The organism is Paenibacillus sp. PAMC 26794 (genome assembly GCF_000316035.1).
Lineage (GTDB): Bacteria > Bacillota > Bacilli > Paenibacillales > Paenibacillaceae > Paenibacillus.
The window spans coordinates 57672-237541 of sequence record NZ_ANHX01000002.1; the positions used below are offsets into that span (position 1 = coordinate 57672).

Sequence of the window (179870 nt, forward strand, 5' to 3'; positions counted from 1 at the left end):
CCGATCAGGTGACGGTGAGTGAACAAGAGAACTGGATTGATTTTGTGCCAGACAAACCAAAGGGGAAAAGTGTACTTTTCTATCCTGGTGGACTGGTAAAACCGGAAAGTTATGCACCACTTGCGCATGAGCTGGCGGCTGCGGGTCATCACACGATTATTGCCAAGATGCCAGTTAACCTGGCAGTGCTCAAGCCAAACTTGGCAGATGAGATTCTGGCTGCATATCCGGACGAACAATTTGTTATGGGTGGACACTCTCTCGGCGGGTCCATGGCTGCACGTTATGTAGCCGCACATCCAGATGCACTTCACGGGATATTCTTCTTGGCATCTTACCCGGATGAAAAAGGAAGCGTAAAGTCACTTGGAATACCTGCATTATCCATTCTGGGTACTAAAGATGAGGTTGTGAATATGACCAAGTATCAGAGTGGACGTATGTATTTGCCCGCGGAGACGGTATATTACACCATTGAAGGTGGAAACCACGCCCAGTTTGGTGATTATGGTCATCAAAAAGGAGATGGCGAGTCAGAAGTGAGTGGAGAAGAACAGCTGAATCAGACGGTCAAGACGGTACTGGCTTGGTTAAGTACCATCAAGTAGATTTTGATTATTCTGCATTAAGGGCTGTATGCATTTATAGCATAACTTGATGGAGGTGATACGGATGACCATGCTTCAAGTAAATGGAGCGCAGATCCCATGTAAAGCTATCCTGTTCGATAAAGATGGAACACTGCTGGAATTCCTCCAGCTATGGGGGCCGTGGGCAGAGACGTTGCTGAGTCAGTTACAAGCACGTATGAATGAGCTTGGAGCTTCATTTACGGTTGAACGGGAGCACGTCCTGGGCACCATTCATAATGCAGAAGGTCACATTGTCGGCTATGATCCGCAAGGTCCACTTGCCATTGCGACTGTGGATGAGTGCACGGGATTGCTCGCGGGGCAGCTATATGCGGCAGGCATGCCATGGAATGAAGCGATCACCACGATACGCCAATTTTCAAGTGTGGCCATGAAATCGGTAAGAGAGCGCAAATCGGCTGAACCGATGCCAGGATTACTTGCTTTCTTACAGAGTTGCAGGGCAGCGGACATACTTCTGGCGGTCGTCACTTCAGACAGTACAGCGGCAGCAGAAACACATCTGGATTGGATGGGGATTCGTTCCTTTTTCACATCCATTGTGGGCTGTGATCGGGTGACCCAGGGCAAACCGGATGGAGAAGCAGCACTCTTGGCTTGCCGTGAATTACATATCGATCCTGCGGAGGCCGTTGTAATTGGAGACAGTAATGGGGATATGCAGATGGGGCGGCACGCAGAGGTATCCTATACGCTCGGTTACTGTCCGCAGTTAGATCAAGGATCTCACCTGGTTGATGCCCATGCCATTATTCGTCATTATAATGAGCTAAGCGTGATTATATAAGTCACCCTGGTCAGATTGAACGATATAAAAGGAGGAGAGAGGATGAACGCAACGGAACAACTGGCTGCCTGGATTCAGGAGAGCTCCCGGATTGTTTTTTTCGGAGGGGCCGGGACTTCAACGGAAAGCGGGATTCCCGACTTCCGCTCGGCTGCGGGTCTGTATCAGACGGAGCAGCATTCGCCTTATCCACCGGAAGAATTGTTAAGCCGACATTTTTTTGATCAACATGCCGATATTTTTTATGATTTTTATCGAGGCAAAATGCTTCATCCAGATGCGGAACCGAATGGGTGCCATCGACTATTGGCCCGTCTGGAGCAGGAAGGAAAACTTCAGGCAGTGATCACGCAAAATATCGATGGATTGCATCAGAAGGCAGGCAGCAGCAATGTTTTTGAGCTTCACGGCTCAATTCATCGTAATGCCTGCATGGATTGCAAGCAGTTTTATACGCTGAATGATATTATACAGTCCCAAGATACCGTGCCTCGCTGTATCACATGTGGTGGTGTGATCAAACCGGATGTGGTGCTGTACGAAGAGGAGCTGGATCAGACGACTTTGTATCGTTCCATTGATGCACTGTCTTCTGCAGATCTGTTACTCGTGGGAGGCACGTCACTGACGGTATATCCGGCGGCCCAGTTAATTACGTATTTTCAGGGAAAACATACCGTTCTGCTCAACGCTACACCTACCGCTTACGACCGCAGGGCTGATTTGCTGATTACAGAGCCGATTGGTGAGGTAATGAATAATGTGGACCAGCTTCTTGGTTAAACGTATGGACTGAATAACCGCATTCTCCGGTATAGACCGGATACAAGAGGCGGAACCTGGGGAAAGAAGGGATTCATAATGGTCTACGTAGCAAGCGATACTCGCTATGAAACGATGAAATATAACCGCGTTGGACGTTCAGGTTTGAAATTACCAGCGATTTCACTGGGGCTGTGGCATAATTTTGGCGGTATTAACAATGCCGAGAATGGCCGTAATATGATTACCCGTTCATTTGATCTGGGCATTACACATTTTGATCTTGCCAACAACTATGGCCCTCCGGCAGGTTCGGCAGAGCAGTTATTTGGACAAGTACTGGCCCAGGATCTGAAACCTTATCGTGATGAACTTGTGATCTCCACCAAAGCGGGTTATTATATGTGGCCCGGGCCGTATGGCGAGTGGGGTTCACGCAAAAATCTGGTATCCAGTCTGAATCAGAGCTTGAAGCGTATGGGTCTGGATTATGTGGATATTTTCTATTCACATCGTTATGATCCCGAAACACCTTTGGAAGAAACGATGATGGCACTGGATCATATTGTTCGCTCGGGCAAAGCCCTTTATGTAGGGATCTCCAACTATCCCGCAGAGCAGACGAGACAGGCTGCCGAAATTCTGAAGGGTCTGGGTACGCCCCTGTTAATCCATCAACCGAAATACTCGCTGCTGGAGCGCTGGATTGAAGATGATTTGCAGGACGTGCTGGATGAGTATGGAACAGGCAGTATTGCATTCTGTCCATTGGCACAAGGCGTGCTCACAAACAAATACTTGAATGGTATCCCGGAAGACTCACGTGCCAAAGGACCATCGGTATTCCTGAATGAGAACAACATCTCTCCAGAGACGCTCCGCAAAGTGCGTGCGCTGAATCAGATTGCAGCGGCCCGCGGTCAGAGCTTGGCCCAATTTTCACTCTCATGGGTGCTGCGTAATGGCAGGGTAACTTCTGCGCTGATTGGCGCAAGTCGTCCTTCCCAGATTGAAGAGAATGTGGCTGCACTCAGTCAGCTGGATTTCTCTACAGAGGAATTGGAACGGATTGAATCCATCCTGTCTCCGGAGCCTGATGACAAATAAATAAAGTGCAAAAGGTGCATCTTAGCCATAATGGCGGAATGCACCTTTTTTTGTCGTACGTGGTTCCTTCCGTTATGTTGCTCACCGTTTGATTTGTTGAGCGTTCTTCTGCAACTCCTGATGTAGTGGACGGGACAGTATTTTCTCTCGATACAAGCTAGGCGCTTCACCGTGAAATCGTTTGAACTGTTTGGAGAAATACAGCGCGTCTGGCAGTCCCACCGATGCAGATACCTGTTCGATGGACAAATCCGGGCGTTCCCTTAGGAGTTGGCGCGACTTGTCGATCCGCAGTTTCAGCAGATAAGTGACTGGTGAAAGTCCGGTTTCCTGTTTGAAAATACGGGATAGATACGCACGGTTGTATCCGAGACTCGCCGACATTTGTTCAATGGAGACTGGATAGGCGTACTGGGTAGACATATATTGAATCATCTGTTTCACCGTACGTCGGATGGATGATTCACCTGGAATTAAGGTTTGGCCCTGCGAAAGGTGATTTTGTGCTTCGGCTAGAATCATATATAGCGTACCCAGTGATATGAAATGAGAGCTTTCTTTGCGCTCGGCAAAAGCATCCTGCATCACGGATAGCCAATCGGAAATTCCACAAGAGTGTCCGGCATGAAAAACGGACTTCTCCGGGCGGAACCCGGCCTCCTCGGCATTCTGGGCAGCCTGACTGCCCGTGAAGGCGATCCAACGGTACTGCCATGGATTACGGGCATGTGACTGGTAGCTCACCAGTTGCCCGGGGTGAATGAGGAAACAATCACCTGCGGATAACTCGTAGGTGTGTAGTTCGGTACGGAACGTACCCGCTCCTTTTTCTACATAATGCAGCAGATAATAATCAAACAATTTAGGTCCGACGGCGTGCCCCGGAAGGGTCTGGCTTGCCCCGGCAAACAGGACATGCAGTGCGCTTTGTTCATAATAGACCGGATTGGAGGCAACGGAATAACTGAGTGCTCCACTTTTACCGGAAGGTGATTCCTGTATTTTTTCGTTAGAAGATGAAAGGGATTCTTTCTTGGTGTTGAATTGGTCTGACATGGTCGTTTCCTTCTTTCCGGGATGCTCCGATCATTATACGCCTTAAGGTCACATTTATCCATATGAAACACACATGGTTGCATTACAAGAGGCACCGCTTTCTTATATAATAACATTAAGAAAACCACAACAACGAGGCGAGGTGCACCAGCAGTGAACGTAACTGAATTGAAACAAAAGTTTATTGAGAAGTACGGAGAGAGTGGAGCGGACATCCGTGTATTTCATGCCCCTGGGCGTGTGAATCTGATTGGTGAGCACATTGACTATAACGGTGGATACGTGCTTCCGGCAGCACTTGAATTCGGAACAACTTTGATCATTCGTGAGCGTCAGGACAACAAGTTGCAACTGGCTTCCACGAACATGTCTTATGAAGGGGTACTAGACACTTCCTCCATCGGTAAGGAAAAAACCGGAGAATGGACCGACTATCCTGTAGGTGTCATGGTTGAATTGCAAGGCAAAGGTGTGAATGTAACAAAAGGCTACGACTTCCTGTACCACGGGGAGATTCCGAACGGGGCAGGACTTTCATCATCCGCATCTCTGGAGGTACTTACCGGATTTGCGATTCAGTCTCTGGAGGGTGTATCGGATATTGACACGGTTCAACTGGCGCTTTTGTCCCAGAAAGCGGAAAATGAGTTCGTAGGTGTCAACTGTGGAATCATGGATCAGTTCGCTGTCGCAAACGGTGCACAGGATCACGCGATCCTGCTGATGTGTGACACACTGGAGTACGAAAAGGTTCCTTTCCGTACAGGCTCCTACAAATTGGTCATCGGTAACACAAACAAACGCCGGGGTCTGGTGGATTCGGCTTATAATGAACGTCGCTCCCAATGCGAGCAGGCACTTGCCATCTTGAAGGAACAGCTGCCTGCACTGAATTACCTGGCTCAATTGACGCCAGAGCAGTTCATAACACTACAGGATCAGATTAAGGATGAGAAAGTAAGACAGCGTGCACAACATGTTGTGGAAGAGAACGCTCGTGTGCTCGCATCGGTCGAAGCATTGCAGGGTAATGATCTGGAAACCTTCGGCAAGCTGATGAATGCTTCTCATGAATCGCTTCGTGACTTGTACGAAGTAAGCTGTGATGAACTGGACGTTATGGTTGAAGAAGCTCAGCGGATTCCAGGCACGCTTGGTGCTCGGATGACTGGTGCAGGATTTGGCGGTTGTACCGTATCACTTGTGCATGAAGATGATGTCGAGCGTTTTGTAAGTGAAGTGGGCGCTGCATATGAAGCGCGTACCCGTCTCAAAGGTGATTTCTATGTATGCGGTGTAGGCGACGGTGTTAAAGAATTGAAGGAGGCGAAGTAAAATGGCAATTTTGGTGACAGGTGGAGCAGGGTATATTGGTTCTCATACGGTAGCAGCATTGTTGGAACGTGGAGAAGAGGTTGTTGTACTGGATAACTTGCAGACAGGGCATCGTGAAGCGTTGCTCGGCGGTAAGTTGTATGAAGGGGATCTGCGTGACAAAGAAATTCTGGCGAAGCTGTTCGCTGAGAATTCAATCGATGCAGTCATTCACTTTGCAGCCAACTCACTCGTAGGCGAGAGTATGAAAGACCCGGTTAAATATTATGACAACAACGTGTTTGGTACACTCTGTCTGTTGGAAGCGATGAATGCAGCGAACGTACGCCGCATCGTCTTCTCCTCTACAGCAGCTACCTACGGTGAGCCTGAGAAAGTGCCAATCGAAGAGAGTGATCGTACAGAACCAACCAACGTATACGGCGAAACAAAGCTGATGATGGAACGCATGATGTCATGGTTCGATAAAGTTCAGGATATTAAATACGTCTCCCTGCGTTACTTCAATGCAGCCGGTGCTCATGACAGCGGTAAAATTGGTGAAGATCACCAGCCAGAGAGTCATTTGATTCCACTCGTTCTGCAAACGGCTTTGAAACAACGTCCGCACATCGCCGTGTTTGGTGACGACTATGCAACAGAAGATGGCACATGTATCCGTGACTATATCCACGTGAGCGACTTGGCTGATGCACATCTGCGTGCAGTAGATTATCTTCGCAAAGGTGAGAACAGTAATGTGTTTAACCTGGGTAACGGCACAGGATTCTCGGTAAAACAAGTGATTGAAACAGCCAAAAAAGTGACTGGCCTTGATATCCCGGTTGTACAGGAGCCACGTCGTGCAGGTGACCCGGCTGTGCTGGTAGCTTCATCTGCGAAAGCGAGATCCGTCCTGGGCTGGAATCCGAAATGGACCAATCTGGAAGATGTCATTCAAAGCGCTTGGAGCTGGCACCAATCACGTCCTGACGGATATGGAAAAAACTAGGAGGCGAATACCTTATGTCACAGACTCAACTTGCAGCAGGTGCCACAGAGCGGACACCGGAGCAGCAGGAAGCACTGCATGCCATTGAACGTCTGGTTGCATTTGCCTTGCAGAAACAATTAATCGAGGAAGCGGATTGGGATTATAGCCGCAACCTCCTGCTGGAACAATTCGGATTCTCAGAGCCTTATGCCGGCGAGTTGGACACGACTGTGCCCGATGGCCCACAGGCTATGCTGGATACGTTGATCGATTATGGATTTTCCATTGGACTCATTCCTGAAAATAGTGATACATTCCGTGATTTGCTGGATGCCAAAATCATGGGTCATTTGATGGCACGCCCATCCGAAGTGGTACGCGCATTCCGCCACACGGAGCAGACGGAAGGCATTGAGGCGGCCACATCCCAATTCTATGACTTGTCGATTAACTCCAACTACATCCGGATGGACCGGATATCGAAGAACGTTTACTGGACTCAGGACACGGCCTATGGAGACATGGAGATTACTATCAACCTGTCAAAACCGGAGAAAAGTCCAAAGGAAATTGCCATGGCGAAATTGCTTCCGCCGCCGGTATATCCAAAATGCCAGCTGTGTCGTGAAAATTTAGGTTATGCTGGTCGGGTGAATCACCCGGCCCGCCAGAATCTGAGAGTTATTCCGCTGGAACTTAACAACGAGCCTTGGTTGTTCCAATACTCGCCGTATGTGTACTACAACGAGCACTGCATCATTTTCCATCATGATCATGTGCCGATGAAACTGACCAAAGATACGCTGCGCAGACTGCTTGCCTTTGTCGGGGAGTATCCGCATTACTTTATCGGATCTAATGCGGATCTGCCGATCGTAGGTGGATCCATTCTGACACATGACCATTTCCAAGGTGGTCGTCATACATTCGCCATTCAAAATGCACAGCCAGAGGCGGTCTTCCGCCATGCGGATGCACCTGGACTTACATTGAGTCTTGTGAAATGGCCAATGTCCGTCATGCGTCTGGCCTCACACGATCCTGCAGAGCTGCTAGAAGTGGGTAACGCTGTATATGAAGCGTGGAAGGTCTACAGTGATTCTGCTGTGGATATCGAAGCATTCAGTGAAGTGGACGGCGAACAGGTACCACACAATACGGTAACACCAATCGTTCGTCGTAGTGCAGACGGTGGCTACGAGATGGATCTCGTATTGCGTAATAATCGTACGAATGATGTGCATCCTGAAGGGATTTTCCATCCGCACCGTGAAATGCACCATCTGAAGAAAGAAAACATTGGTCTGATCGAAGTGATGGGACTTGCCATCCTGCCAGGTCGTTTGAAAGAAGAACTGGACAGTATCGCGGATATCCTCGCTGGCGATGCCAAGCTTGCTGAAGCCGCCAAAGCTTCTGATCATGTGTTGAACAAACATCTGGGCTGGGCGGAAGAATTGATTGAACGGTTTGGTCCTAACCTGGACAAAGAACAAGCCGTTGCTATTGTACAGCAGGAAGTCGGCTTGAAATTTGCCGAGATTCTGGAGCATGCAGGTGTCTACAAATATGATGAAGCAGGACGCCAGGCTTTCCGTCGTTTTGTAAGCAGCATGGGATACACTGAATAGACATGTATAACGATGAACACCAGCCCCATGCGGAGGCTGGTGTTTTTGTCGTTCTTGACATTTGTGTGCATTGGAAAGAACTTCCGGGCCAGTTATAATGGAGAGAAGTCCTAGATTACCACAATAAATTGAGGGAATGGGGGTACTGAATTGGAAAAGCAGGCATTGAATATTCCGTTGATTACAGATGCTGAGGAGCTGCAAGGCATGGTGGGAGAACCGCATGAACATGTGCGTAACAAGGCAATTTCATTTGTGGATTCACATGTTCAGAACTTTATATCCATGTCACCATTATTTTTTCTCTCCACATCCGATCGTGCTGGAAAAAGTGATGTGTCACCTCGGGGTGATGGAGCGGGATTCGTAAAAGTGTATGATACATACCGGCTCGTCTATCCCGAACGCCCAGGCAATCGGCGGATAGACTCCTTGTTGAACATTTTGTCTAACCCTGGCATTGGTATGCTCTTTTTGATTCCGGGTCTGAATGAAGTGCTGCGTATTAATGGCACAGCATCCATTACTAAGGATGAGGAATTCATCGCCAGTATGGGCTGGAGTGGTAAAACCATAGGTGCAGCTGTCATTGTAGATGTGGAAGAGTGTTTTATCCATTGTCCGCGGGCATTCAAACAGGCTGGATTATGGGCCTCAGAAACATGGGTAGATGCTGAAAATTTGCCTTCAACGAGCGAGATGTTTCGAGCCCATTTGAAGATTAACGGGTTGTTATAAAGTGAGTGACTATCGATTTGTTTTTCTATAAACGGGGTACTATAATTGGAGTTGCACTAAAATTCTAAACTCCATTGGAGGCGACAATAGATATGAGATCTTTCCAATTCTATAATCCAACCCGACTGATTTTCGGTAAAGGACAACTGGAAGCATTAAAGACAGAAGTGCCGAAATACGGTAAACGGGTTCTGCTTGTATATGGTGGCGGTAGTATCAAACGCAGTGGTCTATACGATCAAGTGATCGGATTGCTTAAGGAAGCTGGAGCAGAAGTGACTGAACTGGCAGGTGTGGAACCTAACCCGCGTCTTTCTACGGTGCATAAAGGGGTAGACCTCTGTAAAACAAATAACATCGACCTGATCCTCGCTGTAGGTGGCGGTAGTGTACTAGACTGCTCCAAAGCCATTGCGGTAGGTGCCAAATATGATGGCGATATGTGGGATTTTGCTCAGCGCAAAGCCGTTGCACAGGACGCTCTTCCACTCGGTACCGTATTGACCATGGCGGCAACGGGTTCGGAAATGAACTCCGGTTCGGTTATTACGAATCAGGATACACAAGAAAAATTGGGTTGGGGTAGCGCTTATTCATTCCCTGCTTTCTCCATCCTGGATCCGGTGAATACATACACTGTTCCACTGGACCAAACGGTATATGGTATGGTGGATATGATGTCCCACGTATTGGAGCATTACTTCCATCTGGATGCCAATACACCGGTTCAACTCGGCTTCTGTGAGACGATTCTGCGTACTGTCATGGAATCAGCGCCTCGTCTGGTTGAAGACCTGGAGAACTATGAACTGCGCGAAACGATTCTGTATTGCGGAACAATGGCACTGAATGGCGTGCTGAATATGGGTCTCGCAGGCGACTGGGCAACACATAATATTGAACACGCGGTATCCGCAGTGTATGATATCCCACACGGCGGTGGACTTGCAATCTTGTTCCCACACTGGATGAAACATAACCTGGATGTCAATGTGGATCGATTCAAACGTCTGGCGATCAATGTATTCGAAGTGAATCCTGAAGGCAAGTCGGACAGACAGATTGCCGAAGAAGGTATTGATGCGCTCAGCAAATTCTGGACATCCATTGGTGCCCCTAACCGTTTGGCTGATTACGATATCGATGATAGCCAGATCGACGTAATGGCAGACAAAGCTATGCTGTTTGGCCCATTCGGTAATTTCAAGAAACTGCAACGAGAAGATGTTGTATCCATCTACAAGGCTTCTCTGTAATTCTATAATCACTGACAAGTGAACGGACACATCCTGTTGTCCAATAACCGCAAGTCTCCTTCATGGGGGCTTGCGGTTTTTTTATGTAATACCCATTATCGGGTTCAGAATACATTTGAGGAAAGATTTTGAAACATTTTGATGTTAGCTACGTATTTATTTACATGTGGAATGCTCAGTTAGGATGAATTTGCGGCAGAGGAGAGGAGGAACAGGGGATGGAGACAATTTATTGGGGGTGTCTGATCGGAGGAGCAATATTTGCGGTTGTCAGCCTTGTGCTGGGTGACTTGATTGACGGCTTGCTGGACGGAGCCTTCGAAATGCCAGGTCTTGATTTTTTCAAACCCGTTGTGCTAGCTGGTTCCATTACAACCTTCGGTGGGGCAGGCATAATGCTGACACGTTATAGTTCATTAAGTGCAATGTCGGGTCTAATATTATCCCTGCTTATAGGTATTGCTGCAGCCATGCTGGTATTCTTCGCATATATCAAACCGATGCGTAACAGCGATGTCTCGATTGCATTTTCAATGAAAGAGTTATCTGGGAAAATTGGGGAAATCACCATTCCGGTGCCGGAAAAAGGTTTTGGCGAAGTGATGATTCGTTTTGCTTCCGGTAGTACGATTCAAACGGCATCCAGTTTTGAACACCTCCCCATTGCGGCGGGAGCGCGTGTTGTCGTGGTAGATGTTGTAGATGGTGTATTGCGTGTATCGGAATGGGATGAAAATGTACTTAAAGATTTATAAAGTAGTTTAATCACCTAAGTAGTTTAAGCACTCATCATGAATGAATAAGGGGAGAGATGTGGAATGGAAAATTTGAATTTGAATTGGGATGTTTTGTTGATTCCTATAGTTGTAGTCGGAGTCATTTTAATTTTAGGTCTGGCTTTCTGGGCGAGATACAAAACGGTTGGGCCGGATGAAGCGATGATCGTTACGGGATCATTCCTGGGAAGTAAAAATATTTCCGATGATGACTCTGGCCGGAAAATTAAAATTGTTCGTGGTGGCGGTGCATTTATCCTGCCGATCTTCCAGCAATCAGAGTTCATCTCCTTGTTGTCCCACAAGCTGGATGTCTCCACACCTGAAGTGTACACGGAACAGGGTGTTCCAGTTATTGCTGACGGTGTCGCTATTATCAAGGTAGGGGGCGCTGTAGAGGACGTTGCTACGGCAGCTGAGCAATTCATCGGTAAACCTGTAGAAGCGCTGAGAAGCGAAGCACAGGAGGTTCTGGAGGGGCATTTGCGGGCCATCCTTGGTACGATGACGGTGGAAGAAGTATATCGGAACCGGGATCGGTTTGCGCAAGAGGTTCAAGGCGTAGCAGCTAGAGATCTGAAGAAGATGGGACTGCAAATTGTTTCATTTACCATCAAGGATGTTCGTGACAAACAGGGCTACCTGGATGCTCTCGGTAAACCGAGAATTGCTGCTGTGAAGCGGGATGCCGAGATTGCTGAAGCCGAAGCGATGCGTGATGCGCGTATTCAGAAGGCCAATGCGGAAGAGCAGGGTCAAAAAGCAGAGTTGCTGCGTGATACCAATATCGCTGAGGCAGCCAAAGAGAAAGAACTGAAAGTAGCAACATTTAAGCGGGATCAGGATACAGCCAAAGCGGAAGCCGATCAGGCTTACCATATCCATGAAGCGCGTGCGAGACAGATCGTGGTGGAAGAAGAAATGAAGGTTGAACTCGTTCGCAAAGAACGTGAGATTGATCTGCAGGAGAAAGAAATTGTCGTGCGTGAGAAGCAGTATGATGCCGAAGTGAAGAAAAAGGCAGAAGCGGATCGTTATGCGGTAGAGCAGGCTGCCGAAGCGGATAAAGCCAAAAGAATGCGTGAAGCCGATGCAGTACAGTATTCCATCGAAACACATGCCAAAGCAACAGCTGAACAGAAGCGACTTGAAGGTCAGGCCATGGCGGATGCAGAACTTGCCAAAGGTACAGCAGACGCAGAAGTTATTCGTTTGCGTGGTCTTGCAGAAGCAGAAGCGAAGGAAAAACTGGCCGAAGCGTTCCAGAAGTTTGGCGAAGCAGCTGTACTCGATATCATTGTCAAAATGCTGCCTGAACTGGCTGGCAAAATTGCAGAGCCAATTGCATCTATTGATAAACTGACGGTGGTAGATACAGGAAAAGGTGAAGGTGCAGCGCGAGTGAGTAACTATGTTACCGAACTTATGGCGACCGCTCCAGAGATGCTCAAGAGTGTATCCGGCATCGATGTAGAGCAGCTGATTAAAGGCCTTACGAAGTCTAAAACACCTGCGCCAGTTGCCATTCAACAGAGCGAGGCCGTGACAACTCCTTCTATAATCGACAAGATTGTGGAAAGAGCTGGAGTAGACGAGTAAGAAGCACTTCGAATCTTGCATGGTTGCTCTATTGACCTTAAGACGAATTTTTGTTACTTTTTAAGCGAGACGTCCGGCGCGGTTTGCCCGCTCCGGGTGTCTTTTCGTTCGTAACAGGGTGTGACTTAATCACACCTAAGATGGTGTGAAAAAGAGGTGCAAACAATGAGCAGCTTGCATGTAGACAAAGCGCTAAATAATAATGTAATCATTGCACAGCATCCTGAACACGGGGAAGTCGTTGTTATTGGTAAAGGCATTGGCTTTAACCGAAAACCGAGTGATCACATTCCATTGATGGCTGTGGAGAAAATGTTCATTTTGAAAAACCAGCAGGAGCAAGAGCAGTACAAACAGCTTCTTCCACAGGTGGATGAAGCACTGATCGAGATTATTAACGAAGTTATTACGTATATTGCAGAGCGTACGGACGTTCCTCTGAATGAACATATCCATATTGCATTAACCGATCACATTTCTTTCGCGTTAAAACGCAAGGAGCAGGGCATTATCATACAAAATCCATTTTTATATGAAACCCGCGAGATTTATCCTGAAGAATATCGAATGGGAGAATACGCTGTTCGTCTGATCAAAGAGAAAATAGGTGTAGATCTGGGGATGGATGAGATTGGTTTTGTTGCCCTCCATATCTATAGCGCAATGACCAATCAAAATATATCCCAGGTACGTGAACATTCACAATTGATCACTGATTTGGTGAACCTGGTGTCTGATCAACTCGATTATTCGTTTGAAACGGAATCGCTTGATTACTCTCGTTTGCTGACTCATCTTCGGTTCGCCCTTGAGCGTGTTCGCCGTGGAGACAAAGTGGAAGAGCTTCATAAGTTGGATTCCCTGCTTAAGTTGGAGTATCCCGAAATGTACTCGCTTGCATGGAAACTGACCAAAGTAATGGAGAAAAGACTGAAACTGCCGGTTTATCCTGCGGAGGTAGGTTATCTGACCATTCATCTGCAAAGGCTGAATCAGCGGAAGGAAGAAGAGAATAAGTGAGATCATTCCAGTGATGGAATGCGAAATTTATTTTTTTTAGTGTAAAGGCTTGCAATACATTAGAACTGGTGCTACAATGGTTTCCGTAATCAAGCAACTGAATAAACATAAGCGACGTGTTACTGACTCGATCAGGCATGAGTTAATTAAAGTGTGATTGTTCTTTCCTTGTACAGGGTATGCTATACCCCAAGGTTGGCACAGTTTACTTTGTTAATTCATGCCTTTTTTTGTGTTCCCTTGCTTGAATCACAACATATAAATTAAACGAAAGGGAGAAACGACGCGATGTTCAAAAAGCTTTTTGGTGTATTGCAAAGAGTAGGTAAAGCTCTCATGTTGCCTGTAGCCATTCTACCTGCGGCAGGTTTGCTGCTCGGAATTGGTAACATGCTAGTTAATCCAGATTTCTTGCAATATGTAACGGCGCTCGACACCCCTTGGGTGAACTCGATCGCAACAATTATGATGAACGCAGGTCAGATCGTATTCGATAATTTGGCATTGCTGTTCGCCGTCGGTGTAGCCGTCGGATTCGCAGGTGGCGAAGGGGTTGCAGGTCTCGCAGCGATCATCGGTTATCTGGTCATGAACGTCACACTGGGTACCGCAGTAGGGGTTACTCCGGCAATGATCGGTGAAGTACCGGGTTATGCCAGCATCTTGGGTATCCCAACATTAAGTACAGGCGTGTTCGGAGGTATAATCATAGGTATTGCCGCCGCGCTGTGTTACAATCGATTTTTCAAAATCGAACTGCCGTCTTACCTCGGTTTCTTTGCAGGTAAACGTTTCGTTCCGATTATCACTTCGGTTGTTTCCCTCTTAATTGGGTTGCTTCTGGTCATTATCTGGCCACCGATTCAAAATGGATTGAATACTGTATCTCACTTCATGGTAGATACAAGCCCGACATTGTCGGCATTCATCTTCGGAGTTGTAGAACGGTCATTAATTCCATTTGGTCTTCACCACATTTTCTACTCCCCATTCTGGTTTGAGTTCGGTGAGTATGTGAACAAAGCTGGAGATGTCATCCGTGGTGACCAGCAAATCTTCTTCAATCAATTGCGTGATGGTGTGAACCTCACAGCGGGCACATTCCAAGTTGGTAAATTCCCGTTCATGATGTTTGGTTTGCCAGCGGCCGCACTTGCGATGTACCATGAAGCAAGACCGGAACACAAAAAGTATGTTGCAGGTATCATGGGTTCAGCTGCGCTGACCTCGTTTCTGACAGGGATCACAGAACCACTTGAATTCTCGTTCCTGTTTGTAGCACCAATCCTGTTTGCAGTACACTGTATCTTTGCAGGTTTGTCTTTCATGACCATGCAAATTCTGGGTGTCAAGATCGGTATGACCTTCTCCGGTGGGTTCATCGACTTCCTGATCTTCGGGATTATTCCGAACCGTACACCTTGGTGGGACGTTATTATTGTCGGATTGATTCTTGCGGTGATCTATTACTTCGGTTTCCGGTTTATCATTCGCAAATTCAATCTCAAAACACCTGGACGAGAGGATGCAACGCCTGAAACCGAATCTGGCAGAGGCTCTGGTTCAACGGATGATCTGCCCCATAACATTCTTGAAGCTTTTGGCGGCAAGGAAAATATCAAACATCTGGACGCTTGTATTACTCGTTTGCGGATTGAAGTTAATGAGAAATCCAATGTGAAAAAAGATCGTTTGAAACAATTGGGTGCATCTGGTGTACTTGAAGTGGGTAATAATGTTCAAGCCATCTTCGGAACACGTTCCGACACGATCAAATCTCAAATGCAGGATATTATTGCAGGACGAACACCGGCACCAACGCCAGCGGCTGCCAAACCAACCCCTGAAGAGGAGAAGGCACAAGGTGAGCAAGGCGAGCGCATCGTTGCTGAGGATATTGTCATGCCAGTCAATGGTGAATTGCTGGACATTACAAACGTACCTGATCCGGTCTTTGCTGAGAAAATGACAGGTGATGGATTCGCAATTTTGCCACATGATGGTACGATAACTTCTCCGGTGTATGGTAAAGTGTTTAATGTATTTCCAAGCAAACATGCCGTGGGCATTATGTCCGATGGTGGCAAGGAAGTGCTTGTTCATATAGGTGTTAATACGGTGAAGCTGAAGGGCCAAGGCTTTAACGTACTGGTACAGGAAGGTGATCTGGTATCGGCAGGTCAGCCGATTATGGAAGTGGATCTGGAGTATGTCAAAGCAAACGCTCCTTCGATCATTTCACCAGTTATTTTCACCAACCTGCCAGAGGGCTCCACGGTAACTCTCAAGAAGAGTGGAGTGCTGAAAGTTGGCGAACAGCCAATCATTGAGATAAAATAAGAAGTGTTACGACGATGGCAAGCAAGTGTAAATATATGCAATGCCTAAACCAAACTACTGAAAGTGAGATGATTGTAATGCAACAAACATTCAGAATTACAGACGAAGATGGTATCCACGCACGTCCGGCGACAGCCCTGGTTAATACAGCTAACAAATTCAAAGGTGCAGAATCCTTTGCAGAAGCTAACGGTAAAAAAGTAACTTTGAAATCCATCCTGGGCGTTCTTTCCTTGGGTCTGGAACAAGGCGACACCATCAGCATCATCGTTGATGGCGAAGGCGAAGCTGAAGCTCTGCAAGCTTTGACCGACGTTATGGTTAACGAAGGGTTGGGCGAAATTAATGCTTAATGTCTCCGGGATCGCGGCTTCGGCGGGTATTGCTATCGCCAAGGCGTTTATCTTGGAGCATCCTGACTACTCTGTAGAAAAACGCCAAATTAACGACGTTGACGCAGAGATCGCGAAACTCGACTCAGCTCTGGGTAAATCCCAGGCTGAGCTTGAGGCGATCAAAGAGCGTACTTTACAAGAGCTTGGCGAGAAAAAAGCTGAGATTTTTGCTTCGCATTTGCTCATTCTGAATGACCCGGAACTAATTGATCCGGTTAAAGCTAGAATTGCGGATGACATGATCAATGCAGAATTTGCTTTGAACGAAACGGCATCGCAATTTATCTCCATGTTTGAGAACATGAAGAGTGCATACCTGCAGGAACGTGCAGCAGATATGCGTGACGTTACCAAACGTGTGCTAAATCACTTGCTTGGTATTGAATTCATGAGTCCGGCTGAGATCAATGAAGAAGTGATAGTGCTTGCGGAGGATCTGACGCCTTCCGACACGGCTCAACTGAACCGTCAATTTGTTAAAGGTTTTGCAACCAACATTGGTGGACGTACTTCTCACTCGGCAATCATGGCTCGCTCTCTTGAAATTCCGGCTGTTGTTGGAACCAAGGACATCTTGGCTCAAGCGAAACAAGGCGATATGATTATTGTTGACGGTCTGGATGGTCACGTACTGGTTAACCCTACGGATGAAGTTATTGCTGAATACCGTGCCAAACAGGAACAGTATGATGCACAACGTGCAGAGTGGAGAAAACTACGTGATGAGCCAACGATAACAGTGGACAACGTTCATGTTGAACTTGCAGCCAACATCGGTACACCGAATGATGTAACGGGTGTCCTGGAGAACGGTGGCGAGGCTGTAGGCCTTTACCGTACCGAGTTCTTATATATGGGCAGAGACAAGCTTCCTTCCGAAGACATTCAGTATAATGCTTACAAAGCGGTACTGGAAAAAATGGAAGGCAAGCCTGTCGTTGTTCGTACACTCGACATCGGTGGAGACAAAGAGCTTCCATACCTGGATCTGCCAAAAGAAATGAATCCATTCCTCGGCTTCCGCGCAGTTCGTCTGTGTCTGGACCGTCTGGATATCTTCCGTACGCAATTGCGTGCATTGCTGCGTGCAAGCGTACATGGAAACCTGCGTGTCATGTTCCCAATGATCGCAACACTCGGTGAATTCCGTGAAGCAAAAGCTGTCTTGCTCGAAGAGAAAGAAAAGCTGGTTGCTGAAGGTATTGCTGTTTCTGACAGCATTCAACTCGGAATCATGGTCGAAATTCCTTCGACTGCAGTTCTGGCGGATCAATTTGCCAAAGAAGTGGATTTCTTCAGTATCGGAACGAACGATCTGATTCAATACACGATGGCTGCTGACCGTATGAACGAACGAGTGGCGTATCTGTACCAACCTTATAACCCGGCCATTTTGCGTTTGGTTAAAATGGTTATCGATGCAGCGCATCGTGAAGGCAAATGGGTTGGCATGTGCGGTGAGATGGCAGGAGACGAAACAGCAATTCCATTGCTGCTCGGTCTTGGATTGGATGAGTTCAGCATGAGCGCAACTTCCATTCTGCCAGCTCGTAGTCAGATCACCAAGCTGTCCCGTGCGGATATGCAGGAATTGGCTGCCAAAGCTCTGGATATGCAAACAGCTGAACAAGTCGTTGAATTGGTTCAAAGCATTCAAGCGTAATTTTGCCGGGGTTTCCTCCGGATTTGAGGTTTTTCTTTTTCCGATAATGAGCTGCATTGATGTAGCGATTTTGCCGGTATCCGCTGTTACAGCGGGTACTGGCTTTTTTTGATATAAGCAGGGAAATGTGATTCGTACTCTACTGTTTATTTAAACTGTCGGCGTTCTTTCTGTGCGAGAAGCAGTGGCATCTCTAAAGGGGAAGGCAACACAAAAAGCTCTTGCTAATTCGAATGTTAGCAAGAGCTTTCGTGATAACAATGATTTAATTAACTGCACGCGCAGTTCAATACAGGTTTGCGGGCCGCGGTAGTCTCATCAAGACGAGTAACCGGTGTGCTATAAGGTGCGTTGAGTACCAATTCTGGTGTCTCTTCCGCTTCTTTGGCAATCCGTATCATCGTATCAATAAACCCATCGAGTGTTTCTTTGCTTTCGGTTTCCGTCGGCTCGATCATGATGCATTCCTCCACATTGAGCGGGAAGTACACCGTAGGCGGGTGATATCCAAAATCGAGTAATCGTTTGGCAACATCCAGTGTACGCACACCGTATTGCTTCAAACCCCGACCAGACATGACGAATTCATGTTTGCATACACCCGGATATGGAATCTCGTAGTATGGTGCGAGACGGGCCATCATATAGTTGGCATTCAGTACCGCACATTCAGAGACACGGCGCAAGCCTTCCGGTCCATAGGTGCGAATGTAGGCATAGGCACGTACCAAAATACCGAAGTTGCCGTAATACGCTTTGACACGGCCAATGGATTGGTCCCCTTCACGGTCCAGTGAATACATACCATCATCATTTTTGATCACCATCGGTTTAGGCAGGAACGGGATCAAGCGGCTCTTCACCCCGACTGGTCCGGCGCCAGGTCCACCACCGCCATGAGGCGTGCTCATCGTTTTGTGCAAGTTCAGATGCACCACGTCAAAGCCCATATCACCCGGCCGGGTAATGCCCATAATGGCATTGGAGTTCGCGCCATCGTAATACAACAAGCCACCAGCCTGATGTACGATGGATGCAATCTCCTGAATGTCTTTCTCGAACAAACCAAGTGTATTCGGGTTTGTCAGCATCAATGCTGCCGTATCCGAACCAACGGCTGCACGGAGTGCGTCCAGATCGACCAGTCCGTCTGCGCGGGATGGAATCGTCACAGTTTCAAATCCTGCAACGGTTGCACTTGCCGGGTTGGTACCATGAGAAGAATCGGGCACGATGACTTTGGTACGTTGTTCACCACGACCTTCGTGGTAGGCACGAATCATCATGAGTCCAGTCCATTCTCCATGGGCACCAGCGGCTGGTTGCAGGGTCACAGCGTCCATCCCTGTCAGACCTGCAAGGTCGTTTTGTAACGTATATAACAGTTCTAGTGCACCTTGAATGCTGGATTCATGCTGGTACGGATGGATTTTGGCGAATCCATTGTAACGGGCTACATCCTCATTAATCTTTGGATTGTATTTCATCGTACAAGAGCCCAGTGGGTAGAATCCGTTATCTACACCGAAGTTGCGACGGGACAGAGCGGTATAGTGTCGAATAACATCTACCTCGAACACTTCTGGCAGTGCTGCTGCTTCCGAACGGAGCATTTCCCGGGGAATCAACGTATCGGCAGCCTGACGAGGAACGTCACATTCTGGCAAGGAATAAGCGACACGCCCAGGGCTGCTGAGTTCAAAAATCAATGTTTGTTCCAGAGCAGGAGATAGGGTCTGTGCACTAAATGTTGTATCCGTCTCAGGTTGAACCGAAGTGGAGACAGAGGTACCTGTTTCCGATTGTCCTTGTACCGATGTTGTCGTTGTCGTCGTTTCCTGAGTCACAGCGATCCCTCCAATGCTCGTGCGAATTCGTCAATCTCTTCCTTACTGCGTCGTTCGGTAACAGCAATCAGCATATGTCCGGCAAGCTCCGGATAATCACGTCCGAGTTCGTAGCCACCAATAAAGCCTGCATCCAGCAATTTCAACTGAAGAGCATCCACGTCTGTTCCTTCAGGAAGTTTAATCACGAATTCATTAAATGTTGGTGCATTAAAAGTAAGGCCAACTCCAGGAAGTGCAGTTAATGTATTCAGGGTGTAATGACTCTTTTGCAAATTCAGATCCGCGACATCGATCATGCCCTGTTTACCCATGATGGACATATACACAGATGCGCTGAGTGCAAGCAAGGCCTGGTTGGAACAGATGTTGGATGTCGCCTTTTCGCGGCGGATATGCTGTTCACGTGCTTGCAGTGTGAGTACAAAACCGCGTTTGCCGTTGCGATCCGTGGTCTGGCCCACAATTCGGCCAGGAATCCGGCGCATATGAGTCTGGGATACGGCGAAATATCCGCATGTCGGGCCACCGAGTGAAGCGGCGATGCCGAGGGGCTGCGCATCACCAACAACGATGTCGGCACCCAGCTTGCCTGGGGCTTCCAGCAGACCCAGCGATAGCGGGTTAGCACTTACGACGAGCAGACCCTTGTGCGCATGCACGAGGTCGGCAGCCTGCTTCACATTTTCCACAGCACCAAAGAAGTTCGGACTTTGGATCATGACAGCAGCGGTATCGTCTGAAATGGCGGCTTGCAGGGCATCCCAGTCAGTGACGCCATCCTTATAGCCAATCTCGACAATCTCCAGACGGAGTCCGTGCGCATATGCCTGCAATACCTGACGGGCTTCCGGATGAACGGTACGGGATACGATGAGCTGTTTGCGACGAGTTGCCGCTGCGGCCAAATTACCGGCTTCCGCAAAAGCTGTTGCGCCGTCATACATGCTGGCATTGGCTACAGCCATACCGGTTAATTCACAGATGTAGGATTGAAATTCGAAAATGGCCTGTAGTTCACCTTGGCTGATCTCAGGCTGATAAGGTGTGTAGGCGGTGTAGAACTCTGAACGGGAGATGACATGATTGATGACGGAAGGAACATGATGATCGTATATGCCAGCGCCGAGGAAGCTGGCGTGTGTTTCGAAATTGGCGTTGGCGCCGGCTTGTTTGGACATATGACGTGTCAGTGCATATTCATCAAGTTTGGAGGATACGGGCAGCTCGCCCTGATAACGAATCTCCTGCGGAATGTCCTGAAACAGATCCTCCAGCGTATCCACACCGATGGTTGCGAGCATGGCGCTCTGATCTTGCTCAGTCATGGGAATGTAACGGTGCTTGCTCATGCTTGATCAACTCCTTGAGTAGGTGTCTTCGACGTACGTGCCCGTTTATGAAAAGGGGTCTTCACGACCTCGGCTTTTAGTTTCTTGCCGCGGATCTCAATCTCAAGCGGGGTTCCCAGCGCAGCGTATTTGCTGTCGATGAGGGCAAGCCCCAGATTACGCTTCAATGTAGGTGATTGCGTGCCTGTTGTCACTTCACCAATCTGTACGCCTTCGGCGTAAATGGGATAGTGGGGGCGGGGGATACCGCGCTCCAACACTTCGATGCCGACCAGTTTGCGGGCGGGCCCGTCAGTTTTTTGCTGTAACAAGGCTTCGTGTCCGATAAAAGGTCCGGCATTCAGCTTCACAAACATGCCAACACCAGCCTCAAGCGGAGAGATGGTTGCCGACAGTTCCTGTCCATACAGGGGGAGCCTTGCTTCAAAGCGCAGTGTATCCCGGGCACCAAGTCCGGTTGGTACGAGTCCGTGACTTTCTCCAGCCTGCATTAATCCATTCCAGACGGTAGCGGCCTGATCTGCAGGAACATATAGTTCAAAGCCATCTTCACCGGTATAACCGGTACGGGACAACAGCAATTTTACTCCACAGACTTCGGCATCCTGCACAAAACGAAACGGTTCAATCGAGCTTACATTCGTATCTGTAACTTTTCTGATAATGTCTACAGCCAGTGGACCTTGCAAGGCGAGTAGCGCCGTCTGCTCCGAATCGTTGGTCATGCTTACGCCGGGGATCAAGTGCTCTTGCAGCCACGCCCAATCCTTGTCGATGTTGGAGGCGTTAACGACGAGCATATAATGCTGATCTTCCAGCTTATACACGAGCAGATCATCCACCACACCGCCATCTGGATAACACATCAGGGTGTACTGGGCTTGACCGGGAACCAGCGTGGTCACATCATTGGTCATCATTTGTTGCAAAAAAGCTTCAGCCTGTTCACCCTGTACCGTGAATTCGCCCATATGGGATACATCAAACAGTCCAGCACGCTCGCGTACCGCTTCATGTTCTTTCTGGATTCCGCTAAATTGTACCGGCAGCTCCCAGCCTCCAAAATCAATGCACCGTACGCCTTCGTATTGCTGATATAGTGGGAAGAGTGGTGTTCTAAGCAAATCGGACATCAAATCACCTCGTCATGGGCCGTCATCCGGCCGGATATACAATCGTGGATCAATGAACCAGGGTATTTTAAAATTTTCAGCTAGATATTTTCATCACATAAGTATGGTAAGCAGCTAGGCAGCGCCGTTCTACATCCTGTTTTTCGTTTTTTGGGAAAAAGGAAAAGGACAGGCCAAAGAATCGGCATGCCAAGTAGCACGCTGTATTCTAAGGCTCTGTCCCTTGTACCTGAGAGTTACCCCGCTGCGTTGTGCAGCAGGTTTCCCCTTGGGTGATCATAACGCCCGCACAGGGCGAATAGATGCTCTCCAGAGTTGCGTCCCGTAAAAGTCCTTTTGCCTGAGAGATTCACCCCCGCTTATCGGTGGTTTACTCCTTCGGCGTTACCTCATGTACATCCCGAATCGGGTGTCACGGGTAATCTCTCCCTTTACATTCATCCGCGGGTATAACATAGTCTAATAAACCATTTACTCTTCTCATTAAAACGTGAATCCACTGCCGATGTCAAGAACGATGTCATAGATGATAATTAAAAACCGAATATTTAATTTAGTTTTAATATTATTGTTCGTGTATTTATAAAGACTACGCTTACTATTCTAATATTCACCAGTATATGAAGAAAGAGTTTATTTCGGTTACAGGATTTAGAGGTGCTCAGTAAATAAATTGTGAGGTATCTTGACATTTGATTCATAAATATCATACGCTATGTTCTGGGAAAAAGGTTAAGGTCAAAGAACGCATGTACTCATTAATGAAAAGCGAGGCGGATATCGATGAGCGAATTGAAAAGTGATTTCCTGTACAGTGAAGAGCACGAATGGGTGCAAATCGTAGGGGAGGATACTGTACGTATTGGCATTACCGAGTTCGCGCAGCATCAGCTGGGTGACATTGTGTTTGTGGAATTGCCTGACCTTGAAACCAATGTAAAAACAGAGGACAGCATTGGAACGATCGAATCGGTCAAAACGGTTTCGGACTTGTTTTCTCCAGTCACTGGTTCAATCATTGCGGTGAATGATTCGTTGCAGGACTCCCCTGAACTTGTTAACAGCTCTCCTTACGAGGAAGGCTGGATGATTGAGATCCGTGTTGAGGGAGATCTGACAGCAGCATTGTCTACATTGATGAATGCAGACGCGTATCGTAAACATACGGAAGAATAGTATCAACGAACTTGTACTTATTAACATATATTTTATAACAAAATGAAAAGAGCTTCATATTGTTTCGACCTGTGTGAGCCGGATGCTTGCACAGGTTTTTTGTGCTTTTTAAGGATGGTTTCCAATGCGGATTGAAGCAGATTGTGGATGTGAATCGCCTGATTGGACCAAGCTATAGGTTAGAAATTGATTTTGGAAATGATAAAAGTCATAGGCAAGAAAAGTCTTGTGTACCAATGGGTTCAGCCATTATGCATCAATTAAAACGATTACATAACCTAATGTTGTCATCATTGTTCATGACGAAAGTACGCTTTCATTTCATTGAACAGGAGAGCATTCTCGCTTAGGATTACAGCAGGGGAGAAATGTTACCCCTTTCATAAATCATAATGACTTGATCCAAGGAGGATAATACAATGAGTAATTTGGACCAATCGTCCAATTCCAAAGGTGGGCTACGGGTAGGTGTGCAACGTTTTGGCCGATTCCTGAGTGGTATGGTCATGCCAAATATGGGAGCGTTCATCGCCTGGGGATTAATTACGGCTCTGTTCATTCCGACAGGCTGGTTCCCTAACGAGACGCTTGCACAGCTAGTCGATCCGATGATCAAATATTTGCTGCCACTGTTAATTGGTTACACCGGGGGTACGATGGTGCATGGTCAGCGTGGTGGCGTCGTGGGTGCCATTATGACCATCGGGGTCATCGTGGGTAGTGATATTCCGATGTTCCTCGGTGCGATGATTGCCGGACCTCTTGCAGCATGGATCATCAAAAAGTTCGATAAATCCATTGAAGGTAAAGTTAGAGCCGGATTTGAAATGCTGGTTAACAACTTCTCAGCTGGTATTATTGGCGGGATCTTGGGGATTTTTGCGCTACTGGGCATCGGGCCTGCTGTAGAAGCGATTAGCAAAGTATTGTCTGCCGGGGTACAAGGTCTAATGAATCTGGGCTTGTTACCGCTGGTCAACCTAATCATTGAACCAGGTAAAGTATTGTTCCTGAACAATGCAATCAACCACGGGATTCTGACACCTATTGCAACAGATCAAGCAAGAGAATTAGGGCAATCCGTATTATACATGCTTGAATCGAACCCGGGTCCGGGACTGGGTATCTTGCTTGCGTACTGTTTCTTCGGACGCGGAATGGCCAAATCTTCTGCACCAGGTGCCGTTATCATTCATTTCTTCGGGGGAATCCATGAGATCTACTTCCCTTACATTCTGATGAGACCCATTCTGATTCTTGCCGCAATTGCGGGTGGCGTCGCAGGTACATTAACATTCATGCTCACCGGAGCAGGACTTGTTTCGGCACCATCACCGGGTAGTATTATCGCGTATTTCCTCTTAACACCAAAAGGTGGATACCTGCCGATGCTTGCAGGGGTGCTTGTAGCAGCCGTCGTTTCTTTCCTGGTTGCAGCAGTGTTGCTGAAAACGGGTAAACAAAAGGACGAAGATCTGGAGTCTGCATCCAGTCGGATGAAAGACATGAAGAGTCAAGGAATCGTGCCAAACGCTGGCATTACGGCTAACCAACGCGAAGCAGACAGAGCCGCAGATATGGCTTCTTCTACAGTGAAAACAGATGTAAAGAAAATTGTCTTCTCCTGTGATGCAGGCATGGGGTCGAGTGCCATGGGTGCTTCCATTCTACGCAAGAAGATGAAGGCAGAGGGGATTGACGTTACGGTGACCAATACGGCTATCAGTGATATCCCACCGGATGCAGATGTGGTCATCACACAACAAATATTAACCGATCGTGCCCGCTCCGTTGCGCCGAACGCAGAACATATATCCATCGACAACTTCCTAAAAAGCCCGGAATACGATGCGCTCGTTGAACGTCTAAAGTAATTGCACGCATTCGTTTTCCCTGAGCCGGAGGCTGAGATATGAGTATTACCAAAAGACAACGTGAAATCGTGGAGTTTCTGCTGGAGCATCCACATGAAGTAACAGCTGGCGAAATCGCTGTTGAAGTAAAGGTCAGTACCCGAACGGTTCACCGGGAGCTTCAAATGATTGAACAATGGCTTGAACCTTTGGGCATGAGGCTGGAAAAAAAATCAGGAACCGGTATCCGAATCGATGCCAGTTCCAATGATCTGGCTATATTACGCCAGCAACTAGAGGGTAAAGAATATGTAGAGTTTACGCCAGAAGAGCGTAAGCTCTTCATGCTTTGCATCCTGCTGGATGAACCCGAGCCTGTAAAGTTGCTCGCTCTGGCTTCGGATCTGAAAGTGACCGTATCTACCGTAACCACTGATCTGGACGATCTGGAGTCACGGATTCGTCAGGCGGGACTGAAGCTGGTTCGCAGACGTGGATATGGCGTCAAGATTAACGGAAGTGAGACGATTCATCGTACAGCCATAGCTGCACTTGCACTGGAATTTCTGGATGAGTCCGACCTGTTCGGAAGACAGCCTGAACAAGGGGGCTCCATCGTAAACCAAAAATTGCTGGATATGATTGGACATGGTGATGTGCTTACGGTCGAAAATGCGTTATGGCAACCAGACATCGAATGGCTGGAGAACATCCCGGAACGCCAATACATGAAGCTGCTGATTCAATTATCCGTCGCGGTTGTACGTATTCGTAAAGGCTTTGGCATTGGTCGTATTTCTCCACGAGAGAACACGGGAGATGCAGTTGCAGAGCAGGATCAGATGAAGGTTCCACCTTATATGGCTTCCCGCTTGTGTGGTGTGTTATCCACCCAGCTGGGGCTCACATTCTCTCCAGATGAGCAAGCTTATTTTCACAGACTATTAGTTGAGACAGAGCAGCGGATTCACTCTTCGCGGTTGTTGCCAATAGACGACTTGATTTTACTGGACAGGGTACATTCACTGATTGATCAGATGCAGGCGAGAACGCATTACGTCTTTCATGAGGATCGTTTGCTTCGTGAAGGTCTGCTTGGTCATATGCAACCTGTAATGGAGCGAATTGAAGGACAACAGATGATTCGTAATCCGCTTTTGCAGCAGATTCGCAAGGATTATGATTCACTTTTTGAAGATGTCAAAAAATCTGTGGGGCAAGCTTGGCCAGGCACTGACGTTCCGGATGAGGAGATTGGTTTCTTGGTTATGCACTTTGGAGCTTCCATCGAAAGGTTACGTGCATTGAAACGGGAGATCAGGGCGATCATCGTGTGTACAAGCGGAATTGGATCATCACGCATGCTTTCCAGCCGATTATCCAAGGAGATTCCCGAGATTCGGATCATGGATAGCGTGTCCTGGTATGAAGCTGCCCGGATACCTACAGATCAATATGATCTGGTGTTATCCACTGTCGATCTGCCGATGGATGAGCATCAGTATTACAAGGTGAGTCCACTGCTTACGGCAGAAGAGAGCGAACGACTGCGTCATTTTATCCGAACAACTACGTTACAACGACAGCATCACAAGCCGTGGGAGACAGAGGTTCAGACCACAAGTCGTTACTCGGACCCTGACGGAATGGAAGCTATTTTAGTTGAAATCGTCCGAATTATTGGCAAGTTTCAGGTGTACCCGTTGGATAATCAGGATATCGGGTTCTATAAGACAGTATATGCGATGTGCAACGTACTCCATGGATCTGGTGTGCTGAAGGAACCGGGGGAGATCGCAAAACGGTTGGAGGCACGTGAAGCAGTGGGGAGTCAGAAGATTCCCGGTACAAGACTTGCGCTGTTTCATACACGCAGTGAGGGAATCTACAGGCCGTCCATTAGCTTGTTTCAACTCACTGAGCCACTCCTTCGTACGCCGGATGATCCGGCAGGAGTTACCCATATCCTCTTGATGCTCGGTCCCAGAGAATTATCCAAGGAAAGTCTGGAGGTTCTCAGTGAGATCAGCGCCCTGTTATTGCAGGAAGAAATGATTACATTGTTGGAAAAGGGTATCAGGGATGAACTCATTCATTACCTGTCCCAGGAACTCGTTGGATTTTATCGCAGTAAAACCGAAATTGGAGGTCAACCATTATGAGTATGTTAACAACAGATAAAGTCATCATGAATGCGACGGCTCAGGACAAATACGAAGCGATTCGTATGGCAGGACAGATTCTAAAGGATGCGGGACATATTACCGCTGATTACATTGAGAAGATGATTGAACGTGAAGAGATTGTCTCGACCTATGTAGGGAACGGCCTGGCTATTCCGCATGGTACAAAGGAATCCAAAGCGTTCATTTTATCCACAGGTATTTCTGTCATTCAGTATCCACAAGGTGTTGATTTTGGCGAAGAAAAGGCTTATATGGTCATTGGTATCGCGGCTCAAGGCGGGGAACATATGGAGATCTTGACTAGCATCGCGGTGATCTGTGCTGAGGATGAGAATATGGAGGCCCTGCGTCTGGCGAAAACAGCCGAAGAAGTAATCGCTATTCTGGAAAGTGAAATGGAGCTATGAAGGCCCTACACTTTGGTGCAGGTAACATTGGACGCGGATTTATCGGCTTGATTCTGTCCCGTGCAGGGTATGAGGTGATTTTCTCCGACGTGAATCAGACCTTGGTAACAGCTCTCCAGCAACGGGGGCAGTATACGGTGGAACTGGCTAACAAAAGTAAAGATCAGGAGACCGTTACGGGTGTGAATGCAATTGATGGGACCCATCTGGACACCGTTGCCCAAACTGTGGTGGAAGCTGATCTGATTACAACAGCAGTGGGCGTGGGCGTACTGAAGCATATTGCACCAGGCATTGCGAAAGGACTTGAGAAAAGACTGAATTCCAATCCTGCTCAAAACCCGCTTCACATTATCGCTTGCGAGAACGCAATTGGAGCCAGTACACAATTGAAAGAGCATGTATATGCTCTGCTTGATGAAGAGGTACGATCCCTTGCAGATCAGTACATTTATTTTCCTGACTCGGCCGTAGACCGGATTGTGCCTATTCAGCATCATGACGATCCTCTGCATGTACAGGTTGAGCCTTTTTACGAGTGGGTGGTGGATCGTTCCCAGATGGCTCCTGCATTCAGACCGGTTGAGGGCATTCAATATGTCGATGATCTGGAGCCGTATATCGAACGGAAGCTGTTCACTGTTAATACAGGACACTGCGTTGCAGCATACATCGGTAAGGTGCACGGGTATGACACGATTCAGAAGGCTATTGCCGACGAAAAGGTGAAATCGATTGTCTACGGCGCTTTGCAGGAAACTGGAAAAGTTCTGGTGAAGCGTTTTGCATTCAACCCGGAAGAACATGAGCGGTATATTGTCAAAATATTGGGAAGATTCGTAAACCCCTATCTCACCGATGAGGTTACTCGTGTTGGTCGTTCTCCGCTGCGCAAGTTGTCTCCGAATGATCGTCTGGTTCGCCCGGCCCTTCAGGCATATGCGGATGGCACCGAAACGACCTATCTGGCTATGGGTATGGCAGCAGCCTGCAAGTTCGATGTCTCCGATGATCCGGAAGCAGTTGAACTTCAGGACATGATCCGCCAGAAGGGGATTACAGCCGCGCTCCACCATTATACTTCCATGGATGAGCATCATCCGGTGCTTGAACAGGCTGTTGCCCAGTATGACCGAATGTAAGAGCAGTGGTAGCCAGCTAACAGTATAGATGAGGCATAATGAAGAAGAGCCATACAGTTGTTAACTGAGTGGCTCTTCTTTTGGTTGGCGTTTATCGGCATAGTCATCCAAACAGCGTTGACATATGCACGATTTTCGGCGCTGCTCTGCCGGAATGCGATCAAATACACCTTCGGGGAAAGTAGCCCGGTTACACCAGCATTCCGAATGAGGATGTCCTGCGGCATAGGAACAGCGATTAGCTTCCCCGCATAATGGGCAGACAAGAACATCGATATGGATGTGCTCTTGATCGTCTTGTTCTGCAGACATTCAGTTCTTCCCTCCCTGTGGAATAGCTACGAGCTGAAGTTGAACATACTGGTCCCAGTATAACAGAAATACGCCGGTGATTATGAATTTCACTGTGTATATATGACTTCCATTTCACCACATCTGTTTCTCTCATCGGCTATTCTTCAGGCGGTATTTCGATCTGTAGGCCTTCCACATGTTTGCGTCCCATCAACTTACGCTTCTTTCGATTTTCCTTTGTTTCTAGCACAATGTCCAAGTCATAATCGTCACCTGGATAAAGCTCATCGGCAGATATATGCAGAGTCAGGCGTTTCTTATGGATTTTGACTTTGCGTCCCCTGAGCATGACCCCGATATTTCCACGGCTATCCTCGACATCACAGACGATGCCCGACTGATTGAGATAGGCTACATATACCCGATCCCCTTTGCGAAAATTTTTGGCAGGAGCAGGGGGAGCTGACTCTCTTGGTGTTGTATTTTTGTGGAGACCGATTGAATACTTTGACTGCTTCGACTGATTCTGTTTGGACAAATCTGCGGGGCCGTCTGCTTCTGCAACAGAACGATCAGGCGTCAGGACCGGAGTTTCCAAAGGAGGTGACGTGAACACGAATGTACGATCTCTTGAAATACTTTGATCGGACAGGGACTTGGATCGCTCGATAATTCGTTGTGGCATGCCCAGCTTTAATGCGATGGAATAAGCATAGCTCTCACCAGCTTCTCCGATACGCAATCGATACAGCGGCTGGAGAGAAACGGTGTCAAATTCCATACGGGCATTTTCGAATCCTGGCGTGGCAGCTGCAAAATGTTTGATTTCACCAAAATGTGTTGTCGCTACAACGGTTGCTCCGCGGCTGTGCAGTTCCTCCAGCATGGCGATAGAAAGTCCGACGCCTTCACCTGGATCTGTGCCGGAGGCCATCTCATCAATGAGCACCAGCGTCGATGGATTGGCCTGTTCCAGTATGCCAATCATATTGCGAATATGTGCGGAGAATGTACTGAGCGCTTGTTCCAGACTCTGCCCGTCACCAATATCAACCGCTACCTCGTCATAAACGGCCATCTCGCCACCCTCCTCCACGGGAATAAGCAAACCGGATTGCATCATCAGGGTTAGCAAACCTAGTGTTTTGAGTGCGACCGTTTTACCACCGGTATTCGGGCCCGTAATAATGAGCGACGAATACGTTCTGCCGATTGCAATATCAAGGGGAACCATAGAAGAACCCATGAATGGATGACGTGCACGTTGAAGGCTGATGTGGCCTTGCGTATTGACTCGAACGGTACGTCCATCCATGGTGGCCGCATATTTGGCTTTGGCAAACAGGAAATCCAGCACACCTACCGTTTCGGTGTTCAGGGCGATTTCACGGCTATACGATTCGGTCAGGGAGGTTAAATCACCGAGAATTCTCATCTCCTCTCGGGACTCCTCCGCTTGTAGAGCGGCCAATTCCATCTGTAAACTTACTAATTCAACAGGTTCGATATACACGGTTTGCCCGCTCCCGGATTCATCCAGTACAATGCCTTTCACCTGTTTACGGAACTCTTTCTTAATGGGCAGAACCGTTCTTCCTCCGCGTTGACTAATGACATGTTCCTGCATAATGGAGCGATGTTTGCTCACCAGAGAATCAAGCTTTCGTTTCATGCGTTCCTCATTCACCGTCACTTTTTTACGAATTCGAATGAGTTCTTTGCTCGCCTGATCCTGAATGCGTCCACTATGGATGCAGCGCTCGATCTCACTCAGCAAAGGTTCGATCAAAATCATGGATGCTGCATAACAACTGACGTTGGGAGCGGCCACGGATTTGCCCTCCATGTACTTCATGAGTTGTGAACAGCTCCGCAGGAACTGAGCAAGATGACTGAAATCGCGTTCACTGAATAGATAACCGGTGCCAAGCAGATCCATAATGGTTTCCATTCCGTCGAGTGAAGGGAGGGGGATACTGGCCCCGAAGCGAATCAACGCAGCTGCTTCTGTTGTTTCTTCCAGGCGAATCTGAATCAGGTGAGCATCTACCATCGGTTTTAGTTCTCTGGCATAACGTTTTCCCAGATAAGACAGGGCGCAGTCTGCAACGTTTTTTTGAATTTGTGGATAGCCCAAACTGTTTAATGTGTTTTCATTCATGCGTAATCTCTCCTTGGATTTGAATTGGAATTTCAGTTGACGCGCTGAAACATATTCCTGGAAAACGCAAAAAGGGGGGGGAATGAAACAAACGTCATTCTCCGCCCTAAACGTATGGGAAAGCAAAGTCCACTACAGGCCTATATTAAAAAATCCGCGCTGAACTCAGCGCGGAAATAGACCCGGACAATTACAATCCCGGAGGCGATTTATGATATCCGCTGTTCTTAACTAAGTACAGGGATCTGGCGCATCATGAAATACACGTATGCCATACGGGCACAAGCGCAATGAAAGGCCAAACTCCTGAATATTAAACTTGGTTAGTTAAGAACATTCACCGACATTAAAAATCTCTCCTTTGATTGAGGAATATGCAACCAATATAAACTGGAAATTGGTTTAAAGTCAACCTTAGAATAAATGAGTGGACTTGAATAAGAATGGGTTTTAAAATAACAATAGTAAAATAATCCAATGAAAGCGATTTAATTTAATAAACATACATATAAAGGAGGATGCTCTTCTTGCCTAAGTATTTACTGCGTTTGCTCTGCTTTACCCTGATCCTCGGAGCCCTTCCGGTCATTGTTATTGGTTCGGTCTCGTATACGATTGCATCACGTGACATTGAACAGAAAGTGCGTGAGAGCAATCTTCAGATATTGCATCAGACCCAAATGAGGGTAGAACAAGTTCTGCGTAGCCTGCAATTATCATCCATCCAGTATGTTAATTCGCCCTTGGTACTACAAGCGATGAAGAAACCACTAGACAGCAGCGAATTTCAGGAGATTCGTGATCTGACATCCGGTTTTAACAACTTGCAAGCGGTTACGAACATTGACCAAGCCTACCTGGTTAATCTGGATGAAGATTGGGTCGTTTCGATGCGTTCTTTTGGCAAATTGGATGATTTCAGCATTCGAGACCGAATTGGCTCCTACCTAAGTTATACCAACAGCCTGTTCTGGGTCACTCAGAATGCCAGTTCAGCGAAAGAAAGTGTACCTGTGTCAGCAGGTATGGGTGAACTAACACCGGAACAGGCACCTACCCTTATATCATCGGATAATGTGGTCAGTATGGTATTCAAAATCCCGATGATACCAACCAATGTGAAACCAAAGGGATTTCTTGTGATTGATATCGCCGATACGGAATTGAGTACATACTTGAGCCGAAATACGAATTCTGGAGATATGTACGTTCTGGATCGGGAGCAGAAGTATTTTCTGAATGATACCCAGCAAGGTGCGAAGTATGACACGCTCAATAAGGAAATCCACGAGATGGTCCAGACAACGGGGGAGCCAGAGGGTTTCTTCAGTGCGGAGGTGGAAGGTAACCAGGTAGCAATTAGTTATAGGCAGTCTCCGCTCAATGGTTGGTTGTACGTGTCCGTTGTATCTCTAGGGCAGATCACGGCTCAGTCGCAGAAAATTGCATTGGTTACCGGTGTCGCTACACTTATCATGTTATGTGTAACCGGACTTGTTGCCATATACGGCAGTCGGCGGATGTACTCACCGATCTCCAAACTGCTGAAATTTACGAAGGGACTGGATTCTCCTGTTGCTCCATCAGGACGACGTCAGGATGAATTTATCTATATTGAGGAGCAATTGTCAACGTTGTTCAGTTCGGAGAAAACGATGCGTGAGCAGATGAAGGGGCAGCATGTGCACCTCCAGGAGTTTTTTATGACTAAACTGCTGACAGGCAAAATCTCGGAAGAGGATTTCAGATATCAGGGAGAATTATACGATTTTCCGACAGGCTGGGCGAGTCTTGGCGTACTCATGCTCCAGATGGATACCTTGGAAGGGACCCGATATGAGGAACAGGATCGGGATCTGCTGCTGTTTGCTGTCAACAATATGGTAGGTGAGCTCCTTCCTGCGGCAGTTCGGTTCACCCCTGTCATGCTGGATGATGCTCAGGTCACCGTACTTGCCTCCGAACTGACGGATGAGGTGCAGCTGAAGGAATGGATGCATACCCAAGCAGACTGGATTCGCGAACGTGTCGTGACTTATCTGAATCTGCCCGTAAGTATCGGCATCAGTCGTTCTTACACTTGTATCGGAGATACGCCTAGAGCGGTTCAGGAGAGCCGAGAGGCTCTGCAAGGCCGGGTAAGTCTGGGCAGCCGTATTATTTTGCATTACGAGGATATACAGCCACGTGGTCAGATGGAAGCCGCGTTGTATACCCAGTTACGTATGATCGAAGATCAGCTCGCTTCTGCGCTCAAGCAAGGAGATGAAGAGAAAACGGACGCCTACTTTAAGCAATATTTGGGACTGCTTGCAGACAAAAAGCTTCATTTCAGTGAATACCCCGTCATTATGGTTCAGTTATTATCTCGTGTATATCAGCTTGTGCAGGAGCAAGGTGGGGATGTAGCCGAAGTACTGGGAGAAAAAGCATCGATGTCACATTTGCTGAAGTTGTCCACATTGGACGAAATGACCAATTGGTTCCGCAAGCGGCTGTTCCTGCCCGTTATCCGTTTCTGGCGAGAACAGGAAGAATCCCAGTACATGAATATTGCAAGGCGCATGATCCGCTTGATCGAGGAGCGTTATGATCGTGAATTGTCGCTGGAAGCCTGTGCCGCTGAGCTTAATTTTCACCCAGTCTATCTAAGTCGGGTATTCAAGAAGGAAGCAGGGGTCAATTTTACGGAATATCTCGCAGGGTATCGGATGGAAAAAGCGAAGACCTGGCTGCAGACGACGAATCTTAAAATATCGGAGATTGCCGAGAAATTAAACTATACCAATCCCACTGCATTTATCCGTACGTTTCGCAAAATCACAGGAACGACCCCCGGCAAGTACCGGGAGCAGCAGCGATAAAACCAGCCTGCTCTGCCCGCCATGGCAGGCAGGCTTTTTCATGTCTGGATGAAGGAAGAAGACCGCTTTTCTCCATAAGTTAAGACAGGAATATGGAGGTTGAAAGCAGTTCATTTCTCCTTTAAACCTCATGATGAAAATGGGATAAACCCTTGCTGCACAAGGGAAAACAAAAGGCTAAAATGAGACGATAGCCAGTCATTCGTTTATCCTCCACAATGAAGACATGAATTCAGGAAGTGATATTTTGTAATCGTTTCCAATGTGGGGAGGAAGACAATATGAAAGCCGAAACGGCGGCTCGAACACGGCCCGCTACCCGCAGTGACAAAAACCTGCTGTGGAGGGACATTATCAAAAACCGGTGGCTGTATATCATGTTAATACCGGGTGTGCTTTACTTTGTTATTTTCAAATACATACCCATGTATGGCATCACGATGGCTTTTCAGGATTACACGCCTTACAAGGGCATCTTGGGGAGTGACTGGGTAGGCTTCAAACATTTCCAGCGTTTCTTCGGAGAACCGCAGTTCTGGACATTATTTCGGAATACGTTTTTACTTGCCATTTATAACATTGTGTTCTTTTTCCCACTGCCGATTGTACTGGCACTCATGATGAATGAAGTTCGCCGTGAACGGTTCAAACGATTTGTACAAACTCTCGTCTATGTTCCACACTTTGTTTCCTGGGTTGTTGTTGTCGGTGTGTTCTACATGCTGTTCACAACCGAGGGCGGTGCCATTAATGAATTGCTCTATAACCTGACTGGACAAAAAGTGGCGTTCCTGCTTGAACCAGGATGGTTCCGAACCATGATTGTCGGACAATCCATCTGGAAAGAAGTCGGTTGGGGCACAATTATCTTCCTGGCGGCGCTTTCCGGTGTAGATACACAGCTCTATGAAGCTGCACGGATTGATGGTGCCAATCGCTGGCGCCAAACCTGGCACATTACGTTGCCGGCCATTCGCAGTACAATCGTCATTTTGCTCATTCTGCGTCTGGGCAATTTCCTGGATACAGGCTTTGAACAGATCTTCCTGATGCTAACTCCGACAAACCGGGATGTGGGCGAGGTATTCGATACCTATGTGTACACGAAGGGTCTTACCCAGGCACAGTACAGTTATAGTGCTGCTGTCGGGTTGTTCAAATCGGTTGTCGGGCTGGCGCTTGTTCTTGGTGCCAATACGCTGGCCAAAAAATTCGGGGAGGAAGGCGTCTACTAACCCTCGGGAGCAGACGTTCTTCACCAGACAGGAGTGAACATTAAGATGCAACAGGATAAAACGTGGGGCAACCGGATCTTTGATTTTCTCAATCACGGCTTGCTGCTGTTGATTGGAATCGTGACGGTCATCCCGTTCATGTATATTTTGGCCGTCTCATTTACCAGTCCGCATGAAGTGGCTAAGGGAGGTTTCATTCTTTTTCCAAAAGAGTTCTCTCTGGCCGCGTACCGTTACATTTTCTCTACAGATACCTTGATTCGCAGTCTGGGCGTATCGGTCTATATTACCGTGATCGGTACCTTCATTAACCTGCTGTTTACATCACTTATGGCATATCCGCTCTCCAGAAGATATTTGCGTGGACGCCAGCCCATTTTGCTCGGTGTATTGTTCACGATGCTCTTCAGTGGCGGAATGATTCCAACATACTTTGTCGTGAAATCCTTGCACCTGACGGATACGTTGTGGTCGCTGATGCTGCCTACCGCTATTAGTGCATTTAACTTAATCGTACTCAAAAACTTCTTCCAGGCCATTCCCGACGAACTGGAGGATGCAGCCAAAATTGATGGATGTAACGATGTCAGCGTATTGTTCCGGATTGTACTGCCGTTGTCCATGCCAGCCATGGCGACATTTTCACTCTTTTACGCGGTGGCCCACTGGAACAGTTTCTTCAGCGCTGTTATCTATATCAACGATAGTGAGAAGTGGCCTGTCCAAGTCTGGCTACGTGAGATTGTCATTCTGGCACAGAGCCGAATCGGAGACACGAGTATCGAAGAGACCGAGATCCAGCCGCTTACCATTCGCATGGCCGTTATCGTGTTCTCCACGATCCCGATTATGCTGGTATATCCATTCCTGCAAAAGCACTTTGCAAAAGGAGTGATGCTGGGTTCGGTGAAAGGTTGAGTCGGTACATGGTTCAAAGTCAGTTCAGTATGACTGCATAAAAAAAGGGAGGTTTTCATGTTATGAAAGCAACAAAAAAGAAAGCCGTAGCTGTCTTGAGCACACTGGCACTGGTGACAGGTTTGCTGGCAGGATGCGGATCAGACGAGGGTCAGGCTGCCGATGGCGGCGTACAAAATGTGTCCATAGCCATTGCACAGGTTGGTGATGTGCCAAGCAAGGGCAATGAAATTCAGCAAAAGATTGAAGCGTATACCAATACCAAACTGGATATCCAGTGGATTCCGGCTTCGGCCTACAATGACAAAATTAACGTGATGATCGCTTCAAGCGATATGCCAAAAATTGTGAAGGTGCAATATAACCCAACGGTGACCAGCGCGATGCGTAATGACGTGTTCTGGGAAGTGGGGCCATTGCTGAAAAATTACAAAAATCTGTCGGCACAGAACGAGCGTTTTTTTGACAACATCAAGGTAGAGGGAAAAATCTACGGGGTTCCTGTATTCTCTGATATTGCGCGGGCTACAGTGATCTATCGCAAGGATTGGTTCGAGAAGCTGAATCTCAAGGTGCCAGCTACACCGGATGAATGGTATGAAACGATCAAAACACTGGCAACCTCCGATCCGGATGGAGATGGCCAGGATAATACGTTTGGACTAATGCTATTTAAAAAATATAATGAGGATCAATATTCCTTCACGACGCGCCTTGGCGTAAGTTTTGGTGCACCTAATAAGTGGAAAGTCGAGGATGATGGCAGCTTCACGCCGGAATTCATGACACCGGAATATATGCAGGTGCTGGATCTGCTGAAACGTTTGTACGATGAGAAACTGCTAAATCAAGATTTTGCCGTATTCGACTCTACGGAAGCGGAGAAAAAGTATGATTCCGGTGTTGTGGGTATACGTGTTGGTGTTGCGCAGAACGGAAAAAGTCAGCAAGAGCGTCTGTCCAAAAACAATCCGGATGGTGTGGTAGACATCGCTGGTTTGCTTGGCGCGAACGGAGATCGTGTTGCAGGACAGACGGGTAACTCCGGGATTCTGGCATTCCCTAAATCAACGGTGAAATCGGAAGAAGAACTCAAGAACCTGCTCTCCTTCCTGGATAAACTGATGGACCCTGAGATGGCGACCCTGTTGATGCGTGGTATGGAAGACAAACATTACACCAAAGTGGGCGAAGATCAGGTGGAGATGAGTGACTTCGATGCATTCCAGCGTGAAGTGAAACCTTACCGTGACAACCTGCCTTATGTCGAAGGGTATAACGTACCGAAATTGAAGGATACCGAACTGGGTGAAAAAGGTACGGCACTTGCGAAGGAACTGGCGGAGCACGCTGTGCCAAACCCTGCGCTGACGTTATATTCTCCAACGTATGGTGACCGTGGGGCGGATCTGGATCAGGTGATTGCCGATGCACAAACCAAATATATTATGGGCAAGATCGATCAAAGTGGCTGGGAAAAGGAAATCGAGAATTGGGGCAATGCTGGTGGAAACAAGATTCGTGAGGAATATGCCGAAGATTATAAAAAACAGGCTCAATAAAGAGCCGGAAGCGGAGGCTTGATCATGAAGGAAAGACTGCAATTCACATCGGTGCGCATGGCACAGCAATTCATGGAAAGTTATCGCAACCATGAGCTGTACGCCACTTGGCATTATGAGAACGGCTGCTTGCTGAAAGCGCTGGAGGAGCTGTATACGCATACGGGGGAGCAAAAGTATTTTGACTACATCCGTGAGCTGATGGATCATTTCGTTCAGGAAGATGGCTCCATTCGCTCCTATACGGTTGAGGAATATAATCTGGATCAGATCAATCAGGGAAAATCGCTGTTCCTGTTGCATGAGAAAACGGGTGAAGAAAAGTACCGCAACGCTGCGGAGTTGCTTATGACTCAGCTTAAGGGACAGCCACATACGAGTGAGGGCGGATTCTGGCATAAAAAGATTTACCCATTCCAGATGTGGCTGGATGGATTGTACATGGCTACACCGTATCTGACCCAGTATGGCGCAGTGACGGGTGAAGAGAAGTGGTTCGACAAGGCGGCTCTGCAGCTCTTGCTGGTGGAGCAACGTACACGTGATCCGCGTAGTGGTCTCTTGTATCATGCCTGGGATGAGAGCAAAGAGCAGCGCTGGAGTTCGGGAGATACCGGATGTTCTCCACATGTCTGGAGTCGGGCAATGGGCTGGTATGTGATGGCGGTTGTGGATACCTTGGATCATCTGCCGGTAGATCATCCGCAGCGCGGGCAGATTGTGGGTATCTTCGAACGGGTAGCAAACGCACTAGTGCATGTGCAGGATCAGCAGACCGGACTATGGCCACATTTGTTGGATCAACCGGGACGTGAGCGGAACTATCTGGAGGCTTCCGGGACCTCAATGTTTGTCTATGCATTGGCCAAAGGTGTGCGTAAAGGATATCTGAGTGGCAAGTTCAAAGCGGTTGCGGAAAAAGGGTATCAGGGTCTGCTACAGCATCTGCTGCAAACGGACCGTGAAGGCGTGCTGTCCTTGACGCAGTGTAACGGCGGAGCCGGTCTTGGAGGAAGCCCGTATCGTGACGGGTCCTATGAGTATTATGTGACCGAGTCCATTCGGATCAATGATCCGAAATCGGTCGCTCCGTTCATTTTGGCAGGAGTGGAGATTGAACTTTACAAGTCCAACTAACATGTACATGAGAACGGAGAGGGCAGAAATAATCTGAGGAAGCGAAGCGTTCGCCTAAAAGCTTTCTGAAAGAAAGCTGCATCGGAAGCATAGGCTTATCCCCGGATTTTCCCCTTTATAAAAGGGAATCAAAAAATCTGGGGATAACAGCGATCTGAAGGTTGTTCTGTCATCGGAGTGGTCTGTGTACATAACCTTATCAAAAAGGAGAGATGGTTCATGAGTCCAAAAGGTCCAATGTCCCGTTTAGGCGGAATCGTTGTAATTGGAGCAATGTCCGCTGGATTGCTTGCAGGTTGCGGGGGAGAAAAAGCACCTGCTGCAGGGGAAGGTAAACTTCCCATTTCCATCTCTTTAATGCAGGTAGGAGATATACCGGCCAAGGAGAACGGGATTGAAAAGAAGATTGAGGAATATACAAATACGGATGTTAATGTACAGTGGATTCCGCAGTCTGCTTTTGATGATAAGGTGAATGTTATGGTTGCTTCAGGCGAGATGCCGACCATTATGCGTGTGAATTATGTACCGACAACGTTTAATGCCGCCAAAACGGGACTGTTCTGGGAACTGGGGCCGTACCTGAAGGATTATAAAAACCTGTCTGCCCAATCCGAAGCTTATTTTAACAATATCAAAATTGAAGGTAAGGTCTACGGTATTCCGAACTTCCGGGATATTGGCCGGACTGCAATCGTATATCGCAAGGACTGGTTCGATACGTTGAAGCTGGATATACCCAAAACGCTGGATGACTGGTATGAAGTGATGCGCTCCATTCGTAAGGATGACCCTGACGGGAATGGTAAGGAAGATACGTACGGTGCACTGCTTTTCAAAAAGTATAATGAGGGTGTCTCGTCCCCACTGACGCGGATTGCTGTAAGTATTGGCGGTGTCAACAAATGGGGTGTGGATGATGCTGGGAAATTGACCCCGGAGTTCTTGACCCCGGAATATGTGGATACGATGAAACTCTTCAAGAGACTGTTCAGCGAGGGACTGATTAATAGTGACTTCCCTGCTCTTGATCCTTCTGATGCGGACAAAAAAATGGATTCCGGCCTGGTTGGCATGAAGCTGAATGGTGTGGCTCAGAACGGAAAGTCCTCTCAGCAACGGCTTACGCCTAATGCTCCGGATGGAGAGATTGATGTGGCTCCGTTCCAGGGAACCGATGGTATTCGAATCGCTGGGGAACCAGGGAACTACGGAATGCTGGTCATCCCGAAGGCATCCGTTACGGATGAGGAGCAATTGAAGCAGGTTCTCACGTTCCTGGATCAGTTGATGGATGAGGAATTGAGCGCTTTGCAGCTCCGTGGATTGCTCGATGTGCACTACACAAAGACTGCGGATGGGAAAACCGAACTTAAAGATTTTGACGCTTATCAGCGTGAAGTGAAGCCATACCGGGATAATCTGTTGAGCATTGAAGGCTATAACGTGCCTGAACTGGTTGATGTTCCAATTGGTATGAAAGGTACAAAGATGGCGCGTGAGAATGAGCAGTATGCCATTGCCAATCCGGCACTCACCTTGTCTTCTGCGATCTATACCGAGCGTGGTCAGGAGTTGGATCAGATGATCTGGGATGCGCAGACCAAGTACATTATGGGTAAAATCGATGATGCAGGTTGGGAGCAGGAAATCGCAAGCTGGAGAAAAGCCGGTGGTGATCAATTGATCACAGAACTCGAAGCATCCTACAAGGAATTAAACGGAAAATAAAGCTGGCTGAAATAAAAAAAGGTTGATCAAATGGAATGATATGGTTTATTCTATGAGTGAGTTCATTTTTCCAATATCATAAGAAAGACCACACCCTTAAAGCATAAGGCTATGAATCTGCGGATTCATGGCCTTTTTTTGTGTTTTAGGCGAATGAAGTGGGTCTATGGAAGGAGGGGCGCACGCCTTGAAGTGATGGGGATGGACGAAAAATAATACCAATAGCCTAGTACAACATGGTAGAATATTGATTATTATGGCAAATTTAGGTTTTGGTTATGAAGAGAAGTAACTAGGCTGACCGAGTAAAGCATCCCCATACTAAGGTACATAGGAGCGTGAGTAGATTGAAGAAGCAGATCAAAGGACACGAGAAGAAGAAAAAGCGGAACGTGTGGATCGTCGGGTTATTAACAACAGCTGTATTGGCAGGAACACTATTGCCCGTTAGCCCCATACATTTGACGTCAACAGCGAATGCTGCATCGGGAACTAGTGACACTGCCCTTAGCAAGTTCAAGGATATCAAGGGCCACTGGGCTCAAGCGACGATTGCCAAAGCTTATGAAAAAAATCTGATCTCTGGTTACCAGGACGGAACATTTCGTCCCAATGGCAAAATCACGCGTGGGGAATATGCAACCATACTTGCCCGTGCGACTGAACTAGAGAAGGTAGAGGGGCAGAATCCCTTTGCTGATCTCAAGGGACATTGGTCTGAAGCTGCGGTTAGCCAGCTTGTAGGACAAGGATTCATTAACACTGGCGATTACGCCAAAGGGTTCAATCCAAATGCGGAACTGACGCGTTACGAGATGATGAAATGGATTGCAAATGGACTGATTAAGTCCGGGAGCAGCTTTCAGGATGCTTTTAACGATACAAAAAATACGCTGCTTCCCACACCGGAAGTGAACCGCGGCACCATTCGTGCTGAGCAGATTCCATATCTTGCCCTCGTTCGTGGGACAGGCATTGTCGGTGGATTTCAGGATGGCACATTAAAACCCGCAGATTCCACCACTCGTGCAGAAGTATCGGCCATTTTGTTGCGTTATATGGACGTAGAGGGCACGGATGCTGGGAAGTACAGTGACCTGAATGAGATGAGAGAGGTCGGCACAACGGGGACGAATCTAACGACGGTTAGTAATTATTTTTATACTAAAAATTCTGTCAAAGTAAGTGATATATCAAAAGGAGATATAAAACTTTCTAACAAATCAGGAGTGCTTACACTCCATAGGTTTATTGTAGTGGAGGTTCAGAATGGTAAACCTCTAGGAGTATACAGTAAACTTTTTGTGGGATCTAATATCTCGAGTGGCGACTATTATTTAACATTTGCTGATTTATCTTTTATATCAAATACAGATAAGTCAGATTTGATTACTTACAGTAGTGGTTTAAGTAACGGATTACTAAATTTTAGACGTCTAGATTTAGAATTTGCTGATAAGCACGGATTCAAAACTATTCCTAACAGCCCTAAAGATCTCATCATAAAGGGGAAAAAGGTTAGATTTTGGACAAGATCAACTTTAGATTACAGAAATGGATCGTATCATGTTAAAGCTGAAGATATAGGAGAAATGAAAATACAAAATATGTACCAGTAGTGAGGTGATAGCAAGTCTATGAAAAAACGAATGCGGCTGTCCGTATTCATTTGGTCCAGAACATTGTTTGCATTATGTATTATAAGTTCTTACGTGATTGGGCTATCTATCAATGATTTTGTTTACGCTGCTATCGATCCGTATGGTCCAAAATCCATGAAAAGTCCTATTCTTAAATCTATTCAAGCTGAAAAAACAGTGGGTACACCTGGTGTATATTGGTACCAGACTGATGATGGAAGATTTAAAGCAGACCACAGTGGTGGTCCCACATATTCAGACAATGCAGGAAGTTGTACAATCCCGTATCCTGCTTTAAAAGAGGTTCCGGATAGTGTGGACTTTTCACGGTGGCCAGCGGTTTCTTGGCCGCAATATAACGGGAATACACTAACTTCCTCTAGTTTTAAGGAGGTAAAAATCAAAAGTGTGGAATATCAAACTCAACCTGAACAAGAAACTTACACAGGTGTGGGAAGAACACTTATTACACCTCCAAGTACAGTTGTAGCAATCAGGACTTTAACTGGTGGAAATCACGAATGGACTCAGAATGATCCGTTTGAAAATGGGGGAAGAACAACGGCAGGATGTCCTAAGCATAATGTTTCTTATTTTACGCCCATGGACATCATCTGGGAAGGTGATTTGGAAGAAGAGAAAGAAATCGATGTAACCCCAAATTCAACCCTTACCATAGGGCAGGCCCAGCAGATGGAAGCCTTGGTGAAGACAAAAAACTATGGCGAAACAGATTTTAATGGGGGCATCGACGTATCCCGCAGGGAAACGGAGATCAAATGGTTTTCTTCTGACGAGACGATTGCGAGTATAGAGTTGAAAACAGGGATGTTAACGGCTGAGAGTCCAGGCACGGTCACTGTGCGTGCGATCTGGAACAATGGTACATACCTTATCTCGGATACAGCCACCATTACCGTGACATCTGAGCCAGGACTCGTTGTGAATCTGCCGAACGCTTGTAAAGCCAATACGACACCTCTACAGGCAGAAGCAGTTCTAACCAAACCGGATCGCTCTGTTCATAAACTGACGGCTCATCCCAAATTGACGTGGCAGAGCTCGAATCCGGCTGTGGCAACGATCGGTGCTGATGGTAAAATCACGACAAAAGGGATCGTGGGTAGCACTACCATAAAAGCTCATTTTCTTGATTCTGCTCAGCAACTGGATGAACAAGGGACTCAGGTGCTTGAGGTGAAGGACTGCACGGATAATGGAGAAGGTGGTAATGATGGCGATCCGGGGGGCGACCCTGCGAATACTTGCTCTGTGACCATCAGCCCACCTAGTAGAGGCACGGTTATTGAAGCATCGGTTATGGACCCGTCTGTTCGAGGTGTGCTGAAGGCAGACGATCGGGGATCTGAGAAGTTCGATGTTACCCGTGGTATTCCAACTTCGGAAGATCTCTATGCCAATGTCTTGGCCCAGGAATATCTGTTTCAGCACCGTTGGGTTAACATGACAGGAACGGTGACTTACACCGTTAAAGTGAAAAGGGTTTATCATAAAACCTGGACGATCCCGGGAAGAGCCTCTAGTGGTGAGGGTGATCCAGGGACACCTCCTCAGCCCAGAGAACGTGATGTGCCTGGGGATAAAACCATGCAAGTAACACGGGCATATAGCTATTGGCAGATCGATAACCTGGAGGTATACAAGTTAAATGAGGCCAAGGTATCTAACTATGCGCTAGGCGGTTATGGTGACACAGTTACCCTGACGCCCAATGCATATACAGCACCGACTTTACAATCGGCTATGGATACTGCGGTTACCAATCATGTGAAACCTGCGCCATGTCGAGAAATTGATCTCGGCATCAAAGGGGTTCCTGGTGGTTCGGATGAACCGCCTACGCCAGATGAAACATCATTGTTTCAATCCAAAGCTGAAGCGGAGGTTAGAGAGAACGCCGTTAATAACGACAAGGTAACCTTTAATGGAGCGACAATTATGGATCCTGCTCCTGTGACCAAAACCGCTCCGCAACCGGGAAGTATCCCCCAGCCTGGCATGATCGGAGACGATGTTCTGTACCAGAACCGGCTTACGATCAAGAACACATTGATGAACAAAGCTAACCAGCCAACCACGGGTGAGATAACGTATGGACTGCTCCCTGGCAATGTTAACGGAGGGCAGGATCAGAAGTTCCCCATTCTGGGCATTAACTCGGTGACAGTTCATACTCCAGTTGTGAACTATGCCTGGGTGTCAGATGATCAGCCGCATAACCAGAAGACCACGCCTGATCCGACAAGAGCTGCACTTATTTTAGAGCGTCCGTTTATTGTACGCATCCCAACTTCAGGGCAGCATCTGGATGTAGCGAGTTACCCTGGGTATGGAAACCATGATTATTCGAAATATTTCCGGATCAAACAGGTTCGTTTCCCATTCGATGTCTATAACGGTGCCAGAAGTCAGTTTATTCCGGCCATGACATGGGTGGATATTCCGGTAAATCAGTTGGACACCCCTTTTTATCTTCCTGTATGGGTAGATGAAGGAAATTACCAGATTGAGTTTCGTAATATCGCCGAAAATGCACCAGCGAACTTCACAGAACAACAGGATGCCAACACCAATCTGACTCATCATGTCGCAGCAGATACCGTTACTGTAGAGGTTATCGGACGATTGTATGATTTTCACATCACCGATATTTCAGACTACAACTGGGAGAATGTGTTCCGTAAGCGGATGGGCAGCCCCGAGCCAACGGGTGTAAGCTACTGGACCGGAGGAAACAGTATCGACGGAGATCCCCGAGGTAATTTGGCTCCCTATGTCCTGCCTATTCGTCCCGGCAGTCATCCGATACAGGGTTTCCGAAATGCAGCGGTGAAGACGGGTTACCATTTCAAGTTTGATCTGAAAACCAAGGGTAATATGTTTGGGAAACAGGATGGTATCCGAATCACGCCGTCGTTCTCTTTTGTGAGTAAAGATGGCACCACTCGGCAAGAAGTGGATTTATACTACCATCGAGGACAGGAACGACTCATTCGTATCGGATCGGTACAAGATTTAGAAAAACGCTTTGTTGTCCTGAACTCACGGTTGCGGAATGTCCCCGTTACGGAGTTAAGTGATACAGCGCGTTATCAGTATATTTATGAACTGTCGGAGGAGGAACGAAATCAGGGTACAATGGCGGAACATATGGTTCGTTTCGTGGATCAGACCTCTCATCATAAAACGTGGGTAGGTCGTTATGACTGGATGATTCTTCCTTCACAGATCCGCACACTTATCGGCCCAAAAGCAGATATTCCCTCCAGTGTTAATGTGGATCGGGCGAATGCAGCGATTCAGCGCTGGTATGGGGAATATAGCTTGCCAGCGGATGTATATGCAGTGCCCAAAGGAACCGATCTCGAATCGCTTGCCAGACAAAACCGGTTGGATGAGAAGGCAACGGTATTTCTGAGGGATGGTTACATTGTCGTTAACTTCAATATCGAAACTTTGCGCAGTGGCAATACGAGTGCACCGCATCTGCAATATATTCACGCACCGTTGATGAATCAATGGCAAATGGAAGGTTTTGATAAAAACCCGGTAGATAATCAGGGGAGAAGCTGGCCGATGCAAGATGGGGACGTGATTTTGTACCACGCCGATCAATCCAGCCGGAATGATTTCCAATCCCAGGTACCGCATTAGAGAGATATCGTTCTACCCATAAAGAAGGCAGGCGTCATGTGAATCTACATGACGTTTGTCTTCTTTTTTTGTGTAATTCGGATTATGGTTGGGCAGCAGAACGGGTATAAAGGGTAAGGAGCACTCGTACCATCCATATTCATCAATTTTCTCAACGAGAGGGGAACAACACACATGATTGAAGAGGATAAGCAGGAACTATTGATTTCAGAAGATACATACAAAGGAAGAGATTTAGGTGTCACATTAGAAGCACAGTCCTGTCGCTTCAAAGTCTGGTCACCGTTAGCTGTTCAGATGGAACTACTTCTGTATCCACCTTTGACAGGGGGGAGCCCGGAGGAAGAGCCCAATCAACGGAAACAGCAGGCGTTACCTATGCAAAAGAAAGAACAAGGCATCTGGGTTCTGGAACTGGAGGGTGATTTAAGTAGCTACCGTTACATGTACAAGCCTACTTTTGAAGATGGACATTCAACGCATGCTGTAGACCCCTACGCACGAGCAGTGACCATGAATGGAGAAATGGGTGTAATTGTGAGACTGGAGCAGACACATCCGAAGGGATGGAGTGAGGATATTCGCCCGGAATTGACCAGTCCTGTAGATGCAGTCTTGTACGAACTGCATGTCCGTGATTTTTCCATCCACCCATCATCTGGTATAACGAATAAAGGCAAATACATGGCTTTCACCGAGACGGGTCTGCGTGATTCGGAGGGCAACACACTGGGGATCGATCATTTGGTTGAACTAGGGATTACCCATGTGCATCTGCTGCCTGTATTTGATTTTGCGACGGTGGATGAATCCGGAGTAGATGTTGATACGTCTGATGGCTCCAACTATAACTGGGGATATGATCCACTTCATTACAATGTCCCGGAAGGTTCCTATGCATCACGTGCAGATGATCCGGAGACACGAATTCGTGAGTTCAAATCAATGGTGCTTGCCCTTCATAACAAGGGAATAGGTGTCATTATGGATGTGGTATATAATCATACGTTTAATACAGCAGGCAGCTCTTTTGAAAAACTTGTACCAGGGTACTACTATCGTCAAAACGCCAATGGGACCTATAGCAATGGTTCAGGTACGGGCAATGAGGTAGCTACTGAACGCACCATGGTTCGCAAGTTTATCATCGACTCGGTCCGTTACTGGGCAGAGGAGTACCATGTGGACGGTTTTCGCTTTGACTTGATGGGTCTGATCGACACAACTACGATGAAACAGCTTGCAGCGGAATTACACACCGAAGTGTCACCTTCCATATTGTTATATGGTGAACCATGGGGCGCACTGGATTCGCCGCTTGGAGATGATATGACCCTAAAAGGAACGCAGCGTGGGGCGGGTTTTGCTGTGTTTAACGATAATTTCCGCGGAGTGATCAAGGGAGACAGTGATGGCATGGGTACGGGATTTGCGACGGGTGCGGACGGGAAAGAAGACGAATTGTGGACTGGCGTCCGGGGAGCCATTCAGGATTTTACGGATGGTCCATCCGAGACGATTAATTATGTAACAGTGCATGATAATCTCAACCTGTGGGACAAAGTCGCACGTACACAAGGACTCCACGATACCTTGAATTTCCTCACCTATGACGAGGATGGAAGTATTCGTGGATGCCAGAGTGTGGAAGAGGCAGTAGAGAAGGCTAAGCCTTACCTGCAGATCGATTCGGAACATATTCTGGAGAATGAGACCGTTAGGCGTTGTCTGCTTGCCAATGGTATCGTTCTAACCTCCCAGGGTGTTCCCCTGATCGCGGCTGGAGATGAGCTGCTCCGAAGCAAATATGGGGACGTCAACAGCCACCAGAGTGGAGACGTGGTCAATGCCATACATTGGGAGCAAAAGAAGCTGTTCAAGCCGGTGTTTGATTATTATCGGGGGCTGATCCGTCTTCGGCGAGAACATCCAGCCTTTCGGTTTCGTACACGGGAAGAGATCGAGAAGCATGTTCGTCTAATCGAAAAAGGTAATGGGCTGCTAGCCTATGAACTGAACGGTACAGCAGCCAGCGATTCATGGGAACGTATTGTTGTCATCTATAACGCTGCAAAAGAAAACCGTGATATCTCTGTTCCTGCAGGGACATGGAATGTGATTGTAGAAAAAGGACAAGCAGGCGTTGATACGATACGTACCGTACAGGACGGACAGGTAAATGTGAATGCGATATCCCTAACGGTGATGTATTCCAGTTCCTGATGAACGCAATGCTTGCCAAGAATTGAAGGCTGCCAACAAACCATTAGTAAAATCGCTAACAAGGACTCGTTCAATATATCCAATCAAATATAATCAAATAAATTGAGATAAAACAAATCCCCTCTCCCGTAAAAAAGGGGGATTTGTTGATACTTCAGAAACCAGTGCCTTGGTCGCAGGGCTATACATTGTCATGTCTCGACCTTCTTTATGCTGTGCACCGGTTAGTACATTTTTAATCTCAACCAAATGACACCCTGCATTATATTCTTGTATATTCCAAACTTTTTTTGTCGGGACAGGTACAAATGCTGTCAATCTATGGCGCTTGTTTTCATATCCTATATTTTGAGAGCGATTGCTAATTGAATGCGCAAATTGAACCGATATGATGACTACAGACAACCCCGGGTTGACAAATCACGTCCCGCTCCGTAACATCGGGACAACACGAAAACAATGGATATAAGGCGGTGGGAACGATGCCGGAATGGACTTCTTTTCGTTACGAAGGCAACGATCTTGGCTTAACATATACTTGTGCTGCAAGTACTTTTAAATTGTGGGCACCTACGGCACAACGGGTTTATATATTGGTTTTTGAGGATGAAGGGCATTACAACGAGAATGGTAAGGTGCAAGAGCATACGGGTGGACGGGAACATTCCTTGACACGTGATGCGGACGGAATATGGACGTTGGAGCTTACAGGCGATTGGGCAGGACATTATTATATGTACCGAATTATCCATGATGATCAGCGGATTGAAGTAGTTGTTGATCCTTACGCCAGAGCGGTAACGGCTAATGGGCAACGAACGGCGATTATAGATCCTGAGACCACCAACCCGGTCGATTGGGACCTGGATGTCAAACCTGCTTTTCTGCGTCCTGTCGATGCCGTGTTATATGAGTTGCATGTTCGTGATTTCTCCTCGGATCCACATGCAGATATTCCGTATAAGGGAAAATATCTGGCATTCACGGCATCCGGTCTGACGGATAGAGCAGGCAATAGTATTGGGGTAGACCATCTTGCCGAACTGGGAGTCACTCATGTACATCTTCTGCCTGTGGCGGATTATCAGACGGTGAATGAACTCGCTACAGCAGATGTGGGTTCACATGTCAGAGCACCATACAACTGGGGGTATGATCCGCAACATTATAACGCTCCCGAAGGTTCGTATGCGACAGATCCACGTGATCCGGTAGTTCGCATCCGAGAGTTGAAATCCCTCGTACAATCGCTGCACAGACAAGGCATTCGTGTTGTACTTGATGTTGTCTATAATCATACGTATAGCGTGGAAGAGGGACCTTTTGAACGGATTGTACCAGGCTATTATTACCGTTATCGGGAGGATGGCACCCTCAGTAATGGTTCTGGTGTAGGCAATGAATTGGCGACAGAACGTCCAATGGTGCGAAAATATATTCTGGATTCTCTCCGATATTGGGCAGAAGAATATCATGTGGACGGATTTCGATTTGACCTCATGGCCCTGATTGATACGGAAACGATGAATGAATTGACACGCGAATTGCGGGAGCAGATCGATCCGGCGTTTCTAATCTATGGGGAACCCTGGACGGGTGGAGATTCACCTTTGAATAGCAAAACGTTAAAAGGAACCCAGCGAGGTCAGGGGTTTGCTGTATTTAATGATCACTTTCGCAGTGCAATCAAAGGGGATAGTGATGGCAGCGGAAGAGGGTTTGTCACGGGCGCCGGAGGGCAGGAATATGAAATTCTCAGAGGATTAGCAGGAGCACTGGATGATTTCACATCTTCACCTGTGGAAGTTGTCAATTATGTAACTGCCCATGACAACCTCAATCTGTGGGATAAAATGGCGACAACAATGAACCTTAGACATGAATTAGGATTTCCCGTATGGAAGGACGGACAGCCCGTGGGTGGTGGGAGTGCTGAGTCCGCTGTAAAAGCAGCAGATCCTTATCGGTATGTGGATGCAGATGATGTTTTGAATCATGAGATGGTTCGTCGCTCTTTACTGTCTTCCGGCATTCTGCTTACTTCTCAGGGAATTCCGTTTCTGCATTCAGGGGATGAGATGCTTAGATCCAAAGCCGGTGATCATAACAGTTATCGGAGCGGGGATGCGGTGAACGCCATTACATGGGCCAACAAATCACGGTTCAGACCGGTGTTCGACTACTATCGTGGTCTTATTCATTTGCGGCGAACACATCCGGCTTTTCGCATGATTGATGCGGAACAGGTACGAAATCACCTTCGTGTCATTCGTGCGGATGGCAATGTAGTTGCCTTTATACTTCAGAATGGTGCGAATCAGGACACCTGGAATCAGATTATGGTCATCTATAACGGAACGGAATATCAGCAGCACGTGGATCTGGGTGAAGGGGACTGGCATGTCGTTGTCAATGATCATCAAGCAGGCACAGACCTGATCGAGACTGTTCGTGGTACTGTTCAGGTAGAACGATGGTCCTTAATGGTACTGTATGACACAGAGCATGCTGGAGGCGCTGAACCATCAACAGTGGAGATTAGTTTTCCTCGCCAGGTATATAGTCCGAAGGAGACCACTCAACTGCGAGCGATCGTACGAGACAGCATTGGCAATGTGGTAGAAAAAGCTCCAGTTACCTGGACTTCTTCTGATCCGGATATTATTCAGATCCAGCCTAATGGAACAATCCATGCACTGGAACGAGGGGAAGCTTCGATTACAGTCCACTGTGGGGACATAACGGCAAGCTGTATGTTACAAGTGGATTATCGTCATGCTGAACGAATCGAAATTGTGGGCGAACCTGTCATGTACATGACTCGAATCAGTCGCTTCCGTGCCTTGGTTCTGGATCAATTTGGTCAGCCGCTTCAGGATTCGAATATACGCTGGAGCTCTTCTCATCCAGAACTTGCAGCGGTGAGTGCAGCAGGGATCGTACGTGCGATGACACCTGGAGTAACCCATATTATTGCTGAGGCTGGAGGAATCCGGGCAATGCTTGGCGTAACGATTCATAAACAGATTTCGCGAACCGTCACGCTTCGATACGAACGGGAAGACCAGCATTATGAAGGTTGGGATGTCTGGGTATGGGGCACAGGTATGGAGGACGGAGCAGTACGGCTGGAACAAGTCGGCAATGCCGCCGAAGCCCGCTTCCGCGTTGCTCCGGGTCTGCATCACCTGGGATTGATCATTCGATTGAACGAATGGGAAGCTAAAGATACGTGCGGAGACCGTTACGTGGACATTGTACCTGAAGACGGGGATGTACACATTATTGTCCGTAGCGGATCAGACGAGATGCAGATCATTCGTGAAAGCGAAAAAACAGAGGATCGTAATAGCGCATAGTTTATTTATTTATTTATAACATCGAATGTAGTTCGTCAAAACCTTGTTAAACCAGCAGTTGGAAGAGATTCCGACTGCTTTTTTGGTCTGATTATACGCCACATAACTTGCCAAAAAATAAAGAATTGTCCTGTTCCGTGTTTGAGATCCTCTATCATTGGGGTAAATATAGATATGGCCCACGATTCGGCCAAAGGAAAAAAGACCAATATGGTCTATAAGCGAAGTTTTAGCGCTTTCCAACAAATATAATGTAGTGATCCCTTGAAGGAGGATGTTCAATCATGAAATCCAACGGAAAAATGGCTCAACTTACAGCAACGCCAAGAACGGAAAAGAAAGGTGCAGCACTGCGCCTGTTAAGACAAGGCGGACGAGTTCCTGCAGTCGTTTACGGCCCGGGACTTGAAGGTGCTTCAATACATGTAGACGAAAAAGAGATGCTGAAAGTGGCACGCACAGGTCGCTCCGAAATGTTCAACCTGAATGTTGAGGGTGGTAAAACGGTTCCGGTGCTGATCAAGGATCAGCAAGAGCGTAACGGACGTTTGCTGCATGTAGACTTCCTGCAAATTTCCAAGAACAAGCCAATCAGCGTAAGTGTATCGATCGACTTCCAGGGTACAGCAGCCGGTTCGAAAGCTGGCGGTGTATTCCAGACACAGGAGACACAGCTGGAAGTAGAAGGATTGCCTGCGGATCTGCCAACGTCCATTGAGGTGGATGTGAGCGGATTGGATATTGGTGATCGCTTGACTGCTGCGGATATCAAACTGGATAAAGGTTTGACACTCGTAACATCACCTGATTCGATCATCGCGTCCGTCATGCCGCCACAAGCGGCTGAGGAAGAGCCAACGGCTTCTGCTGAGGATGCTGAACCGGCAGCTGAAGAAAAAGCTACAGAAGAATAAGCCAAGCTTAGGGATCTCATCAGATCCCATGCTTAGCCGAAGCCCAGTCCTAGTGACTGGGCTTTTTATATTTTCAGGACAAGAGATTGTGCTAGTCGCATGAAGAATGAGAATGTACTACAATACATGTTAAAGGGTTAGAAAGTAGGTTTAATTCAATGTTTGATCCAACGGTGTATGACAATCTGAAAGTCGGGTTTGAGAATTATCTCTATGATATGGATAACCTGGATGAACGTATTCAGATTACGGGGCGGAAAGATCGGCTGGAGATGGCAGTGATGTCCAGAGAGTTCACATTACAATTCTGTCTCAGGGATCGCCCGGAAGTAACAGGGGAAGTCGTATTAAGCAGTTCCCTTGAGGAGCTTGCAGCAGAGATACTGGAGACGCCTGATGCACATCCGGGTTGCCGTTTGGAACTACGGTTTGGTATGGTTGTGAAGGAGCCTGAGAAGCAGTGCCCGGTTATTCGTCCGATATTACAGAAGAGCTGGCCTGAGCAGAGGATATACCAGAACATCCGGTATATCTTTGATGAACAGCCAATCATGTATAACGTCACGGCTCACATTTATTTTGACCGCAGTGTGAATGAAGACCAGATGGGGGACATTGCTGAACTCTGTGAGCATATGGCGAATGTGATGAATCAATTATTACAGTTGCATAACTAGTAATTCCGAGAAAAGCCTTGTCTCTTTGTAGAGATCAGGGCTTTTTTTGTATTATTTTTAGAAAATTGTATAGGCTTTCAGGCTTAGGTTTAAGGGCTTTTGGGTTAATGTTTTACGCAAGCAAGTAAGAGAATGTATATTAAAAGGGGGTAAAAGTGCAATTGGACTATACAGAAATGGTGAAATTGCGAAAATAAAATTGGGACTAAAGATTTAGTTCTGTACTAAAGGAACTAGTTTTCCTTGCCGATAAAATATCGAAGGGGAGAAACTACATGACAGAGAAATTAATTCGTCTGCTGCGTATACTTCAGGCTATACAAGCAAATCCTGGGATTTCGGCCAAGGAGTTGGCGCTGAAATGCGGTACGACTGTACGCACGATTTATCGTGATCTCCGGATTTTGGATAGGGTCGCCCCGATTATGAATGAAGGATACGGCAAGGGTTACCGATTTATTGGTGAGTTTGCGATGTATCCATTAGATTTTACTGAACAGGAAGCCATGGTTTTCTCCATGCTTCCGTCCGTAGTTGATACCTCCAAGTTACCTGCTGAGTTCGATTCAGCTTTTGACAAGGTCATGTCGGCTCATACCAAATTAAAATCAAGAAACAGTGACATTGTAGAGAATATTGCGGGAATTATTCGGATGGGCACGCCAGCTTATCGTGAGGAAGGAAAGGACCCTAATTTGCTGATTCCCATCATCGAAGCTATTCTAAGCCAGCAAACCATTCGTACTCAATATCATGCGCTGACAAGAAATGAGATCACAGTTCGCGATATCGATCCCTATTATCTCATTCCACGTGATCAACGTTTTTATTTGATCGGATACTGTCATTTGCTGCAAAAAGTTCGATTGTTTCGAATTAGCCGTTTTTTGGATGTGACACGAACAAATGCCGGTTTCGACAAGGGTGGTTTCAACATAACACAGTACATGAAGAACACATGGTCTATTGACCGTGGCGACGAAAATATCCATTTCAAGGTAAGATTCTCTGAGAAAGTGGCCCCCTACATAAAAGAAGAAGAAATGTTTGTTCGCCCGCGAATGACGAATATGTCGGATGGGGGATTGTTATTTGAAGTGACACTGAATAGCAGTAGAGAATTTTTGAAATGGTTGTATCAATTTGGGCCCGAGGCAGAGGTACTTGAACCTCGTGAGTTTCGTAGAGAGATACGCAGGCAACTTGTCGAGTGGTTGGAACATTATGATGAAACCGATATATCTTTGTAAAAATTTTAATCATGGAGAAATACAAGAAAAGGAGCAGGTAATATGAGCACCAAATTATTCGCAACTATGTATGGGATGGATCACTACCATGGAGTACAGGCTTTACATGTGGGGGATACCGTGTATCTCGTCAAAGATCCAGATAATCGTTTGGATCATCAAGCGATTAAGGTTGTTATTCCCCCGATTGGAGCCGTAGGTTATATCGTTAATGATCCACTTGTCGTACCTCATGGATGTTGGACAGGGACTGCATTCTACGATGTATTTCATCAACTAACGTGTGCCAAAGTACGATTCATGATGAGAGATATGGTGATTATGGAGTTAATTGAGATGAGTCACATTCCTGTTCCGCAGATGGATTCTTTGATTAAGGAATGGCAATTTCGTGAAAAAGCTTGATCATCGTAACAAAAGAAGGCTCATTTACGGATGAGCCTGGTATAGGTCGCTTCCAGATGCATGGCTGTTCTTGCCCAACTGAAATATGCCCTTGCGCTGTCTCGGCCAGCCTTTCCTAACTTCTCGGCAAAAGTGGGATTGCTTGCAAGTTTGTACAGGTAAGAGGCGAAACGTTGGGGACGCTTATAAGCGGTGACAAGGTATCCATTGATACCTGATTCAATAATCTCACGAATACCTCCGTTATCCGAAGCAATAACGGGTAATCCTGAAGCCATCGCCTCAACATTAACCAGGCCAAAAGCTTCATGTTCTTGAGACGGACAGACCAGACAATCGACTGCCCGATACAACTGATCGATATGCTCATGGTTTATCTGACCACGGAAGGAAACATGGACTTTTTGTTTTTGGGCAAGTTCGCGAAGTTTACGCATGTAATACGGAGGTCCTTTGCCTGCAACAAGCAGTTGAACAGGCTGTTGCTGAAGGAGGGCAGTCGCACGAATTAAAACGTCTACACCTTTTCCAGGGATCAGCCTGCCGACATACAGAATAGAGAATGGTTTAGTTACTCCAAATTGTGTACGCAGATGAATCTGTTCTAGGCTGGATTCAACAGGTCTGAAGCGGCTTAGATCTGCACCCAATGGAACAACACTCATCCGGTGTTTTACCAACGGAAATCTGCGGCCTAACCTTTGTCGCAGGGAATGACTGTTGACGGCAATCCAATCAGCTTTTTTCATTAATGCGAGTTTGGAAGGCCCGGGCTGAGCAAACGTTAACGAGTGAAGATAGAGTACAACGGGAGTGCGTGGAAAAGCTCGTTTGATGGTAGCCATACTTCGTGGCCTGTTATCCACTTGAATTACATCATAGGGTTGTTGGGATAACAAACGTATGACTGCTTTGGTGTACATGACAGGACTCGTTGCAGGGACACGTTGAATAGTGATACCGTCGATCTGTTCTGTGGCGGCGAGACCTTGCATTTGACGACTTATAATGGTCACCTGATGGCGATGGGCTAGTTCACGAGCGATGCCCAGGATACAGATTTCCACGGAACCATTACCGGGCAAAGGCAATTTCTCGGGTGCAACCATGGCTATTTTCATGATCAGGCTCCTCCTTGTCCGACATCTGTAACAATCTTCGTCATATATCTTATGAGAAGCTAAAGCATTTGGCTCCTGCGAAATGGTAGGTGAACCACCCATATAAGCGTGCAGGAATATTCTGCTGCACGGAATGAAGCGGAGATATTCAGCTTTTGTGATATACTGTACGGGAACAATTGAATTCGTTACATGTATAAAAGCAGGAGGAAAATGATGTTACATTCTATGCTGGGACGTTTCCGGCTGATGTTGTGGTTGCAGGGCATTTCGTACATTTTGCTACTGTTTGTTGCTTTTCCGTTGAGAAATGCCGGGGTTATGCCGCAGGCTGTCACATGGTTTGGGAATCTGTACGGTTTTTTGTTTTTAATGTACTTGTTATTTATGGTGAGTATGTACACCTCACAGAAGTGGCGTCTACGCCGTCCAATTGCTCTATTCTTCGTTTCTTTCATTCCACTGGAGAATATGATCTACGATGTTGTCGTATTCCGTAAGCTGTACCGTCAACTAAATAAAGCTTGACTTTATTTAACATTATGAAATATGATGAGTACAGGTTAAACAACCCGTTCCAACTAAAACTACATATTCCTGTTAAAGGGGAGTAGCTTTTACAGTAAAGTCGTCAGTTCGGGATCATATCCCCGGCTTTATTGGCAGCAATTTTGTTGTTAGCGAGACCTTTACCAAGTTTTTATGCTGGGTAAAGGTCTCTTTTTATGGATATAAAAGGACCTTACCAGTGATGGTAAAGGTCCTTTTTTTTGTACATCATAAGAATATTAAGGAGGAGTCAATGTTGGATGTTTCATTATTATTAGAATATGGGTGGGTGCTTGCTGTCTTAGTGGTCCTTGAAGGATTACTCGCAGCAGATAATGCATTGGTACTCGCAATTATGGTTAAACACTTACCTGAAGATAAGCGCAAAAAAGCGTTGTTCTATGGTCTGATGGGTGCATTTGTTTTCCGTTTAGGTTCGTTGTTCCTGATCTCTTTCCTCGTCGATGTATGGCAAGTACAAGCGATCGGTGCCCTGTATCTCCTGTATATTTCGATTAACCACATCGTTAAAAAGATACTGGGTAGTCGCAACAAAACAGATGAAGCAGCGGATTCAACGCCTAAGAAACCGAAAAAACAATCCGGTTTCTGGATGACCGTTTTCAAGGTTGAAGTAGCGGATATCGCATTTGCAGTCGATTCCATTCTGGCTGCTGTTGCTTTGGCAGTGGCCTTGCCACCAAGTGGATTGCCTCCAATTGGCGGACTTGACGGTGGACAGTTTATCGTTATCTTCCTCGGTGGATTCATCGGGCTTGTGATCATGCGTTTTGCAGCCACATACTTCGTGAAATTGCTTCATTCCCGTCCAGGGCTTGAAGTTGCGGCTTTTGTCATCGTAGGTTGGGTAGGGGTTAAGTTGGCTGTTATTACACTTGCACACCCTTCATTGGGTGTTCTGGATGAGCATTTCCCGGAAAATAAAATTTGGAAATTCGGATTCTATATTGTACTGATCACCATTGCGGTATGTGGTTGGTTCCTGTCTTCCAAAGTTCCTGAAAAAGAAGATGAGAATCCGGTTGAAGAGTTGGAAAAACAAGCAGGACTGTAATAATTATGTTACGCTAACAACATCATTATTATTTGGAAAACAGGAGATTGTCCTAGGACAATCTCCTGTTTTTGTTTACATATGAAAAATGCAACATGGTCCAATTTCCAAGAAAAGGGTTGACACATGAATTCTAGTCCCCTTAATATAAGACTAACATTAACGAAGGGAGGCCGAGAGACATGATGCTTGGTTATGATTTGATTCAAACAGGGCGCAACGTAGACACAATAACATATCCGGCTCATCGTTTCATTGGCCTCATACGGTCGACATAGGGGATAGGCATATCGTTTAGCGGGTTTTATAATCGATATGCGTTCTTCGCTTATATTATAGCGATGGATGACAGACACACAGCATGTTTATGCTGTTCTGTTCTCCGTTATTGTCATTCAGTAGAAGTCATGGGCGACTAGCCTATGGCTTTTTTTATATTTATTTTACAGATGCAGCAAACCGAATTTGCTGAACGTACAGGAAGGAATAATACACTTTTATGAATACAGAATTTAATTTATTTACCAATCCAAACGAAATCACAGGTGGCTACCGCCATGAAGTGAAATTGCCTGCAGGTGACCTAACCGTATATGCGGCGCAACAGCTCTTCTCCTCGCTCGATTACAAGGTATTCGAGATGGCCAACAATAATCTGCAGATTCCGGGAATCTCTTATATGAGTTACACGCCAGACGTACACGTCGGTGTAGGTACATGCATTGGAACGACAGCCGTGTGGGATGCGCAGAGCGGCTACGTATCTCCCTCCATCGTGGGCAGTGACATCGGCTGTGGCATGCGAGTGCATATGACAAACTTGCACAAGGACGAATTGAAAGACATCAAGCTCCGCCGTAAACTCGTCAAGGCCATTGAGAAAGTATTGCCGATGGAGGCGAACCAGCGAGGTCATTACTCGGATATAAGACTGGAGCATATTGTTCGTAAAGGACTGCATGGTTTACCCAAAAAGTATATTCCGGACAGCTATACACCGAAAAAATCAACCGCGATGACACATGTGGAAAGCAGCAAGTTCAGTTACGATGAGGATGTGTTAAACCACGTTCCTGATATGACGTGGCATCGTTCGCATCGTCAGCTCGGTACACTGGGTGGGGGGAATCATTTTGCCGAGATCCAGGCGATTGAGATCGCTGAAGAGAATCGTGAAATCGCCGAAGCTTGGGGATTGTATGATGGACAGGTCGTGGTCATGATTCATTCCGGCTCTCGTGCATGGGGTGGTTATGTAAGTCAGACGAGTTCGTCAGCGATTGCGAAAGTCATGCAGCGGCTTAACCTGGGTACATCCGATCCCAGACTGGTATTTGCTCCACTTGAGCGTGCGGAAGGTCGTCATTATGTGAACATGATGTATTCTGCATTGAATTACGCTGTTGTCAATCGGCACCTGATTGCGTATGCTATTCGCGAAGCATTCCGGGATGTGTTTGGCTCCAAATGTGAATTTCGTACGTTATACGATCTGATGCACAACTATGCCTGGGAGGAATCTCACGCAGACCAAGGTTCCGTTTTTGTGCATCGCAAAGGGGCGACACGTGCGTTGCCAGCAGGTCACCCGAACAATCCAAAGCCTTATCTGGCAACAGGGCATCCGGCGCTTATTCCCGGTTCCATGGGAACTGCTTCATATATCATGGTAGGTCAGCCGCAGGGTGCTGATAATTATTATTCAATATGTCACGGTGCGGGTCGTATCCGTTCACGGACGGCAACGAAACGATTGATTACCGTGGAAGATTTTGCTACGGCACTGGGTGTGGGTACAGAGGATGAGATCGTGGTAAATCAACGCTCACTTGAATCCATTATTGATGAATCACCTCAGGCTTATAAAAATGTTGATGAAATTATAGACAGTGTTACCGGCGCAGGCCTGGCTCAAGTTGTAGCCAAATGCAAACCGCTTGTAGCGGTAAAGGGAGCGAAATAATGACAATAAACGAAAAACAAACAGATCCAACCCAGGCGATCTATACCTATGACGAACAACATGATACCCGAATTCGAGTTGAAGGGTACGCCATCTACTCAAGGCTGATTCGTGGAATCAGTGAGGCGCTCCATCAGCGCTATGGAGTTGAATACAAGCTGTATGCCAGTTCTGACCCGAACAATGAATATTGGGAGTTACTCCGGGAAGATCTGCAAAATGGCAGTGACGAAGTGGAATTGGTAGCCCGTATATTCGAGGATCTGGAGCTTCAGACTTTGCATTACGACGATGATGGCGATGTGCCGACTTATGGTGTCCATTACTCCATTCGCAACAACGTATTTGCATATCCGAAATGGGGCGTTGCGCTTGTGAGGGTTCCATTTTTCCGAGAGAACGGAATCTACAGCGAGGACTTTGTCTTTGCCATCGGTGATGAGGAGATGAAGCAATTTCTGGGGAGTGTCCGGGAACGGGAACGTCAGCAAAATATGAAAAAAGTAACGGTCTACACCGATGCCCGTAATGGCAGCGATCGTCATGTGGAATCCATCACTCGCTCCGTGGGACGAGAGGATGTTGTTCTCTCGGCACAGATCAAGCAGGATATTTTCCGCTCGCTGGATCAGTTTTTCGAAGCGGATCGTTCTTTTTACAGAGATTATGATATCCCGTACAAACGGGGCATTTTATTGTATGGGCATCCGGGAAACGGCAAGACCACGTTGGTAAAATCCATTGCTGGAAGTATCCCGGGCCCGGCTGCGTATTGGCAGATTACGGAGTATACCAACAGTGAATCGGTGCGTGAAGTGTTCGAGGCTGCCAAGCGGTTGGCACCGATGGTACTGATCATTGAGGACATCGATTCGATGCCGGATGAAGTCCGTTCCTTTTTTCTGAATACACTGGATGGAGCTACGTCAAAAGAAGGCATTTTCCTGATCGGGACAACGAATTATCCAGAGAAAATAGATCCTGGCCTCATGAACCGTGCTGGACGGTTCGACCGGGCTTATGAAATTCCGTTGCCAGATGAAGCGCTGCGCCTGCAATATTTGCGGCAGCGGGGCTTCACCATATTTGCTGGTGAAGAAGGAACAATTGAAGCAGCTCGTCTGACCGACACGTTCTCTCTTGCGCAGCTAGGGGAGTTGTATGTGAGCGCTGCGCTGGAATGGCATCAGAATGGACAGACAGACATAGTGAAAGTCATTCAGTCGATGCGTGGCGAGCTGGACAAGAGCCATAAACATACTTGGTTGGCGCAGCCGGGTAAGGGTCGTACAGGCTTTTATTGATCAGACCTAACCCATCCATCCTATAATATGACGCAATGTTATAAATAATCCTACCTTAATTGGTGATACTAACCTTGTCTGCTCTAACATACAATGACTTTCGGGAGGTACATAACGCAGCCCTGAGCTGGTGAGATGCCGGAAAGTAACGCGATCTGTTTCCATACCTGACTAAGGCTTGTTTTGCAGAGAAAGATGCATGGGGACAAAAGGTAATATGCAAAAATTTTTATGCCAATTGTTTAAATGCTTCTGTAGCGGTTAATAGTAGACAGACAACAACAAAAACTTTAATTAGAGGTGAATGATATGGGTTGGTTATGGTCATTAATTATCGGTGGTATCATTGGATGGTTGGCAGGTTTGATCGTTGGTCGTGACATCCCAGGTGGTGTTATTGGTAACATCATTGCTGGTTTTATCGGTGGATGGTTAGGTGGAGTAATCTTGGGCGATATGGGTCCTGAGATGGGCGGATTCTACATTGTACCTGCATTGATCGGTGCGATCGTTCTTGTAGCCATCGTAAGCTTGATCTTCCGTTCGATGGGACGTAGTCGCGGGTAACTTAATCAAGATAATTTCTTGAATAAGTTGTCAGCCAAATGCATTACCAATGAAGAGGTTGATTGAGAGCCATAACGATGGCTTTCAATCAACCTCTTGTTGTTTTAGAATATAAGAAGGTATGCGTAATAACATCTATATTCATAGGTAGTTTAGATAAGAAGGGATGAACGGAATGGAAAAAGCTACATTCGCCGGCGGATGTTTCTGGTGTATGGTTACACCGTTTGAAGAACAACCGGGCATTCATGGCATTATATCAGGTTATGCTGGCGGTCACGTCGACAATCCAACATATGAGCAGGTCAAAACCGGGGAGACCGGTCATGTCGAAGTGGTTGAAATTACATTTGATCCGGATGTATTCCCTTATGAACGACTGCTGGAGCTGTACTGGCCTCAGATTGATCCGACGGATGACGGAGGCCAGTTTCAGGATCGGGGGACACAGTATCGTACGGCGATCTTTGTGCATAATGAACGTCAACGTGAGCTTGCAGAACAGTCCAAACAGGAACTGGCAGCCAGCGGACGATTCACTCAACCGATTGTTACGGAAATCCGCGATGCAGCTGTATTCTATCCCGCAGAAGACTATCATCAGGATTACCACAAGAAAAACGAAAAACATTATAAGGAAGACCGTGCGTTATCCGGACGGGACGAATTTATAGACGAGAATTGGAAATAGGATGATTCTATCCTGCCAATGCAATAAGCCGGGAGAGCTCCTTATGGAACTCTCCCGGCTTATTATTACATCGAGTATTTCGTTCGGTTCATTGGTATACGATAAAGAGCCAGAAAGACTCTTTTGTTATTTTGCAGGATTGGACTTCAGTACATATTTGGACAATGTCTCATCGTTCATGGAATAGATGACATCATCCATGTAAGTAGAGACACCTTCTAATGAAGGAACGGAGGCACTGGTAGTGTAGATATGCACGTCTTCCAGCGTCTGTGGATCAAGAATGTATCCTGTTTTGGCAAAATCAAGCTGATACTGACCATCCTGTGTCTGGTCGACTTGCATCAATGCAGGCTGTGCGTCCTTGAATGTACGCTCGGTTACTTTGCCTTTCATCGTATACAATTCCAGCTTCTGCCCTGTAAAGACTGTATAACCGTTGCCAGCCGTCTGAATGTAGGCATCACCAGCAATGACACGTCCCCAAGCGAGCTTGCCATCGGTGCCAAAGCCCATCAGTCGGTTACCGGTGTTCTCGACATTGGCACGCATAATGATGGAACCATCGTCCAGAATGGCCAGCGATTCACCGCCGCCATCTCCTAATGTATTTGCATTGGCAGGGAATTGGTAGAAGGAGAGACGATTCAACGTCCGATCATAGATCTCCACTTTGGGATTCGCGGCTTGCTGCCAGAAGTTGCCTACCTTGGTTTGTTTACTGGCATCCACTACAATTCGACCATGGTCAGCCTTAAGCACGTTACCGTTGATGGTCTTTTCAGTAATCAGCTTGCCCTTTTTGTCATATAACGAGATGGCGGAGCGAACCGAACCATTCGATTGCACGCCCTGACTTGAAGCAACCATCAGCGTATCGTTATCCAATAGAGATATGCTTGCAGGTGAATTCACCGTTTTGACCCAGTTGGTTTTACCGGATGTATTGAATGAGTACAATTTTTTGGTTTTGTCCGAATATTCCATATACACATAAGCTGTACCGTTGCTGGCATATACCGAATCGGAGTAGGTGGTATAAGGACCACTTTTCTCATGGAATATTGTATTCCACTTCACTTGTCCAGTTGTCGCATCGAATGCTTGGAGAGAGTCCAGTTGCCAGTCGAGTGTTGTTTTGCTGCTTGTTTTGGTCACGGGCTGGGAGGCATGTACATATACAAGATTTTTGGATGGCACGGCATGGATTCCCTTGATCAGGACATCTTTCTCTGTATTAGCCTCAGATAACATCAGGGAAGATGACGTCCACGCCGGTTTGGGCATGGATTCGGTTGAGGCAGCGGCGTAACCGGTTGTATTCATGGTGAAGAGGAGCATGCCGCTCAGAATGAGGGCAGCCCATGTTTTGGACTTGTGTTTGGTCAATGTATGCAAGTGATAAACCACCTTTCTTCTTCGGTTCAAAATAGAACCGATTGTTGAATTTTACCATTAAAGTCAAGCTGAATTCAACCGAACACACTGTAACCTTTTATCATTGGTTTGTCGAAATAACCATGTTTGGGGAAGTATAACGGTTACAGGGAATTCATCTTCTTTCGATGAAGGTGGAAGTCTGATATATTTAGTGCGGTGACAAGCCATATCTGCGTAAGACGTTGGATAGAACATAGGAAATGAAACAAGGAGAATAGCTATGAACTGGAGTGAAAATGTGACCCTTTGGGTCATTGGATGTATCATCATATTGTTGCTGCTGGCCTGGATTATTCGGCGGGTTATCGGGCGCGGGCAGCGGATCCGAAGTGAAGCCAATCCGCGTAAGATCACAATAAAGGACATCGACAAGATGGAGGATGGTTCGGAGTTTGAATTATATCTCTATCATTTATTCGAAGAGCTCGGGTACGATGAGGTGCATAAGACAACGAGCAGCCGGGATTTCGGGGCAGATCTGGTATTTGTCGACAGACTCGGCAGACGAAGTGTGATACAAGCGAAGCGATATGGTGCGAACCATCCCGTAGGATTGAGTGCAGTGCAGGAGATATATACATCGATGCGTTATTATGAAGCCGCCCGGTCAATAGTATTAACGTCCGCCCGTTACACCGAAGCCTGTCGGACGCTTGCAGCGGTTAATGGAGTGAAGCTGCTGGACCGGGAAGACCTGATGGAATTAATTCTGTTATTCAAAGCCAGAAGAGTGGAAGAAGCATTGGAACTGATCGAAGAAGATGACCACGAACCAATCGAGACGTGGCAGTCCCGGCGAAAGCGGCAATCCCGCTAAGATCTTAGGTGGAAGCCTTTTTAATGATGTACATCTCATTCCAGTAGGAAGCACCTTCACTTGCGTAGCTGCACATGATATATTGAGTGTATATCAACCAAAGGAGTGTGTGATCCATTATGGCACGTACACAAACACAAAAAGCATTACGCAAAGCAGAGCAGTCAGGTAAGTGGTGCTCGGAACAGAGCCGAAGAGTTAACGGAGATTATGGTGCATTATCCCAGCATGTACGGCTCATGCCTACGAAACAGGAAAAATTGCAAAAGGTCAAACACAAGAAGCAGATCATCCAAGATGGTGGTGCTTCTTTTTATTTTGTCTATGAGGCGCCGATTGCTGGATAAGTAAGACGATAGAATTTTGTACACTAAATGAAGGGAAGAACCTAAACATATGACAACAGCGCTGCACATGAATAAAAAATTCGGCGTTTTTTGCTGCAAACGCAAGCTTTACTTGGACGTTGGCCCGCAGTTTCCTTACATTCGGGACCCGACCAAGTTTTGAGTTTGATTCGCTCCCTTGGTTGCGTGCAGATCGATCCTGTGGCTGCTGTAACTACAGGCTCTGCTGGATAAATACATTCATGCGTATCGTGTCGTAGATGCCCGTGATCCCCGTCTGGGTTGGCTGAAATCTACAGCGGCTGAAAGACGCGCCGATATTGCTGCCCGTGTGTCAGATGGGCGAATGATCCCGCTTAAGGTGGTGGACGTGGCCACGCCTTATTATATTCGTGCTGAAGATGAGGATTTGCTGCTGCACATGGAAAGGGAAGAGCCACACTATGATCCGTCAGGCCCGGTACGTTTCTTGCCGCCGCTGGATAACCTGTTATGGAGAAGAGAACGTATTGTCGATTTATTTGATTTTCATTATAAATGGGAGATTTACACGGCAGAGGTGAAAAGAACCTACGGTTATTATGCGATGCCTATTCTTCACGGTGATCGGACGTATGGACCCACGACTTGATCGCAAAACTGGAGTACTTACCGTTCGTTTGTTATCGATGGAAGAGACTGCTCCACCTGTGGAGGAATGGATTACTGATTTTCGGGAGGGGCTTCAATTCTTTGCGTCCATGCATGGAGCGCGTTCCATTACTATCGAGAAGACGGTACCAAAAGAGTTGAAAAAGCTGCTTAAATTGATTTGATTAGGGGATATACGAAAGAATGTATGGATACGGGAAATTGGAATTGTTAAGAGGGGGTAGGATCTAAAAATGACAAAAAAAGGAGGAGCCAGAGGGCCCCTCCTTCTTCATTTGATTTTAATATCATATCTCTAGCATTACATCAGAAGTGCTAACGAAAACAAAAACCTAGGTTCACGTCCACGCCAAAACTTCTTTAGTTCACCAGATGAGGCATTTCAACGTTGGGATCAACATCTGCTTCATAATCCACACCATCGGTTTCAAAACCAAAAAGCTGGAAGAATTCGCGACGGTAACCTTCCAGATCGGACAGATCGTAGATGTTCTCTGTGGTCAACTCATTCCAGAGCTTCGCCACTTCTTCCTGAACGTCAGCTCTCATCTCCCAATCGTCAATGCGAATACGGCCTTCGGCATCGGTTGGAACTTCTCCTCCCGCATACAAGCGATCAGCGAACAGACGTTGCATTTGCTCGATACATCCTTCATGCAAGCCTTTTTCTTTCATGACTTTGTACAATGCTGAGATGTACAGCGGCACGACTGGAATTGCAGAACTGGATTGAGTCACCAGCGCCTTGGCTACAGTTAAGTACGCACGTCCACCTTTTGCACTTAAACGATCATTCAGCTTGTGTGCAGTCGCTTCCAGATGATTCTTGGCTTGACCGATGGAACCATCACGATAAATGGCATGGGTAAGTTCAGGACCGATGTAAGAGAAAGCGATGGTTGTTGCATCATCGGCAAGCACGCCACCTTGTTGCAGGGCATCCATCCATAGTTCCCAATCATCTCCACCCATAACAGTTACCGTCTGACGAATTTCCTCTTCGTTTGCCGGTTCAAGGGTAACGGAGCTAATTTCGCCTGTGTGGAAGTTCACCGTTTTGTTCGTGTAGGATTGTCCGATAGGCTTCAGCACAGAGTTAAATACTTCACCCGTGTTCGGATCGGTACGGCGTGCCGAGGCTACGCTGTATACGACCAGATCGACTTGACCGAGTTCACTGCGAATCAGTTCAACGGCTTTGTCTCGTGTTTCGTTTGCGAATGCATCACCTGTAACGCTGTACGATTTCAGGCCTGCTTCCTCCGCGGCTTTTTCGAATGCAGCGGAGTTGTACCATCCTGCAGAAGCTGTACGTTTCTCTGTGGAACTGCTTGGACGATAAATGCCGACTGTATTCGCTCCCGCTCCAAAAGCAGAGACAACGCGGGACGCCAGACCGTATCCGGTGGAAGCACCGATCACGAGCACATTACGCGGTCCTTTCAGCTGAGGCTGGGATTTCACATAATCAATCTGTTCCTGCACTTGCGCAGCGCAACCTACAGGATGGGAAGTGGTACAAATAAAACCACGTGTTCTTGGTTTAATAATCATTTATTTGCATCCTTTCATATTCAGCTCATGTTTCAGCATTTCGATAAAATGCTCTTACACATACTTTCTTATTGTAAAACAATTACCTCGGAAACGGAAACCGTTTCGTTTGATTTCGCCGGAAGGGTGGCGTTATATCTCTAATTTTGCGATGATGTGAATAGAATGTACTCGCTAGTTAGGATAGAAAGGACAGGGATACCATGCTGAAGGAACGCATTGAACTGCTAAGCAAAAGAAAACAAATCTCCCGTAAAGACCTTGTGGAAGGTCTGGTCACGCAGGCTCACTTTGCCAATATCCTGGCGGATCGTTATCCTCTCCCTGAGGACTTGGCAGAAGCCATCGCCGGGCGTCTCGGGGTATCCCCTTCCTATATTCTACAGGCTGCGGCTCAGGACGAGGAAACACTTGAACGGGCAGAGGTCATTTTCGAACAAATGTCTGTTCCAGCGTCGGCGATATCTGAAGATATGGTGCATGCACTGGCAGATCGGGATGACACGTTGACCGTAGAGTTGACAACAGCTTTGATGAAGGCGGTCTATTATCAGCAATTAAACGATGCAACGGCTCATGAGTATATACATACGTCCTACCTCAATTTTTACCTGGAGAAATACGGTCGTCCAGACGATATTGATCTGCCGCGCCCGTTAGTCAAGGCACTTTTATTCTATAAAATACAATATTATCGCTCTAAAATGGCTTTTGTGGATGTATTAACTCATGCAACCAGGCTCAGTGAGCTGGCGCTTCCTGGCAGTGAATTCTGGTTGTCTGTGCAAAATATCAAGATGGAAGCCTACATCCAGGTCAAACAGTATGAAGAGGCAAAAAAGGTATTCGAGCTTACAATGCGTCATGTCTATGATCAGCGGATGTTCCATCGGTTGTCCGGTTTATATGTGGCATATAGTGGTTATTGCTTCGCAATGGGGCTGGTTCAGGAGGCACTCTCGGCATTAACCATGGCGGAGGCAAACCTCGTGTATGCCGGCAACCAAGGAGATCTGGTGACGGCGATTGCCAACAATCGGATTGTCATGCTGACGATGACAGGTGAACTGGATCAGGCACAGGCGGAGATTGAACGATTTGAATCGTTATTGCAGCAGGAAACAGAAGAAACGCAGCAGGCGATGGAGCCGCTCGTCAGTGTGTATCGATGCGAAGTGGCACTGGCACGGAAGAACTGGGGCGTGCTCGCGCAGAGTGTAGATCAACTTTTGAAATGTGCCACAACACAGGACCAGCAAATGAGCGCAACCTTCTACCAGAGCCATCTGGCTCTTGCGCATGGAGATCGCGAAGTTTTCATGGAGCGGGCGCTTGCCTGTCTGCCTTATTTTGAATCCGCGCAGCATGTCATGCGGCTTGAACCGTTATATGAGGGGATGGCCGTAGTATCTGAGGATCAGCGAAAATACAAGGAAGCGGCGATGTATTATCGGAAGCTTGTCTATCTGTTACGCAAAAAATAGAGAGGAAATCGGCTTGGAAGAGCCTGATTATGACATGATTTTGTGCATTGCCGAAGCACTTGGCACAAAATATAGCTGACAATCGTGAAATGAAGATCGGATTAGCAGATCTTTTTTTGTGAAATTGGCTTCAATCCTTACCAAAGAAACGATTATTCTGTGATTCATTTGCAGGATTTTTCGTTTTTTTTGTATGCCGTCAGAAGGGTATTCAAGGACAAGCTATCCTGTTTATAATTTAACTATAATCATAAATAAAAACAAATAAAACAAATGAGGTGTTTACTATGGGATGGTTCGGTAAAAAGAACAAACAGGAAGATGCGATTGCTAAAGCGGATAAAATGATGAATAAAGGACTCACTGGCATGATGATGAAAGGCTTTGTATCAAAGGAACATCGGGATGCGATCAACCAAAGTCTGGATTCGGCAAAGCAGGCACAGTTGGCGGCGAGTGGTTCGCTTCCATTAACGGCAACAGCAACGGTGGTGACGATCACCGATACAGGCAAACTGATCAACTTTGATCCGATTGTTGTGCTTGTATTGGATGTGACAGAGACAAACGGTAACCAGTATCAGCGAACATTGGAGACACTGGTATCCAAGATGCAGATTCCGCGAGTTGGAGATCGGGTGGGATTAGGCCAGAATCCAGCAAATCCGTCCGAACTGATCTACATGGGGCTGTTGTCCATCTAGAAGGTAATTGGTTATAAGACAGTGATAATCTATTTAAATAATGCGTATAACAACGATTAATAGATATATTATTAGAGGTTTTGATAGAGATATTAAGAGAAAGATTAAGAGAGGGTGAGTCATATGGTAGGTTTCCTGAGATTGATTGGCGTATTAACTGTGTTTGGAGTGGGATTCTCCCCATTTCTGGCACAGCAGCTGTGGAATGATCCGTTTATGATTATGCAGGCATGGTGGTATACTCCGGCAATCTTTGCCGGGGTTGCACTAATCTTTGTTCCTGCGATTTTGAGCAATATTTTTGGTGTAGGTCGAGTGAAGACAGGTATACCAGCAGTTGGGGTCATTAAGAGCATACAACAGACAGGTACGTATATTAATGAACAACCGGAGGTTCGATTGGGTCTGACAGTTTCGCTTAAAGGGCGAGAGAAATATGATACCGAGATGAAAACCGTCATTCCGCTGACCTCCATGGCACAGTTTCAGCCGGGCAGTTTCATTCCATTAGTGGTTTCCGTAAAGGATGAGCGCAAGGTAGGGCTTGATCTGAAGGGGCAATTATCACAGGAAGATATGCAGCAATTGCTGGATGAAAAGATGGTACAGCAAGGGGTATCACCTGAAATGATGGATATTGCAAGAACAGGGGAAAAAGCAATGGCCAAGATCCTTGATGTCACTCCACTTGGGAGTGGAGGCAGTAATAAGATCAAACTTCAGCTCAAACTCAGCATAACAAAGACGGACGGTGAAACCTTCAATGTGACAACGCAAAAAGAAATTTTGTCATCTGTGCTGCCGCAGGTTCAGCAAGGTCATATCATTAACGTCATCTATTCAAGACAAGACCCGACAAAATTGGTGTTGGCATTGAATGTACAGGAGCGACAATTAAGTGACTTATTCTCTTCCTGAGGATGTAGACAAAAAGGAGGTCCTACAGGGCATGTTTATGACGTGTAGGACCTCCCTATTTCATTTGGTATGTACGAGAGATGCAAGCAACGGACGGTTTTCAAACAATACCAAGGCGCATGCGATAAGAAAAGAGTACTTTTCTGGATTCTCCATCAAATACACGATTAGCCAGCGCTCTGAACTCGTCAGCAGCTGTTAATAGATCATCCGCTCCGAGCTTCAACGCCGTTTGAAGGCCGCCATGGCTCAGGGCGAGATTGACATATCGATCGGCTGTGAATGTCTCGTGGTGATGAAATACGATTTCCCGAACATATCGGAACAGCCCGGACTGCTGAATCTGCTGCAAATGCCCATCCTTGCTCCATTTGTGTGCCTGACTATCCTGGGGAGCCAGACTGGCTGCTCGTTGATCTGCTTCCTTATTCAGCTGCAGATAGGCTTGTTCTAACTGCCAGTCTAACATTGGCGGCCAGTCGCAATCGTAGGCTGCAAATATGCCCCCTGTTCGAAGTACACGTGCAAACTCGCGTAGTGTGGGTTGCGGCTCCATCCAGTGAAACGATTGCGAGCAGGTCAGCACATCCACACTGCCATCTGGTAGTCCGAGGTCGTGAGACAAGCCGGACACGAACCGAAGGTTATCCGGCTTGCCGGCAGATTCCCACTTGGATTCTGCTACAGACCTCATGTCATCGCTGGGTTCAAAGCCGATGATACGTTCAGCTTCATTAAGCCAGATCCACGAGGATAAGCCGGTGCCACAGCCTATATCTGCGACCATACGCGGTGTGCTGCCAAGATATGTCGTTAGAATATCCACCACTTCAGTGGGAGCAGCTGGTCGGTTCTGATCGTATAACGTACCAAAACCTTTGAAACGTTCCACATTGTTGCGTCTAATGTCTTGCATGAATAAACCTCCTTCGGTCAGATGGATGACGGAGAGTCAGCTGTGATCAAAAGTTGTATAGGCCTATATTATATCATTCATTGTTGGGAAGTTTGTTCATGACGTTCTGCAAATGTTCAACGGCTTTGATATGACGTCTGAGCAATTCCTGTCCAACATGAACAGGCTCGATTACGGTCAGCTCGGAACCAAACGACAGCAGGAAGGAGTAGAGCCATTCCCCTACATTCAGTTCGAGAGACACACGGAGCCTGCCATCAGGCTCTTTTTTAATGAGGGACGGTTCGAAAAAATCATACACTCGGTATGCAATATTGCTGGAGAACGAGAGTGTAAGAGGAGTCAGGACAGGAGCTGCTTCTGATTCAGGGTCGTTTGATCCGGCAGTAACAGAGTGATCGTGTTTTCTCGCCAGAAAAGTCAACTGGGTGATCCGTTTCATCTTAAATGTCTCGAATTCTTTCCGTTCAGGATCATCATGAATATAGCCTTTGAAGTACCATGTACTGTTTTTGAAAATAAGTTTCTGTGGCTCCACAGTCGGAATGCTTTCCTCACCATCCGAATTAACATAATGAAACGTAATCAGTTGATTCGTTAATATGGCTTGTTTCACCTGATTGAACAGTTCTCTCTCTTGCAGGGGGATGCTGCCCCATGGTGAGAAATTGAATTCGATCCAATCCAGCTTGTGATCAAACAGAGCGGTCAGCCGTTGCAGCATATGGGCACTATTAAGGTGTGGGATCGCACTGATGCTGTATAGTCCCATCAAAATTTCGTTCTGGTCTTCTTCCGACAACAGGGACTTGTCCATGACATAGTTGTCCATCAGATGAATACCGCCATGCTTGCCGGTCGTCGTATAGACGGGGATACCCGCAGCGCTCAGCCGGTCGATATCGCGGTACACCGTGCGTACAGAAATCTCGAACAAACGGGCGAGTTCGGGTGCAGTGGCTTTCTTTTTCTCCAATAACAAAAGCAACATTCGAAATAGTCGGTTATTTTCCATGCGATGATTATACCATGACAATAGGTGTCAGGGTATGGGTGGTACACTGGTTACATAGTCTTGTTGAGATATGAAGGAGGAACTGATCATGACAATGAAAGAAGGATTTTACTGGGGTGGCGCAACCGCTGCCAATCAATTCGAGGGTGGATGGAACCAGGGTGGCAAGGGGCCAAGCACGTCTGACATGATGACAGGAGGAACCCACACAATTCCACGCCGGATTACGCCTGTATTGGAAGAGGGCACGTATTATCCGAGCCATGAAGCGGTTGATTTTTACGGACATTACAAAGAAGATATTGCCATGATGGCAGAGATGGGCTTCAAAATGTTCCGCATGTCCATCAACTGGTCCCGAATCTATCCAAACGGTTATGATCTGGAGCCCAACGAAGAGGGATTGCAGTTCTACGATAATGTTTTTGCCGAGTTGAAAAAATACAATATTGAGCCGCTCGTAACGATCTCACATTATGAAACGCCATTCGGTCTGACACAAAAGTATAACGGCTGGGCTTCCCGTGAAGTTATCGATTGTTATATCCGCTATTGTACAACCCTGTTCAACCGTTACAAGGATCAAGTGAAATACTGGCTTACGTTCAACGAAATCAACATTTTGACAATGCCAATGGGTGCTTATATGGGTGCCGGTATCTTGTTGGAAGGCAAAGAAGCCTTGACGGATGGAATCGATAACCCACAGACTCGTTTCCAGGCACTGCATCACCAATTTGTTGCAAGTGCTAAAGCGGTAAAACTGGGACATGAGATCAACCCTGATTTCCAGATCGGCTGTATGGTTGCGTTCATGACAACGTATCCAAATACATGTAACCCGGACGACATGCTGCTTGCACAGAAGAAAGACCAACTGTCCAACATGATCTGTGGTGATGTACAGGTTCGTGGTGCGTATCCTGGATTCGCGAAACGTTTCTTCGCCGAAGAAGGTATCCAGATCGAGATGCAACCGGGAGACGAGCAGACTTTGCGTGAAGGTTGCGTAGACTTCTATTCCTTCAGTTATTATATGTCTTTGGTTGAAAGTGCGGACGAGTCCCTCGAGAGAGCAGAAGGTAATCTGCTGGGCGGTATCAAAAATCCATATCTCGAAGCTTCCGACTGGGGTTGGCAGATTGATCCAAAAGGACTGCGTTACACACTGAATCATCTGTATGATCGTTATCAGATTCCACTGATGGTGGTTGAGAACGGTCTGGGTGCTGTCGATGTGGTCGAGGAAGATGGCTCCATTCAGGATGACTATCGCATTGATTATTTGAAAGGTCACATTGAACAGATGAAAGAAGCGGTAGCTGACGGCGTAGATCTAATTGCTTACACCATGTGGGGATGTATCGACCTGGTTAGTGCATCCACTGGAGAGATGAAGAAGCGTTATGGTTTCATTCATGTCAACAAGGACAATGATGGTATTGGTGACTTAAGCAGAACACCGAAGAAGAGTTTCCACTGGTACAAAAAAGTTATCGAATCCAATGGTGAAGAGTTATAAATTGGCGTGAAAAAAACCAGATCCGCCTGTTCCCTTAAATGGGACAAGCGGGTTCATATGGTCCTGAACGAGTTCATGACTACTATATATGAATATAAAAATACCCGGCGATCCTTCAGTTAAGGAAAGCCGGGTATTTCTTTGTGTAGTACAATAGGCGTGCCGCCTAGGCCAGCCTTCTGCTTTGCAGTTGGGACATGCGCTCCAAATGCCGCCGATAAAACCATATGCATGTGGAAAGCCAGCAACCACTTAAGAAGTATCCGCCTACGATATCACTTGGATAATGCACCCCCAAGTAGATACGACTTATACCGATGGTCAGTATAAATACGGCGCTGGCAACAATCATCAGCACACGTCCGGTGACGGTGGGTACATGTTTCCAGATTAGAAAGGCCAGTCCACCATACAGGCTAAATGCGGCCATGGAATGTCCACTTGGGAAGCTGTAACCACTCACTTCAATAATTCGGTTAATGGTAGGCCTGGCACGCTGGAATACCAGTTTGAGCAAAGCATTTAACAGGGTTGAACCGGCGAGCACACAAGCCAGGAAGAGCAGTTCGCGTTTGTGTCGCAGGCAAACGTATAACACAATCATGGCGATGATGGTAATGAAGACCACAGGCATTTCACTGCCGATCCAGGTGAAAAGCTGCATGAATTGTGTCATGCCGGGGGATTCCAACCCCTGAATCCAGCCGATTAAGGTATCATCAAATCGATGAATCTGGTTGTCGCTGATGGACAGGGCGATGCTTATAAAAGCGATCATGCATAACGCTGCAACGAGCAGCGGGAATGAGATATTCTTTTTCCAGTTGTGTATCAAATGTTGAGTTCCTCCGTGATGGTTGATTTCGTATGTTGTATCTTTGCGTATGTCGGACATAACGATATTTGTATTGTGCTATAATTTTACAATAAATATAGCAGCAATAAAAATATGTAACCTTAACAACGCTTATTCAAGCAGAGAATGTAGGAGGGAGCGGTCGGAATGAAACGACGTTTGGTGATGTGCATGTTGATCTTACTGTTGGTTACGTCTGGGTTAGCTCTATTTCCCGGAGAGAAGGTGTATGCTTGCAGTTGTGTCGAGAGTGATGTTCAAAAGAGATTGGAAACGTATACCACGGTATTTACAGGAGAAGTGGTGAAGAAAGGCGAGTCTCAGCAATCGAAACATGACGGCTTATTAAGAGAGTATACATTTGATGTAGATACGGCATGGAAGGGAGTTCATGCCAAAAAGATGAAAATTCTCGCGAGTGACGGTGGGTCTGAGTCCTGTGGAGTTGAATTTGAAAAGAATCAGTCCTATCTGATCTATGCTTATCAATATGAAGTGGATCAGAAGCTGCATACGAATCTGTGCAGTCGCAATGTTCCAATTGAACAAGCCGGAGACGATCTGAAATTGCTGGGTGCGGGCAAGGTTGTAAGTAAAGAAGATTTTGGAGAAACCAATGATGGTGGTGGGCAAAGTGGGCCTTTCTATCTTATCTTATACGGTGCAGTCATTGTATTGGCAGCGTTGGCAATCGTGTGGATATGGAAGCGAAAGAAAAGAATCTGATTGCCCAACGAAAAAAGAAGCCAATCCCCGTACAGAGCGTTAAGGAACAATGACGTTCTATACGGGGATTTTCAGGAGTGGCGTCAAAATTTTATCCATTTGGAGTCGAGATTATCGATCCGGTGGAACTACATAAATTAAATTAAACATTTACACAAAACGGAGAGGACAGAAAGAACCTGAAGAAGCGTAGCGTTCGCCTTTATCCCCGGATTTTCCCTTTATAAAAAGGGATCAAAAAAATCTGGGGATAACAGCGATCAGAAGGTTATTCTGTCATCGGAGTGGCCAGTGTAAATATTCTGTAGTTCAATTTTTATAGTTCAACTGCAACATGTATTCATAAGCCGTGACACCAAATACCCGTTTGAAATGACGATTCAGATGGGTCAGATCGACAAATCCGCAATCGGCAACAGCAGCATAGACGTCCTTGTGTGTTTCGATGGATTGACGGGCACGCTCTACTTTGCAGTTTAAGAAAAATTGGTAGGGGGATATGCCTGCATGTGCCTTGAATTCACGGATAAATTGAAACTTGGACATGCCAAATTCGGAGCTTAGGTTGTCCAGCTTGAGCACATCTTCGGTGCTGCAAAACATGATTTCCTTGGCTTTGCGGACCAGGTTGTCCTGAGGCAACCAGAGCTTGGTGTCCATTTCCTTCTGAGCCAGAAGTTGAACCAGATCGAAGACCCGTTCGCTGCACTCGGCTTCGTCGTGTCTGAGTTGAACGGCGTCGTTCAGCATCAGAATGTTACGTGCAAGCTCGGGATCATAGACGATGGGACTTCCAAAACGCAATTCCTTTTTGCCTATAATCTCCTCTACCAATTCAGGCTTCAAATAAAGCATCACATAGTCAATGCCAGCCTTATCATAGGAGCTTCCATCATGGGACTGTTCACGGTTAAACAACATGACACCATTTTGGTGAGACGCCTGATATTGTCCGTCCAGGTTGTATTGTTGAATGCCACGCAGGGTTACGCCGACCGCATACTCTTCGTGGCAATGTTTTTTGTATGCAAAATCAGTAAAGCTGGCAGATAGTGCCAGCACGTCTTGCGACTTTTTATAGTTAAAGCGTTCCATGCAGCACACCTCCCAAGCTTTAGATCAATCCGGATACTATAATGGCTGAGTATAACAAAAAAAGGGCCATGAGAATACTCAGTAATTTTTGGTGTCGATTCAGCAACGTTCTGAAAACCGTGCCAAAAACAACCCAGCTGGAATAGGCCAGAAATCCAATGAAGGTAATGAGCACCACGAACAGAAACGATGAGAATGAACTTTGATAAAAGGGCAATACATAACTTGGAATGACAGTGAAAGTAAACAAGACCACCTTTGGATTCACAAATTGCATAATGAAACCGTTCCAAAATCCGGTAACTTGTTTCGGTGCGTCCTCGGTGGTACCCATCTTGTAGATCTGGTACGCCAGATACACCATGTACAGGCCGCCGACAATCTGCATCACCTTCAGAATTCCGGGCAACACTCCCGCAAGAAGCTGATTAAGAAAAGCTGATGCGGTAAGCAGCAGACCAAATGCCAGCGTAGCTCCCCACACATATTGCATCGTTTGACGTGCCCCAACCTGTTGTACGGAAGAAAGAATTACGATATTGCTGGGGCCGGGGGTGAATGTTACGACGATGCAGTAGATTAAAAAAGATGCAAGATTCATTATGATGATGCTCTCCTCTGGTTGTAGTTTAGTTCCATGATCATACGTCCAGAGGGAGAAACCATATAGTACATTATTGCAGCAGGTACACCGTTAACAGCAGGAGCTTGTTTTTAAAAGATAAGGGGTGGTTTTCTTTTTGAATGATTGCGTTTACAATTTAAACGAAGTATAAGGTGATCAGACGACTTGAGGAAGTGAACGGAATGAAAAAAATGCTGCTGGTTTACATTTTGCTAATCTCAGCATTTGCGTTGTATGTGTTGAGATTCGAATACACCAGTCAGGTAAACAGTTCATGGGAGGACCGGGGGCTGCGCGGTGATATCGGAGAGACGTATATCATGATTACATTCCAGTCCGGGCTGGAGTACTGGAAGAGCCCACTCAAAGGCTTCGAGGATGCCGCGGATGCGCTTGGCGTGACCGTAGAATATCGCGGTGCTACCCGGTATGATGCGAAGGAGCAGACCATGGTAATCGAGCAGGCTATCGCTCGTAAACCCGCAGGCATTGCCATATCTGCAATCGATCCTCAATCGTTAGTTCCAGCGATTAACAAGGCAATCGACGCAGATATCCCTGTTGTATTATTTGACGCGGATGCACCTGATAGCCGAGCCTATTCTTTTCTTGGGACAGATAATTACAGGTCGGGTGTAATGGCTGCCGATAAAATGGCTGAACTGCTGGGTCGTGAGGGAGAGGTCGCGGTATTAACTTTACCTGGGCAACAAAATCATGAAGAGCGCACGAAGGGTTTCCGCGATACGATCAAGGAGAGATACCCTTCCATGCAGATTGTTGAAGTTGCAGACGGACACGGTGATGCGATGGTATCCAGAGACGAAACAATCAGAATGATGAAGGAACATCCCGAGCTGGCGGGAATTTTTGTGACTGAAGCCACCGGAGGAGCAGGAGCGGGGGAAGCCGCTCAAACTGCCGGGGACAGACATCCATTGCAGATTATTTCGTTTGATACAAATAAGACTACATTGGATATGATCAAGAACGGTACGATCTCAGCTACAATTGCACAGGGAACCTGGAATATGGGATATTGGTCACTCCAATATCTGTTCCATCTGCATCACCAGTTAACGGTTCCTGCCCCATCCTCATCCGGTGAAAATGCACCGCTTCCCGTGATGGTGGACACAGGAATCTCTGTGGTGACACGCTCGGATGTGGATGATTACTATGCCAAATAACAAGGAATATTTCAAGAGTCCAAGGCCTTGGAGCAGGAGAGCAATCCTCTCCACTTTCAGGAACGGGATTCGGCGTTTACGCTTGCGTAATATGCCCCTTCGGTACCAGCTGATGCTGCTTTTTCTGTTATTCGCCATTGTACCTTCCGTAGGGCTTGGGTTGCTTGTGAACTGGACGGTGGAGCGGGTAGTTGAGCGGCAGGTTGAAGGGCATACCATGCAACTGATTGGCAAAGTGAATGAAGCTCTGAACAGCAAAATGGAGAATTTGCAAAACATGACCTATCTGATTGCCTTTGACCCGGATATTGATGCTTTTATGAACGACAAAATGCCACTGAATGATGATACAAGTATCGAACCGATGAACATGGACACCAATGCCGAAACGGAGCAAAATCGGTTATATGGCATCAAACAAACCTTGCAGGGGTTCACAACGTTGTATCCTGAAATCGCCGGGATTGTTCTCGTCAATGAGAGTGGTGACTATATTAGCAACGAGATGTATCCCCGGGCGGAACAGAGCCTGATCCAGGAAAATTGGTACCAAAAAGCTTCGGCCAATCCGGGCATCTTCATGGTATTGGGTCAGCCAAAAGAGCGTAATCTCACGACACATGTACGGTACAAGGATGATGAAATTGTATCAGTTGCACGTTCCATAACGGATGAAGCGTCAGGACGTGTGCGAGGCGTTATTATGATTGATCTTAAACTAAGGTCCGTCTCTCAGGCTGCCCGTAATGTAACCTTGGGGAAATCCGGTTATGTGATGGTGACGGATGCAGAAGGTCAAAGTGTATACAAGCCGGAGCACCCGCTAATAGAACACATTCCCACAGACTGGTTCCCCTCCGGTGAGAGTGGAACATTTACCGCCGATACAGAAGGTGGAACGTTATTATTCATGTATCAGTCGTCTACCTTTACGGGTTGGAGAACGGTAGGGGTATTTCCCACAAGAGACTCGATATCCGAAGTACGCCAGATCCAGTTTTACGTGGTTAGCTTTGTATTTGTGGTGTGTTTGTTTGGCTTGAGCGCCTCTTTATGGTTCTCCCGTTCCATTGCTCAGCCCATTTTCCGGCTCATGTCCTACATGCGCAGGGCGGAGACCGGCAATCTCAGACCAGGCCGCTGGAGCGATCGCGCTGACGAGATTGGCATGCTTGGCAACAGTTATAACCGAATGCTGGAACAGATTAGACAACTGATATCACTTAATGAATTGCGGGAGCGGCAGAAGCGCGACGCTGAAATGCGAAGTTTGCAGGAGCATATCAAACCACACTTTTTGTACAATACCTTGGATACGATTCATTGGATGGCACGCAAAGAGGGTGCAGAAGATGTATCCGGCATGGTTGGTGCGTTATCTCGATTATTTCGCATAGGGCTTAGTAAAGGACAGGATTACATTCCGCTGCACTCCGAGATTGAGCATATGACCAGCTATATGCAAATTCAGCAGACACGATACCGCGATCGTCTTCAGTATACATTGAATATTCCAGAGGAACTGCGAGACCTTTTGGTGTTAAAGCTGCTGCTTCAGCCCCTAATAGAGAATGCAATCTATCATGGAATCAAAGGCAGGCGTGGGCCGGGACGCATTTGGGTGGAGGCCAGATTGGAACATAACAGACTGCTGCTGACCGTTCAGGATAATGGAGCAGGAATGTCCAACGAACGGCTGGCCGAGATGCAGCATCTGCTCGAAGCTCCTTTGGCCAGTTTGGAAGCGTCTTCGCCGGGGATAACAGGCAAAAGTTATGGAATGTTGAACGTGCAAGCCCGTCTTCGGCTGTCCTTTGGCGATGAGTACGGTATTGAACTGGAGAGCCAGGAAGGTGAAGGAACTCGTGTGACCATCATTCATCCGTTGATGCGAGAGCTCCCACCAATCCAGCAAATCAATAACGAAGAGAGGCAGGAGAGTGAATGGGAAAATTCATGAAATCGACCGTGACAACTTCCACTGAAACAGATGAGACATCCGCATTGACTACAGTAATGGAGATTACGCATGATAGCTATGTGGCGAAGAAATACCGCGTGCTCATCGCTGATGATGAACCGATCATTCGTGAGGGGATTCGGGATGCCATTGACTGGACAACTCTCGGGATGGAGGTTGTAGGTGAAGCGGAAGATGGCGAGGAAGCGCTGGAACGGGCGGCTGACTTGGGTGTGGATATTGTTCTCGTCGATATGAATATGCCATTCCTGAACGGAATCGAACTAATCCGTGCCCTTCAGCAGAAGTGCCCGGGCTGTCGTTACCTGATCATCTCGGGACATGATGAATTTGCATATGCGCAGGAGGCGGTTCGTCTTGGCGTAGAGGATTACATCTTAAAACCTGTGCAAGCAGAACAATTATATACTGCACTTGAGCGATTGCATCAGCGACTTACTGAAGAGCACCAGAGGACGGCATATGTACAACAGGCAGCTCATCAGATTGAACGTAATATCCCGCTTCTTCGCCAGCGATTTATGCTGGAGTGGCTGGAGGGTCAGGCTGAAGGGAGGGATCTGACGGAGCAGCTTGTGTTTTTGCGGCTGCCCGCCGTCCCACCTGTGCAGATCGGGGTCGTACGCTGGCCTGCCGCTGAAGCGCGTCAGACGATACTGAGAGAGAATGATCGTCAGTTGTTTCTGTTTGCAGTGGAAAATATAATCAGTGAACTGCTGGCAGACCTGCCGCATGTCCTGTTTCGGGACGTAAGCGGGTTGATCGGCATATGTCTGTGGCAGGAAGCCCCTGAAGAAATAGAGTCCCTTCTGGAACAGCAGATCAGTTCTTGCCTGAATATTGCTATTCATGCTCATGTGGAGACGCATACAGGGACACTGGAAGAAACGCCGGATACGTACCGTCATTGCCGTGAACGGGTATACGGGGAAGTGCAGTTGTCGCCTCTGGTTCGCCGGGCAAGACAACTTATTCACGAAGAGTATGCCGAGCGGGAACTGACCTTGGAATCGCTCGCTTCCCGTCTACAAGTATCTGCCGTATATCTTAGCCGTGTGCTGAAGAAAGAGCTGAATGATTCCTTTGTCACGCTTGTCACGCATGCTCGTATTCGCAAGGCTATACAGTTATTAGACTCAACAACACTGCCGATCCACACCATAGCTGAGCGTGTAGGTTATGACACGCAACATTATTTCAGCACTGCATTTAAGAAAACAATGGGCATTTCGCCTGTGCAGTATCGAAAGAACGGGGGGACGGCTTATCATCCTTCAGCGAATTAAATATAATATGTAGCATTTGAGGCCAATCAAAAGACTTACCTCAACATATGTAACCGCAATACTTGATCATTAAGATGTGTGATAAATGAGATGGATGTGTTTTACTTCGTGTGAAGCGAAGTGGAGCATGTCCTTTTTTTGACTCTGGTACGGTACCTCGAGGGTCATACTTGTACTTTAAGTATTTCCAACAAAAGTTAAATTTTTATAAAAAAGGTTCAAAACGTGCAAAGACCTTGCGGCATCTCAAATGCTACCATTAGTCTCAGACAGGAACAGCAAGCAACAGGATGCACTACATGCATTGTAAGCGTTATCTTATAACTCATTCAGAACTGGTTGACGTGAGGAAAGGGGAACTTCATATGAAAAAAGGAGCAATGCTCATCTGGCTTCTGGTGATGACCTTGATGCTCTCGGCCTGCAATCTGGCAGAGAGTGGGCCAGGTAGCAAGGAAAAGGGATATGTCGGTATATCGATGCCAACCAAATCATCAGAACGATGGGTGGGAGACGGGGAGAACATGGTCCGTCTGTTCCAGGAGCAGGGTTACAAAACCGATCTTCAGTATGCTGAGGATGTGGTCGAGAATCAGATTTCACAGATTGAAAACATGATCACCAAAGGTGTGGATGTGATGGTCATCGCGTCCGTGGATGGCAACACATTAACGGATGTAATCAAGAAAGCACATGACGAAGGGATACAAGTGATCTCGTATGATCGGCTTATTCGCAATACGCCCTATTTGACCTATTACGCCACGTTCGACAATTTTAAGGTGGGTGTGCTTCAAGCCTCCTACATCGAACAAAAGCTTGGGCTCAAGGATGGAAAAGGACCGTATAACATTGAGCTGTTTGGTGGCTCTCCTGATGATAATAACGCCTATTTCTTCTTCGACGGTGCGATGTCTGTGCTGAAGCCGTACATCGATTCCGGCAAGCTGGTCGTGCGCAGCAAGCAGATGACGATGGCCCAGATTGCAACCTTGCGCTGGGACGGAGCACTGGCCCAGTCACGGATGGATAACCTGTTGAGTGCCTATTACTCGGGTGATAATCTGGATGCAGTATTATCTCCTTATGATGGAATCAGTATTGGTATCATCTCATCCTTGAAAGGGATTGGTTACGGTACTTCGAACAAACCGCTGCCCGTTATTACAGGACAGGATGCTGAACTTGCCTCGATCAAGTCAATTGTGGCCGGGGAACAGACGCAGACGGTGTTCAAGGATACACGGAAGCTGGCGGAGAAAACGGTAGAGATGGCCAATAGTATTTTGCAAGGAAAACAGGCGGAAGTTAATGATAAAACATCATATAACAACGGAATTGAGGTTATTCCGGCGTTTCTCTTGGATCCCATCTCGGTGGACCGTACAAATGTGGAGCAGGATATCGTTGGTACACAGTATTACACGAAGGAAGAAATCGGACTGAAATAATAAATGAAAGGAGAACATCCCATGGCCGGAATCATTCTGGAAATGAAAAACATCACCAAAACCTTTCCTGGCGTCAAAGCGCTGGAAAATGTCAATCTGAAAGTCCGTGAAGGCGAAATTCATTCCATATGTGGTGAAAATGGCGCAGGTAAATCTACGTTGATGAAGGTACTGAGTGGTGTATATCCACATGGCACGTATGAAGGCGACATTTTATTTCAGGGCAAAAATTGTGAGTTCAAGGATATCAAGCAGAGCGAGGATCTGGGAATCGTCATTATCCATCAGGAGTTGGCCCTGATTCCCTACCTTTCGATCGCGGAAAATATATATCTGGGCAATGAGCGTGCCAGCAGAGGAATTGTCAACTGGAAGGAAACTTTTGTGGGTACACGGGAGCTGCTCTCGAAGGTGGGACTGAGCGAAAATCCAAACACGCTGGTATCCAGCATCGGGGTAGGCAAGCAGCAGCTGGTCGAAATTGCGAAAGCGCTCTCCAAAAAGGTGCGGCTGCTTATTCTGGATGAGCCAACCGCTGCGCTGAACGAGGACGACAGTGAAAATCTGCTGCAATTGATGCTGGAATTCAAGAAACAGGGCATCGCCTGTATCCTGATCTCACACAAGCTGAATGAGGTATCCAAGGTATCCGATTCCGTAACCATTTTACGGGATGGCAAGACAATTGAGACGTTGGATATGAAGAAGGAAAAAGTGACGGAGGACCGGATTATTAGCGGGATGGTAGGACGTGATCTCACCAGCCGTTATCCGGAGCGTCATGCCACCATTGGTGAAGTTATCCTTGAGGTAAAGGACTGGACGGTATATCACGAACATCATGCCGAGCGGAAAGTACTGGATCAGATCCATATGAATATCAGGCGTGGTGAGATTGTAGGAATTGCCGGGCTGATGGGCGCTGGGCGTACCGAGCTTGCCATGAGTATCTTTGGCAAATCCTATGGCCGGAATATTTCGGGTCAACTCATTAAGAATGGTAAACCGATCCACAACAATACCGTCACGGAGGCTATTCAGAACGGGTTTGCTTATGTGACAGAAGACCGCAAGGAATACGGACTCATTCTGATGGATGACATCAAGCGTAATATTTCCTTAACGGGTCTGAGCAAGCTGACGCGAAACGCAGTAGTGAACGAGCGCGAAGAAGTGCTGGTAGCGGAAGAGATGAAGAAAAGCATGAATATCAAAGCTCCAAGTATTTTGCAGAAGACCGGTAATCTGAGTGGAGGCAACCAGCAAAAAGTGGTGCTCAGCAAATGGATTTTTGCCGGACCAGATATTCTTATCCTGGATGAACCTACCCGCGGTATTGATGTGGGAGCGAAATTCGAAATCTATACGATCATTCATCGGCTGGCTGCTGAAGGCAAGGGCGTACTGGTAATCTCATCCGAGCTTCCGGAGGTTCTTGGCCTGTGTGACCGGATCTATGTGATGAATGCCGGACGAATCACCGGTGAAGTCAGCCGGGAGCAAGCATCGCAGGAAACGTTGATGAGATATATGACCAAGTCTGGAGGCGGCAAGCATGGAAATGATAACAAAGCTGTTCAAAAATAATATCCGTCAATACGGCATGATTATTGCCTTGGTAGTGATTATGCTTTTGTTCGAGGTACTTACAGGCGGGCTGTTGCTCAAGCCCATTAATATTACGAATTTGATTTTGCAGAACAGTTATATTTTGGTGCTGGCGATCGGAATGGTGCTGGTCATCATTACCGGACATATTGACCTGTCTGTTGGTTCCATTGCAGCCTTTGTTGGTGCCGTTGCCGCGATTATGATGGTTGATTGGCAACTTCCGGCTTGGCTTGCAGTCATCGCTTCCTTGCTGGTTGGGGCTTTGATCGGTGCATGGCAAGGCTTCTGGATCGCCTATGTGCGGATTCCGGCATTTATCGTGACGCTGGCAGGCATGCTGCTGTTCCGCGGCTTGACGATGATCGTGCTGGAGGGGCAATCGATCTCTCCTTTCCCGGGTGGATTCCAGAAAATAAGCTCTGGCTTCCTGGCGGACATTCAATTCTCAGGTTTCGGTCTGGTATCTATCATTGTGGGTCTTGTGCTCACCGTCTGGTACATTGTCAATGAACTGCGGGAACGCCGTTCCCAGCGAAAATATGGATTCGAGGTCGTGTCACAGGGGCTGTTTTTGCTCAAGTTGATTGTGGTGGCTGTCGTGACAAATCTGTTTACGTTTGTACTCGCAAGTTATGCAGGTATTCCGAATATCCTGGTCCTGCTGTTTGTCCTGATCGTTGTGTACTCCTTCGTTATGAATCGTACTGTCATGGGACGGCATGTGTATGCGCTTGGAGGTAATGAGAAGGCCGCAGGTCTGTCTGGAGTCAAAACAAAAAAGGTAACCTTCTGGGTTTTCGTAAACATGGGTACACTTGCCGCGGTATCCGGGTTGATCTTCGCCGCACGTCTGAATGCAGCTACGCCAAGAGCAGGTACCAACTTCGAGCTGGATGCCATTGCGGCCTGCTTCATCGGTGGTGCTTCCGCTTCAGGGGGCATAGGTACGGTATTTGGTGCCATCATCGGTGGTTTGGTCATGGGTGTGTTGAATAACGGGATGTCCCTGATTGGTCTCGGTATTGACTGGCAGCAGGGTATTAAGGGATTGGTGCTGCTGCTCGCTGTAGCGTTCGATATCTATAATAAAAATAAAAGAATGGCATAGCGCAGTGTAGACGGGATAGTTGGTTAAAAAGAGAGTTAGATGAAGATATATACCCTTCACCTTGCAAGCAAAACAGACCTTGATCGCAGGATCAGGTCTGTTTTGGCTGTATACACAACTTTTTTACATCAAGGCATCAAGGAAACGTGTGGCGATCCCAAAATAGATAAACAGGGACAAGATATCATTCAATGTGGTAATTAATGGGCCAGAGGCAACAGCCGGGTCGACTTTGAAACGACTAAGCAGAAGCGGAATACAGGTACCGGTTAGTGTGCCAATGACAAGAGTGAGGAACAGAGATACCCCAATAATGGCGCCCAGTAGCCAGTCCCCTTGCCAGAAATAAGCGATGACAGTGATCAGCAATCCACAGACCAAGCCAATCATGGTGCCTACCTTGATCTCCCGACCAATCAGTGCGAGTACGGTGGCTTTGTCGAGTTTGCGTCCGATCAGTCCGCGTACCACAACAGCCAGAGACTGCGTTCCTGTGTTACCGGTCATACCTGCAATCATCGGCATGAAGAATGCCAGTGCTACAACCTGATTCAATGTATCCTCGAAATAATCCACGATACTTCCCGAGATTAGGCCGATGAACAGTAATAGGATGAGCCAGGGAAGTCTGCGTCTGACGGCCACGAGTGGCTTGGTATCAAAGTCGATATCCTTGCTGCCACCCCCCATTTTGGCCAAATCTTCACTTGCTTCATCCATAATAATATCGATGACATCATCCATCTGAATGATACCGCATAACCTGTGATTTTCATCCACCACCGGAAGTGCAATAAACTCATAACGCTGCAGAAGCTGTGCTGCTTCTTCCTGGTCCATATCTACCGTTGCATGGATCACCCGCCGGGTCATCAGTTCTTCAACCTGGGTCTTATCGTCAGCCAAGGCAAGGGATCGATAACTCACGACACCGACCAGTTTGCCTTCATTATCGGTTACATAGAGATAACTGGAGGCTGAGATATGCATGGTACCTTGCGATTGTCGTAAGGCTTCCTTGGCTGTCTCATGAGCGAGCAGGGTCCGATATTGATCTGTCATGATGCGTCCTGCCGTTTCCGGCGGGTAATTAAGCACGGATCGGATAATGGCAGAGTGATCCAGATTCATATTGGACAGCAATTCTTCTCTGCGTTTGGCGGGTAAATCGTGCATGAACCGGATCAGATCACTTTTGTCCATCTGCTGCATGACTTCAAGCGTTCGTTCCGGCCCAAGTCGTTCAAACAGTTGAATCTGTTCGTGCAGCTTCAGGGTCTCGGCGAGATCCGCCAGGGCATCGGGTTTGAACAGGAGCAGAAACCGATTGGTTTCTTCTTCAGGGAACTTTTTATATACAAGTGAGAGGTCGTAGGGATGCAGTTCTTTCACCAATGTATAGAAATCGGGAAGGTTCCGGGATTGCACATGTTGCACGAGTTGTTCGGTGATCTCCTCCACAGAGAAATCTTTCTTAGTATGAGGTCCGTTCATATCGACACTCCTTTCTGAATGGTCAACTTCATATTTTTAAACGGAATGGGTTGAAAGTCAAACAACGAATGGGAAAAGGGAGCGCCAAAATGATATTGTAATCTTGCTCACCCATTCGATACGGGCTTACAAACGAGCGCTGCAAGGATATAATTATTGTATAGGAACAGACGAGGAGGACAGGGCTAGTGGAAGCAGATATCAGAACACAATTGCTCAGCCTGGTTGAGCCGGAGTATCAGAAATTCTCGGCTGCGCTTATTCCCAACATCACGAATGTACTAGGTGTTAGGTTACCAGCCTTACGAAAAATTGCCAAGCAACTTGCCGCCGGGGACTGGCGCACGTATCTGGAAACGGCAGAGGATGAATATTTTGAAGAAGTGATGTTGCAAGCAATGGTCATTGGACATGTACAGGCTGATCTGGACGAGCTGTTAAAGGCTATTGAAACATTTGTACCGAAGATTGACAATTGGTCGGTGTGCGACAGCTTCTGTGCGGGACTGAAATATACGAAGGTGCATTCGGAGCCCATGTGGGCGTTCTTGCAGCCCTATCTGAGATCAGATCAGGAATATGAAATCCGGTTTGGTGTGGTAATGCTGTTGAATTTTTATCTGAATGAGAGATATATCGATCAGGTTCTATCTGCATTGGATCAGATTAGGCACGAGGCGTATTATGTGAAAATGGCAGTTGCTTGGGCCATCTCAATGGCTTATGTGAAACAACCTGAAGTGACCATGCGTTATCTGCACCATAATAGCCTGGACGATTTTACGTATAATAAGGCACTTCAGAAAATCACGGAATCTTATCGCGTGGATCCAGAGAGCAAGCAAATGATCCGCAGTATGAAACGTAAGGTGAAGAAGCAGATTACCTCCTAGTTCTAGCATTAAGCATTCCACCAGGGAGAGGGCGGTAAACGAATGAGAAAAAAGTTGATGTACACTACGATGCAGTTGGACGGTCGTCCATGGGTGCTGCTCGCTACGGAACAGGGATTGTGCCGAGTGGTCATGCCCAACGAAACACTGGAGGACTGGAACGGCTGGATACAGAAAGTTGCACCTGGCGTGGAACTGGAAGAGAACGAACATGCTCTGAAACAAACAGGTATGATGGATTGGTTGCAGTCCTATTTTGCAGGAGAATCGATGGCTTATACAGATACCATCCCACTGGACTTGATCGGAACGAACTTCCAACAGGAGGTATGGAGAGAGCTAGGGCGTGTGCCTTATGGTGAAATTCGTACCTATGGTGACATAGCTGCTGCGATTGGAAGACCATCGGCTGTGCGCGCAGTTGGGGCTGCAAATGGAGCTAATCCAATTCCAGTTTTGTTACCCTGCCACCGCATTATAGGGGCTAATCGCAAGCTGACCGGGTTCCGTGGAGGCCTGGAGATGAAGCGCAGACTGCTGGATATCGAACAGATTGAAGGCGTGACCGATGGAGGGCATGCGCGGTTTCATTTTTAATAGACTCGCGTAATCAAGAAAATTAAGATGATTGCACAGGGCAGGCACGTATTGTGCCTGTTTTGTGCATGTATTAATGTAGCGTAATACAAACGTTCCGCATATGGAACACCAACGTTTTACGTATTTTTGCCCAGTAAACCCTTATGGTACCATGGTGTAATAAATAATTAGATGCATGATGTACGAAAAAACGGACTGAAAAGAGGGATGACATGATGAAGCAGGCTTATTGGTTAACAAACGTGACTGTGGAGCGGAGTTATGTTCGGGAGGGAGAACAGGTGATGGGGACACGGACAAGCCCCGCTCATCTGCGGATTGAAGATGGATTGATCGCGGAGATTGTGGAAGGAAACAACCCGTTGTCTAGCGATCTACCACAAGTAGATGGCAAGGGACTTCTGTTGTTGCCTTCGTTCGAGGAGGCACATATTCATCTGGATAAAACCTACTACGATGGGCCGTGGACAGCCGTTAAGCGTATCTCCAGTATTTTCGAACGTATTGAAGAAGAGAAGGTTCTGTTGCCCAAGCTGCTACCAGATGCGAAGCGTCAAGCAGAGAGTATTCTGACCTTGATCCAGGGGTACGGCTCCACTCATGTACGTAGTCATTGCAATATTGAACCCGTCAGTGGCTTGAAAAGACTGGAAGCGACGCGGCAGGCTCTGGAATCATTTTCGGGAAAAATCTCTTCGGAGATCGTGGCTTTCCCGCAGCATGGACTGCTTCGCTCCCATTCAGTGGAGCTTATGGGCCTAGCGATGAAGGAAGGGGCAACACATGTGGGCGGACTTGATCCTCATACAGTGGACGAACAGATTGAGAAATCACTGAACGCCATGGTTGAACTGGCTGTTCAGCACCAGGCGGGCATCGATATTCATCTGCATGATGGCGGGCAGGCTGGCAAACAAACGCTGTTGGAACTCGCAAATCTGACCGAAGCAGCAGGGCTTCAGGGTAAAGTTACGGTAAGTCATGCGTTCTGGTTCGCCCGCGCAGAGCAGCAGGAAGCAGAAGATATGGCGCAGCGAATGGCCTCGCTTGGGATGAGCATTGCTTCCACGGTGCCCATTGGCAGAACGATGATGCCTCTTCCCATGCTCCACCGTATGGGCGTGAACGTGAAGCTGGCCACAGACAGCCTTACGGATCATTGGTCTCCTTTTGGCAATGGGGATATGCTTGAGAAAGCGGGACGCTTCGCAGAACTGTACGGATATAGTGACGAACTGTCCTTGTCTCAATCTTTGGCATGGGTAACAGGCGGTATTACACCGCTGGATTCACAAGGGGAACAAGTCTGGCCGAAGGTAGGAGACACCGCGAGTTTTGTATTGGTGCATGCGAGTTGTTCGGCGGAAGCCGTTGCGCGGCGATCTGCGCGGCAAGCCGTATGGTATAAGGGGGAATTGGTCAGCGGATCAACAGCGGATTGAGGAAAATAGAGCGGGTGCAGCCACGGGAAACCGTGGTTTTTGGCATGGGAGAAAAAGAGGAAATAACTGTTCGCATATACCACATTTTGGGTTATGATGGACGTAGTTAATGAAGGGAGCAATACGAATGAAGATTGAATATGCAACAGAAGCTGACTACGACTATATCATTGAAAGAGATCGGCATATCCATCCTCCACTTGTGAAAACGAAGATTTCTGAGAAAGAAATATTCATCCTATGGGACGAGGACGAGGGATCAAGAGTTGGATGGATGAGGTACGGTTACTTTTGGGACAACCTTCCCTTCATGAATATGATCTGGATTGATGAACCCTATCGAAACGGCGGATATGGCAAAAAAGTCGTGCATCACTGGGAAAATCTAATGAAGCAACAAGGCTTCGATACGGTGATGACTTCAACGCAATCAGACGAACATGCCCAACACTTCTATCGAAAGCTGGGCTATGTTGACGCAGGGGCTCTGTTGCTGGATACACAACCTTTGGAGATTATATTGATCAAGAAAATCTAGTAATAAGCTAGGTTTCAAGGAGAGAGGATTGTGGATATGGAGCAAGTGACGCTACAACCTGTAACCAAAGAAAATGAACTCGAGTGCATCAACCTTAAACCGCGGGAAGATCAGCTGGATTTGGTAGCTAGCAATGCGGATTCATTGATCCATGCGACGAAGGAAATTACGTCCAAGCCATACGGCATTTTGGCAGAGGATCAGATGGTCGGTTTTATTTTATTTGATAACGAGATCTACAATGACGGGTATTACTGAATTCTGCGCTTCATGATTGATGAGAAGTACCAGGGGAAGGGTTACGGTAAACTTGCCATTCAAGAAGTGGTTCGTATGTTGCAAGAGAGAAGTGACTGCCAGCAAATCAGGGTATCCCATGTTCCACATAACATTGCGGCAAATGCGCTGTACAAACGTTGCGGATTTCAGGACACGGGTGAATTCGAGGACAACGGTGATATCATTTTAAGTTATCAAGTGAGGTAACAGGGAGGGGAAGCTTGATGATAAGAGAGGCAGAAGCTAGGGATGCAGCGGTTATTGAAAGGCTGTATACAGAGTTATTGCCGAACAACTTAAACACGAAGGTACTGGCAGAACGGATTGAAGAGGTTCGGAATAACCCAAACAGTTTCTTGTTTGTGTATGAGATGGGTGATCAGGTGATCGGCACGGCTCATTTACATATTTGTCTGGATGCTTTGGTGGAAAATAGACCATTCGGCGTAGTTGAGCGGGTTATCATTACGGAACATGTGCAGAGCAAGGGATATGGATCTGAATTGATGAAACATATAGAGCATGTATGTGTGCAGAAAAATTGTATAAAGGTGTTTCTAACCAGCGGATCATCCAGAAACGAAGCACACCACTTTTATATGAAATTGGGGTACAACGGAGAATCCAGCAAGGCATTTAAAAAGTATTTATAACTTATAACATTCATCAAGGAAAAGGAAGTAGAAGCAAAGAAATGAAAGATTACAAACATCCGGTTCAAGATCTCCGACTCATCTTTACCTTGCTCGTGGCTACTCTTTGTTGTCTAGGTGTTGTGATGTATTTACGTGACCAAACAGATACAAATATGTATCGATTTTTAAGCTGGGATATGTTCCTGGCATGGGTACCATTCATCATCTCATCCTGCATTAGATACATATTTAATAAGAAATTAACCACAACGAGCATGATATGTATGGGGCTGATGTGTGGAGTATGGCTCTTTTTTCTGCCCAATGCGGCCTACCTTTTTACGGAGATTCTGCATTCATTCAGATATTTTGATGCTCAAGGGGAGGTTAGATTTTGGGTTAATATTGATTTTTGGTATGGACTCACCCTGACGTTTGCCGTAGCGATCATCGGATTGCTGCTCTCGACTTGTTCGATCATTCATATCCACCGCATGTTAAACAAATTAGTTAATAAGTACATTAGTATGATGGTTGTCGGCGTTATTTTGCTATTGAGCAGTATAGAGGTCTACATTGGCAGATTTAATCGGTGGAATTCGTGGGATGTATTATCCCGACCTGGGAAGATCTTTGTGGATCTTGTGAATGATTTTAATGCAACGAACAGCATAATGGTTGAGTTTGTCGTCATTGTATTTACGGTTCAACTTTTTGGCTACGTTATCGTATCTTTGCTAACCTCAAGGTCTAGCAGTTCATCGACCAACTGATATTGGAAACCGATCAGCCTGATCGGACGGAAATTCTCGAAGGGGCGTACCATTTGCTGACCAATGCGGATGTAATCCACGGAGAAGAAGAATTAACGGGAAATTGGTTTTTGATGTTCACGGGGTGGCGTATAGAAAAATGATTTGATTGCTTGCCATTTTATTAGAATTGAGGAGGAATGACGTATGGGTTTAACCGAGTGGTCTACAGATATTCTTCAATATGATCTGTCGGATGAATATTCGATTCGCAAAGCAGATTTTGCCGAATGGGGATTATATTGCACGGTTTATTATGATATGCGTTATGTCGGATTTTTCAGGGAAGAAGAGTTCAGTTCTTCCAAGATTAGTGCCTACTGGATTTACAAAGGGGAAAGCAAAATAGGTGGCGTGAGAATGGAGCCTAACCGGATGTATCATTTGTTTTTTATTCCGCCATTCCAGCAATGCTTTGAGGTATTGAAACTTCTGAAGCATAAATTATTACAGTGGTCGGATCGCACCAAACGCATTCTGACCTTTGAGATTCTTCCAGACCAAGTTGATCTATACGCAAGAGTTGGATTCTGGCCAGTGGAGTTCAGATGTCGCTGGATGCAGCGGCCTACAGATCATTTTGAAGTCGAATGGGATAGCAGGGTAACCGTGAAGAGTCCAGAGATTATTGAAAGTGAAACCGGCACTAGAAAATATGTGAATGAAGATGAGATTGCTCAATGTGACCTGGAGAGTTTTGCAGGAAGTCTTGAGGCTACACGAAGAAAACATACCACGCTTGCAGATTTTATTCCAAATGATGACCCTAATTATACCAATGAGATTCTAACTCAAGCTTCCACCCTAGTATACGACAAGGAAACGGGACAGCTTATTGCAAATTGTCGCTTGTGCTTGCAAGATAATCAGGCTGCTGTATACAGTATCGGAGTACTGCCCGCCCATAGAGGCAGAGGTCTGGCTACACTGATGTTACAGAGAGCATTAAATGAACTTAAGGGTAAGTATCCCGTTCTACGATTGTATGTGATGCAAGGAAATGATGCGGAGTCCGTGTATCTGAATCTGGGCTTTATTCCGGGTGTGCAGGAGATTCAGACGATGTATATTCCTGAGGAGGAATCACAATGAAGGTTGCCATCTATTTTGAAGGCATTCCATGGAAATCAGTTGGAGAGAGAGGATTGTGAACGTTCGTAGAACGTGTTGTTGCTTTGGAAAGGAGAGATGTACATGGGAATGATCATTATGTTGGTGGTGTACCTGTTCCTCGGTATTTATGTTGTGAAAGTTGGAATAGATAACTCCAAAAATAGCCAGCACACCAAAGAAATATTATCAGAGTTAATGGAAATTAAGGACCTATTGAAAGAGCGAAGGTAAAAAGGTGGGATGACTATGATTTACGATTTACAAGGTGAAGCCAATATGGAGCCTATTGTGGGAATGTTATTTTCCGCAGTAACAGAGAATAGCCAGCGACTCAAATCGATTACTGAGGGGATGTCGCAAGAAGAGGTAGATTACAAAGGGGAACAGAACCAATCTAATAGTACAGCTCAATTAATACGGCATATTACGTTCGTTGATATGAATTGGGTTTATAGAATAAAGGGATCTGTCCTTCCTCAGCCATTAATAGAGCAATATGGTCCTATGATCGATGAAAATAATAGACTTCCGCTGGTTCAAGGTGTGTCACGTGACACACTTATCTCTCAATATGAGGAGGATGTATTAACCCTTCTGAAAGAAACATGCACACAAGTAGCAGATGCTGACCTAGATCGAGTAGTTACTTTTGGACATCAGAACGAAAAGCAAGCTACGATACGTTGGGGGTTATGGCATATGGCTGACCATAACCGTTATCATCAAGCTCATATTAATCAGCTAAGAAGATGATTCCAAACACAAAATGATTGCTAACACATAGACAGGTCTATCTTCTAATACCAGATCTGAATGATATCACCACCTCCACTTAAGGATAAGAAGAATTATACGTTTGAAAATACAGACTGGAACCTCGACTGGTGTTATCTTCGTCATCCAAATACAGAGCATTATCAGCTTGAATCAGACAAACTTACGCTAACAGGGAGCGATGTAACGCTGGACGTTCCAGCATCCCCGACGTTCATCGGGCTACGTCAAAAAGACTTTAATGCAACAATCTCAGCCGATGTTAGTCTGACGAGTGGAGAAGCCGGGATCACAATCTACATGGATGAGAATCATCATTATGAAATGGCTATTCGTCAGGAGCAGGACGGTTATAAGGTGATTGAGCGTCTAAATATCGGTGATATCAAATCGACAGAACATGAAGTGAATATGGGAAATAAACAGCATGCAACGCTGGTGATCCGCTCAAACCAGGAACGCTACAGTTTCCTGTTTCAAACAGATAGTGAAGAGATTCTGCTAGGCACGGCACAGACGAGATACCTATCCTCGGAGGTTGCAGGAGGTTTTACAGGCGTACTCATTGGTTTATACGCGAGCGGGCAAGATGCTTCAGCTGAGTTTACAAATTTCAAGTGTGATTATCATTAAGAAGTTAAGGGGAGGGCCTAAGGGTCCTTCTCTTTTTTTTAATTTGTGTAAAAATATAGATATATTAATAATTGCGAATAAAGATCTAAACTTGGAAAAAGCTCCTGTTACCTATATAGCATCACTAAATAATCTACATGTAACAAAAGGTTAAAAGAACGTGTTATTTAATTATATAGCTTGATTGGATAACCAAGGAGGAGTGGTATGGAGGATCAATGGAGAATTGCAAAGTATGATCCGACATGGCGTGATTTGTTTCTCGAAACGGGTTCGAAATTAAGAGAAGCGTTAGGAGAACAGGCCGTGCGGATTGATCATGTTGGGTCCACTTCAATTGTCGGAATAGACGCCAAACCTATTATCGATATACAAATATCTGTTTCTAATCATGAAAATCTGTTGGACTACAAACGTGAGATCGAAACAGTCGGATTTGTATTCAGAGCAGAAAATCCAGATAAGACTAAACGTTACTTTCGTGAAGAACCCGGAAACAGAAGGATACATATACACGTTAGACAGGCAGGCAGTTTCTCCGAGCAGATGACCTTGCTGTTCAGAGACTATTTAAGGGAGCATCCAGAAGATTGTTTGAACTATGCAGAAGAAAAGCACAGACTCATGTCATTGTATAAAGATCAGCGTCCCAAATATGTTGAAGGAAAAGGACCAATGGTGTGGAGCATATTACAGAGAGCACATAGTTGGTCTCAAGAAATCGGATGGCAGCCGGCAAAATCTGACGCATGAGCACATCCAATGATAGAGATAACTGTATTGGAGTGATGAGATGAACATGGGAAGAAAGCTGATGACAACCGTTCTAACCATCATTTGTTTTACTTTGGCTGCAAGTATCATATCGATGAATGAATCCTACAGTTTTGATTTTTACATTCTTATTTATCTGGTATACGCGACTCCCTTGATCCTGTTGATCGGGCTACCTTTATCGATATTGCTGGACTATCTGCTCAGCCGAATACAATTCCCTAATCATGTGTTGTATCTAAGTACGAGGATATTAGGCTATGCATGTGCTGGAGTTTTAGGCATGTATATTTATTATCTGGTCATGGGCGCAGGAGAAGCAATCTTGGATTTCAAAGAGACGTTAGTTCTGACCTTATTTGGCGTTCTTGCTGCTATTCTATTTGTACTGATCGATATGGGATTGGAAGTTTTGTTAAAGGTACGAAGAAGAAAGAGTTGAATTAAATTTAAATTGATTCGTCAGGAGGAAAGCAAGATGACAACGCATTGTGCACTTCTAATCATTGACGTACAGGTAGCGATGTTTGATGAGTCAGATCCCGTCTATCAGGGGGAACGATTGCTTCAGAAGATCCAGGTGTTAATTGCCAGGGCCCGTGAAGCAGGGCATCCCATCATATATATCCAACACTGCGAAGGGCCAGGCGGTCCACTGGAACGAGGAACACCGGGGTGGGACATCCATCCGTCCATTGCACCTATAGCTGGTGACCTCGTTATCGAAAAAGAGACACCGGATTCGTTTCACGAAACCAATCTGCATCTGAAATTGCAAGAAGATGGCGTGACGAAGTTGATTCTCGCGGGTATGCAGACTGAGGTATGTGTAGACACGACTTGCCGCAGAGCATACAGTCTGGGATACACGGTCAATCTGGTTCAAGATGCGCACAGCACATGGAATGCAAAGACACTTCAAGCGGAGCAGATTATTGAACATCACAATAAGGTACTGAGACTGTTTGCCAACGTGGTGGATACGGAGAATGCGCTGTAATGCTAGGAAAACGTAGGCGATTCTGGTTTTTCATAGGTGCGGCAATCATGTTTTTGTATTTTCTAATCACGAGTAACTCTGATTCAAATAAGCCGATTTCAAGAAATTAAGTGATAAGCACAGAGATGAGCATAGTTGTGTACACCAGGACAGGCGACGGCGGAGCACACGTTAGGATTGACAATGTTACGTTAAGTAAAGAAGACATTAGCCGTATAGTCGGCTGGCTGAATGCAGCCCCGGAATCAGCTAAAATACCAGTAGATGATGTCACAGGAAGCATTAGTGCGGGAATTGCCCTGAGATTAAAGCATAACGCTGAAATTACAATTCAATACAATCGGAAACAGATTATTGTATCCAGAAAAAGCAGATTTAATAGAGATTCGAAATATATAATTGATCAAAAGGACTTAAGAGACTTTATGGATCAAAAGTTGGAAGGGACGTATTTTGGTGAAGATACCGTTAGTGTTGAATAAGGGGGAGAGGTATTGACGATTAACAAAAGAATAATGAATCTATCAGCCTGGCTTGCTGTATTAGCCATCCTATGTATTCCTGGAACTTTACATACTGAAGATGGACCGCTCCGAACAGAGTATGGTTTCCCGCTCCGATTTTTTACGGATTATCATTATGCCAACTCGGACGGAACAATCTGGTTTATATCTGGCATCTATTTAAATGTACTTCTATATTTGTTCAATGTCCTGTTTATTTATGCAGGTATTCATGTAATCTTGTATATAAAAAAGAAATTAACTAAATAAATTGAACAGAATATTTACACCAAACGGAGAGGACAGAAAAAACCTGAAGAAGCGAAGTGTTCGCCTTTATCCCCGGAGTTTCTCATTATAAAATGAATCAAAAAAAATCTGGGGATAACAGCGATCGGAAGGTTGTTCTGTCATCGTAGTGGTAAGTGTAAATATTCAATAGTTTAATTTATATAGAATATAAAGATGGAGTGATTACGATGAAACAACTTCCAGTAGAATGGAAGTCAGACCGACTTATTATCTCGAATGTGGAAGAATCCGATATTCCTGAACTTGAGTCCATATATGAAACCAGTCGGTACTTGCATCAATGGGATGGACAAGAGCATGATCAGAACTATGTGCAAGAATGTTTTGAAGAAGGCCACCTTCCGCCGGGAGGCAGGCTGGAGAATTATCGAATTCAATCCATTCGCACGAATGAGGATGACCGCTATATTGGTTTGTTAAGTGTGTACCATGGGTATCCCTCCGAGGATTCAATCTATCTCGAATTTTTATATATCCAGAGCGAGATCCAGAAGCAGGGATATGGACAAGAATTAATTCAGGCGTTGACGCTTCACTTTTCCGAACTTGGTTACAAGGAAATTCGAATCAACGTGGCACTCAAAAATTGGCCTGCATTACGCTTCTGGATCAAATCCGGATTTAATCAGATTAGTAGAATTTATGGTGATTTTGAACATTCGGAGGATACCTTTGCCAATACAGAATTGATCAAATCTCTCTGAAAAATATAGCCGATAAAGGGGAATATACCAATGGAAACATTCTTTCGTTATAACTGGATGGTACGTGAGCAATGGTATGTTTGGTGTGAAGATGTACCGCTTGAAGAATTGCTTCGGCCTCGCACGGGCGGAGTAGGCAACATATTACAAACGTTATTTCATATCATTGATGTAGAGTGGAGCTGGCTTCAGTTACTTCAGGGCAAACCGGATGATGCAGAAGATTTTGCAAACTACCAGAATCTTGAGGCGGTAAGGCGATTGGATCGCAAGTTACGTCCTGATGTGGAGGCATTTGTTACAGCATGGGAGTCGAGTATGGAAAAAAGAGCTTATATCGATCATCGCTCAGCTGGCAAGGCCAGTACATATTCATGGGGAGAAGTTATGCGACATGTGATCGCCCATGAGATTCACCATATGGGACAGCTCTCGGTATGGGCCAGAGAATTGGGCGAACAGCCAGTATCCGCCAATGTCATTGGCAAAGGCCTGATTATACCTCACTAACCGAAGAGAGGGGCATGACATGAATGAACGGAGGAGAAGTGATGATTCATTGCAGGAGAGCTATGATTCAGGATGGTGAAGTGATGAGCCAATTATCCCATCAACTGGGTTATGTCAGCACAACTGAAGAAATAAAGGAAAGGTTAACTCGTCTCTCTTCCTTACCAGACCATTATGTATGTGTGGCTGAGATTGATTCGAGGGTCGTAGGCTGGGGCCATGTACAGGGAAGACATTCCATTGAGAGTCCATCTTTTGCCGAGATTGGTGGACTAGTTGTGGATGGGATTCATCAAGGGATGGGGATTGGTAAGATAATCATGAGCGAATGCGAGGAATGGGCTCGGGTTAACGGCTTTGATAACATTCGGGTACGTTGTAACGGAAAAAGGGAATCTGCACATCGGTTTTATATAGCTATCGGATATGAAGAGAAGAAATGGCAGAAGGTATTTGATAAACGATTATAATTTAATCTTGTGTATCATGGAAGGAGGAGAACGATGACGATTCAACTTAGCCAGATGAATTGGATAGAACTGGACGAACGTATCCAGCAGGTGATTGAACAGGAGTATCAGATCATTCCCTTGCCACCTGGACTGGAAGCGAGTGTGATGAGAGTCGAAATGGAAGATCAGCGGTACGTATTGAAAGTCTGGGACAAGGATTCTAAACCGGATATCGCCAAACAATATCGATTATTGTCCAAGCTTTATCAAAGTGGGATTCGTGTTTCCAAACCCTACGGTTGGGGATTAGACGAGCAAGAGAATCAAGTGCTGTTAACGAGCTATGATGGAAAGCCGGTTACCCAATTAACACCAACCAAACTGACACATTTAGCTGAGCGATTAATGGAGGTCCATCGTTATCCGGTGAATGAAGTGGGTACTGGAGAAGATGAAGAATACATATTCAGGTACGATTTTGTTCAATACTTTTTTCCTCAAATTGAGTTACATGACGATATAAATGATCTTCTGGCAAACTTGATCCAGCAGGTCCAGATCAGACAGGACCGTTTGATTCATGGCGATTATAATCTGGGAAACATTCTTGAGATGGACGACCATTACACCATCATCGATTGGACTAATGGGCAGTATGGTGATCCAAGGTACGATATGGCATGGTCTGTTTTTCTGATCACCATCTATAATGGGGAAAGTTACGGTGAGATGTATCGCGCTCAATTTGCACGTTCTGCAAGTTATACGTACACGCTGGAAGAGGAGCAGGTTTTTGAAGCTGTAGCTTGTCTTCGCTGGATTCTGTTAAAGCGCGTTGGGGATGTACCCATGGGGCCTAATGTAATGGAAAGGGTTCACAGCATGGCTGTCCGTAATCCGTATTTGAATGAACATCTGCTGTAATCGTAATACGGAGATACACAATGACGACAGTATACGATTAAGTAATAGAAAGACCACTTTTATAAAATAAAATAAACAGCCAGTCCTAAACTAGCGATCCTCGCATACCTATGATAGTAGAGGAGCGTGATCGATATGGAGCAGAAAGTGCAAACCTACTTTGACCTGAAGCAGCAGCAAAAAGATATTGAGCAGCAGTTGTCTGTACTACGAGATGAGATTGTTGCGTATTGTGCAGAACAAGGGGTGTATGAGACGCAGGTTGGTGCTTACACCGTGAAAACAGTGCTTCAGAACCGGAAGGAATACGATGATCAGAAGCTGTATGCTTCTCTTCCAGACCCGGACATCTGGCGATTGTTGTCCAAAGTAGACAGCCATAAGCTGAAAAGCCTCATCAAGCTGAACATTCTGTCCGAGGAGCAAATTAACCCGGCATGCACAGTGAAACAGGTGACCTTGTTACAGGTAGACAAGCTGTAACGCTTCATATCCTCTTGTATATGAGTTGATTTAAATAACCATCACGATCTCAAACACCTTCCGGGAAATGTTCTGTTGCGATGAGCAGTGGAACATACGTGGAGGTGTTTTTTGTTGTGCGAACAGGGCCGAGGATCATAAATAGTTAAATATGAGGGGGAAGAAGTATAATTTGTTCATTGTAAGCGTATTCAACAAACGATATGATGGATAAAAAATGGCAGGGAGGAATTGTAAATGCCAACCGAAATTCCATCACTACATGCTGCGTACGCTAATACGTTCAAAATAGGTGCTGCTGTACATACCAGAATGTTGCAGTCCGAAGGGGATTTCATCGCCAAACACTTCAATAGTATCACGGCTGAAAATCAGATGAAATTTGAAGAAATTCACCCGGAAGAGGATCGTTATACATTTGAGGCGGCGGATAAAATTGTTGATTTTGCTGTTGCCCAAGGGATTGGGGTTCGCGGACATACTTTGGTCTGGCATAATCAAACATCGAAATGGGTCTTTGAGGATACCTCAGGTGCTCCCGCTTCCAGAGAGCTGGTATTATCTCGCTTGAAGCAACATATTGATACGGTAGTAGGTCGGTATAAGGGGCAAATATATGCGTGGGATGTCGTCAATGAAGCTGTTGAAGATAAGACCGACCTGTTCATGCGGGACACGAAGTGGCTAGAGTTATTGGGAGAAGACTATTTGCTACAAGCGTTCAATATGGCTCATGAAGCTGATCCAAATGCCCTTCTTTTCTATAATGACTACAATGAGACGGATCCGGTCAAACGGGAGAAAATCTACAATCTGGTTCGTTCTTTGCTGGACAAGGGAGCGCCTGTACACGGGATTGGGTTACAGGGGCATTGGAATATTCATGGTCCTTCGATTGAGGAGATCCGAATGGCTATTGAGCGTTATGCTTCACTGGATGTGCAGTTGCATGTTACGGAGCTGGATATGTCCGTGTTTCGTCATGAGGATCGTCGAACGGACCTCACCGCGCCAACTTCAGAGATGGCTGAGCTACAGGAGCGTCGATATGAAGAAATCTTTAATTTGTTCCGTGAGTATAAATCATCCATTACCTCTGTGACGTTCTGGGGAGTAGCGGACAATTATACCTGGTTAGACCATTTCCCGGTACGCGGACGCAAAAATTGGCCCTTTGTTTTTGATCAGCAGTTGCAGCCAAAGGAATCATTTTGGCGTATCATTAACCCTATGTCCTGAACATCAGGGAAGTGGAGAGAATCGGTCACGATGTGGCCGATTTTTTGCTGTACTCAATATAGATTGTACAGTACGGTTATCTCGTTCGTGATTGAACACTACGCTTGTATGTGTGTAAGTATATGGATTTTTATGGAAGTTCATGATAGGGTAAAAGAAAGGCAATCTCGAACAATATTCTTTTCCGAAATGAGTTGAGAAGATGGATCGCACCCGCAATTACCTGTTAATATTTGCAGGAAACTTGGTCGCTGCCTATTATATCTTTGAAGAAGGTACTTTTGCTAAACCGCTGATGTTTGCTACATTCATGCTGTTGCTGATTATGACAATCGATTACATGAAAAGTCGAAACAAATATACATTGGAATAGGGTATGTCCATGTTTTTAAACGATTCTGGAGCATAGGGTCGTTTTTTTATTGTATATAGAACAGCTTCCATTTACATCATGACCATTGTTCATTACACTTGATGAGTAACACCTCATTAACTCAGTTTTCGTTAAATCAATTCAGATCATCAGGAGGATATCATTATGCATCAATCCGCACATATTCAGGAAGCAAGAGATTACATATTAAACCGAATCCATACCAAACCTGCCGTAGGCATGATTCTGGGTTCGGGACTGGGAGCGCTCGCGGACGAGATTGAAAATGCGACCGTTATCCCGTATACAGATATTCCGTATTTCGCTCAATCGGAGGCTATCGGCCATGCCAATGAATTGGTTATTGGTGAACTCATGGGCAAAACGGTTGTAGCGATGAAAGGCCGCCTTCATTATTATGAAGGTTTTACATTGGACGAAGTGACTTTTCCCGTTCGGATCATGAAGGCGCTGGGTGTCGAGCAATTGCTTATCACCAATGCCTGCGGAGCCATCAACACAAGCTTTGAGCCGGGTCAACTGATGCTCATTACAGATCATATTAACCTGGTAGGCAATAACCCGTTGATGGGGCCAAATAATGCTGAACTGGGTGTACGCTTCCCAGACGTATCGCAGGTATACAATCGCGAACTGCGCAGCATTGCCCTTAAGGTTGCAGAAGAGCAGAATGTTGGCCTGCAGCAAGGTGTCTATGCATGGTGGAGTGGCCCGGCATATGAGACACCAGCGGAGATTCGCATGATTCGTACGATGGGTGCGGATGCAGTGGGTATGTCCACGGTACCTGAAGCTATTGTTGCCATTCATGGCGGTATGAAGGTACTAGGTATTTCCTGTCTGACCAACATGGCCTGTGGTATTCTGGATCAGCCGTTAAGTCATGATGAAGTTATTGAAGTGGCTGCGCAAGTGAAAACAACCTTTATCGGACTTGTAAAAGGCATTTTGAAAGAGAGCTAATCGCGAGATGATTTTTATCTAGGCCCCGATGGATAGGATAGAGTTTTCATCCAGCCAAATCGAAACCACAAAAAAACGTATGCTTCACGAGTTGTTACTCGTGAGACATACGTTTTTTTTATTTTGCAGAACTATGAACCATCTGAGAATGATCAGCCATGATTGCTGGTGTGGACTCCCTGATGATGGGTTTGGTCACAATGTGGGAGATCTGATACGGCTGTGTCGGGCTATTAATCCGGGATAACAGCATCTCCGCAGTCTTAATGCCCATCTCATTGCTATAAATATGAACCGTCGTTAATGCAGGCTCAATAATTCGAGATTGGGGTGCATTATCGAATCCGCATATCGCAATATCCTGTGGCACAGCGACATTTCTATCTTTTAACGCCCTGATCAGATCAACTGCTATAAAGTCATTAGCGCATACGTAAGCGGAAGGTAGGGAGGCAAGCTCTGCCACTCGCTGGTTCAACCATCCTGGCTTGGAGAAACACAGGCGATCATTATCTACGATGCAATGGGACAGGTCGACCTGCAACCCCGCCTCCAACATAGCACGCTGATATCCAACCCATCGTTCATTAAAGCTCTTGCAGTGATTGTAATCTCCGACGAATCCAATACTTGTGTAGCCGCTCTCAATTAATTTTGTGGTTAACTGATAGATGCTATGTTCATTCTCCATGAGTAGCAAGTCTGCTTGGAATTCGGGATAACATATGTTGGAAGCGCAATCGATAAAGATGGTGGGAATACCCAAATCGGTAATCAGCTGTGTATATTCCAGATCAAATAATTCAATGCAAATGATGCCGTCTACTTTGGCTATATCAAAATTGTTGGGAAGTGTAAGTGTATCTTGATCGTCTTCACGCACGATATGAATCGAGAGATTGTATCCCTCCGCACTGATTCTTTTCTCCAAACCACTGATTAACAACGAACCAAAGTGAGATGTATTAGGCAGGTTTTCAGTTAAAAGGGCGATATTGCCCGGAGCCTTGGTTAGAACATGCTCATTGTCCATATAGGCAAACTGTTTATATTTAAGTTCAATTGCTTTTTTAATTACACGATTTCGGGTCTCATCCGGGATGTTTCCGCTATCGTTTAATGCTTTGGAAGCCGTATTCCTGGAGATCCCCAAAGCATCAGCGATGTCTTGTATCGTGACTTTTTCCTTTGCCATCTAATGCTTCACCTCTAATCATCAATAGTCATCCATATTCTTCTCTAAGTCAAATGTATAATAGAACGGGACAAATAGCAATCTCTGTTTTACAAATGCACAATTATATTTACATTTAAATAGATGAATTCTATTTTCATAATTGTTCCAGAAGTTTTGTTAACTAGTGTAACAATGATGATTTATTACAGTAATGATATAGGAATATCTATGCGGATATTAACGATTCGGTGCTGTATATATACAAATTTAATCCTCTTTAGTTACATTAATGCAAAGATAAAATGATCAAATGCACAAATTTTTTTTACAAAACGTATTGACTAAATCCGTTGAAACCTGATAAATTGTAAATTATTAAATAGGCGATTGTAAATATTGAAAGCCCTTACTGAAAACAATTGTCAACTTCTAGAATGAACGGGGGTATCGTGTTGGATAACATAGCCGACAGCAAAAAGGGCGGAGGAAGGGTACTGAAAGTGAGGACGACAAGCGGTCATAAGTTGCAGCAGCTCAAAAAAAATTACTTTTTATATATGTTGCTGGCACCAGCCTTAATTTTGACTCTTATCTTCAAGTACATTCCGATGTACGGAGCCATCATTGCGTTTAAGGATTTCAGTCCGATCAAAGGCATCATGGGTAGTGATTGGGTAGGACTGAAGCATTTTGAGAAATTTATAGCTTCACCCAATTTCGATATCATTTTAATGAATACGCTTAAACTCAGCTTTTTGGGATTGATATTCAGTTTCCCGGTCCCTATTTTACTGGCACTCATGCTGAATCAGGTACGCAAAGCTGGGATCAAGAAAAATATTCAATTGTTTCTGTACGCACCCAATTTCATCTCGGTTGTTGTTGTGGTGGGTATGCTGTTCATCTTCCTCTCACCGACAGGGCCAATTAATCAATTAGCCACATGGATTACAGGTCAGCCAATCATGTTTATGTCTGAACCGGAATATTTCCGCTGGATCTACATTTTGTCCGATATCTGGACCGGAGCGGGCTGGGCTTCCATTATATACGTCGCGGCTTTGGCCAATGTTGATCCGGAGCTTCACAATGCGGCTAATCTGGATGGAGCCAATCTCCTTCAGCGTATTCGCCACATTGACCTTCCAACGATTCGTCCGATTATGGCCATCGTCTTTATCCTTGCAGCTGGCGGGATTATGTCCATTGGATTTGAGAAGGCCTATCTGATGCAGACGTCCATGAACCTGCCTTCCTCCGAGATTATTGCCACGTATGTCTACAAGGTGGGGCTACAGTCTGGAGATTACGCTTATTCTGCGGCAGTTGGATTGTTCAACTCTGTTATCAATGTGATTTTGCTGGTGACGGTGAATCTGATTGTGAAGAAATTGAATGAAGGCGAAGGCCTCTATTAGGAAAGGAGTATTATCCATGGTTGTTAAACACACGGGAATGGATCGATTGATCCTCACACTCAATGCCATCTTTCTCACCTGTGCTGTACTGGTTGTGGTTGTTCCCCTGATTTATATTGTTATCGCCTCATTCATGGACCCCACGGTGTTACTGAATCGTGGACTGTCCTTTAATGTATCGGACTGGAGTCTGGACGGATATCAGATGATTTTGTCCAATCCAGCCATGATCCGGGGGTTTGCAAATGCGGTATTGTACTCGGTTTCCTTTGCATTGATCACCGTGACCGTATCCATATTTGCAGGTTATGCATTGTCGGATGATATGCTCGCGGGACGTGGATTTTTCATGATTATCTTTATCATTACCATGTTCTTCGGCGGGGGATTAATCCCTACTTATCTACTCATACGTAATCTCGGCATGCTGGATACGGTGTGGGCGATCATCATTCCTGGAGCCGTTAACGTCTGGAACATCATTCTCTCCAGAACCTTTTTCAAAGGAGTTCCTCGAGAACTGAAAGAAGCTGCAAACGTGGATGGCGCCTCTGAGATGAAAATTTTCTTTCAGATCGTCATTCCGTTGTCGAAACCGATCATTTTTGTACTCGCACTCTATGCGTTCGTTGGGCAATGGAATTCCTATTTTGATGCAATGATCTATCTCGATAATCCGAACCTGCATCCGTTACAGCTCGTTCTGCGTTCCATTTTGATTCAGAATCAGGCTGCACCGGGCATGATCAGTGATCAGCTCGCGATGGCAGAACTGAAACGGCTCTCCGAGATGATTAAATACTCAGCGATTGTCATTTCGAGTCTGCCACTCATCATCATGTACCCGTTCTTCCAGAAGTATTTCGAAAAAGGTGTCATGGTCGGTTCCCTCAAATAGTGAACAGCCTGCGATACAGTAAGTTGATCCAATCCAACTCATGGAGGTCATTATTATGAAAAAAGTGAACAAGTCCAGAAAAGCCGTTACAACGGCATCCATTTCCATGTTATCTGCAATGCTCTTTCTAACCGCCTGTGGCGGAGGTGGAGGAGGCGCGGCAAGTGAGGCGCAATCCCCTGATGGCAAGGTGACATTGAATTTTATAACACAGAGCTCTCCGCTGGCTCCCGCTGATCCGAACGACAAGCTGATTAACAAGCGACTCGAAGAGAAAACCAATGTGCATATCAACTGGAAGAACTATACGAGTGATGTGTTTGCAGAAAAAAGAAATCTGGCGGTTGCCAGCGGTGATTTGCCGGATGCCATTTTTGATGCAGGTTACGGGGACTATGATCTCCTGAAACTGGCGAAGGACGGGGCGATCATTCCACTTGAGGACATGATTGAACAACACATGCCCAATCTGAAAAAGGTGCTGGAGGAAGCTCCCGAATACAAGAGCATGATCACGGCTCCAGACGGACATATTTATTCATTCCCATGGATTGAAGAACTCGGAAGTGGCAAACAACGGATTCAGGCAGTGGATAACTTGCCCTGGATTAATGTGGAATGGTTGAACAAGCTTGGACTGAAGATGCCAACGACAACCGAAGAACTGAAAGAAGTATTGATCGCGTTCAAAACTCAAGATCCAAACGGCAATGGTAAGGCCGACGAAATTCCGTTATCTTTCATTAACAAACCGGGCGGAGAAGATCTGACATTTCTCTTTGCAGCATTTGGACTCGGAGAGAACTGGGATCATACCGTGGTAACCAATGATGGGAAAGTGGTCTTCACGGCAGCTGATGAAGGCTACAAGGAAGCGGTTAAATACATTCATGAGTTGGTTCAGGAAGGTCTCGTGGATGTCGAATCGTACCAGCAGGATTGGAACACGTATCTTGCGAAAGGCAAGGATAATAAGTACGGCATGTACTTCACATGGGATAAGGCTAACATTACAGGCATGAATGATACGTATGATGTTCTGCCTCCGGTTGCCGGGCCTAACGGAGAGGTCAATGTCACAAGAACAAACGGGATTGGGCTTGATCGTGGTCGCATGGTCATTACCAGCAGCAATAAAAACCTGGAATCCACAGCGAAGTGGGTAGACCAACTGTACGATCCGCTCCAATCTGTGCAGAACAACTGGGGTACCTATGGAGACGAGAGTCAGCAAAATATTTTTGAATTCGATGAAGCCAAAGGCATGCTGAAGCATCTTCCACTGGAAGGATCTGCACCTGTGGAACTCAGACAAAAAACCAGTATCGCAGGACCATTGGCCATTCTCGACAGTTATTATGACAAATACACAACCAAACCGGAAGATGCGGCTTGGCGGATGGAACTTCTCGACAAGGTTATGGTTCCGCATATGAAAGCGGAGAACGTATATCCAAGTGTGTTCTTCTCCATTGATGAACTGGATCGATTGTCCACGATTGAGACCGATCTCTTCGCCTACGTGTTACGTCTGCGTACAGAATGGTATCAAAACGGGAAAATAGATCAGGAATGGGATGCTTACTTGAAAGAGCTGGATCGCCTTGGATTGCAAGAATGGCTACAGATTAAACAAGCGGGATATGACCGTAATAACAAATAAAGAAAAGTACGGAGGAGAAACCATAATGTCGACAATTCTTAAACAAGATTACAGAAATGAATACCATTTTTCACCGAAAGAGAAGTGGATGAACGACCCAAACGGCATGGTGTTTTTCAATGGGGAGTATCACTTGTTCTATCAGCATCACCCACATGGAACCACATGGGGCCCCATGCATTGGGGCCATGCAGTGAGCAGGGACCTGATTTCCTGGGAGGAACTTCCGATAGCCTTACTCCCCGATGAGAATGGCACTATATTCTCGGGAAGCGCCGTAGTGGATTGGAATAATACGACCGGATTCTTTGAGGGTGAGCCAGGATTGGTTGCTATTTTCACCCATCATCTTGAAGTTAAAAACCAAGATGCCGTACAAACCCAGAGTTTGGCGTATAGCGAAGACAGCGGCAGAACCTGGACTAAGTACGAGGGTAATCCGGTATTAAAGCATGAGTCCTTTGTTGATTTCCGTGATCCCAAAGTGTTCTGGCATGAGCAATCCAAAGAGTGGATTATGATTATCGCTTGTGGTCAAACGGTATGTCTGTATCGTTCTCCCAATCTGAAGGATTGGACGCTAGGAAGTGAATTTGGCGCGGGGATTGGTTCACACGATGGTGTGTGGGAATGCCCCGACCTGTTCCCGCTTGCAGTGGATGGAGATTCAGGGCAGGAGAAATGGGTGATGCTCGTTAGCATCGGTGCAGATCCTGCTTTTATTGAAGGTTCCAGAACACAATATTTTACCGGAGATTTTGATGGAACTACATTTGTCCCAGACGAGGCATCCCATACGGTTCGCTGGATTGATTATGGTCGGGATAACTACGCAGGAGTTAGTTGGTCTGACGTTCCTGAGGAAGATGGCAGACGCCTCATTATCGGCTGGATGAGCAACTGGATGTATGCCAACCAGACGCCAACCAATAATTACCGTGGAGCAATGACCATTGCCCGGGAGTTGACACTGGAGACAAGAGCGGGAGAAGTTATATTGATTCAACGTCCTGCACGTGAACTTGAGCAAGCCCGTACGCCAGTATTGTCCTTACAGGATGCTTCGATTCAGCAAGTGAGTGAGCAGTTGAACGCTTTGCAACTAGTGAACTATGAGATCCATGCAGAGTGGGCTCCGAATCAGTCGTTCCATTTTGCGCTAAGAAGCGGCGCAGATCACGAGACGGTCGTTGGTGTAGACTCGATCCGAAGTGAAGTGTACGTTGATCGTAGTCGATCGGGCATCGGCAATTTTCATGAACTTTTCCTGAGCCGTCATACAGCTGAGTTAAAAGAAGTGAATGGAAATCAAAGTTTGCGTATCTTTGTAGATCATTCATCTGTGGAGGTATTTGCAAATGATGGTCAGGCCGTTATTACGGATCTGATCTATCCTGATGCGGATTGCCAAGGCATCTCTACTCATGCAGAAAATACAGATCTGGTCTTCTCTTCACTTCATATCTATGAGATATCACCAACCAAGGCTAAAGGTTAATTGTAATGAAGGAAAGGAGCCCAGAACGATGCGTATTGGAGCCATAGAAGCGGGCGGAACGAAGTTTGTATGTGGTGTAGGTAATGAGCATGGGCAGATTGAAGATCGGATCAGCTTTCCAACAGAACATCCGGAGACCACTCTTGCCAAGGTGATCGACTATTTCAGGAATAAAGATGTGGAAGCCATGGGGATCGGCTCCTTTGGTCCGATTGATCTGCAACCGGATAGTCCCACCTATGGTTATATTACGACCACACCTAAGCCTGGGTGGGGAAACTGTAATGTGGTTGGAACCTTGAAGCATGAATTTCCAGTTCCTTTTGGATGGGATACGGATGTGAATGCTGCCGCGCTCGGTGAAGCGACGTGGGGAGCGGCGCAAGGACTGGACAACTGTGTATATTACACGATTGGTACAGGCGTTGGTGTCGGACTTGTGGCAGGGGGCCAACGAGTACACGGATTGTTACATCCCGAGGGTGGACATATTCGCACAAGACGCCATCCAGACGATCACTTTGCCGGATTATGCCCATATCATGGTGATTGCCTGGAGGGAATGGCAGCAGGTCCAGCCATTGAAGCTCGCTGGCAGATCCCTGGCAGTGAACTACCGGCAGATCATCCGGCGTGGGAGATCGAATCCTTTTACATTGCGGAGTCGATTACTACGGCCATCTTGCTTCATTCGCCGCAGAAGATCATCTTGGGCGGTGGTGTGATGCAGCAAGATCATCTGTTTCCTATGATCCGGGAGCAGGTAGTGCGGAATCTCAATGGTTATGTAAATGCAGCCCCAATCACGCAACATATCGACCAATATATTGTGCAGCCCGGATTGGGCCAGCATGCAGGCCTGTGTGGTGCGCTAGCATTGGGTCTGGAAGCATTGCAACAAGCAGCACAAGCTTCACATGTTTCCTAGTTTTCTATAATAATCTACATCCCAGAGGGGATGGCTGCGGGTTCGCTTATTTGTATAAGCAAGACTGCACCGTCCTTTTTGGTTTTTTTATTTTTTGCGGAGTTTAATATGTTTGAAAAATATAGTACGTTCTAAAATCCGATGTTGCTCAAGTGAGCTGCCAAAGGTATGATTTTTAGTGTCCTATCCCTATCGTGCGATAAGACATTCAAAAATTAACGTGTCTCCACTGGAAAGGAATTCAACAAATGAACCCAATAACAATGCGTCAAGCTGTACAGGCAGACCAAGAGCAACTCGCTGATTTGCGAGCCTTGGTACTGCACGATGATCTAACCAGGCTGGGAAGGTACGATGATGTGAAGGTGCGTGAACGTTTCCGGAATACATTCAATCCTGCCCAGACACAGATTATTGAACTTGAGGGATCAATGGTGGGTTGTGTAGCATTGAAGCCCAAGTCTGAGGCATATCTATTGGAACATTTCTACATACATCCCGATTATCAAGGCCAGAGAATAGGAACTCAGGTACTGAACATGCTACTGGAACAGGATGAAGTTCAGGGGAAACGGATTATTTTAAATGTTTTGCAGGGAAGCCCTGCTCGGCGATTGTATGAACGATTTGGATTTATATTGGACAGTGAAGATGAGGTCGATGTATTTATGTCAAAGCACCTTTGAGAGAATGAATCCTTGTCGCAAGATAGGGATATCATCTTGATGGTGGAAACCTATTAAATATTTGTGAATACATGGCAATAGTGATTGCTTGACTCAGGAAGATTATGATAGTATCGAAGTCAGAGAATATATGGAATATTTACAAAATGTAGGACTTTTTTTGTTCCGATTCCTATACTCTTAGGCAAACGTTCGAACAGATTCTGATCACAGAAATGGTGCTACAAAAATGGTTTTCAAAGATTACATGTCTCACATGGAGGAGGAACCTTTTTTGCAAGAATATCCTGTGGCTTATGATCAGTTTGATATTCACTTCTATCAGGTCGTGGAAATGTTTTCTGAACAAAAGCTGGATGTAAGTGCGTTAGATGAGGATTTAAGAGTTCTTGGATTAAACTCCATTTCATTTATCAAACTGATCATTGCCTTGGAGAACGAATTCAATATTGAGATGGACGATGAGTATCTTGAATTGGAGAACTTCACAACATTGCAACATCTGAAAGACAGTTTGCGTAAGTGCATCAATTATGAGATTCCCAATCAGTCATAAAGGGAAAATGACGACACAAGCTCATATCAGACAATCACAGCATCGAGTTCCGTTTATTGGACTTATAACCTCAAAATCAGGAGTGATATGTGATGAAAGTTGAACTGAATGCGGAGCAATTGATGTGGCAGGAACAATTCAAGGATTTTGTAGACAGCGAGATTATTCCATATGCTAGTTTAAATGACAGCGAAGAACGAATTCATCCGGAACTCCTTGCGAAAATAACGGAGGCTGGTTATCTGGGCTCCATGTTGCCAAAAGAATATGGCGGGATGGAACTGGACAATATCACTATCGGGATTCTTAACGAAGAGGTTGGACGTGGTTGCTCCTCTGTTAGAAGTTTGTTAACCGTTCAGGGGATGGTGGGTTTAGCGATCTTGCGTTGGGGAACGGAGCAACAAAGACAATACTGGTTGCCTGCATTAGCTACGGGAACAACTTTGGGTTCATTCGGATTGACAGAACCGAGTGTTGGAAGCGATGCCAAAAGCATTGAAACAACGGCCGTATTAGACGGAGACGAATACATACTTAACGGTCATAAAAAATGGATTACCATGGGGCAGCTTGCAGACGTATTTTTGATTCTTGCCCAATGTGAGAACAAGCCGACAGCGTTTATCGTGGAGAGAGATTCCATTGGGTTCAGCGTTGAACCTATGAGCGGGTTGCTTGGAGCGAGAGCATCGATGATTGCTGAACTGAAAATGGATTCTTGTCGTATTCCGAAGGAAAACCTCCTGGGTCAAGTCGGTACAGGGTTATCACATGTTGCTTTACCTTGTCTGGATTATGGAAGATACACGATCGCTTGTGGCTGTGTCGGTTTAGCCAGGGCATGTCTGGATGCATCGGTACATTATGCCAATTCCAGAATCCAATTCGGAAGAGCTATACGCGAGAATCAAATGATACAAAAAATGATCACTGAAATGTCAGTGAATATGAAAGCGGCACGGATGCTGTGTTACAGAGCAGGATATTTAAGAGATGTGGGTGATCCAGAGAGCATTATGGAAACTTGGACTGCCAAATACTTTGCTTCAACCATGGTGAATAAAGTTGCTAGTGATGCGGTGCAGATTCATGGTGCCAATGGTTGCCATCGAGACTATCCCGTAGAGAGATATTATCGGGATGCCCGGATCAATGAAATTATCGAAGGCACGACTCAAATGCATGAGATTTTAATCGCAACACAGGAGGTTGTAACACACCGCCGTGAAATGAGACGTTCAAATAAAGCAGAAAAAGTTAAGGATAGCGCGAATCGAAACGTTTAGATTTTGTATTGCAGGACCTAAGGAAGAGCCCTTTTTTTGCATTAGGCAGGATCATTCATTATGCTATGAAAAAAGGGCTTGATCATTAGGTTCTTTGATGTTTTACCATAATTGATTTAGGAAAGATACGGAGTTGATTAGGATTGAAACGGATTGGGCAGGGACAGACAGCGGAAATATTCAGACATGGTGAAACTTCAATTTTGAAACTTTTCAGAGAAGATTTCTCTGCGGAAGCGATTCAGCATGAGTTTGATAATACTCGAATCGTTTTGGAACTTGGAGTTAAATGCCCACAAACAATCGATATGGTGACGATCAATAATCGTAAAGGTATCATATTTGAGTTGGCCAGTGGAAGGACACTTTTGGAAGAGATGATTATTAAACCATGGTCCATTGAGCGCAGAGCAAGACAGATGGCAGAACTTCATCATCAAATACACCAGCAATCGGGTGAACAGATTCAACAAAAGCATAAGACTGTATTAGAGAAGAATATATCAAACGCAAGTGATCTATCGGACATTGAGAAGCAACAGATTATGGACTATGTACATGGTTTGCCGGAAGGCAGATCTCTATGCCATGGGGATTTCCATCCCAATAATGTGATTACAGGCAAAGAATCCTGGATCATAGACTGGATGACAGGCGCATCGGGCTGTCCAGCAGCAGATGTGGCAAGGACGCTAGTGTTATTAAAATACGGAAATTTGCCAAAAGGCACTCCATTGATGATGAAAGTTCTGCTGAAGATAATCAAAAGCAGGATGAGTAAAGCGTATATCGAGTATTACTTGTCTCTCTCGGGCATGGATATTCGCGAGATACATCGATGGGTACTTCCCATTGCTGCAGCCAGACTAACAGAATGGATACCACCTGAGGAAAAAAAAGATTTATTGGATTACATTCGTAATCAGCTTAAAAAATTCAACACAACTTAGATCATGATTAGGAATGAATGTATAGCACAGTACTTGTCAAAACCGTCCGAAAAACAATCAGGAGGTTAACGATAATGGATTTCCAACTACGTTCTGTTGTTTCTTATGATATGGTCGTCCGTGAAAAAAAACATCTATTTGACTTGTCTCTCAGAAGACAGATTGCCATATTTGAGGTTATGGATGCATTGGAAATCAGTGTGTTTAGCAAAACGGTGCAGGTTAAGGCAGGGGCTGTGCTGCTGGCAAATAAAATAAAACTGCAAAATTACGATAAACCTGTTCTGAAAATGAGAGGTGTTATTTTTGGATCGGATCTGCTTGAGCGACTGCCAAGCTGTCACATATTAAGTGAGAATGGTAGTAAACACTATGATCTTGCTGTAAGTCTGTTGAACCGAACGGTAGAGAGTAGAGAGGACATCGAAATAGCTGAAAGAGATTTTCTTGAAGTGTACTCCAGTTACTATCAGACGAATCTGACTAATTTGATGCGACCGGAAACGGATCGGGAGGACTCGGTCAAACGGAACTTGGTCATGATATGCAAATATATCCAAAACAATTATGAGAAGCCAATTACTCTGCAATTTCTGGCGGATATGGTTGGCTATAATCCAGTGTATCTGTGTAATCTGTTTTCTAAGGTTTTCAATGTTTCGCCACTGAAGTACCTTCAGCAGATTCGGGTGGATAAGGCACAGGAGTACGTAACCAAGACGGATCTTCCAATCTCTGAAATTACGACGAAGCTAGGGTACAGTTCTAGTACACAATTTAGTGCAATGTACAAGAAAAAAGTAGGCAAAAGTCCGACCGATCATCGCAATCAATTCAGAAGCAACAAGGGAGATTTGCCCCTATCTATTCAATCTACATAATGTATTCAATAGCACAGAAAATATTGTATTTTTTTACGTAAAATGATAAATTACGATAAAAATAAGAATACGAGGAATGATAGGGCTAATGAAGAAAATTCAACTTTTTTGTTTGCCTCATGCAGGTGGATCAGCCATGATTTTTCATCGCTGGAAATCATCTTTAAGCCCTTTTATTGACGTAATACCGATCGAATTAAAAGGAAGAGGCGCTCGAGTGGGGGAACCATTCTATGAAAGCTTTGAAGAAGCGATTGAAGATATCTACCCTGCGGTTTCCTCGCTAATTCATGGACCTTATGCTATTTTCGGACATAGCATGGGAAGCTGGATGGCGCTCGAACTATATTACCGACTTGCACAGTCAACGAAACAATTGCCTGAACATATGATGCTTTCAGGCAATCGTGCACCACATATTTTCAAGGATGAGAATATTCATGCATTGCCAGACGAAGAGTTCAGAGAGACGATTCAGAACATGGGTGGAACGTCGGATGAGGTCTTTACCAATAAAGAGCTCTTTTCGTTATTTGCCCCTGTACTTAGAGCCGATTTCAGGATTGTCGAACTCTATCGTTTTCAGCCTAAACCTTTCAAGGTTCAGAGTGATATTACCGTGTTAACTGGCAGAAGCGATACCCGAGTGAAATCTAGCGATCTGATCGGATGGAAAAAGTACGCTGGTTCACAATGTGACATTGTCAAATTGGATGGAGGACACTTCTATATCCAGGAAAATATTCAGGAAACAACGAGAATTATAAATGAAAAGCTGCAACCTTACGTAATCTAGTTGACAAGGAGTGTGTTCCAGTTATGAGCATGGATAACTTGGCTCAATTATTTAACTCCCTTGGTTCACTCACAGACAGAGGTATTACTTTTCTGAATGGCAGCAAAGAAGAAAAGGTTGTATCATACCAATCCCTTCTGCAATCAGCCAAAATCCGATTAGGAGAACTTCAAGCATTCGGGATGCAGCCGGGGAATGAATTGATCTTCCAACTGAACTCTGAAGAAGAGTTTATTGTCACCTTTTGGGCTTGCACGCTTGGAAAAATCGTACCGGTTCCGATAACCGTAGGCGGAAATCAGGAGCAAAGAATGAAGCTTTACAATGTGTGGAGAACGTTGAACCATCCGTTTATTGCTGCTGATCAGGATCTCACGGAAAGCTTGGACAAGTTTGCCCGGAAGAATGGACTGGAAGAGGTTGTCCGTGAAATGCATGCCCGAATCTTTATAGTAAAGGACATCTCGAACGTACGAGAGGAACCTATTGTTGAGGGAATTGAAGCTAGCATCCAGCCGGATGACATAGCCTTTATCCAATTTTCTTCAGGTTCTACAGGACAAACCAAGGGTGTAGTAATTACACACCGCAATGTCATGATAAATATACAAGCTATGAATATAGCAACCCAAATCTCCTCTAATGACCGTTCTTTGAGTTGGTTACCCCTGACCCATGATATGGGTCTGATTGCGTTTCATCTTACAAGTACCTTCCAAGGTCTGCAACAGTTTATTATGCCGACTTCCTTATTCATCCGTCACCCTACATTATGGTTAACCAAAACTTCTGAACACCGTGTCACCCAACTATATGCTCCGAATTTTGCTTATAAATATTTTCTGGATTCATATAATCCCCTAACCTTTGCATCAACCGATTTGTCTACGGTACGTTTTATTATGAACGGTGCTGAGCCGATATCTCCGGCACTTTGTTTCAAATTTTTGGAGGCGATGAGTCCGTATGGACTGGCTTCCAATACAATGCTGACGGCGTACGGCTTGGCCGAGGCAACCGTTGGTGTTTCCTTTGGTAACGTCGGTGATTTGACTTGTTATGTACTGGACAGAAGATATTTGGAGACCGGGAAACCATTCATAGAAGTTGAACCAGGCTCAGAACATGCTGTTTCTTTTGTGGAAGTAGGCAAGCCGGTTCAATACTGTGATGTACGAATATGTGATGATTATGATAAGCCGGTCGAGGAATTGGTGCTGGGCAGTATTCAAATTAAAGGATTGAGTGTTACGAGCGGTTATTACAACAATGCGGCAGCTACGGAAAAAGCAAGTACAGCCGATGGATGGATTCGTACTGGAGATATTGGATTTATGAATGATGGCGCAATAGTCATTACGGGCAGAACCAAGGACATTATCTTCATCAATGGTCAAAACGTATATCCGCATGATATTGAACGTGTAACGGAGGAACTGGAGCAGTTTGATCTGGGGAAAGTCGCTGTATGTGGTGTCTCCAATCCACTTACAGGATCGGAAAGCGTTATAATGTTTGTACTGTATAAAAAGGACTTGCCATCTTTTATTCCAAGAGTTGGAGAAGCCAAAGCACATATTCAGCAGCGGATGGGGATTGAACTCAAGTCCGTGCTACCCATTAAGCAAATTCCTAAAACGACGAGTGGGAAATTTCAACGTTACAGGCTTCAGGAACGGTACGAAACAGGAGAATTTAGTGAAATGGAACAATCCATTCAGAGCATATTAAGCCATATGCAGGAGATCAAAGAAGTACAACCAGCCAGTGATCATATCGAACAAAAGCTGATTGAGATTGTTGAGTCCGTAGCGGGACTTAGGAATGTCGGAGTAACGGACAACTTGGCTGAAGCTGGATTCGATTCGCTAAAAGTAACGCAGATTCATCAGGCAATCGATGATGCATTTCCAGACAAAATGGCAATTTCCAGCTTGTATTCACATACCTCTATTGTCTCATGGGCGAATCTGATCAGACAAGACAGAGTGGAACTGGAGCCTGTACGGATGGATCGGAGCTTTTTCCATACGGATCGAGGTTACGAAGCCTTGTCGTATCAATTTACTCTCCCAGCTTCATTGGTACAGGATATGCGACTGATTGCACAATCTGAAGCGATCAGTATTCATGTGTTGGCATCAGCTATGTATGCTTACTTGCTACACACTTTGTCAGAACAACCCTCTATTGATATGCACGTATCCTATGGTACAGCGAGAATGATCACACCTGTACGATTGGATTTCGATCAATACAAGACAATGAAAGAGCTCTTTCAAAATGTTCATCAACAGATCATAACCAAGCCTTCGGATCGAGTGTTTCCCGTCGAGCAGATGAGCCAGATCAGAACAAGCAGCACGGAGTGGGCAATTATTCCTTTATATGGTGAACAGCATCTGTTCAAGGCATCGGACGATGTACTGAACTATTACGATCTGATTATCCTGGTGTCGGACGAAGGTGATATTCTGCAGTGCAATTGTCGTTTTAATGGACGTAAATTAAAACAGAGCCGTGTGAAACGTCTTATTGCCAATTATGTGAGAGGACTTCAACTATTGGTACAACCGGAATTGAAATGAAATTTCATAGGGGGACGGCCATGCTTGATCAATTGTTCGACAGAGAGCAATGGGAAGAAGAAGATGACCCGGACACTACTACTGAACTGGATATAACAACGGATAATAGACATGATATAGCTGTTATAGGTATCGGTGCGAAGTTGCCGACCGGAGAGTCGCTGGATGAATTTTGGAAGATGCTTGATTATGGAATTGATTGCATACGGGAATTGCCCAATCATCGAAAGGGCCAGTTGGATCAATACTTGCTTCACAAGCAAGGTTCATTGGAGCATGTACGTTATTTGAACGGAGCTTATCTGGACGAAATCGATGAATTTGATTATTCCTTCTTCCGTATGAGTGCACAGGAAGCCAAGCTGATGAGTCCGGTCCAACGATTGTTTTTGCAAACGGTATGGCGTGCGGTTGAGGATGCAGGTTATGGTGGTGACCGTTTGGCCGGAAGTTCAACAGGGGTGTACGTGGGTGTAATCGGAGATCAAGAAGGTTACAAGTACAAACAGATGGTCGAGGAATTAAGTCCGGACATGTTACCAATCGCCACCGTAGGTAATCTTTCGTCCATCATTCCTGCAAGAATTGCTTATCTACTTAATCTGACGGGGCCGGCTATGGTTGTAGATACAGCATGTTCCTCTTCGCTGGTTGCTCTGGATATGGCAGTACGTGCGTTACGTGAAGGAAGTTGTGATATGGCTATCGCTGGAGGGATCAGGCTGAATATGATTCCACTGGATAAAGAGTATTACAAAATCGGTATTGAATCCAGTGATGGGACAACAAGAACCTTTGATGAAGATGCGGATGGGTCAGGAATGGGTGAGGGGGTAGTAAGTGTTGTACTTAAACCTGTGGAACAGGCATTGCGGGATCATGATCATGTGTATGCAGTCATAAAAGGCACAGCTGTGAATCAGAATGGGTATTCGGCAGGGATCACAACGCCCAATGCGGTAGCTCATGAAAAAGTACTGACGCATGCTTGGCGTGATGCTGGAATTCATCCAGAGAGTCTTTCCTACCTGGAAGCACATGGAACAGGTACGCTCATTGGGGACCCGATTGAACTGGAAGGTATCCAATCGGCTTTTCGCAGATTTACGGACAAAAAACAATTTTGTGCGATAGGATCGGTTAAGTCCAATGTGGGCCATTTGTACGACAGTGCAGGATTAGCGGGTCTGCTGAAGGCGATTATGGCACTCAGATCCAAACGTATTCCCTCTACACTTCATTTTAATAAGCCAAACCCAAAATTTGAATTTGACAAATCACCAGTCTATGTCAATGTCATTTCAAGAGAGTGGGAAGGAGCGGCCACTCCTCGAAGATGTGGAGTTAGTTCATTTGGGTTAAGCGGCACCAATTGTCATGTTGTACTGGAAGAAGCTCCAAACATATCAGTGGAATTGGGGCGCGATGACCATTATCCCTTTTTGATCTCCAGCGTATCATCCGGAAATCTCTCCAGTCAGGTGCAATCATATGTGAAGTGGATCAAAGAGAACCCGAAGGCCGATGTGAGGGATGTATGCTGCACAGCAGCTACTGGAAGACAGCATCATGCACACCGAGCGGTGTGGGTGATCAATTCGTTGGATCAATTGCTGCATCATTTATACGACTTTCTTGCAGAACCCAAGACCGGTAAATATGAACAAGATACATTCAGGAAAAGGAATCAGTTATTCACTACGGAAGAACTTATCTCGAACTGGCATATCGAAGGATGCGATAGAGCAACCGTGCTAGAGGAGTTATGCACACATTATCAAGGCGGAGCTCAGATCAATTGGTCAAGAATCTATCCAGATGTGACCTATAACAAGTTGAGCTTGCCCGCATATTCATTTGAGGAGAGTAAGTGCTGGATCGATACTCATCCCGATAATTCGTTACAGACTGAGGAAGAAGCGATGTATTATTCATTGTCATGGAAGCCTTGGAGCGAGATCGGCAAGACTAACTCATCCAGCATCCATAATGTTGAACGTGTTTTATTAATACGAGATGATACACAGCTACATGCAACCCAGTTGGTGAACCAAATTCGTGAAGCTGGAGTAGCAGTTATCGAAGTTATATTGGGAACATCTTACCTTCAACAGGATGCACAGACATATGTAATTCGAAATAACGAGAGTGATTATATCAAACTTTTGCAGGAAGTGTCCTTTGGAGGTCCCTATCGGATCGTGCATATAGCATCACTTGACCATGTAGAAAATAAGGAAAACAGGCTGGACAAAGGTCTTATGTCTGTATGGAGACTTACCAAGGCATGCTCACACATCTTTGCAGAGCAGGTTGAGATGATTTTGGTGACAAGCTTTGCTAATGAAGTGACGGGTGACGAGAAAGTTCTGTATCCGGAGAATTCGGCGATGCTGGCTTTCGGACATACGGTACAGCGTGAGATTCAGAATCTCGAATGCTTCTGTATAGATGTTGACCAAGATTGGGATACCTCTCAGTATATGCGTTACATTTTGGGGCCGTTGGAGAAGAAGTCTTTGGCGATTAGAAAAGGACAAGCATATCAAGCTGAATTCGCACCTGCTGATGTCTGTTCCATGCCTGATGCTGAGATGAAGTGGAAAGAAGACGGCGTATACATTATTACAGGTGGACTTGGTGGTCTGGGGATGGAGATTGCTGAACGCTTACTGTCATTAGGACGCATGAATCTGGCTTTAATTGCAAGAACGCCACTGCCCAAACGTCACAATTGGGACATCATTCTAAATGCGAAAAATACTTCACCAGATCTAAAAAGTAAGCTTCTCCGGTTGCTTGATATGGAGAAACGGGCCGGACAGATGATGTATCTTGGAGCTGATGTTGCCGATGCGGATCAGTTAAGTCATGCCATTGAACAATTAAGAAGTCGATTTGGTTGTATACGTGGCATCATCCATGCAGCAGGCGTTGGGAGTACACAACATGCTGACCAGATGACCGAGGAAGAATTTACGGCAATGCTGGCTCCGAAAGTGAAGGGGACTCATCTGCTGGATCAGCTAACAGCCGAAGATCAGCCGGATTTTCTAGTCATGTTCTCGTCCGTCGCTACGTTATTTGGTTCTACTGGACAGGCTGCATATGCCGCCGCGAATGCATATCAGGATGCCTATGCCCCGATGCGGAACCGCAAAGGGATGCGTACGATAACGCTGAATTGGACTACCTGGAAAGAGGTAGGCATGGCTTCCAGAGCCGGGTTTGATTTTGACACCTTATTCAAAGCGATGCCCAAAGAGTGGGCATTGGATCGATTGTTCGAAATAATGGGAAAACAGACCGACCGTCTACTGGTGGGGGAAATGAACTGGAATTCACCCTATTTAAACATTTTGAATAACTACCACTTTCATCTTGGTGCCAACATCGGACAAAGGTTACAAAAATGGATGAGAATACCGGAGAGGACAAAGCAAACATCAATGAAGAAGGAATCCATTTCTACTGTTCAGAGCGCAACGGAAGAGTATGAACTTGAATTGGAATCTTCCGTGGAGATGGACCGGACTATTGCGAATATAGTCGGACAATATTTAGGCATTAAAGAGATGAATGTACATGACAGCTTTTTCGAACTCGGTGCAGACTCTATTATGATTAAGCAGATTTTCTTGAAATTGGACAAAACTTACCCTGGAAAACTCATACTGACCGATCTGTTTGAATATCCAAGTATCTCCAGACTAACTACTTATATGAGCACCACAGAAAAGCAGAAGACTCACCAGTCTCCTCAAAAGGAAACTTTCGAAGAGGAACGGGATACAGATCTTGAGAATCTGTTCGATGAGATCGAACGTGGAGCAATAGATCTGGATGAAGCAATCATCAACCTTCAAAAGATGTAGGGGGACGTGAAGCGTGGAGAAAATTCTGAAGCTCCTGGTAGAGAGTGTCAAGGACCAGAAGATGAACAAAACAACGGCGGCTCAGATCGTGAAAATGCTAAAAGAAGGGGAAAAGAAACCCGTCAAGGATATCGCCATCATCGGTATTTCAGCCAAGTTGCCCAATATGGAAACACTGGATGACTACTGGGATAATATCCAGAGTGGTGTAGATTGCATACGTCCCATTCCCAAGACACGAAAATCGGATATGGATGCTATTCTCTCTTATATGGATATTCCTGAGGGAGATATTCAATATTACGAAGCGGCGTACCTGGACAATATTGACCAATTCGACCATGAATTCTTTCGTTTGCCTCCCAAAGAAGCCAGTTTAACGGATGTTAATCAGCGTTTGTTTATGGAGACGGCATGGGATGCCATGGAGGATGCAGGATACGGTAACGATAAATTATCGGGCACCAACACAGGTGTCTATGTGGGCTTTTCCAACAATATCAAAGATATGTATATGCGATATATTACCGAAACGATGCAGACAAGTGCACTGTCCATCGTTGGCAATTTGGCTTCCATATTATCCAATCGAATCTCGTATCTTCTGAATCTGAAGGGACCCAGTATTGTTGTTGATACAGCGTGTTCCTCTTCGCTCGTAGCTGTCGCCATGGCATGTCAGGCTATCCGCAACAAGGAATGTGATATGGCAATTGCGGGCGGTGTGAAACTTCATCTCATGACACGCGAGAATCAGAATGAGAAAATCGGGATGGAATCTCCAGACTACCGGACCAAAACATTTGATGATTCTGCAAATGGGGCGGGAATGGGCGAAGGAGTCACTGCTTTATTGCTGAAACCACTAGACGCTGCAATGCGTGATGGTGATCAGATCTATGCGGTAATTAAAGGTTTGGCCGTCAATCAGGATGGAAGTTCTGGCGGATTGACTGTACCGAACCCGTCCACTCAGGCAGAGTTAATTGTAAAAGCGTGGGAGGACGGTAACATTGATCCCGAAACGATCTCGTACTTCGAACCGCATGGTACGGGGACGGAATTGGGGGATCCCATTGAGATTAAGGGAATTCAGAACGCGTTTAAGAAATATACTTCCAAGAAACAATTTTGTGCGATCGGTTCGGTTAAAACCAATATCGGTCATCTGTACGAAGCAGCTGGAACTGCTGGCTTAATTAAAGCAATTCTGGCGCTGAAAAATAAAAAACTCCCTCCAACCTTGAACTTTGAAAAGCCAAATAGAGCCATTGACTTCAGTGGATCGCCCGTTTACGTGAATACTACACTGCGAGATTGGACCACGGATGGCACAACTCCAAGACGGTGCGGTATCAGCTCTTTTGGCATTGGGGGAACCAACTGTCATCTTGTGCTTGAGGAAGCACCTGATCGGGCAATTGCAGAGCATAAAACGCACACTTCTGTAACAGATCCATCCATTCTGACATTGTCCGCCAAGTCTGAGGAATCGCTGCGTCAGATGATCAGTAAGTATATCTATTTTCTTGAAAAAAATGAACTGCCAACATTACAAGATATATGTTATACCGCCAACACGGGAAGAGGGAAATTTCCATATCGGGTAGCAATCATAATGAACAGCAACATCGATTTGCATCAGAAACTTACCCAGCTGGAGCGTTCAAAGCAGCTATTTGGTACTTCACATGGTTCGCACATCTATACCGGTTTTCACAAGCTGGTTCAAGATGAGGAGGCAGCGGATCAGGAATTCAGAATGTCGCTCTCATCCAGGCATGAGATGAGCGTATCGCTGGGACAAGCTCTTGGAGAATTCATGAACAGTGGGCGGCAAGACGTCAATGCGTTACATCAGGCTGCTTCATTCTATGTCTCTGGGGGCGATGCTGACTGGGAAGCGCTTTATGCGAATCAGAGCGTATTCAAGGTCAGTTTGCCATCCTACGCATTTCAGACGCACAGATGTTGGATCGACATTCCAAAACGTAACAGAAGATCGGAAAAGGTACAGGCAGAGGGCATTTTTTATCAAGCTGTATGGCAACGATACACGCCCGTATCTCGAGATTCTGTCGTCTCAAAAATGAAAGGCACCGTACTTCTCTTCCGCGGAAACGATCAAGTCAGTGCTGCCCTGACGGTCCGATTAGAGCGTGAGCCCGAAGCACGAGTCATTCAGGTAGCCTGGGGGGATCGTTACGAGAAGTATGATGATTCGCACTATGTGATTCGTGGCGATGAAAGTGACTACATTCAGTTATTGGATGATATTAAGGGTCAGGGGCTAACCCGTATTATTCACGGGTTTACTCTGGCAGAGAATGATTCAGATGATTATTTACAAAGCGAGGAACAATTGAAGTTAAGCCAGGACCGTGGAATTCAGAGTGCATTCTACTTGACCCGTGCGATTCTACATCATCATATGACAGAGGGACTTCAGCTTCAATTCATATCCTCTCTAGCGAATGCAGTTACGGGTTATGAAAATCAGGTAAGACCGGAGAATGCAACGCTTAACGGATTCGCGAAAGTCATTGAACAGGAGTATCCGGAAATATCCTGCCGATTCATTGATGTGGACTCAGATACCGATGCGGATACGATCTATGCAGAATTGAATAGCTCCCATGACCGTTTCCAAGTGGCGTATCGACATAATCAGTCATACGTAGAAGAATTGGATATTTCCAATATTCTGGAAGCCAGTCATGAGGAAGTGACTATTCGTGAGAACGGTTTATATCTTATTGCTGGTGGAACAGGCGGAATTGGCTTGCAATTCGCGAAGCATCTGGCTGATGAACGCTGCATTCGTCTGGCACTAATCAGTCGTACGGCGATGCCTGATCGCACTGTGTGGGACAAGCTTATTCAAGAAGAAGATCCAAAGATAATATCCATAGAAATGATTGAACGATTGAAAACCATTATGGAGCTTGAAGCCGGAGGATCAAGTGTTGAATTAATCAGTGCAGACATCTCCGATCTGGAGCAGATGACTCAGGTTGTGCAGAGGTTGAGAACAAAATATGGGCAAATCTATGGGGTAATTAATAGCGCTGGTGTTGCCAATGATGGCTTGATTATCCGTAAGGAAGAGACTACATTCCAAGAGGTTCTGCGACCGAAGGTTCAGGGAACCTGGGTTCTGAATCAAGTAACAGCGCAGGAACCACTGGATTTCTTCGTTATGTTTTCTTCTGGCATATCCATGTTAGGAGAACCGGGGCAGAGCGATTATGTTGCTGCAAACTGTTTTCTGGATAGCTTTGCGTCTTACCGTGCAAATGGATCGGGCCGAACGCTAACCATTAACTGGCCTGCCTGGAAGGAAACCGGGATGGCTGCCAGATTTGGTCTGAATGTGGATACAGCATTCAAGACGTTAGCGACTCATCAAGCAATCAGTGCTTTTGACATGGTATTGAGCCGTCGTATACGCCGAGTGTTGATCGGTGAGCCCAATTATGCGAGTGAACTCCTTCCGTTGCTAGAATCGTCAAGGGTTATCCAATTTTCGGAAGCCATGACAGCTCGAATACAGCAGGAACGTAATCATTTGAATTATCATAACAACCAGCTGACGAGAACTGAATATGAACAGAAGGTTAAATTGCACGGACGAGATAACGGTATATATACAACTACGGAGAAGGAACTTGCCCAACTGGTGGGACATGTTCTCGGGTTTACCGGGTTAGATGTATACGATAACTTGTTTGAACTCGGCGTTGATTCAATATCAATGATGCGCATTATTACTGAAATACGGGTACGCTACCATGTTCACCTAAACTACCACACGTTCTTTGAAGGTATGAATCTGGCGAAGCTTGCAATTCATCTGATTGGTGCACTTAAGGAAACCGGAGCGATATCCGAGTATCCCCAGCAAGAGCCGGAACCGGCGACCTTGTATGAGGACTTCCCTTTGACAGAAGTACAGATGGCTTATCTGTTAGGTCGAGACGAGCGGTTTGAGATGGGGGGAACATCCACTCACTATTATCTGGAATTGGAAACCAAATTGAACATGACGCATTTCCAGACTGCATTGCAAAAAGTGATTCAGCGCCATCCAATGCTGCGAGCGGTCATATTGCCGGAGGGCATACAACGAATATTGCCACAGGTACCAGACTATCAACTGGAAATCGTTGATGTGTGCCATCTGAATGAGCAGGAAAAGTGGAAACACATTGAGGTGGAACGGGATCGAATGTCCCATCATGTGTTTGAGCCGAGCCAATGGCCGTTGTTTGAATTCAAAGCTTTTAAAATAGATGATACACGGCATTACCTGTTATTCGGTTATGATCTGCTGATCTGTGATAGTGCGAGTATCCAGATCCTTGGAGAGGACCTGGTGCATTATTGCCGTGAGCCGGAAAAGGAACTTCCTGTACTCAAGTTTTCGTTCAAGGATTATATGATGGCATACGGAGAACTGAAAAAGGGTGAGATGTACGCACGTGACAAGAAGTACTGGATGGATCAGTTGGACACATTTCCTTCCGCTCCAGCACTTCCGCTGAAGCAGGAGCCCAGACATATCAAGAAACCGCAATTTTCACGGCTAAGCTGGATATTGGAACAAGATCCGTGGGAGCAATTAAAGCATAAGGCGCAGCAAAAAAATGTAACACCTTCCGCGCTTCTGTGTACTGCCTTTGCTCGAGTTTTGGCCCGTTGGAGCAATCAGGATCGACTTGCCATCAATCTGGCGGCGTTCAACCGCTTTCCATTTCATGAAGAAACCAATCAAATTATCGGTGATTTTACATCCATCATGTTGCTCGAAATTAACGAACAAAAAAACAAGCCTTTTTGGGAACAAGCAAGAGAAGTGCAGAGTGGCATGCTCAATATGTTGGAACATCGACATTATGACGGCGTGGAGTTCATTCGAGAACTGGCCCGTCATCGAGAAGCGGGTACTTCCGCCATTATGCCGATTGTATATACCAGCACATTATTTGTGGATGCCATCGGAAGCTGGCAGCATATCGGAGATCTGAAAATGGGTATCAGTCAGACTTCTCAAGTCTACCTTGATAATCAGGTAATGGAGACTGGCGGGAGACTGACCATTAACTGGGACTATATTCAGGATCTTTTTCATTACGATACACTTTCCGCCATGTTCGATGATTATACAGCGATAATTACTCATCTGTGTGAGCAAGAGAATATCGAGTTTTTACCAGAATTGCCCGAACAGGATAAGGCCATCTGGAATGCATTTAATGCAACAGCACAATCATTTCCTATATCTACACTGCATGGGTCTTTTATAGAGCAGGCGACCAAGACTCCTTATCAGACAGCATTGATTTACGGTAATCAGCAATTGACTTATCAACAGCTGGATGAACGTTCCAATCAGCTCGCTCATTACTTGACGCAACAAGGAATAACACGGGGAGACCGGGTGGGGTTGTTAGCCAAACGTGGTATGGAGACAATTGTGAATACCATCGGCATTCTCAAAGCAGGAGCGGTATACGTGCCTGTTGATCCCGATTATCCTGAAGATCGTCAGCAATACATCTTACAAAATAGTAACTGCAAAATGCTGCTATTACCCGAACTTTATACGTTTGAGGGACTGGCTGAGTTGCCGGTGGAGCCACTGGAAAATAACGGAGCACCTGACGATCTTGCCTACATTATTTATACGTCTGGCAGCACGGGAACTCCAAAAGGGGTAGCTACTGCCCATGGCCCGGCAATGAATACCATTCGGGATATCAATATGAAGTTTGAAGTGACGGATCAAGATCGGATGCTTGGTATCTCTTCAATGTGCTTTGATCTGTCAGTCTATGATATTTTCGGTGTACTTGCGACGGGTGCAGCACTTGTGATCATTGCTGACCAGCGTGATATTCATGACATGTACGACGCGATACAACAGCATAAAGTAACCATCTGGAATTCAGTTCCAGCCATTATGCAACTGATGGCAGATTACGTAACCGATCAAACCAATGAACAATTAAGACTCATCCTGCTCAGTGGGGACTGGATACCAAAGAAATTGCCAGAGCAAGTACATGGGCGTTTTCCTTCGGCACAGGTTATCAGCTTGGGAGGTGCGACAGAGGCATCCATTTGGTCTATCTATTATCCCATTGATACTGTCAAGTCTGATTGGAAGAGCATTCCTTATGGAAGACCACTTGCGAATCAGACATTCTATACGCTTGACTACACGGGTTGCCTGAGTCCAGTCGATGTCATTGGTGAGCTCTGTATCGGTGGAGCAGGATTGGCTCAAGGATACTTTAATGATCCAGTGAGGACCGACAATGCATTTTTTAATCATCCGGAATTGGGACGCTTATACCGCACAGGTGATTTTGGAGTCTTGCGAAGAGGAGGGTACATTGAATTCCTTGGCAGACGGGATTCCCAAGTGAAAATCAGGGGTTATCGGGTTGAACTTGGAGAAATTGAAAGCCGACTATCTACAGTTCCTAGCGTGAAGCAGGCTGTCGTTATAGATAAAGTGGACATGCAAGGAACAAAGGTACTGGTAGCCTATTACTCAGCGGAGCGCAGCTATGACGAATTGGAGATGAAGCGTCTTTTGGCAAAAGCACTTCCGGATTACATGGTTCCTCAGCATTTAATCCAGTTGCCTGAATTTCCACTTACACCCAATGGAAAGATTGATCGGAAAGCGTTACCGGAACCAACCTTTGGACAACAGTCCAGTGCACTTGCAGGAACGGAAAGCCCAACGGAGCAAAAGCTAATTGAACTCTGTGAATCGGTATTTGGTATGAATGGAATAGGAACTCACGACAGCTTCTTCCAAATGGGGATCAATTCAATTCTAATGGTGCAGCTGGTGAATCGGATTGGGCAGGAATTCAATCAACGTCTCAGCTTCAAGGAATTTATGGCCCTGAGAGATATTTATGAACTGGCGGCTCTGCTGGAGAGCTCTGTGGAAAATGAAGAGTCAGTGGGAACAATTCATTATCCGCAGCATGATCCATGCCCTGATCCTGAAGGCCGACCATTCCCGCTGACTGAGGTACAGATGGCTTATGTCGCAGGAAGAAGTCAGGCTTTTGAAATGGGAGGCACTTCGACACACGGGTACCTTGAATTCGAAACTCAATTGGAGATGAAGCGCTTCAATGAAGCACTAATCAAGCTGATTGAACATCATCCTATGCTGCGGGCAATTATCCTGCCTACCGGAGAGCAACGAATCCTGCCACATGTACCGGTATACCGGATGGATATTGAAGATATCAGCGGTTTGAGTCCTGACGAGATGGAACGGGTGATCATAGCCGAAAGAGAACGCATGTCTCATCATATTTTTGAATTGGAGCAATGGCCATTATTTGAGATACGTGCGAAAAAAATATCTAAGGATACACACCTGCTGTTGTTTGGATATGATCTGCTCATTGCTGATGGGGCAAGCATCCAGATCTTCAATAATGATCTACTGAAATTCTATCATCATCCCGAGATTGAGCCGGAGCCTAATCCATTTACATTCCGCGATTATATTCTTGCTTACAATGAATTCCGTAAATCGAATACGTACCTGGCTGACAAACAATACTGGCGTGCCCGAGTAGAGGATTTCCCAGCAGCACCTGCACTCCCATTGAAGACAGATCCTGCACAGATCAGCGAGCCAAAATTCAAGCGACTTAATGAAGTGTTTGAACCACAGCGTTGGGAGATATTGAAAAAAATTGCTAATGGACACGGGCTAACACCTTCAGCGCTTCTCTGTGCAGCCTATGCCCAGATCTTATCGTACTGGAGCAATCAACAGAAGATTGCACTGAATCTGACAGTCTTCAATCGTTATCCATTCCACCCAAGCATACAGGATATCATTGGGGACTTTACTTCCATGATTTTAATTGATGTGGATATGACTTCAGGGAATGATTTTATGGGTCATGTGCGCCATGTTCAGAACAGTATACTGGAGGCGCTGGAGCACAGGCATTATGAAGGCATCGAATTCATACGTGATCTCTCCAAGCATCATCAAATGGGGAACAAGACCGTAATGCCAATTGTCTTCACAAGTATGATCTTTAATGAACGTGAGACATCTGAAGCAACCCAGGGACTGATTGGAAAGGTTCGAACTGGGGTCAGCCAAACATCGCAGGTATATCTGGATCATCAGGCTTCGGATGCGGGAGGGCAGCTAACGCTAACCTGGGATTACGTGGATGACTTGTTTGACCAACAGGTGGTCGAAACGATGTTTGCGCAATATATTGCACTGCTGGATGGCCTAATTGCGGGAGAAACGATTACGGGGCCTGACATTCCTTCAGTCGATCGCAGCATTTTGGAAAGGTATAACCAATCAGAAGAAAATATCATGCCAACAACATTGCAACATTTGTTTGATCGTATGGCCAAACATTATCCAGATCAGGATGCATTGTTGTTTGAGGATGAGCGGATGACGTATTCGGAGCTGGACCGAAGATCCGGTCAACTGGCAGGATATTTACTTGAACAGGAGATCGGGCGAGGGGATCGAGTTGGCGTTGTAGCAAGGCGCCGCATGGAGACCATTGTAAATGTAATGGCTATACTTCGTTCTGGTGCGGCATATGTACCACTTGATCCGGATTATCCAGAAGATCGGCAAGCTTACATGCTTAAGAATAGTGATTGCCGAATTGTATTGGACGTGGATGCCTATGATCAGGTCTCGGCTTCAGGTTATCCTCTACTCGAAGGTGAGCCATCTGGAACACCTGCTGACATTGCATATGTAATCTATACCTCGGGAAGTACGGGTAGACCGAAGGGTGTGGCCATTACTCATGGGGCTGTAACGAATACGATTCAGGATATGAACAGAAAGTTCGGTGTTCATGAGAAGGATCGCATGCTTGGCGTATCTTCCATGTGTTTCGATTTATCCGTATATGACGTGTTCGGTGCACTTTCCTCGGGTGCAGCTCTCGTAATTGTATCCGACCAAAGAGATATCCGAATGATGAAAGAGGCCGTTGATCGCCATCAGGTTACAATCTGGAATTCGGTTCCAGCGATTATGGATATGTTCATGGATCGACTGGAATCCGATGCTGGACGAAGCTACCGTTGGGCAAGTGATGAAGAGATTCAGGCGTCAACCCAACTGGCTGTGGAGAAAGAGTCAGTAGAATCGGTGTACCACTGGTCATTCTCCACGCTGTGGCGAATGGATGGAAAGCATATCTACGTGGATGAGTTCAAATGCCCTGAATATGCAACAGGTATGTTCCCTGAACTGTATTTCTTGGCACAAAAGGGGATTCGGCAATCCGAGATTGCTTCTTTCTTCCCGAATGTACCTGCTAGTGAAGTGAATTCGCTCATGGAACTGCTCATTCGCAAACGTGCTTTGGTCAGCGGACTTATGGAGCCAACGGAAATTTTCAAGAAGCAGACGCAGTTATTCCGCAATCCGTATGACGAAAAGGTGGCATACGATGCACAGGCATATGAGGCATTCAAAAAAATACAGTTGCATCGTAATTTCGGTGAGAACACCACACTTGAGGTCTCACTGGAGCGTGGTGTTGAATATCCTGATTTCATCTCCAAGCGACGTTCTCATCGTTCCTTTAAGGAGGACCAGCCTGTCACCATGAAACAGTTCTCTGATCTGATGGGAGTACTGGGTCAGTATGATCAAGGACAGGAAATTCGGTATTACTATCCTTCTGCGGGAGGACTATACCCGATAGATGTGTTTGTGTATGTGAAGGAAGGAAGAGTTGCGGGAATGGAGGCGGGCTTGTACTACTTTAGTCCAGTGGATCACACGGTACGCCTTATTCATGGGAACCAGTCATTCTCAGATGAAATGCACTATTACACGAACAGGTCCATTTATCAGTCTTCAGCGTTTACTGTTTTCTTCATTTACAACGCGGAAGCAACCATGCCGAAATATGGTGCGCAAGGTTATTTATACTCCCTTATTGATACCGGAATTATGGTATCCACACTAAACAGTGTTGGAGAGATGCTGGGCATTGGGATGTGTTCGATCGGAGATATGCCTTTTGATAAAGTAAAACCGTTATTCAATTTAAATGAAAATCAGATCTGGCTTCACACGGTGGAAGCAGGATTGAAGCCAGACGATGAAATGGCTTCTACGGAAGAATGGAGCAGCAGAAATTATATCAGACAAAGTCCAAGCGTATCGGTATCCTATGACGAAAATCCAATGGTTGTTGACCGTTCCCTATTATCGGAACGTTCCGTAGCAGTCCTGGGTGCACAGACCGCTCCGCTGGCTAAGTTAAATGTCCAAAGTTCTGATATAGAAAGAGCAGTAAACATCACAAACGAGGGTAACCATCAAAGCAGTCTTCGTCTTATACTGCTCAGCGGCGACTGGATACCTCTATCGTTACCGGGCAAAGTCAGAAATCTGTGTCCTGATGCAAGCATTGTGAGTCTCGGTGGTGCAACAGAGGCTAGTATTTGGTCCATTTATTACCCTATTAATTCAATATCTGATGCGTGGAACAGTATCCCTTACGGGTATCCGTTGGCGAATCAAACATTCCATGTGCTCGATTATAAACTGCGTCGATGTCCGGTTGATGTTCCAGGTGAGATGTTCATCGGCGGAGTGGGTCTTGCAAATCAATATGTGAATGACTTGGATAAAACGGAGAAAGCATTCATTCAGCATCCGCTCCTTGGTCGATTATATAGAACGGGAGACCATGGCGTCATGCGCAAAGAGGGATACATTGAATTTTTGGGCAGAAAGGACAACCAGATCAAAATCAGGGGGCATCGCGTGGAACTTGGTGAAATTGAAGCCATATTCATTCAGCACCACGCCTTGAAGCGTGTGTATGTAATGGACAGGCAGAACGAGCAAAAGAAAAAATATCTGTGTGCCTATTATGTCTCTGATCAAGAAGTTTCCATTGCTGAATTGCGAGAGTTTCTGATATCCAGATTGCCGGAGTACATGGTGCCTGCTTTCTTTATCCGGTTGGAAGCCATCCCTCTAACAGCGAATGGAAAGATCAATCGTAATGCACTACCTGAACCAACAGCTCTACACACGGCTCAGATCCAGTACAAGGCTCCCGCCAATGATATTGAGAAACAATTGGTACAGATATGGAGCGAAGTACTTGGCAATGCTCACATTGGTGTGAATCAGCATTTCTTTGAGATCGGCGGCGATTCTGTTCTGATGATCAAAGCACATGCCAGACTTGATGACCAATATCCGGGAATTGTGAAAATAACCGACATGTTTAATTTGCCAACTATTTCGGATATTACCGCATTTATCGAGAATCAGTTGGACGAGATGGATGTAATCCATGTATCACGATCCCGCATTCCCTTGTCCATGGATTATTTCGTGGAAGAAGATTCAACATCGAACGAAACAGAAGAGTTGCAGTTTGCCTTATCAGCAGAACTCTATGATCGTGTGGTGAATGCTGCCAGCAGGTGGGACGTAGAGGTGGATGATATTTTATTTGCGGGCTTTGCGTACCTTCTCGCACAGACATCCAACAGTGATCGGATGAGTATGCATGCAGCCATTGGGCAGTCCGACTATATTCAAGTATTTGATCTGGACTTCGGCTCGTTGGAACAATTTAATGAATTATTCCAGCTTATCCATCAATCCAAGGATCAAGATGGCATGGAGACATTCCACACCAAGCATGTTAGTACCCTCTTGCAGGAGCCCGGTACAGGAACATTACCTTTGTTCTATAACGCTGGTGCAGTTGCTTCGGGAGTGCCGGTGTCTGAACTGTACGACTTAACGTTACAAGTGGTTCATCAGGAGGAAAGCCTACACTTTGTATGTGGATTCCGTTCAATGAAATGGCGGAAGAGCAAGGTCGAGTCACTCTTGCAACTCTACTTTAAACTACTGAACCCGATACTCGAATGATCTCAAGCCGACTGTAAAGGAGAGCAAAATGAGAAAAGGATTAATGGGAAGTATTAAACTGGATGATCTCCTGGAATCCGGGGCAGAATCGGTCGATATCGAAAGTGTTTCGACTAAGGACATTGCCATTATTGGAATGTCCGGCAGATTCCCTGGTGCAGAGGAACTCGAGGCATATTGGAGCAATCTGGTTAACGGTGTGGACAGTATCAGCGATTTTCCTGCAGAACGACAATCTTTCACAGATTATTATATGAAGACACGGGGAGAGTCGGTCGCGTATACCAAAGCAGGGTTTTTGAATCATATTGACCGATTCGATTATCGTTTCTTCAACCTGTCTCCTCGTGAAGCTTCTCTCATGGACCCCAATCAGCGGTTGTTTCTTGAAACGGCCTGGCACGCCATTGAGAATTCGGGATATGGAGGCGGGAAACTTAAAGGAAGCAACACAGGTGTGTACGTTGGGTTTCGTAACGATGAAGTATATGACTACAAAAGATTAATCACTGACTTGGAACCTCAGGCAGATCCCAGCGCAGTTCCAGGTAATCTGGCCTCCATTCTGGCTAGCCGGATTTCTTACTTGCTGGATCTGAAGGGGCCGAGCCTTTGTCTTGATACAGCATGTTCATCTTCTCTCGTAGCCATCCATCTCGCGTCCCAGGCCATTCGAAACGGGGATTGTGATCTGGCTGTCGCTGGTGGCGTAAAGATACGTTTGTTTCCCCTGGATGAAGGGAACAAGCTTGGTGTGGAAGCGCCAGATGGCAAAGTGAAGGCGTTCGATGCAGATTCGGATGGGACGGTCTGGGGTGAAGGCGCTGCCGCTATTATACTCAAACCTTTGAACAAAGCACTCAGGGATCGAGACCATATTTACGCAGTAATTAAAGGAAGTGCTGTGAATCAGGATGGAACTTCCGTAGGCATCACAGCGCCGAATACCGCTTCACAGACAGATTTGCTGGTGAAAGCATGGAAAAATGCGGGGATTAACCCGGAGACGCTAAATTACATTGAAACGCATGGCACAGGGACAGATATGGGAGATCCCATTGAGTTTGAGGCCATTCGAAGAGCGTTCCAAAAGTTTACGAATAAGAAACAATTCTGTGCTATCGGTTCAGTGAAGACAAATGTGGGCCACTTGGATTGTGTAGCTGGCATGGCTTCGCTTTTCAAGGTCATTATGGGAATGCGTGAAGGCATGATGCCACCCACACTTCATTTTCAGCGTCAAAACTCAAAAATCAACTTTGAAGATTCACCAGTCTATCTCAACACACGCCCTAGAATATGGCATGCCGAAGGAGCTCCACGCAGATGTGGTGTCAGCGCGTTTGGTCTAAGTGGAACCAATAGTCATATTGTAGTTGAAGAGCCGCCACGTTATCACAGGGCAGATACCGCAGTGACCCCAGATATGCAAATTTTAACGATCTCTGCCAAAAGTGCTGCCAGCTTAACAAAGCTGGTGCAAGCCTATCAGGACTTGCTCGTTTCAGATCCTGAACTTTCGCTGGCAGATCTATCATTCTCAGCTAATACCGGAAGAGGGCACTATACTCAAAGGCTTGCGATCACTTACAGTGATCGCAAGGATTTGGAAAGAAAATTGAAGCTTGTATCAGACGCAAATTTTGGTCCTGATCTTGAGATAAACGGAGTACGCACAGGCATGCATCGGATTATAACAGCGGGTGCAGGGGAGTCCACGCGAAGTACGGGAGAGATAACGGAGCAGGAGGTCAAGCTACTTGGCCAGAAGGCACAGGGGTGGATTTCGGAAGCGCATCTTCACCCGAGGACCGTACTGTTGGAGGCCATTTGTGATTTGTATGTTCAGGGAGCCGATGTGAGTTGGGAAGATCTATACAGAGAAAAGTCTGTGCGCAGGATTCCACTTCCGTCATACCAGTTTGAACCGAACATATGCTGGCTGGACTGGAAATCGGACATGGATCAACGTCAGACAGATGACATGTATCGGAGCATGTATAGAACACGCTGGATCGCGGATTCTTTGGAACCGCCCAAACCCGATGAGGCGCAGCAGCCAATTGATGATGGGATCGTCCTGATATTGCGAAAAGATAAGGACCTTGAAGGCGAAAGGCTCGAAACCACCTTGCGTAATCTGGGACGAAAGCTGGTATCCGTGACATTTGACGGAGATGTTGCCGTTATGGAAGGACTCTCAGGTCTAGTGCAACTTTCTTCAGAAGATGTTTATGATCACCTGCTTGGTGCACTGCCTTTCAATGATGTAACCCGGATTATTCATCTACTGAGTTCAACGCCCAGAAAGCAGGTGCATAATCTGGCGGATCTTTCTCAGGCGGAAATAGAGGGTCCTCTGAGTCTGTTCAGACTGGTCAAATCCCTTGTGCAGCGAGCAGTGTCTGGCCCTGTAGACATATCAATTGCTACGACAACTGCTTATCAAGTGACTGGGGACGAAGTGGAACTGTATCCTGAGCACGCTGCCTTGATCGGCTGGGCTAAGGTTATAGGAAAGGAATATCCGCATATCCGTTGTCAGTGCATTGACAGAGATGAACATAGTTCACTTGAATCTATTCCGGAGTTGGTTGGTGGCATAGGCATCTCCAACGAGAATTTTGCCTATCGGAATGGGATTCGTTATGTTGAACAGCTGGATGAATGGAACACAGAGACTCAGGAAAATAGGGACTGGCAACTAGTTGAAGATGGAGTATACATCATAACGGGTGGAGCAGGGGGGATAGGTTCAGAGATTGGGAGATGGATGGCTGGTCAGGCAAAGGTACGAATTGTCCTACTGGGACGGACTGAATTACCCAACAGAGAGCAATGGCCAATGCTTCGTAAGAATGGGAAAGACCAACCTGCTGTTCAGCAGATTATTCGTGAAATAGATGCCATGGAAAGTCTCGGAGCAATGGTAACTTATTTTAGCGTAGATGTATCTGATGAAATGCGTCTTACCCATACGTTGGATGATATCAGAAGAACGTTTGGTTCTATACGTGGAATTGTGCATTGTGCAGGAACGGGCAGTGATCTGTCTACCGATCAGAAGAGTGAAGATGACGTCAAGCGCACGTTGGCTCCCAAGATCAGGGGGACATGGCTGCTTGATCAACTTACCCGACAAGATCAGCCTAATTTTATGCTGCTATGTTCTTCTGTCGCTACAACGTTCAGCACGTTGACTATGGGAGATTACGTTGCAGCCAATGCCTACTTGGATACGTTCGCTGCACAACGAACCAAGCAGGGACTTCACACACTCGCCATTAACTGGGTGACCTGGAGAGAGAGGGGAATGGCAGCACGTTCGGGTTTTACGGCGGATACTATATTTAAGGCCATTTTGCCTGAACAGGCGATCCATACTCTCGCAGACGTTGTTACTCAAAAAGTAGACCGCGTTATTATAGGGGAATTAAACATAGATGGTGGGGGCATTCCTTTACTCGAACGTTCAGGGATTCGGGTTGCTCCACATTTGCTCGAACGATTGAAGAGATTGAAGTCTACGATCAGGTCTATAGCAGATATGGCTTCTACCCGATCACTTTCACAACATGGCACGGGACAGGTGATCCTCACGGGAAAAGAAAAAGAGGATTACACCGAAGCAGAACGACGTGTCGCTGATGTTTGCAGACAGGTATTGGGTTTCGAGGAAATTAACATCCATGAAAATTTCTTTGAACTGGGAGCCGATTCCCTCTTGTTAAAAACGATGCATGCCAGATTGGAACTGCTTGATCCAGGTTCACTTATGATTACGGATTTGTTTGAGCACGCAACAGTTTATAAACTGGCCCGTTTTCTGGTAGATAAACGCCAGGGAAGCAACAACATGACACATCATGCAACGATGAAAGGAACGGAACAGGACATAGCCATTATTGGCATTTCCGTCAAACTGCCTAACGCCAACAACACTGATGAATTCTGGGACAATATTCGTAACGGGTTGGATTGCAGGACCGCATTGTCTGCAGAACGAAAGGATGCCATTGATCGCTATATTCGATATAAACAGTTTCCTGAGGGCAGCGTTGCTCTTGTGGAAGGGTCGTATATTGATGAGATTGATAAGTTCGATAGTACCTTTTTCCGTTTGTCTCCCAAGGAAGCAAGCCTGATGGACCCGCATCAGCGTCTCTTCCTGCAGGCATGCTGGGAAGCAGTTGAAGATGCCGGTTGTGTAGATGACATTAGTGGAAGTTATACCGGGGTATTTGTTGGATACTCGCCGAATATTCGCGATATGTATTCACGACTCATTTATGAAACCAATCCAACTCTGCTATCCAGCGCTATGGTGGGCAACACAGCAGCAGTTACCTCTGGAAGAGTATCTTATATGCTGGACTTGAAGGGGCCATCGATGGTCGTAGACACAGCCTGTTCATCTTCCCTCGTTGCTGTAGATGCAGCATGTCAATCGATTCGTAGCGGCAAATGTGAAATGGCTATAGCTGGTGGGATTAAAATCCATACCATGCCAATTCATCACACGAATACACGTATGGGAATAGGCATGGAATCCATGGATGGAATCACGCGTGCATTTGATGAGGAATCGGAAGGAACCGGATTTGGCGAAGGCATTGGTGTAATCATGCTCAAACCACTCGAAAAAGCTAAACAGGATGGCGACCAAATCTATGCGGTCATTAAGGGATCAGCATCCAATCAGGATGGCAGTTCTGCCGGGATGACAGCACCAAATCCTGCAGCTCAGGAAGACGTGATTCGCAAGGCATGGGATGATGCTGGCATTGATCCTGCGACCATTGGTTATGTGGAAGCCCACGGGACGGGTACACCTTTAGGGGACCCGATTGAAGTAAACAGTTTGACGAATGCATTCCGTATGTTCACCGACAAACGAAATTTCTGTGCGATTGGATCTGTCAAAGCCAATATGGGTCATCTGCTTGAGGCAGCGGGAATCGTCGGGTTGATCAAAGTAGCGTTGGCACTTAAAAACAAGGAATTGCCTGCAACGATTCACTTTAATCGACCCAATGAAAATATCCCGTTTTACGATTCTGCCATATACGTCAACACCGTTACTCGTAAGTGGGAGGTTGAAGGCCATCCGCGGCGAGCTGGCGTCAGTGCGTTTGGCATGAGCGGAACCAATGCCCATATTGTGCTGGAAGAGCCACCGGCAGACTATACCCATAAAGAACTGCCTGACCATGTTCCTCACGGTGGGCCACAGTTTTTCATGCTTTCGGCCAAATCACGTGAGAGCTTGCAGCAACTTGTTACGAGGTACGTTGCATATGGTCCGCAATTATTACAAATGGATCTGCAGGATATTTGTTACACGGTCCAGGCAGGGCGCAGTCATTATCCGCATCGATTAATTTTTGCAGTGAATACGACAATGGAACTTGTTTCCCGTTTGAATGAATTGAACCGGCTCTACTTTTGGGAGTCTGAACTGGGCGATATCGGCAAGGTTTTCTATCGTTATGGAGAACACCGATTGGTATCAGGTACGGATGGGATTAGACGTCCGGATGATCTTACTCTGGTTCAGAAGGAAAGTTTGAACGCTGAAATTCAAGAAGTGGCATTAGCGTGGAGGGACGGCCTGTACAGGGACGAATCCATGCAGGTCAAAATTAGTGAGTTGTATTCGGCGGGCGCAGATTTGCCACCATTATTATGGAATGATGGACAGACACCTCGTAAAGTGCGGCTCCCGCTGTATGCTTTCGAGCGTAAGACACACTGGCTGGACATACCCGACGTCGCCCCGGTAAAAGTGGAACGTATGGAACAACCATTTCATCTTATTCGTTGGGTTAACACGCCATCCAACGATGGGACATCATGGATGTCCTCCGAATCTGGAGATGTATTATTGTTCACAGGAAAAACCGCTCTTTCGGCATCGATCTATGAGAGATTACTAGCTGCGGGTCGGAAGGTTGTAAGAGTAGAGATTGGACTTCAAAAGGATTCTACTCCAGGCGATGGATGGTATGGCGTTGATTCAAATAAACAGGCGTACGAGGACTTATTAACAGATCTTCAATCCGAGTATCAATTCACACATATTATCCATATGTCAACGACTGAACAAACAGTATTTCCCGAGAGTATCGAGCAATTAGAGGTGACCCAGCAACGTGGGGCTCGCAGCCTGATGTATCTTACACAGGCACTGGCACATGTGGGTTATGAGCGCGGACTGAGCCTTACGCTGATATCTGATTATGTGAACGAAGTGACAGGCAATGAACGTGTCCTTCAGCCACAACAAGCTCCTTTTATGGGAATGGGACGGGTTGTAGGTCAGGAATTGATGGGCATATCCTGCAAGTTTCTGGACGTGGATGATGTTGTCTCTGCTGAAGATGTGCTACAGGAGATCGGCCGAAAGTCTGATTTGTATCTTGTTGCTTACCGGGAAGGTACTCGTTATGAGGAGCAGTTCGAGACTTTGGACGATACGACGGTGATCGGGCATTCGCCAGCAATTCAAAATGACGGTGTATACGTGATTACTGGCGGCACGAAAGGCATTGGACTGGAAGTTGCCCAGTACTTGGCTGACAAGGGAGCAGGACATGTTGCTTTGCTTGCCCGTTCACCTTTTCCGCCGCGTGACCAGTGGACTGAATGGCTTGATCAGAACAGAGACAGGGAAGTGTGCGAGACGTTAAACCGGGTGATGGAGCTGGAGAAGAAGGGCACGTCATGTTCATTTTATCAAGTGGATATCGGTCATCCGGATAGGCTATGTGAGGTGTTTAATGAACTTCGACATACCTGCGGTCCCATTCGTGGCGTAGTCCACAGTGCCGGTGTACCTGGTGAAGGAATGCTGATGCGCAAGACGGAGGAACAGTTCTCAGCGGTGTTTGGTCCCAAAGTCCAAGGAACATGGGCGCTTGATCAAGTCACGCTTGAGGATAATCTTGACTTCTTCCTGCTCTTCTCCACGATCTCTTCGGTGTTTGCTGCTCCAGGCCAGGGTGACTATGCTGCTGCCAATGCATACCTGGATGCGTTTGCTGCATATCGAAGCAAGCTCGGAAAACGAACACTAACTATGAATTGGAACACATGGCGAGATACGGGGATGGGCGTTCGTTACGGCATCAATGTGGATGGCGTATTCTCCGCCATTCCTACGGACCAGGGCATTGCATGGCTGGATCGTGCGATGGGAATGACCTTGAATCGGGTAATCGTCGGCGAGATCAATCGTGAAAGCAAATTGCTTGGCATGATGTCAAGTGTTGCTGTGAGACTATCTGATGACCTGAGGTCCCTGGCTACTGGTACGAAGTCTGTTTTTACTGAAGCTCAGAACCAGACCGGTTATGCAGAAGTTACTCTGGATGGCAGGACAGGAGAAGGAGCATATAGCGATGCTGAGGATATGATTGCCAAAATCTTCGGTTCGGTACTAGGGTTCAGTGAAATCAATATTTATGACAGTTTCTTCGAATTAGGGGGAGATTCGATCATGTTGGGCCAAATGCATGAGTTATTGGATCGGCATTTCCCCAATAAGATCAAACTGGTAGATCTGTTCGAATATACAACCGTAGACAAACTCAGCAATTACATTGCAGGCAATGAGCAACATATCCTGCAAGCTGCACCGATAACATCCGCATCAGAAGAGCAGGACGGAGATTGGAATGACTCATTAAGCCATATGCTGGACAAGTTGCAGGACGGGGAAGTATCTGTCGAAGACATTCTTCATCGTTTGGATGAAATACGGCCAGGGGAGTGAGCTTGTGGAGAAAGTCTACAAACATGTTGTTGAAAACATAGCCTCCGGCAAAATTGACAAAGTGACGGGGATTCAGGTCATCAATCTGCTGAAGCAGGAAGAAGCAAATCATCAAGAGGATATAGCAGTCATAGGCATGAGCCTTAAATTTCCCCATGCGAATCGTCCGGAGGAATACTGGCACATTGTTGAGCAGGGGATTGATTGCATAGGTGATTATCCATCTGATCGAAAATCTGTAACGGATGAGTACCTCAGACTAAGCGGATATTCAGACGAATTCCTTCAATATCTGGATGGTGCTTTTCTGGATGAAGTGGATCAATTCGATTATAAGTTCTTCCGTCTCTCGCCAAAAGAGGCCAGTCTGATGGACCCTTGTCATCGTTTATTTTTGCAAACAGCATGGCATGCCATCGAAGATGCCGGTTACGGCGGGCAAAGGCTTGCAGGAAGCAATACCGGCGTCTTTACCGGATTTGCCAATAGCAACAACTACAAGGAAATGATCAAGGATACCAACCCGGAAGAGTTGTCTATTGCGATGACTGGAAATATCGCGTCAATGCTTCCAACCCGCATCTCGTATCTGCTTAATCTAAAAGGACCGACCATGGTAGTGGATACTGCTTGTTCGTCCTCGTTAGTATCCGTTTATCTGGCTTGTAAATCGCTGATGAACGGGGATTGCAACATGGCGATTGCCGGAGGAGTTAAGCTGGATATTTTGCCAGTGGATAATGATTTTCTGAAGATTGGGATTGAATCCACCGACTACCGGACAAGAGCTTTTGATAAAGAAGCAGATGGGTCCGGTATGGGTGAAGGTGTGGCTGCAGTAATTTTGAAGCCGCTTCGTCAGGCTCAGAAGGATGGAGACCACATCTATGGTGTCATTAAAGGCATCGCCTTGAATCAGGATGGAACATCCATGGGCATCACGGCCCCCAATCCGGTTGCTCAATCCGAAGTAATCGAGGAAGCGTGGAAGCGAGCAGGCATCCACCCGGAATCCCTGGCCTATATTGAAACCCATGGAACAGGAACGAATCTGGGTGACCCTATCGAGATTCAGGGGCTGGAACGTGCTTTTCGAAAATATACGAATAAAAAGCAATTTTGTGCAATTGGTTCGGTGAAAACCAATGTTGGGCATCTGTATGAAACAGCAGGTATGGCCAGTCTGATTAAAGGACTTTTATCATTGTATCATCGGAAACTCCCGCCTTCCCTTCATTTTAATTATCCAAACCTGAATATTGATTTCGGGAATTCACCCGTCTATGTCAATACAAGGTTAAGAGAGTGGGAGCGAGGTGCTGATCCGCGTAGATGCGGGATAAGTACATTTGGTTTGAGCGGAACAAATTGTCATATCGTGCTGGAAGAAGCTCCTGTACAGGCCACTTTGACCGTTACGCATGATGGGCATACGGGTGTTCATCCATTCACGTTGTCTGCGGGATCAGATCATGGAATTCAAGTTCTGATGAAACAGTATCTGGACGGAGTATCTGCCTTCTCCGACAGGTATTCATTACTGGATGTGTGTCGAACAGCCAATGCATGTCGCGGACATTATGCTCACCGAGTGATCATTTTGGCTGAACATTTGGAGGATTTGCGCATTAAGTTGACCCAGGTTATATCTGGAGACATTCACACGTTCACAGCACCTTGGTTTCATTATGGGGAACACCGACTGATCAGCGACAATCGGGAAGTTTCAGGGGGACATGATATTACCCAGAAAAACGTTCGTGCGTTAAGTGAAGAGGTCCGGCATGAATTGAACCAGATGAATGAGGCTACATTCGACTGGGGGCGCCTGTGTACTCTTTACGTGCAAGGGGCATCCGTGGACTGGTGGCGTCTGTATGAGGGCAAGTCTACGAAGACCGTACCTCTGGCGGGTTATCCCTTTGATCCACAGAAATGCTGGATTGACATGGGAAGCAGACCTGCAGAAGAGAGTGTCCACCAGGACAACGGATTGTTTTCTCTCACGTGGCATGAGCTTCAGGGAGAGTACGAGGATAACGAAGTTCATTCAAGCGAGAGAGTTGTACTCTTTACGGCTGATGACAAAGGTGGGGCTGACCTTGCATTGCTTTTGCAACAATCGGGTAAGGACGTCATTATGGTTTGCCCGGGAGATTGCTTTGAACAGAGACACGATAGTGATTTTCGAATTGGTTCAAAAGAGGTCGATTTTGATTCTTTAGTCAATGCTTTGGATTCAAAATCATGGTCACAGGTCATCTACGCACCTACCTTTGCTTCGGACACTTCTGTTCAGAATCTGGTGGAGTTGAATGAATCACAGGAACGCGGCGTTTACAGCCTGCTGTATCTGGTTCGTTCATTGACCAGACATGGTATTGATTATGATATGGATATGGTGATTTTGACCCAATGTGTCCATCATGTCACAGGCAAAGAACAGGTTCTTAGACCCGAGCTCGCACCGCTAGAAGGTCTTGCCAAGGTCATACGCAAGGAGCATCTGAACATACAATGTCGAGTTATCGACCTGGAAGATATGCTATGGAGCAATGGGAGTGCAGAGTCTGTTTTCAGAAAAACAGATCACTTCCTTACCGCCATTCGAGCCGGAAAACGGTATGTTCAGTCATTCGGTACATTCCAGCCTGTTGCAGAGTCGGACAGTAACAATGGACAATTTCCGGCTCTTCATTCAGAAGGGATATATCTTGTGTCTGGTGGAGCTGGAGGTATCGGGATTGAAGTATCCAAATATTTGGCTGGCAGGGACAAGGTACATCTGGCCTGGATTAATCGTACTGCCTTTCCACCCCGGAGAACATGGGAAGTAATTTTGGAAGCACAGCAGGATCAGTCGTTATGCCGAAAGATTCAGGGAGTTCTTGATATTGAAAATATGGGAGCTATCGTTGAAATATACAGCGCTGACATTTCCAAAAAAGAAGAGGTAGTTCCAATTGTAGAAGAGCTGCGTCAACGTCATGGGAAGATCCGGGGGGTTATCCATGGTGCGGGAATCGGAAGATCCGACTTATTGATGAATCGTACGGATGACCAGTTTAAAAGCATCTTCAACCCGAAGGTGATGGGTACACGTATTTTGGATGAAGTTACCCATTCGGATGATCTGGACTTCTTTATTCTGTTTTCTTCGGTAGCAACGATGTTTAGCGGAGCCGTTCAAGGAGATTATACCGCAGCCAATGCTTATCTGGATGCCTACGGTGAATATCGGAACAAGCTTGGCAGAAGGACACATGTGGTGAACTGGACGACCTGGAAAGAAACCGGCATGGCCCTTGAAGGTGGTTTCACAATCGATACCATTTTTAAGACGTTGCCAACGGGTAAGGCTCTTGAAGGGTTTGAGCAGGTGTTATCCCATAATGTACCGAGAGCACTTGTAGGTTATCTCAATTATGAGAACGGTGGAGTCTTCCTGCTCGAAAAATCAGGGGTGATGCTATCTCCTGTGCTGACTGCACAAATTGAACTATTCAAGGAAAAAAAGAAGCAGGAAAAAGCGAACAAAGCAAAGAGTGTAACGACAAATCCAGCAGGAGAAGTAAGTCTGACAGGAAATCTCAACGAAGAGTTTAGTGATACGGAAAAACGTGTGGCCGAATGTTGCAGAAAAATATTGGGTTTTGATCAAATTGATATTCACGACAACTTCTTTGAACTAGGTGCGGACTCTATTCTGCTGATGAAAATTCAAAGTGAGATTGAACGGATTTTTCCAGGAGCCATTAATGTTACGGACCTGTTCGAATACTCCAATGTTCATCATCTCGCAAAATTTATCGGTGGAAAAAACAAGAAGGAGGAACAGCGTCCTTCTCCCGCGATGCATCTCAAGAAGCGTACTGCGGCGGAACGAGATGGAGATATTGCGATTATCGGCATGGCTGTGAATGTGCCGCTTGCGTCCACACCTGAGGAGCTATGGGAACATCTCGTCAACGGCACGGATCTGGTTCGGTCGTTTCCGGAATCGAGAAAAGTGGATATTGACAAGCATTTTGCGTTCACAGGTCATGACCTTGTACAGATGAAATACAACGAGAACGCGTATCTGGAGGACATAGACAAGTTTGATGCAGGTTTCTTTCGGTTATCACCCAAGGAAGCAAGTCTTATGGATCCCAATCAGCGATTATTTCTTGAAGCTGCGTGGACTGCAATTGAGGATGCAGGGTATGGCGGTACCAGATTGAGTGGTAGTAAAACAGGCGTATATCTGGGATATGCGGCAACCTTGCGAGATCTGTATGCACGTCTCTTATATGAAGTTGATCCTGGGAGCGGATCAAGCTCCATGGTGGGTAATCTGACAGCAATGATGTCTGCCCGGATCTCATATTTATTGGATCTAAAGGGTCCAAGTATGGTTATTGATACGGCCTGTTCATCTTCATTGGTGTCTGTAGACATGGCTTGCAAAGCTATTCGTAGCGGACAAATTGATTATGCACTGGCTGGCGGAATCAAGATTAACCTGTGCCCGGTGGATGATGAAAATATGAAACTTGGCATCGAGTCTACAGATCATCGCTCCAAAGCTTTTGATGATGAAGCAGATGGAGCAGGTATTGGAGAAGGGGTTGCAGTGGTACTGCTGAAATCACTTCAGCAGGCATTGGATGACCATGATTCGATCCATGCTGTAATTAAAGGCGGGGCTGTGAATCAGGATGGCAGTTCAATAGGCATCACGGCACCTAATCCGGCATCTCAAACAGAGGTAATTATATCTGCTTTGGAGGATGCAGGAGTCGAACCGGAGACAATCACCTACATTGAAACACATGGCACGGGCACGACATTGGGAGATCCGATTGAAATTAAGGGCATATCCGATGCACTGTCGAGCTACACAGATCGCAAGCAGTTCTGTGCGGTGAGTTCCATCAAGACAAACTTGGGGCATTCTTCGGAGGCTGCTGGAGTGATTAGTTTGGTGAAGGCGGTCATGGCGCTGCGTGAGAAAAAGCTGCCTCCGACACTGTTCTTTAATCGACCTAATCGAATTATTGAATTTTCCAATTCACCGGTCTTTGTGAATACCCGTCTGCGTACTTGGCATTCCGAGGAAGGACCGCGACGTTGTGGGATCAGCGCGTTCGGGATTAGTGGAACCAATTGTCACGTTATCCTGGAAGAGGCCCCGGTACAGACATTTGTCCAAGCAGAGGAACGCAGACCTTATATTTTGCCTCTTTCCGCCAAGAGTAAAGACTCTCTGTCCAGATTGATCGCAGCTTATCATGATTATCTCGATAGTTACGATGAACTGGATTTGTTAAGCCTGTGCGGAACAGCCGCTCAGGGAAGAGGACACTACAAATTGCGTATCGCCATTGCTTTTAAAGACAAAGAAGAGCTGGTAGCCCGATTGGACAAGCTGCGTGGATGCCCGTTTAGCGAGATTAAACCGACCGTTGCTTATGCATCTGAACATCGAATGGTGCCTGAGACGAAGGAGCCGGGTGTTGGCGAATTGACGGAACAAAAACTTCGTGAATTAAACGAGCAGTCAGACAGGGTACTGAAGCTCATTAACGAGCACGGATGGGAAGATCAGCACTTGGAGGAAATATCGATTCTTTATACACAGGGAGCCGATATTGACTGGTCCAGATTGTACGCAGAAGAGGAAACCTTCCGGCTCCATCTTCCAACGTATCCTTACGAGCGCAATCGTTGCTGGATTGATATTCCCGAACGAGTTGCGGTTCAACCATCCGTTGTGCAGAAGGAAGAACCAACGATGCATTACACCATTGGCTGGGTGGAAGCGACTAATCCTGAGAGGCTCATTCCGAATCCGCAAACCGTCTTGCTTTTGAAGGGGACAATTCCGTTATGTGACAGTCTCTCTCGGGAACTTACTGAACGTGGAGCACATGTAATTGAAGTTACTCTTGGTGCAACATATGCGAAGATCTCTCCGGTTCATTATCAGATCGATGGTTCGGAGGAGCAGTATCTGCAATTATTGAAGGCTACGAAGAACCACAGAATAGATCAGATTATTCACACCTTTACCATAAATGGTCATACAGCACCCGAGAGTCCGAAGGAACTCGAGGATGCCTTATGCCGAGGTGTGCATAGCTTGTTTTACCTCACAAAAGCCATTGTGGGTGCAGGATTGCGAAATCGAATGCGCATTGTTCTGTTATCCCAGTACGTTCACGAAGTTAGCGGCCACGAATCACATCTTGCTCCTGAATATGCAACGATGTTTGGGCTGGGCAAAGCGATTGGACAAGAGCATCCTCAGCTGGAATGCAAGGTCATGGATATAGATGATGACACCGCTATTCCTATTTTGCTTAATGCAATGAATGCAGATGATGTTTTCTACTCCACTGCTTATCGGAAGGGTCAACGATATGTGGAAGAGTTTAGGAAGACAGATCTGTCGGGAGCTGAGCTCTCTGATATAACCATTAAGGAGCAGGGGATCTATCTCATCACCGGTGGAATGGGCGGCATTGGCCGAGCATTCGCAGAACATTTTGCCAACAGACACAACGTTACCTTGATTCTTGCAGGCAGATCGGATTTCCCTGATCGGGAAACATGGCCAGCCATTTTGGAGGATAACAAGGATCTGGAGCAATGCAACAAAATTAAATGGATACATTCGATTGAGAACAAAGGTTCCACAGTAGGTCTCTACAGCGTGGATACAGGTGATCTTCAACAAGTATCAAGACTCATGGAGAACATCAGAGAGCAGTACGGCAAAGTGGATGGCATTGTTCATGGAGCAGGGGTAGCCGGTGAAGGATTCCTTGCGTCCAAGGATGCGGAGACCTTTAACCGTGTGTTGCTTCCGAAAGTCCAGGGAACCTGGAATATGGATCAGGCAACAGCCCACGACTCTCTGGATTTTCTTGTTCTGTTCTCAACTACTTCAACATTATTCAGCTCTCCGGGTCAAGGAGATTATTCAGCAGCGAATAGTTATCTGGATGCTTATGCAGCGTATCGCAATCGCAGGGGCGGACGAACGTTAACGATCAATTGGGTGGCCTGGAAAGAGACCGGGATGGCCAAAGATTTTGGCGTAAATGATGACATGGTGTTCAAGTCTGTTTTAACAAAGTCTGCATTAAAGGCCTTTGACCAGGCTTTTCAGCGTAAAGTGCCTCGATCTATCATCGGCGAACTGAATTATGATTCGGAATATATGGCCTACGTAGGTGACATGCCAATGATGATGTCGGAGGAAGTATACAACACGATTCAGGATCAAAGTGCCAGCGTGATTGCTGAAGTGGAGATGAGAAAGGCAACGCTGAACAAAGAAGTCTTGTTACACGGCCGCAATGATGGTCAATATACAGCCATGGAACAGATGTTATCCCGGATTTGGTCACTTCATTTGGGACTGACAGAAATGGATCTGTATGATGATTTTTACGAATATGGTGGAGATTCCATTATTGGGCTCAAGATGGCATCGGATATATACAGGGAAACGGGGATACAGGTTAATCCCTCGGATGTGCTGCAATATCCGACGATCTGGGGACTGGGAGTTCACCTGCAATCTCTGGTCGATGTGGAGAATGCAACAGTCGGACAACAGTCTATCCCTCATGCAGAAGCCAAAGAAAAATATCCACTTTCATCAGCTCAAAAAAGGATATTCTACCTTTGCACTCAGGACCCGGACAACATCAGCTATAACCTGAACAAAGCGTTGATTATGGAGGGGAATTTTGACCCATTCACGTTGAACGGTTATATGAACACTCTGATTCAGCGCCATGAATCGTTCCGTACATCATTTCACTGGGAACAAGGAGAGCCGATTCAGAGAATTCACGAGAACGTGGATTTTTCGATCGAAACGTTGCCAGATGTCATTCGTGGAACGGAAGCAGTGGAAGATGTAGTGAAGCAGTTTGTCCGACCGTTTGATCTGGAAGCGGCACCGTTGATTCGCATGATTGTCGGTTCGTTGGATGACGGTCGTCATCTGTTGATGTTCGATGTGCATCACTTGGTTACAGATGGTATGTCGATGGACAATATGATGCACGAAATCACGTCAATGTACAGTGGTTCACCTCTACCTGATATTCCTTATCAGTACAGGGATTACTCGGAGTGGAGCAACCATTATCAGCAATCGGATTCGATTGAATCACAGGAAGCCTTCTGGCTGGAAACGCTGAAGGGGCCATTGCCCACACTGCAACTTCCAACAGACTTTTCACGGCCTGATCGAAAAACCTATGATGGAGCCAAAATGACTTTTTATGCCGACGGAGTACTCACTACTCGTATAGGCAAGCTCGGAGCACGTACAGGAACCACGCTATACATGTTGCTCTTATCCGCCTTAAATGTCCTATTGCATAAATATACGAACCAGAGTGATATACTCATTGGTTCACCTGTAACGGGTCGCCAACAGGGTAACTTTGATGCCACCATTGGCATGTTTGTGAATACAATCGTCCTGAGAAACGAACCTGTGCCTGATGACTCATTCAGGGAGTTACTTCTGGACGTGAAGCAGCGTACGTTATCGGCTTTTGCGCATCAGGACTGTCAATTCGACCGAATTGTACAGCTTGTGAATAGTACACGTGATCCGAGCAGAAATCCGCTGTTTGATGTGTATTTTGCACTGCAAAATGTTGGGATGTACACCGGAGAGATTGAGGCTTTCAAAGGCACATTAATCGATTATGACAGTGGAGTTTCAAGGTTTGATCTGGCACTGGATGCGATTGAGCGGGACGGTACGATCGAGTTTATTCTGGAATATAATACAAGCTTGTTCTTGCCTAGCACAGCTGAATATGTCGCCAAAGATTTTGTGAAAATTCTTGAGATAATTTCAGAGCAGCCGGATACATTGATCTATGATATTGAAGTTGATCGTGTCACGGATATCACGGATGAAGTTGTGGATGAAGAAGTGAATTTCAATTTCTAGCCAGATCACAGAGGGGCGTTGATAGGAATGAAGGTTGGTGTAATCGGAGCAGGCGTCATGGGAAAAGGGGTTGCGCAGAGCCTTGCCCAGTCCCGGCACAACGTGGTTTTGATCGATGTGAGTGATGAAGTTTTGGATCAGGCGAGAACAGCCTTGTTTACCAATATCCGATTTTCGGGATTCTACAACAAGGATACCGAGGCCGAAGACCCGGAAACTGTGCTCTCGCGTGTGGAGTTTACGACACATTACGATTCGCTCAGCGATGCTGATTTTATTATTGAGAACGTGCCTGAACAATGGGATGTGAAAAAAGAGGTCTATGCACAGCTTGAAAACTATTGCCCCGATTCTTGTATTTATTTGGTCAATACATCATGCATTTCGATTACAAAAGTTGGTTCCAACACCAGACGGCCTGACAAGGTCATCGGTGTACATTTTATGAATCCGGTCCCATTAAAGCCCGTAGTCGAAGCTATTCAGGGTTATCACACTTCGGAGACAACGATTGAAGCGACCAGATCCTTGCTCCATACCATGGGCAAAGAAGCCATACTGGTACAAGATCTTCCCGGTTTTGTATCTAATCGAATATCCCATCTGCTCATGAATGAAGCTGCCTTTGTCGTTCAGGATCAGGTAGCTTCACCGGAAGAGGTTGATGACATATTCGTCAAATGTTTCGGACATAAGATGGGCCCGCTTCACACAGCGGATTTGATTGGTTTGGATACTGTGGTTCATTCATTGGATGTACTCTATGAGAGTTATCAGGACCCGAAATACAGAGTATGTCCCTTGCTTCGCAAGATGGTGGATGCCGGATTGTTAGGAGCAAAAAGCGGTCAAGGCTTCTTTGAGCACGTGATTCTGTAAGTGTATCGACTATAAATTATACGAGGTGACTGTGCATGGAGTCCAAAGTCAAAGTAAAAACATTTCTGAGTCGTTTCTATCGCAAACGTGAAATTCAGGATGATGAGGATATTTTTGAATTGGGTTTTGCCAATTCCCTGTTTGCGATGCAGATGGTGATGTTTCTGGAGAAAGAATTCAACATTCGGATTGAGACCCAGGATATGGATCTGAGCAACTTCCGTACCTTGAACAAGATTAATGAACTGATTGAACGAAAGACAGCATAGACTGCCTGACGGGCTTGAAGCAATAGTTTGGAACAATATGCCAAGGAGGGGTTCAGGTATGGGTGATCCATCGGTAAGTTCGGTAATGGACAAGCAAAAACAAGAGAAGGTGAAGCTGGTCGTCTGGGATCTGGATAATACAATCTGGGAAGGTGTCCTGCTGGAAGATGAGAATGTTGTCTTGAGAGAAGGAATTATTGATGTGATCCGGACACTGGACGAGCGTGGGGTCCTGCAATCCATCGCCAGTAAAAATGACCATCAGACAGCCATGGAGAAGCTTGAGGAATTCGGAATTCATGAGTATTTCCTATACCCCCAGATTCACTGGAATTCCAAGTCGAGCTCCATTCAATCCATCATAACTTCCATTAATATTGGAGCGAATACGGTTGCTTTTGTGGATGATCAGATGTTTGAGCTGGAAGAGGTACAGTTTGAGCATGCTGAAGTTCGATGCATAGATGCTGCCCAGTACCTGGACATTCCCGACATGGAGATGATGAATCCCCGTTTTATTACGGAGGACTCCAGACTTCGCCGTTTAATGTACAAAAGCGATGAGATCCGTAATAAGGCGGAAGATGAATTCACAGGTCCCAAAGATGACTTTTTGGCTTCACTTGGCATGACATTTACGATTTCACCCCTCAAGGGAGATGATTTGCAGCGTGCAGAAGAGTTGACGGTGCGGACTCATCAGCTGAACACTACAGGGTATACCTATTCCTATGAAGATCTGGAACAACTCAGTCAATCTCCTAATCACATACTTCTCATTACAGGACTGGAAGACAAGTATGGAGCATATGGAAAAATTGGACTCGCTTTGCTTGAGATGGAAGAGGAGTACTGGACCGTGAAGCTGCTGCTGATGTCTTGCCGTGTAATGTCACGAGGGGTAGGCACGATTCTCATGAATTATATCCTGGAACAGGCGAAAGAAGCCGGGGTCAAGATACGGGCTGAATTCAAAATGACCGATCGTAATCGGATGATGTATCTGACCTATAAATTTGGCGGATTCAAAGAAATCCATCAGGAAGAGGACCTTGTCATTTTTGAACATGACATGAGCTATATTCAGAAAATTCCTTCATATGTGGAACTGAACATTATTAATAATTAATACACCAACCCTATTAATGGAGGTTACGACATGGAAAAAATAGCACTGCTGTTTCCGGGACAAGGTTCTCAGTATGTAGGTATGGGAAAGAGTTTCTATGATCAATATAGCATTGCCAAGCAAACGTACGAGGAAGCGAGTGACGTTGCAGGTGTGGATCTGGCAAAACTATGTTTTGAAGGAAGTCTATCTGAACTGAATCAGAATGAGAACATGCAACCTGCTCTTCTGGCAACGAATGTAGCGGCATTCAGAGTGTATATGGAAGAAGTGGGGATTCGACCACAATTCTGTGCAGGTCACAGTATGGGTGAATATTCGGCGTTGGTATGTTCAGGCGCCATGACATTTTCCGATGCTGTTCGAATCACCAAATTGCGTGGTGCAATGATGCAGATTCATATTGATCGGGGCACAGGATCAATGACCATTATGGACGGTATTGACGCATCCATCGTGGAGCAACTCTGTGAACAATACAGCGGCGAGCAGGGTGTAGCTGTAGTCTCCTGTTATAATTCGCCAACACAAGCTGCCGTATCCGGTCATCAATACGTACTGGAGGAGATCGAAGCAGCTGTATTGGATGCCGATGGTCAGGTTACTCCCCTAATGTCGAGTGCACCCATTCATAGTTCGCTGATGGCGGAAGATGCAGAGCGGCTCGGCCAAGAACTGGCAAAGTATTCGTACAATATGTTCAAATGGCCGGTACTATCCAATGTTACAGGTCAACCTTATGGTGATGTGGAGCGAATTCCGGGATTGCTGTCAGATCAGATGGTCAAACCTGTGCAATGGACACGGATTCTTCAATACCTTGAGCGTTTTGGTGTCACACTTGCCATCGAAATGGGACCCAAAAATGTACTGAACAAATTGACCAAAACGAACTGTCCTGATATCAATTCGCTCTGCTTTGGCGAAAAAGCGGAACGTCAAAAATTGATCAGCATGTTTCAATCGGATGGCAAGAAGAAAAAAGGAGTACCCACAGTCATAACTAAATGTTTAGCAATTGCAGTGGCAACACCGAACCAGAATTGGGATGAAGCAGAGTATCAACAAGGTGTTGTTCAGCGTTACAAACGAATTCAGGCAATTCAGGAGCAGGTTGAAAATGCGGGGGACAAACCCTCAAAAGAGCAAATGATAAAAGCGTTGGAACTGCTCAAGGGCATCTTTGAAACTAAAAAGTTACCTGTTAAAGAAAGAAATCAGTGGATGAATCATATCATTGATGATACTGGACATCACTACGAACTGGCGGAGTATCTGGTACACGAAGCTGTCGGCGTAAAGTGATTACATTAGGGGCGAAATGCGCTGCAATAGCGTATTCGCCCTTCCATGAATTCAGCAATACAGGCAATACATAAAGGGGGAGAACAAGTGAGAGTACTATCCGCTGAGAACGTCACTAAGTCCTATGGTAAACACCTAGCGTTAGATAACATGTCCTTTGAGCTTCGCAAGGGTGAGATCCACACAATTCTGGGAACCAACGGTTCTGGTAAAACAACATTTATTAAAGTCCTGGCGACTCTGTTGACCAAGGACTCCGGAATTGTCAATATCGGCGGCTACGATTTGGATACCGATGCGAACATCATCAGGAGACTAATCGGATACGTGGGTCAAGATACTGAACGCTCTGCTTATGCGAGATTAACTGTTCGAGAGAACTTGATATTCTTTGGAAGACTTACCGGACTTAGCAAGCAAGAGATTTCTAACCAGATTGACAAATTAAGTACGTATCTGGATTTCTCGGAACATCTGAACAAGCAATTTATGCAATTATCGGGAGGCCAAAAGCAAACCGTTGTCATTATGCGAGCCCTGCTGCATGATCCCGAAGTGATATATCTGGATGAACCGACCAAGGGCCTGGACCCCGTGATCTCCAGACGTGTACGTGAGTTCATTAAAAGTTATGTACGGGATGAGGGGAAATCCATTATTCTGACCTCTCACATTCTGACTGAGGTAGAGGACATGACGGACCGGGTGTCCCTGATGCGCAAAGGAACGCTCCTTAAAACAGGTACAATTGCCGAACTAAAATCCAATCTGGGCGCAGTCGAATTCATCGACATTCCCAGAGCAGACTTGCCCCCTTCCATTCAGGAGCGAATCACTGCTCTGCCGGAGGTAACTTCCACCATTATTCGTGAGGAGGAAGACACGGTTTCCTTCGGAATCACGAACCTGTACGACGGGATGGGCGCGGTTATTAGTGAATTAAAAGAAGGCAATATCCATACGACCATTCAGCATAGACAACTAACACTTGAAGATTTGTTTGTTCAGCTCTATGTGAAGTCTGATGAAAATTTAGAGTACACATTGGCAGGAGGCAGAGAACAGTGAGTATCGAATATGCTAAAACCGGGACAGGTCAGGAAACGCTAAAGCTGCAAGCCATAGGTAAACCTACCGGATTTTTCGCCGTCGTGTGGGCAACAACCGTGAAGGAATTGCAGATTGCTGTAAGGTATCTGCCCAACTTCTTCGGTAACTTCCTACAGTTGGGTCTACGAGTACTCTTTTTCCTGCTGATGTCCACGTTTGTTGTATACGAGGGAGAGAATGTACTTCAAGGAGATAACCTGTTTATCTTTTATCTGGGTGCAATACTTGTATGGCTGTTCTACGGAGTAGCGTTAAACGCTCCGCTCGGCGCCGTGACGAATGATCTCCATAACGGCACATTGGAGTATCTGTACTGCAATCCAATCTCTCGTTATGCGTATTATGTAGGGACGGTTGTAGCCAGTGCATTGATGAATGTCATTGTGTTCATACCGATGTATATCCTGCTTGTTCTGTACGCAGGTCTCAACTTTGCTGAATCCATGATGATTCTAGTCACCTGTCTTGTGGTCATCGTTGCATTAATGGCGCTTGGCGTCATGATTGCACTACTGGGGATTCTGTACCGCCAGGTCTCATCCATTGTGGGTATTTTGTTTATCATGTTTGAATTTGTAGCAGGTGCTTATTTCCCAGTGGACCAGTTTCCGGCAGTCGTTCGTTGGATCGCATATCTCCTGCCTTATACCTGGGGGTATGATATGGTGCGTTATTACAGTTTCAAAACAGATTGGGTGCCCCTTGCACCGATCTGGATGGAATGGTGCATCCTCACCTTTTTTGCCATTTCGTATACAATCATCTCAATCGTTATGCTGCGCAAGGTAGAAAAGATGGCAAAGAAAAAAGGTCTCAACCTAATCTGATTATTCTTGATCCCAAAGAGAATGGGAGGCGTGCTAATTGTCAGCAGAGCCAGGTGCATTCATGCAAAATTTGCTATTATCGAGCCGAAAGTTCGAAGAGGAGAAGCAATATTGGCTAAACCATCTATCGGGGGACCTTCAATTCAGCATGTTCCCTAGTGAAAAAACGAGGGGAACATGGGGTGAGCAAGTGTTTGAGGAGATGCAATTTGCATTTCCTCAACCTATTTCAGAACAAATCTTTCGCATTTCCGGGAACACCGAAGCAGGGGCATTTATTCTTCTTCTGGCAGGTGTTACATACGTGTTACACCGTTACCTGGACAATGACGATATAACTGTGGGTATTCCCGCTTCGTCAGGTGCAGCAAATTCAAGTCAACTACGTGCTATTCGCATCAATTTCGGTGAAGAGTGTTCTTTTAAGGAACTCGTTCTTCAGCTCAGGACCCTTGTGGGTACAGCCAAAAAGTTTAACCATCTTTCGCTGGAGAAAATTCTTGAATTGCTTGGTCATGAGGGGACAGACTTGTCAAGGGTGGCCACTGTGGTTCGAATGGACAATATGCAGGAGAATATACAGGAAACAGGCCCCCTAGGCGATATGGTGTTTTCACTTCAAATGTCTAAAGTGGGGCTGGCGTTACGCATGAATTACAATGCCGCATTATATTCTCGAGAAACCATTGAACAGATCGTAGACCATGTGATGCATGTGCTCTCGATGTGTACAGCCCATCCAGATGAGGGATTACATCATATAAAGATGCTCTCGTTTAAGGAAGACCAGGTTATTCAACATCTGAATGATACGGAGATACGTTTTCCAGAAGCTCGTTCAATCATCCAGATGATCCAGTCTTGGTCTGCGCAACAGCCGGATATTCCCGCAGTGATCTGCGGAGATCATATTCTTACCTATCGAAGCTTGGATTGCAAATCAGATCAACTTGCGAAATACCTGTTAGCTCAGGGAGTAAGATCAGGTGCTATTGTAGGAATTCTGTTAACCCGATCGGAAGACATGCTCTTGGCTATGCTGGGTGTACTTAAGGCGGGGGCTGCTTACATGCCGATGGACCCCACATATGCAAATAATCGTTTGCAGTTCATGTTGGAGGATAGCCAGGCTGCGATTTTGCTAACGAAGCCCGATCTGATCGGCTCACTCATATACACAGGCCAAATAATCGATATTTCTCACATGGAAGAATGGGATGACCAACATATCTCACTGCCAGTTGTTTCGTCGGAGCAGTTGGCTTATTTGATATATACTTCAGGATCTACAGGCAGGCCAAAAGGGGTCATGATTGAACATCTGGCACTAAGAAACTTTGTGGAAGGTGTATCCCGCAGCATTCCTTTTGAAGCTGGCAAACGAATTCTCGCCCTCACAACATTCTCCTTTGATATCTTTGTACTGGAGACGCTCGGGGCACTCGCTAACGGGTTAACACTGATAATGGCGGTAGAGGAGGATCAGTTAAGTCCAAGCCGTATTGCGCATCTAATTGTTACTCTCAACATTGAATTAATACAAATAACTCCTTCTCGACTGCGGATGCTTCAGATTGGGCTTACAGTAGATTCACCGGTATGGAGCGTGATTCAAATATTGATGATCGGAGGGGAAGCTCTACCGTATGCCTTGTATGAGGAGGTCGCGGGGATGACCTCTGCCCGCATCTACAATATGTATGGCCCCACAGAAACAACAATATGGTCGAGCATTAAGGAACTTTCGCCTACCTCGACAATTTCGATTGGTTATCCGATTGCCAATACCCGTATTTATATTCTGGATAAGCGGAAGCGGCATATGCCAATCGGAGCAACGGGAGAATTATGCATCGCAGGAGATGGAGTAGCCAGAGGTTATTGGAACAGACCTGAGCTTACGGCCGAGAGGTTTGTAAAAGATCCTTTTCATGAAGGCGCTTATATGTATAAAACAGGAGATCTCGCACGTCTCAATGCTAATGGAGATCTGGAGTATCTGGGTCGTTCCGATTTTCAAGTGAAAATACGTGGTTATCGGATCGAACTCGGGGAGATCGAGAACAGGTTGCTCCAGTACCCGGCTATCTCGGCTGCTGCGGTCACAGTTCGGTCAGATCAGGATGGGCAGTCCCTGTTATGTGCCTACTACACAGTAACGGAGAGCCAAAGTCTCAATCAGGAGCAATTGCGATCTTTTTTGCTGACAGAGTTGCCTGAATATATGCTGCCCTCCAGATACACCATGTTGGATCATATGCCATATACGGCCAATGGGAAGTTGGACCGAAAAGCTCTTCCAGATCCTTTGCTCTTACAAGAAGAAGGGACAGATATTACACTTCCACGCAATGCATTAGAGCAGGTGCTCGCCGAATTGTGGTCGGATCTGTTGCAATTGAAAGAGATTGACGTTCATGCCCGCTTCTTCGAAATTGGAGGGCATTCACTAAATGTCATCAAACTTGAGGCCAATATGGAGAGGCAGAGTATTCCGCTTACTGCTGATGAAGTGATGCGGCATGAGACTATTGCATCACTGGCTGAAGTGCTTCGAAACAAGGGGTATGAAGCGGATGAGCATAACTCTGAAAAAGAGATCCTTCTTGAAGAGCAGGATATGCCAGAGACAGATGGAGCAATGGAGCAATTTATCGAAGAAGTCGGGGCAACAGCGGAAGCGGATCATCTTATCTTACATCATTCCCATAGGCCAATAGTTATCATCGCAGGAATAGAGCCGTTTAATGATGTCTTCTACAAAAACTGCTTCTATAATTCACTCTTTCCCGTATTAAACCTCTATTCTATTGGTGTACTGCCTGTGATGATCAACGACCGAATGCACTATAGATTCGATGAACATCAGGGGATACTCCGATTAGAGTATCAAGCTGTATTATCAGATGCCCAGCTAATTGAACGTATGGGGATAACTTATGAAACGAAGACCTACAGCGAGGATGTTCGAAAAGAGATTATAGAAGCGGTAAAGTTTAACCGCCCAGTAATTATCCGAGTGGACTGTTATTACGAGTCCTTGCGCAAAGACATGTATTTACGTACCCACTGGCCTCATTCCTTATTAATCTATGGGTATGATCTTCAGAGGCAAGTCTTCCATGTAATAGAACATGATCACCGGGACAATCTCACGTATCAACCGATGGAGATGCCTATGAATGATATTGTACAAGCTTACGAAGGATTCGTACGACTTTTCATGGAGGAAGAAGAAGTACCCACGTTCTACGCATTTTCAGCTTGTGAGACTGTCTCACAAACAAGAAACAATATCATGCTGGGAGAACTGCGAGACATCTTTATTGATCATGTGCGCGTTACACCGGGAGAGATTAATCAGGAAATGAGTCAACTGTGGTCCTTCATACAGAAGATGTATCAGTTCAATGAAGAAGATTCACCTGATATGGCCTATGCTGAACTTGTTCTCCAATCCATTGTAGACATTGTGAATGCCAAAAAGGTCGAAACCTATCGTATGCAACGGTTATATGAACATCATACCGATCTTGTTTCTGCTGCTCAGGCAATACAGGATCATTGGAGTGAGTTACGTAATGTGCTGGCGAAGGCGGTATATCGGGAGAATATGACACATAATCAGTGGAGAAAATTCACAAGCAAACTGGAAGCCATTCATGAACTGGAGAAGCATAGCTTAATAAATTGCTCAGGATTGGAGATCAGTCATGATTAAAAAATTGCAAATGAACGAGCCTTTAATGACTACCTACCCACATCACGCGAGTCTCTTTTCCATGCTGGATTTGGACAAGCGTTCACGTAGCTGGATTTATCATAATTTTCTATTGGTCATCCTGCATCACAATGATGAAGGGGGCTATGGATTGGACGTCTGTTCACAATATTATCCTTGGCACAAATTCAAAATGTCGACATGCCCCATGTTAATTACAAGGGTGTACGATAGAGATATGATTTTAAAACAGTGGGAACTGCAAGATTTTATAGTGGAACTAATTCAAAAGAATAATTATATTTATTTCCTGAGAAATATTCCTGGCGGTGGTAAACATGAGGTATTCATCTCTGGATTTGATTCGGATCGTAAAGAGTTTTTGTGCCATGATTTTTGGGATGGATTCTACGGTGAGAAATGGCTTCCCTATGATGAGATCACTGTTATTCAAGATTCGAATTTCGATGCTGAATGGTCTACTGATTACCTAAACGGAATATGGGCCATTGAAAAGACAGATGAGTATAAGGAACCAAGTGAATATTATTATGAAACGGTTCTCCAGTTTTCCAAAGAGGATCTAATGAATATCTTGAAAGAATACGTAGGAGAGACTAATCAAGTTCGCAGTATTCTGAGAAAGGATCACCGTTATCTTGGAAGTGAAATATACGATAAGATGATTGATATGCTGGGGATGCAGAAGGAAGGGATGCAAAATCAGCCGTTTGCTATACATCCTTTTCACCTGCTCTATGAACATAAACAACTGCTTGCTCAAGCCATACTTGACTTTCTCCCCGATCCTTCGATAAAAATAAGGTTGGAAGAGCTGGTTAGCGAAGCTTTAAAACTCCGTAATCTGGTCATGTATATGAATCAATTCATCATGGAGCAGGGTGTATACAAAAAGTATGATGTCATGCTTGATAAAATCATTGAATTGAAAAATATGGAATTGGCTATTATGAAACATGTATTCGAATACGAGTATCAATCACAGTTAGGACAATAATTAAATACGACGTATCGCCGATAAGATAGACTCATTCATTTAATTCTTGAATGGGTCTATTGAACTTTGCGGTCTATCCGGTGCTTAATGCGCTAATCATTAAATATGCTGATCTTCCCGGGCATCGGTCCCATTGTGAGCAGAACGGAGGAAGAGGCGGAGCAGAAGTATCAGGAAATTGCCGAACTGGTGAGTATTGATCAGGCGCTGAAAGCGCGGCCTGTTACGTACCGAGTATGAGCATGAGACACTGCGCGGTAATCTGGGTCTTGAGATTCCACGCAATCGATATACATTGGAGACGGTAAAATAAATAAAATCACAATGATGGTACATCGAACTTGCTTCCAGTTCATAATGCTTTAAATGCGATCCAGAAAGCCCCTATCCTAACGATCGACACGAAGAAACCAGCATGTCACCCATCATCTGGGGACTTGCTGGTTTCTTCGGTTAAGCTGTTGCAGTTATAGGATTATATTCTCAGATCAATTTCAAACGTCTTGATTTCATAAGGTTCAATAGCAAAGGTTATCGGTGTATCATACAGGATTTCACCCTCCGGTACTTCCATAAGATTGCATTCTCTCCACGCGTGAATCCGTAGATCGCTTGTCAGTTCAAGCGTATTCATGCTGCCTGAATAATCATGAATGCGTACGATGACACGCTCGGAATCCTCCGCCTTCTTGACTGCCGAGATCATAGCTGTGCTGCCGGACAAGGTGAACATGGAGCGACTTGGCTGCTCTGATACGCCCTGTGTATATCGAGCTGGAGCATTCAGAAGCCAGGCCTGTTGCACGGTTCCGCCAACGAGCCAATCTCCCTGATGCGGAAGAAGAGCATAGGTGAAGCTGTGCAGCCCCTGATCGGCATGTGGATCAGGGTGCGTAGCGCTCTTGATCAGGGTCAGCCGCATGACGTTATCTTTAATGTCATACCCGTATTTGGAATCATTCAGCAAACTGACACCATAACCTCTGTCGGACAGATCAGCCCATTGATGGCCAACGGATTCGAAACGCGCCCAGTCCCAACTTGTGTTCCAGTGCGTGGGCCGTTTCACGTTACCGAACTGAATATCATAGGTGGCTTCAGTAGAGCGGATACCGACAGGAAAGGCAACTTTCAGCAGTTGCTGCTGTTCATGCCAATCCACCTCAGTGGCGTAATCGATTCGTCTCTGCCCGGTATATACAGTCATGTTCTGCGTAATGGTGGAGCCAAGGTATTCCCAAGCAAAGCGGATCACGGCCTGAAGTGGTCCGGTCTCTACGACTTCAATGCTGGTGCATTTCGTAATCTCTCGCATTTCTTCTTGGTAGAAGATATCAATATCCCATGCCTCGTGAGCAAGCGGTTTGTCTTCGAACACCTGAAGCACATTGCCTTTACCGCCTTTGGCAAGCACCTCACGGTGTGACTCTTTATCGTAAAGGCGGGTCAATTGCCCATGCTCATTCCACTCGAGCAGATAGAACGGTGTCTCGATCCCATTGGCGGAGTGGATGAATGAAGAATGCTCAGGGATATCGTTTAGCTTACTGCGCTGAAAGTGAATTGTGGTATACCCCAGCGAAGGAATATCCTTCACCTCGACGGACCAACATGCATCCTGGTATTGAGCGTTCAGGATTTCACCGGAATCACTCAGCCAAGTTCCCGTTTCCAATTCGCCTGATGCCGCAGGAATGCTCACGATTTCTGTAACTCCCCATGGGGAGGAATTCCAAATGGTGTACGTATACGGAGATTCTCCGCTACCAGCGATAGCCATCCGAGCCTGCGAGTCTACGTGACTGCCAATCTGTTCAGCTTCTGCATATTCAACTCGGCTATCCTCATACACCTCTGTGATGGAGGAACCGGGAATGATGTCATGGAACTGGTTGCGCAAAATGATTTTCCAACCCGCAGTCAGGGACTTCGCTTGATACAGATTCCAGTCATTTTGCACGATACTTTGCAATGCATTCAGCCATTCCGCTTCGCGGTAAGCCAGCTCAAGCTTGCGGTTCATCCGTTTGTTGTACGCCTGACTGGTATAGGTTCCGCGGTGATACTCCAGATACAGTTCTCCATCCCATGTATGGATGTACGAATCGGTTTTCTCCACCGTCTCCTGCAGCTTTTCAAAATAATCATCTGCGCGTCCTGTCTTGACCTTGGGCAGTCCGGGCAGTTGATCCAACCGCCGTCTCATCTCCAGCATTTCACGGTTAACGCCGCCTCCGCCGTCCCCGTATCCGTACGACAACAGCAGATCCTGGTTCATCTCCTTATCACGGTAGGCATCCCAGATGCCTTTGACCGTCTTCGGAATGATTTTCCCGTTATAGGTATAGAACCATGAACCCGGCTCGGACCAAGGCTCGGGCGTAGTAATGAAGTGGGTCAGTACCTCTGAGCCGTCAATTCCGCGCCAGTGGAATGTATCAAATGGCATGCGGTTGTATTGATTCCAGCTGATTTTAGTCGTCATGAACGTATGAATACCGGATTTTTTCAGAATTTGCGGCAGTGACCAGCTGTAGCCGAATACATCGGGCAACCAGAGATATCGGCAATCCGTCCCAAACTCTTCTTTGAGAAAACGAGTGCCAATCAGCAATTGCCGGACCAGGGATTCGCCCGAGGTCAGGTTGCAGTCAGCCTCCAGCCACATGCCGCCGCCCGCTTCCCAGCGACCTTCAGCGACACGTTCCTTGATGGATTCGTACAGTTCCGGGTAGTCCTCTTTCACATATTCGTACAATTGGGGTTGTGTCTGAAGGAAAACATACTCCGGGAACATCTCCATCAGGCGCATGACCGTAGAGAAGGAGCGGGCGCATTTCTCGCGCGTATGCTTCAACCGCCACAGCCAGGCAACGTCAATATGAGTATGGCCGATACAAGTAACGGTCACATCAGAGGCCTTGTCCATCGCATTCAATCGGGAGCTTAGGTCATCCCTTGCCTCATGCACAGAAGAATAGAAGACATCGGACTTAGGCTGCGACCAGTCGATCAGGCGGAAGGACTTCTGGAGCGCATGAATAAGCTTTGTGCGTTCCGGTGCATGGGCATCCAAAATATTGACCGTTTCCAGAATCGCTGTCCCTGTAAATACAAGATCATCAACAGCTTCATCCAGCCAGCACAGTTCTGCTTGTCTGAACGTATGCGTCTGGTTGCGGGGCTGACCGCCACCTTCCAGACCGGACCATAAACGGAAGACCAGCTCGTTGGTACTTCCTGCGGCAGAGGCTGGAAAGAACACTTCCTTGTGGTTGGAATCTACGCCTTGATACGGCTTGCCATCCCAGTAGAACAGGGATTCAAAGCCGGAATTGTTTCCACCCCCGGTATCGCCAAAATCAAACCGTCCGACAATCCGTTTATCTTTCCAAGAGGAAGGGAACTCGACTTTTGTACGCAGCCACAAATAAAGATCTCGACCGGACCAACTTTCTCCTGTATACATAGGCTTCCAATGGCTATCATCTGCCGGAAGGACCGGGTTGATCTCTTCCCTGCGGTCTTCGCAGGCGAGAAAATGATTTAAAGGCAAACGATCCCGGTAACGGAGCTCGGATAATTCATGAATACGTGCGTGTAGTTTGTTTTCAGTAAGAAACATCGTTAAAAACCCCCAGTTCATTTTATCGGGGAGTGATTCATATATTGAGAGCATCCAAAGCGAGTATGTATGACATAACTTTATAGGGGAATGCGCCCATTATAGCGCTTCCATTCGCTTTTGACAAACTAAAATATGGATTGCTGGTCCTGTGCACTGGTGATTGTCGAATTTAACCAAACGGTGATACACTGAGTTGGAAATGGGTCTGGAGGAGGTGTTCAGGCGCGAATGTCCAGGATACGAACCATGTATAAGAACTACTTGAAGAAAAAAATGTTCAACAAAATCTTACTGTTTTATTCCATGGTCATGGTCCTGTTGTTCATCAGCATCGCGGTATTGGCCTACCGCTATTATGAACAGCGAGTGGTACAGGAACAAATGGATGCGAGTTTGCAGGAGCTGGATATTGTCAGTATCAACCTGAATCAGCAGTACGAACGGCTGTATAACGCCGTGCAGCAGATTTATACCGACGCCATGATCGGCGATGATCTGAAGTATTTTTTGACTCATGAATACGAGGATTTTCTCAATTGGCGCCTGAATCAATACGCTTACAGCTACCGTACGGAGCGAGGGAACTTCGATTATCAATTACGTCTGCTGTTAAAGGATGAGGCTTCGATTGCAAATGTCGTGTTATACAGCACGGATCAGGATTTCTTCTATGTTCTTAATCGGGAGACCCAGCACTTTTACGATCATCCCAAGCTGTCTGCAGGGCATCAGGGCTGGTTCCAGCGGCTGAGGAATGCACCTTGGCAGTACATGGGCAGCGAACCGCTTTTCGAAGGGAAAATGGCTGATGAGCCTACCCCGTATAGCTACGCGAATGTGCTCAAGGACTCCGTCACATTGAAGCAGTACGGTGCAATTATGTTTGAGCTGAATACAGACCGTATCAAAGGGCTTCTTCGAGATAGACTCGACGGCAAGAACAGTCGGATCATGCTGATGACCGGGGAAGGTGAGGTGATCTTCGATTCGCAGGGCAAGGTTGACAACACCGTCTACCCTTACTGGGGGAAGATGAATTCGCCGGAGGATTGGGTGGATCTGGAGGAGCGCTCCAAGGTGCAGCTGCTGAATATCGGGAATACAGGAATGGTCGTGGCTTCTATTATTCCGGAGTCTCACATCAAACAGAGCCTTCAGGCGATTCGTTTCAGCCTCATTGGAATTGTGATTCTGTGCATCATGGTTAGCATCGCAGTGACGTTCACTATCATCCGCCGTTATTCCAAAAAAATTCACAGACTCGTGCTTTACATGCGTCGCTGGCAGGAGGGTGATCTAAGTAAACGTATTGAGATGGAGGGGGAAGATGAGCTGCAGCAGATTTCGCAGAGATTTAATCATATGTGTGATCGGCTGGAGTCTTACATAGAAACGGTATATGTGTCGGAGATCAAACAAAAGAACGCGCAGCTTGTGGCTTTACAAGCCCAGATCAATCCCCATTTTCTGTACAATACGCTCGAAAGCATCCGCATGAAAGCCATCAGTTTGGGAGCCAGGGATGTTGGGCAGATGATTTATATTCTCGCCACGATGTTCCGTCATTTGATCAAAAAGCAGACACATGTAACCTTGGCAGAGGAAATAGAGCTGTGCGGTATGTACCTGGCATTGGTCCAATATCGATATGAGGACAAGCTGCACGTGGAGACCCATATCGAGAATGCAGCGGCGGGAAGCATGGTCGTCAAGTTGCTGGTCCAGCCGATTATTGAGAATTACATTGTGCATGGTTTTCGTACGTACGATGATGATAATCGGATCTCCATCACAGCCGAAGAAGAGAACGGCGTGATTCGTATCCGTGTGAAGGATAACGGAAAGGGGATTTCCGCGGAGAGATTGCTTGAACTGCAACAAGGGTTGCATAAGGGCGATGAAGCTGCTGAGACATCTGACCGATCTTTGGGTCTTAAGAACGTGCACGACCGCATACGTCTGAATTACGGCAGTAATTATGGTCTGCACCTGAACAGTGTGGAGGGCGAAGGATGTGAGGTGACCATCAGCATTCCAGTTACAAGGGAGGAAACGGGATGAGAAGTGTAATGTTGGTCGATGATGAGCCGCTTATTGTGAAAGGAATGCAAGCCATCATTGATTGGGATCAGAATAATATGGAGATTGTCGGAACGGCTTGCAATGGGTTGGAAGCGTTATCAATGATGGACGGGGGGCCTGTCGATCTGATTATTACGGATATCATGATGCCGCAAATGACCGGACTTGAATTGATCCGGGAGACTAAAGCGCGTAATCCATATACTAAATTCATTATTTTGAGCGGTTACGAAGAATTCCAATATGTGCGGGAAGGCATCTCGCTGGGGGTCGAGAACTACCTTCTCAAACCAGTCAATATGGAGGAACTGGAAGCGACCATCAAGCATATGCAGCGGGATTGGGAGCATGAAGAGATGCGCCAGATTCAAATGGATCAGAGCTGGAGAATTCTGCGCAACAATATTTTGCAGCGGTGGGCGAACGAAACCATTGACGCCAAAGAATTCCGTGAGCGTGCGCAGCTGCTTGAGATTCCCATGAACAAGTCCACATATTGTGCGGCTTCTCTACGGATTGTAGGAGATGACCAGGGGGATGATCCCCAGATGTATCTGCCTGGAATTACTGAGCAGTGTGAGCAGATCGGGAACAAAGACCTCCCGGATGGCTGCGGTATCATCTGTTTTCCCGATCAGGAGGGAGACATCATGCTGCTGTTCGTTTCAGCCGGTACGGAAGGTAATGATGAATGGCAGATTCAGGCACTCACCAGGATGAAGCAAGCGGTTACCGAGGACACAGATGCACGTGTATGGGGAATTATCGGTCAATCCGAGTCGACATATCTGGGTTTTCCGAAGAGCTGCAAGTCCGTAAAGCTGTGGCTTAAGAATCATTTGTTTATGGATTGTAATACCTTCATCATGCAAGTAGAGAACGAAGAAGAAGCTACGAATCAGCATCAGAAGAAACCTGGGCCAGCGATGGAGCAGTTCCACAAGCTGCTGCGGGATGGGGAAGTTACTGAGGTGGACCGGTTCATCGACGAATTCTTCAATGTTGAGGGGAAGGAACTCTGCCTTGCGAGAACACCGTTCTTCAATTCTGCGATCCAGCTTATGCTGGCCGCCAAGGAACTGGAGAAAACGCCGGACTATGGAGATATTTTCGGGCCACTGTCCAGAATTCATACGCTCAACAAACTGAAACAATTGGTCAGAAAGGTTGTTCATCGCACGCTGGATACATATCATACCGCTGAGAAAACGTATAGCCCGCATATCATGGCTGTGCTGGAGGTGGTGAAAAATCACTATCAGGATGAGCTTTCACTTAAGACGCTCAGTCAGAGGCTGGAGCTTCATCCGAACTACCTTGGCCAATTGTTCCAGCAAGAGGTCGGTACCACTTTTTCTGATTATGTGAACCAGTACCGGATCGAGCGTGCTACCCATTTGCTGTTATATTCGGATAAAAAAACGGCAGAAATAGCGGGCGAGGTGGGTTATTGGGACTCCACTTATTTTTACAGACAGTTTAAGAAATATGCTGGCGTTTCGCCTACGGAGCTGCGCTCGATCTACATGAAAAAGTAAGCCGGGCGCTCCGGCTGAATGAAGACACTCCGCATGTGGGGGTGTCTTTTTTGTTATGCAATGAATGCACGATCTTTGATTAATCCATCAATTTATTGGTTTTTTCAACTATCTCAAAATTGGTAGCGCTTGCATAATGAAGGTAGGAGTGAACGAGGAAATCCAAAGCAACAAAAGAGCTAAGGTCCAGTGTTGATTATAGGGGATTAATGCTGGATGCAGCTAAAGCGATAATGAACGAGATCATAAGGAGGGACAGCCGTGCAGGACATCTTCAAAAGTCTGATGAAGAACAAGGCGTTTCTTCTGCTGGTACTGCCGGGAGCAGCTTGGTTTATCATTTTTGCCTATTTACCAATGTTCGGAACGATTATTGCTTTTAAGGACTTCCGGATTCATCCGGGCGGATTTCTTGAAAGCGTTCTAAAAAGCGAATGGGTCGGGTTCAAAAACTTTGAGTTTCTGTTCTCCACCAGTGACGCCTATATCATCACACGTAATACCATTCTGTATAACCTGGGTCTGATCTTTCTGGGGTTGGTGCTTGCGGTGACACTTGCGATCATCATGAACGAACTGCTGAACAAACGGCTGGCGAAGATTTACCAGACCGCGATGTTTATGCCTTATTTCCTGTCATGGGTTATTGTCAGTTATTTCGTCTTCTCGTTTCTGAGTGTGGAAAAGGGTGTGTTCAACCAGATCATTACCTATTTTGGTGGAGATCCGGTCAGTTGGTACAGTGAGACAGGGTATTGGCCGTATTTTCTCATTCTGCTCGGCCTGTGGAAAGGTGCAGGTTATGGCAGTGTAGTGTATCTGGCGGCAATTGCAGGTATCGACCGTTCTTATTATGAGGCAGCGATGATCGACGGCGCTACGAAGTGGAAACAGATCCGGTACATTACGCTGCCACTGCTCAGACCACTAATGATCATCCTCACCATTCTGGCGATCGGCGGGATCTTCCGTTCCGACTTTGGACTGTTCTATCAGGTTCCGCGGGACTCTGGTGCGCTGTATCCGGTCACCAATGTCATCGACACGTTTGTATACCGCGGCTTGACCATTATGGGTGATACAGGAATGAGTACAGCTACAGGATTGTATCAATCGGTTGTTGGTTTGATTCTTGTCCTGCTGGCAAACTATGCTGTGCGTAAAATTGAAAAGGATTATGCCGTATTCTAGGCTTGCGGCAAGGGGGTGCTGTCCATGAGTAATTTAAGCGAACCGGTAAAGCGGGCATCAGCCCATGCGAAGAGGACCGGAAAGAAATCGAGAGATCTGAATGCCATTTCGCCATTATCCAATGTGATTTTTAATATAGCTATCGGTCTGTTTGCCTTATCTTGTATCTTTCCGTTTCTGTTCATCGTTATCATCTCATTTACCGATGAGAAGACGCTGGCGATCAATGGATTTAAGTTATTCCCTGAAGTCTGGACGTTGGATGCCTATCGATTCCTTATGGAATCCGGGCAGCAGATGGCCCAATCGTTTGGGGTTACCTTAACGGTGACGGTTGTCGGTACCGCGCTCACACTGTATTTGGTCACCACGTATGCGTATGCCATTTCGCGCAAAAATTTTGCACAGCGTCGGTTTTTCAGCTTTTTGGCCTTCTTCACCATGCTATTTTCCGGCGGTCTCGTTCCCAGTTACATTGTGGTTACGCAGGTGCTGCACTTGCGGGATTCGATCTGGGCGCTGATCCTGCCGTCGATCATGAACGCTTTTTACATTATCGTTATGCGTACATTTTTCATGACCACCGTGCCGGATGCGGTTATTGAGTCGGCCAAAATCGACGGAGCTACTGAATTCGGGATCTATACGCGCATCGTACTGCCGATTTCGTTGCCGGGTATTGCGACTATTGGATTGTTCAGTACATTAGGATTCTGGAATGACTGGTTCAATGCGTTGCTCTATATCGACAATGCGAAGTTGATTCCACTCCAGACATTACTGATTCGAATACAGAACAATATGGATTTTGTTGTGCAAAACAGCAGCCGGGTTGTGTCCTACGACATTGCCTCGACACTGCCAACGGAGACCGTCCGCATGGCGATGGTTGTCTTGGCTACACTGCCGGTTGCGCTGGCGTATCCGTTTTTCCAAAAGTATTTTATACAAGGCCTGACCATCGGTTCGGTCAAAGAATAAGTTTGGTTGTGCCTGCCCTCCAAGGGCAGTAACAATAACATTGATAAGGGGGATACACATGAAGACAAGAAAAATCGCTCTGCTCATGGTTACTTTACTGCTTGCTTTTTCTACTGTTCTAGCAGGCTGCGGTGGTAGTAATACCAATGATACAAGCGGGAATACGGTATCCGGGGGTGAACCAGGCGATAAGGATACGGTGAAGCTCAAGGTATATATGATTGGTGGTCCACAGCGCGATCTGCCAATGGTGCAGGAAGAAATGAACAAATACTTAATGGAGAAAATAAATGCAACCGTCGACATCACGATGATTGACTGGGGTGATTATTCTAAACGGATGCCAGTCATTACCGCTTCGGGCGAAAATTATGATATCGCTTTCACCTCTTCTTGGGCTTATGACTATCTGCCAAATGCGACCAGAGGAGCATTCTTGCCAATCAATGATCTGTTGGATAAGTATGGTCAGGGCATTAAAGAGCAGCTTGATCCACGATTCCTCACAGGATCGCAGATCGATGGCCAAAACTATTCCGTGCCGGTTAACAAAGAGTTGGCTTCGCAATGGGTATGGCGCTTCAATAAGCAGTACGTTGATAAATACAACATGGACATCACCAAGATTCGTACATTAGAGGATCTGGAGCCTTACCTGCAGCAAATCAAGGACAATGAACCGGCCGACATTACTCCGCTGGCTGTTCCGAAGGGCTTTAAGCCTTATCTGGCGTTCGACTTCCTGTTGGGTGACGAATTCCCGGTTGGTATCAACATGAATGGTGACACCGGTAAATACGTTAATATGCTGGAATCCGAAGAGCTGAAAAGCTCGTTGAAAACCATCCGTAAATACTATCAGGCTGGTTATCTGCGCAAGGATGTAGCGACACTGGAGGGCATCGACAACATCAAAACAGGCAAATGGTTTGTTGACCGTGAACAGACACAGCCGTACGCTGAACTGGGATGGTCCAGAAGTGCGGGCTATGAGATCGTGACTACACCGATGCAGGATCCGGTTATTTTCACTGGCTCAGCAACAGGCGCTATGCATGCAATCTCGGCGAACTCCAAGAACCCGGAACGGGCCATGATGTTCCTGAACTTGCTCAATACCGATCCATATCTGCGTAACCTGATCAACTACGGCATTGAGGGTACACATTACAAAAAGGTATCGGATAATGTCATTGAGGATCTGCCAGCGATGAAGGACGGGTTCCAGATGCCTGGTTTTGCCCTAGGTAATCTGTTCCTGACCTACATGCACAAGGAAGATCCAGCCGATAAGTGGGAAGCGTTCAAGGAATTCAACAATTCCGCGAAGGTTGCTCCAAGCTTTGGCTTCAACTTCAATCCTGATTCGGTGAAGACGGAAGTGGCTTCCATCTCCGCCATCGTGAAGGAATTCTACCCATCGATCATGACGGGAGCTGTTGACCCGGATGAGCATCTGCCGAAAGCGATCGAGAAGTTGAAAGCGGCAGGTCTGGATAAAGTGATTGCAGAAGCGCAAAAGCAATACGATGAATGGAAAGCTGCAAATCCAAAGTAAACCTGAAATAAAGAAGACATGGAAACGTCTGTCCGGTTGACGGGCGTTTCTTTTTACCCTGATTGGATTGCCAAAATTGGATTGGAGGGTATGGCATGAAAAAGCTTGGTGCGAGTCTCCTATTTGTAATATTGGTATGCGCTGTTCTTTCCTCGGCGGCCTTGGCAAAACAACCTTATTCATCCTATTGGCTGCCTGAACAATTGCTTAACTGGAATCCAGCTTCCGACCCGGATGCGGCCTTCAACCGGAGTACCATTCCGCTCCAGAGCCGATTCACAGGAGAGGCAGTTAACCCGAACGCAACGAAAGATCCCAAAGTCATGGCCTTGTCTGCGTTGAATAAGGGAACCAGCGGTGTTCCATCACAGGGCTCGGATACATTTTTCGCAAATACGTTCTCTTACTGGCAGTATGTCGACAAGCTCGTATATTGGGGTGGCTCGGCGGGAGAAGGTATTATTGTGCCACCAAGCGCCGACACGATTGATGCGGCACACCGGAACGGAGTGCCCATTATGGGCACAGTGTTCTTCCCGCCATCCGTATACGGTGGCAAATATGAGTGGGTGAAGCAAATGCTTCAGCAGAATAGCGACGGCTCCTTCCCGGCTGCGGATAAACTGATTGAGGTAGCGGAGTACTACGGTTTTGACGGCTGGTTTATCAACCAGGAGACTGAAGGTGGAACAGCCACTGATGCACAGTTAATGAAGGCATTCCTCCGTTATCTTCAGGATCAAAAGCCCGGGGGTATGGAGATCATCTGGTATGATTCCATGACAAAGGAAGGCAATATTTCCTGGCAGAATGCGCTGACGGACCGGAACGCGATGTTCCTGCAGGATAACGGGAGCAAGGTATCAGACAGCATGTTCCTGAATTTCTGGTGGAATGATCTTGGCAGTTCTGCGGCCAAAGCCAAGAGTCTGGGCAGATCACCATTTGAACTGTTCGCAGGCATCGATGTGGAAGCGAAAGGATACGATACCAGTCTGAAATGGAATCTGCTGTTTCCTGAGGGGAAACCAGCAGTGACTTCCCTCGGCATTTATCGGCCGGATTGGTCGTACAACAGCGCGGACAGCATGATCGATTTCTTTGCCCGTGAAAATAAATTCTGGGTAGGGCAGAACGGCAACCCAGCCAATACGGCGACAAGCCAGTCCTGGAAAGGGATTGCGAACAATGTGGTTGAATCATCGCCGGTGGACCAACTGCCATTCACGACCAACTTCAACACGGGTAGTGGCGAGAAATTCTATGTGGATGGCACACAAGTGCGGGAGACTGGATGGAATAATCGAAGTTTGCAGGACGTACTTCCGACATGGCGCTGGTTAGCAGAAAGTAAAGGCACGGCGCTCAAGCCTTCTCTCGATTGGTCGGATGCCTATTATGGTGGCAGTTCCCTGAAGGTAGCGGGTACGCTAAGTTCGGCAAATGCCACCCATCTGAAGCTGTATCAAACCGATCTGAAGATTGAGCCAGCTGCCAAGCTGTCGATCACGTACAAGACACAGAGCAAGCCGGGTATGAAGGTTGGCCTTGCTTTTGCAGACCAGCCGGACCAGTTCGTCTTTCTGGATGTGAAGAACGAGAAGGCAACCGACTGGACGACAGACACGATCAATCTGACGCCTTACCAAGGAAAGCAGATTGCGGCATTGTCTTTGTATTTTGACAGTACAGAAACCGTATCGGATTATAACATCCATATTGGGCAGCTATCTATCCACAAGAACAGTGATCCATCGAACCCTCTTGAGGCCGTTCAAGCATTGAATGTCACCCAATCCGACTTCCGCCGCGGTATTTACGGTGATGCAAGGTTGCAATGGAACGCGTTGAACGAGGAAGTTCAACAATATGAGATTTACCGTGTACTGCCCCACGGCAAAGAGACTTGGGTGGGTGCGACAGCCAATAACGTGTTCTATGTGCCTGAGATGAAGAGAATCAACGCGGAACAGGCGACTGTACTGAAAGTCGTGGCAGTGAATGCGAAGTATGAGCGCGGCCAGTCTACCAGCGTGACCATCCAGTGGCCAGCGTATCCGAAGCCGGAAGCAGGATTCAAGGCCGATGCAACACTTGTCACACCGGGTCAGCAAGTGCATTTCATTGATCTTTCTTCCGAGGTGACGGAAGGCTGGTCATGGACTTTTGATAATGGCAGTCCGGCTGTCAGCACGGAGCAAAATCCAGTGGTAATGTATGACAAGGAAGGCACGTACAATGTGACGCTTACAACTTCCAACAGCTCGGGGCAGGATACGGTGACGAAGGAGTCGCTGATTACCGTCAGCAAGGCTGCTTCTGGAATCCAAAATGTCGCTCTGGGCAAAAAGGCGACAGCTGACCACGCCTGTGGATCCGCGGAAGGTGCAGAGAAGGCGATCGATGGCAAGGTGACTGGCAACAGCAAGTGGTGCGCACTGGGTAACCAGCCGCATTGGCTGCAAGTTGATCTTGGCAAAGAACATCAGATCAGTGGTTTTGTCATCAAACATGCGGAGAGTGGTGGGGAGTGGTCTGGTTTTAATACGAACGACTATTCGATCCAGGTCAGTGCTGATGGCGTGAATTGGTCCGATGTAGTTCATGTACAGGGGAATACCGCAGCCGAAACCTCGGATGCAATTTCACTGGTCAAGGCTCGTTATGTGAAACTGAATGTGCTTAGACCTACGCAGGGCGGCGATACGGCAGCCCGAATCTATGAGTTTGAGGTTCATGGGTTGCAGCCGTAGTTTGCGGTTGAGAAGTGACAAGTGTAGCTGTGAAATTAGCAAAAAGGAACCATGCGGCCAATCTGGTTTCAATGACAGCTGGATATCCCTGAAGTATCCCATCTTCTAATGGGTATACCGCATTGTATCAGACTACGACTGAATAGGATTGAATATGAGGCTCACAGATCATTGGATCTTGTGAGTCTTTTTACGTTTATGCTGGATTCGCTTACAAGGGTTTTAAATTCGTTGTTTTAGATAAAAAATCGGTTTTGCAATCAAATACAATGCGAATGAAAAGTCTTATATTGTAGTTAAAAAGAGTGGGGTTGACTATACGCTTCATGGCGGAGAAGATAAAATAAAAGTAAAGATAGATGCCATAACGAATGGAGCCGGTGTAGTGAATGACGCTTCCCGGTTGAGCCGAACGAATTCGTTAAGCATTCTCTGGTGAGAAATTCGAACATTGTGTTTGAACTGATGTTAAAGTACAAGCTGCATATCGAACCATTGATCAGTCATGTGATGAAGCCGGATCAAGCGCAAGAAGCTTACGAGGGTCTGAGATTGAATAAAGACCAGTATAACGGAGTACTGTTTGACTGGTCCTAGGAGGAGATTGGGATGATTAGAGGGTTAACAAGTGCAGGCTTAGGGAACATCGAGTCCAATGAACAATATATCACGAATGCTGCAAAATACAGATTTCAGTCTGTAGATTTGAATCCGCTCTCATTGATTGAAGAGGTTGGTAAGGAACAGGCCATACTGCTGTTGGAAAGCAATCAGGTGATCATCGGTTCATCCGGTCTGACCGTGGACTGGAGAACCACAGATGAACAGTTTCGTGAAGGACTTCAATCGCTGGTTCAAATGGCAGAAGCCTCCGCTTCGTTGAACTGTTACAGCTGTTGCACCTATATTTTACCTTCCACGGATCAGCCAGCAGCATCATTTATGGCGGCAGCTACCAAACGATTGAGATTGTGTGCAGATATTCTGGATGCCTATGGAATTCGACTAGGCCTGGAGTTTGTGGGTTGCCATCATCTGCGCACTCAATGGAAGAATCCATTTATTTGGAGTGTGGAGGATACGCTTGACTGGATCGAAACAATTCATGCTCCGAATGTAGGTTTATTGATGGATTCCTATCATTGGCATACAAATGGATTAAAGATCGAAGAGGTGTTGGATCTTAAGAAGGAACAGATTGTCCATGTTCATATCAATGATGCTTATGATCTGCCTATTGAAGAATTGCTGGATCATGAGCGGTTATACCCAGGCGAAGGAGTAATCGATCTGCAAGGTTTCTTGAAGAACCTGAAGGCGATTGGTTACACGGGCGTCGTATCTCAAGAGGTGCTGGCACCAACGCCAACCCTTGATTCAAGTGAATTGTTTGCCAAGTCCAAAGCAGGCTTCGATAAAGTGTTTACCAATATATAACCCGGATCAGTCAGAAGGCAGTTGGGAGGAATACATGTGTATGAGCCATGGATGAATAACATTTCGCCATTCGTAAGCGCGGCAAGAATGACGGGATCATTTTCTTTGGCAGGGGAATGGATAGACCACGATCATGTGTATAGATACATCGAACAAGGGGAAGCGGAGTTCTTCTTGAGTGGGAATAGGCTGATAGTTGTCAACTAAACATAAAAGATATATAGTATATTTAGAAAAGAAATAGTTAGGATGAATGCAATGGCATACTCTACAGCCTTATCACAGGGAATCTCGATTCTGCTCTATATTCACGCTCTATCCGAGGAGAACTGTTCAAATTATTTGTCCACCAAGTTGATATCGGAGCAGCTAAATATTCCGGTTCCTACGACGGTAAAAGTCATTCGCAATCTGAATAACGCCAAACTGACAATTGCCAAAGAAGGTGCCAAGGGCGGCATATTGCTTGCTCAGCCTTTATCGGAAATCACGATGTTGGATGTATTCCTGGCGGTTGAACCCGGCAAAGACTTGTTTAAAATTCATACTGATGTAACACTCCAGGGACAAGACGTGGACGACGTGAAACAAAAGGTCATTCATCATCTTGATGGCGCGGAGATCGCCATGCAGAATTATTTAAAAGACATACGGTTAACCGATCTGTTTCATAAAGAAAGAAAGGGTTAACCTCTTTTTTTGGCTTTAACTAGATATAATATATATCAAGTATATCTTGTTTTTTTGAGAGGAGCAGTTAAAATGAATTTGCATACTAAAGTGGTTGAAGCCAGAAATGGAGTTCCCATTCCCCAACTGGGTTTTGGAGTTTACAAAATAACGAAAGAAGCAGAATTTACAACAGCGACTCGCGAGGCTATTCAGGTTGGCTACCGACATTTTGATACTGCCCGAATCTATGGGAATGAGAAAGCGCTGGGAGCAGAGATCCGGCATAGTCAGATTCCGCGCGAGCAATTCTTTATCACGTCGAAAGTCTGGAATACAGATCATGGCTATGAAGCGACCAAGAAAGCTTTTCAGAAAACGATAAACAAGCTGGGTGTTGATTACCTCGACATGTATTTAATCCATTTTGCCTCGCCAAAGTATATCGAAACGTGGAAAGCCATGGAGGAACTATATGAGGAAGGTAAGATCAGAGTCATTGGGGTCGCGAATTTTGAGATTCAGCATCTGGAAGAATTAAGGAAGCATGCAAAAATCTTGCCGATGATCAACCAGATCGAAACACACCCGGAATTTCCACAGAACGAACTGCGTGCGTATATGGATCAACATCAGATTTTGCATGAGGCGTGGGGTCCGTTAGGTCAGGGGAATCAAGTATTATTACAGCATCCGGTATTGAAGGAAATCGCTGATCATCATCGTAAGACAGTGGCTCAAGTGATTTTGCGTTGGCACCTGGAACGGGGCGTCATCCTGATTCCCAAATCATCCAATCCAAAGCGGATCAGAGAGAATAGTGAAATCTTTGATTTTGAGCTATCCGCTGAGGACATGGAAAAAATCAGTCGTCTGAACTCGGGAAAAAGGTATTCGATCCATCCGACAGGTTATATTGTGAATCCGATTTTTAATACCTTGATGAAACTTTTTATTCGGTAGAACGAAGCGATCTGTGTAATTTTCATATCTGATTTTATATAAATAAACCATTAACGCTAGGGGATGTCCCATACGTCATGAATATGACAGGGGCATCCCTTGTTAGCGTTATTTTGTTCGAATGAACCTGAGACACGCTATCCGCACCCATTTGCCCAGAGCTGAGATCTAACGAATTACAGAGCTAAGCTTGACCCACAATGCTTCCAGAAAAATGGAATATAGCTAAAAGTGTTCAAACCGAAATGAAGACGGTATGATGAGAGGAAACGAAACTAAGGGTAGGCGATTAAGCATGTCCACAACACGATTAACTTCCTCTTTACTCCAACCAAATTTTCAATTCTTTCGAAATATGCGCATCCGATGTGGAAGAACGTTAAATCGGTTCATCCGAACGATGCAGACGTTGTTTAGTCATCCAGAGGCATCCATTGCTGAAGCCAGTAAGAATGCAGCGGAAGCGAAAGCCATCTACCGTTTATTACAGAATCCGCAGTTGACCGAGGAAAACGTGCTGGAATCGTATCGGACAGAGACGCTACGTCAGATGAAACAAACGGAAGAGTCCGTGTTTTTGTGCGTCCAGGATACCACTGAAATTAAATACGGTAATCGAGAAAAAACGCCAGGACTTGGCGCCTACAATCGCAAGCAAACCAAAGGCTTGCTTGCGCATTCCGCATTGGTGCTTACCCCGTCCGGCCTCCCGCTTGGCCTCTTACATCAAAAAATTTGGGCACGGGATCTGGCGCTCAAAGCGGAACGGAAGGTCAGCCGCCCTTACGAACAGAAGGAAAGCTACAAGTGGACTGAGGCCGCAAAAGCCAGTGTGCTCGGCCTCCCAGCAGATATGAAGCTCATTCACATAGGGGACCGGGAAGCCGATTTCTTTGAATTTTTATACCACTTGCATGTTGATGAACAGTCCTATGTCGTAAGATCCATGCAAAATCGGATCACCGAAGCAGAAGGACTTTTCATGCAGGACGAAGTGCGTAAACAGCCTTCCTCCGGGCAGATTACCGTTTCCCTCCCGCGAGATACGCGAAGTAGTGAAGCCGCTCGGGATACGACGCTGGAGATTCGTTTTCTGACGGATACGGTACATGTACCGGCACACCTGAAACAAAAAGGGGCTGCGTATTCGCCTCTTCCCTGCACCCTGATTCATGCGTTGGAAACCACACCGCTGGAAGGCGAAACACCGATTGAATGGTTTCTGCTCACGAATCTTACCGTGGCTACGGTAGACGATGCTCGTGAAAAAGTGGCATGGTACGTCCAACGTTGGAAAATTGAGCGGTTCCATTACATTTTAAAAAGTGGTTGCGAGATCGAAAAATTACAGGAGCGTGACGGTGAACGATTGCGTAAACTCATCCTGTTCTATTCCATAATCGCTGTACAACTCCAACAGATGACCTATCTCGTTCGGCAAAAGCCTGACGCTCCATGTACTTCGTTCATGGGTGACGAGGAATGGAAGGTTCTTTACCGTGTGGCCAACAAAACGAAAACACTCCCGTCCAAACCACCTACCCTGCGAGAAAGTGTGATCGCACTCGCCAAACTCGGTGGCTTTTTTGGGACGCAAAAGTGATGGCGATCCAGGAGCGAAGGTTCTTTGGAGGGGCC

The 179870-nt window shown here is 46.1% G+C and carries 131 protein-coding genes, 1 pseudogene and 1 riboswitch (1 of these 133 only partly in view); of the genes and pseudogenes, 115 read left to right on the forward strand and 17 right to left on the reverse strand.

Annotated features, from left to right (window positions below; genetic code table 11):
* The 4 genes from D829_RS0100345 to mgrA all read left to right on the forward strand — a co-directional run.
* Nucleotides 1–608, forward strand: the 3' portion of a protein-coding gene (locus tag D829_RS0100345) for an alpha/beta fold hydrolase (RefSeq protein ID WP_017686834.1). Its footprint begins 157 nt before the window's first position; only the last 608 of its 765 coding nucleotides appear in the window; the start codon falls outside the window, past its left edge; the stop codon is at nucleotides 606–608.
* A 64-nt stretch (nucleotides 609–672) separates the two neighbouring features.
* Entirely contained in the window at nucleotides 673–1440 is a 768-nt protein-coding gene (locus D829_RS0100350) for an HAD family hydrolase (RefSeq protein ID WP_017686835.1), read from the forward strand.
* 42 nt (nucleotides 1441–1482) lie between these two features.
* Nucleotides 1483–2223 carry an NAD-dependent protein deacylase gene (locus tag D829_RS0100355; protein ID WP_017686836.1) on the forward strand — a complete coding sequence of 247 codons (741 nt, stop codon included), beginning with the start codon at nucleotides 1483–1485 and terminating at the stop codon, nucleotides 2221–2223.
* A gap of 78 nt (nucleotides 2224–2301) precedes the next feature.
* Complete coding sequence (gene mgrA / locus D829_RS0100360) at nucleotides 2302–3309, forward strand: L-glyceraldehyde 3-phosphate reductase (RefSeq protein ID WP_017686837.1); 1008 nt, start codon at nucleotides 2302–2304, stop codon at nucleotides 3307–3309.
* An 81-nt stretch (nucleotides 3310–3390) separates the two neighbouring features.
* Here mgrA and D829_RS0100365 read toward each other — a convergent pair whose 3' ends face one another.
* Nucleotides 3391–4365, reverse strand: a complete 975-nt coding sequence (locus tag D829_RS0100365) for an AraC family transcriptional regulator (RefSeq protein ID WP_017686838.1) — start codon at nucleotides 4363–4365, stop codon at nucleotides 3391–3393.
* A gap of 153 nt (nucleotides 4366–4518) precedes the next feature.
* Here D829_RS0100365 and D829_RS0100370 point away from each other — a divergent pair, with 153 nt between their 5' ends.
* The 11 genes from D829_RS0100370 (at nucleotide 4519) to ptsP (ending at nucleotide 18091) form a co-directional block, all read left to right on the forward strand.
* On the forward strand, nucleotides 4519–5700 hold the full coding sequence (locus D829_RS0100370; protein WP_017686839.1) for a galactokinase: 1182 nt from the start codon (nucleotides 4519–4521) through the stop codon (nucleotides 5698–5700).
* Between the two features lies 1 nt (nucleotide 5701).
* Nucleotides 5702–6691, forward strand: a complete 990-nt coding sequence (galE, locus tag D829_RS0100375; protein WP_017686840.1) for a UDP-glucose 4-epimerase GalE — start codon at nucleotides 5702–5704, stop codon at nucleotides 6689–6691.
* 14 nt (nucleotides 6692–6705) lie between these two features.
* A complete protein-coding gene (locus tag D829_RS0100380; protein WP_017686841.1) occupies nucleotides 6706–8304 on the forward strand; it encodes a UDP-glucose--hexose-1-phosphate uridylyltransferase in 1599 nt (532 codons plus the stop codon).
* A gap of 150 nt (nucleotides 8305–8454) precedes the next feature.
* On the forward strand, nucleotides 8455–9042 hold the full coding sequence (locus tag D829_RS0100385) for an MSMEG_1061 family FMN-dependent PPOX-type flavoprotein (RefSeq protein ID WP_017686842.1): 588 nt from the start codon (nucleotides 8455–8457) through the stop codon (nucleotides 9040–9042).
* Nucleotides 9043–9134: 92 nt separating this feature from the next.
* Nucleotides 9135–10298 carry an iron-containing alcohol dehydrogenase gene (locus D829_RS0100390; protein ID WP_017686843.1) on the forward strand — a complete coding sequence of 388 codons (1164 nt, stop codon included), beginning with the start codon at nucleotides 9135–9137 and terminating at the stop codon, nucleotides 10296–10298.
* Nucleotides 10299–10516: 218 nt separating this feature from the next.
* A complete protein-coding gene (locus tag D829_RS0100395) occupies nucleotides 10517–11053 on the forward strand; it encodes a hypothetical protein (RefSeq protein WP_017686844.1) in 537 nt (178 codons plus the stop codon).
* A 63-nt stretch (nucleotides 11054–11116) separates the two neighbouring features.
* Complete coding sequence (locus D829_RS0100400) at nucleotides 11117–12673, forward strand: flotillin family protein (RefSeq protein WP_017686845.1); 1557 nt, start codon at nucleotides 11117–11119, stop codon at nucleotides 12671–12673.
* 165 nt (nucleotides 12674–12838) lie between these two features.
* A complete protein-coding gene (locus D829_RS0100405) occupies nucleotides 12839–13693 on the forward strand; it encodes a PRD domain-containing protein (RefSeq protein WP_017686846.1) in 855 nt (284 codons plus the stop codon).
* Between the two features lie 288 nt (nucleotides 13694–13981).
* On the forward strand, nucleotides 13982–16033 hold the full coding sequence (gene ptsG / locus D829_RS0100410) for a glucose-specific PTS transporter subunit IIBC (protein ID WP_017686847.1): 2052 nt from the start codon (nucleotides 13982–13984) through the stop codon (nucleotides 16031–16033).
* A 77-nt stretch (nucleotides 16034–16110) separates the two neighbouring features.
* The gene (locus D829_RS0100415; protein ID WP_017686848.1) at nucleotides 16111–16386 is read left to right on the forward strand and encodes an HPr family phosphocarrier protein; all 276 of its coding nucleotides are present in this window, start codon (nucleotides 16111–16113) and stop codon (nucleotides 16384–16386) included.
* Nucleotides 16379–18091, forward strand: a complete 1713-nt coding sequence (gene ptsP / locus D829_RS0100420) for a phosphoenolpyruvate--protein phosphotransferase (RefSeq protein ID WP_017686849.1) — start codon at nucleotides 16379–16381, stop codon at nucleotides 18089–18091. Before D829_RS0100415 ends, ptsP begins: the two co-directional genes overlap by 8 nt.
* 269 nt (nucleotides 18092–18360) lie before the next feature.
* Here ptsP and gcvPB read toward each other — a convergent pair whose 3' ends face one another.
* From gcvPB to gcvT, 3 genes are all read right to left on the reverse strand, one after another.
* Nucleotides 18361–19812, reverse strand: a complete 1452-nt coding sequence (gene gcvPB, locus D829_RS0100425) for an aminomethyl-transferring glycine dehydrogenase subunit GcvPB (protein ID WP_026080926.1) — start codon at nucleotides 19810–19812, stop codon at nucleotides 18361–18363.
* Between the two features lie 122 nt (nucleotides 19813–19934).
* Nucleotides 19935–21290: an aminomethyl-transferring glycine dehydrogenase subunit GcvPA gene (gene gcvPA, locus D829_RS0100430; RefSeq protein WP_017686851.1), complete on the reverse strand. Its 1356-nt coding sequence runs from the start codon at nucleotides 21288–21290 to the stop codon at nucleotides 19935–19937.
* Nucleotides 21287–22423 (reverse strand): glycine cleavage system aminomethyltransferase GcvT, encoded by a 1137-nt coding sequence (gene gcvT / locus D829_RS0100435; RefSeq protein WP_017686852.1) that lies wholly within the window; start codon nucleotides 22421–22423, stop codon nucleotides 21287–21289. Before gcvT ends, gcvPA begins: the two co-directional genes overlap by 4 nt.
* 318 nt (nucleotides 22424–22741) lie before the next feature.
* Nucleotides 22742–22864, reverse strand: a riboswitch (glycine riboswitch).
* Nucleotides 22865–23206: 342 nt separating this feature from the next.
* Between gcvT and gcvH the strand changes: the two genes are divergently transcribed.
* From gcvH to D829_RS0100460, 5 genes are all read left to right on the forward strand, one after another.
* Nucleotides 23207–23599 (forward strand): glycine cleavage system protein GcvH, encoded by a 393-nt coding sequence (gcvH, locus tag D829_RS0100440; protein ID WP_017686853.1) that lies wholly within the window; start codon nucleotides 23207–23209, stop codon nucleotides 23597–23599.
* 419 nt (nucleotides 23600–24018) lie between these two features.
* A complete protein-coding gene (locus D829_RS0100445; RefSeq protein ID WP_017686854.1) occupies nucleotides 24019–25473 on the forward strand; it encodes a PTS mannitol transporter subunit IICB in 1455 nt (484 codons plus the stop codon).
* Nucleotides 25474–25511: 38 nt separating this feature from the next.
* On the forward strand, nucleotides 25512–27614 hold the full coding sequence (locus tag D829_RS0100450) for a BglG family transcription antiterminator (RefSeq protein WP_017686855.1): 2103 nt from the start codon (nucleotides 25512–25514) through the stop codon (nucleotides 27612–27614).
* A complete protein-coding gene (locus tag D829_RS0100455; protein ID WP_017686856.1) occupies nucleotides 27611–28045 on the forward strand; it encodes a PTS sugar transporter subunit IIA in 435 nt (144 codons plus the stop codon). The genes D829_RS0100450 and D829_RS0100455 overlap by 4 nt, the downstream gene beginning before the upstream one ends.
* A complete protein-coding gene (locus tag D829_RS0100460) occupies nucleotides 28042–29187 on the forward strand; it encodes a mannitol-1-phosphate 5-dehydrogenase (protein ID WP_017686857.1) in 1146 nt (381 codons plus the stop codon). Before D829_RS0100455 ends, D829_RS0100460 begins: the two co-directional genes overlap by 4 nt.
* A gap of 60 nt (nucleotides 29188–29247) precedes the next feature.
* On the opposite strand, the gene D829_RS0100465 is transcribed toward D829_RS0100460, so the two are convergent.
* Both D829_RS0100465 and D829_RS0100470 read right to left on the reverse strand, forming a co-directional pair.
* The gene (locus D829_RS0100465) at nucleotides 29248–29499 is read right to left on the reverse strand and encodes a cysteine-rich CWC family protein (protein ID WP_017686858.1); all 252 of its coding nucleotides are present in this window, start codon (nucleotides 29497–29499) and stop codon (nucleotides 29248–29250) included.
* Between the two features lie 139 nt (nucleotides 29500–29638).
* Complete coding sequence (locus D829_RS0100470) at nucleotides 29639–31642, reverse strand: hypothetical protein (protein ID WP_017686859.1); 2004 nt, start codon at nucleotides 31640–31642, stop codon at nucleotides 29639–29641.
* Between the two features lie 527 nt (nucleotides 31643–32169).
* Between D829_RS0100470 and D829_RS0100475 the strand changes: the two genes are divergently transcribed.
* From D829_RS0100475 to D829_RS32245, 14 genes are all read left to right on the forward strand, one after another.
* On the forward strand, nucleotides 32170–34506 hold the full coding sequence (locus D829_RS0100475; RefSeq protein ID WP_017686860.1) for a helix-turn-helix domain-containing protein: 2337 nt from the start codon (nucleotides 32170–32172) through the stop codon (nucleotides 34504–34506).
* A gap of 281 nt (nucleotides 34507–34787) precedes the next feature.
* Nucleotides 34788–35741, forward strand: a complete 954-nt coding sequence (locus tag D829_RS0100480) for a sugar ABC transporter permease (protein ID WP_017686861.1) — start codon at nucleotides 34788–34790, stop codon at nucleotides 35739–35741.
* Nucleotides 35742–35786: 45 nt separating this feature from the next.
* On the forward strand, nucleotides 35787–36659 hold the full coding sequence (locus D829_RS0100485; RefSeq protein ID WP_017686862.1) for a carbohydrate ABC transporter permease: 873 nt from the start codon (nucleotides 35787–35789) through the stop codon (nucleotides 36657–36659).
* Nucleotides 36660–36721: 62 nt separating this feature from the next.
* Nucleotides 36722–38221: an extracellular solute-binding protein gene (locus tag D829_RS0100490; RefSeq protein WP_017686863.1), complete on the forward strand. Its 1500-nt coding sequence runs from the start codon at nucleotides 36722–36724 to the stop codon at nucleotides 38219–38221.
* Between the two features lie 24 nt (nucleotides 38222–38245).
* On the forward strand, nucleotides 38246–39358 hold the full coding sequence (locus D829_RS30105; RefSeq protein WP_017686864.1) for a glycoside hydrolase family 88 protein: 1113 nt from the start codon (nucleotides 38246–38248) through the stop codon (nucleotides 39356–39358).
* A 219-nt stretch (nucleotides 39359–39577) separates the two neighbouring features.
* Entirely contained in the window at nucleotides 39578–41089 is a 1512-nt protein-coding gene (locus tag D829_RS0100500) for an extracellular solute-binding protein (RefSeq protein ID WP_017686865.1), read from the forward strand.
* Nucleotides 41090–41436: 347 nt separating this feature from the next.
* On the forward strand, nucleotides 41437–42708 hold the full coding sequence (locus tag D829_RS0100505; RefSeq protein WP_017686866.1) for an S-layer homology domain-containing protein: 1272 nt from the start codon (nucleotides 41437–41439) through the stop codon (nucleotides 42706–42708).
* Between the two features lie 429 nt (nucleotides 42709–43137).
* Nucleotides 43138–46404 (forward strand): DUF5704 domain-containing protein, encoded by a 3267-nt coding sequence (locus tag D829_RS0100510; protein WP_241230715.1) that lies wholly within the window; start codon nucleotides 43138–43140, stop codon nucleotides 46402–46404.
* 174 nt (nucleotides 46405–46578) lie between these two features.
* Complete coding sequence (gene pulA, locus D829_RS0100515) at nucleotides 46579–48627, forward strand: type I pullulanase (RefSeq protein WP_017686868.1); 2049 nt, start codon at nucleotides 46579–46581, stop codon at nucleotides 48625–48627.
* 482 nt (nucleotides 48628–49109) lie between these two features.
* Nucleotides 49110–51986 carry a type I pullulanase gene (gene pulA / locus D829_RS30110; RefSeq protein ID WP_017686869.1) on the forward strand — a complete coding sequence of 959 codons (2877 nt, stop codon included), beginning with the start codon at nucleotides 49110–49112 and terminating at the stop codon, nucleotides 51984–51986.
* Nucleotides 51987–52270: 284 nt separating this feature from the next.
* Nucleotides 52271–52900 (forward strand): 50S ribosomal protein L25, encoded by a 630-nt coding sequence (locus tag D829_RS0100525; protein ID WP_017686870.1) that lies wholly within the window; start codon nucleotides 52271–52273, stop codon nucleotides 52898–52900.
* 158 nt (nucleotides 52901–53058) lie between these two features.
* The gene (locus D829_RS0100530) at nucleotides 53059–53577 is read left to right on the forward strand and encodes a hypothetical protein (protein ID WP_017686871.1); all 519 of its coding nucleotides are present in this window, start codon (nucleotides 53059–53061) and stop codon (nucleotides 53575–53577) included.
* 275 nt (nucleotides 53578–53852) lie between these two features.
* On the forward strand, nucleotides 53853–54827 hold the full coding sequence (locus D829_RS0100535; RefSeq protein ID WP_017686872.1) for a transcriptional regulator: 975 nt from the start codon (nucleotides 53853–53855) through the stop codon (nucleotides 54825–54827).
* A gap of 42 nt (nucleotides 54828–54869) precedes the next feature.
* Nucleotides 54870–55232, forward strand: a complete 363-nt coding sequence (locus D829_RS32245; RefSeq protein WP_017686873.1) for an HIRAN domain-containing protein — start codon at nucleotides 54870–54872, stop codon at nucleotides 55230–55232.
* Nucleotides 55233–55252: 20 nt separating this feature from the next.
* On the opposite strand, the gene D829_RS0100545 is transcribed toward D829_RS32245, so the two are convergent.
* Complete coding sequence (locus D829_RS0100545; protein ID WP_017686874.1) at nucleotides 55253–56353, reverse strand: glycosyltransferase family 4 protein; 1101 nt, start codon at nucleotides 56351–56353, stop codon at nucleotides 55253–55255.
* A gap of 213 nt (nucleotides 56354–56566) precedes the next feature.
* Here D829_RS0100545 and D829_RS0100550 point away from each other — a divergent pair, with 213 nt between their 5' ends.
* From D829_RS0100550 to msrA, 6 genes are all read left to right on the forward strand, one after another.
* Nucleotides 56567–56881, forward strand: coding sequence for a DUF3817 domain-containing protein (locus tag D829_RS0100550; protein WP_193748436.1), 315 nt, complete (start codon nucleotides 56567–56569; stop codon nucleotides 56879–56881).
* A gap of 277 nt (nucleotides 56882–57158) precedes the next feature.
* Nucleotides 57159–57977 (forward strand): TerC family protein, encoded by an 819-nt coding sequence (locus tag D829_RS0100555; protein ID WP_026080929.1) that lies wholly within the window; start codon nucleotides 57159–57161, stop codon nucleotides 57975–57977.
* Nucleotides 57978–58476: 499 nt separating this feature from the next.
* Nucleotides 58477–59940, forward strand: a complete 1464-nt coding sequence (locus D829_RS0100565) for an RtcB family protein (protein ID WP_017686878.1) — start codon at nucleotides 58477–58479, stop codon at nucleotides 59938–59940.
* A complete protein-coding gene (locus tag D829_RS0100570; RefSeq protein WP_017686879.1) occupies nucleotides 59940–61244 on the forward strand; it encodes an AAA family ATPase in 1305 nt (434 codons plus the stop codon). The genes D829_RS0100565 and D829_RS0100570 overlap by 1 nt, the downstream gene beginning before the upstream one ends.
* Nucleotides 61245–61553: 309 nt before the next feature.
* A complete protein-coding gene (locus tag D829_RS0100575) occupies nucleotides 61554–61811 on the forward strand; it encodes a GlsB/YeaQ/YmgE family stress response membrane protein (protein ID WP_017686880.1) in 258 nt (85 codons plus the stop codon).
* A 175-nt stretch (nucleotides 61812–61986) separates the two neighbouring features.
* Entirely contained in the window at nucleotides 61987–62502 is a 516-nt protein-coding gene (gene msrA, locus D829_RS0100580) for a peptide-methionine (S)-S-oxide reductase MsrA (protein WP_017686881.1), read from the forward strand.
* 126 nt (nucleotides 62503–62628) lie between these two features.
* Here the strand turns inward: msrA and D829_RS0100585 are convergent, their stop codons facing one another.
* Nucleotides 62629–63900 carry a PQQ-binding-like beta-propeller repeat protein gene (locus D829_RS0100585; RefSeq protein ID WP_017686882.1) on the reverse strand — a complete coding sequence of 424 codons (1272 nt, stop codon included), beginning with the start codon at nucleotides 63898–63900 and terminating at the stop codon, nucleotides 62629–62631.
* 262 nt (nucleotides 63901–64162) lie between these two features.
* Between D829_RS0100585 and D829_RS0100590 the strand changes: the two genes are divergently transcribed.
* The 4 genes from D829_RS0100590 (at nucleotide 64163) to D829_RS0100605 (ending at nucleotide 65921) form a co-directional block, all read left to right on the forward strand.
* A complete protein-coding gene (locus tag D829_RS0100590; protein WP_017686883.1) occupies nucleotides 64163–64759 on the forward strand; it encodes a restriction endonuclease in 597 nt (198 codons plus the stop codon).
* 119 nt (nucleotides 64760–64878) lie between these two features.
* Nucleotides 64879–65106 carry a hypothetical protein gene (locus D829_RS0100595; protein ID WP_017686884.1) on the forward strand — a complete coding sequence of 76 codons (228 nt, stop codon included), beginning with the start codon at nucleotides 64879–64881 and terminating at the stop codon, nucleotides 65104–65106.
* A 277-nt stretch (nucleotides 65107–65383) separates the two neighbouring features.
* Complete coding sequence (locus tag D829_RS32725) at nucleotides 65384–65737, forward strand: crosslink repair DNA glycosylase YcaQ family protein (protein ID WP_241230718.1); 354 nt, start codon at nucleotides 65384–65386, stop codon at nucleotides 65735–65737.
* The gene (locus D829_RS0100605) at nucleotides 65721–65921 is read left to right on the forward strand and encodes a hypothetical protein (protein WP_017686886.1); all 201 of its coding nucleotides are present in this window, start codon (nucleotides 65721–65723) and stop codon (nucleotides 65919–65921) included. The genes D829_RS32725 and D829_RS0100605 overlap by 17 nt, the downstream gene beginning before the upstream one ends.
* Before the next feature lie 196 nt (nucleotides 65922–66117).
* Here the strand turns inward: D829_RS0100605 and fabV are convergent, their stop codons facing one another.
* Nucleotides 66118–67311, reverse strand: coding sequence for an enoyl-ACP reductase FabV (gene fabV / locus D829_RS0100610; protein ID WP_017686887.1), 1194 nt, complete (start codon nucleotides 67309–67311; stop codon nucleotides 66118–66120).
* Between the two features lie 203 nt (nucleotides 67312–67514).
* Between fabV and D829_RS0100615 the strand changes: the two genes are divergently transcribed.
* From D829_RS0100615 to D829_RS0100625, 3 genes are all read left to right on the forward strand, one after another.
* Nucleotides 67515–68795 carry a hypothetical protein gene (locus D829_RS0100615; RefSeq protein WP_017686888.1) on the forward strand — a complete coding sequence of 427 codons (1281 nt, stop codon included), beginning with the start codon at nucleotides 67515–67517 and terminating at the stop codon, nucleotides 68793–68795.
* A 287-nt stretch (nucleotides 68796–69082) separates the two neighbouring features.
* Nucleotides 69083–69499 carry a hypothetical protein gene (locus D829_RS0100620; RefSeq protein ID WP_017686889.1) on the forward strand — a complete coding sequence of 139 codons (417 nt, stop codon included), beginning with the start codon at nucleotides 69083–69085 and terminating at the stop codon, nucleotides 69497–69499.
* Nucleotides 69500–69622: 123 nt separating this feature from the next.
* Nucleotides 69623–70417 (forward strand): hypothetical protein, encoded by a 795-nt coding sequence (locus D829_RS0100625; protein ID WP_017686890.1) that lies wholly within the window; start codon nucleotides 69623–69625, stop codon nucleotides 70415–70417.
* A gap of 100 nt (nucleotides 70418–70517) precedes the next feature.
* On the opposite strand, the gene D829_RS0100630 is transcribed toward D829_RS0100625, so the two are convergent.
* Both D829_RS0100630 and D829_RS0100635 read right to left on the reverse strand, forming a co-directional pair.
* Nucleotides 70518–71333 (reverse strand): class I SAM-dependent methyltransferase, encoded by an 816-nt coding sequence (locus D829_RS0100630; RefSeq protein WP_017686891.1) that lies wholly within the window; start codon nucleotides 71331–71333, stop codon nucleotides 70518–70520.
* A gap of 73 nt (nucleotides 71334–71406) precedes the next feature.
* The gene (locus D829_RS0100635) at nucleotides 71407–72348 is read right to left on the reverse strand and encodes a YafY family protein (RefSeq protein WP_036659953.1); all 942 of its coding nucleotides are present in this window, start codon (nucleotides 72346–72348) and stop codon (nucleotides 71407–71409) included.
* Nucleotides 72349–72436: 88 nt separating this feature from the next.
* Here D829_RS0100635 and D829_RS0100640 point away from each other — a divergent pair, with 88 nt between their 5' ends.
* Nucleotides 72437–73870, forward strand: a complete 1434-nt coding sequence (locus D829_RS0100640; protein ID WP_017686893.1) for a glycoside hydrolase family 1 protein — start codon at nucleotides 72437–72439, stop codon at nucleotides 73868–73870.
* A gap of 166 nt (nucleotides 73871–74036) precedes the next feature.
* Here the strand turns inward: D829_RS0100640 and D829_RS0100645 are convergent, their stop codons facing one another.
* Nucleotides 74037–74705, reverse strand: coding sequence for a phosphatase PAP2 family protein (locus D829_RS0100645; protein ID WP_017686894.1), 669 nt, complete (start codon nucleotides 74703–74705; stop codon nucleotides 74037–74039).
* Nucleotides 74706–74873: 168 nt separating this feature from the next.
* Between D829_RS0100645 and D829_RS0100650 the strand changes: the two genes are divergently transcribed.
* Nucleotides 74874–75452, forward strand: coding sequence for a hypothetical protein (locus tag D829_RS0100650; protein ID WP_017686895.1), 579 nt, complete (start codon nucleotides 74874–74876; stop codon nucleotides 75450–75452).
* Nucleotides 75453–75761: 309 nt separating this feature from the next.
* Here the strand turns inward: D829_RS0100650 and D829_RS0100655 are convergent, their stop codons facing one another.
* Nucleotides 75762–76547 (reverse strand): AraC family transcriptional regulator, encoded by a 786-nt coding sequence (locus D829_RS0100655; RefSeq protein WP_017686896.1) that lies wholly within the window; start codon nucleotides 76545–76547, stop codon nucleotides 75762–75764.
* Nucleotides 76548–76566: 19 nt separating this feature from the next.
* On the reverse strand, nucleotides 76567–77148 hold the full coding sequence (locus D829_RS0100660) for a LysE family transporter (RefSeq protein WP_017686897.1): 582 nt from the start codon (nucleotides 77146–77148) through the stop codon (nucleotides 76567–76569).
* A gap of 206 nt (nucleotides 77149–77354) precedes the next feature.
* Between D829_RS0100660 and D829_RS0100665 the strand changes: the two genes are divergently transcribed.
* The 6 genes from D829_RS0100665 to mmsB all read left to right on the forward strand — a co-directional run bounded on the left by D829_RS0100665 (nucleotide 77355) and on the right by mmsB (nucleotide 85799).
* Nucleotides 77355–78362, forward strand: coding sequence for a substrate-binding domain-containing protein (locus D829_RS0100665; protein ID WP_017686898.1), 1008 nt, complete (start codon nucleotides 77355–77357; stop codon nucleotides 78360–78362).
* Between the two features lie 91 nt (nucleotides 78363–78453).
* A complete protein-coding gene (locus tag D829_RS30120; protein ID WP_017686899.1) occupies nucleotides 78454–80322 on the forward strand; it encodes a sensor histidine kinase in 1869 nt (622 codons plus the stop codon).
* Nucleotides 80323–80378: 56 nt separating this feature from the next.
* Nucleotides 80379–81629 carry a response regulator gene (locus D829_RS0100675; protein WP_152416916.1) on the forward strand — a complete coding sequence of 417 codons (1251 nt, stop codon included), beginning with the start codon at nucleotides 80379–80381 and terminating at the stop codon, nucleotides 81627–81629.
* A gap of 365 nt (nucleotides 81630–81994) precedes the next feature.
* Nucleotides 81995–83080, forward strand: coding sequence for a multiple monosaccharide ABC transporter substrate-binding protein (chvE, locus tag D829_RS0100680; protein WP_017686901.1), 1086 nt, complete (start codon nucleotides 81995–81997; stop codon nucleotides 83078–83080).
* Nucleotides 83081–83101: 21 nt separating this feature from the next.
* A complete protein-coding gene (gene mmsA / locus D829_RS0100685) occupies nucleotides 83102–84667 on the forward strand; it encodes a multiple monosaccharide ABC transporter ATP-binding protein (protein WP_017686902.1) in 1566 nt (521 codons plus the stop codon).
* Nucleotides 84636–85799 carry a multiple monosaccharide ABC transporter permease gene (gene mmsB, locus D829_RS0100690; protein WP_017686903.1) on the forward strand — a complete coding sequence of 388 codons (1164 nt, stop codon included), beginning with the start codon at nucleotides 84636–84638 and terminating at the stop codon, nucleotides 85797–85799. The genes mmsA and mmsB overlap by 32 nt, the downstream gene beginning before the upstream one ends.
* 123 nt (nucleotides 85800–85922) lie before the next feature.
* Here mmsB and mgtE read toward each other — a convergent pair whose 3' ends face one another.
* On the reverse strand, nucleotides 85923–87293 hold the full coding sequence (gene mgtE, locus D829_RS0100695; protein WP_017686904.1) for a magnesium transporter: 1371 nt from the start codon (nucleotides 87291–87293) through the stop codon (nucleotides 85923–85925).
* A 188-nt stretch (nucleotides 87294–87481) separates the two neighbouring features.
* Here mgtE and D829_RS0100700 point away from each other — a divergent pair, with 188 nt between their 5' ends.
* From D829_RS0100700 to D829_RS0100815, 24 genes are all read left to right on the forward strand, one after another.
* A complete protein-coding gene (locus D829_RS0100700) occupies nucleotides 87482–88186 on the forward strand; it encodes a DNA alkylation repair protein (RefSeq protein ID WP_017686905.1) in 705 nt (234 codons plus the stop codon).
* A gap of 42 nt (nucleotides 88187–88228) precedes the next feature.
* A complete protein-coding gene (locus tag D829_RS0100705) occupies nucleotides 88229–88783 on the forward strand; it encodes a methylated-DNA--[protein]-cysteine S-methyltransferase (RefSeq protein ID WP_017686906.1) in 555 nt (184 codons plus the stop codon).
* Nucleotides 88784–89001: 218 nt separating this feature from the next.
* On the forward strand, nucleotides 89002–90228 hold the full coding sequence (locus D829_RS0100710; RefSeq protein ID WP_017686907.1) for an amidohydrolase: 1227 nt from the start codon (nucleotides 89002–89004) through the stop codon (nucleotides 90226–90228).
* 127 nt (nucleotides 90229–90355) lie between these two features.
* Nucleotides 90356–90766, forward strand: a complete 411-nt coding sequence (locus D829_RS0100715; RefSeq protein WP_017686908.1) for a GNAT family N-acetyltransferase — start codon at nucleotides 90356–90358, stop codon at nucleotides 90764–90766.
* Nucleotides 90767–90796: 30 nt separating this feature from the next.
* The gene (locus D829_RS32250; protein WP_017686909.1) at nucleotides 90797–91024 is read left to right on the forward strand and encodes a hypothetical protein; all 228 of its coding nucleotides are present in this window, start codon (nucleotides 90797–90799) and stop codon (nucleotides 91022–91024) included.
* 12 nt (nucleotides 91025–91036) lie between these two features.
* Nucleotides 91037–91252 carry a GNAT family protein gene (locus tag D829_RS32255; protein ID WP_017686910.1) on the forward strand — a complete coding sequence of 72 codons (216 nt, stop codon included), beginning with the start codon at nucleotides 91037–91039 and terminating at the stop codon, nucleotides 91250–91252.
* Nucleotides 91253–91269: 17 nt separating this feature from the next.
* Nucleotides 91270–91698, forward strand: coding sequence for a GNAT family N-acetyltransferase (locus tag D829_RS0100725; RefSeq protein ID WP_017686911.1), 429 nt, complete (start codon nucleotides 91270–91272; stop codon nucleotides 91696–91698).
* A 41-nt stretch (nucleotides 91699–91739) separates the two neighbouring features.
* A complete protein-coding gene (locus D829_RS30130; RefSeq protein ID WP_017686912.1) occupies nucleotides 91740–92453 on the forward strand; it encodes a DUF1361 domain-containing protein in 714 nt (237 codons plus the stop codon).
* Between the two features lie 186 nt (nucleotides 92454–92639).
* A complete protein-coding gene (locus tag D829_RS0100735) occupies nucleotides 92640–93584 on the forward strand; it encodes a GNAT family N-acetyltransferase (protein WP_017686913.1) in 945 nt (314 codons plus the stop codon).
* A gap of 102 nt (nucleotides 93585–93686) precedes the next feature.
* Nucleotides 93687–93836 carry a hypothetical protein gene (locus tag D829_RS33590; RefSeq protein WP_017686914.1) on the forward strand — a complete coding sequence of 50 codons (150 nt, stop codon included), beginning with the start codon at nucleotides 93687–93689 and terminating at the stop codon, nucleotides 93834–93836.
* A 15-nt stretch (nucleotides 93837–93851) separates the two neighbouring features.
* Nucleotides 93852–94358 (forward strand): DinB family protein, encoded by a 507-nt coding sequence (locus D829_RS0100745; RefSeq protein ID WP_017686915.1) that lies wholly within the window; start codon nucleotides 93852–93854, stop codon nucleotides 94356–94358.
* 60 nt (nucleotides 94359–94418) lie between these two features.
* On the forward strand, nucleotides 94419–95012 hold the full coding sequence (locus tag D829_RS30135; RefSeq protein WP_017686916.1) for a hypothetical protein: 594 nt from the start codon (nucleotides 94419–94421) through the stop codon (nucleotides 95010–95012).
* Nucleotides 95013–95219: 207 nt separating this feature from the next.
* The gene (locus tag D829_RS0100755) at nucleotides 95220–95765 is read left to right on the forward strand and encodes a GrpB family protein (RefSeq protein WP_017686917.1); all 546 of its coding nucleotides are present in this window, start codon (nucleotides 95220–95222) and stop codon (nucleotides 95763–95765) included.
* 40 nt (nucleotides 95766–95805) lie between these two features.
* Complete coding sequence (locus D829_RS0100760) at nucleotides 95806–96228, forward strand: hypothetical protein (protein WP_017686918.1); 423 nt, start codon at nucleotides 95806–95808, stop codon at nucleotides 96226–96228.
* Nucleotides 96229–96264: 36 nt separating this feature from the next.
* The gene (locus D829_RS0100765; protein WP_017686919.1) at nucleotides 96265–96786 is read left to right on the forward strand and encodes a cysteine hydrolase family protein; all 522 of its coding nucleotides are present in this window, start codon (nucleotides 96265–96267) and stop codon (nucleotides 96784–96786) included.
* 125 nt (nucleotides 96787–96911) lie between these two features.
* On the forward strand, nucleotides 96912–97268 hold the full coding sequence (locus D829_RS0100770; RefSeq protein WP_017686920.1) for a hypothetical protein: 357 nt from the start codon (nucleotides 96912–96914) through the stop codon (nucleotides 97266–97268).
* A 500-nt stretch (nucleotides 97269–97768) separates the two neighbouring features.
* Nucleotides 97769–98305, forward strand: a complete 537-nt coding sequence (locus D829_RS0100780; RefSeq protein ID WP_017686922.1) for a GNAT family N-acetyltransferase — start codon at nucleotides 97769–97771, stop codon at nucleotides 98303–98305.
* A 30-nt stretch (nucleotides 98306–98335) separates the two neighbouring features.
* Nucleotides 98336–98815: a DinB family protein gene (locus tag D829_RS0100785; RefSeq protein WP_017686923.1), complete on the forward strand. Its 480-nt coding sequence runs from the start codon at nucleotides 98336–98338 to the stop codon at nucleotides 98813–98815.
* A 23-nt stretch (nucleotides 98816–98838) separates the two neighbouring features.
* On the forward strand, nucleotides 98839–99285 hold the full coding sequence (locus tag D829_RS0100790; protein ID WP_017686924.1) for a GNAT family N-acetyltransferase: 447 nt from the start codon (nucleotides 98839–98841) through the stop codon (nucleotides 99283–99285).
* A gap of 33 nt (nucleotides 99286–99318) precedes the next feature.
* Nucleotides 99319–100191: an aminoglycoside phosphotransferase family protein gene (locus D829_RS0100795; RefSeq protein ID WP_017686925.1), complete on the forward strand. Its 873-nt coding sequence runs from the start codon at nucleotides 99319–99321 to the stop codon at nucleotides 100189–100191.
* A 135-nt stretch (nucleotides 100192–100326) separates the two neighbouring features.
* Nucleotides 100327–100674, forward strand: coding sequence for a hypothetical protein (locus tag D829_RS0100800; protein WP_017686926.1), 348 nt, complete (start codon nucleotides 100327–100329; stop codon nucleotides 100672–100674).
* Nucleotides 100675–100911: 237 nt separating this feature from the next.
* Entirely contained in the window at nucleotides 100912–101913 is a 1002-nt protein-coding gene (locus tag D829_RS0100805) for an endo-1,4-beta-xylanase (protein WP_017686927.1), read from the forward strand.
* Between the two features lie 202 nt (nucleotides 101914–102115).
* A complete protein-coding gene (locus tag D829_RS33595; RefSeq protein WP_017686928.1) occupies nucleotides 102116–102286 on the forward strand; it encodes a hypothetical protein in 171 nt (56 codons plus the stop codon).
* Between the two features lie 165 nt (nucleotides 102287–102451).
* Nucleotides 102452–103270 (forward strand): purine-nucleoside phosphorylase, encoded by an 819-nt coding sequence (locus tag D829_RS0100815; RefSeq protein WP_017686929.1) that lies wholly within the window; start codon nucleotides 102452–102454, stop codon nucleotides 103268–103270.
* Nucleotides 103271–103388: 118 nt separating this feature from the next.
* Here D829_RS0100815 and D829_RS0100820 read toward each other — a convergent pair whose 3' ends face one another.
* Nucleotides 103389–104465 (reverse strand): LacI family DNA-binding transcriptional regulator, encoded by a 1077-nt coding sequence (locus tag D829_RS0100820; protein ID WP_017686930.1) that lies wholly within the window; start codon nucleotides 104463–104465, stop codon nucleotides 103389–103391.
* A 539-nt stretch (nucleotides 104466–105004) separates the two neighbouring features.
* On the opposite strand from D829_RS0100820, the gene D829_RS0100825 reads away from it, so the two are divergent.
* From D829_RS0100825 to D829_RS32730, 25 genes and pseudogenes are all read left to right on the forward strand, one after another.
* Nucleotides 105005–105865, forward strand: coding sequence for an ABC transporter permease subunit (locus D829_RS0100825; RefSeq protein ID WP_223200008.1), 861 nt, complete (start codon nucleotides 105005–105007; stop codon nucleotides 105863–105865).
* A gap of 16 nt (nucleotides 105866–105881) precedes the next feature.
* Entirely contained in the window at nucleotides 105882–106763 is an 882-nt protein-coding gene (locus tag D829_RS0100830) for a carbohydrate ABC transporter permease (protein ID WP_017686932.1), read from the forward strand.
* Nucleotides 106764–106818: 55 nt separating this feature from the next.
* The gene (locus D829_RS0100835) at nucleotides 106819–108426 is read left to right on the forward strand and encodes an ABC transporter substrate-binding protein (RefSeq protein ID WP_017686933.1); all 1608 of its coding nucleotides are present in this window, start codon (nucleotides 106819–106821) and stop codon (nucleotides 108424–108426) included.
* 25 nt (nucleotides 108427–108451) lie between these two features.
* Complete coding sequence (locus D829_RS0100840; RefSeq protein WP_017686934.1) at nucleotides 108452–109924, forward strand: glycoside hydrolase family 32 protein; 1473 nt, start codon at nucleotides 108452–108454, stop codon at nucleotides 109922–109924.
* Nucleotides 109925–109952: 28 nt separating this feature from the next.
* Nucleotides 109953–110852, forward strand: a complete 900-nt coding sequence (locus D829_RS0100845) for an ROK family protein (protein WP_017686935.1) — start codon at nucleotides 109953–109955, stop codon at nucleotides 110850–110852.
* Between the two features lie 248 nt (nucleotides 110853–111100).
* Entirely contained in the window at nucleotides 111101–111538 is a 438-nt protein-coding gene (locus tag D829_RS0100850) for a GNAT family N-acetyltransferase (RefSeq protein ID WP_017686936.1), read from the forward strand.
* A gap of 274 nt (nucleotides 111539–111812) precedes the next feature.
* Nucleotides 111813–112094: a phosphopantetheine-binding protein gene (locus D829_RS30140; RefSeq protein WP_017686937.1), complete on the forward strand. Its 282-nt coding sequence runs from the start codon at nucleotides 111813–111815 to the stop codon at nucleotides 112092–112094.
* Nucleotides 112095–112186: 92 nt separating this feature from the next.
* A complete protein-coding gene (locus tag D829_RS0100860; protein ID WP_017686938.1) occupies nucleotides 112187–113383 on the forward strand; it encodes an acyl-CoA dehydrogenase family protein in 1197 nt (398 codons plus the stop codon).
* A 143-nt stretch (nucleotides 113384–113526) separates the two neighbouring features.
* Nucleotides 113527–114333 (forward strand): aminoglycoside phosphotransferase family protein, encoded by an 807-nt coding sequence (locus D829_RS0100865; protein ID WP_017686939.1) that lies wholly within the window; start codon nucleotides 113527–113529, stop codon nucleotides 114331–114333.
* A gap of 74 nt (nucleotides 114334–114407) precedes the next feature.
* Nucleotides 114408–115214 carry an AraC family transcriptional regulator gene (locus D829_RS0100870; RefSeq protein ID WP_017686940.1) on the forward strand — a complete coding sequence of 269 codons (807 nt, stop codon included), beginning with the start codon at nucleotides 114408–114410 and terminating at the stop codon, nucleotides 115212–115214.
* Between the two features lie 88 nt (nucleotides 115215–115302).
* Nucleotides 115303–116010 (forward strand): thioesterase, encoded by a 708-nt coding sequence (locus D829_RS0100875; RefSeq protein WP_167483659.1) that lies wholly within the window; start codon nucleotides 115303–115305, stop codon nucleotides 116008–116010.
* Nucleotides 116011–116033: 23 nt separating this feature from the next.
* The gene (locus tag D829_RS30145; protein ID WP_017686942.1) at nucleotides 116034–118598 is read left to right on the forward strand and encodes a non-ribosomal peptide synthetase; all 2565 of its coding nucleotides are present in this window, start codon (nucleotides 116034–116036) and stop codon (nucleotides 118596–118598) included.
* 20 nt (nucleotides 118599–118618) lie between these two features.
* The gene (locus tag D829_RS32260; RefSeq protein WP_017686943.1) at nucleotides 118619–122473 is read left to right on the forward strand and encodes an SDR family NAD(P)-dependent oxidoreductase; all 3855 of its coding nucleotides are present in this window, start codon (nucleotides 118619–118621) and stop codon (nucleotides 122471–122473) included.
* Between the two features lie 13 nt (nucleotides 122474–122486).
* Nucleotides 122487–134429: a non-ribosomal peptide synthetase gene (locus D829_RS30155; RefSeq protein ID WP_017686944.1), complete on the forward strand. Its 11943-nt coding sequence runs from the start codon at nucleotides 122487–122489 to the stop codon at nucleotides 134427–134429.
* 28 nt (nucleotides 134430–134457) lie between these two features.
* Nucleotides 134458–142203: an SDR family NAD(P)-dependent oxidoreductase gene (locus D829_RS32265; protein ID WP_017686945.1), complete on the forward strand. Its 7746-nt coding sequence runs from the start codon at nucleotides 134458–134460 to the stop codon at nucleotides 142201–142203.
* Nucleotides 142204–142207: 4 nt separating this feature from the next.
* Nucleotides 142208–151174: an SDR family NAD(P)-dependent oxidoreductase gene (locus D829_RS32270; protein WP_017686946.1), complete on the forward strand. Its 8967-nt coding sequence runs from the start codon at nucleotides 142208–142210 to the stop codon at nucleotides 151172–151174.
* A 21-nt stretch (nucleotides 151175–151195) separates the two neighbouring features.
* Nucleotides 151196–152053, forward strand: coding sequence for a 3-hydroxyacyl-CoA dehydrogenase family protein (locus D829_RS0100905; protein WP_206537055.1), 858 nt, complete (start codon nucleotides 151196–151198; stop codon nucleotides 152051–152053).
* Nucleotides 152054–152088: 35 nt separating this feature from the next.
* Nucleotides 152089–152322 (forward strand): acyl carrier protein, encoded by a 234-nt coding sequence (locus D829_RS0100910; protein WP_017686948.1) that lies wholly within the window; start codon nucleotides 152089–152091, stop codon nucleotides 152320–152322.
* 58 nt (nucleotides 152323–152380) lie between these two features.
* The gene (locus D829_RS0100915) at nucleotides 152381–153451 is read left to right on the forward strand and encodes an HAD-IIIC family phosphatase (RefSeq protein WP_017686949.1); all 1071 of its coding nucleotides are present in this window, start codon (nucleotides 152381–152383) and stop codon (nucleotides 153449–153451) included.
* Between the two features lie 30 nt (nucleotides 153452–153481).
* Nucleotides 153482–154756, forward strand: coding sequence for an ACP S-malonyltransferase (fabD, locus tag D829_RS0100920; RefSeq protein WP_017686950.1), 1275 nt, complete (start codon nucleotides 153482–153484; stop codon nucleotides 154754–154756).
* 87 nt (nucleotides 154757–154843) lie between these two features.
* Nucleotides 154844–155824, forward strand: a complete 981-nt coding sequence (locus D829_RS0100925; protein WP_017686951.1) for an ABC transporter ATP-binding protein — start codon at nucleotides 154844–154846, stop codon at nucleotides 155822–155824.
* Nucleotides 155821–156693, forward strand: a complete 873-nt coding sequence (locus D829_RS0100930) for an ABC transporter permease (protein ID WP_017686952.1) — start codon at nucleotides 155821–155823, stop codon at nucleotides 156691–156693. The genes D829_RS0100925 and D829_RS0100930 overlap by 4 nt, the downstream gene beginning before the upstream one ends.
* 37 nt (nucleotides 156694–156730) lie before the next feature.
* Nucleotides 156731–160414 carry a non-ribosomal peptide synthetase gene (locus D829_RS0100935; protein WP_017686953.1) on the forward strand — a complete coding sequence of 1228 codons (3684 nt, stop codon included), beginning with the start codon at nucleotides 156731–156733 and terminating at the stop codon, nucleotides 160412–160414.
* Complete coding sequence (locus tag D829_RS0100940) at nucleotides 160407–161432, forward strand: hypothetical protein (protein WP_017686954.1); 1026 nt, start codon at nucleotides 160407–160409, stop codon at nucleotides 161430–161432. Before D829_RS0100935 ends, D829_RS0100940 begins: the two co-directional genes overlap by 8 nt.
* Nucleotides 161433–161534: 102 nt before the next feature.
* A pseudogene (locus D829_RS32730) lies at nucleotides 161535–161745 on the forward strand (hypothetical protein); the annotation flags it as partial.
* A 162-nt stretch (nucleotides 161746–161907) separates the two neighbouring features.
* Here D829_RS32730 and D829_RS0100950 read toward each other — a convergent pair.
* A complete protein-coding gene (locus tag D829_RS0100950) occupies nucleotides 161908–165057 on the reverse strand; it encodes an alpha-mannosidase (RefSeq protein ID WP_017686956.1) in 3150 nt (1049 codons plus the stop codon).
* A 231-nt stretch (nucleotides 165058–165288) separates the two neighbouring features.
* Here D829_RS0100950 and D829_RS0100955 point away from each other — a divergent pair, with 231 nt between their 5' ends.
* The 11 genes from D829_RS0100955 (at nucleotide 165289) to D829_RS0101010 (ending at nucleotide 179835) form a co-directional block, all read left to right on the forward strand.
* The gene (locus D829_RS0100955) at nucleotides 165289–167121 is read left to right on the forward strand and encodes a sensor histidine kinase (protein ID WP_017686957.1); all 1833 of its coding nucleotides are present in this window, start codon (nucleotides 165289–165291) and stop codon (nucleotides 167119–167121) included.
* Entirely contained in the window at nucleotides 167118–168680 is a 1563-nt protein-coding gene (locus D829_RS0100960) for a response regulator transcription factor (RefSeq protein WP_017686958.1), read from the forward strand. Before D829_RS0100955 ends, D829_RS0100960 begins: the two co-directional genes overlap by 4 nt.
* Before the next feature lie 285 nt (nucleotides 168681–168965).
* The gene (locus tag D829_RS0100965) at nucleotides 168966–169871 is read left to right on the forward strand and encodes a sugar ABC transporter permease (RefSeq protein WP_036660009.1); all 906 of its coding nucleotides are present in this window, start codon (nucleotides 168966–168968) and stop codon (nucleotides 169869–169871) included.
* A 24-nt stretch (nucleotides 169872–169895) separates the two neighbouring features.
* The gene (locus D829_RS0100970) at nucleotides 169896–170852 is read left to right on the forward strand and encodes a carbohydrate ABC transporter permease (protein WP_017686960.1); all 957 of its coding nucleotides are present in this window, start codon (nucleotides 169896–169898) and stop codon (nucleotides 170850–170852) included.
* 58 nt (nucleotides 170853–170910) lie between these two features.
* Nucleotides 170911–172410 carry an ABC transporter substrate-binding protein gene (locus tag D829_RS0100975; RefSeq protein WP_017686961.1) on the forward strand — a complete coding sequence of 500 codons (1500 nt, stop codon included), beginning with the start codon at nucleotides 170911–170913 and terminating at the stop codon, nucleotides 172408–172410.
* Nucleotides 172411–172505: 95 nt separating this feature from the next.
* Nucleotides 172506–175163 carry a discoidin domain-containing protein gene (locus D829_RS0100980; RefSeq protein WP_017686962.1) on the forward strand — a complete coding sequence of 886 codons (2658 nt, stop codon included), beginning with the start codon at nucleotides 172506–172508 and terminating at the stop codon, nucleotides 175161–175163.
* A gap of 453 nt (nucleotides 175164–175616) precedes the next feature.
* Nucleotides 175617–175760 carry a hypothetical protein gene (locus D829_RS32735; RefSeq protein WP_017686963.1) on the forward strand — a complete coding sequence of 48 codons (144 nt, stop codon included), beginning with the start codon at nucleotides 175617–175619 and terminating at the stop codon, nucleotides 175758–175760.
* A gap of 12 nt (nucleotides 175761–175772) precedes the next feature.
* Nucleotides 175773–176600, forward strand: a complete 828-nt coding sequence (locus D829_RS0100990) for a sugar phosphate isomerase/epimerase (protein ID WP_017686964.1) — start codon at nucleotides 175773–175775, stop codon at nucleotides 176598–176600.
* Between the two features lie 258 nt (nucleotides 176601–176858).
* Nucleotides 176859–177290: an Rrf2 family transcriptional regulator gene (locus D829_RS0101000; RefSeq protein WP_017686966.1), complete on the forward strand. Its 432-nt coding sequence runs from the start codon at nucleotides 176859–176861 to the stop codon at nucleotides 177288–177290.
* A gap of 72 nt (nucleotides 177291–177362) precedes the next feature.
* A complete protein-coding gene (locus D829_RS0101005; RefSeq protein WP_017686967.1) occupies nucleotides 177363–178232 on the forward strand; it encodes an aldo/keto reductase in 870 nt (289 codons plus the stop codon).
* A 355-nt stretch (nucleotides 178233–178587) separates the two neighbouring features.
* A complete protein-coding gene (locus D829_RS0101010; protein ID WP_081594918.1) occupies nucleotides 178588–179835 on the forward strand; it encodes an IS4 family transposase in 1248 nt (415 codons plus the stop codon).
* The last annotated feature ends 35 nt before the right edge of the window (nucleotides 179836–179870 follow it).

Coding starts and splice junctions, on each gene's coding strand:
- D829_RS33590 (WP_017686914.1), top strand. CDS start 93,687: ATGGGAATGATCATTATGTTGGTGGTGTACCTGTTCCTCGGTATTTAT.
- D829_RS0100565 (WP_017686878.1), top strand. CDS start 58,477: ATGAATACAGAATTTAATTTATTTACCAATCCAAACGAAATCACAGGT.
- D829_RS30135 (WP_017686916.1), top strand. CDS start 94,419: ATGATATCACCACCTCCACTTAAGGATAAGAAGAATTATACGTTTGAA.
- D829_RS0100655 (WP_017686896.1), bottom strand. CDS start 76,547: ATGGAACGCTTTAACTATAAAAAGTCGCAAGACGTGCTGGCACTATCT.
- D829_RS32245 (WP_017686873.1), top strand. CDS start 54,870: ATGAGCACCAAATTATTCGCAACTATGTATGGGATGGATCACTACCAT.
- D829_RS0100640 (WP_017686893.1), top strand. CDS start 72,437: ATGACAATGAAAGAAGGATTTTACTGGGGTGGCGCAACCGCTGCCAAT.
- D829_RS0100800 (WP_017686926.1), top strand. CDS start 100,327: ATGGAGCAGAAAGTGCAAACCTACTTTGACCTGAAGCAGCAGCAAAAA.
- D829_RS0100625 (WP_017686890.1), top strand. CDS start 69,623: ATGGTAGGTTTCCTGAGATTGATTGGCGTATTAACTGTGTTTGGAGTG.
- D829_RS0100875 (WP_167483659.1), top strand. CDS start 115,303: ATGAAGAAAATTCAACTTTTTTGTTTGCCTCATGCAGGTGGATCAGCC.
- D829_RS0100615 (WP_017686888.1), top strand. CDS start 67,515: ATGCTGAAGGAACGCATTGAACTGCTAAGCAAAAGAAAACAAATCTCC.
- fabD (WP_017686950.1), top strand. CDS start 153,482: ATGGAAAAAATAGCACTGCTGTTTCCGGGACAAGGTTCTCAGTATGTA.
- D829_RS0100860 (WP_017686938.1), top strand. CDS start 112,187: ATGAAAGTTGAACTGAATGCGGAGCAATTGATGTGGCAGGAACAATTC.
- D829_RS0100620 (WP_017686889.1), top strand. CDS start 69,083: ATGGGATGGTTCGGTAAAAAGAACAAACAGGAAGATGCGATTGCTAAA.
- D829_RS0100745 (WP_017686915.1), top strand. CDS start 93,852: ATGATTTACGATTTACAAGGTGAAGCCAATATGGAGCCTATTGTGGGA.
- D829_RS0100490 (WP_017686863.1), top strand. CDS start 36,722: ATGAAAGCAACAAAAAAGAAAGCCGTAGCTGTCTTGAGCACACTGGCA.
- D829_RS0100545 (WP_017686874.1), bottom strand. CDS start 56,353: ATGAAAATAGCCATGGTTGCACCCGAGAAATTGCCTTTGCCCGGTAAT.
- D829_RS0101000 (WP_017686966.1), top strand. CDS start 176,859: ATGGCATACTCTACAGCCTTATCACAGGGAATCTCGATTCTGCTCTAT.
- gcvPA (WP_017686851.1), bottom strand. CDS start 21,290: ATGAGCAAGCACCGTTACATTCCCATGACTGAGCAAGATCAGAGCGCC.
- D829_RS0100820 (WP_017686930.1), bottom strand. CDS start 104,465: ATGGCAAAGGAAAAAGTCACGATACAAGACATCGCTGATGCTTTGGGG.
- D829_RS0100845 (WP_017686935.1), top strand. CDS start 109,953: ATGCGTATTGGAGCCATAGAAGCGGGCGGAACGAAGTTTGTATGTGGT.
- D829_RS0100835 (WP_017686933.1), top strand. CDS start 106,819: ATGAAAAAAGTGAACAAGTCCAGAAAAGCCGTTACAACGGCATCCATT.
- D829_RS0100965 (WP_036660009.1), top strand. CDS start 168,966: ATGAAGAACAAGGCGTTTCTTCTGCTGGTACTGCCGGGAGCAGCTTGG.
- D829_RS0100365 (WP_017686838.1), bottom strand. CDS start 4,365: ATGTCAGACCAATTCAACACCAAGAAAGAATCCCTTTCATCTTCTAAC.
- D829_RS0100915 (WP_017686949.1), top strand. CDS start 152,381: ATGGGTGATCCATCGGTAAGTTCGGTAATGGACAAGCAAAAACAAGAG.
- D829_RS0100380 (WP_017686841.1), top strand. CDS start 6,706: ATGTCACAGACTCAACTTGCAGCAGGTGCCACAGAGCGGACACCGGAG.
- gcvT (WP_017686852.1), bottom strand. CDS start 22,423: ATGTCCGATTTGCTTAGAACACCACTCTTCCCACTATATCAGCAATAC.
- D829_RS0100530 (WP_017686871.1), top strand. CDS start 53,059: ATGTTTGATCCAACGGTGTATGACAATCTGAAAGTCGGGTTTGAGAAT.
- D829_RS0100405 (WP_017686846.1), top strand. CDS start 12,839: ATGAGCAGCTTGCATGTAGACAAAGCGCTAAATAATAATGTAATCATT.
- D829_RS0100415 (WP_017686848.1), top strand. CDS start 16,111: ATGCAACAAACATTCAGAATTACAGACGAAGATGGTATCCACGCACGT.
- D829_RS32255 (WP_017686910.1), top strand. CDS start 91,037: ATGATTGATGAGAAGTACCAGGGGAAGGGTTACGGTAAACTTGCCATT.
- D829_RS0101005 (WP_017686967.1), top strand. CDS start 177,363: ATGAATTTGCATACTAAAGTGGTTGAAGCCAGAAATGGAGTTCCCATT.
- D829_RS0100465 (WP_017686858.1), bottom strand. CDS start 29,499: ATGTCTGCAGAACAAGACGATCAAGAGCACATCCATATCGATGTTCTT.
- D829_RS0100765 (WP_017686919.1), top strand. CDS start 96,265: ATGACAACGCATTGTGCACTTCTAATCATTGACGTACAGGTAGCGATG.
- D829_RS0100950 (WP_017686956.1), bottom strand. CDS start 165,057: ATGTTTCTTACTGAAAACAAACTACACGCACGTATTCATGAATTATCC.
- D829_RS0100630 (WP_017686891.1), bottom strand. CDS start 71,333: ATGCAAGACATTAGACGCAACAATGTGGAACGTTTCAAAGGTTTTGGT.
- D829_RS0100725 (WP_017686911.1), top strand. CDS start 91,270: ATGATAAGAGAGGCAGAAGCTAGGGATGCAGCGGTTATTGAAAGGCTG.
- D829_RS0100570 (WP_017686879.1), top strand. CDS start 59,940: ATGACAATAAACGAAAAACAAACAGATCCAACCCAGGCGATCTATACC.
- galE (WP_017686840.1), top strand. CDS start 5,702: ATGGCAATTTTGGTGACAGGTGGAGCAGGGTATATTGGTTCTCATACG.
- D829_RS0100390 (WP_017686843.1), top strand. CDS start 9,135: ATGAGATCTTTCCAATTCTATAATCCAACCCGACTGATTTTCGGTAAA.
- D829_RS30130 (WP_017686912.1), top strand. CDS start 91,740: ATGAAAGATTACAAACATCCGGTTCAAGATCTCCGACTCATCTTTACC.
- D829_RS0100660 (WP_017686897.1), bottom strand. CDS start 77,148: ATGAATCTTGCATCTTTTTTAATCTACTGCATCGTCGTAACATTCACC.
- D829_RS0100665 (WP_017686898.1), top strand. CDS start 77,355: ATGAAAAAAATGCTGCTGGTTTACATTTTGCTAATCTCAGCATTTGCG.
- D829_RS0100970 (WP_017686960.1), top strand. CDS start 169,896: ATGAGTAATTTAAGCGAACCGGTAAAGCGGGCATCAGCCCATGCGAAG.
- D829_RS0100715 (WP_017686908.1), top strand. CDS start 90,356: ATGAAGATTGAATATGCAACAGAAGCTGACTACGACTATATCATTGAA.
- msrA (WP_017686881.1), top strand. CDS start 61,987: ATGGAAAAAGCTACATTCGCCGGCGGATGTTTCTGGTGTATGGTTACA.
- D829_RS0100785 (WP_017686923.1), top strand. CDS start 98,336: ATGGAAACATTCTTTCGTTATAACTGGATGGTACGTGAGCAATGGTAT.
- fabV (WP_017686887.1), bottom strand. CDS start 67,311: ATGATTATTAAACCAAGAACACGTGGTTTTATTTGTACCACTTCCCAT.
- D829_RS0100675 (WP_152416916.1), top strand. CDS start 80,379: ATGGAGATTACGCATGATAGCTATGTGGCGAAGAAATACCGCGTGCTC.
- D829_RS0100650 (WP_017686895.1), top strand. CDS start 74,874: ATGAAACGACGTTTGGTGATGTGCATGTTGATCTTACTGTTGGTTACG.
- D829_RS0100450 (WP_017686855.1), top strand. CDS start 25,512: ATGAGTATTACCAAAAGACAACGTGAAATCGTGGAGTTTCTGCTGGAG.
- D829_RS0100455 (WP_017686856.1), top strand. CDS start 27,611: ATGAGTATGTTAACAACAGATAAAGTCATCATGAATGCGACGGCTCAG.
- D829_RS0100395 (WP_017686844.1), top strand. CDS start 10,517: ATGGAGACAATTTATTGGGGGTGTCTGATCGGAGGAGCAATATTTGCG.
- D829_RS0100815 (WP_017686929.1), top strand. CDS start 102,452: ATGCATCAATCCGCACATATTCAGGAAGCAAGAGATTACATATTAAAC.
- D829_RS0100850 (WP_017686936.1), top strand. CDS start 111,101: ATGAACCCAATAACAATGCGTCAAGCTGTACAGGCAGACCAAGAGCAA.
- D829_RS0100480 (WP_017686861.1), top strand. CDS start 34,788: ATGAAAGCCGAAACGGCGGCTCGAACACGGCCCGCTACCCGCAGTGAC.
- mmsB (WP_017686903.1), top strand. CDS start 84,636: ATGGAAATGATAACAAAGCTGTTCAAAAATAATATCCGTCAATACGGC.
- chvE (WP_017686901.1), top strand. CDS start 81,995: ATGAAAAAAGGAGCAATGCTCATCTGGCTTCTGGTGATGACCTTGATG.
- D829_RS0100990 (WP_017686964.1), top strand. CDS start 175,773: ATGATTAGAGGGTTAACAAGTGCAGGCTTAGGGAACATCGAGTCCAAT.
- D829_RS0100795 (WP_017686925.1), top strand. CDS start 99,319: ATGACGATTCAACTTAGCCAGATGAATTGGATAGAACTGGACGAACGT.
- D829_RS0100780 (WP_017686922.1), top strand. CDS start 97,769: ATGAAACAACTTCCAGTAGAATGGAAGTCAGACCGACTTATTATCTCG.
- D829_RS30120 (WP_017686899.1), top strand. CDS start 78,454: ATGCCCCTTCGGTACCAGCTGATGCTGCTTTTTCTGTTATTCGCCATT.
- gcvH (WP_017686853.1), top strand. CDS start 23,207: ATGAGCGAATTGAAAAGTGATTTCCTGTACAGTGAAGAGCACGAATGG.
- D829_RS0100485 (WP_017686862.1), top strand. CDS start 35,787: ATGCAACAGGATAAAACGTGGGGCAACCGGATCTTTGATTTTCTCAAT.
- D829_RS32265 (WP_017686945.1), top strand. CDS start 134,458: ATGAGAAAAGGATTAATGGGAAGTATTAAACTGGATGATCTCCTGGAA.
- D829_RS0100755 (WP_017686917.1), top strand. CDS start 95,220: ATGGAGGATCAATGGAGAATTGCAAAGTATGATCCGACATGGCGTGAT.
- D829_RS30145 (WP_017686942.1), top strand. CDS start 116,034: ATGAGCATGGATAACTTGGCTCAATTATTTAACTCCCTTGGTTCACTC.
- pulA (WP_017686869.1), top strand. CDS start 49,110: ATGCCGGAATGGACTTCTTTTCGTTACGAAGGCAACGATCTTGGCTTA.
- D829_RS0100350 (WP_017686835.1), top strand. CDS start 673: ATGACCATGCTTCAAGTAAATGGAGCGCAGATCCCATGTAAAGCTATC.
- D829_RS30105 (WP_017686864.1), top strand. CDS start 38,246: ATGAAGGAAAGACTGCAATTCACATCGGTGCGCATGGCACAGCAATTC.
- D829_RS0100500 (WP_017686865.1), top strand. CDS start 39,578: ATGAGTCCAAAAGGTCCAATGTCCCGTTTAGGCGGAATCGTTGTAATT.
- D829_RS33595 (WP_017686928.1), top strand. CDS start 102,116: ATGGATCGCACCCGCAATTACCTGTTAATATTTGCAGGAAACTTGGTC.
- D829_RS0100955 (WP_017686957.1), top strand. CDS start 165,289: ATGTCCAGGATACGAACCATGTATAAGAACTACTTGAAGAAAAAAATG.
- D829_RS0100355 (WP_017686836.1), top strand. CDS start 1,483: ATGAACGCAACGGAACAACTGGCTGCCTGGATTCAGGAGAGCTCCCGG.
- D829_RS0100805 (WP_017686927.1), top strand. CDS start 100,912: ATGCCAACCGAAATTCCATCACTACATGCTGCGTACGCTAATACGTTC.
- D829_RS0100605 (WP_017686886.1), top strand. CDS start 65,721: ATGGACCCACGACTTGATCGCAAAACTGGAGTACTTACCGTTCGTTTG.
- D829_RS0100705 (WP_017686906.1), top strand. CDS start 88,229: ATGAGAAAAAAGTTGATGTACACTACGATGCAGTTGGACGGTCGTCCA.
- mgtE (WP_017686904.1), bottom strand. CDS start 87,293: ATGAACGGACCTCATACTAAGAAAGATTTCTCTGTGGAGGAGATCACC.
- D829_RS0100550 (WP_193748436.1), top strand. CDS start 56,567: ATGATGTTACATTCTATGCTGGGACGTTTCCGGCTGATGTTGTGGTTG.
- D829_RS0100980 (WP_017686962.1), top strand. CDS start 172,506: ATGAAAAAGCTTGGTGCGAGTCTCCTATTTGTAATATTGGTATGCGCT.
- D829_RS0100840 (WP_017686934.1), top strand. CDS start 108,452: ATGTCGACAATTCTTAAACAAGATTACAGAAATGAATACCATTTTTCA.
- D829_RS0100525 (WP_017686870.1), top strand. CDS start 52,271: ATGAAATCCAACGGAAAAATGGCTCAACTTACAGCAACGCCAAGAACG.
- D829_RS0100910 (WP_017686948.1), top strand. CDS start 152,089: ATGGAGTCCAAAGTCAAAGTAAAAACATTTCTGAGTCGTTTCTATCGC.
- D829_RS0100870 (WP_017686940.1), top strand. CDS start 114,408: ATGGATTTCCAACTACGTTCTGTTGTTTCTTATGATATGGTCGTCCGT.
- ptsP (WP_017686849.1), top strand. CDS start 16,379: ATGCTTAATGTCTCCGGGATCGCGGCTTCGGCGGGTATTGCTATCGCC.
- D829_RS0100470 (WP_017686859.1), bottom strand. CDS start 31,642: ATGAATGAAAACACATTAAACAGTTTGGGCTATCCACAAATTCAAAAA.
- D829_RS0100940 (WP_017686954.1), top strand. CDS start 160,407: ATGATTAAAAAATTGCAAATGAACGAGCCTTTAATGACTACCTACCCA.
- D829_RS0100735 (WP_017686913.1), top strand. CDS start 92,640: ATGGGTTTAACCGAGTGGTCTACAGATATTCTTCAATATGATCTGTCG.
- D829_RS32260 (WP_017686943.1), top strand. CDS start 118,619: ATGCTTGATCAATTGTTCGACAGAGAGCAATGGGAAGAAGAAGATGAC.
- D829_RS0100635 (WP_036659953.1), bottom strand. CDS start 72,348: ATGGAAAATAACCGACTATTTCGAATGTTGCTTTTGTTATTGGAGAAA.
- D829_RS0100825 (WP_223200008.1), top strand. CDS start 105,005: ATGTTGCTGGCACCAGCCTTAATTTTGACTCTTATCTTCAAGTACATT.
- D829_RS0100830 (WP_017686932.1), top strand. CDS start 105,882: ATGGTTGTTAAACACACGGGAATGGATCGATTGATCCTCACACTCAAT.
- D829_RS0100790 (WP_017686924.1), top strand. CDS start 98,839: ATGAACGGAGGAGAAGTGATGATTCATTGCAGGAGAGCTATGATTCAG.
- D829_RS0101010 (WP_081594918.1), top strand. CDS start 178,588: ATGCGCATCCGATGTGGAAGAACGTTAAATCGGTTCATCCGAACGATG.
- D829_RS0100595 (WP_017686884.1), top strand. CDS start 64,879: ATGGCACGTACACAAACACAAAAAGCATTACGCAAAGCAGAGCAGTCA.
- D829_RS0100535 (WP_017686872.1), top strand. CDS start 53,853: ATGACAGAGAAATTAATTCGTCTGCTGCGTATACTTCAGGCTATACAA.
- D829_RS0100710 (WP_017686907.1), top strand. CDS start 89,002: ATGAAGCAGGCTTATTGGTTAACAAACGTGACTGTGGAGCGGAGTTAT.
- pulA (WP_017686868.1), top strand. CDS start 46,579: ATGATTGAAGAGGATAAGCAGGAACTATTGATTTCAGAAGATACATAC.
- D829_RS0100975 (WP_017686961.1), top strand. CDS start 170,911: ATGAAGACAAGAAAAATCGCTCTGCTCATGGTTACTTTACTGCTTGCT.
- D829_RS0100445 (WP_017686854.1), top strand. CDS start 24,019: ATGAGTAATTTGGACCAATCGTCCAATTCCAAAGGTGGGCTACGGGTA.
- D829_RS0100590 (WP_017686883.1), top strand. CDS start 64,163: ATGAACTGGAGTGAAAATGTGACCCTTTGGGTCATTGGATGTATCATC.
- D829_RS0100760 (WP_017686918.1), top strand. CDS start 95,806: ATGAACATGGGAAGAAAGCTGATGACAACCGTTCTAACCATCATTTGT.
- D829_RS0100575 (WP_017686880.1), top strand. CDS start 61,554: ATGGGTTGGTTATGGTCATTAATTATCGGTGGTATCATTGGATGGTTG.
- ptsG (WP_017686847.1), top strand. CDS start 13,982: ATGTTCAAAAAGCTTTTTGGTGTATTGCAAAGAGTAGGTAAAGCTCTC.
- D829_RS0100460 (WP_017686857.1), top strand. CDS start 28,042: ATGAAGGCCCTACACTTTGGTGCAGGTAACATTGGACGCGGATTTATC.
- D829_RS0100400 (WP_017686845.1), top strand. CDS start 11,117: ATGGAAAATTTGAATTTGAATTGGGATGTTTTGTTGATTCCTATAGTT.
- D829_RS0100960 (WP_017686958.1), top strand. CDS start 167,118: ATGAGAAGTGTAATGTTGGTCGATGATGAGCCGCTTATTGTGAAAGGA.
- mmsA (WP_017686902.1), top strand. CDS start 83,102: ATGGCCGGAATCATTCTGGAAATGAAAAACATCACCAAAACCTTTCCT.
- D829_RS0100770 (WP_017686920.1), top strand. CDS start 96,912: ATGAGCATAGTTGTGTACACCAGGACAGGCGACGGCGGAGCACACGTT.
- mgrA (WP_017686837.1), top strand. CDS start 2,302: ATGGTCTACGTAGCAAGCGATACTCGCTATGAAACGATGAAATATAAC.